Here is a 227,583-nt window from a genome sequence, read left to right on the forward strand (position 1 = left end):
CGGTGGCGGGCTGCAGCAGCGTCAGCGGCGATAACTCACCCAAGGTCGTCACGACGACACCGATCGAGGTGTCGCCGAGTCGAGTCGACCAGGTGCGCAAGGATATCGACGCGATAGTGCACGGGGGCGTGCCCGGTGTGATCGCCACGCTCACCGAGGGCGGGCAGACGGTGACGCTCACCTCGGGCGTCGCCGATCGGGCCACCGGCGCGCCGATTCCCATGACTCCGCCGCAGCAGACCCGGGTCGGCAGCATCTCCAAAACGTTTGTGGCGGCGATCATCATGCAGCTGGTCGGTGAGGGCAAGGTTCGGCTCGATGAACCCATCGATACCTACCTGCCCGGACTGCTCACCGGGCAGGGCGTGGACGGTCGCACCATCACCGTCCGCCAAATGCTCCAGCATCGCAGTGGATTGCCGGAGCTGACCGATGACCCGCGGATCGACGAATACCGCGCCGCCCTGGAAGGGCGCATCTATACGCCCGCGGAAGAAATCGCGATCGCCCTGCGCATGCCCGCGCAATTCGCACCGGGCACGCAGTACAAGTACACCAACACCAATTACATCGTCGCCGGGATGCTCGTCGAAAAGGTCACCGGCAGGGCATATTCCGAGGAGCTGGCCGGACGCATCACCGGTCCGAACCAGCTCGCCGACACCTACCTCCCGCCCACCGGCGAACTCGATATCCGCGGCCCGCATCCGCACGGGTACGCCATGATCGACGGCGTCCTGACCGATGCGTCCCGTTCCGAACCTTCGGTGCCGTGGGTGGCGGGTGCGCTGGTGTCGACCGGAGCGGATCTCAATCGCTTCTACCTGGCGCTGCTCGCGGGTCGTATCGTGGCCGCCCCCGAGCTCAATCAAATGCTGACCAGTGATTCCCCCATGCCCGAGGACGGCAACATGCGCTACGCCCTGGGCATCGGGCACACCCAACTACCGTGCGGCGCTGAATACTTCGGCCATACCGGTGGCATAGCCGGATACATCACCATTACCGGCGGCACCAAGGAAGGCCGAGCCTTCACCATCGCCATGACCGCCGCTCCCGACCAGAAGCCCGATGTCACCGCCCTCATCTCCCATGCTCTCTGTCCGTGACCGGCGTCGGGCCATAGGTGGCTTTGCGTAGTAGCCATTCGAGCGGGCCGTATCTGTGATGGCGCACCCAGATTCGAGCCGCGGCGAGCTGGGTGAGGTAGATGGCAACGGCTATGGCCAGAACCGTCCAATCGGAAAGCTTGCCCGCCAGGGCCAGGCCGTAGCCGGTGAAGATGATCGAGGTGATGATCGACTGGCTGATGTAGGTGGTGGCGGCGATCTTGCCCGCGGGAGCGAAGATATCGGCCACCCGCGGGCGAGCGTGCAGGATGCGCAGCAGCGTCGCCGCGTACGCGGCCGATAGCAGTGGGTCGGCGACCGTGACCGGACCCGCCAGCGGCGGCCAGTGGGTGAGTGCCGCGACGATCGAGACCGGAAGTCCCACACCGAAACCGATCCATTGAATCCGGGGAAGGTAGGGGAGGTAGCGGTCGGGTTCTTCCAGGACTCTGGCCTTTCCCGCGGCGAGGCCGACCAGGAACAGGGGCAGAATGTTGATCAGTCCGTAGACGACGAAGAGCGGCAGGTTGCCGCTGAACTCCTCCCAGCGCAGGCGGGCGGCAGCGCCCCAGCCCGCCCGCATGATCCCCAGCAGCCGATCATGTTCGGCGGCATCGGTTTCGGAAGAGCCGCCGGAGGCGAGCAGGCCAAGGACCGTCATCACGATGACGCAGACGGCGAATATCGCGCCCGCGACCTGCAACGCTCTGCGCGGTCGCAATCCGCTGAGCAGCAACAGCACCAGGCCGATCGCGCCGTATCCGAACAGTACGTCCCCGGTGAAGAAGAACACCGCGTGCAGTGCGCCGATGACCATCAGGGCCAGGCAGCGCCGCACCGTGCGAGCCCGCGCGCTGACGCCCGCCCGTGCGGCGGACCGGAATTGCATGGTCAGCGAGTAGCCGAACAGGAAGGAGAACAGGACGTAGAACTTGTTGTGGAAGAACGCTTCCAGCACCGTGATCGCGGAGCCGTCGCCGAAGCCGCCCGGATCGGACATCACCGTGATGTTCACCAAAAGGATTCCGCCGAGCGCGAATCCGCGCAGCGCGTCCAACTCGATCAGGCGCGGGACCGCCGGCCGTTCCGTCATCGCTCGACCCTAGAGTCGCCCGCGCGCCGCCGAATCGCCTCAGAGAATGACCCGCGCCTACCTCTACGGGGGTACTCACCCCGAGTACTGGAACGCGTTTCAGTATGGTTCCCCCATGACCCTTGTCATCGACAACAGCGTGGAGATCGACGCACCCGCCGAACTGGTGTGGCAGGTGCTCACCGATGTGGCCAAATACGGCGAGTGGAACCCCTTCGTCCCCTCCTGCCAGACCACCCTCGAACCCGGCACCCCGATCGATATGCAGGTGCGGCTACTCGGCTCGAAACCCCGCCAGCAGCGCGAATACATCCGAACCCATACCCCGGGCAAGGAATTCAGTTACAACATGAAACCGGTCCCGGGCCTGTTGAACAGCCTGCGGCAGCACAATGTCATTCCGCTCGAGGACGGCCGCACGCGGTACACCTCGCATTTCGAGTTGAATGGCCCGCTGAGCATTCTGGTGAGCGCGGTGCTGGGCGGCGCAATGCGCAAGGGCTTCGGCGGCATGACCGATGGGCTCAAGCAGCGCGCCGAGGCACTGGCGTCCGTCCAGGGCTGATTCGCGAAAGGAGCGGGCGGCCGTCAGGCTTCGAAGGGAATGACGTTTCCGAAGGAGTCGCGGCCGTCGGCTTCCTGTTCGATCGCGCCCGCCAAATCCTCTACCGCGGACCAGGATCGGGGTGGGGTGTCCTCGAGGTTGCCGATGGTGTACCAGGTGGCGGTGCCGCGGTACCGGACCAGACCTTTACCCGAATAGTCCAGCGTGACATCGAGATCCCCGGAAACCGTGCCCTCTTCCTGGGTCATGACGGCTGCCTCGGTGCGAATTTCGACGATGTCGACTATTTGAACTCTCCTCTGTCGATGCAGTCCTTGACCGCGGTCTGAATCGCGGCTTGCTCCTTGGAATCGACGTTCAGGTCGTACTTTATCTTGACCTGGATATAGCGGGCGATATAGCCACACCGGAAATTGCCGGGCGGGATATAGGTCGACGGGTCCTGGTCGCCCTTGGAACGGTTGGCCGTCGGGTCCGAGGGCGCGAGGTTCAGCGCGTCATTGGCGACGGCGCGGCGATGATCGTCATCCCACTTGGCCGCGCCCGAACGCCACGCTTCGGCCAGGGCGACAATGTGATCGATGTCGACGCCCGCCGAATCGGTGATGAATTTGTACGGCTTGAGGCCGTTGGTCTTCTTGTCCGGCACACCGTACTGATCCCGCCAGCCCGAATCCTTGCCGATGGTGAACTTGCACGTCGCGGGATCCAGGGTGACCGTGCCGACCGCATCGCGCAGCAGCATGACCTCGCGGGTGGTGCAGCGGCTGTACTTGGCGAACGCGTCACCGAAACCGTGTTCGGGCTTCTCGGTATCCCAGTGCGGGAACCGATCCCGCTCGTATCCGGTCATCGGCAACTCATTGGACACCTTCAATTTCGGTAGCAGGCCGTTGATTTCGGCCGCCGATGCCACCGGCCCGCCGCGCGGCGGCGCGGGCGGGGTGGAGGTGGTGGAGCTCTTCGAACCGCCCATATTCTCGAGCAGCGCGGCGGCGATGATGAGCACGAGGACGATGCCGACGGACACGACGGTCCCGAGGATTCGGCGCGAAGGCTTCTTTTTCAGCATGATTCGAACACCGTCGCAATCCTGGACCCGAAACAGCAAGTCGCACCGGCGGTTCGGAGACGCGTGTCACATCGCTGCGTGAGCAGCGGTTGTCGGCGAACGCGGCGCTACCTACATAGTGGGGTAGACGGGGGTCGAGAACAACGCGGTTGCAGCGGGTTTCGGGCGACACGCCGGGGCGACTCGCGGAAGCGCTGTCGCGCGGCACTTCTCACGCGCATGAAAAAGCCGCGCCGACACCAAGGTCGACGCGGCGAATTCGGGTGTCGCTAGGCGTTGTTGAGCTTGTTCAGGCGCTCACACGCCTCCAGGTACTCCTGGATGAGGCGCTGCACCACATCGGTGGAACGCTCGATCTTGTTGAGCTGACCGACAACCTGGCCCACCGGGTTGAAGTTCACGTCCTTGGCGGCCTCGGGATAGCGGTGCCCGCGCTTGACGCCGTCGAGCGCGACCATCATCTGCAGTGGCATGCCCAGCGGGTTCGGGGTGTCCTCGCGATCCCACGCCTCGGTCCAGTCGTTCTTGAGCATGCGGCACGGCTTACCGGTCCAGGACCGCGAGCGCACGGTGTCCGAGCTGGTGGCGTCGACGTAGGTCTGCATCTGCGCGGGCGGCACATTGGCCTCCTCCACGGTCAGCCACAGCGAACCGGTCCACGCGCCCTGCGCGCCCATGGCCAGTGCGGCCGCGACCTGACGGCCGTTGCCGATACCGCCGGCGGCGAGCGCGGGCATATCGCCGATCGCATCGACGACCTGCGGCCACAGCACCATCGAGGCGATCTCGCCGCAGTGGCCGCCGCCCTCGGTGCCCTGCATGACGACGAAGTCGAGTCCGGCGTTCTTGTGGTTGAGCGCGTGCTTGACCGAACCGCACAGCGCGCCGATGAGGCGGCCGGAGTCCTGGATCGTCTTGATCACGTCATCGGGCGGGGTGCCCAGCGCGTTGGCGACCAGCTTGGCCTTGGGATGCTTGAGGATGACCTCGATCTGCGGGGCGACGGTGGTGGCGGTCCAGCCCAGCAGCTGATTGTGCCGCTCGTCCTCGGGCAGGTGCGGGACGCCGTGATCCTCGAGGATCTTCTCGGCGAAATCGCGGTGGCCCTGCGGAACCAGCTTGGCCAGTTGGGCTTCCAGCTCCTCCGGGCTCAGGCCCTCGACGCCCTTGCCCTCGTACTTGGAGGGGATGACCAGGTCGACGCCGTACACGCCGGTGACATGCTCATCGAGCCAGGCCAGTTCGACCTCGAGCTGTTCAGCGGTGAAGCCGACCGCGCCGAGCACGCCCAGGCCGCCCGCATTGCTGACCGCGGCGGCCACATCGCGGCAGTGGGTGAACGCGAAGATGGGGACATCGATGCCCAGGCGGTCGCAGATCTCGGTACGCATGTGGTGGGGGCTCCTCTAACTTCCCGGCACTGGAATGTTCTGCCCATCACACTAGAACATGTTCTACATTGAGACCAGTCTCCGGACGACCAACCACTGCGACATGTCAAGAACATGTTCTAGTTAGTGGAATCGGGATGTGCGGCGAGCAGGCCATCGGCCAGCAGATCGTCGAATAACAACTGGTCGACCGGCGGAACATGCGGGCGATCGGCATAGGTGAACCAGGCCGTCTCCTCTATCTCGCTGCTGACGGCGAGCGTACCGGTGTAGTCGGCGGTGTAGCAGGCCATTCGCACGATGGCATCGGGAATCTCCGCCTCGTAAGTGCCAACGTGCACAACGGATTCCGGCAGCAGTGCGACCGTCAGCTCCTCCTCGATCTCGCGCAGCAGGGTCTGCGGATCGGTCTCCGCGCCTTCCCGCTTGCCACCCGGGATATAGAAGACGTCCTTACCCTTGGGCCGCGCGCAGAGGATCCGCCCATTCTCGATCCGCACCCACGCCACCGTGTCGATCAATCGCTGTTCCATCGGCATACCCGCAGCCTAGGGGACGCGCCGGAACTAAAATCGGAGCATGAGGCGGGGTGTGGCCGTCGCCGTCGCGATCATCGCGATGGGCGCGGGAATGGTTGGCTGCCAATCGAATGGGGCGTCACCAACGAGTACGACGGCAACCTCCGGTGTCGACCTGCCCGCGGATACGACACCCGCGGCGGCCGTCTGGGCCGTGCCGAGAGCGTTTCTGGGGGAATGGACCGGGGTGGTGACGGGAGCCGGGAGTTTCGATCTGGTCTTCACCATCCGATCGGGCAAGGGCGGCGAAGAGGTCGTGAACGCCGTCGCCACCGAACAGGGATCGGGGAATCGATGCGAGAGCATCGGGCGGATGATCTACGGCACTCAGAACGAGTTGACCTTCGCGTTTCGGCTCGTCGATGGGAGCGACTGCACCGATAACGGGAAGCTGGCAACACTCGGTGTGCACGCGGATCGATCCGCCGGTTACAGCAGTGAGCGGCCGGGCGGGACGCTGACGGGGACGCTTCAGAGAGCCTGATTCACAAGCCGATTCACCGACCGGGCGATGCGATCGGTATCGCCGGTGATCCACCAGTCGGTGATGATGCCGCGCATGCCGGAGATCAACAGGGTCGCCGCGGCTTCCGGGTCGTCGATGGCAGGGTCGATGCGAATGAGGGTGTCCGTCATGGCGGACACCAGGACGCGGACCGCGTCGGTGGCGTAGTCGGTGAACGGGCTACCGGGGACGGTGGCCGCGCCGAGCACCTGGAGCAGGACGCTCATGCTGATCGATCCGGGGCAGGTCGTGCTCATCGTGAACGACTGGGCCATACGGGATTTGAGGACTTCCGGATCATCGATGCCCGAGAAGAGGGCCGGAATGTCGGGACGCTGGGTTTCCAATGCGGCGATCAACATCTGCTCTTTGGTGCCGAAATAGTGGATGAGCATGCGGGAGCTGGTGCCCAGATACTCCGCGAGGGGGCGCAGGGAGAGTTCGGCCAGGCCGCGTTCGGCGATGTAGGCGATGACACCGGCGAGGAGTTCGGCGCGACGAGCGTGGTCGAGGGGGCGGGGCACGGGTTGACTGTAGCGGACGGTACAGGTATCCATGTCGGCATGGGTGTAGCAACTGGTACAGAAACTCGCAATGTCGTGGTTACCGCGATGGCGGCCACCACCTGCCTCGGGCCGGATCTGGATACGACCTGGCGGCGACTACTGGCGGGGGAGAGCGGAATCGCCACGCTCACAGACGATTTCGTAGCCGAGAATCAACTGCCGGTGCGGATCGGCGGACGGCTGACCAATCAGCCAGGGGAACAGCTGACCCGAATCGAGCAGCGCAGGATGTCGTTCGTCCAGCAGCTCGCGCTGGTACTGAGCCGACAGGTCTGGCAGGAGGCCGGAACGCCCGAGATCGATCCCGAACGACTCGCGGTCGCGGTGGGAACCGGGCTCGGCGGCGGCGAATCGCTGGTGCACGCGGTCGACGCCATGCGCGCCGGGGGCTATCGCAAGGTGCCGCCCATGACGGTGCCCATGGTGATGCCGAATGGATCGGCCGCCACCGTCGGCTTGGAGATCGGCGCGAAAGGCGGTGTGTACGCGCCGGTTTCGGCATGCGCGTCGGGGGCGGAAGCCATCGCGCACGGTTGGCGGCTGATCGCCACCGGTGAGGCCGATGTGGTGGTCGCGGGCGGCGTGGAAGGGCATATCGACGCGGTGCCGATCGCCAGCTTCGCCATGATGCGGGCCATGAGCACCCGCAATGACGAACCCGCGCGCGCCTCACGGCCTTTCGACAAGGATCGCGACGGGTTCGTCTTCGGCGAAGGCGGGGCGATGGTGGTGCTGGAATCCGAGGCGCACGCACGCGCGCGGGGTGCGCGGATACTCGGGCGCGTGCTCGGGGCGGGCATCACCTCGGACGGGTATCACATCACCGGCACCGCGCCCGATGGCGATGGGGCCGCGCGGGCCATGCGCAAGGCGATCGGCACCGCGGGATTGTCGGCGGCCGATATCCGGCATATCAACGCACATGCCACCTCGACCCCGGTCGGGGATGCCTCCGAGGCCAATGCCATCACGGCGGTCGCGCCGAATGCCTCGGTGTACGCGCCGAAGTCGGCGCTCGGACATTCCATCGGCGCGGTCGGCGCGCTGGAGGCGATTCTCACGCTGCGCACGCTGGAAGAGCAGATCGTGCCTCCCACACTGAATTTCGAGCAGGGCGATGCGGAAACCCCGCTCGATATCGTCGCCGGTGCGCCGCGTGCGCAGAGTTTCGATTACGCGCTCAGCAATTCATTCGGATTCGGCGGCCACAATGTCACCCTCGCGCTGGGGCGCGCCTGATTCACCGGTTCAGTTCCGCGCGGCGCGCGCCAGCACGGCCCGGCAGCGCTCGGCGAGCACGGGCTCGAAGGTGAAGCACAGGCTCAACCACAGGATGCCGAACACCCATCCGGCGAAGACATCGGTCGGCCAGTGCACCCCGAGATAGATGCGGGATACCCCGACGCCCACGACGAACAGCGCCGCGACGGTCAGCAACAGCGCCCGCCACACACCGTGCAGCACCCGCGCTGCCAGCAGTGCCACCACGCCGACCACGACGATCGACCCCAGGGCGTGCCCCGACGGATAGGAGTGATTGGTCTCGACCACCAGCCGATCGGCCAGCGGCGGGCGCGGGCGCGCGATCAGCAGTTTGCCGAAGTAGACCAGCGCACCCGCGCCGAGCCCGGTGACCGCGACGAAAATCGCTGTCTCCCATTGCCTTCCCCAGAGCAATACCGCGTACGCGACCGCCGCGAGCAAGGTCATGGCCGCGGTGCCGCCGAGCATGCTGATGCCCTTGGCGAGCGAAGTCGCGGTATCACCGCGATGCTCGACAAACCATCGCATCCAGCTCGCATCCGGTCCGAGCGGGTCCGGATGCGCCAGCACCGCGATGGTCAATGTCAGGACCGCCAACCCCAAGGCGATCAGTACGCCGAGCGCGGCCGGACGCGGCGGTTTCGGCCGCGTGAATACCGCCGATGACTCCATTTGCTTAGAGGTAGCTGCGGAGGACATCCTTCGACCATGTCACGAACCCGCTGAGAGGATGTTGAGAACACACGCCGATTGCGGGAGGTCCGCATCACCTGGTGCATGCTTGGGCGGTGCGAGTGCTGGTGGTGGAAGACGAGGAGCGCCTGGCGCGGACCATTGCGCGCGGTCTCGAGCTGGAGGGTTTCGTGGTGCAGCTCGCTCACACCGGGACCGACGGGCTGTGGTTGGCGACCGAGGACGATTTCGATGTGATCGTGCTCGACATCATGTTGCCGGGATTGAGCGGGTACGAGGTGCTGCGCCGATTGCGGCAGCGCGATGTGGCCACGCCGGTGCTGATGCTCACGGCCAAGGACGGCGATTACGAACAGGCCGATGCGCTCGATCTGGGCGCGGACGACTATCTGACGAAGCCGTTCTCCTTCGTGGTGCTGATCGCTCGCCTGCGCGCCCTGCTGCGCAGGCGAGCCCCGCAGCAGCCGTCGATCTTGGCGGCGGGTGCGCTGACGCTCGATCCCGCGCGGCGGCTGGTGCGCTACGGCGAGACCGAATTGACGCTCACGCCAAGGGAATTCGCGCTGCTGGAGTTCCTGATGCGGCACCGGGGAATCGCGCTCACCAAGGCCGAGATCCTGCGCAATGTCTGGGATGCGCACTACACCGGACCGGAGAATGTGGTCGAGGTGTACGTCGGCTATCTGCGCAAGAAGATCGATGCGCCGTTCGGGCAGAACACCATTGAAACGCTACGGGGCGTCGGCTATCGACTGATCGATCCCGGGACCAGTTAGCGGTAGCGCAACGATCCAGATCCGAGTGTCAGGGCAGGGTGTCGGTCTGAATGCGCGGGTCGAGTTTGCGGAGGGTGTCGGGGCGGTCGGTGAGACAGGGCCAATCCCGGCTCACCGCTTCGATGGTCGCGTGCCCGGCCGGGATGAGCGCATCGGCGTCGAAACGATCGGCCAGGGCCGCGCCGAGCTGATCACTCGCCGGGCGGTCCAGCGGCTGGATGACCGTATTCGGCAGATCCAGCAGGACGGTCAGAATGTCATGCCGTCCCGGCGGGATGAGCGCACGCGCCGCGGCCAGCGCGGTGGCCGGGATGACGATGGTGTGCCCGGCGTCCGCGGTGGCCCACACCACCGATTGCACATAGGCGACCCGATGCGCCCACGCGGTCAGCGCGGCGGTATCGAAGACGACGCCGCCGAGGGTGGCGCCGGGGGAGGTCATGCCGCGCCGGCGTGGTCGCCGTTGACATCCTCCTCGGGTAATGGAGGCAGGCCCTGCACGGCTCGGGCGCGATTGATCAGATCCAGGGGTGGGCGGCCGCCGAAGACCTGCTCGATACGAGCCAGGGATTCGGCGCGGTCGACGCGGTTCTTCACGGACTCCGCCACGAATGCCGAAATCGATTCGATACGACCCCGGCTGCGCCAATCGTCCAGGGTCGCGGCGATCTCCTCCGGCACCGTCACGGTGATCTTTCGGGTGCGACGTTCTCTCGCCATACCGCAATGGTAGCGCGGTATGCCCGAAGAACACGAGAAGGTAACGGTGTGATCCCACCTGGCAGGACTCGCCGATCCTTGCTCCCGATGGGTGTGCCGATCGCGATGATTCGGATTCCGGTGATCTGAAACCTGCCGGTCACGCGGCGATCCGTGTTCGATACGGTGGGCGTGTGCCGGTCGCGGGTCGCGCCGGAGTCAGCGAGAGGACAGACGATAGATGGCGACGAGTTCGATCGAGTGGGTCGACGGTGCCCTGGTCACCATCGATCAGCGCGCACTACCGCAGGAGCTGCGGGAATTGCGGATCACCACGGTCGACGATCTCATCGACGCCATTAAATCGCTGGCGATTCGCGGCGCTCCGGCCATCGGCGTGTCGGGGGCGTTCGGTGTGGTGATCGCGGCGCAGGCCGCCACGGTCGACGGTGTGGTGAATACCGAACTGGTTGAAGCGGAATCGGCGCGCATCGCCGATGCCCGGCCGACCGCCGTCAATCTCGCGTGGGGTGTGAAGCGGGCGCTGGCGCAGCTGCCGAACGGTGCGCAGGCCGTACTCGATGAGGCGCTGGAAATGCTGGCCGAGGACGGCCGGGTGAATCTGGCCGCCGCCACGCACGCCGCCGATCTGGTGCAGCGACTGTGCGCGGATCGGCCGTTGCGGATTCTCACGCACTGCAATACCGGACGGCTCGCGACCACCGCGGTGGGCACCGCCATCGGCGCTTTGAACGTGCTGCATCAGCGCGGTGCGCTCGCGGAAGTGATTGTGGACGAGACGCGTCCGCTGTTGCAGGGTGCGCGGTTGACCGCGTGGGAGATGGCCGAGGCCGGGATTCCGCATCGGCTCACCATCGATTCCGCCGCCGCCTGGGCGATGGCGACCGAGGGTGTGGACGCGGTCATGGTCGGCGCGGATCGCATCACCGCGGATGGATCGGTGGCGAACAAGATCGGTACCTACATGCTGGCCATCGCGGCCGAGCGGCATGGGATTCCGTTCATCGTGGTCGCGCCGGAATCGACCCGGGATGTGGCGACCGCGCGCGGCAGCGACATCGTGGTGGAACAGCGGGCTTCGGGTGAGGTCACCGGATTCGGTGGTGTGACAACGGCTCCCGAGGGGACGCCGACGTTCAATCCCGCGTTCGATGTGACGCCGCCGGAGTTGGTGACCGCCGTTGTCACCGAAAATGGCGTGCTCGGCAATCCGGCACTCGATGCCGGGCGGGAGATCGCGGCCATCGCGCGCGGGCTCTACGCCAATGGCTGGATGCCCGGCACCGCGGGCAATATCTCGGTGCGCCAGGGCGATACGGCCGTGGTGACCGCGAGCGGGCTGTCCAAGGGTGAGCTGGCCGAGAACGACACCGTGACGGTGGCGGTCGCGGATTCCGCGCCGCTGTCGGCGACCGGGCGAAAGCCGTCCGCCGAGACCACGATTCACACCGCCGTCTACCGGACCACCGAGTCGACCGCGGTCGTGCATGTGCATCCGCCGCACGCCACCGCACTGTCGATCATTGCAGCCGGTGCCGATGTGCAGCCCGTGCGTTTCACCGGATACGAGCTCATCAAGGGATTGGGCGGTACCCGTCCCGATCTCATCGACATTCCGGTTTTCCCGAATCACGCCGATGTCCCGCAGATCGGCGCGGATATCGAGAAGTATTTGAACGAACATCCCGACGCTCCGCCGGTGTTGTTCATTGCCGGGCATGGCATTACGGCATGGGGTGCGACGCTGGCGCAGGCCCGCGACCGCGCCGAATGCCTCGAGGCCATGTGCGAGCTGGTCACCTTGACCGGTCTCCGCGAGCTGCCGGTGCGCGAGAATTAGTTCCGAGGAAGGAATACCGATGACTCTGCTGCAGATCATGTCCGATCAGGACTCCGCCGATGTCAAGCTGCGCACCACCGATGACGCGGTGATCGCCGCCGAACTCGGTAAGCGCGGCATCACCTTCGAGCGCTGGTCGCTGTTCGACGGTTTCGACGCCGCGACCTCGACCGAGGACCTGCTGGCCGAATACCAGTCGCGCATCGAGGAATTGAATGCGGACGGCCGCTTCAAGTTCATCGATGTGGCGCGGATTCACCCCGATGCGAATGATCCGGAATGGCCCGCCAAGGCCGTCGCCGCGCGCACCAAGTTCCTGGACGAGCATCGGCACGCCGAGGACGAAGTGCGTTTCTTCGCCGCCGGACAGGGCTGCTTCTATCTGCATCTCGGTGATGAGGTGCTCGCGACCGTCTGCACCGCGGGCGATCTCGTCTCGGTTCCGGCGGGCACCCTGCACTGGTTCGATATGGGCACCGAGCCGGAATTCGTGGCCGTGCGGTTCTTCGAGGAGGAAGACGGCTGGATCGGCGATTTCACCGGCGATAAGATCTCCGGCGGCTTCCCGACCCTCGACGAATTGCTCCCGGCATGATCAATGTCATCGTCCTCGATATCGAGGGAACCACCAGCCCGACGAGTTCGGTCCGCGAGGAGCTGTACGGGTACACCCGTGACCGGCTCCCGGACTGGCTCGCGGAAAACACCGGGGGAGCGGCGGATTCGATCATCGCCGAAACCCGCGCGCTGGCCGAACAGCCGGACGCGTCGGTCGCCGAGGTGGCGGCGATCCTGATCAACTGGCTGAACACGGACGTGAAAGCCGAACCGCTCAAGGCAGCCCAGGGCATCATCTGCGCCGAGGGTTTCCGCAACGGTTCCCTCTATGGCGAATTCTTCCCCGACGTCCCCCCGATGCTCCGCGCCTGGCGCGAATCCGGCCTCGAGCTCTACATCTACTCCTCGGGTTCGGTCCGCAATCAAAAGGATTGGTTCGCCTACGCCCGCCCCGGCGACCTCTCCCCATTGATCACCGGTCATTTCGACCTGACCACCGCGGGCCCGAAGCGCGAAGCCTCGTCCTACGAAAAGATCGCAGGCGCAATCGGAGTCCCCGCCGAAAGCATCCTGTTTCTCTCCGACCATCCGGACGAACTCGATGCCGCGGTAGCGGCGGGCTGGCAAGCCATCGGCGTATCGCGCCCCGGCGAACCCAACCCGCCCCGCCCCCCACACCGCTGGATCAACGACTTCGCCGACGTCGAACCCAACTGATCCCGACCCGGTACCAATGCCGATCATTCCGGGCAATAACGCCACGTGACAGGAACATTCGGCCTGAAGCGGAATGCGCCGGATACCAGGGACGTCGTTGACGTCCCATTGGCACCGGCGCATTGTCAGGTGTTCTAGGCCCGCTTACGCACCTTCAGAAGCGCGAAACCCAAGGGGAGGTCGTGGCATTCGGTCACTTCGAGGTTGACCGATATAGCCAGATCTCGGTAATGGGTGGGGGTGCGTTCGCGGCCGCCTACGTTGCAGAGCATGTGGATGTCCCAGGCGGGGACGAGGGAGGGGGAATTGTCTTCGGGGAGGAGTCTTTCGATGATGTAGAGGTGTGAGGTGGGGGTCATGGCGGTGGCGCAGTTGTGCAGGATGGTGCGGCAGTCGGTGTCGTTCCAGTCGTGCAGGACTCTGGAGAGCAGGTAGATATCGGCGGCGGGGGGTAGCGGGGTGGTGAAGAAGTCGCCGGGGACCAGGTGACAGCGGTCGAAGCAGTTTTCGCGGAGCAGGGTGGTGCGGGCGCGGTCCAGGGTGGTGGCGCGTTCGAAGAGGGTGCCGCGCAGGCGGGGGTTCGCGGACAGGACTCGGGCCAGGAGTTCGCCGTTGCCGCCGCCCACGTCGATGACCGTGTCGGCGGTGGAGGTGTCGATCAGGTGGCCCACGTGACCGAAGATCGCGGCGCTGGCGGCCATGGCGCTGTCGAAGAGTTCGGCGCGGTCCGGATCGGCGGTGAAGTAGTCGAAATGGTGCTGGCCGAAATGTTCGTCGAATGCGGTGTGGCCGGTGCGAATGGCGTAGTCGAGGGCGCCGAAGGATTCGTAGAACGCGCCACCGTACAGGCGCGCAAGGGAATTCAGTGAGTGCTCGTGGCCGTGGGCTAGCAGTGCGCCGGTATCGGTGAGGGCGTAGCCCGCGCCCGCGGGTTCCACCACCTCGAGGTCGAGCAGATAGCGCATGAGCCGGGTCAGCGCACCGCAGTCGGTGCCGGTGCGGGTGGCCAGTTCGGCGAGTGGGACGCCGGGGGCGGCGGCGATATGGTCCGCGATGCCGTGTTCGGCGGCGACCGCGAGGGCCTGGGTGGCCCACGCACCGGTCAGCTGTCGGAGCAAACGCTGTGCCGGGCCCTCGGATTCGAGGGTGTGAGTGCTCAGCACCTGCGGTTGATGCCCGGCGACATGCAGTTCCAGTCGCCGGTACGGCTGGGTGCGCGCACCGGTGCACGCGAAGTAGAGGATGGTGGTGTCCTCGTGCGGGTTGTAGCCGCCGCCGTCGGCACGCATCCGGCCCCGGCCGGTGAACAGTGCGCGCAGACCGGTCAGGGTGATTTCGTCGATGGCCCCGGTGGCCATGGCCAGATGGGATTCGGCCCCGGTGACGCGTTCGGCGGCCGCCACCTCCTCCGGCGCGTTCTCGAGTGCGAAAAGCTCTATCTCACAGGGAGTTCCATCGAGAGCCGGTAACGCGGCCCGGTAGATGTGCACCGGCAGCCGCTCGTCCGACAGGCCGTGCCGGATGGCCAGGCGGCGGCGCACCACCGTGCTGGGGCCCGCCGAGACCACGGCGAGGTCATGCTCGGCGAACAGCGCGTCGATCGCCCGCGGTTCCTCCGGGAAGATCAGGACCGCGGTGTGCGCGAACCGGCAGTGCGCGGCGATGGCGGCGTGTTCGGCGACCGTCAGATCGGGCAGCATCGCGGCCAGCACCTGGCCGGTGTCATGCGTTCTGACGAACTCCACTGCCTCCGTGATTCTTTCGCGGTCGGTTGTTTCGATACGAAGGGGTACAGCCAGCGAACGGGTCACGCGTCCTCCTGTATTCAGATGCCGACGTAGTTCTCCGCGAAGAAGTCCTGATGGGTGCGCGAGGTGGCGAGGCTGTGCAGGCGGGCCTGCTGGAGATCGCGCTCGAAGGCCGGGTTCGGGCCGACAGGAGGGTGCAGCAGATTGATCATCCAGTGCGAGAACTCGTGCGCGCGCCGGATACGCGGCACACATTCGGCCGAATAGCGTTGCAGCGCAGCGGTATCACCGCCGCGCAGCGCCGCTATGAAGGCTCGCGCCAGCGTGCGCGCGCCGAGAATGGCCAGGTTCGCGCCCTTGGCGGCCGACGGGCTGATCGAGGATGCCGCGTCACCGGCCAGGAACAACCGGCCCTGCTGAATCGGATCCAGGATCTCCGAGCGCAGCCGCACCAGACCGCGCTCGAAAATGGGCCCTGCCCGCAGCGGTCCGTATCGGCCCGCGTCCAATCGCGTTGCGAGCGAATCCCAGATCCGCTGCTCACTCCAGTGCAGCGGATCATCGTGCGGATCGCACTGGAGGTAGTAGCGGGTCACCTCCGGCCCGCGCGGCATCTGCCCGGCGAAGCCGTCCCGGTGCACGCCGTAGACGACGGTGTCCGTGGTCGGCGGGGCCTGGGCCAGCAGTGCCAGCCAGGTGATGTCGTATTCGCAGGTCGAGCTGGGCGCGTTGAAGGTCTTGCGGGCCAGCCCCCGCGCACCGTCGCACCCGGCGACATAGCTTGCGCCGAGCCGGTTTTCGACGCCTTCCAGCGTGCGCGCGAGCACCCACGGCAGATCGCCGCGCAGGTCGCCGAGCTGCTGCGCGGTGGTCTCACAGCGCAGCTCGCCGCCGCGGCGCAGGTATTCGGCGACCAGATCGGTCACCAGATCCTGCTGCGGATACACGGTATGCACTTCGCGCCGACCCAGAGCGCCGTACGAAAGTTCGAACCGCCCTGCGGTAGTGCGGAATTCGCAGGAATCGTGGGTGCGCCCGCGCGTGCGCAGCCCATCGTCGAGCCCGTACTCGCGCAGCACCGCGACGCTTTCGGGCGCGAGGAATCCGGCCCTCGCCCGCTGTTCGATATGCGCACGGCTGCCGCGCTCGAGGATCACCGAATCGATCCCCGCGCCCTGCAGAATATTGCCGAGTACCAACCCGGCCGGTCCGGCCCCGAGGATCAAGACCTCGGCGATGCGATCATTTCTGCCCACATGCACGGGATCGGAGATTAGAGCACTTGACGCCTCGCAACCCCACTGCGACCGCGTGTCGTGACGAAGCCGATTTCAAATGTCCTCACCCGCAACATATTTGCGGGTCAACCGATCTCGCAGACTGAAAATCCCGTAGTCAACATTGATTTCAGTTACTTTCGGGCAAATCGGACGTGGAGGGCGACCCGCTGCCGCGCCCGGCCGATCGGAGAGTGGCCGCGAGAGACTCGCAACGGGCGGTGAGTTCCGGCGGGTACAGGACCTCGAAATCGTGGCCCAGCATCGCCACATGCATGAGGACGGCATCGAGATTGGCTGCGCCACTGCGCAATTCACAGGTGTCCCGATCCCGTGGATGTACCGAGGCCGCCGAGGGCGGCACCTGTGCGCGAACGGTGTCAGCGGGGGCATGGACCAGGAAGCCCGCTTGTTCGGGGTAGGCGCGGGTGGTCACGGCTTCCTGGACGTACGGAGCCGGATCGGGCGCGGGGCGCGGCCGGAAGCGCCAGGTTCGGGACGCGACCGCGGTCATGCGGTCCACCCGGAAGGTGCGCCAGTCCGCGCGATCGAGGTCGTAGGCGAGCAGATACCAGCGGCGATCGGAGGCGACGAGGCGGTACGGCTCGACCCGGCGGGGCCCGGTCGCGGAGGACGAGGGGTACTCGAACGCGGCTTCGAGGTGATCCCGGCAGGCTCGTGCGAGCGTCATCAGGACGTCGGGGTCGATCGGGGTGCGGCCGCCGTCGAAGGAATCGATTGCGCCGGTGAGGGTTTGGACCTGTTGCCGGAGCCGGACGGGAAGCACCCGATCCAGTTTGGTGAGCGCGCGCAGTGCGGCGTCGCCCGCACCCGTGAGCGCACCGCCCGCGCCGAGCAGTAGCGAGACGGCGGTGACTATCGCCTCCTCGTCATCGAGCAGCAGCGGTGGCAAATCTTGACCGCGCCCCAGCTGGTAGCCGCCGCCGACGCCCTGGCTGGCGTGCACGGGGTAGCCGAGCGCGCGCAGCCGGTCGACATCGCGGCGGACCGTGCGCGGCGTGACACCGAGACGCCCGGCCAGTTCGGGACCGGTCCAGACCTGCCGCTGCTGCAGCAGTCCCAGGAGTGTGAGGACGCGCTCGGTGGTGCCGCGCTCGCCCTCGGATCCCTCGTTCATACCGCCCATCGTGTCTAAGATAGCGGACCGGATCTGTCCGCTATCGGTGCGAGGGTGGCTGTCATGGATACGAACGAATTCGACTGGAATCAGACATTGCGCGAGCAATGGGAGTGGCATTGGGAGAATCAGATTCGTGCCCGGCTGACCGGGCTCACCGATCACGAATACTTCTGGTCACCGGTGCCCGAGGCGTGGAGTGTGCGGGAGCGGGGGAGTTCCACCGCACCCGTGCAGGCCGGGGCGGGCGACTTCACCATCGACTACGCCATCCCCACCCCGACGCCCGCACCCTTCACCACCATCGCGTGGCGGCTCGGGCATGTGATCGTCGGCGTGCTGGCCGCGCGTAATGCCGTGCATTTCGGTGCGCCCGCGGCCTCCTACGACGATTGGGAGTACGCCGGAAGTGCGGCGGATGCCTTGAAGCAGTTGGAGACCCAGGTCGACGTCTGGCTGGCAGGGGTGAAGGGGCTCAGCGAGGCCGAACTGCGCACCCCGGTCGGCTCGAAGGAGCCCTTCCCCGAACTGCCGATGGCAGCACTGGTGCTGCACATCAATCGTGAACTGATCCACCATCTTTCGGAGGTCTCGCTGCTGCGCGATCTCTACCTGCACACCGATGCCGCGGCGGGCGTCCGATGACCGCGGCGGCGATCCATCTCGATCCCGAAGAGCTGCACTACAACCCGGCGTTCACCCAGGGCGTGATCGCACCCGCGGGCCGGACGCTGTACGTCGGCGGCCAGCTCGGCACCGATGGCGACGGCGTCATGCTGGAGGGCATCGAGGCGCAGACCCGACAGGCGATGCGCAATGTACTGGCCGTATTGGCCGCTGCCGGAACCGATCCCGAGCATGTGGTGAAACTCAATATCTACATCGTCAACGGCGTCGACGCCCAAGCGGGCTTCGCCGCGTCACGGGCGGTATGGGGTGATCATCGCACCGCCATCACGGTCATCACGACCGCCGCGCACGGCCGCCCGGGCGCGCTGGTGGAGATAGACGCGGTGGCCACCATTCCCGAATAGCCTGCGGTGGTTCAGCTTTCGGTGCGGCGGGCAATGGCCTTGCGATAGCTGATCCGCCAGCCCTGCGGTTCCCGCCGCAGCGTGTCCTCGTAGATGGCGGTTCCGGCCCCTCCATCGGGTGCGACGCCCAGCCCCTTGGAGCGGGCCGACACCGTATCGCCGTCCTGACCGGTCACGACGGTATTGGTGACGTGATGGCCCAGCGCCTGATTCTTGTCGTCGTGCACGCCGCGCACCAGTTCCAGCATGGCGTCCAGCCCGCGCAGGGTGCCGTAGCCGTAGTCGGTGATGTCGAAAACGATGTCGGAGGCGAAAACCTCGCCGAGACGGTCCCATTCGCCATCGTCGATCAGATGGCCGTGCAGGGCGATGACCTCGTAGATCGCTACGCGGTCGGCGGTGGTGATGTTCAACATGAGACTTCCTCGAACTAAGTGGAGGGGGTACCCCAGTTACAGTTCGGTACGATACGGGGGACCCACCCCACTTAGCAAGAAGGTGCCGCGACCCATGGCCGAGCAACCCATCCGGCTGCGCGCCGACGCGCAACGCAATCGCGACCGCCTGCTGGCGGCCGCCGGTGAGGTCATCGGCGAGGCCGGAGCCGAGGCATCGCTCGAGGAGATCGCCCGCCGCGCCGGCGTCGGATCCGCCACCCTGCACCGCCATTTCCCCAGCCGCGCAGCCCTGCTGGGCGAGGTGCTGCACACCCGCGTGCAAGCACTTTGCGACCGCTCGGCCGACCTGCTCACCGCACCCGACGCCGGTGACGCCCTGGTGCTCTGGATACGCGATGTCGTCGCCCACGCCGCCACCGCCCGCGGCCTCGGCCCCGCCCTGACCGGCTACCACTCCGCCCCGGAGTTCGAGCCGCACACCATGATTCGACAGGCGGTCCGCCCGCTGCTCGAGCGCGCGCATCGCGAGGGCGTCGTCGATCCGACGGTCACCGTCGAGGATCTACTGCATCTGGCCAACGGCATCGCACTCGCCACCGAATCCCTTCCCGACCCGGCCCGCCGCGCGGACGCCCTGATCGCCCTGGTCGCACGCGGCCTCCTGCGCTGACCCGGCCCTGGCACAGTGGTGGAATGGAATTCGACGGCGGATGGGACAGTCGAGCGGTCCTGGTCGACGGCTGGGTGGAACGACGGCCACGCAGGCCCGAGGTGGGTGCGCAGTTGCGCCGCGAGGCGCGCCTGATGCCTTGGCTGGCACCGCGATTACCGCTTCCCGTCCCCGTACCCGGCGTCGTGAGCGAGGAGCCGCTGATACTGCGCCATCGATTCGTTCCGGGCGCGGAACTGACCGAACCGACGGCGAATCACGGCCGGGCGCTGGGGGAGTTCCTGCGCGCACTGCACGACGTCCCCGCGAATGACGCGCTACGGCACGGCCTCCCGCCCGAAGCGCACACCAGAACCGGGCGGGCGGCCGATATCGACCGTTTCCGAACCGAGGTCGTGCCGCTACTGCCTGCCGCACAGCGAGATTCAGCGTTGTCACTGCTGGATGCGGCGGTGGTTCTGCCCGCCGACACCGTCGTACACGGCGACCTCGGTCCCGAACACGTGCTGGCCGAGAATGGAACCCTCAGCGGCATTATCGATTTCAGCGACGCCCACCTGGGCGATCCCGCCATCGATCTGGCCTGGGCACTGTTCGGCACGCCTCCGGAATTCGGCGATGCTGTCACGCGAACCTACGGCGTGACAGTGCAATTGCGCGCCCGCGCGCAGATCTGGCATCGACTCGGCCCCTGGCACGAAGTCATCCACGGTCTGGACATCGACGGTGCCGCCGTCGTCGAGGACGGTCTGGCCGGAGTGCTCACCCGGCTGTCCTGACCGCGAGACGAAAGCAGCGCCCGTCCCTGAACTGGCAAGGGCGGGCGCTGCTTTCGTGGCGAGGGTGGTTCAGGTGGCCACGGGCGCGGCCGCGGCGCGGGTGATGAGGTACTCCACCAGCGTCATCAGCACGTTCTTGGCGGAGGCGCGGTCGCGGGCGTCGCAGAGCAGGACGGGGATCTGCTCGTCGAGGTCCAGGGCGTCGCGGACTTCCACCGGGGTGTAGAGGGGTGCGTTCTCGAAGCAGTTCACCGCTACCGTGAACGCCACACCGCGGCGTTCGAAGAAATCGATTGCGGCGAAGGAGCTTTCGAGGCGGCGGGTGTCGGCCAGCACCACCGCCCCGAGTGCGCCACGGGCCAATTCGTCCCAGAGGAACCAGAATCGGTCCTGGCCGGGGGTGCCGAACAGGTACAGCACCAGGTTTCGGTCGATGGTGATGCGGCCGAAGTCCAGTGCCACCGTGGTGGTGGTCTTGCCCTCCACGCCGCGCAGGTCGTCGACCCCGGCGGAGAGTTCGGTGATGAGTTCTTCGGTTCTCAGCGGCGTGATTTCGCTGAGCGCCCCCACCATAGTCGTCTTGCCCACGCCGAAACCGCCCGCGATGAGGATCTTCACCGACGCGGCCATGGGCTGGGATTGGTCAAAGTTTTCGGATGCCATCGAGTACAGCTCGCAAAATGTTGAGGTCACCGGGCGCCGCGTCGGGGGAGACGGGCGCACGGAACTTGAGGATGCCGTCGGAGATGAGGTCGCCGACGAGGATCTTGGTCACTGCAAGAGGCAGCCGCAGGGCCGCCGATACTTCGGCGACGGACAGCGGAAGCCTGCACAAGCGCACGATGTCGCCGTATTCCGGTTCCACCCGGCGCAGCGGTGGGGCCGCGTTCGGCACCACCACTACCGTGAGCATGTCCAAATCATGCCCAGCGCCCATGGTTCGACCGCCGGTCCTGGCGTATGGGCGCACCAATGGACCTGCTGCATCGTCGAACCAGTGATCCCCCGGCCGCGCCATCATGACAGCCTGGGGTTAACCTGTCCGGCCAGATGATGGCGCGGCGTGGTGGACAGATAGGTGCCGACGCGCTGCACGGTCAGGTTCATCTCATAGGCGACCATGCCGAGATTGGCCTGCTCATTGGCCTGCAGCGCGAGGCAGGCGTGGCTGCCCGCCGCGGTCACGAACAGTACGGCGCGATCCAGTTCGATGACCGCCTGGCGTACGCCGCCGCCGTCGAACCGGCTGCCCGCGCTGCGTGCGAGTCCGTAGAGGGTGGAGGACATGGCGCCGAAGTGCTCGGCGTCCTCCCTGCTCATCGCGGAGGAGCGCCCGAGCAGCAGACCGTCGGTGGAATGCACCACCGCGTGCCGGACGCCCGCGAGCCGATCCACCAGATCATCGAGTAGCCAGTTGAGATCACCAGCGTTTGAGGTGGTCACCGTCGCCTTCCTGTCGGTCCTGGAAATGCTTGGACACAGGCTCGGCCGCGCCGGGATCGGCCCGGCGGCCCTGCCTGGTTCCGTTTTCGATGGCGGAGAAAAGGTCTCGGGCCTGCTCGGCCGTGCGGGTGGGCTGATCGGGCGCTTCGGTAGCCGCCGTCTCCTGCGCCAATTCCGGTGCGAGACTTGCCTGCCGGCGCCTTCGCGGGAGCTCGGGCCGGACGTCCGAGCCAGTGTACTGGGATCGGTCGAAATCGCGAGAGCGGAAATCGTTTTCCGGTTGCGGCTCGGGTGCGGGCCGGGAAAACGACTGCGGGCGATTCGAGTTCGGCTGGGTCGGCGGTTCGAACGGCCGCGGGGTGTCGAAGGACATTTGACGCTCCGGTGCGCGAGGTTCAGGGCGGGCCGGAAGGGCTTGGTTGGAGAAGGACGGCAGCCCGGCGGGGGGTTCGAGCTGCCGGGGCGCCTCGAACGCCGGTGGGGCATCGAGTGGTTTGGGCGTCTTGGACGCCTCGAACTGCTGCTGTGCCTCGAGCTGTTTGGCGGTCTCGGCGGCCAGTGCGGCGTGGAACTGCCCGGTGTCGAATGCCGCTGGCACGGCCGGGATTTCGCCGGTCCGGCGGCCCCCGTCGACGGTGAGCGAGGACGGGACCAGCACGATGGCGCGCACGCCGCCGTAATCGGATTCGGCGAGCCGCACCGAGATGCCGTTGCGGACCGCCAGCTGCGCCACCACGAACATGCCGAGGCGGGAATCCTCCGAGAGCGTGTTGACGCCGAAATCCGGTGGGTTGCGCAGCATATCGTTGATGCGGGCTAGTTCGGCCTCCTGCATGCCCATGCCCTGATCGACGATCTCGATGGCGATGCCCTTGCCGACCACATTGCCGCGGACCTCGACCTGCGACTGCGGCGGCGAGAAATGCGCGGCGTTGTCGACGAGTTCGGCGAGCAGGTGCACGAGGTCGGCGACGGCGCTGCCGGCGACCGCGACCTCGGGCAGTCGAGTGATCTTGACGCGGGTGTAGTCCAGCGCCTCGCCCACACCGCTTCGCACAACCTCGATGAGCTGCACCGGGTTTCGCCACTGCCGTCCGGGCTGACCGCCCGCGAGGATGATCAGGTTCTCGGCATTGCGACGTTCACGGGTGGCGAGGTGGTCCAGGCGGAAGAAGATCTCCAGCAGTGCCGGATCCTCCTGCTTGGCCTCGGCCTCGTCGAGCACCTCGAGCTGCCGGTGCACCACCACCTGGCTGCGGTGCGCGATATTGAGGAAGACCGCCTTCACACCCTCGCGGGTGCGGGCCTCGGTGACCGCGGCGGCGACGGCGGCGCTGTGCGCGTGACCGAAAGCCTTTGCCACCTGGCCGATCTCATCGGTGCCGAAGTCCATTTCCGGTGTCTCGGTGGAGACTTCGACGGACTTGCCCTCGCGCAGCTGCGACATGATCTCGGGTAGTCGCTCATCGGCGAGCAGGAAGGTCTGATTGCGAAGTCGCGTGAGCCGACCGATGATTCGGTTCGCGAGCAGCAGCGCCACCAGGAACGCGGACAGCGATACCAGCAGCATGGCGCCACCGGCGATGGCCGAGTTGCGGGCGTTCTTATCGGCGGCGTCACCGGCCAGGCCGAGCGCGTACCGGCTCTGCGCGTCCCACATGTCCAGCAGCGACTTGTTGACGGCGGTGACCGTATCGCGCCATTCCTGCGGGGTGAAGGTGAGCGGCGCGACCGGTTGCGTGGCACCGGCTTTGACGGGAGCCGCGGTCATGGGATCGATGGCGCGTGCCAGCAGCACGTTCTCCATCATGATCAGCTTCTGCCAGTTCGGGTCGTTGACCACCGCCTGGAAGGCGGGCTTGCCCTTACTGCCGTCCGCGCCCGCGAGGACGCCGATATTGACGCGGTACGCACCGAGCACCCGCGAGAATTCGATGGCCAGATCCGGCGCGAGCGTTCCGTCCCGGAGCAGCACCTCGGCCAATGAGTCTGCCCGCGAGAGCATTTCGGACGCGGAGACGATCTCCAGGGTCGCCGCGGTCTCGATGGCGACTTCCGGATTGGGCGCGGTGGTCTCCACGGCGCGGGTGCCGACGGAGATGAGGTCGAGCAGATGTCCGTAGAAGTTGTAGGCATCGGTCAACGGCAGTGCGTTGCCATCGATCTGGGTGCGCACGGCCGCGAGCGAGCGGGTCAGGGTGAGGAACCCGCCGACATCGCCGGTGACCTCCTGCGGGCCGAGCGCCTCCATATCCTTGGTGGTGCCCGACATGCCGCGCAGTGCGTTGTCGAGGCGAGTCCTGGCCTGGGTCAGGGCCTTCGGATTGGGTTCGTCACCGGCCAGCTGGGCCATGGTGAGCTGGCGTTCCAGCTGCACCGAGCTGACCAGCTCCTTGGAAAGAGGAGTGGCGGCCGTCAGTGCGTCCGCCCACTCTCGCGCGTTCTTGCCTTCCACCACCAAGTATCCCGCGCCACCCACACCGATCACGAGCAGCGCGAGGCTCGGAACCAATGCGATGGCGAGAACACGGGTCCGGACCCCGAGTCTCGCTCTGAACATCTGCGCAACGTAACGGGATGAACGTCACATTCGTCAAGCTGATCTCATTGAGCGGGAACAGGATTGACACAGGTTCTCATGCATGCACCGGTATGAAACCCTCACGCCAGGGCGCGCGTGATCAGATATTCGGCGAGGGTGGTCAGCACCTCTTTGCAGGAGCTGCGATCACGCGCGTCGCAGAGCAGGATCGGCACGTGTTCGTCCAGGTCCAAGGCATCGCGAATCTCCTCGGGCGAATACACCGGCGCACCCTCGAAACAGTTGACGCCGATGGTGAATCCGATGCCGCGGCGTTCGAAGAAGTCGATCGCGGCGAACGAATTCTCCAGTCTGCGGGTGTCGGCCAGGATCACCGCGCCGAGCGCCCCGCGCGCCAATTCGTCCCACAGGAACCAGAATCGGTCCTGGCCGGGGGTGCCGAACAGGTACAGCACCAGTCCGGCGTCGATGGTGATGCGGCCGAAATCCAGCCCCACCGTGGTGGTGGTCTTGCCCTCCACACCGGTGAGATCGTCTATGCCCGCGGAGCGTTCGGTGATGATCTCCTCGGTGCGCAGCGGGGTGATCTCGCTGATCGAACCGACCATGGTGGTCTTGCCGACCCCGAAACCGCCCGCGATCAGGATCTTCACCGATTGCGCCAGCGGGGTGTCCACCTCGAACCCGGTCATGCGGGGGCTCAGCCGAATTCGCCGGAGCGACGGGCCGCGGTCGACAGGAACGAACCCACGCGCTGGACGGTCAGGTTCATCTCATAGGCCACCATGCCCAGATTCGCGTCCGCGCCCGCCTGTAGCGCCAGGCAGGCGTTCGCGCCCGCGGCGGTCACGAATAAGACCGCGCGATCGAGTTCGATCACCGCCTGGCGCACGCCGCCGCCGTCGAAACGGTGTCCGGCACTGCGGGAGAGCCCGTACAGCGTGGAGGACATGGCGGAGAAGTGTTCGGCGTCCTCGCGCAGCATGCGGGTGGAGCGGCCGAGCAGCAGACCGTCGGTCGAATGAACCACGGCGTGACGCACACCGGCGAGTTTGTCGACGAGATCGTCGAGCAGCCAGTCGAGGTCACCGGCGGGAGAAGTACTCACCGTCGCCTTCCTGTCGAGTGTTGTCGGATGGGGGGAGGGTGCCCGGATCGGAGCGACGGCCCTGCCGGGTGCCGTTCTCGATGGCGGACATGAGGTCTCGGGCCTGCTCCGGACTGCGTTCGGGCAGGGCGGGCGGCGCGCCCGCGCCGGGGCCGACGGCGTCCGGCGCCGGGGCGGGCGGCTCCGGCGCGGGGTCGTGCGCCAATTCCGGTGCGAGGCTTTCCTGCCGGCGGCGTTTGGGCAGCGACGGGCGGGTGTCGTGCGGGCGGCGCGCGTGCCGCCCGATATCGCCCGGACGCGCCGCGTTCGTGCTTCGGGGTCCGTAGGTCGTGTCATGGTTGATGGCGCGCGGCCGGTCCGAGCGCGCCTGGTTGGCGTCGTGGCCGGTGTCCCGCGCCGGGGGCGCGTCGAGCACCGGGAGTTCGCCGGTGTCCGGGCGGAATTCGGCGCGGCGGGGGATCGGGAGCTGGCCGGAGCTGTAGTCCGGGGAGGGGGTCTCACCGGCGATGAGGGCGGCCGGGATCAGCACGATGGCACGCAGGCCGCCGTAATCGGATTCGGAAAGGCGGACCGAGATACCGTGCCGGGCAGCGAGTTGGGAGACCACGAACAGGCCCAGGCGCGAATCGCTGGAGAAGCTGGTGAGCCCGATATCGGCGGCGGTCGCGAGCAGGGTGTTGATGCGCTCGAGCTCTTCCTCGCCGACGCCGACGCCCTGATCGATGATCTCCAGCGCCACCCCGCGGCCCACGGTATTGCCGGTGATCTGCACGTGCGACTGCGGCGGCGAGAAGTGCGCGGCATTGTCGATGAGTTCGGCGAGCAGATGGATGAGATCGCCGACCGCGACGCCGACAATGAAACTCTGCGGCAGCTTGCCGGTGCGGACGCGCTTGTAGTCCACGGTTTCGCCGACCGCGCTGCGTACCAATTCCATCAGTGGCACGGGGTTCCGCCATTGGCGGCCGGGACGGCCACCGGCGAGGATGACCAGGTTCTCGGCATTGCGGCGTTCGCGGGTGGCGAGATGGTCGAGCAGGAAGAAGGTTTCCAGCAGGACCGGATCCTCCTGCTTGGATTCGGCCTCGTCCAGCAGCTCCAACTGCCGGTGCACCACGATCTGGCTGCGGTGCGCGATATTGAGGAAGACCGCCTTGACGCCCTCGCGGGTGCGCGATTCGGTGACCGCGGCGGAGATGGCGGCGGTGTGCGCATGACTGAAAGCGTCTGCCACCTGGCCGATTTCATCGCCGCCGAATTTCAGTGCGGGAGAGGCGGTATCGATGTCGACCTGTTCACCGTCCGCGAGCCGCCGCATGGTCTCGGGGAGTTGATCGTCCGCCAGTGCGATGGTCTCGTCGCGAAGTCGCCGCAGCCGCCGAATGATTCGATTGGCCAGTGCCAGCGCCACCAGGATCGCGCCGAGCGCGGTGACCACCATGGCCGCGCCGGTGAGCAGTGAGTTCCGGGTGGTGTCGGCGGCGGCGTCACCGGCGAGCCGCTGCGCCTCGATGTTCTGGGCCTGCCACAGATCAGCGAGCGCCTTGTTGACCTCGTTCGCCACGCTCTCCCACTCGGCGGTGGTCAGCGGCAGCGGGGCGGGTTTGAACGTCGCGCCCTCCGCGCGCGGCACCGCGCGCTGGGTCAGCGATACCTCCATCGCGCCCAGTCGCTGCCATGCCGCCCCGGAGACAAGGGCTTTCGCGGCGGCCGCCTGCCGCGGATCGCCGTCGCCGATGAGCCGATCGACGCGATTGTGATAGAAGCCGAGCAGGCGCAGATATTCATTGGCCAGGTCGGGAGTGAGTCCGCCGCCGCCGTCGATGAGCGCCGCGCCCAGCGCGTTCGCACGGCTCATGGCCTCGAGGCTCTGCAATACCTCACTGGCGGAGGCGAGTTCGATGGCGGTGGGCGCGTCCGGGGCGGTCTGCTGGGCGATGCGCACACCGGCGAGCACGAGCTGCGGCATGGAGCTGTAGAAGGCGTCCGCGTCGCCGAGTACGAGGGTGCCCGCGTCGAGTCCGGCGCGAATCAGGGTGAGCCGCTTGCCCAGATCGGTGAGCGCGGAGGTGGTATCGCCCATGGCGCGGGGCCCGATGCTGCTCAACCGCGATTGCGCGGGAGCGAGCTGGGTCAGCGCGATATCCAGGCGCTGGCGGGCGGCGGCCAGGGCGTGCAGATCGGTATCGGCTCCGGCGATGCGCCACAGCGTGATTCGGCGTTCGGATTCGAGCGCCTCGATGAGTTCGCGGGTGGGTGCGACACCGTCGCGCATTTCATCGGCCCAGTCCTGGGCGGTGTTGGAGCGGTCCACGAGGTATCCGGTCGCGCCGACGCCGATCACCACCAGCGCCAGACTGGGCACGAGTGCGATGGCCAGAATCCGGGTCCGCACCCCGAGCCGCCTGGTGAGCATTGCCCGAGGGTAGCCATCCGGTGGCCGGAACACCCACGCGAGTCCTTTTGAGCGGGACGGGATTTGACTCGAAGACCGGCCGTCCGGTATGCGATCGCGGACGCGCAGACGCCGGAACAATCGTTGAATCCGTTGCGCGAGAGTATTTCTCGCCCACGGTCCGGCCACTCCCGGATCACCACCTGCGCTATGCGATTGGAGCCTGGTGACCAGAGAATAGCCCCGCATTCCCGCGCGTGTAGCCGGTTCGCGGGACCCGGAAATAGTGCCCGTGTCATCCACCCCATGTCAGTTGTCATGACATACGTTCACCGAATCGACAGCTCCGCGTCGGATTCGGGCAACCGTCCAGGGATACGTTCGCCGCGCCCGGGGTACAGCGGGTCGCGCACGGAGACCCCGTGCCGCGAAGGTTGGAGGGAACGAAGTGCAGCACAAGAAACGCGCCTGGCTCGGCGCGGTCGCGGCCATCACCGCCGCGTTCGTGGGCTCGACCCTGGTCGCGGGTTGTGGCTCGGACAAAAAAGCCGACAACGAAGTGCACAACATCATCTACCTGCTCGGCGACGGTATGGGGCGCAGCCACATCACCGCCGCCCGGGAACGCTTCGTCGGCGCCAACGGACGGCTGAACATGGAGCAGCTGCCCTATGTCGGCGCGGTGGCCACCTACGCGGTGGAGCCGAACAGCGATAAGCCGGCGCTGGTGACGGACTCCGCATCCGCGGCGACCGCCTGGTCGTCGGGCGTCAAGACCTACAACGCGGCCATCGGCGTCGACGCCTACGGCAAATCCGTGCCCACGCTGATGGAGCAGGCCAAGACCGCCGGGTACGCCACCGGCAATGTGAGCACCGCCGAGATCACCGACGCCACCCCGGCGGGCATGTTCAGCCATGCGCTGCTGCGCGGCTGCCAGGGACCGACGTTCACCGAGGCCACCTGCCTGCCCAAGAAGTCCGATGGCAGCTACGAGGCCGCACCCGCCGATAAGACGCTGGTGACCCCGATCGCCGAGCAGATCGCGCGCAACGGCACCGCCGACGTCATCTTCGGCGGCGGCCTGGCCCGCTTCGAACCCGATGACCAGAAGGCCTTGACCGACAAGGGTTATCAGGTGCTGGGCAATATGGGCGATCCCGCGCTCAAGGCGCAGACCGCCGACAGCCAGAAGGTCGCCACGGCCGCGGACCTGACCGCGACCAAGAGCGATAAGGTCATCGGCCTGTTCAACCGCGGCAATCTGACGGTCACCGCGGCCCGCAACGCGCTGCCGGACTCCGCACCGCAGAAGCAGGAGCCGACCCTGGCCGCCATGGCGACCAAGGCCATCGACCTGCTGTCGAATCGCAAGGACAGCAAGGGTTTCCTGCTCCAGATCGAGGGCGCGCAGATCGACAAGCGCTCGCACGCCAATGACGCGGCCCAGACCCTGGACGAGATGAAGGCGTTCGACGACGCCGTCGCCGCGGCCATGGACTTCGCGAAGAAGGATAAGCACACCCTGGTCATCGTCACCGCCGACCACGAGTGCGCGGGCTTCAACATCATCGAGAAGAACACCTTCACCAATGCCGAGGCGATCGCTCCGCCCACCAATGTGGACGCGGGCAACACCGCCAACAACTCCCTGCCCTCGCGCGACGGCAAGGAGAACGTGAAGGATCCGGCGCGCTCCAGCGGCCTGATCAACGGTGCGGGCTCGAACGATCCGAAGAACTTCGCCCCGGCGACCTTCCGCACCCCGAATGACAAGCCCGAGGTCAAGGACGGCTCGCCCGAGGCCAGCCTGTGGCTGACCTACCTGTCCGGCAACCACACCGGCGCGGACGTGATGATCTACGCGTACGGTCCGGGCGGTGACGTCTTCGCCGCCAGCCAGGACAACACCGCGCTGTACACCAAGATGCACAAGGCCCTGCTGCCGTGAGCATGAATGGTGTTGCGGGGCGCAAGGGTTCGGCACGGGTCGTGCTGTTCGCGGGACTGCTGCTGACGGCCACGCTGGGGACCGCGTGCTCGAATTCGCAGACCGCGAGTGCGCCGACCACGGTGACGACGCCGTCCTACGCGGCGAAACCCGCTGTGGCGCCCGCTGCTTCGATCACCGCCGGACCGGGCGAGGTGCGTCTCGAACCCGGACCGTTCACCGATCGAATTCAGCTGACCGGCACCCGGCTGGACGGGACCACGGTGCACGGGCGGCTGGCCATCACCACCGATGTGAGCGATGTGCTCGCCCTCGAGGTGCAGGCGGCGTTCTATGACGCGGCCGGAAAGCTCGTCGGGACGGGGCATTTCGAACATGCCGATGAGGAGGCCATGGGTGGCGGTACGCATATCCCGCACGACGACGGCATCGACTTCACCATTCCGGCTCCGGCTGGGGCGGCGGTTTCCGCCGCGGTGCTGTCGATTCCGGTGCTGGTGAACGAATAGCGCCGGACCGCAACACCACTCGCGAGCCCGCGTGCGCATACCTGGCGCACGCGGGCTCGCTTGGTTGTTCAGCGGATTCGCGCGCAGCGGAACGGAATTCGGCGCGCATTCGGCATCAGCGCACCGCCGCCGACTCCGCCGCGCCGATCAAGTCCGCGATATTGTCGGCGAAGCTGGGCCAGAGCTCACGGGGCAGGCTGTGCGCCATACCCGCGAACGAGATGAACTTCGCACCGGGAATCGCCGCGGCCGTGGCCTTTCCGCCGCTGATATCGATGACGCCGTCCTCCTCGCCGTGCATGGTCAGGGCGGGGACCGTCAATTCGCGCAAGCGCTCGGTGCGGTCGCCGGAGCCGATCACCGCCAGCATGTGCCGCATCATGGCGTCGAAGGCGAAGCCGCGATCCCAGACGCGGCCGAGCGTATCGACGGCGGCGGCCTCGTCGAAGTCGAAGCCCGGGGAGCTCAGTGCGCGAACGGATTTCAACCGCCAGGCAATGAACTCGTCACGGGTGCTCGGCGGTCCGCCGGGCTCGCCGAACGCACCGGGTCGCGCCCGGCCGACCGAGGGATCTCCGGTGGTGGACATGATGGTGGTCAAAGTTCGTACCCGGCTCGGATATTCGATCGCGATGAGCTGCGCGATCATCCCGCCCATGGACGCGCCCACCAGGTGCACGCTGTCCAGGCCGAGGGTATCGAGCAGGCCGACCGTATCGGCGGCCATATCGGTGAGCGTGTAGCTCACCGACGACAGATCCCCGGCCAGAGCCGCCGCGATATCCGGTGCGGGCGCATCGGTCATGAAGGTCGATCGGCCGGTATCGCGGTGATCGAAGCGAATCACGTACAGCCCCCGCGCGACCAGCTCATCACGGAATCCGTCGGGCCAATTGATCAGTTGCCCGCCCGCGCCCATGATCAGCAGCACCGGCGGATGTCCCGGATCACCCGCCGTCTCGTAGGTCAGCTCGATTCCCGCGGGCCCCACTCCGATCGCCTTGTGCTCAGCCATCTCCCACCTCGTCCTTCGGTCCAGAAAAGCCACAGAGCAGCGAGTATGGACCACCGCCGGGGGCTTGCGGCAAGCCCGGGTCCGCGATATAAGTTTCAGTGGGGAGGAATTCCGGCGGGACGCGCTACGGCAGCACCGCGGGCAACCCGAAGCGCGGGAACAATCGCGGATCCAGGAATACGGTGATCCGCTCGATCGCCGAATCAGACACGGTGAGTACGTGAATAGCGTGCGCGCGATGCACACCGTCTGCGCCCCGCAGATAACACGCCACGGCCGGTTGGGTATTCGCCGCCGTGCGCACCAGCCGCCATCTGCCCGGATCCGCGCAGGTCTTGGCGGTGAAGAAATCCACCACGTGCGTGCGTCCCGCGAACCACACCAGGGCGGGCGGCATCTCCATCACCGCGTCGTCGCGGAGCAGTTCGGCCAGCGCACGCATATCGGCATTGCCGAAGGCGTGCATATAACGGTCGACGGTCGCCCGCTCGTCCGGGCTCAATGATTCCGACATCTGGTCGAGCATCGGGGCGACCTCCTCCAGGTGGGCGTGCGCGCGCTGCAGCGCGCTGTTGACGGCGGCGGGGGAGGTGTCCAGGAGTTCGGCGACCTCGGCCGCCGACCAGGCCAGCACATCGCGCAGAATCAGCACCGCGCGCTGGCGGGCGGGCAGAAATTGCAGCGCCGCGATGAACGCGAGCCGCACACCGCTGCGCGCCGCCACCACCGTGGCCGGATCATCGGCCGAATTGCCCAGCAGCCCATCGGGAATGGGCTCCAGCCACGGAACCTCCGGATGCCGGGGCGGGGAGGTGTCCAATACCGGGCTCGGACCCGCGAGACCGCTGGGGAGCGCCCGCCTGTCGCGCTGTTCCAGCGCGGTCAGGCAGGCATTGGTGGCGATCCGATACAGCCACGTGCGCAGGGACGCTCGCCGCTCGTCGAATCGGTCCGCGGCGCGCCAGGCCCGCAACATGGTCTCCTGCACCAGATCCTCGGCCTCGTGGATCGAACCGAGCATGCGGTAACAGTGCGCGAGCAGTTCCGGGCGGAATGGTGCGGTGCGGGTCGCGAATTCGGCGCTGACCGTCATGGAAGTCGAACCTACCGGCGATTCGGGGGCCCGAGCGGCCGGACCGGTCATGCGTTGGTCCCGGTGCGCGTGACGGATGCGTGCGCGCCCACGGCGCTCGCGACGCGAACGGCATCGGCGTCGGCATCGAGCGGGGTCTTTTCGCCCACCGGACCAGCCGCTCCCGTCGAAGGGATCGCATCCGGCGCGGTGGGCGCTCCGGCGGGAATCAGCAGACCCGCCAGCGCCCCGGCCAGCGCGAGCAGCGCCCCGGCGATGATCGCGGCGATGAAGCCGTCGGTGAACGCGTGCGCGGACTCGTACCCGCCCACGGCCGCGAAAACCGCTGCGGGGACCGCGATTCCGAATGCGCCGCCGAGCTGGCGCAGTGCGTTGTAGGTTCCGGACGCGGCCCCGACCGCGGAGATGGGAACCGCCCGCAGCACGGCGCTCTGGGCGGAGGGAATGGCCATCGATGCGCCGATACCCGCGATAACGAAGGGCGCGACCAGCATCGCGTACGGCAGGTCGGGGCGGGCGATGAGCGCGATCCAGCCGTATCCGATCGTCTGCAAGAGCAGGCCGAGCACCACCAGCGGGCGTTCGCCGAATCTGTTGACCTGTTTGCCCGCGACGGGGGCGACGAAGAACAGCGTCACCGTCCAGGGCGCGAGGCGCAGGCCCGCGCCCAGCGGACCGTATTGCTGTGCCACCTGGAGGAATTGGGTGAAGAAGAACGCGCCGCTGAAGATGGAGGCGGTCAGCAGGAAGCTTGCCGCATTGCCCGCGCTGAACGCGCGGGAGGTGAAGAATCGCATGGGAATCAGCGGGGCGGTTGTCCGCAGCTCCCAGCGCACGAAGGCGATCAACCCTGCCGCGCCCGCCACGAACGCCGCGACGACTTCGGTGCTGCCCCAACCGGATTCATTGCCGCGAATCAGGCCCCATACCGCGCCGAACGCCGCGACGCTCACCAGCGCTATCCCGACGTAATCCACTCTCCTTGCCTCGCCGAAGCTTTCGGCCAGGCGGGTGAGCACGAGCGGAATCAGCACCGCCCCGATCGGCACATTGATCCAGAAGATCCACTGCCAGGCCAGCCCCTGCACCACCGCGCCGCCGACCAGCGGTCCGCCGAGCGTCGCCAATCCCGTTGTGGCGGCGAAGAACCCGAGTGCCCGCGTGCGCTGATCCGGCGGGAAGGCAGCCGATAGCAGGGCCACGGCGACCGGCATGACCGCGGCCGCGCCGACGCCCTGCACCGTGCGTGCGGCGATCAGCCAGCCCAGATCGGGCGCCAGCGCGCATCCGGCCGAGGCCACGGTGAACAGCGTCAGCCCCGTCGCCAGTACGCGCCTGCGCCCGTACCGTTCGCCGAGCGCCGCGCCCGCCATCAGCAGTACCGCGAAGCTCAGGTTGTAGGCATTGATGGTCCATTCCAGCGCGCCGATCGAGGCGTGCAGATCGAGTTGGATGGCGTGCATGGCCGTGGTGACGACCAATGCGTCCAGCACGATCATCAATCCGGTGAGTGAGGTGAGCGCCAGTACCCAGCGCTGACCGACGGTCATTGTCATCGCGTGCAGTCCTTCTCCGAAGGGGTGTCGCGAATACATACCGGCGAGCCCGGCCGGATTCATCGGAGCCGTTAGTGCTTCGTTGGTGGATGCAGAGTCACCGCACCGACTCTTGGTGCAGACCAACGAACACCAAGAAGGTGAGAAGACAATGACCAGTGCCCCCAAGCCCGCCCTGAAACGTGCCGTGATGGTCGCTTCGGCATTCGCACTCGCCGCCGGCGCGCTCCAGATCGCCGCGGCTCCGGCGTACGCCGTGGCGGGCCCGACCACCAAATACGAGTGCCGCGATCTGCAGACCCCCGGCAAGCTCTTCCCCGGTGACGAAGTGGCGTGCACCGTCACCGTCAGCACCGCCGGGAACGACTCGTTCTCCAATGTCATTGCCGAAGTGACCATTCCGAACGGCACCGTGTACGAATCCGGCGGCAACAAGCTGGGCGGGCAGAAGGTGTCCTTCACCCTGGGCGAGGTCACCAAGAACAAGACCGCGTCGGCGACCATGACCGTCATGGTCGACGGCCAGACGCCGCCGAACACCAATATCTCCAGTGACGCGGTGGTCAAGGGCTTCGCCCCGAACGGCGCGTTCGACACCAACGCCTCCTCCAACACCCTGGTGGTCGTCTCCGCCGGTGGCGCACAGGGCACCCAGCTGGTCGCCAAGACCGATGTGGCCTCGGTCAACACCTTCGGGCGCGCCGAGACCCCCATTTCCGAATTGGTCGACGCCCCGGCCGGAGTCACCCCCAAGATCGAACTGGTGACCAGCGCCGAGCCCAAGAAGAGCTACGTCGGCTTCTCGATCATCGACAACGGCCAGAAGATCGCCTGGACCGCACTGTGCACCGCGACCGCACAGGAGAAGACCCAGTCCTTCACCGTGAAGATCTCCGCACCCGGTCAGGCGTCGGTGGAGGCCAAGACCACGGTCCTGCTCGGCAACAACGTTGCCAACCAGGGCATCGTCCCGCCCGCCAATTGCGCGCCGAAGCCCTGATCCATCTCTCGCACACGACATTGCCGGTGTGGCTTTCGAAGCCGCACCGGCAATGTCTTCGTGCGTTGCGGGCGAGCGCGATTGCCGACATTTTCGGACGGAAACCCGGCTCGACCGGCCGTATCCCGGACTCAGCCGTCACGGGTGCCCGGTAAGGGTAGATTGTGTGTACCCCGAGGTTACCCGTAAGTAGGAGGCGACGATGCCCGTCCCGGCAGCCGCAGTGTTCGAACGTCTGCGGACGTTCGCGGCCGTTGATACCACCGAGGATCGCGATATTCGCGCGATCACCGAGGTGTTCACCGGAAAGACGCTCGGTACGGTGCCGGTGGGCACGGCCGCCGATGTGACCGTCGCAGTCACCAAAGCGCGTGCGGCGCAGGCGGAATGGGCCGCACGCCCGGTCAAGGACCGGGCCGCGGTCTTCAATCGGTATCGGGATCTGGTGGTGGAGAACCGCGAGTACCTGATGGATGTGGTGCAGGCCGAGACCGGTAAGGCGCGCTGGGCCGCTCAGGAAGAGATCATGGGCCTGATGATGGCGGCCCGCTATTTCGCCCGTGTCGCACCGCAATTGCTGGCCTCGCACAGCGTTCCGGGCGCGTTCCCGGTGCTCAACCGGGCCGCCGTGCGCGCGGTGCCCAAGGGCGTCGTCGGTGTCATCGCACCGTGGAACTATCCGATGCTGCTTTCGATCGGCGATTCGATTCCGGCACTGCTGGCCGGTAATGGCGTCGTGGTGAAGCCGGACAGCCAGACCCCGTACTCCTCGCTGGCCAATGCCGAACTGTTCGCTCGCGCCGGACTGCCGCGCGATCTGTTCGCCGTGGTCACCGGTCCGGGTACGGTGGTCGGCACCGCCATCGTCGAGGCCTGCGACTACCTCATGTTCACCGGTTCCTCCACCACCGGCCGCACCCTGGCCGAACAGTGCGGGCGTCGCCTGATCGGCTTCTCCGCCGAACTCGGCGGTAAGAACCCGATGATCGTCACCGCGGGCGCGAACCTCGACAAGGCCGCCAAAGCCGCTGTGCGCGCGTGTTTCTCGAACGCCGGTCAGCTCTGCATCTCCATCGAGCGCCTGTACGTCGAACAGTCTGTTGCCGCCGAATTCACCGAGAAGTTCGTCACCGCGGTCAAGGCCGCGAAAGTCGGTGCGGCCTACGACTATTCGGAGGATATCGGCAGCCTCATCTCCGAAGCTCAGCTCGAAACGGTCACCAAGCACGTCGCCGACGCGGTCTCCAAGGGCGCGAAGGTCCTCGCGGGTGGCAACGCCCGGCCGGACCTCGGCCCGCTGTTCTATGAGCCGACCGTACTGGCCGAGGTCACCGACACCATGGAATGCGGACGCAACGAAACCTTCGGCCCGCTGGTGTCCATCTACCCGGTAGCCGATGTGGAAGAGGCGATCACCCGCGCCAACGACACCGAATACGGCCTCAATGCCAGCGTCTGGGCGGGCAGCAAGGCCGAAGGCGAGCGCATCGCCGAACGCCTGCACGCGGGCACCGTCAATATCGACGAGGGTTACGCCCCCGCCTGGGGCTCGACCGGCGCGCCGATGGGCGGTATGGGCATCTCCGGCGTCGGCCGTCGCCACGGTCCCGACGGGCTGCTCAAGTTCACCGAACCGCAGACGGTCGTGGTCACCAGGTTCCTGAATCTCGATGCGCCCCCGCTCATCTCGCAGGACAAGTGGCAGCCGTTCCTGATGGGCGTTGCCCGCGCCATCAAGTACCTGCCCGGCCGCTGATCCGATCCGCCCGCCTGCCCCGGCCCGAAACCACCGGTATGTTTCGGTACGGGGGCGGGCGGCGATGTCCGGCACCCTGTTTCGATTTCAGGAGGGCCAATGACGCTGAGCACGGGGCAGATCGGGCGGCACTATCCCTGCGATCCGGATGCGGAGCGGCCCGGTGGCCGCCTGGATGACGCGATGGATCTGGTCCACGAGCAGGTCTCGGGGGCGTGGGAGACCGCGCACGCGATTCTCGAGGAGGAACTGGCGACCGAACCCTTCATCGGGTTGCAGGCGGTGGCCAATGAATTCCTCGGGCTCGCGGGGTATTACAGTCTCGCCGATTTCGGCGACGGGAACACGCGCATCCGCTCGTACACCGAATCGGCGGCCAACGCGCTGGTGGGCCGGTTGCAGGCGGCGCGGCAACCGGCGGGCGGCTCCGCCGTCACCATGATCATCGAGGATGATCAGTACCGGGTGCCGGGCATCGGCGGCCGCCAACCCGGCCCCGCCGCATCGGATTTCGTGTCCGCGCTCTCGCTGGGTCTCATCACCCGCGATCCGCGGCTGCTGGCATTCCTGGTGGGCACTGCGGACCGGCCCGGTTTTCCACTGCCGGAATCGGACGATTACGCGACGCTGTGGGCACTGGGCTGGCAGCAGCTCCACGGCGGTGTGGCCGGTGTCCGGGATACCTTGCGGGCGGCCTGGAGCGCGGCCGCGGATAGTTCGGACGAATACGCCGTTCTGTGTGCCGCGCCCGCGATTCGGGCGCTCGACTACGCCACAACGGGTGCGGCGGCGGAATTCAACACCGCGATCGCCGAAGCGCTGCAACAGCATCGGCGATTCTGGGGTACGCCCGAACGATGTCTCGCGCCGGTGGGTTTCGTCTCCTGGCATCTGCTCGGACTGGCCGGTTTCGCGGCCGATCGCGGACTGCCGGTGACCGTCGAGTCCGGTTATCTACCGCCCGCGCTGCTCGATCGCGGGTGGACGATTCCCTTGGCCGAGGAGATCATCGTGCGCCCCAGGGTGACGCACGACGACCAGGGGCATCCGCTGTATCCGCTGCGGCTCGGTATCGACGGTCTCTGGGAACTGCTGCCGCAGTAGCGTTTTCACGAGTGGGCGGTGGCGCGGCCGGCCCGGAGAAACCGGCCGCGCCACCTTTCTCATCCGGTCAGGTCGGCGCCTCGGGGCGGCCTGGGAGCCGCCTCCAACACCGCCGCCTCGGCATCGGTGAACAACCGCGACCGGATGATGAATCGGACCCCCTCGGGGACCTCGAGGGAGAAGCCGCTGCTGCGACCGGATATCACGTCGACGGTCAGATGGGTGTGGCGCCAGTGCTCGAAATTACCGGCGCTCAACCAGAATGGCGTATCCGGGAAAACCCGGCCGAGCATGACATCGGCCGCCCCGACCCGGAAATCGCCCAGCGGATAGCACATGGGCGAACTGCCGTCGCGGCAGCCGCCGGACTGATGGAACAGGACCGGGCCGTGATGGGAGATGAGCACCTGCAGCACATCGGCCGCGGCATCGGTGATGGCCACCCGGGTGACCGAACCCGTCTTCATCTGACTCCTCCAGTGATAGCTCGGATGTCGTGGGAAGCGTTGGGCCTCAGACGAACCCGAGCTACGGTGACCGGGGTCACTATGACCCCGCCGGGTTGGCACAGGGTTGGCGCGCGGTTGGTGAAAAGTAGGCTGTTCACTGCAACCTCGGCGCAACGATGCGCCAACCCACGGGCGTTCGTGTCCTATTCGCCGGACCGGTCCGCTATGGACCGGTATCGACCAACTACGCGCGTAGTGCGGTGTGCAGCCGGGCCGTGGCCAGCGCGCGGCGACTGTCGCCCGGGGCGAGCAAACGCAGTGCGTGCTCGTGGATTTCGATATCGTCCGGGCAACGCTGCCCGAATCGCAAGGCGTGCTCGGGATTCCGGTCCGCGAGCACGGCGGTGCGCAGACCCACGTCGAGATGTTCGCGCCACTGCACGATGCCGGGAATATCGGAATCCGGTAGCAGCGGACCGCGATACAGCCGCACGGCGGTGGTCAGATCGCCCGCCTCCAGCGCCGCGAGCAATTCGGTGGCGTCACAGGCCAGCGGATCGGTGAGCATATAGCGGCGGTCCGCGATCTGACCGTCGGTCGCACGGCGCAGGCGCGAGACATCGGCCTTGAGGGTGCTGGGGGAGACGGACCGATCACCGTAGACGGCGGCGTGCAGACGCTCGGGGGTGTAACCCTCCGGCTCCAGCGCCAGCAGCGTGAGGATCTCCACCTGCCGCGGGCGCATGGGGACCTGCTGGCCCTGCTTGTACAGGCGCGGCACCCCGAGGCATTCCAGCCGGGTGCGCGCCACCGGTCTGGATTGCTCTGTGTGCAAACGGGATTCGATGGCGGTGACCAGGGCGCGCACCGTGGCCAGGATCATCGGATGCGAGCGATCCCAATAGGTCGACAGGTCCAGTACGCCGATTTGACGGCCGTCGGCGGCGCGAATCGGGGCGCAGTAGCAGACCCAGCCGTGCAACGCCTCCACCAGATGCTCGGCGGCCCAGACCGAGCTGGGGCGGCCGGTGTGCAGGGATAGCGCCACCCCGCTGGTCCCCATGTACGGCTCATCCCAGCAACCGCCGGGCGCGAGGTTCACGGTCTCGGCGCGCCGCCGCACCGCGCGGTCGCCGCAGCTGAACAGCACGGTGCCCTCGTCATCGGTGACGACCGCGATCATTCCGGCGTCCTCGGCGATGGCGCGAATCTCCCCGGCGAGTTCGGTGACCGGGGTGCGCAGCGGCGATTCGGCCCAGCGCGAACCCAATTCGTCCCGATCGGTGGCCGGCGCCACCGCCCGTGCGGGGTCCACGGTGCGCAGCGAGCGCTCCCACGACTCCACCACTTCCTCGCGCAGCACCGGCACCGGTGCACTCGCGGGACCGAGCGCGGGCAGCTGTTGCGTCCCCGTCGCCCACCGCGCCCACACCTTCTCCAACTCCGCACGCTGTTGGAAAATGGCCGGTAGCTGTGTCATCGCGCAAACTCCTCGCGGGCGACTCGGAAATGCGATACCCCATGATGGCGTGCACGAGCCCCGCCCGTACCCCATTCGGTGGAGTCCGCGCGTTAATTCGATTCGACCGTCTTCGCAGGCTTCGCCTGGCGTCGCGGGGCCGATGCCTGTGATCTTGTTCGGATTCGACTGGTAGACAGTAGGTATGGCGTACCCATTTCGCTTCGGTGTGAACATGATTGCCCCGTCTTCGCGCGCGAGCTGGATCGAGAAGTGTCGCCGGGCCGAACAACTCGGCTTCGATGTGATCGGCGTCCCGGACCATCTGGGCCTGGCCGCACCGTTCCCGGCGCTCATGCTCGCGGGAGAGGCGACCGAGCGGGTCCGGCTCAACACGTTCGTCCTGAACGCCCCGTTCTACAATCCGGTGCTGCTGGCGCGCGATGTCGCCGGACTCGATCAGCTCACCGACGGCCGGGTCGAACTCGGCCTCGGCGCGGGCTACGTCAGGGCCGAATTCGAAGCCGCCGGAATGCCTTTCCCGTCCGCTCGGGAACGGGTCGACCATCTCGAGCGCACCGTCGCCACACTGCGCGGGCTGTTCGCCGATCCGGAGTACACCCCGCGGCCGGTACAGCCCGGCGGGCCCACCCTGCTGCTCGCGGCGTGGGGAGACCGTTCACTGCGCTTCGCCGCCGCGAACGCCGATATCGTCGCCTTCACCGGCGCGGGTGCGAGCGATAACGGCCGCCTGACGCTCGCCGACAGCGCGGCCCTCGCCAAGCGCACCGACTATGTGCGCGACCATCTGGGCGGGCGCTCGGTGGAATTCAATCTGCTGGTGCAGGGCGTCATACCGGACGAAGAGCGTTCCGCCGCAGCCGATTATCTGGCCGCGCACCTGCCGTTCGAGTTCGACGGCGAGCTCGATGACCTCCCGGTGCTGCTGCTCGGCACGCCCGCTCAGATCGCCGATACGCTGCGCGAACGCCGGGAAACGTTGGGCTTCAACTACATCACCGTGCTGGAGCCCAATATGGAGAAACTCGCTCCGGTCATCGAGCTGCTGCGCGGGGAATGATCCGCTCATACGTTTGAGCCCGCCGCGTCGAGGCATTACGTCCGCAAGAAGACGGACTCGGCGAGGAGGAGCAAGATGTCGGGTGCAGTAGTAACCGTGATTGTCATCGTGGTGGTGATCGCCGCGGCAATCGTGATCGCGCTGGCGCTGATGCCACGCATGCGCAGTCGCAAATTGAAGGAGCGGTTCGGGCCGGAGTACGACCGCGCGGTCGAACAGTCGGACAACCGCCGCGACGCCGAACGTGAACTGGTGGAACGGCAGAAGCGGCATCAGCAGTTGCAGCTGCGCGAGCTGACCGACGATGAGAAGCGCCGCTACACCATGCAGTGGGCGCACGTGCAGGAACAGTTCGTCGACGATCCGGCGCACGCGCTGGAGAACGCCGATCGCCTGCTCACCCTGGCGATGGCCGATCGCGGCTATCCGACCGAGGATCCGGACCAGCGGGTCGCGGATCTCTCGGTCGAGCACGCCCAGCCGGTGGATCGCTTCCGCCGCGCGCATCAGATCGCCGGTCAGGCCGGACGCGGGCAGGTGTCCACCGAGGATATGCGCGCCGCGATCGTCGACTACCGGCAGCTCTTCGCGGAACTGGTGGACGGCAACGGATCCCAATCCGACACCGCCGCACCGCATTCCGCACGCGATAACCGATAAGTGAGGTACGACAAAATGAGCACTGACAAAGAGCAAGCGAAACAGGCCGCAGCACAGGCGAATACGGTGACCGGCAGTGATGTCCGCGCCGCCGGTTCCCCGGAGCGGCCCCAGCACACCGGTCGATCCGAGGACGCCCAGCGGGGCACGCCGGAAGCCCTCGACCCCCGCCGCGATCCGAATTCCCTTGGGGCGCAGGCACCGAGTTCGGTTGCGACACAGGGACCGGATGCCCGTCCGGCGCACGCACCGGATCAGGCGGTCCACGGACAGCCGAATCAGAACGTCGAGGCGGATCAGCGACTCCGCGCCGCCCAGCCGCAACCGCCCGCGAGCACGCAGCGGGCACACGAGGCCGGACAGCGACAGCCGAACGGTGGTCCAGCCACCGATGAGGCCGGACAGCGACTGCACAACGGCGGCCCGGGCACCGACGAGCAACGGCAGCACGGCGCCGGACAGAGTGCGCATCCGGTCGACTCGAACCAGCTGCGCGGGCAGTGGCGTGAAGTGCAGACCATGTTCGTCGACGACCCGCGCGATGCGGTGACCCGCGCCGACAAATTGGTCGAGGGCGGCATTCAGGCGCTGGTGGACAGCTTCGCCCAGCGGCGGCACGCGCTCGAACAGCGCTGGCACGAGGAAAAGGGTTCGGACACCGAGGAACTGCGCCAGGCGCTACGCGGGTATCGCGACCTGTTCGATCAGCTGATCACGGCCTCGGCCGGCGGGGCGACGAACATATAGGACTTCTCCTCTATCCGCCGGCTGATCCGCCACTGATCGTCCACCCGGACGAATGAGTCGTGGTACCAGAGCCCGCACAGCATCAAGCGGGGCAGACCGTCCGCACCGGCCACCACCATCGGGTTGTGGCACATGGTGCGGGCGGTCGCCGTATCACCGTCGACCTTGATGGCGGAGTTGGCGATCAAATGCTGGAACGCCGTGAAATTCGGCATGACCGTGGCGAGAAAAGCCTTGGTGGAGGCCACATCTCCGGCCGGTCCGCCCATCGCGGTGTAGTCGATATGGGCGTCGGCGGTGAAGATCTCATCGAGCAGTTCCCACTGCTTGGTGTCCACCGCATGGGAGTACCGGACCATCAGGTCCTCGATCTCCATCCGATCCGAAATCTCCTGCAGGGACAGCATGCGCGCCTCCGGGTAGTGCCTTCTGTACAGCTGGTGTTCGGTGCCCGAGCGTACGGCGCGGCGCGGATTGATCTTGTGGTTTCCGAAAATCAGGACACCGCGACCGTGTAGTCCTTGGCCGCGACGGTACGCGCCACCTTCTGCGGGGCACCACCGATGAGACCGCGCCAGGGCAGGTACGGCAGCAGGCGCACATTCAGATTGCGGACCTTGATCATCGTCTTGCTACCGGGCGCGTACCACTGGCCGACGCCCTCGGCGAACCGCTGGCAGGCATCCACCATGGGCCGCATCTCCCGCTCGTAGGCGGCGAACGCGATGCGGTAATCGCCTGCGGCGGCGGCCAATTCACCCGCGAGCAGATATGCGCCGACCAGTGCGAGGTCCGCGCCCTGACCCGAGAGCGGGGAAGCGCAGTACCCCGCATCACCGACCAGCGACACCCGTCCCCGGGACCAGGTGTCCATCTTGATCTGCGCCATGGCGTCGAAGTAGAAGTCCGGGGCGCTGTCCAATTCCGCCAGTAGCCGCGGCACCTCCCAGCCCTGCTCGGCGAAGGTGTCGGTCAGAATGCGCCGCTGGGCGTCGCCATCGCGGAAGTCGTAGTCGAGCTGTTCGGACGCCCACGCGAAAATCGCCTTGGCTTCGGTGTTCTCCCGCGCGCTGTAACTGCCCGCGATCTTGCCCGGGGTGTTGTAGTCCAGTTCCCAGTGATCCAGATTCAGCAGGTTGGGGATGGTGAAGATCGAGATGTAGTAGCCCATATGGCGGACGAAATCCGACTCCGGGCCGAAAACCAGTGCGCGCGTGCGGGAGTGGACGCCGTCGGCGCCGATCACCAGATCGAAGGTGCGGGCGGGGGAGTGCTCGAAGGTGACGTGCACCCCGTCGGCGGTCTCGGTGAGCTCGGCGATGGAATCGCCGAAGAGGTACTCGACATCATCGCGCGTGGCCTCGTACAGCACCCGCGCCAGATCGCCCCGGGCGATCTCGGTGTCGCCGCCCGCGCCGACGCCGTTGAAGACCTCGCTGCTGATACTCGCCTTGACGGTGCCGTCGGCGGACACATACGAGGTGCCGCGCTTCCCGGTCTGCAAGGCGTGCACCTGTTCCAGCAGTCCCATCCGGCGAATGACCTCGGTGGCGGTGCCGAGCACGTCGATGGCCTGACCACCTTCGCGCAGGGCCGGGGCCTTCTCCACGATGGTCGGCCGGAAGCCGTACCGCCGCAGCCAGAAGGCGAGAGCGGGACCCGCGATGCTCGCGCCGGAGATGAGGACGTTCTGGTTGGCCAGGTTTCGCATGAGCAGAACTGTACAAATGTCTTAGGCAATTGCGCAATACTTTTGTCTCAGGCATTTGCGCTAGTCTGCACGGCATGGGAAACCGTGAGGATCTGCTGGCCGGGGCGCGCACCTGCCTGTTCGAGAAGGGCTACGCCCGTACCACCGTCCGCGATATCGCCACCGCCGCGGGCGTGAGCATGGCCGCCATCGGCTACCACTTCGGATCGAAGGAAGCTCTGCTCACCGCCGCCCTCACCGAGGCGACCCGGGAATGGGGGACCGAACTGGCGCGTGCCCTCGCGGCGAACGATGTGACCGATCCGGACGCACTGCGCCGCTTCGCGACCCGATGGGACGCGGTCCGGGAATCGATCGCCGATCACCGCGGCGTCTGGGCGGCCACCTTCGACGCGCTCTCACACGCGGATTCTCGCGAGCAACTGGCCGCGACCATGCCCGAGGCGCGGGCGGGCCTGGCCCGGCTGTTCGGCGGCGATGCCGAGGACGATCGCACCGCCGGACTGGTGTACCAGGCGCTGCTCATCGGCGTGGCCGCGCAGTATCTGATCGATCCGGAAACCGCGCCCACCGGAAGCGATCTCGCCGATGGTCTGCGACGCATCACCGGCGTGGACGCGCATCGGTAATCTCATTCGCACGTACACCACGACGCCTCGACGCGTATTGATCAGTGCCGAAAGCACTTTCGTCGATGCGGTCGGGGATGCGACACCGTCAGAAGGCTCATCGCCCTGTGCATCCGAGGCGGAAGCCGTTCTCACCCTTGATCTCTCGATGCGAAGGTCATTTGCGCCACACCGGCCCGCGGCACTGCGCGCGGCGCCCGCTCGCGCGATAGAATCGGCGAAAGTGGTAGGGCTGATCAGATTTCCGGGTGTGACGACCGGTCTGATGCGGCGGGTGTGGGCCCCTTTGACAGCGATGCGGGCCGGGGAGCGACCGCTCTCCGACTCCGCCCGGCGACTCGCGTCACCGACCGAATAGCGGTCGGATCGCCGGATCTGCCCGAAACGCCGGTATTGTCGGGTGGGCGGGTAAACTGGTTGGGAGATAGGCAGTTTCGATGGAACCAACCGATTTTTTCATGCCGTACGCCCCGGTGGACCTCAATCCGCTGGAGCTGGAGGCAGAAGCGGGTATGTGGGAGTGGCTCGAGAAGTTCGAGCTCGTGCCCACCGAGTTGACGCGGCGGCGGATGGTACGCACCAGACCGGCGCGAATGTACGCACTCTGGTGTCCCAAGGCCGACGTCGAGGAGCTCACGCTGCTCAGCCAGTACACGGCTTGGGCTTTCGTGGTCGACGATCAGTTCGATATTGAAATCCCCGATCCACAGCGCTGTTTGGAAGCGGTACGCGCGCTCAACGCGGTATTCGACAGTGCCAGGCAACCTTCCGGCGTACTGGCCGTGGCGTTCGCTGATCTGTGGCGGAGACTGTGCGAGGGTCGCTCACCCGAATGGTGCGAGGCCGTACGCGCGGAGATCCGGGACTGGCTCTGGACGTATTACACCGAGAGCGTGGGGCGGCTTTCCGGAAATCTTCCGGATCTGGAGACCTATCGCGCGCATCGCCGAGATGGTGTGGCGCTCTTCGTCTTTCTCGACATCAGCGAGCGCGCCGAGGGGATAGATCTCTGCGCGCCCGCCCGCTACCTTCCGGCCATGCGCAGCCTGCGCGAGGCGGCGGTCGAGCATATGGGCCTGTTCAACGATGTGCTGTCGGTGGCCTCCGACGAAGCCTCGGGCTACCTGTACAACTCGGTGCTGCTGGCCGAATATCACTTCGGGCACAACCGGACCCGAGCGCTCGAGCTCGTCAACACCATGCTCACCGAGTGCATAGCCCGCATGACGGCCGCACTCGAGCAACTTCCGGCCGAACTCGCCGATGCCGGACTCGGCGATCGTGACCGCGCCGACACTTTGGCCACCGCGGGCAGTTACACGGTGTACGTTCGGGCGAATTTCGATTACCACTATCAGGCCGCCCGTTATACGAGCGCGCCGGTGGAGGCGCTGGAACACGGCCTGCCACTCACCTGAGCTGCGGCGCAGCCGCCGTTGCCGAAATGAAATCCACAGGCGGTCCCGCGTTTTCACGTTCGGATGGGACGATTGGGATCTTCTATGCATGGCCGCCCAATCACCGCCGGGTGGCTGCGGAGGCCGTGTCCGAGTGAGCGGGGCCGATTATGCGAGCGTCGAAACCGACCAGAACCACAGCGGGACAACGACTCGAGGGCATGCGCCGCTGGGGTCTGACCCGGCCGACCATGATGAAAACCATCGGCCACAGCGAAATACGCCAGCGGCCCGCCGAATACGGCCAACATTCCGATGGCGGCCCGCACGTCGCGGCCCGCAGACAGCTGGCCGCGGCGCGCCTGGCCATCGAACCGGTCCTACGCGCGGCGGTCGCCTCACTCTCCGAACCCATGGATCGCATGGCCGGATACCACTTCGGCTGGTGTGACGCCGAAGGTGTGGAGATCACCGGATCACAGGGCAAGGCCCTGCGACCCGCCCTCACCTTCGCGGCCGCGGTGGCATGCGGTGGAACCATCGAGAACGCCACCCACGCCGCCGCCGCGGTCGAGCTGCTGCACAACTTCTCCCTGGTGCACGACGACGTCATGGACGAGGACCGTTTCCGGCACGGCCGGCCCACGGTCTGGCGGGTCTGGGGTGAAACCAATGCCACCCTGCTCGGGGACGCGCTACAGGCGCTGGCCCTGGGCGTGCTCTCGGACGGTGTGCCCGAATCGGTGACCGCGGAGGCGGTGATCCGGCTGGCACGCGCCACCGTCACCCTGTGCCGCGGGCAGTACGAGGATTGCGCCTTCGCGGCGCGCTCCTCGGTGACCGTCGATGAATACCTGACCATGGCCGCGGGCAAGACCGGGGCGCTACTGGGCTGCGCGTGCGCCCTCGGTGCGCTGTGTGCCGGCGCGGATCATCGGGTGGTGTCCGCGATGCACACCTTCGGATGTGAATTGGGGCTGGTGTTCCAGCTCGTCGATGACGCCATCGATATCTGGGGTGATCCCGAGGTGACCGGAAAACCCGCGCACAGCGATCTGATTCAGCGCAAGCAGTCGTTCCCGGTGGTCTGCGCATTGGCCTCCGATACCGGACCGGGCCGGGAGTTCGCGCGTCTCTATCACGCCCGGCAGCCGATGACCGCGCAGCGGGCGGCGCGGGCGGCGAACCTGATCGAGGAGGCCGGTGGACGGCAGCGCACGCTGGGGCGCGCGGCCACGGCACTGGAATCCGCACTGGGTGTGTTGCCACCGGAAATGGCCGCCGCCGATCTGACGGCGCTGGCTCATCTGGTGGCCTACCGGGACAAATAGCGGTGAACGAGGCAAAGGCGATTTATGTGTAACCGACGGTTACACATACTTTGACTCTTACCAAAGAAGGGGATTTGCCGCACACGACGGGCGGCTGATGGATACGACCATAGCATCCCGCCCGCCGTGCCGCGGCCCCGCCCCGGAAATTCGCCCTAACCGAATACCCGCGCACCGCCGACATAGGTCTGCTCGACCTTGGCGTCGGCGATCTCGGTGATCGGATGCTCGAACGGATTACGGTCCAGCACAACGAGATCCGCGAGCATGCCGGTGCGCAGACTGCCCGTGTCATCGCGCCGGTTCGCATAGGCAGAACCCGCGGTGTACGCGGCCAGGGCAGTCATCAGGTCCAGACTCTGCTCGGGCAGCAGCGGCGGCAGCGCCGAACCGGGGGTGACGCGGTTGACCGCCGTGTGAATGCCGGACAGCGGATTCAGATCGCTGACCGGCCAGTCGCTGCCCGCCGCCAGCGTGGCGCCCGCGCGCAGCAGATCACCGAACAGGTATTGCCGATCACGCAGGCCCGCGCCCAGGAACGGCAGGGTCAGATCATCGAGCTGCGGTTCGTGCGCGGCCCACAGCGGTTGCAGATTGGCGACCGCGCCGAGCCGCTGGAAACGTCCCATATCGTCCGGATGGATCACCTGCAGATGCGCCAGCTGATGCCGATTGCCGCGCGGGCCGTTGGCGATCAGCGCGGCCTCGACCGCATTGAGCGCCTCCCGCACGGCACGGTCGCCGAGCGCGTGGAAGTGCACCTGGAAATCGAGTGCGTCCAGTTCGGTCACATAGCCGCGCAATGCCAGCGGATCCACGAAACTCATGCCCGCGTTGGCGGTACAGCAGCCGCGATGGTCCAGATAGGGCTCGGTCATGGCGGCGGTGAAGTTCTCGGCGATACCGTCCTGCATGATCTTGACCGTGTCCAGGCGGAAGCGCTCGCTCCCGAACTGCTTGCGGCGCAGCACCATTGCCTCGATCTGGGTGACGTCGCGGTCGCGTTCCCACCACTGCGCCCCGGTGACGCGCGCGGTCAGCAGCCCCTGTTCGGCGGCGCGGGCGAAGGTCGCCGCGGAATCCATATTGCGGTCGTAGCCGCCGACGATCGCCTCCTGCCAGCCCGTGATCCCGAGCGAATGCAGCAGTTCCTGTGCGCACAGCAGTCCGGTCAGCCGGTCCTGCGGGGTGATCTCCGGCAGCACCCGCTCCACCAGCGCCATGGCGGCTTCCTGGAGCATTCCGGTTGGGCCGCCATCGGTTTCGCGTTCGATCCGGCCATTGGCGGGATCGGGGGTCGCGGCGGTGATCCCCGCGAGCTCCAGCGCGCGGGTGTTCGCCCAGGCTCCGTGATGGTCCCGATTGACCAGATACACCGGCCGGTCCGCGACCAGCGCGTCGAGCTGCTGCCGGGTCGGCTGCCCGCCCGGGAAACTCTCCATGGACCAGCCGCTGCCGGTAATCCATTCGCGCTCAGGATGTTTGGCGGCGTAAGAGGCGATTCGGCGCAGGTACTCGGCCAGGTCGACCGTTCCGCTCAGATCGCAGGCGGCCAATTCGATACCACCGGCGGCGGCGTGCACGTGCGCGTCCTGGAAGCCGGGCAGCAGTGCGCGCCCGCCCAGTTCGATCACCTCGGTGGCGGGACCGATGGCGGCGCGCACCTCGGCGTGCCCGACCGCGCTGATACGATCGCCGGTCACCGCCAGCGCGGTCGCACGGCTGCGGGCGGAATCCATGGTGAGCACCGCACCGCCGGTGAACACTAGGTCGGCATGGGACATGAAACTGCTCCTGACAGCGCTGGAAGTCGGTTGCGGCTCATAATCAACCAGCGTCCCATCCCGGACCGGACACCGGGTCAGCTGCCCCGGGCCAGAATCGCGAGCAGCAGTTCGGCGCGCACGCGCGCGCTGTCCAGATCGCAGCCGAGCAAACCCTGTGCCGTCGCAATGCGTTTGCGCAGGGTATGGCGGTGCACACCGATAGCGGCGGCGGCCGTCTCCCACTGGCCATTGGCCTCGAGATAGGCGCGCAGCGAATGCAGCAGATCCGAACCGTGCGCCGCGTCATGATCGATGAGCGGGGTCAGCACGGTATTGGCCAGGGTGTCCAGCACCCGGCGGGTGGAATCGAAGGACAGCAGCGATCTACCGGTGAGCGCGCCGAATTCCGATGGGGCGCTACCGCGTTCGGCGGCCGCGGCGGCCAGGCCGGCGGCATCGGCGGCGACGGTCAGTTCGGGGAGCGGATGTTCACCGCTCAGGCCGAAGCGCACCGAACGACTCGTGCTCTCGCCCAGATCGGCGGCGAGTTCGCGGGCGAAGGCGACGGCGGCGACCCCGGGCAGCACCACCAGTACGCGGCGCGCGAGCAGATGCAGGAACAGCGGATGACCCGAGCGCACCGCCATGCTCTCGGCCACCGAGCGGATCTCGTCGACCGCGTCCAGGCTGTCGCAATCGGCGGCGAGGACTCGAATGCGCCCGGCGGCATCGGCGGCCTGCGCCAGATGCGTCCAGGCGGGGGTCAGATCGGATTCGCTGCTCAACAGCAGGCCCAGCACGGTGCTGTTCAGTCGATGCTGGGCCTCCCATAGTCGTGCCGGTTTCTCGAAATCCAAGGCCAGCAACGAATTCGCGTGACCGAGCAGAATCTGATCGACCGCACTGAGCGGGGCGGAGCTCACCACCACCAGATTGCCGTGCACGCGGCCGCCGACACCGATGCGCTGATGGGTGATCGAGCGGCCCTGATCGGTGTGCACGCCGCCCGGATCGGTGGCGATGGCGGTGCGAACCGTATGCAGCAGTTCGTCATCGGGGGTATCGGGGTGCACATCGGTGACCCGGGTTTCCGCGTCCAGCACCAGCACGGTGGCGCGCAGCGCGGTGGCGAGCTCACGCACGATGGCGCGCGCACCCGAACGCACCAGGGCACGGGTCATGCGGGGTTGCGTGCGCGAGGCCCGCAGCAGGGCGTCGTGCTGGAGCTGGGCCGAGCGCGCGGCGATCCGGGTGGCGACGGCGGCGAACGGGGTGGACGGCGCGACCTCGAAAAGCGGCAGCCCGATCTCGTCGGCGGCCTTGATCAGATCCTCGGGAATGGCCGGATGGGTTTGGCCGACGCCGAAACCGACTGCGGCGACGCCTCGTTCATGCAGTCGGCGCAGGTAGGCGACTCGGGCGACGTGGGTCGCGGGTAGTTGCAGGCCGGTGGTGAGGACAAGTTCACCACCGGACAGCCAAGGGAACGGATTCTCCGTTTCGATGGTGAGCACCGACTCGATGGTGCGGCCGATACCCGCGACGCCGCCGCGCAGCGGAATCTCCAGATCGGGCTGCGCGAGCACCCAGCTCACCGGTACGGACACCCAACCCCCTCCGCCGAATCACCAGAATTACGTGTCGCATGAATGCAACGCCATGTGAAAGCAACGCCGTGTGAATCCGATGCCGCTAATTCTCCGAAGCCGTTAATGCAAGGGTAGGGGAGTGAGTGTACAGAATGTCGAAGACACGTTCCGCGAATAACCATTTCGGCGCGTGGTTACCGGCGAGTCTGGGTTTTTTGTACGAAATTGTGCCGCGCGTGATTGTGGTTACGGCAGCGTAGGTCAGGCCGGTTGCCGGTGCACCACGGCTACCGGAATCTCCCGGGTGGTGTTGCGCCGGTACTCGTCGAACTGGGGCATGACCGCGACCATGCGATCGTACAGCTCCGCCCGCTCCGCGCCGGAGGTGAATTCGGCTTTGCCCGTGTAGGTTTCGGTTCCCAGCTCGACCGTCAGCTCCGGATTCGCGCGCAGATTGTGGTACCAGGCCGGATGCTTGTCCGCGCCACCGTTGGAGGCGATCAGCACGATCCGGTCACCGTCGGCCACGTACACCAGCGGACTGGTGATGGCCCGCCCGGACTTCGCGCCGGTCGTGGTGATGAGCACCAGGTTTTTATTGCCCTCGAACGGCCCGCCGACCTTGCCGCCGTTCGCGCGAAATTCCTGGATCACATTTTCATTGAAGGCGTTCATCGCACCCGTCCTGTCGCTGTCGTCCTACGGTCTCCCGGCACCAACCCGGGGTGCGCCGACGAAATTCCGCACCTACCGAATCTGGGATCCGGACAACACCGTCGCCACCATGCGGCGCACCGCGACGGCGTCCGGCGGCGTGCCGGTGCGGTCGGCGAAGAGCAGATGTCCCGCGCCGATGAGGGTGGGGGCGAGGGCGTCCACATCGGCGTCGCGGGTGAGGCGGCCCAATTCGCGCTCGGCGGTGAGATATTCGGAGATCATGACGGTCGCGTCCGATAGCAGTGGGACGCCGATCGGGCGGGTGCGGCGCAGCCGGGTGCGCAGTTCGTCGCGGAAGATGATCAGACTCACGATGGCCACGGCGACGGGGCCGAAGACCTTGGTGACGGCATCGGCGAGATTGTCGTCGACGGTGCCAGTGCCCGCGGCGTCACGCAGTTCGGTTGCGTCGCGGGCGAGTTGAGCGATTCGGTCCCGGACCAGTTCGGCGAGGAAATCGTCGAAATCGGAGAAGTGGCGGTGCAGTACGCCTTTCGCGCAGCCCGCCTCGTCGGTGACGGCGCGACTGGTCAAACCGCTGGGTCCCGCGCGTAAGATCACGCGTTCGGCGGCGGCGAACAGTTGTTCGCGAACGTCACGGAGGGCTATGCCGGTGGGCACCGTAAATCCTTCTCTCACAGGGCGATCGTTGACGAGTGGGCAGGTGCCCACTAGAGTGGGCGCATGCCCACAATACCGCCGGAACCGGCGGTTCCGCGTGCACCGGAGCCGCATACGCATCGCGATGTCGCCGAATCGTTCGGGGTGGACGCCGCACGGTACGACCGGAGTCGCCCGCACTATCCCGAAGCGATGATCCGGCAGCTGGTCGCCACCGGCCCGGGTCCGCGCGTGCTCGATATCGGCTGTGGCACAGGCATATCGGCGCGGCAACTACAGGCCGCGGGATGTGCGGTGCTGGGCGTCGAACCCGATGCGCGCATGGCCGAATTCGCGCGCGGCACCGGGGTCGAGGTCGAGGTCGGCACCTTCGAGACCTGGGATCCCGCCGGTCGGGAATTCGATATCGTCACCGCAGGACAGGCGTGGCACTGGGTCGATCCGGTAGTCGGGGCCGCCAAAGCCGCGGACGTGCTGCGCCCGGCGGGCAGGTTCGCCGCGTTCTGGAATGTCGCCGACGCGCCGTCCGAGGTGACGGAGGCTTTCATCACCGCCTATCGGCGAGTGCTGCCCGATTCGCCGTTCGATACCGCCGCCATGCGGCGGGGTGCCACCGGCTCCGGCGCGGTCACCGACCGGGCCACCGAGGGGCTGCGCAAATCGGGCCGGTTCACCGAACCCGAGGTGTGGCGGTTCGAGTGGGAACAGCCGTACACCCGCGCCGAATATCTGGACCTACTACCGTCCCAGGGCACACTCACCCAGCTCGCGCCGGAACCGCTGGCGCAGATACTCGACGGGGTCGGTGCGGCCATCGACGCGCTCGGAGGCCGTGCGGTCGTGCGCTATACGACCGTGGCGGTCACCGCGACGCGCGGGTGAGCGTTATTCGCTGAAGGCGTCGCTGTCGAAGCCGTGCGCCTGGGCCACCAGATCGTAGAAAGCCCAGACCCCGCCCCGATGGTATGAGTCCGGATGCTCCGAACCGCCCATGAACGGATAGGGCGCGGCGATGTAGACCTCTTCCGCCGCGAGCGGACCGAGGCGACGGCGAATGGCCGAAACATGCTGGGGCTGCAGGATATACGTGATGACATCGGGGTCGAACAGGACCCGATCCACGAAGGCCGACAGATCGTCGAAGGTCCCGTAGACCTTGGTGCCTGGGAAATACGGGTCCAGAATGGCGTATTCGCCGGTACGGGTGCTCATGAGCAGGGCATGGCCTAGGTCGGTGTAGCCGATCACCCGGTCGAAGCGCGGGAACTGCGGTGCCCACGCCGGCATCACCCTATCGAAGTGATGCGGTCCGACGAGTTTGAAAGCAACGCTGGTCACTGGCCATATCCAACCAGAGCGGACGAAACGCTCGGCAGGTGGCATCCCGGGACGGGTCAGTCGGCCTCGTGCGCGGCCTCGTAGTTCGCCTCGAAGGAGCGCTCGCGGCGGCGTTCGCGCACCTTCCAGACGATCAAGCCGACGATCACCAGCACCGCGACGCCGATGGCGATATCGCGGCCGACGGTCTTGGCTACCCGCTCATAGGAATTGCCGGCGATGAAGCCGAGCACCACGAACGTTGTGCCCCAGACGATTCCACCGAACGCGTTGAAGGCGAGGAAGCGGCGGTACGGCATCTTCGAGGTGCCGGCCAGGGCGGGCATCATGGCCCGGAAGAACGCGGTGAAGCGGCCGAGGAAGACCGCCCAGCCGCCGCGCCGGGCCAGGAAATCCTGCGCCTGCTCCACCCGCCCGCGATGCTTGTCGAGAATCCGCACGGCCAGCAGTCGCGGACCGACCTTCTTGCCGACCTCGTACCCGACGCTGTCGCCCACGATCGCCGCGACCACCACCAGCACGATCATCGCCCAAAGCGCCACGTGCCCTTGACTTGCCGCGACGCCGCCGAGCACCGCCGCGGTCTCCCCGGGCACCACGAATCCGACGAAGATGGCGTCCTCGACGAAAACCAGTGCGGTGACTATCAAATAGATCCACACCGGTGCGATGTCCAAGATCCGGTGCAGCAGCGAATTCATGCCGCCACGCTACCCATTGAACCCATCACACCGGATATCGAATGCGTAAGCGGCTCAGGGAAACAAGTTCACGAGCGTGCCGCCGCGCCGTCTTCGACCGGCGGCCGCGCCCCGAGCACCGCGTCCAGCAACCCCGGAAACCGTTCCGCCAGTTCGTCGCGCCGCAATTCCACCAGCTTCACCCGGCCTTCGCGCCGCTCCCGGGTGATGCCGGATTCGCGCAGCACCCGCCAGTGGTGAGTCGCCGTCGGCTTGGTGACGGTCAGGGGAAGACTGCCGCAGGTTCGCGCGTCCTCGGACGCCGCCAGCTCCCGCACGATGAACAGCCGCACCGGATTGCCCAGCGCGGCCAATACGTCTTCGACCGCGAGGCGGTCCAGATCGGGGTGGTAGACGGTCACAGTTCGATTGTATGAGTTCTTTCTAACATTGCAACTGTTCGATGAAACTCATACGTTCGAACTGTTGATTCACCACGCGAAAGGACACTCATGGATCTGGAACTGAACGGCACCACCGCGGTCGTGACCGGCGCGAGCCGGGGGATCGGGTTGGCGATCACACGCGAACTCATCGCACAGGGCGTGCGGGTCGCCGCCGGAGCCCGCCGCGGCACCGCGGAGCTCGAACGCACCGGCGCGATCGTCATCGAGGCAGATCTCACCACCCCGGACGGACCCGCCAGGTTCATCGAGGCATCGACCACCGCATTGGGCGGGATCGATCTACTGGTCAACAATCTCGGCGGCGGAGGCGATCACGAACTGCCCGCGACCTTTCTGGAATCCACCGATCGGCAGTGGACGGATATGTTCGAGCTGAATTTCTTCAGCATGGTCCGCACCACCCGCGCGGCACTGCCCGCACTGCTGGAACGACGCGGCGCGATCATCAACTTCTCCTCCATCACCGCGCGCATCCCGCACACCTCGCCGCTGACCTACGCGGCCGCCAAGGGCGCGGTGAGCACGTTCAGCAAAGGGCTCGCCGAGGAGTACGGGCCGCGCGGCGTCCGGGTCAACACCATCTCGCCCGGACCCGTGCTGACCGAGCAGTGGACCGGACCCGACGGCACCGGAGCCAAGTTCGCGGCCGCTCGCGGTGTGAGCCAGGAGCAGTTGCTGCGCGATATCCCGTGCGAAATGGGTGTCACCACAGGCGAATTCGCGCAGCCTCGGCAGGTCGCCGCGCTGGTGGCCTATTTGGCATCACCGCTGGCGGGCGCGACGCACGGGGCTGACCACGTCATCGACGGCGGCGCCATCAAGACGGTGTGAACTCGCCGCGACAAAGGCTTGCTTGGAGTGCACTCCAGCTGATTACCGTTGAGCGCATGAGCAAAGTTTGGTTCATCACCGGGGTCTCACGAGGATTCGGCCGCGAATGGGCGGTGGCTGCGCTGGAGCGCGGCGACAGCGTGGCGGGCACGGCACGCGATCTGGGCACGCTCGATGAGTTGGTCGCGAAGTATCCGGATACGTTCCAGGCGTTCCAGCTCGATGTCACCGATCGCGAGGGCGATTTCGCCGCCGTGCGAGCGGCCGCGGATCGGTTCGGGCGGCTCGACGTGGTCGTCAACAATGCGGGGTACGGGCAGTTCGGCATGATCGAGGAACTGTCCGAGGAGGAACTGCGGGCGCAGTTCGAGACGAATGTGTTCGGCGCGCTGTGGGTCACCCAGGCCGCGCTGCCGATTCTGCGGGCGCAGGGGAGCGGGCACATCCTGCAGGTGTCCAGCATCGGCGGTATCGCCGCTTTCCTGAACCTGGGCGCGTATCACGCCTCCAAGTGGGCGCTGGAGGGGTTCTCCCAGTCGCTCGCGCAGGAGGTCGCGCCGTTCGGGATTCATGTAACCCTCATCGAGCCGGGCGGTTTCGGCACCGACTGGGCCGGAGCGTCCGCCAAGCACGCCACGCCCATCGAGGCGTATGAACCCGCTCGTGCGGCGCGTGCGGCTCAGCGAGCGCGCAACCAGCCCGGTGATCCGACGGCCACCGGCGAGGCGATCCTGAAGGTAGTCGACGCCGACAAGCCGCCGCTGCGCATCTTCCTGGGTGAGAACCCGCTCGCGATGGCGACCGCGGAATACGAATCCCGGCTGGCGACCTGGCGCGAATGGCAGCCGGTTTCGGCTGCGGCACAGGGCAACTGAGCTCGGTCAGCGGCGCAGGCCGCCGCGCCAGCCGCGCACGGCCAGCAGCACACCGGCGATGAAGACGATCGGTCCGATGATCGACCAGGTGACGGTGCCGGTCATCGGACTGCCGGAGACCACGCCGAAGCCCTGGAGCGCCCAGAGCCCTCCGGCCAGGGCGAGGATGACACCGAGCGCGACGAGGATGGGGCTGCGCATAGCCGGGCCTTTCGTTGGCACCGCGCGGAAGCGGTTCTCGACACCACCGTAGCCGCCCCGGGTGGGCGCGGCGGCGCACGCGGTGGATAGTGGAGTCGTGCCCGCCGACAAGGCTTCCCAGCCCGACGATCCAGGCGCACCCGTCGGACGCCGGGTGGTGCTGGGGTTGCTGGCCGCCGGGGCGGCCGGGGTGCTGGGCGGGGCCTCGATTCAACGGGGCCTCGCGGCGGTGCTCGGCCCCATCGGCAATCACGATCCGACGGGGCTGATCGGGCTGTTGCCGGTGGGCAATACGTTCCGCTTCTATTCGGTGACCCGCGGCGCGCCGAGACGCGATGAGAGCAACTACCGGCTCGATATCACCGGACTGGTCGACACCCCGCGCAGTCACACCCTCCCGGAGTTGCGCGCGCGGCCGCAGACCACGCTGGTGCGCGACTTCCAGTGCGTCACCGGCTGGCGAGTGCCCGAAGTCCATTGGCGCGGAGTGCGTTTGGCCGATCTGCTGGACGACGCGGGCGTCAAGAACACGGCGACCGCGGTGCGCTTCACCTCCTTCGACGGCACCTATACCGAGAGCCTGACCCTCGATCAAGCCCGGCGCGATGACGTCATCGTCGCCCTGGAAATGATCGACGGACCGGTCAGCCACGATCACGGCGGGCCGGTTCGGCTGTATGTTGCGCCCATGTACGGCTACAAGAGCTGTAAATGGCTCTCCGGAATCGAGCTGACCAGCGACGTCGTCCCCGGCTATTGGGAGCGCCGGGGCTATTCGATCGACGGCTGGGTCGGCGCTTCGAACGGGCGTGATGATGACCCGACCAGCTGAGCTGCACCGCTTCGGGCGGGTCGAACGCTGGGTGCACTGGCTGGTCGCGGTGCTCGTGCTGATCTGCGTAGCCACCGCCGCCATCCTGTACAACGGCTCGCTCGCGGTACTGGTGGGCAATCGGCACATCGTCGAATTGGTGCACGTCTATTCGGGTTTCGCGCTGCCCGTGCCGATCCTGCTCGGTCTGGTCTCGCGGGCCTACCGCGCCGATCTGTCCCGGCTGAACCGATTCACCGCCGCGGATCGACTGTGGTTCCGATCCAAGGCGCGCCGACTGTTCGGCACCGATGTCGGGAAATTCAATGCCGGACAGAAACTCAATGCCGCGCTGAGCGCCGGATCGATCTTCGTCCTGTTCGGCACCGGCATCATCATGTACTTCCCGGACTGGACCCGTCTGGTCTGGCGCACCGGCGCGACCCTCATGCACGACTGGTTCGCGCTGGCGTTCGGCATTCTCGTTGTCGGGCATGTCATGTACGCACTGCGCGATCGAGAAGCCATGCGCGGCATGCTCACCGGTACCGTCTCGCGACGCTGGGCCGACCGTGAGCACATGCTGTGGGCCGCCGAGCACGACTCCACCGACGAGACATCCTGAGACCCGGTCACCGGGAACTCCGCCCGCTGTGGCCCCCGTCACGGCTAGCTTCGACGTAGCCCCGTCGCACGGCGGGGCCGAGGTCGTGAGTTGGTTCGAAAGGTGCGGGCATGTCGCACAAGGTTGTTCAGCGGGTCGAGGAGCTCGCCGCCCAGCTGGCGGCGCACGCCGAGGAGACCGAGCGGGCAGGCAAACTGTCCGAGAAGAGCGTCGCGCTGGTACGCGAGGCCGGGGTGATGCGAATGCTGCAACCCACCGAATTCGGCGGATACGCCGCACATCCCAGGGATTTCGCCGAAGCGGTGATGGCGACCGCCGCCGCCTGCGGCTCCACCGGCTGGGTGTGCGGGGTCGGCGGTGTGCACCCCTGGGAGATGGCCCTGATGGATCGCCGTCTGCAACAGGAGGTTTGGGGCACCGATCCCGATACCTGGATCGCCTCCCCGTACGCGCCGCAGGGCGTGGCCACCCCGACCGACGGCGGCTACATTCTGCGCGGCCGCTGGAGCTTCTCCTCCGGCACCGACCACTGCGATTGGATCTTCCTGGGCGCGTTGGTCGGCAACCCCGACGGCACCCCCGTCATGCCGCCGCGCACCCTGCACGTGGTGCTGCCGCGCGCGGACTACACGATCGTCGACGACTCGTGGGATGTCATCGGGCTGTGCGGAACCGGCAGTAAGGATGTCAGCGTCGACGGCGCGTTCATCCCCGACTACCGCACCATCGATTCGGAGGAGGTGGCCTCGGGAACCATTGCCGCCGACCGCGCCGGGCGCACCGAAACCGTGTACCGGCTGCCGTTCTGGGCCATGTTCCCGCTCGGCATCACCGCCGCGGTCATCGGCATCGCCGAGGGCGCGCTGGCCGCGCACCTGGACTATCAGCGCAATCGCATCACCGCCATGGGCACGGCCATCAAGGATGATCCGTACGTGCTGTACGCCATTTCCGAGGCGGCCTCGGAGATCGCCGCCTCGCGTTCGCAACTGCTCGACGGCATCAGCCGCCTCTACGATCTCGCCGATGCGGGCAAGACCATCGCCTTCGAGGACCGATCGGTAGTGCGCCGCAACCAGGTTCGCTCGGCCTGGCGAGCGGTTGCGGCCGTGGATGAGATCTTCGCGCGCTCCGGCGGTAACGCGGTGCGCAAGAACAATGCGCTACAGCGCTTCTGGCGTGACGCGCACGTGGGATTGCAGCACGCCATCCACATTCCCGGATCGATCTACCACTCCGACGCTCTGACCTCGATGGGTGTCGAGCCACAGGGCATGCTGCGCGCACTGATCTGATACGGGTCGTCAGTGGACCAGCGCGGCCTCCCACGCCCGGTCCTGAAGGTCCGGGTCACGGAGTCGCTCGGGTAGCGATGCGGGTTTGCCCTTGCTCTCGAAGAATTGGCCGCTGCCAACACTTTCCAGGGCCAGGCGGAGGGGAACCCGGGCCGCTCTGTCCGGCCGTGCGCGCTTTTGTACGGCGCGCACGATCGGCCAGATGAAACGCCAGGCGGGGACGGTCTCGGGGGTGAGTTGCCGGACGCCGGGGGTCCAGGCGGTTCCGGGGTTGACCGCGTTGATCGATCGATTGTCGGCGGCCTGGCGGGCGAGCGAGAGCATGGCCAGCAGGTTCAATTGTTTGGCTCGGGCGTACGCGCCGATCGCGGTGTAGGTGTCGGGCTCGGTGAACGGGTCGCCCTTGTGCATGAGCAGTGCGCTGGAGACGATCTGCACGATGCGGGCGTTCGGGGTGAGGATGGGCAGCAGCGCATCGGTGAGAGTGATCGGGCCGAGGTAGTTGAGCGCCGAGATGACCTCGTGCCCTTCCGAATTCAGCGTTCGAGTCGGAAACGCCATACCGCCGACATTGTTCACGAGAATGTCGAGTTCGTCGGTGGTGTGCGCGACCGTCGCGGCCAGTTCGAGGTTTCCGTGCACCGTCGCGTGTTCGGCGGTCAGGAACGTCGCGCCCGTGTGCGCCGCGAACGCCGCACCGCGCGCGGCGTCGCGCCCGGTCACCAGTACCCGCGCGCCCGAGCCGACGAGTCCGATCGCGATTTCGCGGCCGATCCCCTCGGTGCCGCCGGTGACGAGCGCCCTCATGATCGGGCCCGCGATGAGATCAAGGACAGAGATGCCATGACAACTCCAAAGAATGAGTGATTCGCAGGTCGAACGCTAACTTCGGCGGGTGGCGGCCCACATCCGCCGCCAGCCGTAATCAGCGGTACGCCGCTGCGCGCAGGTCCCTGGAATCTGCTCCTTCAAACAAAAAGAGCCCTCCCGAAGGAGAGCTCTTTTCTGTGTCGAGAGGGGGACTTGAACCCCCACGCCCAATAAGGGCACTAGCACCTCAAGCTAGCGCGTCTGCCATTCCGCCACCCCGACTCGGTGTGCTCGACAACAGTAGCCGAGGATGTGGGAAAAACAGAAATCGGCTGGTAGCGGGCGGTTTCGGACTACTTCCTGATGAAGATTCCGGCGATGTCGGCGTTCTTGATCGGGGTTTCGCCATTGGCCTGGATCTGGCACAGGGTCTGCACCGAGGCCATGCCGATATCCACGTTGGTGCCGGACGGCTCGTTCTGAGTGTTGGTCTGCTGCTTGATGAACTTGGTGATGGTGATGCGCTGGGTGTCCGCATCCTGCTTGAGGTAGTCGGTGCATTTGGTGTCGCCGCCCTGGTTCACAGCGGTTTTGATCTCGCTGCAGCCGGACATCAGGGTGACGGCGAACGCGGCGGCGGCGAGGCCGGCGGTCCAGCGCATGGTCTTCATCGGTATGTCCCTCGGGGTAGCGCGCGACGGTGTCCGACCGCCGCGATCGACCGCCACTGTAGAACGGCGCGACCATTCGGCAATCCTGGCTGGACCCTGATATTCAATGGATTTGATGTGATTTGCGTCACATTTCACCGCACGTTCGGGGGTATGTGGATGGCATGGTGAGAGGTATGTCCGCTGCTTCCGCTGAAACGATTCGGGTCCTCGGCGCCCGCGAGCACAATCTGCGCAACGTCTCCCTCGACATCCCCAAGAACAAGATCACCGTCTTCACCGGCGTCTCCGGTTCGGGCAAGTCCTCCATCGTGTTCGACACCATCGCCATCGAATCCCAGCGCCAGCTGTACGCCACCTTCCCGGCGTTCATCCTGAACTTCCTGCCGCGCTATGAGCGCCCGCACGCGGAGGCCATCGAGAATCTCACCGCGCCGGTGATCATCGACCAGAAGTCGGTGGGCGGGGGACCGCGCTCGACGGTCGGGACCATGACCGATATCTACGCGCTCATTCGCGCGCTCTTCGCCCGATTCGGTTCGCCGTCCACCGGGCTGGTGTACGACTACTCGTTCAATACACCGCAGGGCATGTGCAGCGAATGCGACGGCCTGGGCATGACCATCACCGCGGATCCGGACAAGCTGGTGGACCGGTCGAAATCGCTCAACGAAGGCGCGATCCTGCTGCCCGGATACGGTGTGGGCAGCGGGGATTGGCAGCTGTACGGCAATTCCGGGCGCTTCGACCTGGATAAGAAGCTCGCCGACTACAGCGATGCGGAATGGCACGATCTGCTGCACGGCAGTGGCGGCAAAGTGGAGCTGACTTTCAACAAGGGCACCTGGAAAGCCAATTACGAAGGGCTGGCCGATAAATTCACCCGGTCGCGGGTCAAGCGGGATACCTCGGGGCTCTCGGACAAGACCCGGGAGCAGATTCAGAAGTACCTCACCGAGGGCGTGTGCCCGGCCTGTCACGGGGCTCGGCTGAATGAGAAGGCGCTCGCGACAAAGATCAACGGGCGCAATATCGCCGACTGGACCGGATTGCAGATCACCGATCTGATCGAGGTCCTCGGCGAGGTCCAGGATCCGGCGGCACTGGGGTTGGCCGAGGCCACGCGGATCGCGCTCGGGCGGGTCGCCGATATCGGGCTCGGATATCTGAGCCTGGACCGGCCGACGTCGACGCTCTCCGGCGGTGAGGGCCAGCGGTTGAAGATGATCAAACATCTGGGCAGCACGCTGGTCGGGATGACCTACATCTTCGACGAGCCGAGCGTGGGATTGCATCCGCGCGATGTCGGACGCCTCAATCGCATGCTGGAAGCGCTGCGCGACAAGGGCAATACGGTGCTGGTGGTCGAACACGACCCCGATGTCATCCAGATCGCCGATCACATCGTCGATGTCGGTCCGCGCGCCGGAGCGCACGGCGGCGAGATCATGTTCACCGGCAGTTTCGCCGAGCTGCGGGCGGCGCAGACGCTCACCGGGCAGGCGCTGCGGCGGGCGTTCACCGTGAAAGAGGCATTCCGTGCCGCCAATGGTGAACTGCGCGTGGACAATGCGAGCGCGCACAATCTGAAGAACGTCTCCGTCGGGGTTCCGACCGGAATTCTCACCGCCGTCACCGGCGTGGCCGGATCGGGGAAGAGCAGTCTGATCCGCGATGAGTTCATGGCGCGCTATCCGGACTCGGTATTCGTCGATCAGTCGGCCATCGCGGCCTCCTCGCGGTCCACGCCCGCCACCTACCTGGGTTTGATGGATCCGATTCGCAAGCTCTTCGCCAAGGCCACCGGGAAGCCCGCGAGCCTGTTCAGCTTCAATTCCGATGGCGCGTGCACCGAATGCGGCGGGCGCGGGGTGATCATCACCGAGATCGCGTACATGGATCCGGTGACCACGCATTGCGAATCCTGTGACGGCCGCAGGTTCTCCGAGGAGGTGCTCGGACTCACGCTGCGCGGTAAGTCGATCGCCGATGTGCTGGAGCTCTCGGCCGAGGCCGCCGTCGATTTCTTCCCGGAAAAGGCGCTGAATGCCAAGTTGCGCACCATGAATGAGGTCGGACTCGATTATCTGAGCCTCGGACAAGCCATGAGCACGCTCTCCGGCGGTGAACGCCAGCGCATCAAACTCGCCACCCAATTGCAGAACAGCGGGGCGGTGTACGTCCTGGACGAGCCCACCACCGGACTGCACATGTCCGATGTCGACACGCTGCTGCGGCTGATGGACGGCCTGGTCGAGCGCGGAAACACCGTCGTGGTGATCGAGCACAATCTCGATGTCGTCGCGCACGCCGACTGGGTCATCGACCTGGGTCCGGACGGCGGCAAGAACGGCGGCGAGATCGTATTCACCGGCACCCCGGCCGAATTGCTGCGGCATCCGGACTCGCTCACCGGCGAATACCTGCGGCTCTACAAGGACGGCTCCGCGGTACGCGGAAACTGAGATGCGCTGGCAGTGACTGCCATTCGGCATCGACTGCGCCCCGCCGGATTCGAAGTGGCGGGGCCGCAGTGGTTTCCGGTCAGTGCGCGGGGGATTCGGCGTTGATCGCCGCGCGCCAGATACGGGCTTCGGTGGGATTGCCGCGGCGGTCGAGGACGTCGGCCAGCCCTGCCATGGCGCGGGTATTGCCGTGCTCGGCGGCGATGCGCCACCACTGTTCGGATTCGGCGAGCTGGCCCAGGCGCAACAGCACCACGGCCAGATCGTAGGCGGCGCTCATATTTCCCAAACCGGCTGCCTGTCGCCATAATTCGCAGGCTTTGCGGTCGTCGCCGCGATGGTGCAGGGCCACGCCGAGGTCGTAGAGCGCGCCGGTGTAGCGTCCGGCGTCCGCGGGCGGAATGGGGTCGGGCGGGGTGGGGGCGGTGGCCAGTTCGACCACGAGTTCGGTGAAGTCGGGCGGGCCGACGCCGGTGCTGCAGTGCAGCACCAGGCACGATCTCTCGCGGGTGATGAGCATGCCGTAGTTGCCGGACCAGGAGACCACATCGCCGAATTCGTCGACCCAGACCGGGGTCAGCGAGATGGCGGCATCCCTGGAGTCGGGGCGGACGTGCAGTTCGATGCCGCCGGACATGGCGTCGGCCCAGACGTCAACCCCACTCAACTGGCGGCCGTTCAGGAGTACATGCCCGCTCTCCACGGCCAATCCCATACCCACCCCGCGTACCCCGCGGCGCGGTGCGGCCGAGCGCAAGGTGAGCGTGACGGTGGTGGGGGAGATGCCCACGCTCTGCGAATGCAGCGGGTAGACCTTCGCGCCGTTCCAGGTCAGCGGCTCGGAACTGTCGTATCGGTGCGCCAGCGGTGATTCATCGGTGGCCCACCCGGCGTACCGATACGAGTTTGTCATCTGCCCCGCCTTTCACCGGTGCGCGTGCGGTGTTCCGGCCCACCGTAATACCGATCCCGGCCGATGAGCGGCGTATTTGCCAGGTGACTTTTTCAGCAAACTTCTGGACAATTGACCGGCGATACGAGACGGTTTCGGCAGGTCGCTCGACGTGTTGAGCCGAAACACGCGGTGTGTCGTACCGGTTGCGGGCCTGGCGTCATGTTTACTCGACGCCGACGTACCAGCGAACGAGTGAAAGGTAAGGACATATGGCTCTGCCCACCATGACCCCCGAACAACGCTCTGAGGCGCTGGCCAAAGCCGCCGCGGTGCGCAAGGCCCGCTCGGAGTTGATCGCGCAGGTCAAGCAGGGATCGGTCAGTCTGGCGGAGGTTCTCAAGCGCGCAGACAAGGAAGACCTGGTCAAGAAGACCAAGGTAGCGGCCGTGATCAAGGCGCTCCCGGGAATCGGCCCCGTCAAGGCGGCCAAGTTGATGGATGAGGCGGAAATCCCGGCCGATCGTCGTATCGGTGGCCTGGGCTCTCGCCAGCGCGCTGCGCTGCTGGAGGCGTTGAGCGCCTGAGTTTCGGGGGGTCGCCGGCCGGGCCGCACATCAGCCCGGCGGCAACCGCTCCCGCCGCTCCGACGTCTCCTCCACCGCGCGATAAACGGGTTGCGACCGGGATGGATGATTTTGTACCGGACCATCGCATCCGATAACCTGGCTGAGCACACCGGTCCGGGTGGCGGAATGGCAGACGCGCTAGCTTGAGGTGCTAGTGCCCGTATTAGGGCGTGGGGGTTCAAGTCCCCCTCCGGACACACCAAGGCGTGAATTCCTGTTGAATGACACAGGGATTCACGCCATTTTTTATCGCTGTGGGGTTCGGAGGTTCAGGTGGAGCAGGTCTTTCAGGTTGATCTGCGCGGCATTGTGGATTTACTGAGTCACCACCTGTACGGCAGTCCGCGGGTATATGTGCGCGAGTTGCTGCAGAACGCGGTGGACGCGATCACCGCGCGCCGAGCTCTCGAACCGGACGCACCCGCCGTGATACGGATCGAAACACCGGATATCACCGGAGACGGCAGCATTCGGGTGCACGACAGCGGGATCGGGTTGACTGAATCCGAGGTGCACACTTTTCTCGCGACCATCGGCCGCAGCGCCAAACGCGATGAACTCGGGTTCGCCAGGCACGAATTCCTGGGGCAGTTCGGCATCGGCCTGCTGTCGTGCTTCATGATCGCCGATCAGGCGCTGGTGGTGACCCGGTCCGCGAAGGGCGGGCCGACCGTGCGCTGGACCGGATACGCCGACGGCCGGTTTCGGGTCGAGACCGTCGAGGACCGCGGCGAGCCCGGCACCACCGTCACCCTGCTGCCGCGATCCGGGATGGAGCAGTGGGCCACCCGCGCCACCGTCGCCGATCTCACGGCCCTGTTCGGTGGTCTGCTCCCGTTCCCGGTGATGGTGGACGGTCATTCGGGGTCGGATTCCGTATTGCCTTGGCAGGCCAGTCATCCCACCCCGGATGATCGGCAGGCCGCGCTGGCCGCGTACGCCGAGGACACCTTCGGGTTCACCCCGTTCGCCAGTTTCGACCTGTCCTGCGCCGAGGCCGGGCTCACCGGTGTGGCTTTCGTGCTGCCGCATGCCGCCAATCCGGCCGCGCGCGCCGGACATCGGGTCTATCTCAAACGAATGTTGCTGTCCGAGAACCTCATCGGTTTGCTGCCGGACTGGGCCTTCTTCATCCGCTGTGTGGTGGACACCGGTGAGCTGCGGCCGACGGCCAGCCGTGAGGCGCTCTACGAGGACGATCTGCTCGATGCCACTCGTGAGGCGCTCGGTGCGCGGGTTCGGGATTGGCTGGTCGAGCTCGCCACCGCCGATCCGGGCGGATTGGCACGGTTCCTGCAGGTGCACGACATGGGCGTGAAGGCGCTGGCGCTGCACGACGACGATATGCTCCGGCTGGTCGATCGGTGGCTGCCGGTGGAAACCAATGCGGGCCGCATCCCGCTCGCGGAATTCCGCCGCCGCTTCGGCACCGTGCGCTACACCCCGTCGGTGGAGGAGTTCCGTCAGCTCGCGGCGGTGTCCAGCGCGCAGGGCCTGGGCCTGGTGAACGGCGGCTACTCCTACCTCAGCGAAATCGTGGAGCGATTGCCCGCGATCGATCCCGATATCCGGGTCGCCCGATTGGATGCCGCCGAACTCGCGACCCATTTCGATCTGGTGGATCCGGCGACCGAACTCGCGCTGCGGCCGTTCCTGTCGATCGCGCAGCGCTGCCTGGATCGGCTGGACTGCGAGGTCGCGCTGCGCGGTTTCGATCCGCCGTCACTGGGTGCGCTGTACCTGCTGGATCGTGATACCGCGCACCGGGCCGAATTGCGGGCCACCCGCGAGGTCGCCGACGAGCTGTGGGCCGATGTGCTCGGCGCGTTCGACACCGGTCCGGGTCCGGACCGGCCGCAGCTGCTGCTCAACTACCGCAATCCACTGGTGCGGCGTGTCTGCGGGCTCACCGATCCGGGTCTGGTGACGACGGCGGTGGAAGCGCTCTACAGCCACGCGCTGCTGCTCGGCCAGCATCCGATGCGCCCCGTCGACAGCGCCCTGCTGACCAAATCTTTTGTCGGACTGCTCGATTGGGCAGTGCACGATCCGGAGGGGAAACTCTGATGGCGCCCAGCGAGGACGACCTGCGCACGCTGCTCACCCAGGCCGGCGAACTGCCCGAGGGTGACGGCAAGGACGCCGCGCTGGAACAGATCCTGCGGCACGCCGAGGCCGGTGGCCATTCGATGCTGGCGTTCGAGACGCGCTTGGACCTGGTCAGCGCGTACGCCGGGGGTATGCAGCCGTCGAAGTTGTTCGTGCCCTTCGCGCGGTGCCTGGCCGACTACGACCGGAATCCGGCGGAGTACCCGGAGTGGGCGGCCTGGCGGTTGCGCTGGTTCTTCAAGTTCGCCGTGCAGGGGATGGTGAATTTTCCGGAGGTGTCCAAGGATCGGGCGCTGGCGGCGCTGGATCAGATGGAGCGGCGCTACAAGTCCGAGGGGCAGAGCCCGAACGCGGTGTACGCGCATCGGCATCGCGTCACCCTGCATCTGGGTGATCTGACGGCCGCCGAGGACTGGTACGGGCGCTGGTGCACCAGCCCGCGCGACCACAATTCCGACTGCGAGGGCTGCGATCCCAGTCAGAAGGTCGCCTATCTCGCCGAACTCGGACGCGACGGCGAGGCGATCGAGGTGGCCACGCCGGTGCTCGCGGGTGAGCTGACGTGCCGGGAACAACCGCAGACGATCCTCAGCGAGCTGATGCTGCCCTATCTGCGCACCGGACAGTGGGAGCAGGCCCGCAACGCGCATCGCCGGGCCTACCGCATCCTGCGCAACCGGCCGCAGGATCTGGCCACCATGGCCCGGCATCTCGAGTTCTGCGCGCTCTCGGGCAATCATGCCCGCGGCCTGGAAATCCTGGAGCGCCACCTGCCCTGGCTGGATCGTGCGCCGAATCCGCTGGCGGCCATGCAATTCGCCGGGTCCGCGGCGCTGCTGCTGCGCACGGTCGCCGAGGCCGGGCACGCGGACGCCATGATCCGGCGTCCCGGGCACGCGGATCGGCCCGCCACCGAGCTCACCGCGGGCGCATTGCTCGAGGAGATGCGCGGTCACGCGCTGGCGATCGCCGCACGTTTCGATCAGCGCAATGGCACCGATCGCCAAACCGCTTCGGTGTGTGAACTACTCGATCAGAAGCCGGTGGTCGACCAACTGCCGCTGTCGATTTCGGTTCGGCCGGGCCCGGTACTCGACCCGCCCGCCGCCACGGATCCGCCGGAGCTGCCGGTACTCGAACTTGTCGAACGCCTCGAATCCGCTCAGGGCGCCAAGGCATTGGCCGCGATGGGCCCGCTGATGCGGCAGCTCGAAGAACACGATCCCGCCGATCCCGTGCTGGCCGGACGGATCGCGGCACTGCTTTCGTTCCATGCCGCGAGCGGCGGCGAGGACGAGCGCTCGGAATCATTGCTGCGGCGGGCGGTCGAATTGTTCACCGCCGCGGGGGAATCGGAGCGTCGCACGGTCGCGGTCTCGCGCCTCGGCGCGAAACTGTGCGGTAGCGGCGATCTGTCCGAGGGCCTGGCGCTGCTTCGCGCCGCATACGCCGACCTCGACCTGGTCGCACCGATCAACGACCGGGTGTGGGTGGTGCTGCGTCTGATCAGCGGACTCGGCGACGCCGTGGGTAACGGTCATGATGCTGTCACCCTCGACGAGATCGCGGTCCTGCTGGAACAGAGCGAGGAAATCGCGGCGGCATCCGAGGATCCCGTGCTGATCGGCGATATCGCCTACGAGCACATGGATTTCGAGGAGCTTCGACACCGGCACGAGGAGGCACTCGACGCCGGTGCTCGAGCGCTGGCGGCCTACCGCGCGTCCGGGCCGCCACTCATGGTGGTGCTCTGCGCGTGCCGAATGGCGGAAGCGAACGCCGATCGCGGCGACCACGACGCCGGGCTGGCTCTCGTCGGGGAAGCATTGGCCGTGGCATCGCCGGAGATCCCCGCCGGTTTGCGCGCACGCGCGCACAGATTGCGGGGGCAGTTGCTGCGGCAGGTGGATCGCGATGCCGAAGCGGTCGGTGAACTGCTGTCCGCCATCGCGCTGAGCGACGATCCCCATGAGGTCCCGTCGATGAAATGGTCTCTGGCCGAGGCATATCGCGCGACCGGGCAGCTCGTCGACGCCGCCGACGCGGCCGAGGAGGCGATCGCCGGATGTGAGGCGCACGGTCACCTCGCGGCGGCCCACGGCTGCCGGTTCCTGCTCGCCGATCTGCATCGCGCGCTGCGCGAACCCGAGGCGGCGCTGGCGATCTACGACGAAATCATCGAATTCCACAGCGGCGCGGACGATCACGCGGCCCTGGGCTACACCCTCGCACTAACCGCGGACTTCCTCGACGCCCTGGCGGCCGCGACGCCCTGGCGGCCGAGTACTACCGGCGAGCCGCCGAGGCGGCCGAGCTGGCCGAGGATCCACTGCGCGTGTCCTACACCCGCTACAGCGCTGCCCTGTCCTTACATTGGAGCGGCGCGAACGCCGACGCGTTGGCCGCCCTCGACCCGGCCGAGCAAGCCATCGCCGCCCTGGCAGCCACCGACCCGGATCCCGAAGTGCTGCACTGGCATACCGCACGTTTCGAACACAGTGCCGCACGCATCCTGCGCCGTGCGGGCCGTCTCGACGAGGCGGTGGCGAGATCGACAACCGCCGCCGCCCACTTCCGCTCGATCGGCGACCCCACGAACGCGGCCCGCGTCGATCTCGGCCAAGCCCGCATACTGATCGACCTCCACCGACCAGCCGATGCGGTGCACCTACTCGACGCCACCCTCACCGAAATCGCCGCCGACGAAGACTCCCTCCGCCCCGCCCTGATCGAAGCCCTGGAGCACGCCCGCACCCAACTCTGAGACGCACAGACGTATCCAGGGTTCGAAGCGGCCGCAGTCGGCTCGCCGAGCGCTCCGATACGGTGGCCGCCTAGCCTGGGCGAGTGACGGACAATCTCCTCGGTGAATTCCTGCGGGCGCGGCGGGCGACTGTGCAGCCCGCGGACATCGGGGTGGTCTCGTACGGTCGTCGCCGGGTGGCGGGGTTGCGGCGCGAGGAGGTCGCGGCCGCGGCCGGAATGAATCAGGACTATTACACGCGGCTGGAACAGGGTCGGGAGCGGCGACCGTCGGCGCAGCTGCTCGAGGCGCTGAGTCGCACGCTGCTGCTGAATGCCGAACTGCGCGATCACATGTTCCGGCTCGCGGGCGTCGCACCGACGGGGCGAGCGGTCGACACGGTCGCTCCGGTACTGCGGGGGATTCTCGAAAGTTATCCGGCCGCACCGGCTTTCGTACTGAACCCGGCGATGGACATACTTGCCGCCAATGCGATGGCCGACGCGTTCTTCTCGGGTTACGCGCGAATCGACAATCTGGCGCGCATGACATTCCTCGATCCGATCAGCCCCGACTTCTGCGGGGATTGGATCTGGACCTGTCAGGCGATCGTGGCGGGCTTCCGGCAATCGGGCGCACTGTTCCCCGACGACCTCCGGCTGTGCGAGGTGATCGCCGAACTCACCACGGCCAGTGCCGATTTCGTCGAGCTGTGGAATTCCTACACCCTGTGCGCCGCCACCACCGACGCCCGCGCGTTCACCCACCCGGAAGCCGGTCCGCTCCGCCTGACCTACCAATCGTTCGATGTGCGCGGTGCGGCGGGCCAGCGCCTGATGCTCTACCAACTCGAACCAGGCCCCGGCGCGGAGTCTTTGGCCCGGCTCGCCGCCCACCCCGCCTGATTCACCCGGTTTCCTGGGTGTCACGCACCCAGGCACACCCGCGGCGACCGCACCTACCATGCATGAGCACTCCGCGAACAGGCTCGCGGCAACCACTCAGCACGCAGGAGACCCCGTGCCGGATACGCGGCAGCACAACCTTCACGCCCGCAATCCCTCCCGGTATCGCGCCCTCGCCTCATCGTGCGCGGCCGTCGTGGCTCTGACCGCGACAGGCGCTGCCACATCGGCGAACGCGCACGCCGACCCCGCATCCTGCCCCGTCGCCACCGCCACGACGTTCACCGCACCGACCGTCCCATTCCTGGACTGGGCCGAGAACCTCGGCTACGACGCCCAGGGCAACCTCTGGGTATCCCGCCTCTACCGCAACGAGGTCCAGCGCTACGACACGACTGGCCGCATCACCGCCACCGTCCCCGTCACGTCCCCCGGTGCGATCCGCCTGGGCCCCGACCACCTGCTCTACGTCGTCTACGGCGACAACTCCCTGAACATGGTCCCCGGCGCGCGAAACGGCGGCGTTGTCCGCTTCGACCCGGCCGCCCCCACCCTCACCCCCGAAGTCTTCATCGGCGGCCTGACCATGCCCAACGGTGCTGCCTTCGACCCCGCGGGCAACCTCTACATCGCCGACACCGCAGAGGGCGTGATCCGAGTCCGCCGCGACGGCACCGTCGACACCGACTGGACCGCCCAAGCCACCCTCTTCGGCGTCAACGGCCTTGCCATACAGGGAGATTCGCTCTATACGACGGTCTACCTCGCCCCCGATGGCCGCATCCAGCAAATCCCGATCGCCACCCCCGCCCGGTCCCACACCACCCTCGACCTCCCGCTCGCCGACGACCTCACTTCCGCCCCGGACGGATTCCTCTACGTCGCAACAACCTCGGGCACCCTCCTGCGCGTGGACCCCACCCGACGCACCACCTGCGCACTGCTCAGCACCGGCCCCTTGGCCGCGGTGGTTCCGATCCCCGACACCCCCGATCTGATGGTCACCACCGGATCCGGCGATATTCTGCGCGTCCATCCGAGCGATTAGCCCCGCACCCTTCGTGGCGAAGTCGGGGCCGGGAGAGGACAGTTGAGGCGTATCGGCGAATTCGTCCTCAGGAGTAGTGCTATGGCGTCTGACAAGCCCTTTGGGATCGATCCGGAAGATTTCGAGCGTGCGCTGCGGGAGGCGGGGGTCGAGATCGGTGGGTTGCTGGGGAAGGCGGGGGAGTTCATCGATAAGGCGGGGGTGAATACGTTGGCGGGGTTGTTGGGGCAGTTCGCACAGCCGGAGCGGGGGCGGGCGACGAAGGTCGAGGAGGAGACGACCGGGGAGACCGGGAGTGGGGTGTGGGCTATTTACAGCCTCGATGAGGCCGGGGCGGCGTTGGTGGAGCAGGTTTTTCCCAGTGAGCTGGAGGCTTTGCGGGCGCATCGGGACAATACCGATGTGCGGCGGCGGGTGCGGTTTCTGCCGTACGGGGTGCCGGTGACCGCGTTGGATGGGAACTGAACGCCGGAGGCGTGCTACATAGTTCGGCATGACATTTGCTGCTGATCCGGCCCGATACGACGGGGCCATGCGTTACCGACGGTGCGGACGGTCCGGGTTGGATTTGCCGGTGCTGTCGCTCGGGTTCTGGCATAACTTCGGCGATGACCGGCCGTTCGAGGAGCAGCGGGCAATCGCGTTGCGCGCGTTCGATTCCGGGATCACGCATTTCGATCTGGCCAATAACTATGGACCGCCCTACGGTGCGGCGGAGATAAATGCCGGGCGGCTGTTGCGGGAGGATCTCGCGGCGTATCGCGATGAATTGATCATCTCCACCAAGGCCGGGTGGGATATGTGGCCGGGGCCGTACGGGCAGGGCGGCGGGTCCCGCAAATATGTGCTGGCATCGCTCGATCAGTCGCTGACGCGGCTCGGACTCGATTACGTCGATATCTTCTATTCGCACCGGTTCGATCCGGATACGCCGCTGGAAGAAACCGCGCGGGCGCTGGATACCGCTGTGCGGCAAGGGAAAGCGCTGTACGTCGGGATCTCCTCGTACACCGCGCCGAACGCGGCGGCGATGGCGGAGCTGCTGCGGGAGCTGGGAACGCCGCTGCTGATTCATCAGCCGTCCTATTCGATGCTCAATCGCTGGATCGAGACCGAGGGGCTGCTCGATACCGCGGCCGACGCCGGATTCGGGATCATCGGTTTCACCGCGCTCGCGCAGGGACTGCTCACCGCCAAGTATCTGGACGGCGTCCCGGCGGGTTCGCGTGCCACACAAGGCAAATCGTTCCAGACCGAATGGCTCACCGAGGAGATGATCGGCCGCCTGCGCGGATTGAACGATATCGCCGCCAAACGCGATCAGACACTGGCGCAGTTGGCCTTGACCTGGGCACTACGCGATCCGCGCGTCACCTCGCTGGTGATCGGCGCATCGTCGACGCAGCAGCTGGATCAGAATGTCGGCGCACTGGCCGGACCGGAATTGACAGATTCGGAATTGGCGGCGATCGATGCCCTGCTCGATGACGACGGCACGGTCGATCTGTGGCGCGCAGCCCGCAAGGGCGAGTTGTAAGCGGCCGGAAGCCTTCCCCGTGCGGTGGCCGCTCTCTATGCTCGGCTAATGCTGGACAGTCGACTAGATGCCTTCGCCGATGACGCCCTGGGACATCATGACGCGGTCGGAGCGGCGGCCGCGGTGCGCGCCGGAGTGACCACCGCGGCCGAACTGGCCGCGGCCGCCGCGGCCCGCGCCCGCAAGGTCGATCCGGCGCTGCACGCGATCGCGTACGCCGATTACGAACAGCCGCGCTACGGCGAAAACGAATCCGCCGCACTGTACGGGGTACCGAGCTTCGTCAAGGACAACACCGATGTGCGCGGTATGCCCAGCAATCACGGGACCACCGCGTTCCGGGCGCGGCCCGCACGGGCCGACGGCGTGTACACGCGCCAGCTCCGCGATACCGGGCTGACGGTGCTGGGCAAATCCCGGCTGCCGGAGTTCGGGTTCAGTGCCACAACCGAATTCATGACCGACGAACCCGCGCGCAACCCGTGGAACACCGAGTATTCGGTGGGCGCGTCCTCCGGTGGCGCGGCCGCGCTGGTGGCGGCGGGCGTGGTGCCGATCGCGCACGCCAATGACGGTGGCGGTTCGATTCGCATCCCGGCGGCGTGCGCCGGATTGGTGGGACTGAAGCCGAGCCGAGGCCGGCATGTGGACGGCGATATGGCGCGCATGATGCCGATCAACCTGGTCTCCGAGGGCGTGCTCACCCGCACCGTGCGCGATACGGCCGCGTATGTGGCCGCGGCGGAGGACTATCGGCGCAATCCGGCGCTGCCGCCGATCGGCGCGGTGCTGGGTCCGGCGCGGCGGCGGCTGCGCATCGGGCTGGTGACCGAGACGCTGATGGGCGAGCCGATCGACGCCGAGACGCGGACTGCGGTGGAATACACCGCGGCACTGCTGGAGCATGCGGGACATCATGTCGAGCCGGTGCGATTGCCGGTCACGCGCGGCTGGGCCGACGATTTCGTGCAATTGTGGGCGCTGCTGGCCGATTTGATCGGCACGGCGGGCAAGCTGACCTTCGACCTGTCCTTCGACACCGCCGAATTCGATGGGCTCACTCGCGGTTTGCGGGCGCATCATCGGGCGCATCTGTATCGCACGCCCGCGGCGCTGTGGCGGCTGCGCGGTACCGCGGACACGGTGGCCGGGATGTTCGCCAAACACGAACTGATTCTCTCCCCGGTGCTCTGCCACACCACGCCGAAGATCGGTTATCTCAGTCCCACACTGGATTTCGATGAACTGCTGACGCGGCTGATGAACTACGTCGGGTTCACCCCGATTAACAATGTGGCGGGCACACCGGCGATTTCACTCCCGATGGGCATGACCGGTGCGGGCATGCCCATCGGTGTGCAATTGTCCGCGGCCTACGGTGATGAACGGACGCTGCTGGAATCGGCGTTCGAACTCGAAGCGGCGCACCGTTTTCCGTCGATCGCGGGACGGCGTCCTACAGTTTGACGATGTGCGAGGTGCCCGGCGCCGAGGTGTAGTCGTCGGAATCGTCGTCATAGTCGGTGGTGACGCTCTGCAGCAGGCTCGCCGCGATGCCCAGGATCAGCATGACGATGAGCAGTACCTGCCCGGCGCGCGAGAGCAGCAGCGGCCGGGTCGGGGACTGCTGCGGCACCGACGGCACCCACTCCGCACTCGCATCGGCCGGAACGCCGGTCTGATCACCGAATACGCCCTTGAGGTAGGCGGGGGTGAGCAGATACGTGTAGGCCTGCGTGCGCAATTCGACCCGCAGCACCGCGCTGGTCGCCTCGAAGACCGGCCGCGGCATACGCCCGGTGATCAGCACGATCAGCCACAGTACGAACGACACCACCGCCCAGCCGCCGGTGAGCCAGCTGGCGAAGATGAGGATCGGGAAGGCCAGGATCAGCCGGAACAGCACCGCCAGCCGATTCAGCGGTGTCGGCGCCGGAAACAGCACGCGCACAGGATAATCCGGCGGATTCCAGGCGAACGGCGGGTACGCGTCGACCAGCAGCATGCCGTACGCGTAGACCCGCGTGCTGTAGGAGAAGTAGCCGCGCAGGAAATCGCCGCACCACTCCGGCAGCCGCCCGGTGAACAGCGCGCCGAACCAGCCGCAGACCACCACCACGAACGCCGCGATGCCCAGCACCCACAGCGCGATCAGCTGTGGAATGACCAGCAGTGCACGCAGCAGCACCGTCCAGCGCCGATGCTGTTCCGGCGGAAAGACATCCAGCTCCACCAGCGTCTCACCGCCCTGCCAGCCCTGGCTGCCCGGTGGTTGCTGCCACTCCGCGCCGCCGGAGGGCCACGGTTCACCCATCGTCATGTGATCACACCCGCTTTCGGATTCGAGCCGTACGCAGTCGAGCCCGAATGTAGTCCGGAACGGGAGAATTGCCCGGTAACGCGCCGGTGTGACGGCGACTACCGGGCGGGCGGCACTCGCGGCGAACTCACCGGGAGGGACGGGTCGCGCGCGCTTTCTCGATATCGCCGCGAATTCGCTCCGTGATAGCGGTCAGGTCCCAGCTCACATCGATGCGGGTCTCGGTGGTGAATCCCAGTGGCTGCCAGCCGTGGTACCACTCGGCGAGCGAACTTTCCGGCACCTCGGCGGCCAGCGGGCGGCTCGCATGCCGGACCAGGGTCTCCTCGAAGGTGAGGTCGAAACCGTAGAAAAGGCTCGCCGGGGCCGATCGGGCCAGGCGTTCGAGCATGGCCTCGTAGCGGCGGCTGTCCAGAATGCCTTCGACGATGGTCACCAGACCGCGAGCCAATGCGAACCGCGCGATGTGCTCGATCAGGTCGACATTGATGCGCCCGGGTTCGTCCGGCTCCCAGGTCATTTGACGGCGCACCACATCCTGCGGCACCACGACGCAGCTGCCGCGTTCCATCGAATGCTGCAAAGTCCGTGCGGTGGTGGACTTCCCGGACGCCGAATTGCCGCGCAGCACCACCAGCACCGCGCGGCTCGCACTGTCGCCTACGACCTCGACCGCACTGTCGCTCGCGACCCCGACCACGCTGTCGCCCGCGACCGGGGCCGCCCCGCCGTCTCCATTCGTCATCGCCCTCACCGTATCCGGCGGCCCGATCGGCGATATCAGGAGGCGACGGGCACGATGCGACCGTCGGCGGTGTGCACGTGAATGAGCGGATGTTCACCGTTGCGGGTGCGGACCAGGGCGAAGGCCAAACCGTTGGACGCGATCGGGGCCGTGTAGCTGTCGATGGTGGATATGACCGTCAGGCTGGTGGCATCGGCCGCGGCGGTGCCCAGCACCGCCGACCAACTGGTTTCGGCGGGTTTGCCATTCGGGTCCGGATGCGCGACCCGGCTGCGACTCATACGTAGTAATGGGCGATGGTCCAGCGTGCGGGCGGGCCGCGCGCGGGAGACCGGGCGCGGGGTGCCCGAGACCATCGCCGGGGTTATCCATTCATCGTCACGGTGTTCCACGATGACGATGACGCGGAAATCCCGGCTCTCCAGCAGCACCGCGGCCGCACCGTCGCCGTGTTCGATGAGCGCCACCGGCTCGAAGCCCTGGTCGAGTGCGGCCAGCCGGGCGGCGGCCGCCGCCACGGCGGGATGCGGAGGTATGGAAGTCATTGGGGCTGCCCCCTTCACCTCGGATCGAACCACGAATTGTAGGCAGCGGCGGCGGGCGCGGCCACTCATACGCGCTAAGTGAAATGAACACGCAGCCTGATGGTTTCGCGGACACAATGTCAGGGTTCGAATCGAATCCGGAAGGTGTCCGATGACAGATGTGCTGCTGACCCCGCCCGATGCGGCCGAGGTTCACCTGGTGGCCCGCGGGGTGGTCACCGCGGCGCAGGGTGAACAGGGACTCACGCCACTGCAGCAGTTGCTGATTCCGGCGCTGTTCCTCTCCCTGACCGGACACCCGGTGGAATTGGACGCCCTCGCCCCGATCAGCGCCGAGGAATACGCGCACGGTTTGACCCGCCGCAATCGGATCTTCCGCGAACGCGTCATCCAGACCATGCTGCTGGCGGCGCTGGTGGTGCGGCCGCTGCCCGCGAGCGTGGCCGAGAAGCTGCGGGTGTTCGCCGACGCGCTGGGCGTGGACGACGACATGATCTCGGTGGCACGTAAATACGCCGACGGCGCGGAGGATCTGGCGGCGGTCGACTTCTCCCGCAACGGTTATCTCGGCGGGCTGGGCGCGGGACGGCTGCACGCGCTGCACACTTCGGAGCTGGACAGTTCCTGGAGCGCGGTGGTCAATGATCCGGTGCTGGCGGCGCGCTGGGGTGAATTGCGGGAGCTGCCGATGGGCACGCTCGGGCGCGGGGTGGCGGACTTCTATCGCGACCGCGGCTTCGTCACGCCCGGATTGCCGGGTTCCGCGCCGCCGCTGCTGGCCCAGCATGATTGGGTGCATGTGCTGGCCGGATACGGCACCACGCTGGAGAACGAGATCGAGGTGTTCGCGTTCATGGCGCGCGCCAATGACGATCCGCGCGCGTTCAGTCTGCTGGCGATGGTGATCTCGCTGTTCGAAACCGGCTATCTGCGAGCCGGGGCCGGGCTGTTCGAGGCGGACGCCGGGCATCTGCGGGCCTCCGGTATGGCGGGGCGGCTGGGAGATGCACTGCGGCGCGGTGCGCTCACCCAGGGCAGTCATGACTTCCTCGATCAGGACTGGTTCGATCTGGCCGATCGTCCGATCTCGGTGGTGCGCACCGAGATCGGGCTGGTTCCCAAGGCCGAGGCCGCGATTGCCTCGGGTTCGGTCGGGCCGTGGCAGCCCGGCGGCATCACGCCGTACCAGTTGAATTCCGCCCGGGTGGCCGCGGAATCCGAAGCGCGCCCGTACATTCCGTGGGAGCCGGATCCGACGCGCGACTGATCAGGCCGAGCCGAGCAGGCCGAGCATGCCGGAAACCGCTGCGGACCAGGTGAATTGCTCGGCTCGAGTGCGGGCGGCGCGGCGGCGTTCGAGCAGGGGGCGGGACAGCACGTCGGTGACGGCGTGCGCGAAGGCGGTGGGGTGGTCGGCGGCGACGGCCCCGCAATCGGCGGTGACGATATCGGCGAGCGCGGAGGAGCGGCTCGCCACCACCGGGGTGCCCGCGGCGAGGGCTTCCAGGGCCGCCAGGCCGAAGGTTTCGTGCGGGCCGGGGGCGAGGGAGACATCGGCGGTGGCCAGCAGGGTCGCCAATTCGGTTCGGTCATTGATGAATCCGGTGAAATGCACCGCCGACAGGCCGTCGCGCAACGGCGTCAGGGTGCGGGCGCGGCGCTCGAGAGCCTCGCGGCGCGGGCCGTCACCGGCGACGATGAGGCGTGCGTCGACACCCTCGCGGCGCAGCCGCGCCACCGCCTCGATACTGCGATCCACGCGTTTCTCGACCGAGAGTCGGCCGCAGTGCACGAGCAGCGGATAGTCCTGTGCGCCCAGATCGGTGCGCAATCGGATATCGCAGCGGGACGGGGTGAACATGTCCAGATCGACCCCGAGCGGCACCAATTCCACATTCGGGACGTCGATGCGCTCGAATTCCTCGCGCGCGAATTGTGTTGTGCAGACGACGATGTCGTAGTTCTCGGCGGTGCGCCGATTGGCCGCGTCCGCCGCCCGCCGTGCGGCCGGGCCGGGCAGCACCTGTCCGAGCAGGCGGTCGAGCCGTTCGTGCGAGATCATCACCCCCGCCACATCGCGCCGCCGCGCCCAGCGCCCGAATCCCCGCAGTGTCAACCGATCCGACACCTCGAGCACATCGGGCCGCAATCCGGACAGCACATCGGCCACCCGCCGCGGATGCGCCGCCCGATACCCGCCCGTCCACGGAATCGCGGGCGCGGGCACGGTAATTCGCCACACCCCCGACGGCAACAGCTCCTCGCCACGCCGTGGCCCCGGCACGATCAGCACCACTTCGTGCCCCGCCGCCACATACCCCTCACCCAGATGATGCAGTGCGGTGCGCAGCCCACCCGACCGCGGCCCATAGAAGTTCGCCAGCTGCACGATGCGCACGTCGCTGATCGTGCAGGGCAACGGGTTACCCGCGGCACCCCACCGACCAACGCCACATGAACACCCGCCGAAGACCCCGCGAACCCCCACCCCGACCCGCCACACCCGCGTCACCACCCGCTCGCCAACCAGGCCAGCGTTGCGGTGTCGAATAGGCCACCCACTGGTCTGGCCGCTTGACCTGTTGACCAGGCGGATCTACGTTCGGGGCATGGCAATCAGGCGGATCGATCGGCGGACGGTGCCCGATACCGTGTTCGAGCAACTCGTGGACGAGGTGCTGGACGGGGAATTGGCACCGGGGGCGGCATTGCCCGCCGAGCGAGCGCTCGCCGAGGCGCTGGGGGTGTCGCGGCCGACCGTGCGGGAGGCATTGCAGCGGTTGGCGCACACCGGGTTGGTGGAAGTACGCCAGGGTGGGTCGACGACGGTGCGCGACTACCGACGGCACGCGGGGATGGATATGTTGCCGCGACTGCTGGTGCGGCAGGGCGAAATCGATCCGGCGGTGATCCGCTCGATCCTCGAAACCCGCCTCGTCCTGGGCCGCGAGGTGGCCGGACTCGCGGCCGAGCGGGCCGGGGCGCGACTGACCGCGGAGCTGGGTGCGGCCCTGGAAGCACTTGCGGCGCAGCCTGATCCGATCACGCAGCAGATAACCGCCATGGCTTTCTGGGATCACCTGGTCGATGCGGCCGACTCGATCGTCTTCCGTCTGCTCTACAACGACCTGCGCGCGGTGTACGAACCCGCACTCGCCGCCCTGGCCGGATTGATGGCCGCCGAGGTGAGTCAGGTCGAGCGCTATCGGGCCGTCGCGGACGCTGTTATCGCGGGTGACGGGGCGACCGCGCGAGCGACGGCGGAATCCCTGCTGTCCTTGGCCGCAAAGCAATTCGACACCGTACTGGGCCAGGTCCGCACCCCATAGCGGTGAGCGGCTGACGGTCGCACGCCGCCATCGAGTCTTCCGGACGCCCGGCGGCGACACGTCGCACTAACTTTCGCCGACCCTCCGCTCCCGCCACCATCCGGGCAGGGCGGTTGGGATAGCCCACAGCCACTGTTGCCTAATTCGCCCGCATGGATATAGTGGTCTGACCACTTGGCCATCTGGCCAAGATCGAATATCTGTGAACAGGCGGGATGCATATGACGCCCCTCGAGGAGGCGGTGCGGGACACGGCCGCTGATGGCGATATGCCTGGGTCGGCGACGGCGCAGGCGTTGATCGAGTCGGCTCGGGCCGCGCAGCCCGGGTGGGGTGCGCTCGGAGTCGAGGGGCGGGTGCGGGCGCTGGCCGGGCTGCCGGGGCTGCTGCTGGCGGAGCTGGATCGGATCGCGGAGGTGATCAGCTCGGAGAACGGCAAGCCTCGCGTGGAAGCCATTGCGCACGAGGCGGTTCCGGCCATCGCGTTGACCCGCCATCATCTGGAGAGCGCGGTCGCGACCCTGGGTCCGGCGAAGATCACCTCGGCCAGTGCGCCGCATCGCACGGGGTTGCGGCTGCATCATCCGTACGGGGTCGTGGTGGCCATCGCGCCGTGGAATCTGCCGTTCCTGATTCCGTTCAGTCAGGTGTTGCCCGCGCTGATCGCCGGAAACGCGGTGATCCTCAAGCCGTCCGAGCTGACCCCGCAGGTGGCGGCGGTGCTCGTGGAGGTGATCGGGCGGTGCGGACTGCCCGACGGGGTGCTCCAGCTCGCGGCCGGCGACGGATCGCTGGGCGCGGAACTGGTGGCGGCGGGACCGGACAAAGTGCTGTTCACCGGTTCGGTGGCCACCGGCCGCAAGGTGATGGCCGCGGCCGCGCGATTCCCGATTCCGGTCGGGCTCGAATTGGGCGGGGTGGACGCGGCGGTCGTGCTCGATGACGCGGACCTCGAGTTCACCACCTCGGCGGTGGCCTGGGGCGCGACTTTCAATGGCGGACAGGCGTGTTGCTCGATCGAGCGCGTGCTGGTGCACCGAGATCTGCATGATGCGTTCGTGGTGCGACTGCGCGACAAACTCCGCCGCATCGATACCGGCCGTGATCTCGCACCCGCCATTGATCAACGGCAGCAGAATATTTGGCGGCAGCACGTGGACGCGGCGCGGGAGGCCGGGCTCACCGTCGATGGCGGGACCGTCCTGCCGGGCCGCCGCTACACGCCCACCGTGATCACGGGCTCCGAGGTCACCGCATCGCAGGTGTGGCAGCAGGAGACCTTCGGCCCGGTGGTCGCAGTCGCCGCCTTCGATACCGATGAGCAGGCGATCGAGCTGCACAACGCGACCGACTACGGCCTCACCGCCAGCGTCTTCTCCGCCGATACCGCGCGCGCCCGAGCCCTGGGCGCACGCCTGCGCGCGGGTTCGGTGGCGATCAATGATGTTGCCGCCACCATGTATTCGACCCCCGAATTCCCCTGGGGCGGTGTCGCCCGCTCCGGTTTCGGCCGTTCGCACGGCACCGATGCCCTGCTGGACGCGGCCTGGGTGCAGATCGTGGAATCCCCGCGCGGTCCGGCCTTCGGCCCCAAACGCCCCTGGTGGTACCCGTACGGCGTCGAACTGGAGGACGCCATGCGCGCGCTGGCCACAACCTTCGCCGAACCCCGGCCCATCGCCCGGCTGCGCGGTTACGGCCGCGCCGGACAGCAGCTGCTCGGCATGCTCAGCCGCACACCGAAACTCTGAGGGACACAGCATGATTGCCACCGAACAGAACGCGCCGCGGCTGCGGCCCGGCGCCGATCACGTCGAATCCTGGTTCATCCGGGCCAATGACCCGCGGTCACCGCGCGCGGTGTGGATCAAGGCCACCGTGCTCACCGGTAAGGACGGCACCGCCCTGGCGCAGGCGTGGTGCAGCGTGTTCGACGGCGACCGGACCCGCGCATGGTGCACCGACATTCCCCTGGGCACAGCGCGATTCGAGGAGAACGCGCTCGGCCAGGCGATCACGGCCGGACCGCTGCGCATGCAGTTGACCGGTCGCGGCGGGGATTCCCAGGGCACCCTGGCCGACGACACCTCGACCATCACCTGGGATCTCGAATTCACCCGGGTTCCGGTGCTCGGGGCACCGCTGTCCATGCTGCCCTCGGATCGATTGCTGGACACCGGCTTTCCCAAGAACAAGCTGGTGACCCCGTTTCCGGTCGCCACCGTCACCGGATATCTGGACTGGGACGGTGAGCGCTGGGATCTGCACGGCTGGCACGGTATGCAGGGCCACAACTGGGGCACCGAGCACAGTCCCGAATATGCCTGGGGCCACAGCATTTTCACCGAGACCGGCACCGACGCCCCGTTCGCGGTCATGGAGGGCGCGTCCGGGCGCACCCGCCTCGGCGGCAAGGTGTCCCCGCTGCTGTCCATGCTGGTGATCCGCCGCGGCGACCAGGAATACCGTTTCGACCGCATCGCCGACCTGTGGCGGCAGCGCCCGCACCTGGACTTCCCGCGGTGGACACTGCGCATGCGCGGACGCGACGGCACCGCCGAAGTGCGCATGCACGCCGATCCCGCGCAGATGGTGTGCCTGGCCTACCGCAATCCGGCCCGTGCCACCAGCTACTGCCTCAATTCCAAGACCGCGGCGGTATCGGTGCATGTCGCCCCGGTCAACGGCAATGCCTTCGAATTGCGCAGCCCACACGGCGGCGCGCTGGAATTCCTTGCCCCGCAGCCGGTTCCGGCCGTACAACCCATCGTCTGAGCGAAAGTCCCGAACCATGCCTTTGACCTTCTTCGAGACCATGCGCGGCGAACTGCGGGACGCCGACGGTCAGCCGCATCACGTCGCCATGGATCTGCGCTGTGAATCGGGGCGGGCGCTGGGCTTCGTCACCAATGGGCGCTCGCGCCTGACCGGCACCATTCGTGCCCTGCCCTGGGTGGACGGCGCGGCCGTGACGGGCACCCTGGTGGCGCTGCCGGTGACCAAGCGGCTGATGGCCTACGAGGTGAGCTTCCGCGACGATGACGGGCGCGCGTGGCGGCTCAGCGGGCACAAGGATGTGCGCTGGCTGCGCCGTGCGCACGCGAGCCTGACCAACCTCGATGCCACGCTGTGGTGCGAGGATAGCGAAATCGCTTCGGGGCGAATGCAATTCTTCGCCAATGACTATCCGAGCTTCCTGCATTCGTTCCAGCCGTGGACCTCGCTGCGTGATGATCTGCCGGACGGCGGCAAACCCACCGGCGTCCTGACCGACGCGCAGCGCGCGACACTGCGCGCGGTCGCCGCCGCCCTGATCGAACCGGGTGGCGCGGTGCCACCGGTGGACGCGGGCACGGTCGATCGCGTCGATGAGTACATCGGCAATATGACCCCGATCATGCAATCGGGCCTGCGGCTGGCGCTGCGCGGCCTGGACACCGCCGCGCGCGCCCGATACCGGCACGGGCTGGCAGCATTGGGGGAGACCGATCGAGGGCAGTTCATCGAGTCCGCGCGCAAGCATCCGGCCCTGCAACATGCCGTGGCCGCGGTCGAAACACCGGTGCGGATAGCGCATTTCAGCGATCGCCGGTACCTCGACGCCATCGGCGCACCGAGCTATCGGGAGCCGGTGCTTGAACGCGCGCCCGGCTGGCTGGCGAATATGACCACTCCCGACGCGCTCCCGAGCCGGGATCTCATCGAATGCGATGTGGTGGTGATCGGCACCGGCGCGGGCGGTGCGGCGGTGGCGGCCCGGCTCACCGAACAGGGCGTGGGCGTGGTCATGGTCGAGGAGGGCGATTACGCGCGCCGCGCCGAATTCCGCGGCGAACTGCACGATCGCACCCAGAAGTATTGGCGCGACGGCGGATACAACCTCGCGCTCGGCAATTCGGTGCTCGGGGTGAGCACCGGACGCCTGGTCGGCGGCACCACCGCCATCAATTCCGGCACCGCCTTCCGCACCCCGGACTCGGTGCTGCGGGAATGGCTCGACGCGGGTTTTCCGGGCGATTTCGAACCCGAGATCTTCCGTTCCTACCTGGACGAGGTCGCGACCGAACTCGGTATCGCCCACGCCGATTCGCGCTATCTGGGCCGGGTCGCGGACATCATCGGCAAGGGCGCGGACGCGCTCGGGGCCACGCACGGCCCGCTGCCGCGCAATGCGGCAGGCTGCGACGGTCAGGGCCAATGCGTGTACGGCTGTCCCACCGATGCCAAGCGCAGCAGCAATGTGAGCTGGGTGCCGCGCGCCCTGGAGGCCGGTGCGCAGCTGTACACCAATCTGACGGTCACCCGGATTCTGCTCAATGACCGGCAGGCGGTCGGTGTGCTCGCCGAGGGTCAGGACAGCCATGGCGCACCGCGCACGCTGGAGATCCGGTCCCGCGCGGTGGTGGTCGCCACCGGCACGCTCATGACGCCGCTGCTGTTGCGCCGCAATGGCATCGACCTGCCCGCCTTGGGCCGCAACCTGTCCGTGCATCCCTCACTCGGCGCGGTCGCGATGATGTCCACTCCGGGCACACCGTGGACCGGTATTCCGCAGGGCTATCACGTCACCGGCCTGGGCGATCCGCTGTGCACGTTCGAAGGCGTGTCCATCCCACCGCAATTCGCGGCCGGGGTGCTGCCGTTCCACGGCGCGCGGCTCACCGAATGGATGAACCGCTGGGCGTACACCGAGCAGTTCGGGGCCATGGTCCGCGATACCGGCAGCGGCAGTGTGCAACACGGCCCGGGTGGGCGAACGTTGTTGCGCTACACCGTGACTCCGCGCGTTCAGGCCGCCCTCCAGCACGCCTGCGCGGGCTTGGCCGAACTGTTCCTGCACGGCGGTGCGGAGGCGGTGGCGCTGCCGATCGCGGGTATGCCGCCCATTCGGACGCTGGAGCAGGCTCGCGCGGTCGCCGAAACACCGCTCACACCACGGCAATTCCGCATGATGGGCCCGCATCCCCTGGGCACCGCCAGAATGGGCGGCGATGCCCGCACCGCGGTCGTGGACTTCGAGAACCGGGTCTTCGGCACCAGGGGCCTGTACATCGCCGACGGTTCGGTGGTGCCCACCTCACTCGGAGTCAATCCTCAGGTCACGATCATGGCGATGGCCCTGCGCGTGGCCGACGCGATCGCCGCCGAACTGCGCTGAGCGCCAACGATCCCCTGGGGCTGGCGCGGTGGCGGCGATCTTGGTACACCTTGGGGGCGAGACCGGAGTGATCCGGGTCATTCGGGGACAAGGGGAGTCATGGTGGACGCCAAAGCCGAACTGGAGCGGGAATTGGGCGGGCCGCTGGCCGCGCTCGAACTGCTCACCGAGGCCGAAACCGCCGATCTGCTGGAGGTTTTCCGGCAGGCACAGCGCACCGAGACCGCGGATATGGTCGCCGCGGTCGACAAGACCGTCGGCGCGCTACCGTGGCCGCTGAGCACGGCGGCCAAGAAGATCATGTTCGGGAACAAGCTCGGATGAGTGACCTGGTCACCCGCGCGCAGATCACCCTGCTGTCGCGGACATTGCATGTGCCCGAGGAGCGCCTGGCGCATCTCGAACGACTGGGCGCGCAACACCTGCACGAATTGCAGGAGGCGCTGGCGAAAGTCATGTTCGCCCAGCACAATCAGACCTTCTCCCGGCTGAGCATGCTGGTGCCGGTCATTCCGTTGAGCATTTCGCTGCCGCTGGTGCAGCGCCTGGTGCCCGCCCTCATCGCCGGGCGCGCGGCCGGGGCGATCGGGGTGGACCATCCGCGCAAGGCCGCCGAGGCGCTCACCATCCTCAGCCCCGGCTATGCCGCCGACGGTGCGCCGTATATGGATCCGCACGCGGTCGGTCAGCTCGCCGATTACGCACCGCCCGAACCGGTGGTGCGGATCGTCAACGAGATCCTGCGCCGCCGCGACTACGTGACGGCCGGACCGTTCCTGGCTTATGCCACACCGACATTGATCGCGGCGGTCGAGCGGGGCGCTCACGATGACGAGGGCCTGATCCGCTCGGCCGCCTACGCCTACTCCGGCGAGAGCATCTCCATGGTGGTGCGGCATCTGCTCAACGGGAACCTACAGCGGGTTCCCAAACTGGTGCGCACCATCCTGGGCGGCTCGGCCGAACTCCAACTGGCGGCGGTCTCGGTGTTCTCGCGCTGCGACGCCGATGTCATCGTGGGTATCGGCGACATTCTGTTCGATGAGGGTTCGACGGAGGACATCGGCGCGCTCATTCGCGCCTTCGTCACCGCCGGGGTGGTGCCCGAGACGATGCGGTTCGTCGGACAGCTCAGCCCCTCGGCCCTGGATCGGCTCGCCGCCAATCCGGCTGTGGCCGAACCCGAGTCCGTCGACGCGTTCACCGCGGCGATCGATATCGACAGCGATGCCGCGGTATGGCGTGGCCTGCTGGAGTTGGCCGACCGCACACCCGCTCCGGCCACGCGCCGGATCGGCGGCAATCTGTCCCACCTGGACGGAGCAATGCTGGCCCAGCTTCCGGCGGTGCTCACCGCGGCGGACCTGTGGACACCACTGCTGCGTATCCTCGCGGTCGCCGAACCCGATGCCCAATCGCGGATCGGCGAGGTGTGGTCCGCGCTGGAGGATGCCGAACGTGGCGCGCTGGAGCAGCGCATCGCCGACCTTCAGCTGGGTGAACAGCTTTCGGCACTGGCTGCCACCTTGCGGATCACACACTGACCGATACCGGACTACTTGGCGCTCAGCGCAATTCCTCGATGGTGCGGGCGAAGGCGAGGTTGCCGTGTCCGGCCCGGACCTGTCGATCCACCAGGGCGGCAATCGGTTCCAGCAGGTCCGGGGCGATCCCGGCATCCTTGCTGGCACGCACGATGGCATCGAGCGCGGACTTCTGGAAGGCGAGGTGCTGAACCTCCGCCGCGTACGTGCCCGCATCGATGGCCGCGCCGTACGCGGGCAGGCCCTGCACCATGGCGGACAGGAACGGCACGGCCCGCGCCGCGAATTCGGCGGCGGTCAGACCGCCCGTGCCCGCCATCGCCGCACCGTGGAAGAACCCGGCGAACATCTGATACATGCTCGCCAGCAATGCGAAATCATTGAGCGCCGCCGCACCGGCGTCGTCGCCGAAGTACTCGGCGGAGCCCATCAGTTCGAGCACGCTGCGATTCGTGTCGAACACTTCGCGCCCGCCGCTGTAGAAGATCGCCGAACCCGGTGTGCCGATCATGGATGGAATCGCCATGATGCCGCCGTCGAGGAAGTCGATGTCGTGCCGTGCCGCCCACTGCGCAAGTTCGCGTGATTCCTCGGGTGCGGTGCTGGTCAGGTTGACCCACTGCCGTCCGGTGAGCCGCGCGGCGACCGGATCGAGCTGTTCGTGCACCGAGGCGTGATCGAGCAGCACGCTGATGATCAGACCGTCACCGCTGATCGCCTCGGCGACCGACCCGGCGCGCACCGCACCGGCGTCGACCAGGTCGATATCCTTGCCCGCGGACCGATTCCACACCGTGGTCGGCACCCCGGCTTTCACGAATGCCGCCGCCAGCGCCTGACCCATCGCACCCAGGCCGAGCACGATCACCGGGGTGTGCTGATTGTTCGTCATTACGAGTACTCCTTCGATTCCGGCTGAAGTGATCGGCGCGCGCTGGAATCGAGATTGCCCGCGGTGACGTTGGGCAACAAGTACGCACTATTTTCTCGGACACGTACCGAAAGGTGTGTATCCAGCTAGCGAGGACGGGCATGAGCGAAAAGAGATCGGGACCATACTTCTGCGGTATCGATGCCGCCATGGATGTCATCGGCGGCAAATGGAAAGTCCTGATCCTGTGGGAGCTGCACGAGCACGGCGTCCGCCGCTTCGGCGAACTGCGCAGGGGACTGCCCGGCGTCTCGGAGAAAATGCTCGGCCAGCATCTGCGCGAGCTCGCGGAGGACGGCATCATCCACCGCGAGCTCTACCCGGAAATCCCGCCCCGCGTGGACTATTCGCTCACCGAGGAGGGCGTGGCCCTGAACACCGCCCTGAACGCACTGGGCGCGTGGGGCTCACGCCGCATCACCCGCATCGGCGCGACCCGCGTCCACGCACCCCAGCTGGCCGAGGCAATTCGCGACTAGCCGCCCCGGCCAACTGGTCCGCGCTCCCGTCATCCCGGCGTGTATTTGGCCAGGATCCACGCCCGTCACAACACCCGCCGCAGGCTACGCATCTCGCTCGGCGGGGCCGAACCAGCGGCTCAGCGCGTCCTGCAACCCGGCCACGTCGGAGGTGTCGGCCGCCCAGGCGACGACACCGTCCGGGCGCGCCAGCAGCGCGGAAACGGTTTGGGGCTGAGCGGGTTTGGCGGTGACGACACGCACCCGATGCGGCCATGCGGCGGCCACCTCGCGCAGTGCGGGGGAGTCGTTCAGGTCGAGCAGGACCCCGGTGCCGTCGGCGAAGTATTCGCCGAGCCGGGTGCCGTCGGCCAGTTCCAGATCGGGCGCGACCGTGCCGACCAGGGGATGCGTACCGCCCAGGTCGTAGCGGTGCAGGACGCCGGAGATGCGTTTGAAGATCTCGGTGGCCCCGTCCTTGGTGCCGAGTAGATCGGTCATGACCGCGCGCAGGGCGCGGCTACGCGGATCGGTGCGCATGACGGCGATCTGCGCACGGGTCCACTCCAGCACCCAGGCACCGATCGGATGGCGTTCGGTCGTGTAGGTGTCGAGCAGATCCGCCGGGGCCCAGCCGCGAACCACGGCCGCGAGCTTCCAGCCCAGGTTGAGCGCATCGCCGATACCGAGGTTCAGGCCCTGGCCGCCGAAGGGTGAATGGACGTGCGCGGCATCGCCCGCCAGCAGGACCCGCCCCTTGCGGTAGTCGGGGACCTGGCGGGTGTTGTCGGTGAAGCGGGTCGCGGAAATGACCTTGGTGATGTGCACTTCCACGCCGGTGACCTTGCGGAAGCTCTCCTCCAGCTCCGCGGCGGTGATGGGTGCGTCGCGGTCGGCGGGCGGGCCGTCGAGTTCGACGGTCAGGAACCGGCCGGGGGTGGGGCCGTAGACGTAGATGCCGCCGGGGGTGTCGTGCCAGCCGGGCCGAACCTGTTCCGCGCCGGTCATTTCCACCACGGCCTGCCGGCCGGTGATCTCCGGGTCCACGCCCGGGAAGTCGAAGCCCGCGAGCTTGCGCACGATGCTGCGGCCGCCGTCGCAGCCGACCAGCCAGCCCGCGCGCACGGTGCGATCACCGGTGTTCACGGTGACGCCGATACCGTCGTCCTCGAATCCGCTCACCGCTACTTCACGCCGGATCTCCACGCCCAGTTCGGTCGCGCGGCGCGCCAGAATTGTTTCGATGCCCTGCTGGGAGATGAACCAGGCCGCTGCCGCCGGGCCCGCGTTCGCGAAGACCGGATCATCGAGATCGATTGCGCCGCCGTCGAGTTGGATGCCCGCGAAGTGTCCGGGCACGAAGCGTTTCCCGGCGGGCGGCTCCCCGATCCCGGCGCTGCGCCGGAACGCGGCGAACTGGGCCATGGTGGCCTCATGCTGTTCCATCAACTCGGGCAGGAATCCGCGCCGGTACAGGGCCTGCGCGGTGGGCACGTTGATCGCGCCCGCCTTCAGGGTCGGATCCATCTCGGCGAGCCGCTCCAGCACCAGCACGTCCACGCCCGCCAGTCGCAACTCGCACGCCAGCATGAGCCCGACCGGTCCGGCTCCGACAATCACCACATCGCGTGTCTCGTTCATGAGAATCACTGTGCCGAGCCTCGATTACCGCGCCCTTGCGCTGTCTTGCGTACCGCTTGCGCCCGCATGAGAGGAGGCTGTGCCGCTCATGCGCGGACCTCGCACACCGCAAACAACGCGGGTCGCGCACCATATGGCGCGCGACCCGGAGGCGGTTGGGACGCCGTGCTGACGGCGCGGCGAGGCCGGATCAGCCCCAGCCGCGCGAATCCTGTTTGAGCGCGGTGTCGATGGCCAGGCCCGAAGCCACCACCATGGACAGCAGCGGCTGCGGCAACTGTCGGTGAATCTGCACAACATAGTTGTCGGCGGTGGTGAACATGTTCTTGAGCAGGCCCTCCCACGTCTTGGTGATGCGGGCGACCTCCTGACCGGTGTGGTCGTGGATCATGAAGTTCCAGGCGCGCCAGTTCTCGGCCCGAATCCCGCCGATTTGCTGACCGTTCACCACAAATGAGAAGTTGATCTTGCCGATCATGTTCTCCTGGATGATCTCCCCGATCGGCGCACCATTGCCGTGCTCGATCACGAAGCGCGACTTGAAGACCTTCGCCGGGCGCGTCACGCGCAGCACCGTCTGACCCTGACCGTCGCGGATCTCCAGCTTGTGCGTCATGAACTGGTCATAGCTGGACATGAAGCGCACGGCCTTCTTGAGCGCGCTCTGCCCGACCTCCACCACCGCGCCGATCTGACGGCCCTGCTGGTCGAAAACGGCGTACTCATTGGCCATTTCGATGAGCTTGACCTTCTGGTTCACCACCAGGATCGGCTCGGTGAACACGGTGCCGCCACCGGCCTGGGTCGCGCCGACGCCGGCCTGCTGCTGCACCTGGCGCTGGATAGCGGCGGGATCGTGCGCACCGCCGATATCGAATTCCAGGGCGTGCGCGTCACTGGGCTGCTGGTACTGCTGCTGGCCGTATTGCCCCTGGTGCGGCTGCTGACCGTACTGCTGACCCGAATACTGCTGTCCCTGCTGGGCATACTGCTGCCCGTGCGACTGCTGACCTTGCTGGGCGTACTGCTGACCCTGCGGCTGCTGACCCTGTTGGGCGTACTGCTGGCCCTGCTTGCCGTAGCCCTGCTGATCCTGCTGTCCGTACTGCTGTTGGCTACCCGTTTGCTGACTCTGCTGCGGTTGCGCCTGCTGCTGCGGTTGCGCCGATTGTTGCTGCGGCTGGGTGTGATTGGTCCATTGACTACCGTCCCACCAGCGCAAAACGGTGGATCCTGGACTCTCGGGGTACCACCCCGCGGGATGACTCATGGCCGCATCCTAACGGGGCTCTGTGAGTCTGCACTGTTTGCGGTTTTCGTCGTATCTGCCCGCCTATGATGGGCGGTCGAACACGGCGGGTCCAGACACGGACGCCGCAGGACGGGGAAACATGTCTGCCACAGTCGATTTCGCCTATGGCGGAAGACCCGCGACCCGGTGCGGCCTATGACCGATCTGGTCACCCGCGCCCAGTTGGTGCTCCTGGCAAGGACCCTGCACGTCCCGGTCGAACGCGTCGAACATCTGGAGCGACTCGGCGCGCACCGGCTCAATGAACTCCAGCAGCGCATGTCCGGGGCGTTGTTCGACCAGCACACACCGGTTTTCGAGCGGATCAGCTCACTGGTGCCGATCATTCCGCTCAGTATTTCACTGCCCATCGTGCAGCGCCTGGTGCCGCCCACCATGACCGGGCGCGCGGCGGGGGCCGTCGGCGTCCAGCATCCGCGCAAGGCCGTGGACGCGCTACTGCGGCTCAGCACCGAATACGCCGCCGATTGCGCACCGTATCTGGATCCGCGCACCGTGGGACAGCTCGCCGATGACGCACCCACCGAACCGGTGATAGCGATCGTCAATGAACTGCTGCGGCGGCGCGACTACATCACCGCCGGGCCGTTCCTGGCCTATGCCACACCGGAATTGGTGCGCGCGGTCGAGGAAGGCGTCCCCGATGATGAGGGGCTGATCCGCTCGGCCGCCTACGCCTATTCCGGGGAGAGCATCAGTGCCATTGTGCGGCAACTGCTCTCGGGCCCCGGTGATCGCATTCCGGCGCTGCTCGGCACGGTCATCGACGGTTCCAAGGAGTTGCGACTGGCGGCGCTGTCGGTCTTCGCGCGCTGCGCTCCCGATGTCATCGCCGCGGTCGGCGATATCCTCTTCGAGGTCGCGCCACCCTCGGCCATCGCGGATCTGCTCACCAGCTTCCTGGCCGCGGGCGCCACCGATGACCTGCTGCGTTTCGCCGGGCAATTGAGCCCGCAGGCATTGACCAAACTCGCGTTCAACCCGGTCGTCGCCGAAACCGCCGAAACACTGGTCGCCGCGCTGGACGGCAGCAGTGAGCTGGCCCTGTGGCGCGGGGTGCTCGAGCCGCTGGCTCGCACGCACGCCGAGGTGCGCCGCCGCGCGGGCACCCAGCTCGCCGCACTCGACGCCTCGACACTGATCATGCTGCCCGCCATCGCCCAGGCCGCCCGCCTCTGGGCACCCCTGCTGTGGGTGCTGGCCGCCACCGATGTCGACGTGCAGGCCCGCATCGGCGAACTCTGGGCCTCCGCCACCCGGTTGGATCCGGAGATTCTCGAGCGGCGTATCGCCGATCAGCGCCTGGAATCACTGCTGGCGACGCTGACCATGACCCTGCGCGTACTGCGCTGACCTCTCGGCACAGTGCCTGGCGCGGGGAAAGGGTTGGGCGAGGGCTGATTTCAATCGCGCCCGATACACCTCACCTGCGCGGCGCGGGGTCCGAGGCGATGGTGCGCGGCGGTGGGACTGTGCGGAGATGGTAGGAAAGGGGACGTGTCCGAAACTGGCGAACTTCGCACGTCCCGCGCCGTCTCGGAGGTGGTGGACCTGGTCAGCACGCTGATCCGGTTCGACACCTCCAATACCGGCGAACTCGAGACCACCAAGGGTGAGCGCGAATGTGCGCAATGGGTGGCCGATCAACTGCATCAGGCGGGCTACACCACCGAGTACGTGGAATCCGGCGCGCCCGGGCGCGGCAATGTGTTCGCCCGGTTGAAGGGCGCGGACTCGAGCCGCGGCGCGCTCATGATGCACGGGCACCTCGATGTGGTGCCCGCACAGGCCGAGGACTGGAGCGTGCACCCGTTCTCCGGTGCGATCCGCGACGGCTATGTGTGGGGCCGCGGGGCCATCGATATGAAGGATATGGTCGGCATGATGCTGGCCGTGGCCCGGCAGTTCAAGATCGAGGGCACGGTGCCGCCGCGCGATATCGTGTTCGCCTTCCTCGCCGATGAGGAGAACGGCGGGCGCTGGGGTTCGCAGTGGCTGGCCGATAATCGGCCCGATCTGTTCGCCGGGGTCACCGAGGCCGTTGGCGAGGTCGGCGGATTCTCGCTCACCGTACCGCGGCCCGATGGCACCGAACGGCGGTTGTACCTGGTCGAGACCGCGGAGAAAGGTCTGGGCTGGATGCGGTTGCGCGCCAAGGCGCGCGCGGGACACGGCTCGTTCCTGCACGAGGACAACGCGGTCACTATTCTGGCGCAGGCGGTGGCGCGCCTGGGCACGCATACCTTCCCGCTGGTGGTCTCGGATTCGGTGGCCGAATTCCTGGCGGCGGTCGCCGAGGAGTCCGGCCTGCAATTCGATCCGGCCAGTCCGGATATCGAGGGCCAGCTCGCCAAGCTCGGCACCATCTCGCGCATTATCGGTGCGACACTGCGGGATACGGCCAACCCGACCATGTTGCAGGCGGGCTACAAGGCCAATGTCATTCCGCAGACCGCCGAGGCCGTGGTCGATTGCCGCGTGGTGCCGGGGCGGCAGGCCGAGTTCGAGAAGGAGGTCGACGCGCTCATCGGCCCCGATGTCGAACGCGAGTGGATCACCAAACTCGACTCGTATGAAACGACTTTCGACGGTCACCTGGTCGACGCCATGAACGCCGCCATTCTCGCGCACGACCCGCAGGGCCGCACCGTGCCCTATATGCTCTCCGGCGGCACCGATGCGAAAGCGTTCGCGCGCTTGGGAATTCGCTGCTTCGGCTTCGCGCCGCTGCAATTGCCGCCGGACCTGGATTTCAGTGCGCTGTTCCACGGCGTGGACGAGCGCGTCCCGGTGGCGGCGCTGGAATTCGGTGCGAGCGTGCTGGAACACTTCCTCCTGAACTGCTGATCAGCCCCGCGATCGAAAGGACGGCCCGTGCCCGACTACTCCTACAATCCCTACGCTCCGCTGCCGCAACTGCCCGAATTCACCGTCACCTCCGGCGATATCACCGAGGGCGAGCCGCTGCACCTGGATCAGGTCAGCGCGCTGGGCGGCGCGGGCGGCAAGGACATCTCCCCGCAGCTGAGCTGGTCCGGATTCCCCGCGGAGACCAAGAGTTTCACCGTCACCGTGTACGACCCGGACGCGCCCACCGCCTCGGGCTTCTGGCACTGGGTGGTCGCCAATATCCCCGCGACCACCACCGGCCTGGAGACCGGACAGGGCAGTAAGGGCGGCAGCCTGCCCGAGGGCGCGGTCGTACTGCGCAATGACGCTGGCCTGCACGAGTACACCGGCGCGTTCCCGCCCGCCGGGCACGGGCCGCACCGGTACTTCGTGGTGGTGCACGCGGTCGGAGTGGACAAGCTCGAGGTCGATGAGAGCGCCTCACCCGCCTACCTGGGGTTCAACCTGTTCCTCAATGCCATCGGGCGCGCGACGCTGATCGGCACGCACGAGCAGAAGTAGTCACCAGGCTGTATTCGACTGTGGCCCCGAGCGATTCGCTCGGGGCCACAGCTTTTCCGTATATGTAGAGCAGATTCAGGGGGCCGGGTTCGAAAGTGCCGCCAGGGCTTGGATTCCGGCGGTGAGTTCCTCGGCGGTGGGGGTGTTGTCCGGGTCGATGAGGGCCTGGGCCAGTAGGCCGCCGATCAGGGTTTGCACGATGGCGCCGATGCGAGGGTCGTTGTCGCCCAGGGCTTCCGAGAGTCCCGCGCGGGCGCGGACCTGGGCGGCGCCGATCTCGGTGCGCAGTTCGGGGGAGTGCAGGGCCTGCGCCATGCTCTCGACATTGGCCGACCACACCGCGCGGTCGGCGCCGAAGGATTCGATGAGCTTGCGCCAGAAGGTAGTCAGGCGTTCGCCCGTGTCCAGGTCGGCGTCATCGGGCAGGGAGTCGAGTACCCGGGTCACCGATTCACCCGTGGATTCCAGCATCGCCTGATTGAGCAGCTGGTCGCGGGTGCCGAAGTGGTAGTTGATGGCGGCCAGATTGGTGCCGGAGGCGGCCACGATATCGCGCACGGTGGTGCGCGCCAGGCCGCGTTCGGCCAGGCACTTCTTGGCTCCGGCGAGCAGATCTTCTCGGGTTCCCACGGTACGCAGCCTAGCAGCGTGTTTGTGACAATCGTTTCAAACACATGTTTGTGACAATTGTTTGAAACGTGTGTATGGTCGATTTCGCCAGGTCCACCGCAGGAAAGCCGGAAGCATATGACCACACAGCGCCCACTGTCCCCGTTCGAGATCGGCTACTTCGGCGAGAACACGCATCTGGGCAGCGTGCCCATCGGCGGTATGCCGCTGTTCATCGGCAGCACCGTGCGCGGGGAGATCGATCCCGCGGCATTGCGTGCGACGCTCACCGAACTCGCCGCCCTGCATCCTCTGCTGCGCGCCCGAGTCGTCATCGGCGGCGACAGGGTGCAGCGCTTCGAACTCGTTGACGACTACCGGCCGAGCGTCACCGTCAGCCCCGGGGGTGCGCAGGCGTATCGGACGCTGGTGAACTCGCGGCAAGAATGGGGCACAGGGCTTTTCCGCGCGGAACTACTGCGTGAAGGCGAGTTCACGCGGGTCGTATTGGTGCTGCATCACGGCATCTCCGACGGCCGCTCGGTATTCCCGCTCCTGGACGAGATGTGGCGGCGCTACACCGCGCGGGTGACGGGATCGCCACTGCCGCAACCGGAATGGAACTACGAGTTGCCCGCCGGGGTCGATACCCAATTGGCGGCGCTGATCAGTGATGCCGAGGTCGACGCGTTCGTGGCCATGATGCGCGCGGGCGCGATGGCCATGGATCCGGCGGCCGCTCCGGTGCACCTGCCGATCGACGGGCAGCCCGGGGGAGACCCGAACGGCAGGCTCGCGGTCCGGCGCATCGAAGTGGATGCCGATCAGACCGCCGCACTGGTGGCGACCGCACGCGCACAGGGGTTTTCGATGAACAGCCTGCTCGCCGGAGCGGCCATGGCGGCGGTGCGGACCGAGTTCGCGCCCGAGGCCGGGACGCTGCCGATGATGTGCGGGCATGCGGTGGATCTGCGCCCGGATCTGGTTCCGGTGGTGTCCGCCTCGACCCTGCTCAATTGCGCGGCCGGTTCCGGAACACCGGTATCGGCGGCCGCGGATTCCGATCCGATCGACCTGGCGCATGCCGTCGCCGCGGGTATGAAAGACTCGGCGCAACTGCGTTTTCCGGCGATGTTCATGCGCGCCTCCCAGCGTGAACTCGACGCGGTGACCGCCGCGCTGTTCAACGCACCGCCCACCCTGGCGCTGTCCAATATCGGCCGGGTACCGGCACATTCGCTGCCCGCGACACTGGAGTTCGTGCGCGATGAGGTGTTCGCCATGGCCCCGGGCATGCCGCCGAAGATGACCATTTTCACCGTCGACGGCCGTCTCACGATTCAGGTCGAGTACGACACCGCCGAGCACAGTCACGAGCAGATGCAACGAATCAGCGCCGCGATGACGCTGCAATTGCGGCGAGCGGGAGTCACCGCCGCACGCGTCTGACATGACCGTGGCCCCGGATGAATCATCCGGGGCCACAGCGCTTTCCAGCTCAGGACAGGTTTACGACATTGTCCGGCGCGGGGGTGGTGTACAGCGCGGCGATATTGGCCGCGTACTTGGTGTTGATCGGGCTGCGCTTGAGTTTGAGGGTCGGGGTGAGTTCGTCACCGCCGGGCTCCCAGCCCGCGTCGAGCACGATGAAACGCTTGATCTGTTCCACGCGTGAGAGTTTGGCGTTGGCGGTGGTGACCGCCGCCTTGATCTCGTCGAGGATTTCCGGGCGCACCGCCAGGGTCTTCAGATCGGCGTCGGGGGTGCCGAGCGCCTTGGCGCGCACCACCGCGGTATCGGGGTCGAGCACGATGAGCGCGGCGATGTACGGCTTGGCGTCACCGATCGCCACCACCTGGCCGACCAGCGAGGACGCCGCCTTCACGGTGTTCTCGATATTGGTGGGAGACAGGTTCTTTCCCGCCTCGTTGATGATGAGTTCCTTCTTGCGGTCCACGATGGTGATGTAGCCGTCACCGTCGATGGTGGCCACGTCACCGGTGTGCAGCCAGCCGTCGGCGTCGATGGCCTCGGCGGTCTTATCGGCCATCTTGCGGTAGCCGTGCGTGACGATGGCCCCGCGCAGCAGCAGTTCGCCGTCCTCGCCGAGGCGAACCTCGGTGTCCTGCATGGGGATTCCCACGGTGCCCGGCTTGGGCTTGGCCAGCGGGGTGTAGGTGCCCACGCCGGAGGTCTCCGACATGCCCCACACCTCGGTGACCACGAAACCCAGTCCGAGCATGTACTCGAGGGTCTCCGGCGGGATGGCCGCCGCACCCGACGCCGCGACCTTGAGTTCGTCGAATCCCAAGGTGTGCCGCAGTTTCGACAGCACCAGGGCATCGGCCAGCTTGTGCTGCACATCGAGCAGCAGGCCGCGGCCGTTGCCGGACAGGTCCGCGCGCGCGGCTTCCACACCGACGCCGATGGCCCAATTCGCCAGGGCCTTCTTCACGCCGCTGGGCTCGGTGGCGAGCTTGGCGTCGATACCGGCCTTGATCTTCTGCCACACGCGCGGCACACCGAAGAACGCGGTGGGGCGGGCGTCGGGCAGGGCGGCGGCGATCTCGCGCGGATCGGGCACGGTGGTCATCTGCACGCCGGTGAACAGGTTGGCGCAGTGACCCGAAATGCGGTCCGCCACATGGGCGGCGGGCAGATACGACACCGAGCGGTCATCCAGGCCGACCACGAGCGGGCCGTTGACGAGTCCGACGATCTGGGCGACCACATTGCGATGGGTCAGCTCCACGCCCTTGGACGGGCCGGTGGTGCCGGAGGTGTAGATCAGCGTCGCCAGATCCTCGGCCTTGACCGCGCGCCAGGTGGCGTCGAAGTCGAAATCGGCGGCCGGTGCGGCCTCCACCTCGGCGAGGGTCTTGGTGCCCGCGGCCGAACCCTCCACCAGCACAATGTGTTCGATCTCCACACCGGCTCCGCGCACCGCGTCCAGGAACGCCGGTTCGGTGATGACGACCTTGTTCTCGGCATTGGTGAACAGATGCGCGATCTGCTCGGGCGAGCTGGTGTTGTAGATCGAGAACGGCGTCGCGCCCAGGTGCAGCGCCGCGGTGTCGACCAGATTGAACTCGGGCCGGTTGGTCAGCATGATGCCGACGGTGTCGCCGTGCCCGACCCCCAGCCCCGCCAGTCCGGCGGCAATGCCGCGCACCCGCTCCCCGTACTCTCGCCAGCTGATCTCAGTGGTTCCCCCCACCGTCCTGATCGCGATCTGCTCCGGACGCAATGTCAGCGTCTCCTGAAACGCTTCCGGAATCGTGTAGACCGTTTTGCCCGATTTGTGCGGATAGCCGATGTCTGTCGTCATAACCCTTTTCCGATTGCCTCTCGCTTACACCGCCACACGCGCACCCATCCGACCTGCGCGAACCCGACGTCCCGAGAGAACACCCACCGATCACGCGATGGCCGCACGCTCATCTGTGGCGCGGCTCACTCAGCTTAGCCAGAAAGTCACCGCTGTGTCTCGCGCTACAACCCAGATCCAACAAATCGGACATTTCGGACCGCACCCCAGGCTCCCCGCATCGCCCGCGCCGGCCATCGCCGCCCACCCACCGGCGACCGATGCCCCCGAAACCTCCGCTTGGCCTCCATATACTGGCGCGCCCGCTCACTCCGAGGCTCGGTCGACAGCGGCACCGTCACCACCGCGAACCCCGCCTCCTCCAACGCCGCCACCTTGTCCGGATTGTTGGTCATCAACCGCACCGACCGCAGCCCCAACCCCGACAACGCCTGCGCCGCATGCCCATACGACCGCGAATCGATCGGATGCCCGAGCATCCGATAACTGGTGAACGTATCCACCCCGATCTGCGCCCCGAGCCCGACTGCCTTTTCGATGAGTTCGGCCCCGCGCCCGGTCCGCTCCAGATAGACGAGCACACCGTGCCCTTCGGCTTGAATCATGTCGATGGCCAGGTCGAGCTTGGGACCGCAATCGCAGTCATCGGACCGCAGCGCATCACCGTATAGGCAGCGTGAGTGGATCCGCACCAGACACCCCGGCCCGGGATTTCCGAACACCAGTACGTGCCCGAAGATCGATCCGGGTTCACCGCCCACGCTGTCGTCACGGAGTTCCATCACCTGCACGCGTAGTTCACGACCCTTGCGTGCGAGCGAATGTGCTGTCGCCTGAAGCTCTTCCACGACCACCCCGGCTCATCTGCGGACCTTCGGCCATTATCGCCGAAGCATGCCCAGGTGCCGCAGCATCGCGCGAACCCGAAATCGGGCGTTGGCATTGGCGGGATGATTCAGTATGAATGTGGCGATCATCAGTAGGTGGCTGGTGATCACCAGTTCACGTATATCCAGAGCCCACGCGCCGACGACACTGAGGGTTGTGACAGCCACACCCACGCGCTTCGCCCAAATGCCGCAGACCCACGCCCAACGCGGTGGAAGCGCATGGCCACGATGAACGCGCTTCTCCTCCAGATACTTTCGTGACCTGACACTGCGTGGGACGGTGCGCAGCGGCACCCTGTCGACCTCGATTCGATGTTCCGCCAAGGCCGACTGTTTGTCCGGGTTATTGGTCAGCAGGCGTATCGACCTCAATTCGAGGTCGTCGAGCAAGGATTGCGCGACATGGTCGAATCGCCGCAGATCGTCCGGATACCCGAGCTCGTGGTAGGCCTCGAAGGTGGTTATTCCCAGCGACTGGGTCAATCGCAGACCCATTGCCTTGACCTCGAGTCCGGCTCCGCGACCCTCCTGTTCGAGATAGAAGAGCACACCCGCGCCCTCCCGCTGGATGGCGTCCATCGACTTGCTCAGTTCCGGACCGCAGTCGCAGTCATCCGATTGCAGCGCATCGCCGTACAGGCAGCGCGAATGGATCCGTACCAGTGGGTTGCTGCTGCGTTCGGCATCACCGACGATGATGGCTTTGCCGCCGCCGTCACCGGGAACATCCAGCACTCGCACCGTCATCTCCGCACCCTTGCGCGTCATCCGATGCCGGGTTCGCTCGACCTGTTCCCAATCGACCGTCATCGCGGGTAGCGCCACGTGTCCGGCGAGGGTGGCCCCACACGGGGTGGCGACATCGATCCGACCCGACAAATCGCCCACATCAACGCTCACATGACCGCCTCGTCTGCATCCAGGAGCGGAAAGTCCGCCACACCGACCGTCTTTCGCCCAGTCGTAGTCGGCTGGGCCCGGAGTCCGTGGACACGACGATGCCTCCCGCCATCGTGATGCGGGAGGCACAGGAGCGGTCCATGCACCGGCGCTGCAGGCGCCGATCACGGCTCGGACGACACGGTACAGGCAGGCAACACCACTCGCATCCGAATGGCAATCAATCCGCCGGCACGTGTCGCCGCACAGCCCGGTCGCGCGCGAAACCGTTACCGCACAGCCCGGGTGGACCCTGATGCGGCCGGCGTCATCGTCGGCGGAAACAGATACCCAGCGATTGCCGAGGAGAATTTCACAGCAACAGCTATTGACTGGCTACCAGAAGTCCCGTGACCCACGCAACCGCAACCTCCAGCGGCGATAGGTCGGAAGGTGGTGGCCGTACTGTCTTTTCGCTTCGAGATAGCGGCGGGCGCGTTCACTGCGTGGCGGAGTGTGTAAGGGCACCTGCGTCACGACCAGCCCCGCCGCCCGTGCCGCAGCGGTCTTCTCAGGATTGTTGGTGAGCAGTCGCAACGAACGGAGGCCGAACTCGAGCAGCGCCGCTACCGCATGCTCATAGGTGCGCGAATCGGGCGGTAGGCCGAGCGCACGATAGCTGGCATAGGTGTTGTCCCCGGTCCGTTCACCGTGCTGATAGGCCCGCGCCTTCGCGATCAAGCCGGCCCCCCGCCCCTCCTGCTCCAGATAGATCAGCACACCGGCGTTCGCATCCTGGATCAAGTCCAGAGCCATATCCAGTTCGCTGCCGCAATCGCAATCGTCCGACTGGAGGACTTCCCCGTGCAGGCATCGCGAATGAATGCGAACCAGGCAGTTCTCCAGCAGATCGGGACCGATCACGGACGCCAGCCCGAACCTGCCCTGCGGCCCTATCTCCCAGTCCCGCACCAACATTCGGTGCCCCTTGCGGATTACATAGCGCTGGTCGCCCACCGGGGTCAGCATCACCGGGCCGATATCTTCTGGCGGCATCGATTGCTCCCAACACCGGCGCGACCCGGTCGAGTAGCGAGCAGCCCGTCGAATGCCCCGCCTACCAGTTGCGGTTGGACCGACCCGGTTCCTCACCAATCACATTGAGTCCATTCAGGTTACCGCCGTCGAAGTATGAGTCGATTTCCGAGACCGACGGCATGGATTCCGGAATATCGAGCGCTTGAACGCGGGCAGAGATCGCCGCGGTGGCCCACTGAAAGTCGGCCTCGCGAGCGGCGCGCCGCATCGTGGTGAGCCGGTAGACCAAGGCAGCGGAGAATGCCGATGTCGATCCGGCCGAGCTGTCACGAATGCGGCGATGGGGGACATGGAGCTCACTGTCCGAAGTTCGAATCGTGCATCCCAGGCCGTCCACAATGCAGACGGTCCCGACGCCGTACCGGAGCAATCGCTCGGTGGAGGCCTCGCACGAACTCGCGGGCCAGGCCGCCGCCACCTCTTTCGCATTACCGATCAGGTAGTCGACCGCGCCCAGATGTCGATGCAGGTGCCCGGGAAGGACGGTAGGCGGGGAGGCATTGACGATCAGCCACGGACGCGGCACCGCACGATCCACGATCGCAAGCACCTCCGCCACAACATCGATCGGCTGCTCGAACGTGACCATCATGGCGTCGGAACTCGTCAGGGCCTGGTGAATCGCGGCACTGCTCAAATCGGCCGAGGTCATCGCGAGCCGGTCCTGTTTGAACGCTATGGAGGTGGACTCGCCTGTCAGCAGCGCGATCACCGTCGCCACGGGCGTATGCGGTCCGTCCATTACCTTGAGCAGACTCGTGTCGACCTTCTGCTCCTTCAGATAGTCCTCGATCCTCTTGCCGTCCTCATCGGCACCGATGGCCGCGATCAATCGGGCATCCATGCCGAGACGAGCCAGGGCGACGGCCCGGTTGAGACCCTTACCGCCGGGATGACGGCGGAAGTCCCCCCACGCGGAGGCGCCGAATTCGGGTATCGCCTCGACCACACTGACATGGTCGATGGCCGCATCGCCGAGCACGGTCACCGTCACGCGAACATGAGCCGACTCATCGTGCCCGCTGTCGGTCTTGACCATGAGGCCGACGTCGAGGTCGGAACCCATGGTCAACAACTCGGCCAGTGCGGTGAAGGCCAGCTCTTCCGGCGCATCCCGCAACGTCCTGGCGCTGGGAGCGGCAGGCGGTTCGGTGATGCGCAGGATTCGATGCAGCGCCGCCCAATGCCGTGTCAGATAGATACGCCGCCCGCCGAGCTCCGTCCCGTACAGCTGATCGAGATCCACTCCCTCGGAGCAGCTTTCGCGAAGCAGGCCCAACCCCAGCTCCGCGTCGACGATCAACCGCTGTGTGGATGGAAGCCGTCGAGCCACATGGCCGACGACGTTCGGCAAAACCTCGACAGCCGACTTCCCGCTCAAGTACGCATACCGCCGAACCACGCTCAGCTGCAGGAGCGGATCGATGTCGATTTCGGTGCTGGCCAGCCGTTCTCTGTTCAGACCGGATCGTTTGCGCAGGCGCAGGAGAAGTTCGCGGACCGCGACCACGCCCGGATCCTGTGGTGCCGACTCCCGGTCGGTGCGGCGGTGCGGGTTGTTCCTGGTCATTCTTCCTCCACGTACCGGAGGTCAGGTTTATTGAACAGAAGAACCGTCAATTCCCTTGGTGCATCGGCAATTGCCGGGATCGGTCGGCAAATGCCATTCTCAGTCTAGGCGAAAGAAAGCCTGCACCAGACGGTTTGGGAGGTCTCGGTGTTGGGAGTGATTCCACTGATTTGGCGGTTTCGGCGGGGGACGCGGGCGGCGGCCGGCGAGCCCGAGACGGAGCAGGACGGTGAAGTCGCTGTGCGGTAGGCGGATTCGCCGATTCAGCACAGACCACACCCTGTTCCGCCGTCGCCCGCTCGATCCGTGTACACAAAATTCGTTGGCAGCGACAGCACCGGCTGATCATCGCGACGCGATCGGCCGGTCTCGGGCATTCCGGAAAACGGATCCCGCGGCGGCGGCGCTTCACCTTTGGAGAACCGTCTTGATGTACGAGAGCAGTCGATCGATCACCAGTAGCGCGTGCCCCGAATGGGCGCGGCGGCGCAACGATCGGGCCGAACCCGCGTGGGAACTGAGTTGGTGGCCCGAGCGGTTGTTCACGCTCGAGCAGGCGCGGGCCGGGATGGAGCTTGCGGAATTGTGTAGTTCGCCCGAAGAGCCGGGGGCTCGGGCGGAGGTTCTTGCGAGGGAACTGGGAACCAGCGTGAAACACGTCATGGCGGTGCTGCATCAGCGGATGATGGAGCGGGGGAGACCGTGACGATCTACTACTCCGACTGGCAGATGACCAGTGACCTCACCGGCGAGGCAGCGCATCGGGTGGCCGATGGCTGGGAGTTGGACTGGCGGTTGACTTGGTTGCCGCATCGATTGGTATCGCGCGGGCAGGCGTTGGCCGGGATGGAGTTGGCGGAGATCTTTTCCGGGCAGCACTATCGCCGCGATGTGATTCTGGCGGCGCGGGCGATCGTCAACGCGGACGAATTGGGCATGCCGGTGGAAGAGGTGCAGCAGGTATTGCAGGGGAGGAGAGAACACTGAATTTCCCGACAAAACGGGCGGCGTTGGGAAATGGTGAAATACCGACCGCCCGGTGTTCGATGAGGATGCAAACAGCTCAGGGAGGACCCAGCAGTGACAATCGATATCAGCCATCGGGAGATGACGAGCGACATCACCCCCGAATTCGCACGACGCGCCCGCGATGAGGACGCGTGGTCGCTGAGCTGGCTACCGGAACAGCGATTGACCCGCGCACAAGCGCACGCGGGAATGGAATTGGACGAAATCCTGTCCGATCCGGAGATCGTTTTCGATGACGCCGCCCATTCCGAGGCCGCCGAGCGCGCGTCCCGGCTCGGCATTCTGGTCGAGCACGCGGTGGTCATGCTCGCCCAGCGCATGGCCGAACGCATGCATCACGACACCCTGGTCCCGTACGAGACCGATGCCGCACTGCCCGAACCGTTCCTGCGCGGCTGGTATGTGGGAACACTGCCGCCGGGCACGCTGGCCCCCGCCGCCTCCGGCGCGCGCTCACAGCATCTGTGGGCCTGACGACATACGCGCACGACGTCCCGGCGTCCTGACCCGGAGCGCGTCACCGCACCCGAAAGTCGTTGCCACCGAAAGCTGTTGCCGAAAGTCATTGCGCCGACTGCAAAGTCGCAGTCAGCGCAAGAAACCCACTCAGGCGCGAGCGGTATGCCCCGCGCCCACGGCCTGCCCCAGGCTGGAGTATCCGTGCGCGCGCAGTTTGACCGCGAGCCCGCGGTGCATGCGCCGCGCCCAGAACGGCCCGCCGTAGATGAATCCGGTGTAGCCCTGCAACAGGGTGGCGCCCGCGAGAATCCGCTCCCACGCCTGTTCGGCGGTCTCGATACCGCCGACCGAGATCAGCACCAGCTGATCCCCGACCCGCGCGTACAACCGGCGCAGCACCTCGAGCGAGCGATCGGCCACCGGCGGACCGGACAGCCCGCCCGCACCCAGCGCCGCCACCGCATCGGCGGGGGTATTGAGCCCGTCGCGGCGAATCGTGGTGTTGGTGGCCACGATTCCGGCCAGCCCCAACTCCACGGCCAGATCGGCGACCGCGTCGATATCCTCATCGGACAGATCCGGCGCGATCTTGACCAGCACCGGCACCGATACCGTATCGAGCACCGCCTGCAACAGCGGCCGCAGCGATGCCACCGCCTGCAGATCGCGCAGACCGGGGGTATTGGGCGAACTCACGTTCACCACAACGAAATCCGCGAGCGGCCCGAGCAGGCGCGCACTGCTGGCGTAATCGGCGGCGGCGTCGGCGGCCTCGACCACCTTGGTCTTGCCGATATTCGCCCCGATGGGAATCCCGCCGGCGCGCCGCCGCGACAGATGCGAAGCCGCCTGTGCCGCACCGTGATTGTTGAATCCCATCCGATTGATCAGCGCCCGGTCCGCGGGCAACCGGAACAGACGCGGTGCGGGATTGCCCGGCTGCGCCTGCGCGGTCACGGTGCCGATCTCGGCGTAGCCGAAGCCCAGCGGCCCCCACGCGTCGGCGCCCTCGGCATCCTTGTCGAACCCGGCGGCCAGCCCGAGCGGGGCCGGGAAATCGATCCCGAACGCGCGCGTGGCCAGCACCGGATCATCGGCGACAAGCAGTTTCGAGGTGATCCAGCGGCCCGGGGCGAACCGGGTGGCCAGTTTGATCGCACCGAATGCGAGATGATGAATACGCTCCGGGGGGAGCAGGAACATCACCTTCAACAGCAGGGCGTACAGGCGCTCAGACATGCGGGTTACATCACCGCCTCGGGTGTCGGGGATAGCAGGGAACTCTTGCGGCGGCGCAGCAGCACGCGACGGCTGCCGTCGGTGTAGGCGCGCACCCGCGACAACTCCCAGCCGCCGTATTCGGCCTGAATGGCCAGGCGCATGGAGGCGGTCACGCGATTCATTTCCGGGGGTAGTCGCAACGGCACGTATTCGTACTCGTCGCTGGTTTCCTCCCAGCCGGCCGGTAGTGCGCGCGAATTATGCGCTGATCGTGAGGCCCGAGCCATCACTGCCCTCTCTTCCGCTGGTCCGCGCTGATCCGCTGCAGACCGTCACCGGTCGCGGATCCCACGAACAGGTCACCGGTGCGAGCGTCGACGGTCACCGTGTTGGGCTGGCGCACCGTCGGGTAGCGCCCCACCTCTACCGGTATACCCGTCGACAGGTCGTATCCGACGACTTGGTTACTGCCTGTCAGCGTCACCCACACGGTCTCGGACCGCTGATCGTAGGCGAGTGCGTAGGGCGAAGAGCCTACCGGGAAACGCTGGCGCAGGACCAAAGGATCGGCGGTGTAGACCAGCAGTTCTGCTCCGGCGGTGTCGGTGACGATGCGCCGGCCGAAGTGATCGCCGATCAGATTCGTGGCTCCGTCACCGGTACGCAGGGTCAAGCCGAGGCGCTTATCGGGCAGGTTGAGTTCGGTCAGCGCGCTCTGGCGACGGTCGAGCACCACGATGGTGTCGGTGCTGGTGTCGATGGCATCGGCCGAGGCCAGGCCCGAAATGCTTTCGCGCACAGCGCCATCGGGGGCCATTATGAGCACCTTGCCCTTGGCGAGCCCGGCGACCAGATCACCGTCGGCGCGCAGCGCGACCGAGCGCACGTCCCCGTCCACGGCGATCTCGGTGACCTTGGCGGTGGCGGCGTCGAGGCGAAGTACCTTGCCGGGCACCGCGATCAGGATTTCCCCGGGCTTCCCGGCGGCCAGCGCGGCGGCCGGACCGGGCAGCGGCACCGCGCGGGTGCCGCTCTTGTCGATGAGCGAGAGCGTCTTTCCCGCATCGGAGAGCACGGCCAGGATTCCGGTGGACGGTTCGGCCAGCAGCGCTCCGACCGCGGCGAACGGGGTCACCTCACCGGTCGGCGCGGCGGCGGCCACGGGAGCCGCGGCAGGCGTGGCGGGTTCGATGGTGGGTTTGTCCCCACCGTCGTCGCTGGAGGAACATCCGGCCAGCAGGGTCAGCACGGCCGCACCCGCGAGGGCCGACTCGATCCAGCCGCGACGGCGCATGCAGCGAACTCCTTACCTGACCGACAAAACGTATGCGTGCTCTCCAATATGACCATGTTGCCCGACCACGCCCGGTGGGCGGGGTCTTGGTTCACGGCGCGCCGTCATGCGCTACATGACGGGGCACACATTTCGCGGGCGCGCCGCATACGCGCCGAGTCATATGACGTGACATGGGGTTTGGGAGAGCGTGTCGGGGGCAACGGTTACCGTGGAAGGTAATAGTGGGCGCTGGCAGGGGAGATTCGTTGGTAACCGACCACACCTCGGGCATACCGGAGCCCGGTTTCGCCGTCGAGGACATCACCGTGGGTCGGTACGCGCACGGGTTCGGCGTCACCGGTGACGGGCGCTCGTTCGCGTTCCGCACGGTGCGGTCCACGCTCACCCTGGAGATCTACCGCCCCGACCTCGATACCGATGTGCCCGCCGCCGAGGATGTGGTGGCCGTGGCCGTGGCCCGGGTCACCGATATCGATCTCGACGATGAGCGCAGCATCATCGCCCTGGTCCGCGATCTCATCCCCGAAGCGGTCCCGGTGCCCGCGGTGCAGCCCCTGGAAGCCAGCACGGTCCGAGCGCTCCTGGGCCGCCTCGGCGCGGTACTCGACGGAATCTGAGACCCGCGCGCCCGGACGCGGTCATGAGCTCGGACACTCGGCCGCGCACATGTGACGCGCGAGTCAGGTTCCACAGGTTCGCATGATTGACTGTGGGCAAGTAACCGCAGTTCGAGCATGAGGAAGTTGATGGCTTTTCGACGACCGGCCGCAGCAGCACTGATCATCACCGTCCTCGGTCTCACCGTCAGCGCGTGCGGCGGCTCCGATGACGAATCGTCGGTGGCGGCGGCGCGCTCCTCGGCCTATGCCGCACTGAGCTCGTCCTCCCAGGCCGCCGCCGTCTCGAGCGCGAACCGGCCGCCGCTGCCGACCGCCGCCGAACTGGACGCGCAGATCAAGGCGGCATTGGATCCGTCACTGCCCGATGCCGATCGCACCGCCCTGATCGAGGACGGTGAGGCGTTCAAGGACGCCATTCCCGATATGTACAAAGCGCTGCAGGACAATCCGCGCGCGGTGTACGGGGTCAAGGATCCGGTGTTCGACAATCACGACGGCACCCTGACCGCCACGTTGAGCCTGGACAAGGACGGCACCGGGTCCAATGTGCGCACCACCGTGGTGCATTTCGTGAACAAGGACGGGCGCTGGAAGATCTCGCGCACCGATCTGTGCGGCATTCTGCGCTCGGCCGACTATCGCACCGCGGCCTGCGGCTGATGGTCGGTAAGACCGGAGAGCGCGCACCCCGGATCATGATCGACAAAGCACCGGTGCACTCTCCGCTCGCGCTGCGGTGGGGACGTTTGGTGTATCGGCACCGGTATCTGGTGTTCGCGGTGTTCGGGCTGATCGTGCTCGCGTCGGGGTTCTACGGCCGCGATCTGGGTGATCATCTGACCCAGGAGGGCTGGTTCGACGAATCCAGCGAATCCGTCGCCGCCTCCAAACTCGCCGATTCCACCTTCGGGCGCGATACCGACAGCGATCTGATCGTGGTCTACACCGCCCCGCCCGGGCACACCCTCGATGACGAACCGATGCGCTCGGCGGTCACCGATGAGCTGAATCGATTGCGCGCCAAACATTCCGAGCAGATCCTCAAGATCGACTCGTATTGGGACGGCGCGCTCATGGGCCAATTCGCCGACGCCTCGCGCACACACGCCTTCGCCAGTATCGGATTGCGCGGGGACGGCGGCACCGACACGGTCAACAACTACATGGCCGTCAAGAACGAATTCCACGCCGGCGCACCGGGTTCCGGGCCGGGCGGGACCACCGTGCAATTGGCGGGCATGCAACCGGTGGTCGAGGGCATCAACACCGGCATGCAGAACGATATCCATCGCGCCGAGCTGATCGCACTGCCGATCGTGGCGATCCTGCTGTACTTCGTCTTCGGCGGCGTGGTGGGCGCGCTGTTGCCGGTGCTCATCGGCGGCATGACGATTCTGGGCACCCAGGGCATCATGCGCATGCTCACCGATCACATCCAGGTGAACGTCTTCGCCTCGGCCGTGGTCACTCTGGTGAGTCTGGGCCTGGCGATCGACTACGGCTTGTTCGCGGTGACCCGATTCCGGGAGGAGTTGGCCGCCGGGCGCACCGTGGAGGAGGCGACCGCGCGCACCGTGGCCACCGCCGGGCGCACGGTGCTGTTCTCGGCGGCGATCATCGCGGTGAGTCTGGGCGCGCTGTTCATCTACCCGAACGGGGTGCTGCGCTCGGTGCCGCTCGGCGGTATCAGCGCGGTGCTGCTGGCGGCGGTGCTGTCGGTGACCGCGCTGCCCGCGATGTTGAGCATCGTGGGGCGGCGCATCGATCTGTGGGGCTGGCATCGCCTGGCCAGCATTCGCACCGCCGAGCAGATCGATGCCGGATTCTTCTCGCGCCTGGCCACTTTCGCGATGCGCAAACCGTGGCTGGTGATCGCGCCGATCGTGCTCATGCTGCTGGCATTGATCCTGCCGTTCCGCAGCATCGAGTTCGGCGGGCTCAGCGAACGCTATCTGGCCTCGGACAATCCGGCCCGGGTCGCGCAGCAGGATTTCGATCGCATGTTCCCGCAGTTCCGCACCGAACCGCTCAAACTCGTGGTGGTGGGCGCGAATCCGCAGCAGCTCAGCGATATTCGGTATGAGGCCAATCAGGTCAGCGCCGCGCATATGACCGGGCCGTTCGATCCGGTGGCACCGACCAAGGACGCGGTGACGGTGCTGGGCAGCGGCCTGGCCGATAAGCGGGACGCCGATACGGTGATGTCGGCATTGCGCGGGATCGACAAACCGCCCGGGGTGCAGGTCATGGTGGCGGGGGTGCCCGCGCTCGAACGCGACAGCATTCTCGGGTTGATCAAGGGGCTGCCGCTGCTGGCGGCGATTCTGATCAGCGCGGCGCTGGCGCTGATGTACGCGGCGTTCCGGTCACTGGTGCTGGCGATCAAAGCCGTGGTGATGAGCGCACTCTCACTCGGTGCGACCCTGGGCATCCTGACCTGGATCTTCGTCGAGGGACACGGGGCGGGGCTGTTCGATTTCACGCCCGGACCGCTCATGTTCGCGGTGCTGGTGTTGATCGTGACGGTGCTGTTCGGGCTGTCCACCGACTATGAGGTGTTCCTGCAATCGCGCATGGCCGAGGCGCGCGCGGACGGCGCGGAACCGGCCGAGGCCATCCGGTACGGCATCGCGCACACGGGCGGCGTGATCACCTCGGCCGCGGCTATTCTCATCGTGGTGACCGGCGCCTTCGGCTTCTCCGATCTGGTGCTGATGAAGTACATCGCGTACGGCATGATCGCGGCACTGCTGTTGGACGCCACGGTGATTCGTATGCTGCTCACCCCGGCTGTGCTGAAACTGGTGTGGCGTTGAGTGTGGTCAAGGGCGCGAACCTGCTGCTGATGTTCCTGCTGGAACTGTGTGTGCTGGGTGCGGCCATCGCGTGGGGTTTCAGCCTCGATGTGCCGACGCTCGTGCGCGTGCTGGCCGCGTTCGGCGCGGTCGCGGTGTTCGTGGCGGTGTGGGCGGTATTCGGTGCCGCCCACGACGCGCGGATTCCGGTGCGCGGCTGGAAGCGCGCGGTACTGGAGATCGTGTGGTTCGGGGCGGCCGGTGTGCTGCTGGGCTTCGCCTGGCATCCGATCGCCGGACTGGTGTTGTTCCTGCTGTGGCTGGGCAATGCCGGACTGCGGCTGCTGTGGGGTCAGGTGTACGCGGGCGGTGCGGAAGCACCGCGACCGCCCGCGGGAGACTGATCTCCTACACGCCGAAAGGTGCCGCGTAGCGGATGATTCCGCGCGGCGGCTCCGAACCGTCCAGGCTCATGACCATCAGGGCCTCATCGGGGACCTCGACGCCCATGGCGATGCCGTACTTCGAGGCGCGGTCGAAACCGAACCTCGGGTAGTACTCGGGATGTCCGAGCACGGTGACGAATCGTTCACCGCGCGTTGCGGCTTCGCGCAATACCGCGCGAATGAGCGCGCCGCCCGCACCGCTGCGCTGATACTCCGGCAGTACGGCCATCGGTGCCAGGCACACCGCCTCGGTATCGCCGATGTGGTTGCGGGTCACCAGGATATGCGCGATCGGGGTGTCGGTGTCGTCGGTGGCGACCAGGGACAGTCCGTCGATCCAGGCGGAGTCGGTGCGCAGTTGGTCGACCAGTTCGGCCTCGGCGGGGGTGTCGAAGGCCGCGGCGTTGATGGCGTGCACGCGGGGGATGTCCGCGTTGTTTTCGGTACGGATGGTCCAGGAGTGGCGTGTGCTCATGGGGCACAGACCCTTTCGTGTACGAGGAACCGCCGCGCGTCAGGCGCGAGCGGGAGGGCGGGAACGGGTCAGGCCGTCGCCGCGGGGGATGCGGTGATCCGGCTGGCGGCAACGGCCATGCGCGCGGTCATCAACATCACTCCCTGGTTCTCGTGGCACACGAAGGTGCGGAATTCGGACGCCGCCCAGCCTAACAGAAGCTGGGCGACCGTCCAGCTAATTCGAGGCGAGTGTCACCACAGGCGGCGCGCCCGGAGGCCCGCGATACCGATCGCCAGATCGGCGGCGATCTCGAAGAGGGCGGCGAACCAGGAGAAGCCGGTCACCTTGGCGCTGGCGGGCGGGTTGATGAAGCTGTCGCTGAACGGGCCGAACCAGTCGGGGAACACGTGTACCAGGGTGAAGCCGACGGCGCTGGCGAAGCCGATACCGATCGCGAAGGTCGGAGCCCAGCGGTGGCCGGTGAAGACCAGGGCGATGGTGATCAGCGCGATCGCCGATTGCGTGAAGCCCAGGACCATGACGGTCATGGAGACGGTGTTCATGCCGCGGCGCAGGTGGTCCGCGCCGTGGGTCGCCAGTGCCACCGCGAATATGACGGTGGCCCAGCGTAATTGGAGGGAGGTGGCGGCGGGGGCAGATGTTTCGAGCATGGCGACATCCAGGGGTGCGATGGTGCGCGGCCGAGTAGTACTACTTATCGTAGTATTTCTGGGCGGTGCTGTCGCCGGTTTCGGGTAAGTCGCGTTGATCCGTGGTCAGGGCCGCCCGCGCACCGGGAGCACCAGTTGTGCGCCGGTGGCGGGATGGTCGAAGACATCGACCGGATGCTTGTAGACGCGAGTGAGCAGTTCGGTGGTCAGCACCTCGCGCGGCGGGCCATCGGCGGCGATGCGACCGGAGTCCAGGACCGCGACCCGGTCGGCGTAGGCGGCGGCGACACCGAGATCGTGCAGCACGACCACGACGGCCGCTCCGGCGCTGGCGCGTTCGCGCGCCAGGTGCAGGACCTGTTCCTGATGACCCAGATCCAGCGCGGCCGTGGGCTCGTCCAGCAGCAGGGTCGCGGTGTCCTGGGCCAGCACGCGGGCCAGGGCGACGCGGGCGCGTTCACCACCGGACAGGGCCGGAAACGGCCGTCCGGCAAGGTGTTTCACATCGGTGGCGGCCAAGGCGTCGGCGATGTACCGCTCATCGGCGTCCTGACGGTCGGTGCGCGCCCAGGGCGCGCGGCCCATGGCGACGACTTCGCGTGCGGTGAACGGGAATCCGACGGTGTGGTTCTGCGGGAGTACCGCGCGGCGGCGGGCCATATCCAGGTGCGCCCAGTCGCCCAGGGGTTTGCCGTCGAGTTCGACGGTGCCCTCGGTCGGGTCGAGTTCACCCGCGAGTGCGGCCAACAGGGTGGATTTGCCCGCGCCGTTGGGGCCGACCAGGGCCACGATCTGCCCGGCGATGACCTCGAAATCGACACCGTCGAGAACACGGTTGCCGCCGTTGCGGATCAGTCCGACCCCGCGTGCGCGCAGGGTGACCTCGCCGATTTTCGGGGTCTCGGGCAGCTCGTGGGTGCGTGCGAAAACGCCGGTGATGCTTCGCAATACGGTGCTCACGCCCAGCCTCCCGAACGGGCGCGGGTGCGCCGCAGCAGCCAGAAGAAGAACGGCCCGCCCACCAGGGAGGTGAGCATGCCCAGCGGCAGGTCCGCGTTGTGCACCAGGGCGCGCGAACCGATATCGGCCGCCACCAGCACCACCGCGCCCACGATCGCCGAGAGCGGGATGAGCACGCGATGGCCGGGACCGACGAGCATGCGCACCAGATGCGGCACGATCAAGCCGACGAACAGGATGATGCCGGTGAACGCCACCCCCGCGGTCGCCAGCACCGCGACCACCACGATCACATTGCGGCGCAGGCGTTCCACGTCCACGCCCAGATGCCGGGCGGCGGATTCGCCCAGGGCCAGCAGATCCAGGCGCGGGGCCATCAGGATCGCGGCGGCCACGCCGAGCGCGGTCAGCGGCGCGACCACGTACACCGATTCCCAGGTGGCCCCGTTGAGACTGCCCATCTGCCAGAACACGATCTGATCGCGTGCCGCCGGTGAGGCGCTGAACAGCAGGAACGAGATCAGGCCACCTGCGAAGGCGTTGATGGCCACACCGGTCAGCACGAGCGTCACCACTTCGGTGCGCCCGTTCGAGCGCGAGAGCACATACACCAGCAGCGTGGTGAGCAGTCCGGCCACGAACGCGCCCGCCGCCACCGACCAGGACGCCACGAATGCCCCGCCGACCACGATGACCGTGCCCGCACCGACCGCCGCACCCGCCGAGACACCGATGACGCCCGGTTCGGCCAGCGGATTGGCGAACACGCCCTGCAACAGCGCACCGGCGGTGGCCAGTGCCGCGCCGACGAGCATGGCCATCACCACGCGCGGGAATCGCACTTCCCACAACGTGACATCCCCGGCGGGATGTTTGGGCATCGGACCCCAGTCCAGCCCGATGCGATGCAGGAAGCTGCCCGCGACTTCCAGGGGTGTCGTGGGCACCTGTCCCACGGCCGCCGAGATCAACGCCAGCAGCACCAGCGCGAGCAGCGATCCGGCGAAGATGAGCGTGGTGCGCGAGGTCGAACTACGCCGCGACTTGCCATGTCCGCCTATCGAATCCACCTCGGCATTCAAATCCGGCACCGACCGCACATCGGCATCGTTCGCGGAATCCGGTGCCGGGACATCCTCATTCGAGGGGTCGGGGGAGTGCGCCGGGGGCACGGTTCTGTCCTGTGCGTCGGGGTGAGCGGGGTTGGTCATGCCGTCTTTTCGCCGTAGACGGCCTTGACCAGGGCGGCGACGACGCGGCCGGTGTTGGGGCCGAAGCTCAGGACGACCGCGTCGGACATGTCGACCACGCGCTTGTTCTTTCCGGCGGGGGTTTGGGCGATGCCGGGGACCTTGGCCAGGCCGTCGATCCCGCCGACCGAGGCCAGGCCGTCGGTCATGACGATGAGCACGTCGGGGGCGGCGGCGATGAGGGCTTCGCTGGTGATCGGGATGAAGGGTTCCTTGATGCCCGAGGCGGTGCCCGCGTCGGTCGCGCCCAGGGATGCGATGAGCGAGTCCGCTCCCGAACCGGGTCCGGCGATCATGGTGATGGCGGTGCTGCGCAGGTACAGGAACGCGATGCGCAGTTTCGGATCCTGCGCGGGGACGGTCGCGGTGGCCGCGGCGATCTCGTCCTTGGTGCGCTGGGCGAGCTTGCGCCCGGCCTCGGGGACACCGAGCGCGTCGGCCACGGCCTGGATCTGCGGGCCGACGCCGTCGATGGTGCGCTGCGGATCCAGGTACACCGTGGTGATACCCAGCGCCTTGAGCTGATCGCGCATGACCGGGGTGGCGCTGGTGCTGTCGGTGAGCAGCACCGAAGGCCGCAGTGCGGCAATGGCTTCCACGTTCATCGAGCCCGAACCGCCCGCGACGTTGGCGACGTCCTTGACGGCGGGGAAGTCCGCGGAGGTGGAGCGGCCCACCAGTTTCGAGCCCATGCCGAGCGCGTACACGGTCTGCGCGAACGTGCCCGAACGGTCGACGGCGATGATGCGGCTGGAGTCGGTGACGGTCACCTCGCCGCCGTCGTAGCTGTGCACGGTGACCGGCAGGGTCGGGGTGGGTTCGGGGCCGATCGGCACCGGGTTGGCATCACCGACGGTCGCGGTGGCCGGTCCCTGTTGACCGGCCGCCGGTGTGTTCGATGTGCTGGTGCAGGCGGTGGCGCCGATGAGCAGACCGGCACCGAGCACGGCGGCGACGGTGCGCATCAGGACCGCTGATCGGGCATTCGCGAGACACCTCATGCAGGTAAGGCTAGCCATCGCTCATTTCCAGCGCTCATTCGGTGCGCGCACTGACGTCGCCGAGTGCGGCGGTGATGGCGCGCGGCAGCTCCAGGGTCTCGGCGGCGAGCACACCGGTGAGCTGGCCGATATCGCGGGCGCCGACGACCATGCTCGCCACACCGGGCTGATCACGAATCCACGCCAGCGCCACCGCCAATGGCGAGGTGCCCAGCCCGTCCGCGGCGGTCACCACCGCATCGACCACGCGCACCGCGCGATCGTCGAGGCTGGCGTTGATCTCCGCGGCGGTGGCCTCGTCCGCGCCGCGCGAATCCGCGGGCACGCCGTCGCGGTATTTGCCGGTCAGGATGCCTCCGGCCAGTGGCGCGGTGGCGATGATGCCGAGGCCGTGATGCTGTGCGGCGGGGACGAATTCGTGTTCCACACCGCGCGCGAGCAGCGAGTACGGGGTTTGCGCGGCGGTCAGCGGCGCGGCCGCGGCCAGGGTGGCCAGCTGCCAGCCGTCATAGCCGCGCACACCGGCGTAGCGCACGCGTCCGGTGCGGACGGCGTATTCGAGGGTGCCCGCGACCTCTTCCAGGGGTGTGTGCGGATCCCAGGCGGCCACGGTCCACAGGTCCAGGTGATCGGTGCCCAGCACGCGCAGGGTCTGATCGAGTTGGCGCATCATGGTGCGGCGCGAGGCGTCCACGCTCCAGCGGATGGTGGCGGGTCCGGCGGCCGGATCGGTATGCACCGCACGCTGTCCCGAGCACACGCTCAACACCAGATCCTCGCGTCCGATCTCGGCGATCAGGGGTCCCAGGATGCGTTGCGCGGCACCGTCGCAGTACGCGGGGGAGGTGTCCACCAGGGTGCCGCCCGCTTCGGCGAAGGCGGCCAATTGCGCTGCCGCGTCCTCGGCGTCGGTCTCCCGGCCCCAGGTGTGGGTGGCCAGTCCGAGCCGGGAAACTCGGAGCCCGCTGCGCCCCACCGTCCGCTGTTCCATCACCGCGCATGCACTTTCGTCACACGCGTCAGCCTAAGCGCACATGTCCCGTCCGCCCCGCTATGCCTCGCCGGGCCGTGCGGGTATCGATTCGGCCGCGATGTCGCGCGGTCACCGCGTCCGATCGCGCAATCCCCCTCTGGACCACCATGTTTGCGTGTTCGCGGTGTGCTGGCGCGCGTGGTGAGCACCGCGGTTCCGGTGCACGCGCGGTGACGGTCCGGACCCCGTGCGATGGTTCCGCGCCCGGTTGGGTGCTTCCGCTGACAGGTGTTGTCCCGCGCCCTGTAGGGTCACCGGCGGTATTCGCGGCGAATCCGTCGCGCGTGGGCGAATTGTCCACCGGCAGCCGACGATTCGGGACTGGAGGATGTGCGTGGGCGAGTCGATGACGTGGGTGCAGGCCCTGATATTGGGTCTGGTGCAGGGCTTGACGGAGTTTCTGCCGATTTCGTCCTCGGCGCACATGCGCATCGTGTCGGCGGTCTTCTTCGGCGATGACGCGGGCGCCTCCTTCACCGCGGTCACCCAGCTGGGCACCGAGGCCGCGGTGCTGGTGTATTTCGCCAAGGACATCTGGCGAATCCTGGTGGCCTGGTTCACCACCATCTCGTGGAAGATCACCGGACGTGAGCCCGCGCGGGTGCCGCTGCACGATCAGCCCACCACCGTGCTGCCGGTCTATCGCGACGATGTACCCGGCGGGTATGTGCTGGATCCGGATTCGCAGCGCGATCTGGACTACCGCATCGGCTGGTATGTGATCATCGCCACCATCCCGATCGGTGTGATCGGATTTCTGCTCAAGGACCAAATCCGTACCGGCGCAAGGAATCTGTGGCTGGTCTCGACCATGCTCATCCTGTTCGCACTGGTGATCGCCGCCGCGGAGTACTACGGCGAGAAGCGCCGCCCGATCGAACAGCTCACCACCCGCGACGGCCTGATCATGGGCTTCGCGCAATGCCTGGCGCTCATTCCGGGCGTGTCGCGCTCGGGTGCGACGTCCTCGGCGGGTCTGTTCATCGGCCTGACTCGTGAAGCCGCCGTGCGCTTCTCATTCCTGCTCGCGATTCCCGCGGTGCTGGCCTCGGGCTTGTTCTCACTGCCGGACGCCTTCGAACCCGCCGGTGAGGGCCTCAACGCCTCGGGCATGCAGATCCTGGTCGCCACGGTCATCTCCTTCCTGGTCGGCTACGCCTCGGTGGCGTGGCTGCTGCGGTTCGTGACCAAACACTCCCTGGATTGGTTCGTCGGCTACCGCATCATCCTGGGCCTGACGGTGATGGCGCTGCTGGCGACCGGCGTCGTCAGCGCGACGTAGCACGTAGGCTGTCCCGGTGACGGTGATCCTGTTGCGGCACGGCGTCTCCACGTCGAACACTGCCCGCACCCTGGCCGGCCGCAGCGCCGGCGTCGATCTCACCGACCGCGGGCGCGAGCAGGCGCATACGGTCGCACAGCGACTGGGGTCGCTGCCCATCGAGCACATCGTGACCTCACCGCTGCTGCGCTGTCAGCGCACCGTCGCCCCGCTGGCGGACAAGCTCGGGATCGAGGCCGAACCCGATGAGCGCCTGCTGGAAGTGGATTACGGCGACTGGACCGGGCGGCCGTTGAGCGAGCTGGTGAACGAGCCGCTGTGGAAGGTGGTGCAGCGGCACGCCTCGGGCGCGGTGTTCCCCTCGGGTGAGGGTTTGGCGCAGGTTCAGTTCCGCGCGGTTTCCGCTGTGCGCGAACACGACCGGATTCTGGGAGAGAAACACGGCGGCGATGTGTTGTGGGTGGCGTGCACCCATGGGGATGTGATCAAGTCGCTGCTGGCGGACGCGTTCGGAATTCACCTGGACGGTTTCCAGCGCATCGTGGTCGAACCGGCCTCGATCAGTGTGATCCGCTACAGTCCGACCGCCCCGTACGTGTGGCGGCTCAATGACACCGGCTCGGATCTGTCCGCCTTGGCGGCGATTTCGCCGCAAACCGGCGGCGAATCCAGATCGGGACCGGTGCCCGGCGGTGAAACGGGCAATACCGGTAGTACGGATAATGGGGTAGCGGAGCGCCCCGATTCTTAGTGGTGAGTGAGCTTTGGAGGAGGTGCCATGGGCCGAGCAATCCATATTTTCCGCACCCCCGATCGATTCATCGCCGGCACCGTCGGCGAGCCGGGTGACCGCGCCTTCTACCTGCAGGCCGTGCAGGAGCCGCGCGTGGTCAGCGTGCTGCTGGAGAAGCAGCAGGTGAAAGTGCTGGCCGATCGGATGGGGCTGCTACTGGACGAGGTGGCGCGCCGCTTCGGCACCCCGGTGCCCCCGCAACCGGCCGATGTGGCCGATATCGCACCGCTGGCGACCCCGATAGAAGCCGAATTCCGGGTCGGCACCATGGGTTTGGGCTGGGACGCGGACGCGAACGCGGTGGTGGTGGAGCTATTGGCGATCACCGAGACCGAGGTCGACGAATCGGTGGTGCTCGATGACACCGAGGAAGGCCCGGACGCGGTGCGGGTATTCCTGACCCCGGTGCAGGCGCGCGAATTCGCGTTGCGCTCCACGCGGGTGATCGCGGCGGGCCGCCCGCCGTGTCCGCTGTGTCAGGAACCGTTGTCCCCGACCGGGCATATGTGTGTGCGCACCAACGGGTACAAGCGCGGCGAGATCTTCGGCGCCACCAGCGAGCCAGAAGAGGATTGACGTGTCGAACGACCCGCTGCGCACCGCCGAGCTGACGGTGATCGGGCAGGTCACCACCGCCAGCAATGTGACGCTGGTGTGCGAGGCCGAGCAGGACGAGCACCAGGTGCTGCGCGTGGTGTACAAACCGGTGCGCGGGGAACGACCGCTGTGGGACTTCCCCGACGGCACCCTCGCTCAGCGCGAGGTCGCCTCGTACGCGGTGTCGGAGGCGTTGGGCTGGGGCGTGATTCCCGAAACGGTGCTGCGTGAGGGCCCGTACGGGATCGGCATGGTGCAGCGCTGGATCGATATCGTCGACGAGGGCCCGGATCTGGTGGATCTGGTGCCCGTGGGGCAGATTCCGGACGGGTTCCGGGAGGTGCTGCGGGCGCTGGATCCCTCCGGGCATCCGGTATCGCTGGTGCATGCGGCAGACCCGCGGCTACTACGCATGGCGGTGCTCGATGTGCTGATCAACAATGCCGATCGCAAGGGCGGGCATGTGCTGGCCGGGATCGATGGCCGGGTGTACGGGGTCGATCACGGCATCTGCCTCAATGCCGAACCCAAACTGCGCACGGTGCTGTGGGGCTGGGCCGGTGAGCCGATCGAGGACGAATTGCTCACCGACATCACGGTTTTGGTCAAAGCGCTGCCGGGCGAGCTGGGTGCCCGGCTCGCCGAGCTGATCACCGACACCGAAATCGAGGCCCTCGAGGCCCGCGCACGGGAGTTGCTCGAGCATCCGGTGCTGCCGCTGCCGTCGAGCCAGCGACCCATCCCCTGGCCCGCATTCTGATCACGCCGAGTCCGTTGCAACGCGAAAAACGTTGCCTGCATCATGATTTCAACCATTGACGGGTGCGCGGACGTAATTAAAGTGCAGGTCGAGCGGTGCATCACCGCGGGGGTGCGGGTACCGGTGAGCGGGGGCGCGCGGGTTGGACGCCCGTCACACAGTTAACCTCGATTCATGCAGTCCTGGTCCGATACCGCTGTCCCGACCGTCCCCGGATCCGGACCGGCGTTACGTTTGTTCGACACCGCCGATCGGCAGGTGCGCCCGGTCACCCCCGGCCCCACCGCCACCATGTACGTCTGCGGGATCACCCCCTATGACGCCACCCACCTCGGGCACGCCGCCACCTACCTGACCTTCGATCTGGTCAACCGGCTCTGGCGCGATGCCGGACATGAGGTGCACTACGTGCAGAACGTCACCGATGTGGATGATCCGCTGTTCGAGCGGGCCGCGCGCGACGGTATCGACTGGCGTGATCTGGGCACCCGTGAGATCAACCTGTTCCGCGAGGATATGGAAGCGCTGCGCGTGGTGCCGCCCGCGCACTACATCGGTGCGATCGAATCGGTGCAGGAGGTCGTCGAACTCGTCGACAAGCTGCTCGCCTCGGGTGCGGCGTATGTGGTCGATGACGCGCAGTACCCGGATATCTACTTCCGGCACGATGCCACCGATCAGTTCGGCTACGAATCCGGCTATGACCGGGCCACCATGGAGAAGCTGTTCGCCGAACGCGGCGGCGATCCGGATCGCCCCGGTAAGCGCGATCCCATCGACGCGCTGCTGTGGCGCGCCGAGCGCGAGGGTGAACCGTCCTGGCCCGCCCCGTTCGGTGCGGGCCGCCCGGGCTGGCATATCGAGTGTGCGGCGATCGCGCTCAATCGCATCGGCACCGAATTCGATATTCAGGGCGGCGGCAGCGATCTGATCTACCCGCATCACGAATACTCCACCGCGCACGCCGAAGCGCTGGTCAAGGGTCGTCGTTTCGCCCGCCACTACGTGCACGCCGGTTTGATCGGCCTCGATGGCGAGAAGATGTCCAAATCGCGCGGCAATCTGGTGTTCGTGTCCAAGCTGCGCCGCTCGGGCACCGATCCGGCCGCCATCCGGCTGGGCTTGTTCTCCGGGCATTACCGCCAGGACCGCGAATGGTCCGATGCGGTGCTCGCCGAAGCACTCTCGCGCCTGGACCGCTGGCGCTCGGCGGTCGCGCTGGCGTCCGGCCCCGATGCCGCGGACACCATCGCGCGCCTGCGCCAGCACCTCGCCGATGATCTGGACACCCCCAAAGCCCTTGCCGCGGTGGACAGCTGGGCGCAGCAGGCGCTGAACTACGGCGGCCCCGACGCGGATGCCCCCGGCGCGATCCGGGCCGCGGTGGACGCGTTGCTCGGCATCAGCCTGTAGCGGAAATACCGGCGGGGTTCGGATCGCACTGCGCGACAACGACAATCGCCACGCATTTCGGCAATCGCCCTATCGAGAATCGCCCACGGCCCATGCGGCGGTGGGCGATTCTCGTTTCCGCCCACGAGCCCGGAAGGTGCTTCCGCGCTCCCGAGGCCGGGCACCCCTCCCGCTCAGCGCCGGTTGGCGATACGGTGAGGCTTTAATGCTCTCATCCTCAATGAGGAGGTTCGACGGTGACTTCGGTGCCCGGGTTCGACAAATTCCGTGCGGTGCGTAAACAGCTGCGCGCGGGCGGTGATCTGCTGGGGGCCGTGCGCCGGGATCCGCGCATCGTGCGCGATCTGGTGGCGGGATTGACCGGGCAACAGGCGGCACCGGAACCGGTGGATCTCGGGGAGCACACGCCACCCGCGGGGTTGAGCGAGTTCGTGCGGACCGCGCACGCCCAGCAGGGACTGGATGTCGACGCGGCCACGGCACTGGCGTATCTGGTGGATCTGCACCGGATTCCGGAGTGGGTCACCTTCCATGCGGGCTGGCGCGGTGAAGCCCCCGGACAGGCCGAGGCGGGCCTGGAATACGGGCAGGTCGCCAAGTTCATGGGCATTCCCGCCGATCTGCGCTGGACCGTGGCGGGGGTCGACGAGACGGGCCTGCACTTGCGGGGTACCGGACCGCAGGGGTTGACCCTCGGATTGTGGATTACGGTGACGCCCGCCGGGGCCGGGTCGACGGTGTATCTGGATGCGGGACTGGCCGGACAGCCGATCGAAGGCCCCCTGGGTGGGACGGTGGCGCGCAGTCTCGGTGACGCACTGGCCGAGTCGCTCACCGGACTGCCCGCGGCGATCGCGGCCGCCGGGCCCGCGTCCCGTCCGTCTCGGAAAGCCGTGCGGCACAAGGCGTCCGGTGCGGTGCTCGCGCCGACGACACCCGTACTGGTGGGTGTGGGCCAGATCGTGAATCGCACCCCCGACCCCGGCTATGTCGATCCGTCCGAGCTGGCGGTACGGGCGCTGCGCGCCGCGGCCACCGACGCCGGTGCCGGGGACGCACTGCTGGCGCGCGCGGACGCGGTGTACTCGGTGTCCCCGACCTCGTGGCAGTACCGGGATCTGGGTGCGCTGATCGCCGATGCGGTGGGCGCGGGCACGGTGGAAACGGTGCAGTCGAGCCCGTTCGGCGGGGACGGCGGACAGCTGGTGCTCAACGAGGCGGCCGCGGCGATCGCGGCGGGCGACTACGACGTGGTGCTGGTGACCGGAGCCGAAGCCGGTGCCACCCAGGCCGCGGCCCAGCGGGCGGGCATCGAAGTGGATTGGCCGGTGCAGGACGCGTCCGCGCATCCCACGCGCACGGTCGGTATCGACAAGCCCGCGAACAACACACCCGAGACCGAGTCCGGACTGCTGGCTCCGATCAATATGTACGCGCTGCTGGAATCGGCGAACCGGCATCGCCTGGGCCGCACTGCGGCCGAGCACGCGCAGGCGGTGGCCGAGCTGTGGTCGCGACTGTCGGCGGTGGCGGCGGGCAATCCGAACGCGTGGCAGCCGCAGGAATTCACCCCCGCCGAGATCGCCACGGCCACCGAAGCCAATCGCATGATCTCCGCGCCGTACACCAAACTCGAATGCGCGAACCTGACCGTCGATATGGCCTCGGGCATCATCATGTGCAGTGCCGCGGCCGCCGAAGCCGCCGGTATCCCACAGGACAAGTGGGTGTTCCTGCACGCGGGCGCGTCGGGCAGCGATGAATGGTTCGTCTCCGAACGCACCGAACTCGCCGCCTCCCCGGCCATTCGCGCGCTGGGCGCGGCGGTGTTCGACCACACCGGTATTCGCCCCGAGGATCTGGCCCATATCGACCTGTACGCGTGCTTCCCGGTCGCGGTGCAGATCGCCGCCCGCGAGCTGGGTTTGCCCGCCGATGATGCCAAGCGTCCGCTGTCGGTGACGGGCGGGCTGACCTTCGGTGGCGGTCCGGGCAACAACTACGGTGGTCACGCGGTCGCGACCCTGGTGCAGCGGCTGCGCGCCGAACCCGAATCCTTCGGCCTGTCCACCTCTTTGGGCTGGTATCTGACCAAACACGCGATCGGCGTCTACTCCGCGACCCCGCCCGCGGCGGCCTACCGGCATCTGACCCCGGTGATCGAGCATCCGCCCAAGCGCCGCGCCCGCACCGGTTACGACGGCCCCGCCGTGGTCGAGGCGTACACCCTGCCCTATGACCGCGACGGCCACCCCGAAGCCGCGATCCTGAGCCTGCTCACCCCCGAGGGTGATCGAGTCCTGTTGCGCAGCACCGATTCCGCCCTTCTCACCGCGCTGAGCGGCGAGGGGACGGCGGCCGATGACCGCACAGCCACCACCGGCTCGGCAGTGGACACTCCCGCCGGTGCGGCCGAATCGGTTGCTGTCGGTGCGGGTACCGATTCCGGCGAGGCCGCGGTGACCCCCGGGCAGGCCGGTTCCGGGTTCCCGGTCGATGGTGATCTGCTCGGGTTGCCGGTGACGGTGACCGGGGATCTGGTGCGGGTCGATGGCACCGAACGGGTCGAATTGCCCGCCGCGCCACCGGCTCCGGTGTTGATCGAGCGGCGCGGGCACGTGATGATCATTACGATCAATCGGCCCAGGGTGCGCAATGCGATCGATCTGGCGACCGCACTGGGGCTCGAGCGGGCGATCGACGCCTATGAGGCGGATCCGAACGCGCGGATCGCGATTCTGACCGGTGCGGGTGGATATTTCAGTGCCGGAATGGATCTCAAGGCCGCCGCGCGCGGTGAGGTGCCGGTGACCGAGAAGCGCGGCATTCTCGGGATCGTATCGACGCCGCCGCGCAAACCGTTGATCGCGGCGGTGGAGGGTCCGGCGCTGGCGGGCGGATGCGAGCTGGCGTTGTCGGCGGATCTGATTGTGGCGGCACAGGATTCGACATTCGGCATTCCGGAGGTCAAGCGCGGTCTGGTGGCCGTGGGCGGCGGTGTGCTGCGCCTGTCGCAACGCCTGCCGCGCGCGATCGCGATGGAGTTGACCTTGACCGGTGATCCGATCACCGCGACCCGGGCGGCCGAGCTGGGGTTGATCAATCAGGTCGCCGCGCCCGGGAAAGCCCTGGACGCGGCGCTGGAGTTGGCCGAGCGGATCGCGGTGAACGCCCCGCTGAGCATCGATGCCGGTAAGCAGATCATCGATCAGGCCCCGGATTGGTCCACCGCCGAGGCGTTCTCGCGCCAGGGTCAGGTCGCCGCGGCCGCGCTCTCGTCCGAGGATGCCGGTGAGGGCATGCGCGCATTCGTGGAGAAGCGCGCACCGGTGTGGCGGGGCCGCTGAGCGGGATTTTCCCGCCGATTTCACCGTTCGGCATGCCCGGGGTGGAATATGTTGTGGCACAACCGCACTCGCCGATCGGGCGGGTGCGTGCGCGCGCCGGGTCGCGGCGCGCGCCTTCGGCCCCATCCGTCACCGCGGGTGGGGCCGCGCTCGAAGAGAGGTACCTATGACATCGGCTGACACCGGTGAGTCCGCGCTGGAGTTGCGGCGGGACGGTTTATTGCTGTCGGCACGGCAGTTCGGGGAGGCCGACGCACCGCTGGTGATGCTGCTGCACGGTTTCCCGGACTCCCCGCACAGCTGGGACGGGTTGATCCCGCTGCTGGTCGATTCCGGTTTCCAGGTGCTGACCCCGTGGCTGCGCGGCTACACCCCCGAGTCGGCCCGCCGTCATGCTCGCTATGACCTGATGGCGGTCGCGGACGATATCGCGGCCTGGCATCGTGCCCTGGGCGGCCCGCCGACGCATCTGGTGGGTCATGACTGGGGTGCGTTCGCGGCGATGGTCCTGTCCAAACGCCAACCCCGCCAATGGCTTTCCCTGACTCAGCTGGCGATCCCGCCGTTCGGCGCAGGGTTCCCTCCGGCCGCGGCGTGGCAGCTGCCCCGGCAAACCGTGATGTCGTCCTATATCCCGATAATGCAGTCCGGTGCCTCGCATCGCCTGCTGACCCGTCATGACGCGGCGTTCGTGCGGCGGCTGTGGCGGCGCTGGTCACCGGGCTGGGATTTCACCGAGGCCGAGTTCGCGCCCACCGCAACGGTTTTCACCGATCCGGCGACCGCGCACGCGGCGACCCGCTACTACCGTTCGCTGTTCACCGTGCATCGCGCCCCCACGCGCCGGTTCCATCGCGTGCTCATGGCGGCTCCCGCACCGATTCCGACGCTGGCCCTGTCCGGTGCGCGCGATGGCTGTATGTCCCCGCCGATGCAATTGGCGTTGGCGCGCAGTGCGGGGGTCGATGCCGCTCAGATACCGGACGCGGGCCATTTCCTGCATGCCGAACAACCCGTCGCGGTGGCCGAACACCTGCTGCCACATCTGCACGCCACGTCCCGCTGAACCCCGTCGGCCGCTGTTAAACCGTCCGCGCACCGAACCTCATACGGCCCGAACCTCATACCGGCAGTGCCCGTCCGATCCGATGCGGTTGCGGCCGTGCCGGATCGGCGAGGGCCGCTTCGAGCAGCTGCTGGAAGGTGGGGCATTGCATATGGGTGGGCGCGGAGCAGTCCGCGGCGTGGCGCAGGCTCTCACTCAGAGTGGTCAGGCGTGCGATGGTGCGGTCGAGTTCATCGGCTTTGGCCGCGAGCATGGCGCGATCGAGGTGCGGGTCGCCGTCGGGGGTGAACATGCGCCCGATTTCGTCGAGGCTGAATCCGGCGGCGCGTCCCATGCCGATGAGGGCCAGTTGGCGCAGCACGCTGGGCGCGAACATGCGGCGTTGTCCGCGCCGGCCGGTGGAGGTGATGAGGTTGCGTTCCTCGTAGTAGCGCAGGGTCGAGGCGGGTATGCCCGAGCGGGTGACGACCTCACCGATATCGAGATCCACGCCGGTGCTGGGGTTCATGGCTTGACCTCTAGTCGACTTGAACTGACACAGTGAAGTCTGTACCGCAGATCCCGGTGAGTAAAGGAGATCCCCCATGGCGAGCGCACCGCAGGCCGATGAGCAGAGCACCCGCTGGAACGGCCCGTCCGGGCACGCGTGGGTGCAGTGGCAGGAGCTGCTGGATCAGGTGATGAAACCGCTCGAGGAGTTGCTGGTGCAGCCGGTGGTCGCCGGATCGGGGGCGCGGATACTCGATGTGGGGTGCGGGGCGGGTGCGACCACCATCGCGGCGGCGCAACGTATGGGTGCGTCCGGTAGTTGTACGGGGGTCGATATCTCCGAGCCGATGATCGCCGCGGCGACGGCGCGCGGGGTGGATTCGGGTGCGCGCGTGGACTTTCTGCTCGCCGATGCCCAGACTCACGATTTCGAACCGGCGTCGTTCGATCTGATCCTGTCCCGGTTCGGGGTGATGTTCTTCCCCGATCCGGTGGCCGCGTTCACGAATTTGCGCTCGGCTACCCGAGAGGGCGGCGCACTGCGGTTCCTGGCGTGGCGCGGTACCCAGGACAATCCGTTCATGACGACCGCCGAGCGCGCGGCCGCCCCGCTGCTGCCGAATCTGCCGCCGCGCGTGGCGAATCAGCCGGGCCAGTTCGGGTTCGCCGATCCGGAGTTCGTGCGCGGGGTGCTCGACAAGAGCGGGTGGGCCGATATCTCGGTGCGTCCGGCCGATGTGCGGTGCGCGATGCCCGAGGAGTCACTGGTCGGGTATTTCACCCAGTTCGGCCCGGTGGGTCAGGTGCTGCCCGAGGCCGATGACTCCACTCGCGCCGAGGTGATCGAGGTGGTGCGGGCGGCGTTCGAGCCGTTCGTGGACGGCGATCAGGTGCGCTATACCTCCGCGTGCTGGATGGTCGACGCTCACGCGTGATGAATCCTGTTGCCGCGCGGCGTTATTCGCACCTGATGCGCCGGACCGCAGCGGAACCGCACCGGGCCGTGCAGGGTGCGGTTAGGGGTTGGTCAGCGCGGTGACCGCCCCGGCGAACATGACGCTCTTGATCGCTCCGAGCGTGCTCTGATCCTTGGCCCCGAGTGGGGCGAGCACGGCCACCGCCGCGTCGAGGACTTCGGCCTCGGGTGCGGTGGCGTCGATGAGTTCGTATTCCACGGCCTCGGGCGCGGGAAAACGCCGCCCGGTGGTCATGGACGCGATGGCCGAACGCGGGGTGAGCTTGCCTTGGATGAGCGCTGCCATGCCCTTGGTGAACGGGATGCGGATATCGGCTTCGGGGAAGCAGAAGTAGCCGCGGTCGGCGCGCATGAGGCGGAAGTCGTGGGCGATGGCGAGCATGGCTCCCGCGCCGAAGGCGTGTCCGGGCAGTGCGGCGGCGGTGGGCAGCGGGAAGGTGAGCATGCGGGCGAGCAGTGCCTGCACCTGTGCCACATACCAATCCGCGCGGTCGCCATTGGCCGAGAGCCATTCCAGGTCCAGGCCGTTGGAGTAGAACTTGCCGCCGCCGGTGGTGATGAGCGCGTGCGAGCCATCGGTCAGCACGGTGTCCAGGGCGGCGTTGATCTGGTCGAGGCGTTCGGGGGTGAAGCGGTTCTCATCGCCGCCGAGGTCCAGGACGGCGATCTTGTCGCGGTGGGTGAGGGTGATGCTCATGAGGGTTCCTTCGGATCGGAGTGTGACGGTGTGGTTCGGGGTGCGGGTCCGACCGCGAGGACCGCGCGCACGGCGGCGCGCAGATGTTCGCGGGCGGTGGGGTCGGCGAGCCGGTCGCGGCGCAGCAGGATGGCGGTGGGCAGATCGACCAGGCAGGTGGTGATGGCGTCGACGGCGCGCCCGTCCTTGCGGCCCCACAGGTCCAGGGCCAGGCGTTTCATCAATTCGATGAGGGAGCGTTCGAGTCCGCCGAGCTCATCGGCGACCTCGGCGGGCAGGTCATCGCCGAGCAGATCCCCGCGCCGCACGGTCAGCAGCAGGCGGGAGGATTCGGGAAAGCGTTGCGCGAACACCGCGGGCGCGTCCGCGGCGGCCACCACGGCCTCGACTCCGCCGCCGTCGTGGGCGTCGATGAGTTCGAGCTGGACGGCTCCGAAGCGTCGGGCGGCGCGAATCCAGGTGCGCCCCAACAGTTCCGAGCGCGACCCGAAGGTGTGGTAAATGGCCCCGTTCGATACCCCGGTGGCGGTGGCGACGGCGCGAATGGTGACCGCGGCGGCCCCGCCGTCGGCGGCCAGTGCTTCGGCGGCATCGAGGACCGTGCCGGGGTCGTGGGTGCGGGGGCGGGGCATAGTCGAAACATAACAGAGCAAGCGCTCTGTTACGAGTGTGGTGTGTGGCACCCGCCCGAAGACGGGTGCTTCACCTGCGGGAATGCCTCCTACGCGGGCGCGGAGGCCTGTTCGGTGCTCGGTTCGTGGACGTCGGCGTCGCGTTCGGGCGCGTACATGCGCTCGATATCGGCGGCGTATTTGTCCGCGATCGGGTTGCGGCGCAGTTTCATGGTCAGGGTGATCTCGTCGCCGCCGGGCTCCCAGAACACGGGCAGGATCACGAACCGTTTGATCTGCTCCACGCGGGACAGATGCGTGTTCCCGGCCGCGACTCCGCGTGCGATCTCGGCGATCACCTCCGGATGCGCGGCCAGTGACACCGCCGACGCATCGGTCAGATTGTGCTGTGCCGCATACGGTTCGGCGGATTCGGCGTCCAGGACGATGAGTGCGGTGTTGTAGGGCCGCCGATCGCCGATGGTGGCCAGGGCTCCGATGAGCGGGGTGGCAGCTTTGATGGTGTTCTCGATATTGGCCGGGGACATATTCTTGCCGCCGGAATTGATGATGAGTTCCTTCTTACGGTCCACCACGCGCAGATAACCGTCCGCGTCCTGGGTGACGATATCGCCGGTGGCGAGCCAGCCGTCCTGTAGAGCGTCGGCGGTTTTGCCGGGCTCGCTGCGGTATTCGCGCATGACCAGGGGTCCGCGGACCAGGAATTCGCCGTCCTCGGCGATTTTGGATTCGAGTCCGGGCAGCAGTTTGCCCACGGTGCCCAGACGGGCTTGGGTGGGCGGGCTGACGCTTGCCACACACGTCAGCTCGGACATGCCCCACACTTCGGAGATGGGGATGCCGAGCCCGAAGAAGAAGCCGAGTGTTTCCGCCGGAATCGGCGCGGCCCCCGAGAGCGCCCATTTGAGTTGATCCAGGCCGAGTTTGGCGCGCAAGGCCGACAGCACCAGTTCATCGGCCTTGGCCCATTCGGCGGCTTGCACGTCATCGAGCGGTACGCCCGCCAATTGCGCCTGGGCTTTGCGGTCGGCGACCTCGAGTGCCCACGCCAGCGCGGCCTTGCGCGCGGGATCGGTTTCCCCTGCGACCGCGAATTCCACTCCCGCCTTGAGCTTTTCCCACACGCGCGGCACCGCGCCCCAAATGGTGGGCCGCACATCGACCAGCGCGGCACCCAGGAGCGCGCGATCGGGCACCGCGGTGATCTGACTGCCGAAGTATTCGTGCAGATACAGCCCCGTCACCCGATCGGCCATATGCGCGCTCGGCAGATACGAGGTGATGCGGTCCCCGAATTCCACGGGCATCACCGAGGCGTACGCCTGGCATTCGAAACTCAGGTTGGCGTGCGATATCTCGACGCCTTTGGGGTTGCCGGTGGTGCCCGAGGTGTAGCACAGGGTCACGATGTCCTCGCCGGTGACGGCCTGCCAGGTGGCGTCGAAATCGAAGTCCGAACGCGCGAGCGAGGTCAGTTGCGCCACCGACAGCGTGCCGGGCACCGCACGATCCACGCACACGATCGTTTCGATCGGCACCCCCGAGGCCCGGATGCGGTCCACGTATTGGGCTTCGCAGATGACGATCCGATTCCCGGCATTGGTGAACACATAGTTCAACTGTTGCGCGGTGAGGGTGTTGTACACCGAGAACGAGGTCGCGCCCGCGTGCTGCGCGCCCACTTCCAGGGGATAGAACTCGACCCGGTTGGCCATCATCAGGGCCACGGTGTCCCCGCGCCCGACCCCGAGTGCGGCCAGACCCCCGGCGACCGCGCGCACCTGTGCGGCGTATTCACCCCAGGTCAGCGACTGCTCCCCGCCGATCGAGCGCACCGCGATGGCGTCGGGGTCGATGGCCGCGGTCGCCTGGAATGCCGCCGGGGCCGTAATCATTTCTGCCATAACACTTCTCGATCCACTCACCAGCCTGCTCTCTCAGACAGTAGAGGGTGACCGTGGGGCGCGCAGGAGGTTTGCGCGCATCGCCGCCGGGTGGTGATCGTCCTAAGGGACGGTTAGGAAACCCCGTCATGGCTTCTGCGGGCGTGTGTCGCGGGCCACAGTGGGTGCGGGATGCGATGAGGCTCCCAGAGAAGGAGTATCCGGTGACCGACATCAAACCCGGCGGGGAGCGGCGGGTCGTGGCCAATGTGCTGCGCGGCTCGATCGGCAATCTGGTCGAATGGTACGACTGGTATGTCTATGCGGCGTTCAGCGTGTATTTCGCGAAATCGTTCTTCCCCGACGGGGATCCGACCGCGCAATTGCTGTCCACCGCCGCGGTGTTCGCGGTCGGATTCCTCATGCGCCCGATAGGCGGCTGGGCGCTGGGCCGGTACGCGGATCGGTTCGGGCGGCGCGCGGCGCTGACCCTGTCGGTGACGGTGATGGCGGCGGGTTCGCTGATCATCGCCGCGACCCCCTCGTACGCGACGATCGGATTGGCCGCACCGGTCATTCTGCTGCTGGCGCGACTGTTGCAGGGATTGTCGGTCGGCGGTGAGTACGCCACCAGCGCCACCTATCTGTCCGAGGTCGCCTCGGCGGGCAAACGCGGGTTCTATTCGAGCTTCCAATACGTGACGCTGGTGGCCGGGCAGTTGACCGCACTCGGTGTGCAGTTGGTGCTGTTGCAGTTCCTGTCCTCGGCGCAAATGTATTCGTGGGGCTGGCGTATCCCATTCCTGATCGGCGCGTTCGGTGCGATCGTGGTGATGCTGCTGCGCCGCGGTATGGACGAATCCGAATCGTTCCGTGCCGAATCGGCTGCGCCGCAAGCCAAATCGAATCGCGGGTCGCTGCGGGTGCTGTTGCAGTATCCGCGCGAATGCCTGCTGGTGGTGGGGTTGACCCTGGGTGGCACGGTCGCGTTCTACACGTACACCACCTATATGCAGAAATACATGGTCAACACCTCGGGTATCTCCAAGCCGACCGCGGCGTGGATCAATTTCGCGGCGCTGCTGGTGTTCGTGGTGTTGCAGCCGATCGCGGGCGCGCTCTCGGATCGCATCGGCCGGCGCAAACTGCTCATCACCTTCGGTGTGCTGGGGACGCTGGGCACGGTGCCGTTGATGACACTGCTGGGCGATACCCGCAATCCGTTCGCCGCGTTCGCGTTGATGCTGTCCGCGCTGGTCATCATCACCGGCTACACCTCGATCAACGCGATCGTCAAAGCCGAACTGTTCCCGACGCGTATTCGCGCACTCGGGGTCGGATTGCCGTACGCGCTCACGGTCGCGATTTTCGGTGGCACGGCGGAAATGATCGCGCTGGCATTGAAGAAGGCCGGGCATGAGTCGCTGTACTTCTGGTACGTGTCGGCGTGCGTGCTCATCTCGCTGATCACCTATTTCTTCATGCGGGAAACCTCCGCGGCCTCGACCATCGATGCCGAGGACAGCCCGGCGGTGCCGAACCCCGTGCCGGTCGCGGTCCCGCAGCACTGAAAGAATCCGGTCCATGCGCCTTGCGGTAGTCGAAGATGACGACGGGGTCGGTGACGCCCTGGTGGAGGCGTTCACCGCGCGCGGATTGCAGGCGACCCGGATGCGCCGGGGTGCGGATCTGCTGATCGCGCATCGCGGATATGACGCGATCATTCTGGATTTGGGTCTGCCCGATGCGGACGGGCTCACGGTGCTGCGGCAATTGCGGGAAGTGAGTGCGGTGCCGGTGGTGATTCTGACCGCCCGTAATGACGAACGTTCCATCGTGCGCGGATTACGCGGCGGCGCGGACGATTACGTGGTCAAACCGGCGCGCATTTCCGAATTGCTGGCGCGCATCGAGAATGTGACCCGCCGTGCCGGTGCGGTGACCGCACCACCGCGGCGCACGGTCGAATCCGGGGATGTGCGGGTGGATCTGGGTGCGCGGCGGGTCGAGGTCGCGGGCGTCGATATCGGGTTGACGCCCAAGGAGTTCGAATTGGTGGAAGCGCTGGTGGAGCGGCCCGGTGCGGCGGTGAGCCGCCAGCAGTTGATGGATCGCATCTGGGGTGACGCGTTCGTGGCGGTCTCACGTTCGCTCGATGTGCATATGACCGGATTGCGCGCCAAACTCGATCGGCCCGGCCTGATCACCACCATCCGCGGCTACGGCTACCGCTGGGGTGAGTAGGTCATGCGCCGCCGCCTGCTGATCGCGTTGACGGTGTTCGCCACCGTCGCGGTGCTCGCGTTCGCGATCCCGCTGTGCCTGACCGCGGCCACCAGCCGCACCCAGGAATTGATCCTGGGCCGCACCGGTGACGCGGACCGCCTGGCCGCGCTCGCGGTAACCGCCGCCGCCACCGGCGACAATCGCGCCCTGACCATGGAGGTGGATCGCTATCACGACCTGTACGGCGAACCGGTGCTGGTGATCGACGGGCGCGGCACCCCGATCGTGAATGCCGGTGTGAACCAGCAGGATCCGGTCGTCGCGACGGCGTTGAGCGCCGCGCGCCGCAATCAGCGCACCGCCACCGTGCAACGCCTGACCCCGTGGTCGAACACCGGCCTGCTCATCGCCCGCCCCGTGGGCAGCGACACCCATGTGGACGGTGCGGTCCTGATCGAGGCCTCCACTGCCACCGCCCGCACCGATATCACCCGCGTCTGGGGAATCGTCGCCGTCGGCGGTCTGGCGGCCATGGCCCTGTTCACGGCCCTGGCCCTGATGCTCTCGCGCTGGGTCCTGCGCCCGCTGGCCGGACTCTCCGGATCGGTCGCCGAACTCACCGCCACCCTGCCCAAACCGCGCACCGCCACCCCCGTCACCCGCCATCACGGCGGCCCACCCGAACTCCGCGCGGTCGCCGAATCCTTCGACACCATGGCCCTGGCGGTCCGCGATTCGGCCCGAGCCCAGCGCCGCCTGGTCGATGACACCGCCCACGCCATGCGAAACCCGCTGGCCGCGTTGACCATTCGCCTGGACTCCCTCGAACCCGGCGTCTCGGAGACAGCACTGCCCACCTTGCACGGCGCGACCCGCGAGGTAGAGCGCCTCACCGCACTGCTGGACGGCCTGCTCGATCTCGCGGTCGCCGAGGGCACCGATTTCGACCCCACCCGAGCCCCGACCACCGACCACTGTGACCCCGACACTGTCATCGACGACCGCATCGACGCCTGGCAGACCGCATTCGAACACTCCACGCAGACCCTGGTGCGAGCCCCGTCGGACAGCATGCCCGTGGCGGTGACCGAGTCGACGGCACCGGACACCACTGCGGCCGCGACCAGCCCGAACGAGGCCGTCTCGGCAGACTCCACATCTCACAGCGACGGCGGGCAGGGTGAGAGCACCCCGCGAGGCGACCTGTTCGCGTGGCCCGCTTCGACGCACCACGCCACCGAAATCGCGGTCTCGGCGGATGTGCTGGCGCAGATTCTCGATGTGGCGCTGAGCAATTCCTGCCGATACGCGGGCCCGGGCTCGACCACCTACCTGGGCGTGAGCACCGAACCCGGATGGGTGATCGTCACCGTCACCGATGACGGTGTCGGTGTGCCCACCGCCGAACTCGCCGAACTGACCACCCGGTTCTACCGAGGCTCATCCGCGGACGGGATCGGCGGATCCGGCTTGGGACTGCCGATCGCGGCCGCACTGACAACGTCGCGCCACGGCACACTGACGCTGCGCCCGGTGCGACCGCACGGCCTGTCGGTCATCGTGCGCCTGCCCGTGGGGACGCCGCGATGACCGCACCGCGATCGCGCACGAGCGCCGCCGGGCGAGGGTCGCGAATTCCGTCCGAACGCACACGCCGGGCCGCCGCATCGCTTGATGCGGTATTCCACTCTCCCACAGCATCTTTCGCTGGCGGTCAGCGATGATCGGGCGACGCGGATTCCTGCGCGGCGCGGGTGCGCTCACGGCCGGGACCGTACTGTCGGGCACGCTCGGGGGATGCGCGAGCGATGAGACAACCGTGCGCATGGCGGCGGGGGAGTCGGGTGGGTTCTATTACGCCTTCGCGCAGCTGCTTTCACGGACCGCGGCGGGGTCCGGAGTACGGATCGAGGTGGTGAGCACCGCCGGGTCGGTCGACAATTTGGAGTTGCTGGCGCGTGGGGGAGCAGAGGTGGGGTTGGTGCTGGCCGATTCGGTGGCCGACAGCGCTGATCCGCCGCCCGCGATCGGGCGCGTGTACGAGAACTATCTTCAGGTGGCGGTGGCCGCGGACGGGCCGATTCGAAGCCCGGGCGATATGCGGGGTGCGCGAATCAATGTGGGGGCCACCGGGTCCGGGGCCGCTCATACCGGGGAGAAGTTATTGTCGGCGGCCGGTTTGAGCCCGGCCGAGGTGACCGCGACGCATCTGCCGCTCGCCGAGGCGGTCACGGCATTGCGGCAGGGGCGCATCGACGCACTGCTGTGGGCGGGTGGGGTGCCCACGCCGGCGCTGGCCGAGCCCGGGGTGCGACTGCTGGATCTGGGGTCGCTGACCGAGCCGATGCGCGAACGGTTCGGATACCTGTACGACCCGGTGCTGATTCCGGCGGGCACCTATCCCGGCTCGCCCGCCGTGCACACCATCGGGGTGGCGAATCTGCTGGTGGCCGCGCCCGCCCTGGCGGACTCGACCGCGCGGGCGCTCACCGAAGTGCTGCTCGCGCACGCCGATTCACTGGTTCCCGCCGAAGCCGCGGGTACCCAGTTCCTGGACGCACGATCCCTGATCGGTACGGGCACGGTGCCGCTGCATCCGGGTGCGGCGGCCGCCTACCGCCGTCACCACGGATGACCCGCACCCCACACGACTGATGTCACGACGAACGACACGACTTCGAGTACGACATTGGCTCCGCCCGAGTGTTGACTGTGCTCGAGTGTGCGCCGACAGGGCTGTGCCGCATCATGTTCGCCGCGAATGCCGGACCGGGCAGTCCGGTGACGTCAGCCCTTCGGTGACTGCCGTACCGCGTCCACGATTTCGGTGAGCTGGGCGATGATGCCGGTCAATCCGGTGGTGTCCCCGCCGATCTGCACTGATTTGAGCTCGGCGGGCGCGGGCATGCGGGACACGATCGCGGGGAGTGACTGCACCAGCTGGGCTTGAATATTGGTCGCGCTGCGACCGTTGGCATTGTCGATGCCGACCTTGTCGCGTTCGAGGACCAGGAGTTGTTCCTCGTGCGCGGCGCGCGTACGGGCTTGCGCCAGTGCCAGTTCCGCCTCGAGCTGTTGGCGCGCGAGTTCGTGGTGCAGGCGCGTGTTCTCCACCTGTTCGGCATGGCGTTCGCGTTCGAGGCGCAGTGCCTGCAATGCGGTCTCCTGGGCGAGTTCGGCGACCGCGCGTTCGTCATCGTGTTCACGGTTGGTGCGCCGCAACGCTTCCACCGCTTCGCGATCGAATCGCGCGGCCTCATTGCGGGCACGTAGTTCGGCCAGTTCGCGTTCGTTCTCGATGCGTCGTTCCTCGGTGGTGCGCGCGACCGCGACCTGCCGTTCGGACACCGACTGCTGGGCTTCGAGTTCGGCCAGTCGCGCCACCCGATCCTGTTCACTGCGGTACGGCCGTTGCAGGTTCTCCCACAGCGTGTTCGAGGACACCACCGCCTCTTTGATCTGCACGGTCACGATATTCAGCCCGAGCCCGCGATCATTGCGGCTCTCCCCGCCACTACCCTCGGCGACGGTGCGCAGGCGTGCGGTGAGTTCTTCGATGATGGGTTGTTTATCGCTGAGCACATCACGCACCGCCATGGTGGACACCTTGTCCTTGATGGCGGCCTCGGCCTGCTCCCGCAATTGCACATTCACCAGTCGCATCGGATCCTCGGCATCGGAGAAGTCGAGTTTGCGATACGCGGTGGCGAAATCGTCGATGATCCACTGCACATACCCCTGCACCAGCACACCCTGCAATTCCTTGCAGATGCAGTAGGCGTTGATCAGGATCGTCTGAATCGCGCCCGGCACCACCAGATACGAGTCGGTGGACGGATCGAACCGGAACGACACCCCCACCCCGATATGCAGCGGTTCGGCCCGCCCGCGCCGGGTGTGCACCACGAACGCGTTGGGCGGCACCAGCACCGTCTGCCACCGCCAGAACCCGGTGATGCGCACATCCACCGGGCCCTGCGCGGGCGTCTCACGCGCGGGCCCGATCCGCCCCGCGCGTTTCCCCAATGCCCCGCGAGCCGGAGCGCCCGCGGATTCGGCGCGCGCGGGCCCCGACCGCAGATCCTCTTCCAGCGCCGCCTGCTGTGCCACCACGTGGTCGAGATAATTGTTCTTGGCTGCCATGGGCGCACGTTACCGTCGCAAACCGCTGCGGCCCAGCGATTTTCGTGCCGCTACGACAGCCGCGCACCCAGCAGCGCGAGCTGTAACCGGTTGGCGGTCCCGGTCTTGCTCAGCAGATTGGTGATGTGGGTTTTGACGGTGGTGACACCGACATGCAGGCGCACCGCGATCTCGGCATTGCCCAATCCGTCCGCCAGCAGTGCCAGCACTTCGGTTTCGCGCGGCGTGAGACCCGATAGGGGGTTCGGCCCGTTCGCCGGTGACACGAGCGACTCGGGTGCGGTGCGCGCCCGCACGGCGGCATCCACCACGCGCTGCAAAATCTCAGGGGTGAAGGCTTGCTCACCGGCCGCAGCCCGATGGATGCCCGCCAGCAGTTCCGCCGGTGAAGCGTCCTTGACCAGGAATCCGGCGGCCCCGGCCGCGAGCGCGGGATACAGGTGGTCGTCATCGTCGAAGGTGGTCAGCACCAGCACCCGGGTGGCGGGCCGGGCAGCGAGAATGGCGGCGGTGGCTCGAATGCCATCCATCCCGGGCATCCGCAGATCCATCAGCACCACCTCGGGTGCGAGCTGTTCGGCCAACCGGATGGCCTCGCGCCCGGTGGCGGCCTCACCCACGACCTCGAGCGCGGGATCGGTATGGCACAGCATGCGCAACCCGGCCCGCACCAACTGCTGATCATCGACGATCAGGACACGCACACTCATGCGGGCACCCGCGCTCCCAGGGGCAGGCGCGCACTGAGCCGCCACCCCGGATGCGCGGGCGCGGCCTCGAACTCCCCACCGAGTAACTCCACGCGTTCGCGCAATCCCACCAACCCCAATCCCCGGCCGTCCGTCTCACCGGGCAGCGCATCGGCGGCGACGATCATTCCCGAACCGTGCGACGGCAGCGCCGGTGCGCCCGAACTCGCCGGATGCCGGGTATGCCCGCTCCCTCGTCCGGAACCGTGCGGCCGCCGGGAACCGTTGTCGCGCAACACGAACACCACTTCGTCCTCGTCCGCGTCGATGCGCAGATCCGCGGTGACATCGGTGCCCGCGTGCGCGGCGATATTGGCGATCCCCTCCTGGGTCAGGCGCAACAGCGTCAGCGCGGACACCGCGTCGATCTCACCGGCACGCTCATCGATCGCACAGTCCACGGTGATCCCGAGTGCGCGGGCGCGTTCGGCGACCGCGCGCACGGTGACCGGCAGATCGGCGGGGGAGAGGAACGCCTCACCCGTCATATCCGGATCCCGCAGGATCGACACCAGGCGGCGCAGATCGGCCAGGGTTTCGCGGCCACTGGCATGGATCTCGTCCAGCACCTGCAACACCGGAGCGGGTGCGTCGGGCAGCGCGTGCCGCGCCACACCCACCCGCAACACCGTCGAGGACACGTGATGGGCGATCAGATCGTGCAGTTCGCGCGCGATGGCGGTGCGTTCGAGCGCGCGTGCGGCCGCGACCTCACTATCACGCCGCCGCGCCACTTCCACCGCGACCCGGCGCGCCTCGACCGCGGATCGGTGTGCCGCGCGCAGCACTCCACCCAGCAGCAGCGGTGCCCCCGCCATCACCACCGCGCGATACCCATTGGCCGCGAACTCGCCACTGGGATGCAGCAGGTACACCGCCGCCAGCACGACGGCCCCGAGGTAGGGCTGCCACCCATCGCGGCGCGCCGCCAATTCGGTCAACGCGATCCCCGCACCCACCTTGGCGACCAGCGGGCCGGTGGAACCGAATTCGAACCCGGCCAGCAACAGCGCGGAGGTCACCAATGCCGTGGCCAGTGGCCGGCGCACACCTACGGCGGTGACACCGACCGCGAGTAACGCGATGGCCCAATCGATTCCATTCGGCGCGGTGGACAGGAACAGCAGACAGCCCAGCGCGGGAATCAACAGCACCACGGCACGCACCGGTATGGCGCGCGGATCGAGCCATGAGTCGAGACCGTGCGCCCGTGCTTGATCCATCACAGCGATCATTGTGCGCGAATCACGCCGAACCCGATTCCTCCGATCGGAGGAGACGACTCATCCTCGTGGCCGACGGACGGGCTCGCGGACGGATTCGCGCGCGCCCCGCATTCGACAAGCTCAATGCCATGACACGTGAGACCGGCCCCGACACGAACCCCACCTTCGGCCAGGACGACGACAACGCCTCCGAGACAACGGCATCCGCACAGGCATCGGACTCGGCCACACGCCCCGGCCCGAGTCGTCGCCGCATGCTCGGCGGCCTGGCCTCCGGACTGCTCGCGGGCGGTGCGGCCGGACTCGCCGGTGGTATCGCACTCGGCGCGAATTCGAATGCACCGCAATACACTCCGGCCGCACGTCAGCGATTCACCGGTAAGACGGTGCTCATCACCGGTGCGACCTCCGGGATCGGCGCGGCCGCCGCGCACCTGTTCGCCGCCGAGGGCGCACGGGTGATGTTCTGCGGTCGCCGGGAGGATCGCGGGCGCGCGGTGGAGCGTGAAATCCGCTCCGCCGGTGGGGAAGCCACCTATTTCCGCGCCGATGTCCGGGACGAAGCCCAGGTGCGTGACTTCGTCGACGCCACGGTCCGCAAGTACGGCGGGTTGAATGTGGCGTTCAACAATGCCGGGGTCACCATTCAGAAGAAACTGCACGAATACTCCGCCGACGAGTTCGATCAGGTCCTGCACACCAATCTGCGCGGCACCTTCCTGGCCATCAAATATCAGGTGCCGCATCTGATTCGGGCGGGCGGCGGCACCATCGTGGTGACCTCGTCGAGCAATGCCATCGCCACCGATGCCGCCCGCGGTGCGTACACGGCCAGCAAGCGCGGTCTGGCCGGGCTGGTGCAGGCGGCGGCCCTGGATTACGCGGCGGACAATATTCGTATCAATACATTGATTCCCGGTACCACCGATACCGAGCTGGTACGGCGTGCGGCGGGTATGGAGGCGATACCGGATGACGCGTGGCAGGTGTTCATGAAACAGTGGGCCAAATCCAATATTCCGGGGTTGGGCAGGCTCGGCACCCCGGCGGAGATCGCCGCGTTCGCGTTGACCCTGGCCTCGGATGAGCACCCGTACCTCACGGGGGCGCAATTGGTCATCGACGGCGGTAAAACCGCACACGCGTAGGGTCCAGCCACCCCACCTCAATACGTCACTGTGACGTATTGTACTGTGCGGGAACGGATCCCGAGGGGAGTGGAATCGGGAAGAACCGTCACAGTGACGTATTCACCGGAGATCGCCGAACGCACCCCGATTGACCATTTCGGTGCAAACAGGAAATTCTCCGGCGAATCACGGATTGGCCGGAAATAAAATTACGGCCGCAGTTTACGCCGTCCACGGCGACAACCGCGCGCCGACGGCAACCCACGGGGCGGGGCCGGAAGATCTGCCCGGCAGGAGCAAAAGCAGTCAAAATGCCTGTCGCACAAGATCATTAAGCCCGTCACCCGCCGCCGTAAAACCACCGATAATCAATATTATGTCAAGTTACGGATTATGGGGTGGCTCCCCTCCAGACCTCACCGACGCCAATAGTTGTCCGGCCCAGCCTGTTTCACCGCGGCCTCGGCCGCCGGGTCCAGCCACTGCTTGACCGAGATATCGGTCGCCAGGTTGATGTACAGGGCCGTGGACTTGAAAATGTAGCGATGCGACAGTGAACCCCAGTTGGTGCGCACCGCCGATCCGGCGTCACTGTCGCACAGCGCCGAACCCGGCCCCTCGTTCGGGCACCAGATAGTCCAATCCTGCGGTTGCCCCTTCATGGTGGTGTACAGCGCGGTCGCATCCGCGGCGGTCGCGAACGCGAACACGTTGATCGAGACCAGGATTCGATTCGACTGATCGATATAGGACCCCGCGACTTGCTTGGTGCACTGGTACTTGGTGAGGATCTGCTTCACGTTCTGCGACATGCCTTTGGTGACACAGTCCCGTACTCCCCCGGCCCGCCGCGTGTATTCCACATTCTTGGCGTCCCGGAAGCGTTTGGGCAGCAACCCGTCCTCGGTGAACGGGGTCTTATCGGTGCCCGCGGCATCCAGGGACGCCGGATCGAACACCGGGGTGGTCGTCACCACGGGTGCCGCGGCGGGTGCGGCCGCCTCGGTCGTTTCGGGCTCCCCCGACCGGACCGCGATCAACCCGATGACCGCGAGCAGTCCGGCCACCGCCAGCAGGATGCCTGCGATCCGGCCGCCCGGACTGCGCTGTGGACGCGGAAAAGCGCCCACCGGCAAGGGTTTCAGGGTCGGGGCGGGCCGATCCACCACATCGAGCATTTCCATGCGGTACGCGCCACCGTCGGAGGTCAGGAAGGCCGCCTTCAACGCGATCAGCCACTCCTCCGGCGTGGGTTTGTGTTCGGGCGCGGCGGTGTCGGCGCGATCGAACAGCATGCGCAGACGCAGGTCGAGATCCTCGGGAATGCCGGGGGCCAGGAACAATCCGCAGCGGATGATATTGGCCAGTGCGAGCCTGCCCGCGAACTTCTCATCCCCGAGGGCGGGCCGCAGTCCGTCGCAGTCGATCAGCTGGGCGCGGGGTTCGGTGCGACTCCAGGCCAGTTGCGGTTCGGCGATACCGGGGAGCGCGAGATAGCGTTCCTCGAGGACGAGGAAGATATCGCAGACCCGGATCAGCACCCCGACACGGAAGTACGCGGCAGCCGGATGCTCCCCCACCAGTTGGTCGAGGGTGCGGGGTGTGCCGTCCTCGCGTAGGAATTCGTCCGGGATCAGCGGCCGGATCACCCCGGCCAGGGCGTGGTCGCGCATGATCAGATCGATGGGCCAGTTGATCGAGGTCGCCGCCCAGTCCCGGGAGCCGGGTTCGTCCTCGGCGGCGAGCACGATCTCCCGGCCCAGCAGCAGGGCCTGTTCGGCGAAGCCGATACTGTCCGGATCGGTGATCGGTTCCGCGTATTTCCGGTAGATGCGGTCGCGGCCCTGCTGGTCGCGGCAGCGGAACAGTTCGCCGTCGATCCCGATGGCGCCGAGCGCTATCTCGTACTTCTCACCGGATTCCCCGGTCACCGAATATTCCGACACAGAAGCACCCCTCTGCTCCGGCGGCCCCTGCACCGCCCTACTACGGCGGTTTCGAACTGTGCCATACCCGTCAAACCGGCACAATCGGACGAATCATATTGCCGGACTTGACGAGTGAACTACTCCGGCCGCTGCGGCCACGCGATGTCGGCCATGAGCCCGTAATGGTCGCTCGCGATGGGGCCGGTGAGCGAATCATGGAAGGCGAAGTCGGTGTACAGGATTCGGCCCGCACCGCCCGGGCGCAGGAACGGATCACCCACCAGGATGTAGTCGATGCGCTGCGGCGGCACGTTCAGGAACCGCGCCTGCGGATTGGTGAGCGGATCGAGGGTGTACCCGGGCTCGGTGGGCCGCAGCGTGGACCACGCGTCCACGTAATAGGTGCTGCGGCCCTCGATGACCGCGTTGGCTCCCAGATACCGCATCTCGTCCGATTGCGGCTTGGCGTTGAAATCACCGCACAGAATGGCGGGCATGGGAGTGGCCGGATCCCGGGTGGCCTTGATGGCGTCATCGATGGCCAGCACCTGCCGCACCCGGTGGTACGCCTGCGATGGCGGCGGGGCCAGATGGGTACTGAAGACATCGATTCCGGCGGTGTGCGCGTGCAGCAGCTCGGCCTGCATCCGCCAGGAGGGATGCGAATCCGCCGGGTTCTCGTCCAGGGGCAGTGCGAACACCCGATGGTTGTCGATGGGCCAGCGGCTCAGGATCGCCGAGCCGAACAGCAGGCTGCGATCGGCCCAGGCTTCCTCGGGCAGCGGATATCCGCCGAAGCACCAGTGCCAGCGCCCGGGTGCGGCGTTATCGGCGAGCCAGCCCGCGGTATTGGTGCCGGGTTCGGTCTCCCAGACCTCTTGCAGGCACACCACATCGGGGTTCAGGCGGTCGAGCCAGGCCAGGATCTCGACCCGTCGTTTATCCCAGTGCGGTTCCAGCAGTGAGCCCATATTGAGCTGCGCGACCCGCAATGCCTTGCCCTGCGACATACATTTCCTCACTCGCCCAAGGGATTCCAGCAACTGTAACGTGTTCTACTCTGGCGGGGTGGACATCACCTACGAGAACACCCGCCGCGAGATCAGCACCGACCAGGGCACCCTGCGCTACCACGAAGCCGGCGACGGCCCACCCCTGCTGCTGCTCCACGGATCCGGTATCGGAGTCTCCGGCTGGCGCAATTATCGCGGAAACCTCGCCGTCTTCGCCGAACACTTCCACTGCTACGTCCTGGAATTCCCCGGATTCGGCATCAGCGATCCCGTCCCCGGCGCACACCCGGTGCTCTCGGCCGTCGACTCGGTCATCCGCTTCATGGACGCACTGGGCATCGACAACGCCGCACTCATCGGCAATTCCATGGGCGGGGTCGTCGCGGTCAACGTCGCCGTCAAACACCCCGCGCGCATCAACAAGATCATCTCCATCGGCGGTGTCGGCACCGGCGTCTTCAGCGCCAACCCCAGCGAAGGCACCCGCCTCCTGCAGGAATTCGCCGACAACCCCAGCCGCGACGCACTCACCCGCTGGCTCAACTGCATGGTGTACGACCCCAAGACGGTCACCGCCGACATCATCGACGAACGCTGGGCAACCGCCGCCAACCCCGACTCACATCAGGCCCTCAAAGCCATGTACGGCTCCGAAGCCTTTGCGCTACAACAACAATTCCTCGCCAACGCACCCACCCCGCCCTACTGGGCCATGCTGCACAAGGTCACCTGCCCCACCCTGCTCGCCTGGGGCAAAGACGACCGGCAATGCCCACCCGATATGGCCATGATGCCGCTGCGCCTCATCCCCGACAGCGAACTGCACATCTTCCCCAAATGCGGACACTGGGTCATGATCGAAGCCAAACAGGCCTTCGAACGCACCAGCCTCGAATTCCTGCAACGCTGACCACCACCGGACGGTGCGGGCCACCACGACCCGCACCCCGGCCGAACTACCAGACCAGCGTCTCGTGCGGGGTACGCACCCGCGCGAAGAACCGCTTACCGATCTGCTCACCGTCATGGTTGTAGCTGTTCAACAACGCCACCAACTCATCGGCCAACAGCTTCAACTCCGGACTCACACCCTCCGAGCCCACCCACTCCCCGGGCACACCCTCGATCGTGATCACAATCGCGTTCTCCGCCGGCGAACTCACCACCGAATAGGTGATCCCCCGCGGCGCATCCCTGATCACATCGTGCAGCGCGGGCTCATTCGGACCCGGGCCACCCACATGCGGCGCGTCATCGAACACCACCCGCACGAAAGCGAGATCATCGCGAATCATCTCCGCGATCGACTCCAGATCCGCATGCCTGCCCACCCGCTCATACCGGACACCATAGGAACGACCATCCATCGCCGCATGCGAATTCGACTTGGACAGAATGCGATCCAGCATCCGCTGAGCCGCCGCCCGCTCCCCCGCACCCGTCGACGGATGCTCGATCAACGCTCGCAGATGCGCGACCCGCGACATATCAGCGCTGACCGAACACGGTCGTCTGACACTCGGTCAGCAACGCCACGAACTCTCTCGCCTCCCCCTCATCCAGTACCGCCCACACCGGAGCGATCAACTCATCGGTCAAAGCCTCGGCCTGCATCCAACGCCCCTTCAACTCTGGAGTGATTTCACCGAACGGCTCCGGCCAGCCGTACAAACGCGCCTGATCCGGACCAGAACTCAACGGCGAACCCGCGATCAACACCGCATCACGCGGCGCCAAACCACTCGCGCGCACCGCCATCAAATGCAACCCACCACGCAACTCACGCAGCGCCACGATCAAATGCAGAATCCGCGCCGGCGCATCCTCCGCCTGCGGCAAAGCCCGCCAACCGGCGAACAACACCACACCCGCCGGATCCGCCGCGGACACCACCCTGTCCAGCAACTCCGCCAGCCGATCCGCGCCCTCGAACGACGCCAACTTGCGCCGCCCGAAATCCTGAGCCGCCTGAAGATACCCCCGCGCGGCCTTCGCAGCCGGTACCCCCGCCGTCGAGTCCCACGCTGCCCGAATCGAATCCGCCGGAAAGAAGCCGAACGCCGCGGTCACCACATCCGCGGGCACATCCCCCAGCACACCCCCGCGCCCCCGCGTATACGTCGGCATGAACCCCGGCACACCCACCTCCGCGGCGAAGGCCTTCGCCTCCCGGGAGAACATGAACCCCCCGCCGATCTGCTGAATCTGATCCTTCACCGCGGACGCTACCGACATGTCCGTTCCTCTCTGAGCGGAAAGCGCAATCCACCCGACCATATTTCACCGGTCGCGCACCCCCGCCGCAGCCCCCGTCACACCGCCAAACAATCTCCGCTGCACGCACATTCGAAAATCGCTACCCTGGGCGGGCAACGAAAGGTGTTGCCAGCATGACCGAACCCCGCCGTACCGTCATCGCCTCCGAGGTACGGGAAATCCTCAACTACTTCGGCAAATGCCCACTCTGCGGCTATCCCGCGCGCGCCTCCACCTACACCGCGCAATTCTCCGACGGCAGCACCGAAGAACAGATAGTCGCCACCTGCGGCCTACCCTGCGGCTGGAACGGACCCGCCGACCTCAGCACCATGACCAGCAATACACCCGTACACCGCACCAGCCCCAAAGCCCTGCCGCCCAACACGTGAACTGTCCTGTCGCCCAACACATGAACGCAAGACCAACAACATGAACTAATCTCTACAGGTGCTAGGACATTCACACGCAACCAGTGGTGCGCTCGCTTGGTCAGCGGCCGCCGCGGCGTTACCCCTGACCGTATTGACTTATCCCGCAATGCAATCCGGAAACATCCGGGCCGTCGACCTGGTGATGGGCACCTTCCTCACCGCGGGCGCGGCCCTGCTGCCCGACGCCGACCACCCCTCCGGCACCATTTCCCATGTACTGGGCCCGGTTTCGCATTACGCCTGCAAAGGCATCTCGTGGATCTCCGGCGGACACCGCCACGGCACGCACTCTTTCGCGTTCGTCGCCCTCGTCACCTACGGCACCTGGGCAGGCGAACACTGGCTCGGCAGGTATTTCACGCTCTCCCTGGTGTTCTTCCTACTCGCCCTGGCCGTGCGCGCCCTCAACCTCGCGCCCACCGGCGACAAACCCCAAGCCTGGGGCACCGTCATAATCCTCGCCGCCGCAGGCACATTCGCCATCGACCACTTCATCAGCGATAAACCCGCCTGGCTGCCCTTCTCCGTCGGCCTCGGCGCCTTCGCCCACCTGGTCGGCGACTGCCTCACCGATCGCGGCTGCCGCCTGCTCTGGCCGCTCAAGATCCGCACCCGGCTACCGCTCATCGACCGCACCGGCAACAAGATCGAGACCCTCGTCGTGGTCCCGATCTTCGCGCTCGGCACCCTCGCTCTGCTCTGGTACACCATCACCCACCAGCCCTGAGCACGCTCGTATGATCGCCTGAACGACCACCACACGGCAGAGGGAGCCAGGGATGAGCGATCGGGAAGAACTCGACTGGGAACTGTTCGGCATCGCCGGACGCGAACTAGCCCAGGAAATCGCCGACGACGGCTTCGAACCCGACCTCATCCTCTCCATCGCCCGCGGCGGGCTCTTCGTCGCCGGCTCCCTCGGCTACGCCCTCGACGTCAAGAACCTGCACGTGATGAACGTCGAGTTCTACACCGGCGTCGACCAGCGCCTGGACCTGCCCGTCATGCTGCCGCCGGTACCCAGCGTCGTCGACCTCACCGGCGCCAAAGTGCTTGTCGCGGACGATGTCGCCGATACCGGCGCGACGCTCAAACTCGTCCGCGACTTCTGCCAGGACCACGTCGCCGAAGTCCGCTGCGCGGTCATCTACGAGAAGCCGCGCTCGGAAGTGAACTGCGAATACGTCTGGAAGCACACCGACCGCTGGATCAACTTCCCCTGGTCGGTACAGCCGCCCGTGGTACAGCGCGAAGTCCGCGTCCTCGACGCCTGACCCCGCGACGCCCGACCCCGCACAGCACGACGCCCCGGATTCGACTCTCGAATTCCGGGGCGTTCTCCGTACAGCGGGAAGGTGTCAGACCAGCTCGGCCGACAGGATGGTGACGGCCTCGACCGGCACATCCTGATGACCGGCCTTGGAACCGGTGCGCACACCCTCGATCGCGTCGACAACGGCATTGCCGTCGACGATCTTGCCGAAAACGGTGTAGCCCCAGCCGTCCTGGCCCGGGTAGTTCAGGAAATCGTTGTTCTTGGAGTTGAGGAAGAACTGCGCGCTGGCCGAATGCGGATCCATGGTGCGCGCCATGGCGATCGTGTACTTGTCGTTCTTGAGACCGTTGTTCGCCTCGTTCTCCACCTTGTTCGGGGCGGGCTTCTGCTGCATATCAGCGGTGAAACCGCCGCCCTGCACCATGAAGCCCGGGATCACCCGGTGGAAGATCGTATCGGTGTAGTGGCCCGCCTTGACGTAGTCGACGAAGTTCGCGACGGTCTTCGGCGCCTTGGCCTCGTCGAGTTCCAGGGTGATATCCCCGGCGGAGGTCTTCAGGAGCACTTTGGTCATGGCGACCATCGTATGGGAGAGCCGAACCGGTCAACCGCCCGGCATCCTCTGCTGCGGTTCAACGGGATTGGTGCGCAGGTGAGGTTCCGTTGGCCGAGAGTTCACGTCGATCTTCGAGAACCGAAAACCAGTGCGTAGATGCGCATATTTCCATTATCTAATCGCCACACCCATCCCGGCGATGCCGCGGTCACGCCTCGTACAGCTCCAGCGGCAGATCATCCGGATCGAAGAAGAAGCCGAACCGCTTCCCCGTGTACTCGTCCACCCGCACCTCTTCGACCGCCACTCCCCTGCCGGCCAGCTCCGCCAGCGCCTCCCCCACATCGGCCACCACGAAGGCCAGATGCCGCAGCCCGATCGCCTCGGGCCGAGAGGGCCGCGGCGGGGCGTCCGGGAAGGTGAACAATTCCAGCTGTCCCCCATCGGGCAGCGCGAGATCCAGCTTGTGCGAACGCCTTTCGGCCCGATAGTGCTCCCCCACCACCTTCAGCCCGAGCACATCGACATAGAAGGTCTTCGACCTCTCATAGTCCGACGCGATCACCGCGACATGATGAATCCGCTGCAGCTGCACACGCCCGACCGTATCCCACCCGACCGACAACCCGCCGCACCCCGCGCGGCGGCAACTCCCCTTTTGAAGGCAGCTTTTTCCTTATGGTTCTTTGCTCCTACCGGACCCCGACACACTGAGGATTCACATGCGTAGATGCGCATATCTCCATGTTTGTATGAACTATTTGAACAAAGTGACTGTGCGAGGCCAGGATTCGAGTCTTGAAGACCGCGCTATCAGCCGTTATTGCGCCAGCGCAGCGGCCGCGGCCGCCAAGGCCATCCCCCGGTAGGAGTCGCCGTAGAGCACCACGTGCACCAGGAGCGGGTGCAGCTGATGCAGTGGAATGCGTTGGCGCCAGCCGGAAGCCAAGGGTGTGCGTTCGTGGTAGGCCGCCAGGATGCGGTCGAGGTAGGGGGCTCCGAAGAGGGCGAGCATGGCCAGATCGGTCTCGCGATGACCGCCGTGCGCGGCAGGGTCGATGAGCAGGGCGCGATCTGCGGTCCAGAGCAGATTGCCCGACCACAGGTCGCCGTGAATGCGACTGGGCGGTTCCGGTGGACCGGCCAGGTCGGCTATGCGGCGCATGACCTGCTCGATCGAGCGGATTCCGGCTCGGCCCAGATACCGTTGGGCCGCAGGCAGATACGGGGCGAGACGGTGCTCGGCGTACCAGCTCCCCCACTCCCCCGTGCTCGGTGAGTTATCCAGTGGGAGCGTGGCGATGTAGCCGGGCCAGGGTGCGCCGTAGGCGGGCGGGGACTCCGCGTGCAGCTCCGCGAGATCGTGGCCGAATTTCTCGGCGACGGGTGCGGAGGCGGATTCGGCTGCCAGCCAGGGCAATACGAGCATTCGGTCGTCTGCGGCGAGGACCGGGGGTACGAGATTCGCATCGCCGTCGGCGAGCCAGCGCAGGCTTGATGCCTCCGCGGTGAGCGGGCTCGGCGTCGAATCTCCGTCGTGCGCTACGGACGCGATATCGCGGGGCAAGTCCGACGCTCGGGCCCGAGCCGCTGACTCCGCGTCTCCGTGCGAGTCACGGGGCTCTCGCATGGCCTTGACGAATACCTCGCGCCCGTCTGCCAGATCGGCTCGGTACAGGGTCCAATCGTGGCTGCGGCCCACGGGTTCCAGGTGCGCGACCGGGGCACCCGTCAGCTGGGTCAGGTGCGCGGTCACGTCCATGGAATTCGATTCTGACCGATGCGCCGCGGTTGGGAGGGTTAGTCGGCGGGGATGGCGATCCGTGCGCGCAGCAGGGCGGCGGTGGCGGCGTCGGCGGGGAAGAAGGCTTCGATGGCGAGTTCGGCGACGGTCACATTCATGGGGGTGCCGAAGACGGTGGTGACGCTGATGAAGGCGAGGTCGTGTCCGTCGTAGCGGAAGCGCATGGGTACCACGGCCTGATCGGGTTCGGGAAGTCCGGGGGCTTCCTCGCCGCCGGGGTAGCCGCGCAGTTCGGCCAGGAGTGCGATGAGTTCGGGTGCGCCGCTGACGTCGATCTGGCGTTGCAGGCGTTCGAAGAGGTGGCCGCGCCATTCGGCGAGGTTGGTGATGCGGGGTGCGAGGCCGTCGGGATGCAGGCTCAGGCGGAGCGCGTTGACCGGTGGTGCGAGCAGGCGCGGGTCGACGCCTTCGAGGAAGAGTGCGATGCCGGCGTTGGCGTCGACCATGTTCCAGCTGGCGTCGACGGCGAGGGCGGGGTGCGGTTCGTGGCCGGTGAGGATCTGGCGGATGGCGTCGCGTACGGGTGCCATGGCGGGTGCGTCCAGTTCGGGTTCGTGGTAGACGGGTGCGTATCCGGCGGCGAGCAGCATTCGATTGCGTTCGCGCAGTGGGATTTCCAGTTCATCGGACAGGTGCAGGATCATCTGCCGGCTGGGAGTGGCGCGGCCGGTTTCGATGAAGCTCAGGTGCCGGGTGGAGGTTTCGGCCCGGCCCGCCAATTCGAGTTGGCTGAGCCGCCGGGTGACCCGCCAGTGCCGCAGCAGGTCCCCGGCAGTTTGTGTACGCATGTCTCGATCGTACGAATCGGGCGGCGGCACAACCATTACCCGTCAGGTAATGGTTGCGGACTGACCGACGCCGGGGTGCGCGAGGTGCCGTGACAGCGGTTTCGGCAGTTCCTACCGTGGGGGCTGGAAGCCGCCGATTTCCCGTTCGAGGAGTTCGGCGAGGCGCAGTGGTGTGCGGTCTTCGTACATGGGGCCGATGAGTTGCACTCCCACCGGCAGGCCCTCGGGTGAGCGGCCCGCCGGTATGGCGGTGGCGGGCAGGCCGGGCATGGTGGCCACGCCTGCCCAGGCGAGTTGGTTGTGGAACGGGTGCATTGTGCCGTCGATGTCGATGAGGCGCTCCCCCAGGCTGTGTTCGTGGTCGTGTGGGAAGGCGGGGGTGGGGGTGATCGGGCAGAGCACGATGTCGTATTCGGTGAAGAGTTGCCGCCATTGCCGCCGGTGTTGTTCGCGGAGGTTGTCGGCTCGGATCCAGTCGCGGTGGGTGAAGGCGGGGCCGCGTAGCCAGGCGGTGTCGTATCCCCGGTTGGTCGGATCGAGTTGGGCGGCTTGGGCGCGGATCTGTTCGTAGCGTTCGAGGGGGAAGCCCGCGGCGGCGAAGGAGGTGAGCAGTTCGACGTAGAGGATCGCGGCTTCGGTGAGGTCGGGCAGGAGTGGGCTGTGCCGGTCTACACGGGCTCCGTTGCGGGTGAGGGTTTCGGCGAGGTCGTTGAGGGCGGTGCGCACGGCTGATCCGGTCGGGATGAGCGGATGGTCTTCGATGATGAGGACCCGGTAGTCGGCGAGGCGGTCGTGGCGTGCGGGTGGCAGCGCCAATCGGTATGCGATGCCGAGGGTTTGCGGGTCGGGTCCGGCCATGATGTCCAGGAGCAGGGTGAGGTCGCGGGCGGTGCGTGCCATGGGTCCGACGACGGCGAGGTCGTGTGGGCTGGGCAGGGCGGGTGCGTGCGGTGGGACCATGCCACGGGTGGAGGCGAGGCCGAGGGTGGGTTTGTGCGCGTAGACGCCGCAGAAGTGGGCGGGGGTGCGCAGGGAGCCGGCGATATCGGAGCCGAGGGACAGTGCGCCGAATCCGGCGGCGAGCGCGGCGGCCGAACCGCCGGAGGAGCCGCCCGAGGTGCGGGCGTGATCCCACGGATTGTTGGTGACGCCGTAGATGTCGTTGAAGGTCTGGATGTCCTGGAGCATGTACGGCACATTGGTTTTTCCGAGGATGACCGCGCCCGCGGCGGTGATGCGGGCGACCTGTTCGGCGTCTGCGGCGGGCACGAAGTCGCGATGCTCGGGCATGCCCCAGGTGGTGGGCAGTCCGGCGATGTTGTAGGACTCTTTGACCGTGACGGGGATGCCGAGCAGTGGGCCGTCTTCGCCGCGCGCTCGGGCTTGGTCGGCGCGCTGTGCGGCGGAGCGGGCGCGGTCGAAGTCGGGGACGCAGATGGCGTTGATCGCTTTGTCGTCGAGCTCGATTCGGGCGATGGCTTCTTCGGTGAGTTCGAGGGAGGTCACCTCGCCGCCGCGCAAAGCGGTGGCGAGTTCTTCGGCCGAGAGATAGCTGCGTTCCATGTCAGCGACGCTACCGAGGGTCGTTTTCAGCCACGAAATATCAATTTGCGCAACGGCTTCCACGGCCCGAAATCGGTTATGCGGAGTCTTCGACGGGCAGTGTTTCGGCGGGGGCGGCCAGATAGGTGAGCAGGCCGGGGTGGCGGGGGTCCAGGACGATGGTCTGCTTCTTGATGTGCCGGGTGACCGCGGGGGTGAGGAAATAGCGGGGCCAGCTGGTGCGGGCTATCGCGATGCGCAGGCGATGGCCGGTGCGCAGCAGAGCTTCGGTGGGGGTGATATCGATGTCGAGGTCATGTGGCACACCGGGTTTCACCGGCAGGATGGCCTCGGCGGTGAGGGGATGCGCGGGGTGCAGGAGTTCACCGTTGCGGTAGTCGCTGGCGGTGTCGTCGATGGCGCGGCGGGTGGAGCGCAGGGCACCGCGCGCGATGACGGCCGAGGTGCCGTCGGGGGCGACATCGCAGACGGTGACAGCCCAGAAGGCATCGGTGCCGCTCGCCATAACGCGCAGGTGCAGGTTCAACGGTCCCGAGAGCACGTGATCGGTGTCGAATGCCTCACCGGTGAAGGTGACGGCGGCGGCTTCGTGGCCGCGGTCGTCGACGGCCCAGTGATCGCCGAGCAGGGTGGGCAGGCCCATCAGGATCCAGCTGCTGGTTTGCGAGGCGATGCCGGGGCGCTTGCGGGGCAATGGGATTCGCCCCGGGAGCCGATCGGGTTCGGCGCGCAGCGAGCCGTCCACGGCGGCGTGCGGGGCCGTACCGCTGGATTCGGCGGACAGGTAGCGACGGTGCACGGTGGCCCGCGGGTGCGGGAAGGCATCACGGCTGATCCAGCCCCCGCCGAGCTGGCGGACGGTGACGGGTCCGTAGTCGTCTATACCGTTGTCGACGCCTTTGACCCAGCGGTCGAAGAAGGCGCATTGCAGTTCGTCGAGACGTTGCGGGTGGTCGGCGGAGCCGAATCCGGTGCCGGGGCCGACGTGATAGCTGTCCTCGACCACGAGTTGGGCCGCGCCGGGCGGTAATTGGAGGCGCTGATAGAGCGCGGGCGCGGAGCGGACGAAGACGTCATGCCAGCCCGCGTGGATCCAGGTGGCGGCGGCGAAGTTCTCCAGGTTGGGGCGGCGGCCGTCGGCGTCGGCATCGTAGAAGTGCTGATGGTGCCTGTCCGAGAGCAGGGCTCCGGCGATATCGGAGCCCCGGGTGAAGGGGCTGGCGAGCCGGTCGCGCAGGAATCGGCCGGTGGCACCGGTTTTCACGAGTCCGGGCACCGAGGGCAGCCATTTCATACCGTTGACCGCGGCGATCCAGGCCAGGTTGAAGGTGGATTGGGTGCCGCCGGTGAGCATGATGTCGCGGGTGGGGTCTTCCGAACCGACCAGTGCGAATACGGCTTTGAGCCCTTCGGGGCGGTGTCCGGCGGTTTGCAGGGCGGTGATGGCGAGGTAGGAGATGCCGGTCATGGCGAGGTCGCCGTCGCACCAGGGTTGGCGGCGCACCCAGTCCAGGACTTCGAGGTGGTCCTGTTGTTCGCGTTCGGACATGAGTTGCAGTCGGCCGGTGGAGGTTCCGGTGCCGCGCACGTCGACCGCGACGTGGACGTAGCCGCGGGAGATGAGGGTTCGATTGGCGCGCACGGCTTCCAGGGCTCCCCCGCCGAGGGCGCGCAGCATTTCCCGACCGCCCGCACGGCCGTGTGCGGAGGGTGGGACGGCACGGTAGATGAGCGGGCCGAGCGCGGAGACGGCGTTGATGAGCGGGTTGGCCCGGGTCATCAGGGTTTTGTTGTACGGGCTCAGCGTGATGACCGCGGGCAGGGCGGTGGTGACCGCTTCCCCGTGCCGATCCGCGGGACGGGTGATGTCGGCGGACAGAATCGTGCCGTCGCTCAAGCGGATTCCCACCCCGCGATCCACCTGGATGCGCGGGTAGATGGCGGGTCCGAGCTTGAAGCGCGCGTTCGGTGGCAAGGGCGCACCGCTCGCGGGCAGCGCGGACGACAGATTCCGGGGATGCGCCATGGTCGGCTCCTTTGCCGATGCGGCCCGCCATCACGCGAGCACGTTGTCTCAGACAGTAGCGCCCGAACGGTGGTGCTGTCACTGGGCCGAACACTCCGAAACACGGCCCGCCACTTGTGCATTCCGCCAAACGCGACTACAGCGCGCGAATCACCCGGGCCGGATTGCCCGCCGCGAAGACCTTCTCGGGCAGGTCGCGGGTCACCACGCTGCCCGCGCCCACCACCGTGTTCGCGCCGATGGTGACACCAGGGCAGACGATCACTCCGCCGCCCATCCAGACATTGTCACCAATGGTGATGGGGGCGGCGGTTTCCCAGCGTTGGCGGCGCAGTTCGTGATCCTCCATGGGGTGCAGGGCGGTCAGCAGTTGGGCGCGCGGGCCGATGGAGACGTCATCGCCGATGGTGACGGGGGCGCAATCGAGGATGATGGCGTCGTAGTTGAGGAAGCTGTTGGAGCCCAGGCGGATCAGATGCCCGTAATCGCATTGGAAGCGCGGCATGATCCAGGAGCCTTCGCCTATGGACCCGAGCAGTTCGGTCAGCAGGGTGTAGCGCTGCCGGTCCTCCCCCGCCGCCGTGGCGTTGAAGGTGTCTAGTAGTTCTTGGCAGTGGCGGCGCTCGGCGATCAGTTCGGGATCGTTATCGCGGTAGAGCTCACCGCGCAGCATGCGGTCTTTGTGTTCACCCACGACATCCATCCCTACCGCAGTCATCGTCCGGGGACCGCGCGGTACGGTCGGACACGACGGAAGCTGTGTCCGAGTGCACTGGCGGAGGTGCGGCGTGGTCGCTTCGAATGTCGACGAATACATCGCGGGATTCCCGGCCGAGACGCGGGAGGTGCTCGAACGGGTGCGGGCGACGATACGGGAGGCGCTGCCCGAAGGCACCGAGGTGATCAGCTATCAGATTCCGGCCATGCGGGTGGACTCGAAGGTCGTGGTGTTCTTCGCCGGGTGGAAGAAGCACATCAGCGTGTACCCGGTGCCGGTCGGGGATGCCGCCTACGCGCGCGCGATCGAGCCGTATCAGACCGGCCGGGGCACGCTGAAGTTCTTGCTGGACAAGCCGATTCCGTATGAGTTGATCGGGCGGACCGCCGCGCTGCTGAATGCCGAGCGCGGCGGTCACTGAACCGGGTCAGCGCCCCCGCGCGCGGGACAGGTTCCAGCTGCGCCAGGAGTCGCGCTCGATGCCCGAGCGGATCATGTCGGCGATCTTGTCGCGCTGCGCGGCGGGCAGGCGGTCCACCGCGGGCAGCGCGTCGGGTGACAGGCCGCTCAGATATTCGCTGTCGAGCCGATGCGAGGACTCCCAGCGGTCGATATTGCGGTCGGCGATGAAGCCTTCCGGATTCACCACCGCCAGCGCCAGCAGGGTGAGTGCGGCCGCGCCGATCGCCGCGCGCGGCACCCACTCCCGCGACAGCCGCACCAGGCTCGCCAGCACCAGGATGTAGATCAGCGCGATCCAGAGTTCGAACACCTCCACCAGCACGCGCAGCACGGTGAAGCCGTACGCCTGCTGATAGGTCCACATGCGATGCAGCGCCGAGGCCACGATCACCATGGTCAGTACGCTCACCGCGGCCACCGCCACGCGCAGCCACAACCGGTCGCTCGGGGTGCGCTGTGCGGCGGTGCGCTGCACGATCGCGATCACCCCGAGGGTGAGCAGGCTGACGATCGACAATTGCCAGAAGCCGTTGCGCGCGTATTCGGCGTAGGTGAGATCGGCGGTGCGCTGCACATAGCCGTCCCCGCCGAACAGCACAGCCAACTGGGTGCCGACGAACACCGCGAACAGTACCGTCAGCGCGCCGAGCGGCAGACCCCATTCGGCTTTGGAGAAGCGTCGGACACCTTGCGCGCCAACGGTATCGGGACCGGAGAGCAGATCATCGAGCACCTCACCGGCCACCGAATCGCCCCGCGCGGCGGGCGGCGGTCCCGCCAGCAGGTAGAGCGCACCCGCCACGCCCAGCCCCGCGAGCACGAACAGGAACCCCCACGACCACACATCGGCCGGATCGAGCGAAGGGATCAGACCCGACACCAATCGCGCGAAGACCGCGTCCGCTCCCGCCAGCAATGGCACGAACACCACCAGCAGTCCGAGCGTGACCAGTACCGACCAGCCCGCACGGCGACTCCCCGCGCGCCGTGCGGACTCTCGCCGCCCCGCCCATCGATACAGCCACGGCAGTGCGGTCAATGCCCCGTACGGGACAGCCAGCACATCGAAGATCGTCCCGTAGGCCGTGCGCCGCCCCACCACCGCGAGCGATGCCGCCATCGCCGCGCCCAGCAGGCACAGCACGAACAACCAGTTCGCCGCCCGGAACGTCCCGACCGCCACCAGCAGTACCGCGAGCAGCACCCACCACATGCGAGCCGACCGCAGTACCCGATCCGCCGGCCATCCGCCGATCACGGGCATCCGGCTCCATATCCCGGCGGGCTGCGGCGAGTCTCCGTGCGAGACGGCGGGATTCTCCTGCGACACTCCCCGGTTCGCAGCATCTCCGACACTCTCACGCGGCACTCCGGAGCTGGCGTCTCCGGAATTCTCTTGCGGCGCAGCAGTGTTCGCGGCACCGCCGGACGCACCCGCCGCATCGACACTCGAATCCGGTACCGCGGCGCGCGCCTCCGATGCCGTATTCGGCACCGACTCTCGCGCCTCGGGACTCGCCTCATCCGCGGCCGCGTCTCGCCGTGCCCGGCGATCCACCGCATACACGGCACCACCGGATGCGAGCACCGCGAACAGCCATCCGATCCCGGGCCGATCCAGCGGCACACACACCGCCGCGGCCACGCCCGCACCCGCAATGGCGGTGAACGTCCCGCGCGGCATCGGAATCACCGCGGACCTGGGCGGCCGCTGCACCGGCGGAACACGTCGCGGATACAGCAGCGCCTCGGTACCCGACATACCCCACGGCGCTCCGGCCGGAGCAGCACCCATCTCACCCGCCACGGGAATCCGCCATCCCGGCGCGGCGGCCGCCGCATCCCAATAGGTCCCCGGATCCGCCGTAGAAACGGCACCCGGGCCCGCATTGTGCGACGGCCGACCCCACGCGGCCGCGTCCCCTTGCGCAAGCCCGTTCGAGCCTGCGGACACGAAATCGGAGACGGGCGCGACCGGATCCGGCGCGGTGGGCACGGGATTCGAGGTCGGCACGGCGGACGGTTCGGGCCGGGCCCAGTTCGAGTTCACCGGCGGTGCACCAGCATTGGCAGGCCGCGCATCCGTTCCACCGTCCGCGCCCTCCCGATCGCCCTCGGTGGGTACGGCCCCGGGAACCGCTCCTGCGGCTGCCTCGGCACCGGAGTCCGGGGTGGCCGGATCGGTGTCTGCCGGTTCACTCATGTCGCCGATGCTCTGTGGTTCAGGGTGCTCCGCTGACGGAACATCGGCGGGGGCATCGGAATTCGCGCCAGATGACTCGGCATTCGCGCCAGATGACGCGAATGGGGCGGTGGCGGGAGGCGCAGATGCGGCGGTGTTGGCAGACGCGGGTGGAGTGTCGGCGGGATCCGGGGTGGGGGCGGCGGGGGTGGGTTTGTCTGGCATTCAGGTGCCTCCGATGGGCGTGCGGTACCCGCCCGGGCACCGTGGGTGATCCGGGTGGGTGGTGAATGGAGTTGGGTGGAAACGGTGTACGGGTGGATCGGGCGGGCGCGGCCGGATGTGCCGGGTGGCGCGGTGGGTCAGAGGTTGGGGAGGGTGAGGCGGATACGGGAGCCGGGGGCCGCGACGGCGATGGTGCCGCCGTGCAGTTCGACTATCCAGCGGGCGATGGCCAGGCCCAGGCCGGTGCCGCCACCGTTGGTGCGCCCGCCGCGGGTGAAGCGTTCGAAGGCGCGGGCGCGGTCGGCGGGCGGGATGCCCGGGCCGTCGTCCTCGACCTCGATGACGGTGTGATCGCGCAGGGCGTGGGCGGTGACGCGGACCTCGCCGTGGGCCGGGCCGTGCCGGGTGGCGTTGTCCAGCAGGTTGAGCAGCACCTGGTGCAGGCGGGCGCGATCGGCGTGCACGGTCAGGCCGGGGGTGGCGGCGATGGTGAAACGAACGGGACGGTCCACCGCGGCGGCCATGACCTCGGCTTCGGCGACAACGTCTTTCAGCAGTGGCTCGAGGGGTAGTGCTTCGCGATCCAGGGAGACCGCGCCCGCTTCCACGCTGGACAGCGCGAGCAGTTCGGTGACCAGCAGGCTCAGCCGTTCGGTCTGAGCCAGGGCGGTACGCAGCGTCTCCGGATCCGGTTCGGCGACCCCGTCCACCAGGTTCTCCAGCACCACACCCAAAGCCGTTATGGGAGTGCGCAATTCATGCGAGACATTGGCGATGAAATCGCGGCGCTGCTGATCGGCGGCGGCCAGATCGGCGGCCATCTGATTGAACGCCTCCGCCAGCTGCCCCACCTCATCGCGGGAGGTGGCGCGCACCCGGCGCGAATAATCGCCCTGCGCCATGCGTTTGGCGGCCGCGGTCATCTGCCGCAGCGGCAGCGTCATCCCGTGCGCGAGCACCTGGGACAGCACCAGCGCCAGCAGCATGGAGGCCACCGTGGTCTTGGGTGGCAGCCAGCCGATGCGCAGTGCGAAGAACGCGAACGCCACCGCACCCGAGCACACCATCACGATGGCGAGTTTGAGTTTGATCGAGCGCATGCGATCCAATGGCCGCGGTAGTCGCGCCGATAACCAGTCCGCGCGCTCACGCATGGTCGTACCGCTGTCCATCACACCTCCCCCTGTTCGCGCGGCGTCGACCGCCGCACCGCGCACCCCCCGTGCCCGGATCATCGTGCCTCGAGCGCGTAACCGACGCCGTGCACGGTACGAATCAGATCCGAGCCGAGCTTGCGGCGCAAGGCTTTTATGTGACTGTCCACCGCGCGGGTGCCGGACGCGTCGGGCCAACCCCAGATTTCCGAGAGCAGCCGATCGCGGGCCAGCACCGCGCGCGGGCGGCGCGCCAAATGCACGAGCAGCTCGAATTCCAGTGGTGTGAGCTGGGTTTCGGCCTCGGCCCGCCACACCCGGCGCTGATCGGTGTCGATGCGCAGATCACCGACGACGATGGTGGCCCCCGGGGTGGCGGTGCGCTCCACCCGGCGCAGCAGGGCGTGAATGCGCGCGGTGAGCACGCGCAGCGAGAACGGTTTGGTGAGATAGTCGTCCGCGCCCACCCCGAGCCCGATCAGCACATCGGTCTCATCGGTGCGGGCGGTGAGCATGAGCACCGGCACGGGTCGATGCGCCTGAATCCGACGGCACACCTCGAGCCCGTCGAAGCCGGGCAGCATCACATCGAGCACCACCAGATCCGGCAGCAGCGATTCCGCGGCGGCCACCGCGGCCGGACCGTCATGCGCCAGCTCCACAACGAACCCCTCGGCGCGCAGCCGGGCCGCGATCGATTCGGCGATGGTCGGCTCATCCTCGACCACGAGAATCCGCCGCGCACTGCCCTGCTGGATCGATTCCATGGAGGTGACATTAGGCAGTGCGCGTGGAGATGGTTCGCGCCGCTTGTGAAGATCCTGTGGAGACCCCCGTCACGGGCCGCGCGAGCGGGGCGAACCGGGCATCGGAAAGTCCGGCCTGGACACCGGTTCTGATACGACCGGTCGTAGTATGACCGGGTGCACTCACCGACGGATCACACCGCGCGCCTGCGCGGCGCTGCCGTCGGGGCCGCCTCGGGAGCCGTCGCCATCTTCGCGCACGGGCTCGGCGGCGGGACCACCGCACCCGAAGGATCCGCGCTGGCACTGCTGTTCGCGGCGTGCGCGCTGATCGGGGTGATCGTGGCCTCGGTGCGACCGCGCTACGGGCTCACCTCGCTGATGGGGATGCTGGCCGCCGGGCAGGGTATCGGGCATATCGCGCTGTCGATGTCGCCCGGGCATCACCATCACGCGGCGTCTCCGAGCATGCTGGCCGCGCATCTGATCGCGATCCCGGTCGGGGCCATGGCGATTCGCGCCGCCGAAGCCGGTATGCGGCGCGCGATCACCAGCGTGCGGCGATTCATTCTCGCCCTCGGTCTCGCACCCGTTCCGGCGGAGCGGACCGCACGCACCACCTCCACAGATGAGCGAGCCACTGTCCGGCTGCTGCTGGTGAGTCCCGGAATCGCGCGGCGCGGGCCACCCGCGCGGGCGCGTCATCTCTCTCACCTCGCCCCGGCGTAGCAGCATTCTTCGCGGGCGCATCGCGCGGTGTTCCGGCACCGTGCGCCTGCGCACCCCGCAGCACCCGCCCGCGGGTGGCCGACCGTCGTTCCGACTGTTCGCGCCCCGGGTAGGCCGTTCGCACAACCGCTTTCGGTGTTCGCACGTTTCGGGTCGAATCTTCCGCCGCTTTCTCATCGAACGGAGTATTTGGTGTCCGTATCTGTCGCAGGCCGCGCGCCGCGTATCGCCCGCCGCCTCACCGCCATCGCCGCCATCTCGGCGCTGACCGTTTTCCCCGTCGCCTGTTCCTCCGATTCCGGATCGAGCACCTCCACCGGTAAGGCCGCGGACAAGGTGACCATCAAGGATCAGTGGATCAAGGCCGCGGACAGCGGTATGTCCGCCGCGTTCGGCACGCTCGAGAATTCGAGTGATCAACCCGTCCAGCTGGTGGCCGCGTCCAGTCCGGCCTCGGCGCGGGTGGAGATCCACGAAGTCGTCGCCGATGCCGCCGGTGGCGATAAGACCATGCGCCCCAAGGAAGGCGGGCTCGCCATCCCCGCGCACGGATCGGCCACGCTCAAGCCCGGCGCGGAGCATCTGATGTTCATGGATTTGAAGCAGCCGCTGCGCACGGGTTCGGAAACCGCCATCACCCTGGTGTTCTCCGATGGCTCCAGCACCACCGTCACCGCGCAGGTGCGTGATTTCGCCGGCGGTAAGGAGAATTACGCACCCGCCTCCGGCGACAACTCCGCGCACGGTGGCTGAGCGGGCACAGCCGCCGCACCCGTCCCGCGTGACCCGGCGGCGTTTACTCGGCGGCGGGGCCGCGGTGGCGGGTGTCGCGGGCGCGGCCGGCATCGGCTGGGGCGCGGCCTCGGCCACCCATCGCGAACACGATCGCGATCCCGGACTCGAGACGGTGCCGTTCCACGGACCGCATCAGGCCGGAATCGCCACGGACGCACCGGCTTCGGCCGCGTTCGTGGGCTTCGACCTGAACCCGGGGCTCGATCGCGAGGACATCATCGGACTGCTCAAGATCTGGACCGATGACGCGGCCCGGCTCACCCAGGGCATTCCGGCGCTCGCCGATACCGAACCGGAATTGGCACAGCGCCCGGCACGGCTGACCGTGACGGTCGGCTTCGGACCGGAACTGTTCACCGTGGCCGGACTCGACACCGAACGACCGGCCTGGCTGAAACAGCTGCCGCCGTTCAAGATCGACCAATTGGATCCGGCGTACACCGGCGCGGACCTGCTGTTGCAGATCTGCGCCGATGAGCCGACCACGGTCGCGCACGCGGTGCGGGTGCTGTCCAAACATGTGAAATCGCTGGTGCGGGTGCGCTGGGTGCAGCGCGGGTTCCGCAACGCCCCCAAGGGGCAGACCATGCGCAATCTCATGGGCCAGGTGGACGGGACGGTCAATATCGCCCCGGGCACAGTCGATTTCGATCGGCTCATCTGGGATGACGGGGCCGCGCGGCCGTGGCTGGCGGGCGGCACCTCCCTGGTGCTGCGCCGCATCGCCATGAAGCTCGACACCTGGGATGAACTCGATGCCGACGGGCGGGCCATCACCATGGGGCGGCGCGACAGCAATGGCGCACCGCTCACGGGCTCGACCGAATTCGACGAACCCGACTTCGCCAAGGTGGACCAGTACGGCATTCCGGTGATCCCGCCGTCCTCGCATATCGCTCGCGCGCATCACGCGCACGACACCGAGCGATTCCTGCGCCGCGGCTACAACTACGACGACGCACCCGCCCCCGGGCAGGTGTCGAATTCGGGGTTGTTGTTCGCGGCCTTCCAACGCGATGTCGACGCCCAGTATCTGCCGGTACAGGCCCGCCTCGCGGAGTTCGACGCCCTGAACCAATGGACCACACCCGTCGGTTCGGCCGTCTTCGTCATCCCACCCGGCGTGCCCGCACCGGGCGGATACCTAGGCCGGCAACTCTTCGACGCCGCCGCGCGGCAACGCTGACCCGATCGGCCGGACCGCGCTGAGGGGCGGTCCGGCCGAATGGTCAGCATCCGATTGGCAATCGCGAATCGAGGACGCGGCGTACGCTCGGCTGACCAGCAATACCGTGCCGGAAGGTCGCGTCATGTCAGCCGATGACAGTGTGTTCACGGGGGTCGTGGCGAAGTTCTACGAGACCTATCTGGTGCCATTGATATTCGAGCCCTACGCAGTGCCCGCCGTGCGACTGCTTTCCGCACCGGATATCTCCGAGGTATTGGAGATCGCGGCGGGCACCGGTGTGGTCACCCGGGCGCTGGCACGCGAATTGGCGGCCGGAACAGCCATTGTGGCAACCGATCTCAATCAGGCCATGCTGGATCAGGCCGCGGCGATCGGCACCGCGCGACCGGTCCGATGGCAGCGGGCCGATGCCCAGAAACTCCCCTTTCCGGATGCGAGTTTCGACGCGGTGGTGTGCCAATTCGGTGCGATGTTCTTTCCCGACCGGACCGGGGCGTACGCCGAAGCACGCCGGGTACTGCGGCCGGGCGGACAGTTCGTCTTCAGCACCTGGGATCGCATCGAGGTCAATGAATTCGCCGATACGGTCATCACCGCGATGGCGTCGATATTCCCGGAGGATCCACCGCGATTCCTGGCGCGCACACCGCACGGGTATCACGAAATATCCGCCATCAGCGCGGATTTGGCGCGGGCGGGATTCACCGATCCGCGCATCGGCACGGTCACCGCGCGCAGTCGGGCCGAATCGGCGCGCATTCCCGCCCTGGCCTACTGTCACGGCACACCGTTGCGCGATGAGATCGAAGCCCGGGGCGATCTCGATGTCGCGACCGGGGCGGCCGAGCGCGCGTTGACCGAGCGATTCGGGACCGGGGCGGTGGACGGGATGATCCGGGCACATCTCATCAGGGTTGGCCGGTAATTCGCTGATCTAGGGTGAGCGCATGACCGTGTTGCGTTCGATCGCGCTGTTCGCACTGGCCGCCGTCGCCGAAATCGGTGGGGCCTGGCTCATTTGGCAGGGGGTGCGTGAGCATCGCGGGTGGGCGTGGATGGGGGCGGGGGTTATCGCGCTGGGGTGCTACGGATTCGTGGCGACGCTGCAACCGGATGCGAATTTCGGGCGGATTCTGGCGGCCTACGGCGGAGTGTTCGTGGCCGGATCACTGCTGTGGGCCATGGTTTTGGACGGGTTCCGGCCGGACCGCTGGGATGTGATCGGCGCGCTGGTGTGCCTGGTGGGTGTCGCGGTCATCATGTATGCGCCACGCTCCACGTGAAACAACCGTTGACCTGCGCGCATTCGTGCATTTCGTGCAAAATCGCAGTCCGCGAAGGACATTCGGATGCGCGCCGGTCAGCGCGATGTCGACGACCGTTTCACGCGAATGCGTTCAGCGCGTTGACGATCCGATGAGCAGATCGATGAGCGTGCGCGCGGTCGGAATCGCGGAGTCGTCGCCGAGCCGGGCGGCGGTATTGGCCGCGGACACCAGCGCGTCGAACTGGAAGGCGAGAGCGTGCGGGTCATGCCCGGGCGCGTAGCCCTGCTCCTGCGCGCGGCCGATCTCCTTCTCCAACAGGGCGAACCAGTCCGCGCGATCGGCGGCGAGCGCATCGCGCACCGGGCCCGGGCGACTGTCGAATTCCGAGAGTCCCGCTACCCGGAAGCAACCGCCCGGCAGGACCGGTTCACCGATGTAGACGAACCAGTTGTCCAATAGCGCGCGCAGGCGGTCGATACCCCCGGGGACCGAGAGCGCGGACCGCACCACGTGGTCGATGAATACCTCGCGGGCGGATTCGACGGCGGCCAGTTGCAGATTCTCCTTGGTGCCGAACAGCGTCGCCACACCGCTCTTGCTCACCCCGAGGTCGGTGGCGAGCCGCCCGAGACTCAACCCGGTCAGCCCCTCCACGGAGGCGACATCGGCGGCATGCCGGGCGATGGAGGCGCGGGCGCGCGCTCCCTTCAGCAGGCGCTGATCGGAAATCTGCTGTTCAGCGGGGTGCACGGGCTCATCCATTCTTCCAGTCTCGCACTAACTCTTGCTTAAACGCACGATCGGTCGTACTTTTCAACAATACGAACGATCGTGCGTACAGTTTTGATCCCGCCTCTCGGAAGCACTCCCATGACAGAGACCTCCGCGCGACACTCCCCCGCGCCACCGGAACCCGGCCGATCCCCGTCACCCGCCGTCACCATCGCACCCGCCGACCGCTCCAGCCGCCGCGCACTACTGGTGGCCTGCGGTGCGGCTTTCATTGCCTTCCTCGACCTTTCGGTCGTGAACATCGCCTTCCCCGCGATCGGGCGCGACTATCCCGGCACCGCACCGGCCACCCTCACCTGGGTGGTCAGCGGCTACGCGGTCGCCTTCGCCGCACTGCTCACCCCCGCCGGACGACTCGCCGATTCCCTCGGCCGCGGCCGCGTATTCCTCGGCGCGCTGGCCGGATTCGCACTCACCTCCCTGCTGTGCGCACTCGCACCCGGTGCCGAATGGCTCATCACCGGACGCTTCCTGCAGGGCGCGACCGCGGCATTCCTCATTCCCGCCGGATTGGGATTGGTGCTCAGCGCCACCCCGCCCGCCCGCATCGGCATGGCCATGGCGGCCTGGACCGCCGCGGGCGGATTCGCCGCCACCGTCGGACCCGCGGTCGGCGGCGCGCTCGTGGACTGGTTCGGCTGGCGTTCGGTCTTCGTCATCAATGTGCCGATCGCGCTGGCGCTCATCGCTTTTGGACTGACACTCACCACGAACGAAGAACGTCACCGTGACGGGCTGCCCGATCTGCTCGGCACCGCCGCCACCGGACTCGGCATCGGCGCGGTCGTCGCCGCGGTCACCCAGGGCCAGCAGTGGGGCTGGGCCGATGCGCGCACCCTGGCCGCCGGAATCGGCGGACTCGTCCTGCTGGGTGTGGCGCTATGGCGTTCCCGCCGGCATCCGCGACCGGCCATCGCCGTGACACTGTGGCGCAGTCACCGCTACGCGCTCGTCAATGCCGTCGCATTCGTCTTCGGCGCGGCCATGTTCGCCTGGCTGCTGGCCGGACCGCTCTGGCTCGACAGCATCTGGCACTACTCGGTGCTCAAATCCGCCGGGGTCATGACGGTCGGGGCCATCGCCTCGATGGTGACGGCCGTGATCGCCGGGCGCGCACCCGAATCCACCCAGCGCTGGCTGGGCGTACTCGGCGCGGTGCTGTTCGCCGCGTCCGCGTTCTACATGTGCACCGATATCTTCGATGCCACGCCCGAACTCTGGAGGGGCTGGATACCCGCCGGAATCCTGGGCGGCGGCGGAGTCGGCATGGTCATCACGGTGCTGGGCACCGCCGCCGCGAGATCGCTACCGCCGCAACGCTTCGCGGCCGGGGTCGGCATGAATCTGACCGCCCGCCAATCCGGCGGCGCACTCGGGGTCGCGGTACTGGCCGCCATCTTCGCCGCCCGGCCGGATGATCCGATCGCCGCCTTCCACACCCTGTTCGCGGTCTGCGGGGTCATCGCCCTGATCGCCGCCGCACTCGCCGCCCTGCCCGCCCGCACCGAGGAAGTGAACCTGTGAGCGCCAACGATATTCGCAGCGTGGACACCGATATTCGACGCGTGTGTGACGACAATCGCGGCGTCGATACCCTCACCCCGCGCACTCGGATCGGGCTCGACGATCCCTACCTGCTCACCGATCCCACCGCGCGCGAATTGTTCGCTGGCGTCCCGTGGCGCCGGTTCGCGGTCATCGGCGACTCCACCGCGGCGGGCACCGGCGATCCGTCCCCGGGCCATGAGAACGTGTCCTGGGCCGATCGTCTGGCGCGGTGGTTCCGGTCCGCGCATCCGGACACCGAATACCTCAATACCGGTCGGGTGGGCGCGACCATTCCCGAGGTCCGTGCCGAACAGCTCGGCGCGCTGCGCGCCTTCCGCCCGGATCTGGTGCACATCACCTGCGGTGGCAATGACCTCATGCGCCGCGACGGCGATGTCGACGCGGTCGAACGCGATCTCGACGCACTGTGCGCCGAGGCCGCCGCGACCGGTGCGCGCCTGTCGATGTTCACCCTGGCTGACGCCTTCACCGGGCCATTGCGCCCGCTGCGCCCGCGTTTCGCCGGGTTCGCCGAGAGTGTGCGGCGGGTGGCGGCTCGCCATGACGCCATCCTCACCGAGTTCTGGCAGCATCCCGCCCGGCTGCGCCAGGACTGGCTCAGCGCCGACAGCATTCACCTGACCATGGCCGGTCAGGCCGTCGTCGCCGCCGAACTGGCGAAATCCTTTGCCCGCCACGCCGACTCGAGGCACGGCGGCGAATAGGTCATCGCGCGGGCGTCATCGGAGGGCCCGCGTCATATCGAAGAGCCCCGGCCACCGCACAATTCGGTGCCGGGGCACTTCGGGGTCAGTGCCAGAGCGCGGCGATGAAGACGTTCAGAATCGCCAGCCCACCCGCGGCATGGGTCATCCACGGCACCGCCTTACCGCGCTTGGCATCGGCGCGGCCCATCTCCGCGAACGCCGCGACCAGAACGGCCACAACGAGTTTGGTGATGATCTTCGGCATATTCGGATCCTTGCCGAGCGAATCGATCGACTCGGCCAGTCCGACCAGGATCACGCCGGTGATGAGCTGGGCGCGCGCACCCCACACCATCAATTCCGATACTCGGGGCTGCGCGGCGACATATCCGCCGACCACCGCCGCCATCCCGAGCAGATGGGACACAACCACCAGGTTGTAGACAACGTCCATGGCTGTACACGCTAATGGATCGGCTCGCGTCAACGACAGCCGGTAGTACCGAAAAGCGCCTGCTGATCGGGTACGGCACAGGTTTTACCACCCCGTCGGCCGGGTAGTCCTCCTCCAGTGGCTCTCCGTGCTGTACCGGGAGAGCCCTCAATGTGTGAGCAGTGACGCTTAGGGAGAACGCAGGTGGCGGTTGTACTCGTGCTGCGGGCACGCGGACTGGGTGATCTACTCACCGCGGTCCCCGCATTGCGCGCACTACGCCGGGCCCGGCCCGAAGACCACATCGCACTGGCCGCACCCCATCGACTCAAACCCATCGTCGACCTCATCGCCTCCATCGACGAAATGATCCCGACCGCCGATCCCGCCGGAATCCGCTGGGACGGAGCGCCGCCCGCACTCGCGGTGAATCTGGACGGAGCGGGCGCGGACAGCATCACCGAGGTGACCCGCGTACACGCCGATCGCGTACTGACCTATCGGAACCCGGCCTTCCCGGAGGTGGCCGGACCCGACTGGCAGATCGATATGCACGATGTGGACCGCTGGTGCCATCTGCTCGAATCCGCGGGGATCAGCGCCGATCGCCGCAATCTCGGACTGGTGCCGCCGGTGGCGGGCACCAGCCATCGCGATTGCGTGGTCGTGCACATCGGCGCGGGAGCCGCGGCGCGGCGCTGGCCGCCGGATCGCTTCGCGGCCGTGGTGCGGCATCTGCTGGTGCAGGATCGCGATGTGGTGCTCACCGGCGATGAGACCGAACGCGATATCGCCCTCGGGGTCGCCGCGCGCGCCGGACTGCCCATCACCCATGTGCTCGCGGGCCAGCAGAACCTCATCGAACTCGCCGCGACGGTCGCCGAGGCCGCGCTGGTGGTGTGCGGGGATACCGGAGTCGCCCATCTGGCAACGGCTTTCGGCACCCGGACGGTACTGCTGTTCGGGCCGACCCCGCCCAGTCGTAGTGGACCGCCGCCGCATCTGCTGGGCAGGCATGCGGTGCTGTGGGCCGGACAGGTCGGCGATCCGGACGCAGCCACCATCGATCCCGGACTGTTGAAGATCAATGTGCCCGAGGTCGTCAACGCCATCGACAAGCAACTGCGCAAACGGCCGTGGCCCGGCACCGGACTGGATCGACGGGCGCAGCAGGCCTATCGGCGCGTGGGCTGAGCGCTCCCCTTATAAGGAGAGCGCTTCTATATAGGGAAGCGAATCAGGTGTCCGCGATATCGGCGCGCGCACTGGACAGCGCCGCCGAATACGCCGCGATGGCACTGGGCCAGAACTGTTCGAGATAGTCGCGGGCATCGGCCAGACCGCGCGGGTCCAGGGTGTACAGGCGGCGCGTGCCCTCGGGCTGTGCCATCACCAACCGGGCCTCGCGCAGCACCTTGAGATGTTGAGATACCGCCGAGCTACTGACCCCGACCAGGTCGGCGAGCTCACCGACCGATCTCGGCCCCTGCGGTAGCGACTCGAAGACCGCGCGCCGGGTAGGGTCGGCCAGTGCGCTGAGCACTCTCACTCCGTTAGCGGGCACTTAAATAGAGTGCCCGGCGAAGTTGATCAGGTCAATACACGCTGAAACGCCCGATACCGAGGTCATAACGAAATTACCGCCGTGTCGTTATCTACTCGTGACAATCGACCTGGCGTTTTGTACCAACGTGACGGTGGTAACAGGGTTTGTGGACCGGTTATTACCTCCCATACGTTCGATGCATGCCCGTAACCGTTCCGTTATCTCGAAGCCTCATGAGGGCCAGCCGGTACCGGACGGCCGCAACTCGTGCAGTGGCCGTCTCCGCAGTCGTCTGTGCCTCCGTGAGTGCGCTGGCCGCCGCAGACCCGAACACCGATACCCCCGACAGCAATGTCTCGGTTATCGCCGCTGCCGCCCCGCAGGACGCGAAGTTCACCGCCTTCACCCCGTACGAAGCCCAGATGCCGCAGTTCGTGCCGCCGGAGGTCACCGACTTCCTGCGCAACCTCGGCGTCGAGCAGGCTCGTCCCAAGACCGTCCGTCCCGTGGCAGGTCCGCTGACCTCCGGGTTCGGGGTGCGCTGGGGTGCCATGCACGCCGGTATCGACTTCGGCGACGGCTTCGGCTCGCCGATTCGCGCCGTCACCGACGGCACCGTCATCGAGGCGGGCCCCGCGTCCGGTTTCGGCCTGTGGGTGCGGGTGCAGCAGGATGACGGCACCATCGGCGTCTACGGCCATATGCAGGACATCCTGGTCAATGTCGGCCAGCAGGTGCGCGCGGGCGATGAGATCGCCACCGTCGGCAGCCGCGGTTACTCCACCGGACCGCATCTGCACTACGAGGTGCACACCTCCCCGGGCGCTGCCATCGATCCGCTGCCCTGGCTCGCCGGCCGCGGCATGGACGTCGGCACCGCGACCGACTGAGCGGCACAGCGAAATAGCAACGCCGAGAATCGATGAGGGGTTCTCGGCGTTTCTAGTACCCGGGTATTACGTGCGAACCCCACCGCCGGGGGACGCCCGGTGCGGAACGGCGCTCATAGCGTCACCGATATGACCACCAGCGTCGCCGAAATCCGCACCGCCGCTCCCGCTTCCAGCCCGCGGCCGTGGCATCGCCCCCTGCTCGCCATGACCGTCGTCATGTCCGCGCTGGCGCTATTCGCGCTGTGCGCCATGGCATTCGACGATCGGATGCTGCTGCACGAATCGGTATGGCTCAAACCGCTCAAATTCGCGGTCGCCTTCGTCGCGTACTCGATCACCCTGGCGTGGCTGCTGCGCTTCCCGCATCGCGGGCAGCGGCTCACCTGGTGGATGGGAACGATCTTCGCCGCCACCGGAATCCTGGATGTCGGATTCATCGTGATGCAGGCCGCGCGCGGCACCTTCAGCCATTTCAATACCGAGACCGATGCCTTCAACACCATCGGACAGCAGATCTTCATGACCGGTGTGCCCGGACTGTTCCTGGCGAATCTGGTGATCGCGGTGACGCTGAGCTGGCAGCGGGTCACCGATCGGCCCGTCAGTCGCGCCATCCACGCCGGGCTCGCGCTCGCGGTGGCCGGGATGGGCGTGGCGTACATGATGGGCTTCAGCGGTAAACAGGAATCCACCGATGCCTACGGCAAGCCCATCGAACTCGCGGCCGGACACACCTTCGAGAGCGGACAACCGCTGGTGCGCGACGGGGTCGGCACCATGCCGATCACGCATTGGAGCACCGTCGGCGGCGATCTGCGCATCGCGCACTTCCTGGGCCTGCACGCGATTCAGATACTGATCGTGGCCGCGCTGCTGCTGGCCCGGCTGGCCCCGCGCACCCGCTGGCTGCGCACCGAACGCGCTCGCGCCGACCTGATCTGGGTGTTCGCCCTGACCTACGCGGGACTGTTCGGCGTCATCGCCTGGCAGGCGCTGCGCGGTCAGGCGCTCATCCATCCCGATTCCGCGACCCTGCTCGGCTTCGGAATCACCGCCGCGGTACTGCTACTGGGGACCGCCCTGGTCTACGCGATCCACGGCCGCGGCACCGCGCCGGTGGTCAGCGCAGCCGCTCGGCATCGCGCGTCAGTTTCACCAATATCGCGGTGAGTTCGGACAGTTCGATGGAGTCGGCCCCCTCCTCGACGGCGGTGGCCACATCCTCGGCGGCACAGCGCGCGGCGAACCAGCGATCGGACAGATCGCCTACTTCCTGCGCGCTGAGCACCACCGAATCCTCGGGAATCCCGCTCCCCTTCAGGCTGTTCCGCGCCTCATAGGCGCGCTGCCTGCATGATTGCCGGCAATACCGCCGACGCCGCCCCACCTCCGAATCGGCGATCTCCCTCCCACACCACTGGCAGGACAGTTGCCGCTTGGGGGCGCGATGATCTGAGGTAGGAGTACGCGTCACGCAGCACACGATAGCCGGATCGATCACCCGTACCGCGGCAACACCACAACCCACCTCCTCTTTTTCCACCGGATCACGCCCGTATGCGCAGCCCGGGATGCTCGAGTACCGCGCGCCATGCCGCCGAAAGCGGAAGTGCCGCACCCGGTTCTGCGGGCACGATGGTGACCCCGCTCTCGGCGAGGGTGCGCAGGGCCCGCTGAATCGGCCGGAAGTTCAATTGCCCTTGACTCGAATAGGGCACGGCCACAACAGGTTTCCCATCCCCGACGGCTTCGATGAGCAGACCGAGCGCGAGCGTGTCCGAAATGCCCACCGCCCATTTGGCTATCGAATTACCGGTCAGCGGAGCCGCGATCATGGCGTCCGCGGGCGGCAGCAGATCCGGGGTCCCCGGTTCCTTGTATTCGCTGCGCACGGGCCATCCGGTCGTGACCGCGAGGGCGTCGGCATCGATGAACTTTCTCCCCGATGGGGAGGCGATCACACACACTTCCCACCCCTGCCCCCGCGCCATATCCACCAGGGCCGCAACCTCGCTCGCCCGGGAAGAGCCGGTGACGATCGCGTACAGCACCGGCGCACCTTGACCATTCATATGACCAGCATGAGCCACCGGACACGCGGCTACGGGACGAGCACGAGCTTGCCGGGCCCGTGGCCCTTGATCCCGTCGCGATGCGCCTGCGCCGCCTCGGCCAGGGGGTACACGGCGTCGATCAGAATGCGCAGCTCGCCCGAACGCGCCGCCAACTCCGCGCGCGCGGCATTGCGGACGGCGAACCCCGCGTCCTGGCCCGGACCGTAACCCAGTGCCTTGATACCGGCTTCGATATGACGATCCGACGCCGCGATCGACGCGATCCGCCGCGGATCGGCGACCACCGCCAGCGAGACATCCAGGGCCTCGTCACCACCCGCGCAATCGATGGCGGCGGTAATGGGCCCGGGCGCGACGGCCCGCACGCGATCCAGCAGTCCGGGACCGTAGGCCACCGGAATGGCACCGAGGCCGTGCAGCAGTTCATGATTCGCGGCGCTCGCGGTGGCGATGACGGTCGCGCCCGCCGCCACGGCCAACTGCACGACCAGGGATCCGACCCCGCCTGAACCGCCGTGCACGAGCACGGTGTCGCCCGGGCCGACCCCGGCCGCGTGCAGCGTGTGCGCCGCCGTGGTGCCGGTGAGCATCAGTGCCCCGGCTTCGGGCCAGCCCAGTTCGGCGGGCTTGGGGATCAGCGAGGTCACCGGTGCGGTGACGTAATCGGCGTAGGCGCCGGTGACGGGATAGACGATCACCTCCGCGCCGACCTCGATATCGTGCACGTCCGCACCGATCGCGGTGACCACGCCCGCGCATTCGAGTCCGAGCCGGGGCAGTTCCTCGGCGAGCCCGGCGGCATCCTTCTCATCCTCGTCCACCTCGTGGAAGGCGCCGCTGTAGAGCTTCCAATCGATGGGGTTCACCCCCGCCGCCCGCACTCGCACGACTACGCCGTCCGCTTCGGGCAGCGGTACCGGGGTCTCGACGATCTCGAGCACGTCCGGCGATCCGTATCCGGTCGGCCGTACGGTCCGGGCCACGGTGTCCATTCTCTGATCTCTGCTCATGAACTCAGTCTCGAATTCGAATGGCATGATGTCTACTGCATACTTCGCAGTCCATGATTGCGTCGAACGCAATCCACCCTCGGCGCATGGCGTGTGACACGCCGTGGCGAAAGCGTCGCCGACGGGCGAGTAGAATGGCACGGTTCTCCCCCCACGGGAACCGAAGCCCGCGCCCCTGCGTTAACTGTGCAGAAGCGTTGACATGAAGTTTTGAACGTTGCCGATAGGCGAGAAGGGACCGCACCCATGGCAGATCGCGTACTCCGGGGCAGTCGACTTGGAGCGGTGAGCTACGAGACCGACCGCGACCACGACCTGGCGCCCCGTCGGATGGCGCGGTACAAGACGGAGAACGGCGAGGAATTCGATGTTCCGTTCGCCGATGACGCCGAGATTCCCCCGACCTGGTTGTGCCGCAACGGCCAGGAGGGTGTGCTCATGGAGGGCACCACGCAGGAGCCCAAGAAGGTGAAGCCGCCGCGCACGCACTGGGACATGCTGCTGGAGCGTCGCAGCAAGGAGGAGCTGGAAGAGCTCCTGCAGGAGCGGATGGATCTGATCAAGAGCCGTCGCCGCGCCTGATCCGCGGTACATACTCCGCGCTACGGAATTGGCCGAGCCCCCCTCCCATTCGGGAGGGGGGCTCGCCTCTTATATCTTACCGGCCCGCCACCCTTGGCGGGCCGAATTGGTTGCTACTCAGTGGCTGGCGACCTTGCGATACTGCAACAGCGCCAACGGAACCGCGATCGCGAGGATGCCGAGCGAGCACAGCGACGCGTACATGATGCAGTGATCGGCGGGCCAGCCCTGGGCGGGAGTGAATCCCGGGGGCGAGCCGTTTCCGAAGAGTTTGCGCCCGGCCGCCGAGACGGCGGTGATGGGATTCCAGGCGGCCACGGTACGCAGCGGACCGGGCAGGGTCTCCCCGGAAATGAACGCCGAGGAGATGAATGTCAGTGGGAACAGCCAGATCAGGCCCGCGCTCTGCGCCACCTCCACGCTCGGTGACATGAGCCCGGTCAGCGCCCCCACCCAGGACATGGCGAACGCGAACAGCAGGATGACCGCGAAAGCCAGGACGGCGTTGATGACTCCGTCGTTGATGCGCCAGCCCACCGCGTACCCGCAGCCCACCATGACCGCCAGGGCCAGGATATTGACCACGAGATCGGAGAGCGTGCGGCCCATCAGCACCGCCAGCCGGGACATGGGCAGGGTGCGCATCCGGTCGATGATGCCCTTGTGCAGGTCGTTGGCCAGGCCGACGGTGGTGAACGCGGCATTGAATGCCACCGTCTGGGTGAAGATTCCGGCCAGCAGGAATTCGCGGTACTGACCGCCGCCCAGGGACGCGCCGAAGATGTACGCGAACAGGAAGACGAACATGAGCGGCTGGATGGTGGCGGTGACCAGCAGGGTGGGCACGCGCAGGATGGTCAGCAGATTGCGGTAGGCGACGATGGCGCTGTCCCGAATCGCCCTGGGCAACAATAGGAGCGCGGTGTTGTCCGTGCTCGGCGGCTTGTTCGGCGCCGGGGCTTCGGCGGTGGTGGTCACGACAGAATCTCCTCTTGCACGGTATCGGTGCTGCGGGCGGAGGTTTTGCGCTCCGCGGATTTGCCGGTGAGGGAAAGGAATACGTCGTCGAGGCTGGGCCGGTGCACATCGGCGTCCAGGATGCAGACGCCCGCGTCGTCCAGGCGGCGCAGCGCTTCGACCATGGTGCGGGTGCCGTCGCCGACCACGACGGTGACCTGATCGGTGGCGGCGTCCGCGCTGGGTTCGCCGATTCCGACCTGCGCCAGAATCTGTTTGGCGGGTGTGGGGTCCTGCCCGGCCGCCAGGGTGACGGTGAGTTTGTCACCGCCGATGGAGGTCTTGAGTTCATCGGCGGACCCGCGCGCGATCACCCGGCCGCGATCGATAACGGTGATGCGGTCGGCGAGCAGATCGGCTTCCTCGAGGTACTGGGTGGTGAGCAGCACCGTGGTGCCGTCGTCCACCAGATCGCCGATGACGCGCCACATATCAAGGCGCCCACGGGGATCCAGTCCGGTGGTGGGTTCGTCGAGCACGACCACGGGCGGTTTGCACACCAGTGCGCCCGCCAGGTCGAGTCGCCGGGCCATACCGCCGGAGTAGGTGCCCGCGCGCCGCCCGGCCGCGTGTTCGAGGCCGAGCGCGGCGAGCAGTTCGGTGGCGCGCTGGGCGGATTCCTTATGGCTCATGCCATACAGCCGCGCCACCATGCGCAGGTTCTCGAAGCCGGACAGGTTGGCGTCGATCGCCGCGTACTGGCCGGACAGCCCGAGCCGGGTGCGGGCGCGCGCCGGATTCTTGAGCACGTCCACCCCGGCCACCCACACCTTGCCCGAACTCGGGGCTAGCAGGGTGGTGACGATGCGGACCGTGGTGGTCTTGCCCGCGCCATTGGGTCCGAGCAGGCCCATCACGGTGCCGGACGGGATTTCCAGATCGATCCCGTCCAGCACCCGGACCTTGCCGTAGTACTTGATCAGTCCTTCCACTTCGACCGCGAGACTCATCGGCTCCCCTCCCGCTCGGTGCGGGCGGCGTTGGCGGCCAGGTGATCCCGCAGAACCGGTCCGATGACCGCCAGGGATTCGGGCGTGGTCATGCCCGAGTGGCGGCAGCGCACCAGTTGATCGTGTACGACTCCGGTGACGTGCGGTTCCCAGGCGGCGGCGTTGCGGTCCGGGTCGGAGCGGTTGATCTCGTCATCGGCGGCGGTGAAGAAGAGCAGATCGCCGATGAACACGCGGGGTTCGAAGCCGTGTGCGAGGACCGCGCCATTGGCATAGCCGTTGTAGAGACGTTCGAGATGGTCGACGGTGAGCGCGGCGAACGGTCCGGGACGGTTGCGCAGGAACTCCGCGGCCTCCTGGAGTGTCATGCGCGGGTCGACATCGGTGTCGCCGCCGAGCAGGTCACTGCCGAATTCGCCGATGATGTCGGCGACGCCGGGCACCGCTTCCTCGAGCCACTGATCGGACAGCTGGTAGCTGTCCATGAGCGCGAGCGTTGCCACCTCATCGCCGGTTTCCTGCAGCCGCACCGCGATCTCGTGCGCCAGCAGACCACCGAGCGACCAGCCGAGCAGATGGTACGGGCCGTGCGGCTGTACCGACTTCATGTGTGCCACATAGTAATTCGCGGCTTCACCGATGGTGGCGTGGTCATCGCCACCGGTGACGTGCGGCGCCTGCAACCCGTAGACCGGGCGGTCGGCGGGCAGCTGGGCGAGCAGTCCGGCGAAGCACCAGGCCAGACCGATGGCCGGGTGCACGCAGAACAGCGGGGCCGCACTGGTTTCGGTCATGGGACGCAGCGGCAGCACCGGTTGCAGTGCGGCCGCCAGGGCCGCACCGGCGTCACCGTCGGCATCGGCCAGCCGCCGGGCGATGGCGGCCGGGGTGGATTCGCCGAACATGGCCTGCACGGGCAGGTCCACCCCGGCGGCGCGCAGCTGTCCGACCACCTTGGTGGCCAGCAGTGAGTTGCCGCCGAGTTCGAAGAAGCCGTCGTCGACGCCGACCTGTTCCACGCCCAGCACATCGGCGAAAGCGGCGCACAGTGCCGCTTCGGTCGCGGTGGTGGGCGCGCGGTAGCCCTCGCGGGCGGCGAACACCGGTTCGGGCAGCGCTGCCCGATCCAGTTTGCCGACCGGTGAGAGCGGCACCCGATCCAGCAGCATGATCGATTGCGGGACCATGTAATTGGGCACCAGTTCGGCCACGTGCGCGGTGAGCTCGTCGATGCTCGGCGAGGTGCCGTTGCGCGGTTTCACATAGGCGACCAGCGCGGTGGAGCCCGCCGGTGTCCGATGTCCGATGGTGGTGGCGAATTCCACGGCGGCATGCCGGGCCAAGGCCGCGTCGATCTCGCCGAGTTCGATGCGGAAGCCGCGGATCTTGACCTGGTGGTCGGTGCGCCCGACGTATTCCAGATCCCGTACGCGCCCGTTCTTCTCGACCCAGCGCACCAGGTCGCCGGTGCGGTACATGCGCTCGCCCGGTTTGCCGAACGGATTGGCCACGAAGCGCTGTGCGGTGAGTCCGGGCCGCCGCAGATACCCGCGCGCCAAAGCCGCACCGGCCAACTGCAATTCACCGGTGACGCCGGCGGGCACCGGGTGCAGGCGACTGTCCAGCACGGTCGCGCCGACACCGCGGATGGGTCCGCCGATGGTGATGTGCCCGTTCGGGCGCATGGGCTGGGACATCAGGGTGACGATGGTGGTCTCGGTGGGCCCGTACACGTTGTAGAGCTTGCGGCCCGGTGACCAGCGGGTCACCAGATCCGGTGGCAGCGCCTCACCGCCGACGAGCACATGCCGCAGCGAGGTGACGCCGGTGGGATCGACGGTGCCCAGCGCCGAGGTGGTGATGAAGGCGTGCGTAATGCCCTCGTCGATGAACACCCGGCCCAGATCCGCGCCGCCCACCACACCGGGCGGGCTGATCACCAGGGTCGCCGCACCGCCGAGCGCGAAGAGCAGATCGAGCATGGCGGCGTCGAAACTCGGTGTGGCGAAGTGCAATATCCGGCAGCCCGGTCCGACCTCGAACCGCTGTGCGGTTTCGGCGGCGAAGTTGGACAGACCGCCGTGCGTCACCACGACACCCTTGGGGATGCCGGTGGAGCCGGAAGTGTAGATGACGTACGCCGGATTGTCCATGCGCAGCGGTGCGACGCGCTCGTCATCGCGGATGGGCGCGTCCGAGGAGGCCAGCACCCGCCGCCGGAACGACGGCGCGTCCAGGACGGTCCAGTTCGCGCCCTCGGGCATGCGCTCGCGGTGCGCGGAGAGCGTAATGCCGATGGCCGCACCGGAATCGAGCAGCATATGGCTGATGCGCTGTTCCGGATAGTTGGGATCGACCGGTACGAACGCGGCTCCGGCCTTGGCAATGGCCAGGGTGACGGCCACCGATTCTGCCGACCGCGGAATGCCCATGGCGACCAGGGTTTCCGGTCCGACGCCGTAGCCGATGAGCACCCGGGCGAGCCGGTTGGTCCAGCGGTCCAGGGCGTCATAGGAGATCTGGGTGCCCGCCGCGCGCACGGCGATGGCCTGCCGGTTGAGGTTGGCCGCGGCCTCGAACACCTCGGGGAAGGTGATCGGCAAACCGGGCTCCGCACCGCGCACCGGGGCCAGCGCCGACCATTCGCCGGAGTCCAGGAGTTCCAGATCCCCCACGGCCAGTGCCGGATTCGCGGCGGCCGCGCCGAGCATGCGCACGAACCGATCCGCGAGTCGCTGTGCGGTGCCCTCGTCGAAGAGGTCGGCCGCGTAGTTCACCGAGACGGTGATGCCGTCGGGTTCGCGGCGCGGGGTCCAGGCTTCGGTGAGGGTGAATTGCAGATCGAATTTGGCGATGCCGGGATCGGCGTCGTCGTTCTCGATGCGCAGACCGGGCAGCTCCAGCACGCGCACGGGCTGGTTCTGCACCGACAACATGACCTGGAACATGGGGTGGTGCGCCTGGGTGCGCACCGGATTGAGCACCTCGACGAGCCGTTCGAACGGTACGTCGGCGTGCGCGAAGGCTTCCAGATCGGTATCGCGGACCGCGCGCAGCAGATCGCCGAAGGCCGCGCCGCCGGTGACCCCGGTACGCAACACCAGGGTGCCGACGAACATGCCGACCATGCGATCCAGTGCCGGATGTCCGCGCCCGGCGATGGGTGTGCCGACGGTGATGTCGTCCGCGGCGGTAACCCGGTGCAGCAGGGCGACCAGTGCGGCATGCAGCACCATGAACATGGTGACGCCGTGTTCGGCTGCCAGGGACTGCAATTCGCGATGGGTGAAGGCGTCGAGGGTGCATTCGACGGTGCCGCCGCGATAGCTGGGCACCGGCGGTCGGGACCGGTCGGCCGGAACCGACAGCAATTCCGGAATGCCGTCCAGGGCGCTCCGCCAGTAGTCGAGCTGGCGGCTGATCACCGAATCGGAATCGCTTTCGACGCCGAGCACGTCCTGCTGCCACAGCGTGTAATCGGCGTACTGGATGGGCAATTCGGCCCAGTCCGGTTCGCCGCCGCCCGCGTAGGCGCGGTACGCGGTGGCCACATCGGCCGCGAGGGGTTGCAGTGACCAGCCGTCCATGGCGATGTGGTGCACCACCATGACCAGCACGTGTTCGGACGGTTCGGCCCGGTTGCCGCCGGTCGCGCCGGTCAGGCGCAACAGGGTGGCGCGCAGCGGAACCTGGGTGCCGAGGTCGAATCCGGCGGCGGTGACCCGGCGGATCTCCTCGGGCACCTCCTGCGGTTTGACCGCGCGCAGCGGCAGCGAGACCGCGGCGTCAGCGGGTTCGAGCACGTGCTGGCAGGGTTCGCCGTCGATTTCGGGGAAGACCGTGCGCAGCGTCTCATGCCTGCGCTGCACCGCGTGCAATGCCGCGCGCAACGCCTGTACGTTGAGGTCGCCGTGCAGGCGCAGTGCGACCGGAATGTTGTACGCGCCCAGCGCTTCTCCCTGATCCCCGGAGGCATTGAACTTCTCCAGGAACCACAGCCGTCGTTGCGCGGCCGAGAGCGGGATCTGCGCGGGGCGGGTGCGCCGGCGCGGTTCCAGGCGGGCGTCGGCGGTGCTCGGACCGGAGTCCAATGCGGCGGCGAGCCCGGCCACGGTGGGTGCGGCGAAAACGGTCCGCACCTCCAGCCGGACACCGGTGGCGGTGGCCAGGCGCGCCACCAATTGGGTGGCGAGCAGCGAGTTTCCGCCGATTTCGAAGAAGCTGTCGTCCGCGCCGAGGTTGTCCGCGCCGACCAGATCGCTCATCACCTGGGCGACCAGGCGTTCGGTATCGGTTTCCGGATCGCGGGAGACCAGTGCGACCACGGCCCGGGGTTGCGGCAGTGCGTCGCGATCGAGTTTGCCGACCGGGGTCAGCGGAATGCGGTCCAGCGGGGTCAGGCTGCTCGGCACCATATGCGCGGGCAGGTGTTCGGCACAGTGCGCCCGCAGCTGATCCAGATCGACAGTGGCCGGATCGACGGGCAGTACGAACGACACGATGCGCTTGGTGCCCGCGATATCGCGGACTTCGGTGTGCGCGAAGTGGATTCCCGGATGTGCGGTGAGCACGGCGTCGATCTCGCCGAGTTCGATGCGGAAACCGCGCACCTTGACCTGATGGTCACTGCGGCCCAGGTAGTTCAGTTCACCGTCGGCGGTCCAGCGCACCACATCACCGGTGCGGTACATGCGCGCGCCTTCGGGACCGTACGGATCGGCGATGAACCGCGCGGCGGTGAGGTCGTAGCGGTCGATATAGCCGCGCGCGGAACCCTGTCCGCCGATGTACAACTCACCGGGAACGCCGACGGGCACCGGCCGGAGTCGCTCATCGAGGACGAGTGCCCGCGCACCGCGCACCAGGGTGCCGATGGTGACGGGTTCCCCGACGACCATGGGCCCGGCGATGGTGACCACGACGGTGGTCTCGGTGGGTCCGTACCCGTTGAACATGGCGCGACCGGGCGCCCAGCGGGCCACTAATTCCGGCCCGCACGCCTCGCCGCCGACCATGACCGAACGCAGATGCGGCAGCGCCCAGCGGTCCCGGTCGATGGTGGACAGTGCGGCCGGGGTCATGAAGGTGTGGCTGATCTCCTCTTCCTCCATGAGCGCGGCCAATTCGTCGCCGCCGTAGATATCGGCGGGCACAATGACCATGGTCGCGCCGGAGCCGACCGCCAGCAGCAGATCGAAGATGGCGGCGTCGAAGCTCGGCGAGGAGAAGTGCATGGTGCGGGCCTCGCGGTCCACTCGCATGCGGTCGCGGATCTCATCGGCGAAATTGGACAGACCGCCGTGGGTCACCGCCACGCCCTTGGGTTTTCCGGTGGAACCGGAGGTGTAGATGACGTAGGCGAGGTCGGCGGTCCACAGCGTGGTGGTGCGGTCGGCGTCGGTGATGGGTCCGTCGTCGAGTACTTCCAGATCGTCGAGGAGTTCGGGATCGTCGAGCAGCATCCAGGACATGGCGTGATCACCCGCGGCCGCGTGCAGCCGGTCGGCGTGTTCGGTCATGCTGATGCCGACCCGGCAGCCGGAGTCGGTGAGCATATGCCGCACCCGGTCCGCCGGATAGTTGGGATCGACCGGAACGAACGCCGCCCCCGACTTCGCGACGGCCAGCACCGACAGCACCGATTCGGCGGAGCGGGTCAGGCCCAGGGCCACCCGGTCGCCCGGGCCGATGCCCTGCTGAATGAGCGCACGTGCCAGGCGATTCGAGTAGACGTCGGATTCGAGGTAGGTGAGCGCGGTGTCACCGAAGCGCAGGAATTCGCGGTCCGCGTTCAGGTGTGCGGTGGCGGCGAAGTACGCGGCCAGGCTGCACTGTGGTTCGGGCGCGGGTCCCCAGGCGGGGGTGAGCAATTCGCGTTCGGCGTCGGTGCGGGCGTCGATGGCGCGCACCCGGACCCGCGGGTCGGCGGTGACGGCCTCGAATACCCGGAGCAGGCGGTCGGTGAGGATCTGCACCGACTGCTGATCGAAAAGCTCCGCCGCGTAGACGAATTCGTAGATCCGGTCCTCGGCGGTGCGATCGCCGGGCAGCACCCGCAGTTCGAGATCGAACTTGGCGAGCGCGATATCGAGTTCCTCGGCCTGCAATGCCAGACCCGGCAGTTGCAGTGCGGGCAACGGTGTGTCCTGCACGGTCAGCGCGACCTGCAGGACCGGGCGGCTGCCGCCCGCACCGGTGCCGAGCTCCTCGATGACACGTTCGAACGGCACCTCGGCATTGGCCATGGCCGCGAGTTCGGTATCGCGATCGGCCTGCAGCAGTTCGGCGAAGGTGCGGTCCGGATCCACATCCGAGCGCAGCACCAGGGTGTTGACGAACATGCCGACGAGCTCGTCCAGGCGGGTGTCGGTGCGACCGGCCACCGGGGTGCCGATGACGATGTCCCGGCCGCCGGTGACCACGCGCAGCAACACCGCGAGGCTGGAGCGCAGCACCATGAACATGCTGACGCCATGGCCGCGCGCGAGGTCGGTGAGCCGGTGCTGCAGGTCTTCCGGCACCTCGAACCGCACCACGCCGGAGCGCTGGGTGGGTTCGGCGGGCCGGGCCCGGTCGTAGGGCAGCGGCATTTCCTCGGGCAGATCCGCCAGCGCGCCCCGCCAGTACGCGAGCTGGGTAGCGGCGGTGCTCTCCGGATCGGATTCCAGGCCCAGGCATTCGCGCTGCCACAGGCTGAAATCGCTGTACTGCACCGGAAGTGGCGTCCAGGCCGGTGCGACCCCGCCGTGCCGGGCGGCGTACGCGATGGCCAGATCCCGGGTGAGCGGGCCCAGTGACCAGCCGTCTGCGGCGATGTGATGCAGCACGATGCCGAGCAGATGCCGTCGATTCCCGGTGCGCAGCAAGGTGATTCGCAGCGGGATGTCCCGGGTGAGGTCGAAGCCGCGGCGGGCGAGCGAGCGCAGTGCGGTGCGCGCGCCGACGTCATCGGTGTCGATCGGGTCCAGCACCGGCAGGCACTGGGCGGTCTCCTGCAGCACCTGGTGTGCGCCGTGTTCGTCCTCGGGGAAGACGGTGCGCAGCACCTCGTGCCGCTCGACCAGATCCGCCAGGGCCGCGCGCAGGGCGGGCACATCCGGATCGCCGTCGATTCGCAGCACGAACGCGATGTTGTAGGCACTGGATTCGGGGGAATATCTATTGAGGAACCACAGTCGCTGCTGCGGCAGGGACAGTGGTATGCGCTCCGGGCGCGGGGCATGCACAGCCAGCGCCGCCCGCTGCGTCCGGGGCGCTTCCTGCAATCGGGCGGCCACGCCCGCGACGGTGGGCGCTTCGAAGATGGCGCGCACCGGCAGTTCCACACCGAATTCGGTGTGCAGGGCCGCGGTGAGCCGGGTGGCGAGCAGTGAGTTGCCGCCGACCTCGAAGAAATTGTCTTCCGCGCCTTGGATTTCGGTGCCGAGTACGGTGCCGAAGACGGCGGCGACCTGGAGTTCCATCTCGGTTTCCGGGGCGCGGGAGGGTGCGCCCGCGGCGAAATCGGGTGCGGGCAGCGCCTTGCGGTCGAGTTTGCCGGACGGGGTGACCGGCAGATTCTCCAGGAGGGTCAAGGCCGAGGGCACCATATAGCCGGGCAGCCGACCCCGCGCGGTCGCCATGACGGCCGCGATATCGACCTCGGTATCGGCGGTGAGATAGGAGACCAGGCGCGGGATACCGCGTTCGTCATTGTGGACGACGGTGAGCGCGAAGGTGATTCCCTCATGCGCCAGCAGCACATGATCGATCTCGCGCAGTTCGATGCGGAAGCCGCGGATCTTGATCTGATCGTCCGCGCGGCCCAGGAAACGCAGCTGGCCGGAGCCGTCCGCGACCACGAGATCACCGGTGCGGTACATGCGCTCACCGCGTCGCCCGTGCGGATTCGCCGGGAACGACTGGGCGGTGAGCCCGTGCCGTCCGAGATAACCGCGCGCCAGGCCGGGACCGGACAGGTACAGCTCGCCCGCCACCCCCGGGGGCACCGGATGCAGGCGGCCGTCGAGCACGAACAGGCGCATACCGCGCACCGGAAGACCAATGGGCACGGGCTGACCCGCGATCATCGGACCGGTGGCGGTCGCGGCGACCGTGGCCTCCGACGGACCGTACATATTGTGCATCCGGCGCACGGGCAGTGCTTCCGGTCGCGCCTCGGAATCGGTCCAGATGCGCACCAGATCCTCGGGGCAGGCCTCACCGCCGACGATGACCGCCTCGAGATCGGGCAGATCCCGCGAGGGCACGGTGCCCAGCGCCGCCGGGGTGACGAAGGCGTGCGTCACCCGCTCCTCGCGCAGCAGCACCGCCAGTTCGATCCCGCCGTAGATACCGGCGGGCGCGACCACGATGGTGGCTCCGGCCGCGAAACCGAGCAGCAGTTCCAGTACCGAGGCGTCGAAGCTGGGCGAGGAGAAGTGCAGTGTGCGTGCGGAATCGGTGACGCGGAACAGATGCATCTGCTCATGTGCCAGCGAGGCGATGCCCGCATTGGTGACGACCACGGCCTTGGGCTTACCGGTGGACCCCGAGGTGTAGATGAGGTAGGCGGGTCCGGCGGTGCGCAGCGGGTGATGCCGGTCGGCATCGGTGAGCGGGGTGAGCGGGAACTGTTCGCATTCGGCGGCGAGTTCGGGTGATCCGATCAGCAGCCAGTCGACGTAGCTCTTGCGGTGCCGCCCACGGTTTCCCGGCCAATCGGGCATTTCGCCCCGACGGTCCGGACTGGTGATGCCGAGCATGGCCCCGGAATCGGCGAGCATATGCGCGATGCGATCGGCGGGATAGTCCGGATCGATCGGCACATACGCGGCACCGGTTTTGGCGACCGACCAGACCGCGAGCACACAGTCCAGACTGCGCGACAGCGCGACGGCCACCACCACTTCGGGGCCCGCACCGTGTTCGATGAGCACGCGCGCCAGGCGATTCGAGCGCTCGTCGAGTTCGCGATAGCTGGTGTCCTGCCCCTGGTATCGCACCGCGACGGCATCGGGCACCCGTTCGGCGGTATCGGTGAGCAGGCGCGCCAGGGTGCTGGCGGGTTCGGCGGGCGACCCCATGATGGGCACCAGTTTGGCGATCTCGCGGGCGTCCAGCATGGGCAGATCGCCGACCGGTACGGCCGGATCGGCGACGGCGGCGGTGAGCACCGCGCCGAAGCGGCGGGCGATGGCCTCGACCGTGGCATGGTCGAAAACATCCGCGGCATAACCGAATTCGGCGGTGAGCGGCATTTCCTCGGCCGCGGTGCCGAGCGGTTCGTGCACGGTGAGCTGCAGATCGAACTTGGCCACGTCGACCGCCATGGGCAGCACCTCGGCGGCCACCCCGGGCAGATCGAACTTCAGCTCGGGGGTGCTGTCATAGGACAGCATGACCTGGAACAGCGGATGCCGGGCCGCCGAGCGCTCCGGGTTGACCACCTCGACGAGGCGTTCGAACGGTACGTCGGCATTGGCGAAGGCATTGAGATCGGTATCGCGGACCTCGGCGAGCATGCGATCGAAGCCGGCGGCCGGATCGACCCGGGTGCGCAGCACCAGCGTGTTGACGAACATGCCGACGAGCTCGTCCAGGGCCGGATCACTGCGCCCGGCGATGGGGGTGCCGATGGCGATATCGGTCGTATTGCACAGGCGCGCGAGCACGGCCGCGAGCGCCGCGTGCAACACCATGAACGTGCTGACGCCGCGTTCGGCCGCGACGGCGGCGAGCCTGCGGCGGGTGTCGACCGGAATGCTGAACTCCACCCGGCCGCCATCGGTGGAGCGCTGCCGCGGCCGCGGGCGATCCAGCGGCAGATCGAGCTGATCGGGCAGATCCGAGAGCGCGGCACGCCAGTAGGCGAGCTGTTTGGACAGCGCGCTGGCGGGATCGGCTTCATCGCCGAGCAATTCGCGCTGCCAGAGCGCGAAGTCCGCGTACTGCACGGGAAGTGGCGTCCAGTCCGGTGCGACCCCGGTGCTGCGGGCGGCGACCGCGCTCATGATGTCGCGGGTCAGCGGTGCGATGGACCAGCCGTCACCGCTGATGTGGTGCAGCACCATGAGGAAGACGTGCCGGTCCGGTCCGGTCTCGTAGAGCGCGACCCGCACGGGGGCCTGACTGCGCAGATCGAAGCCGTAGCCCGCGAATTCGGTGGCGAAGGTGATGACATCGCCCGCGGTGGCGTCGATCGGGTCCAGGGTGAGCGGGATCTCGGCGGCCGGATGCACCACCTGGCCCGGGCCTTCCGGACTGTCCGGGAAGGTGGTGCGCAGGCTTTCATGGCGTTCGAGCACATCGAGCAGACCCGCGCGCAGTGCCGAAATGTCCAGTGGCCCGGTCAAAGCCACGGCCAGGGGCATGTTGTAGGCGGCGGCGTGTTCGGCGAAGCGGTTCAGGATCCACAGCCGCTGCTGGGCCAGGGACAGCGGGATGTGCTCGGGCCGCTGTGCCGCACCGAGTTTCGGTGAGGAGGTCTCGGCCGCGAGACCCTCCACGCGCGCGGCGAGGGTGCCGACCGTGGAGGATTCGAACAGATCGCGAATGGTGAGTCCCGCGCCAACCACATTGTTGACGCGCGCGATGGCCCGGGCGGCGCTGAGCGAATTGCCGCCGAGGTCGAAGAAATTGTCGCCGACGCCGATCTCGTCGATGCCGAGCACCTCGGCGAAGATGGCGATGAGCTGATGTTCGAGTTCGGTGCGCGGTCCGGCGCTGGGCCGGGCGGCACGACGCGGGGCGCTGCCCGGATCGGGCAGCGCCTTGCGGTCGACCTTGCCATTGGCATTGAGCGGTAGTTCGTCGAGCACCAGCAGCACCGGCGGCACCATATAGCCGGGCAGGATCCTGCGCAGTCCGGCGAGCAGTTCGGCCGAATCGAGCGGTGCGGTGCCGGGTGCGGCGACCGCGTACGCGGCGAGTTCATCGCCGCCGCGACCGCGGCGTGCGACGCAGACCGCGCGCGCGACCCGCTTATCGGACAGCAGTGCCGCTTCGATCTCGCCGAGTTCGATGCGCAGACCGCGAATCTTGACCTGGAAATCGCTGCGGCCCAGGTATTCCAGCACTCCGGTGCGACCGCCGCGCCAGCGCACCAGATCACCGGTGCGGTACATGCGGGTACCGGGGGTGAACGGGTTGGCCACGAAACGATCGGCGCTCAATCCGGGTCGGCCGAGGTAACCGCGCGCCAGCTGGACACCGGCGAGGTAGAGCTCGCCGACAACGCCGGGGGCCACCGGCTGCAAACGCGCGTCCAGAACATAGGTGCGGGTGTTCCACACCGGTGCGCCGATGGGCACATCGGTCGCGCCGGGCGTGCAATGCCAGGCGGTGACGTCGACGGCGGCCTCGGTGGGTCCATACAGATTGTGCAATTGCGGTGCGCCGGAACCGGTGCCGAGCGCGGTGTGGAATTCGGCGACGGTGGCGGCGGGCAGTGCCTCACCGGAGCAGAACACCCTGGTCAGTCCGGTGCAGCCCGCGACATCGGTATCGGTGAGGAAGACCGACAGCATGGACGGTACGAAATGCGCGGTGGTGACACCCTTGTCAGCGATGATCCGGGCCAGATAGCCCGGATCGCGATGTCCGTCGGGTGCGGCGATGAGCAGTCTCGCGCCGATCTGCAACGGCCAGAAGAACTCCCACACCGAGACGTCGAAGGTGGCGGGGGTCTTCTGCAGCACCACATCGGAGCTGTCCAGCGGGTACGCGTGCTGCATCCAGCGCAGCCGGTTCACGATGGCGGCGTGTGAGATGCCCACGCCCTTGGGCTTACCGGTGGAGCCGGAGGTGAACAGCACGTACGCCAGATGTTCGGCGCGCAGCGGGGCGGTGCGGTCGGCATCGGTGACGGGCCGCGCACCGTGCGCGGACAGGTCGGCGGTGTCGATATCGAATCGGGTTGCCGCATCGGGCAATTCGACCGCGTCCCGGGAGGCGGTGAGCACGCAGAGCGGATGCGCCTGTTCGACGATCTGCTCGATGCGATCCACCGGATGATCGGGATCCAGGGGCAGGTACGCCGCACCGGCCTTGACGATGGCGTACATGCCGATGAGCAGGTCGAGGCTGCGGCGAATGGCAAGGCCGACAACGGTATCGGGTCCGGCGCCGCGCGCGATGAGTTCGCGGGCCAGGCGATTGGCGCGCTCGTCGAAGGCGGCGTAGGTGAGCGTCTCGCCCTCGAAGTCCAGGGCTATCCGCCCCGGGCACATGGCGGCCCGATCGGCGAAGAGCCCGGCCAGGGTGCCCTCCTGGCGCGCGACCTGGGTCGAATTCCATTCGTGCAGAACGCGTTCGCGTTCGAAATCGGTCAGGGCGGGCATATCGCCGACGGCGGTCTGCGGATCGGCGCGCAGGAACCTGGCCAGATAATCGAGGAACCGGCCGTGGTGCATGGTCAGTTCACCATCGCTGTACAGGCGCGGATTGGCCTCGAAGTCGATGTGAATGCGATTGCCGACACCGTTGTACAGGTTGATGGACAGATCTTCGACCGGTCCGGTGGAGAGCACATTGAGCGAGCCGACCAGGCTGCCGAATTTCAGCTCACTGTGGAACAGCATGAGATTGACCATGGGGCCGAAGAATCCGCGGGCGTCGCGGGCGTATCCGCTGTCGCGGCGAATGTCATCGCTGCGGTAGCGCTGATGCCGCAGCGCGCCGGTGATCTGCAATTCGACCGCGCGCACGGTGTCGGCGACGGTTTCCGGGCCGGTGAAGCGGACCCGCACCGGCACCACATTGGACACCACGCCCGCCGAGCGGCGCAGGGCGACGGTGGTGCGCGCGGAGACCGGAAGGCTCAGCACCACATCCTGATTGCCGGTGACCGCGCGTACGTAACCGGCGAGCGCGGCGACGAAGAGCGCGGACGGGTTGGAGCCGAACGCGGTCGCCGCCTCCTGCACCGCGAGTTCGACCTCGGGGGCCAGCACCGCGGTGGCGCAGCGGCGGCCCGCGTCCGAACCGGCCGCCAGCACATTGGCATTGGAGAGCGTGATGGGTTCGCTGACGCCGTCGAGCTGTTCGCGCCAGTAGTCCGCGTCATTGCGGGAGCGGCTGGTTTCGCGGTAGCGGTTCTCATCGGCGTAGATGGTGGCCAGCGGGGTGGCGCGGGAGACGACCGGTTCGGTCTGGTTCTCCAGGGCCGAGTAGATCTCGGCGGTGCGGGTGGTGGCGTTCATGGCCCCGTACCCGTCGATGACGATGTGATGCCCGCGGGTGTACCAGATGTATTCCGAATCGCCCGTCCGCAGCACCACATTGATACTGAGCGGATCGTTCTCGATATCGATGACCGAACTGGCGTGATCGTTCATCCACGCCAGGGCCGCGGCCCGCGGATCCGGTTCCTCGCGCAGGTCGATGCGACCCCAGCCCGGCCGCCGGGTGTGGTCGATCACCTGGTGCGGCACCCCGTCGATCTCCAGCAGCCGTACATGGCCCACCTCGGTCTCCGAGCCGAACCGCTCGATGGCGTACAGCAGGCGGCCGACATCCAGATCACCGTGGATCTCCACATATTGCGCGATGGTGAGGGGGATGTCGGGCCGGACATGTTGCGCGTACCAGAGGGCCGATTGCGCGGGAGACAACGCGAAAGGTTGAGCCGAGAATTCACCCGAAGAACATTGGTCGACACGATCGGTGGCCAATGAACTCATCAATCACTCCTTCTGCCGCTGTAAGACGCAACTCCCCGAACCCCCGTGCCCCGTCTCTTCGGCTTTCGCGCACGCGCGAGCCTTAGGACGTGATCCACGCCCTATGATTCGGAGCACCTCCCCGACCGGATTGGGGATGATCTCGAGTTGCCCGGCAACGAACGGCGTTGGCGGAGCGCATATTTAGACAGCTACCTCAAAGCAAACCTCGCGATTTTCGCGTTACTCGCAAAAGGAACCGTAGGAAACTCGGGCAAATCGGACGGTTCGACGGCCTCAGCTAAATATCGGCGAATCATGATCGCCGCAGCGGGACAGCCCTCGTCGCACGTGCCCGCAGTGAATTATTCGGCCGGAAGGGTGCCGGCCACCGCATCAGGATCTGCCGGAGTCGCAGTGGTGGTGCGCCGGCGAGTGACGGCCGCCACAGTTGCGACCGCGGCCAGGATACACAAGATTCGTTCCGGCGCGGGACCTATCCGGGAGGCGAGTGTCGTGTTCGTGCGCAGCGGCAGGGTCGCCACCAGAGCGGCCGGAACGAACTGCTCAGTCTGCTGCTGGATGGTGCCGTCGGCGGTGATCATGGCGCTCACCCCGGTGGTCACCGAAACCACCACGGCGCGACCGTGCTCCACCGCGCGAATCCGCGACATGGCGAGCTGCTGATAGGTCATCTCGCTCTTACCGAAGGTGGCGTTATTGGACGGCACCGTGAGAATCTGCGCACCGGCGCGCACCGCGTCCTCGAAGGCGCGATCGAAGGCGACCTCGTAACAGGTGGCCACGCCGATGGCGACGGGCGCGCCGCCGCTCGCGGGCTGCACGTGCACCACGCCGTCACCGTTGCCCGGCACGAAATAGCCCGCGCGGTCGGCGTATTCGGAGAAATGCCGGAAGAAGCTCCGATAGGGCAGGTATTCGCCGAATGGCTGGATGATCTTCTTGTCGTGCCGCTCCCCCGGGCCGCCGTCCGCGGTCCACACGATCACCGAATTGGTGGTGGTGCGATCGTCATTGACGAGCACCGCGCCAACCAGGATGGGGGCCTTGATATCTCGCGACGCCTGCGTGATCTCGGCATAGGCGTCGGAATTGCGCAGCGGGTCGATATCGGAGGAATTCTCCGGCCAGATAACCACATCCGGCTGCGCGGCCTGCCCGGCCGCGACGGCCTTGGCGAGCTCTTCGGTGCGCTTGACGTGATTGTCGAGAACCGCGCGGCGCTGGGAATTGAAGTCCAATCCCAACCGCGGCACGCTGCCCTGGATGGCGGCGACCGTGATCGGCCGGTTGCCGTCCTCCGGGCGGGGCAGCGCGGTCCGGAGGATCACTCCGGTGAGGGGAACTATAGCCACAAGCATTGCCGCAGCAACAATTCGGTTCCAGGATATGAGACGCCAACGCCCCGATCTGGGACGATTCGGACGCGCCCGCGGCGTGTCCGTGCTACGCGCGAACGCGATGCCCCACACCGCCGCGGCGGCCAGTCCGGCCCCCGTGAGCGCCACCGCGAAACTCACCAGTGGTGCGCCGCCGAGCATGGCGTACGGCAGATACCAGCCGTCGGCCTGACCGAAAGCCAGTCTCCCCCACGGGAACCCGCCGAACGGAAAACTCGACCGCCCCCATTCGGTGAGCGACCACACCGTGGCGACCCACAGCGGCCAGCCCGGCAACCGCCCGACCACGCGCACCAGCATCCCGAACAATCCGACATACACCGAGAGCGCCGTTGAAAGTCCGATCCACGGCACCGGTCCGACATAGATTCCGGTCCACGGCAGCAACGGCAGGAAAAACGCCATCCCGGCGAGGAATCCATATCCGAAACCCCCACGCGGACGGCCGTTTCCGCGCACGGTCAGAATGAGAATCGCAATCCCGACCGGCGCGAGGAACCACAGCGTCCGAGGCGGGAAACTCGCGAACAGCAACAGTCCGGCGATCACCGCCGCGACCATGCGCGCCGGCACCGGATGATCCCGCAGCAAACCGTTCGCCCGGGCGGCTATGCCGCGCCCCGCCGCGTCGCTCCCCGCGTGATCATCGCCCTCGACAATCGACTTGCTCACGACGCCAATACCTTTCGATCCTGCACCGCACCCCGAAACGTCTTTCCCGATGGGATGCGGATCGCACGCCCGAGATATGGCCTGCCGGTTCGGAATTCATGCCGACCGTACGCGATGTCGAGCGGCGGGCGGTGCACCAGGCCGCGACGCGGCCGGGCCTTCGCCCTATCATCGGCCACTGTCGTGCGCGAAGCGCCTTCCGCAGGCCCGTCAGACCGCATGAATTGTGGTCCCGCGGTGCACGGTGGCCAGGCAGCGGGGCAGGGCCGCGTCCGGGGTCAGGGGCGGGAGGCCGGGGACGCGGGAGCGGGGGTCGGTGGACCAGCGCTGGACGGTGTCGGCGGCCGCGGCGACGACCAATTCGTCCGCTTCCCACACCGCGTACGAGGCGGGTGAGCCGGGGACCAGGGTTCCGGCGACGCCGTCACGGACGCCGCCCGCGCGCCAGGCGCCCCGGGTCGCGGCGGCGAAGGCGGCGCGCGGGGAGATCTGGTGGCCGCGGGTGCGGTGGTTGACCGCCGCGCGCAGCGCCTCCCACGGGCTCAGGGCGGTGACCGGGGCATCCGAGCCGATGGCGAGGGAGATGCCCGCGGAAGCCATGGCGGAGAACGGGTTCAGAGTGGCGGCGCGGTCCGCGCCCAGACGCGCGGCGTACATACCGTCCGTTCCGCCCCAGGCGGCGTCGAAAGCCGGTTGGACGCTGGCGATTACACCCCAGGCGGCCAGTTTCGCGATCTGCTCGGCGTCGACCATTTCGGCGTGTTCGATGCGGTGCCCGCGCGCGGCGAAGGCGGGGCCGCCGACCTGGGTGACGACCTGTTCGAAGCCCGCGACGACCGCGTCCATGGCGGCATCACCGATGACGTGGAACCCGGATTGGATCCCGGCCTCGGTGCACGCGAGCACATGGGCGGCAATGGCTTCCGCGTCGAGGTAGGAGGTGCCGACGGTGTCCTGATCGGCGTACGGGTCGCGCAGCCACGCGGTGTGCGAGCCGATGGAACCGTCCACGAACAGGTCCCCGCCGAGCGCGTGCACGCCGAGTTCCTTGATCAGGGTGCGGGCCTCGTCGGCGGTGCGCACGGCCTGACCCCAATAGGCGCGCACCTCCACACCGTGGTCGAAGGCGAGCAGTTCGCGCACATCGGTCTCACCGGAGATATCGGGTCCGGCGCATTCGTGAACGGCGGCAATGCCATTGGCGGCGGCGTGATCCAGGGCGGCGCGGCGGGCGGCTTCGCGCTGCGCGGGTTCCAACGCACCGAGCGCGGCGCGGCGCACCAGGTGATGCGCTTCGGCGCGCAATGGTTCACCCCGGGTGAAGCCGGGCGTTCCGGTCAGCGCGGGCACAGCGTCCAGCAGTGCGGTGGAGGCGACGGCCGAATGCGCGTCCACCCGAGCCAGATACACGATGCGCCCGGGTGCGGCGGCATCGATCTCCGCCAGGGTGGGTGGGCGGCCTTCGGCCCACGTGGTGTCGTCCCAGCCATCGCCGAGCACCGGTCCGGCGGGGTGCGCGGCGGCGTGCGCGCGCAGCAGTTCCAGGCATTCGGTGAGTGAACGCGCCTGTGCCAGATCGAGTCCGGTGAGTTTGAGTCCCAGCGCGGTGGTGTGCACATGCGGGTCCACGAACGCGGGTGCGACGAACGCCCCGCCGAGGTCGACGATCTCGGCGTCCGGGTGCAGTGCCCGTCCGGTGCGGTCCGCGCCGACCCACACCACGGTGCCGTCGGTGACGGCCATGGCGGTGGCGTCGGGATTACTGGAGCTGTAGATGCGACCGCCGACAAGCAACTGGGTACTCACGGGTTTCCAGTCTGCCGCACGCGCCGTGTGCACTCGCAACCGCACTCCACCCACCGGACGTACGTCACATCTCGCCCGGCGCTCACGGTGATTCGGACTCGCGCGCTCCGTGTGGGAGACGACATTATTCGGAGGGTTGCGCCTTGGCCGCGAGTTCGGTGATGGCGGCCGCGACCTCGGCGGGATGGGTGAAGGGCAGTTTGTGATCGCCCTCGAGCCAGCGCACCTCGATGCTCGGTACCGCGGCATGCAGGATTTCGCCGCCTTCACGCCAGGTCTTGTTGATCCGGGTCGCCTGCGCGTCCTTACCCTGCGAGGTATGCGTCGCCAGCAACATGGTCACCGGGCAGTCCAGGGTGCGGTAGGTGTCCAGCAGTTTCTGCCGACGCTGATCGACCTCGATGGTGAGATCGGCGAACGCCTTGCCCGGCATGGCGTATCCGTGCGCGCTCATACGCACCAGCAGCATGGCGAGTTTGGTGCCGAGGCTGTTGAAGGATTCGCGGGTCTTCTTGGGATCGTCGATGAGCGATGCCTGGATGGGGGCCGCGCCGTCCAGCAGCACCAGTCCGGCGATCTCGCCCGGATGCGCGGCGGCGTATTCGACCGCAAGATCTGCGCCGAGGGACCAGCCGATGAGTATCGGCTGCTGCACATCCAGCGCGCGCAGCACCGCGTCCACATCGGATTCGAAGTCCGCGAACTTGTAAGACTCTGCGGTGGAAGCCTTTCCGTGCCCGCGCAGATCGAAAGTGATGCTCTCGTATCCGTGCAGTTCCGAGACGACCTGCTTCCACGCGACCTGGGTCGCGCCCGCGCCGTTGAGGAAGACGAGCGCGGGACCCGCCCCGGACCGCGTCACCGGCAGGGTGACCGCGCCATTGCGCACGGTGGTCTCGCTGGACATCGTTATCGGCCCTTCGACTATGCGGGTCTGAACGGCGTTCAGCCTACGGTCAGCGCGGGTCGATCATGCGGCGGGCATCACCCTGGCCGTCGTCGTAGTACTCGGTGACCACGGTGGCGTCGATGACCTCACCGTCGGGATCGATCACCACATTGCGGTAGCCGTACGGGCCGACCGCGGTGGCGACCCGGGCCAGGCGGCGCGCGGCGAACGCGGCCACCACCGGGCGGATCAGGAAACGGGTGAACGGCACCAGCGCGACCAGGCCGATCAGCGAGGTGAGCAGACCGGGCACGAACATCAGCACCGCGCCGACCGTGACCAGTGCGCCGTCGGCGACGGCGGTGCTCGGGTCGAGCTCACCGCGTGAGGCGCGGCGGAAGTTCTCGAACACGCGGCGGCCCTGCGAGCGAACCAGGATTAGGCCCGCGGCCGAACCCGCGATGAGCAGCAGAATGGTCGGGAACACGCCGATGAGGTGACCGAACAGAATGAGCGTGGCGATCTCGGCGATGAAGTACGCGGCGAACAATAGTGCGGGCATTAGGCGATCCTTTCGGCGATCTACTTCCCTCAACGGTTCGCACTGCGAATTTTCTCCCGATGCGTCCGGATTCACATTCGGCTATCAGGGTGTATGCGGTAGTGCCCGGTGCAGAGCGGGTCAGGCGTTGCCCGGCCGGACAAGTCCGGTTTCGTAGGCCAGTACCACCGCCTGCACGCGATCGCGCAGGTTGAGCTTGGTGAGCACGCGCCCGACATGGGTTTTGACGGTCGCCTCGGACAGGAACAGGGCAGCGGCGATCTCGGCATTGGAGCGTCCGACGGCGATGTGTTCGAGCACCTCGCGCTCACGCGCGGTGAGCACATCGAGGATGGCGGGATCGCGCCCGGCGGCGGGATCATCGGCGATGAGACGGTCCAGCAGGCGTTTGGTGACCTTCGGTGACACCACGGCGTCCCCGGCGGCGACACTGCGAATGGCCGAGATGAGGTCCTCGGGCGGGGTGTCCTTCAACAGGAAGCCGCTGGCCCCGGCGCGCAGCGCGCCCAGCGCATGCTCGTCGAGATCGAAGGTGGTCATGACCAGAACGCGGCTGCCGCAACCGGATTCGATGATTTTGCCGGTGGCGGTGACACCGTCGGTGATGGGCATGCGCACATCCATGAGCACCACATCGGGGCGCAGTTCGGCGGTGCGGGAGATGGCGGTGGCCCCGTTATCGGCCTCCCCCACCACCTCGATATCCGGGTGGGCGCCCAGCACCATCTTCAAGCCCGCGCGCATGAGTTCCTGGTCGTCCACGACGAGAACGGTGATCGGCACATCATCCAATCTATCGGTACGGCGGCCGGACCGGCCCCGGCGGCTAGTCCGGGACGGCCCGGTACAGCGGGATCGTGGCGTGCACCGCCCAGCCGCCATTGCCGGTGCGGCCGACGGTGAGGGTGCCGCCGAGCACCGCGATGCGTTCGCGCATACCGACCAGGCCGAGACCGCTGCCGGGAATCAGGCTCGCGGGGGCGGTGATCCGGGTGGGCAGGGATTCACCGCATTTACCGTGCGCGCGGGCGCTGGGCGCACCGCCGGAATCGACGATATCGAGCAGCACATCGTTCTCCGCGCGTTCGATGCGGACTTCGGCGCGCGGATCGGGACCGGCGTGCCGCAGGGTATTGGTGAGCGATTCCTGCACGATGCGGTGGATGCCGAGGCTGACTTCCGGTGTGACGGTATCGATTTCGCCGCACAGTTCCAGGGAGACATCGAGTCCGGTATCGCGCATCATGCGCACGACTTTGGCGATGCCCGCGGTGCCGTGCTGCGGAAGTTCTTCCGGCGCATGCTCGATGCGCAGCAGCTCCACGGTGCGCCGCAGCTCACGCAGCGCGTCGCGGCCGGTTCCGGCGATGGTGGTCATGGCCTTCTCGGCCAGATCGGGATTGTCCCGCAACGCGAATCGCGCCCCGTCGGCCTGCACGATGATCACGCTCACCGCGTGCGCGACCACATCGTGCAGTTCGCGGGCGATGCGCGTGCGCTCAGCGGCGACGGCATCGTGCGCACGCCTTTCCTTGTCATAGTCGGCGACGGCCAACCGTGCGGCGACCTCGGCGTCATAGGCGTGCCGCGCCCCAACGAATTCGGCGAAGGTCCAGCACAGCGCGTAATACAGCGCCGTGAACGCCAGATCACCACCCTCGGGTTTGCCGATCAGCAGAAAAGAAAGCGTGCTGTCGAAGACCAGCAACCCCAGATACCAGAGTCCTTCGCGCCGCCCCACATACGCGACCAGCGTGTACAGCATCACCCCGAGCCCCAGCAGCGCCGGATGCACCGACGAATCATCCCCGGCCCAATGCGTGATCGTGGTGCTCGTGGAAATCAGCACCAACACCAGCGCCGCCCCACGCGGATAGGTCCGCCGGAAAATGATCGGCACCACCAACAGCACACCCAGCACCAGGTATGCAACCTTATTCCTGGCCTCCCCCACCGTCAGCACATCCAAGGTCAACAGCAACAGAGCCAGGATGGAATCGGAGATGAGCGGCTTCCCTCGCAGCCACAAGCTGAACCGGCGCACTCCCACACCCTAGAGGTAGGCGGTTTGCTCGCGGTTCACGAAGTCTGGTTGGGTCGCGGGGTGGGTGTTGCGGACTGGGCGGTTTTGCTGACGGCGGCTACCGCCGCGGGGTGGGTCGATGCCGTGGTCGGCGGCGGGGGTTTGATCGTCTTGCCGACGCTGTTCGTGGTGCTGCCCGGACTCGCGCCGCAAACCGCGTTGGGCACCAATAAGATTGCCGCGTTCTCCGGCACCACGGCCGCGGTGATCACCTTCGCCCGCAAGGTGCCGATGCGCTGGAAGCTGTTGATTCCCGGCGCGGTCATCGCCGCCATCGCGGCGGCGTGCGGTTCCGCACTGGTCGCCCTGATCGACCGCAAATACTTCATCCCGATCGTCATGGTGGTGCTGATCGGCGTCGCCATCTTCGTCACCATCCGCCCGTCCGTGGGCGTCACCATGGCCACCCATCCCCCCACCCGCCGCAAAACCCTGCTGGTCGTGGGCCTGGCCGCCGGTCTCATCGGCCTCTACGACGGCGTCCTCGGCCCGGGCACCGGCACCTTCCTCATCATCACCTTCGCCACCCTGCTCGGCACCGAATTCGTCCGCGCCGCCGCCATGGCCAAGGTCATCAACTGCGGCTCCAACCTCGGCTCCCTGATCTTCCTCGCCTCCACCGGCCACGTCCTCTGGGCCCTGGGCCTATCCATGGCCGTCGCGAATGTGGCAGGCTCCATCGTGGGCTCCCGCATGGCCCTCGCCAAGGGCGCAGGCTTCGTCCGCATCGTCCTACTGGTCGTGGTGGTAGCCATGGTGATCCGCCTGGGCTGGCAGCAGTTCGGTTAATCCAGTACCGCGCCAACGGCTTTGACCAGCAGAGCGGTGGCGTCCCGCAGGACGTCGGCCAGTGGTTCGCTGTATTCGTTCGCGGCCCAGTGGTCGACGGCGGCCAGATACCCCCATGCGGCCTGTGCGGCGGCGTAGCGCACCGCCAGATCATTGTCGTCGCGCCCGAGCCGCGCGGCGAGCAGGCGGCGGATCTGTGCTTCGAGCCCGTGGATCTGCTGCAATTCGCCCGTACGCACTTCGGGTTCGGAGGTCATCAGCCGAACGCGCCGTTCGATCCGGTGCTCATCGCCCGAATCCAGTAGCGCCGCAAGCACGATCGGCGCGGCGGCGCTCAACCCCGCCAGCAATTCCGCAGGTGTGCTCACCCCCGCATCGGCGGTCAGCAAGGCCAGCCCCTGGGTATCGACGTGATCCCAGACCACCAGCGTTGGCCGAGCAGCGAACACGGCGGCGCGATCTGGTGGTGAACGGCCGCCGGATCGCGTTCACCGACACCGGTTCCGGATCGCGGACCTGCGTCCTCGTCCACGGCCTGGGCGGCTGTCGAAGGCATTGGGCCGCAACGATCCCGGCTTTGGCGCGCACCCATCGCGTCATCGCCCTCGACCTCCCCGGCTTCGGCGATTCCGAACTCCCGCGCATATCGACGATCGCCAACGCGGTCACCGTCATCGACGCACTCCGCGCCCACTGCGGTGTGGACCGCATCGATCTGGTCGGTCATTCCATGGGCACCCTGGTGGCCTGCGAATTCGCGACGCGCCTGCCCCATCGCACCCACCGCGTCGTCCTGGCCGGCGGTCCGATCACCTCGGTCCTGGCCCTGTTCGCCGCCCCGATCACCACCTTGCGCCGCGACCCCCGCCTCGTAAACTTCCTCATCGAGGCCGCGACCGCGGGACTACCGCTACCCACCGCGATGCGATCGCTGATCACCCGAACTCCCTGGGCACGGAAATTGGCTCTGTCCCCGTATGTTCCGCATCCGGAAGCCATATCCGAGGAGATATTCGGCCATTTCCTCTCGGGAGTCGGCGCACCCGGAACCCTGGCAACCCTCCGCCAGGGCTTCGGCTACGACTTCTCCGCCGCACTCACCCTCACACACCCCACGCTGGTGATCGGCGGGGAGCTCGATCGCATCGCCCCAGCCCGCGATCTGCATCGCTTCGCGGCCACCACCCCGGCGGTCCGGCAGCTCCATATCCTGCCGGAAATCGGCCACCTGCCAATGCTGGAACGCCCGGCCGAATTCAACCGCGTGCTCAGCGAATTCCTCACCCGGGAGTGGTCAGACGTAGGCGTTTTCGCGGACTCGTAGGTCGCCTGCCGGTTCGGGGTCCGGGTCGGATGCGGAAGAGTTGCCGCGCCAGGAGGATTCGCCGCCCGAGTCGGGGGTGGGGGTGGAGTCGGGGGTGACGCAGGAGCCGGTGGGGAGGTGGTGCACCGGGTCGGGGGTGACGCGGCGGAGCATGGCGGCGCCGAGGTGGCGGACCGGGAGATCGGTGCGGCGCACGGGTTCCGTGGTCACGTAGGACGGGCGGGGGTCTTCGGCGCGGGGCGCGGGGGTTTGGTCTACGCGCGGGGCGGCCGTCATGGCGTGCGAATGGCTGGCGTCCGGATCGGCGCTGGCTATCGCCGCGGGGGGCGGGGCGGAGAGCCAGGGGGCCAGGACCTTCGAGGTGGTTTCCTGGATTTTGCGTTGCAGCTCATCGGGATCGCTGATGGCACTGGTTTGGAACAGGACCGTGAGGGCGCCGGAGACCGCGCCGACGACCGCGCCCACCAGGGCGGCCGCGCCGACCTCGTCGAGTTCGTCGGGGAAGGCGGTGCGCAGTTGGCGGGCTATTTCCTGTTGCGCCGAGAGCTGGGCGTAGGCGGCGCGGCCCGAGACGGCGGGGACGGTGCGCGAGACCTGGGCTCGGACAACGGCTATACGGGCGGCGAGGGTGTCGCCGAGATGCTCGCCGGGGTTATCGCCGGCCGCGCGTAAGGCACGTAGCAACACCTCGACGGGGCGTTCGTCGGGACGGCGGGCGGCGATGGCGCGGGCGGCCGCGCTCACCCGATCGTCGGGTTCGGGGAAGAGGAGTTCCTCTTTGCTGGCGAAGTAGTTGAAGAACGTCCGGGTGCCGACTTCGGCGGCCGCGGCGATATCGGCGACGGTGGTCGCCTCATAACCTCTGCTTTCGAACAATTCGACGGCGGCCTCGTAGAGGGCACGGCGGGTGCGTTCTCGTTTGCGGTCGCGGAGCGCTGATGGCGGCACGCGGGCAGACGCTACGCCATTGCGACCGAAAAACCCGGTATGTACTGGGCTTGTCGCCCGCGTTTCATGCTGCGCTTCTTCACACTCTGTGCATTCTTGCAGCGTGTGCAGGTTTGCGCGGTGTGAACTTCATTGTGTCCCAGTGTGTTGTTGAAGCACCGGTACGCGACCCTCTAGCGTGGTGCGGGTGAGCATCGCAACCAAGGTCGTGGATCCCGAGTTCCGCGCGCTGCCGCTGACCGCGCTCGCCGATGCCGCTCTGACGGCGGCGCGAGCGGCCGGGGCGGAGTACGCGGACCTGCGGGTGCATCGACTCACGCAGCAGAGCATCCGGTTACGCGACGGGCGCGTCGAATCCGTGCGCGACAGTACCGATCTCGGTTTCGCGGTGCGCGTGATCGTTGACGGCACGTGGGGTTTCGCCTCGCACGCGGATCTGACTCCGGAGTCGGCGGTGCAGGTGGCGCGGCGCGCCGTGACGGTTGCCAGCACATTGCGGGGCTTGAATCGCGAGCGTGTCGAGCTCGCCGACGAGCCGCGTTATGACGGCGTGGAGTACATCTCCGAATACGACATCGATCCGTTCGCGGTGCCGACACCGGACAAAGTCGCACTGCTGCTGGACTATTCGGAGCGTCTCAAAGCCGCCGACGGCGTGGATCACGTGACGGCGAATGTATTGCAGGTGAAGGAGCAGACCTTCTACGCCGACACCTTCGGCTCCCGCATCACCCAGCAGCGCGTGCGCCTGCATCCGGAGATCGAGGCCATCACCGTCGACCCGTCGGCGGGCATATTCGAAACCATGCGCACCCTCGCCGCCCCGGCGGGTCGCGGCTGGGAGTATGTCACCGGCGCGGACGGAACCTGGGACTGGAACGGCGAACTCGCGCAGATCCCCGGGTGGCTGGCCGAGAAGGTCAAGGCCCCGACCGTCACCGCCGGACCCACCGATCTGGTCATCGACCCCACCAATCTGTGGCTGACCATTCACGAATCCATCGGCCACGCCACCGAATACGACCGCGCCATCGGCTACGAATCCGCCTATGCGGGAACCTCCTTCGCGACCCCCGACAAACTCGGCACGCTGAAGTACGGCACCCCGATCATGCATGTCACCGGTGACCGCACCCAGCGGCACGGCCTGGCCAGCGTCGGCTGGGATGACGAGGGCGTCGCCGGACAGCGGTGGGATCTGGTGCGCGAGGGCACCCTGGTCGGCTATCAACTCGACCGCGTCTTCGCACCCCGCCTGGGCCTGGAGCGTTCGAACGGCTGCTCGTATGCCGATTCGGCACACCACGTTCCGATCCAGCGCATGGCGAACGTCTCCCTGCAACCCGATCCCGAACGCGACACCACCACCGCCGAACTCATCTCCCGCGTCGAGAACGGCATCTATATCGTCGGCGACAAGTCCTGGTCGATCGATATGCAGCGCTACAACTTCCAGTTCACCGGCCAGCGTTTCTTCCGCATCCGCAATGGCGAACTCGCCGGGCAGCTGCGCGATGTCGCGTATCAGGCCACCACCACCGACTTCTGGGGTTCGATGGAAGCGGTCGGCGGCCCCTCCACCTGGGTGCTGGGCGGTGCGTTCAATTGCGGTAAGGCCCAGCCCGGTCAGGTGGCGGCGGTCTCGCACGGTTGCCCGTCGGTGCTGGTGCGCGGGGTCAATATTCTCAATACCCGCGCCGAAGCCGGACAGTAGGAAAGGACCGACACGGTGAGTGTGCTCCCCGCCCCCGAGGTCGTCGAACGCGCGCTGCGGTCCTCGCGCGCCGATGAGGCCATGGTGATCGTCACCGACGCGCATGAGGCGTCGCTGCGCTGGGCCGGAAACTCCATGACCACCAATGGTTCCTCGATAGCGCGGGACTGGGCGGTGGTCTCGATCTTCCGCGATGACGCCGGTGCGCGCGTCGGCAGCGTGAGTTCCACGAGTGTGGACCCGGCCGATATCGAGGCCGTGGTGCGCGCGAGTGAGGAGGCCGCGCGCACCGCCGAACCCGCGCGCGATGCCATGCCGCTGCTGGATCCGCAGATCGTGGATCACGCGACCCTCGATGCCATGCTGGATTGGGAGGGTGAACCCGGCAGCACCGATATCTCGGTCTTCGCCGAACTGGCCCGCGATCTCGCACCCGGTTTCGACGGCAGCGATCAGCTGTACGGATTCGCGCATCATCAATTGCATTCCACCTGGCTGGGTACCTCGGCCGGGATTCGGCGGCGCTGGGTGCAGCCGACCGGATCGGTGGAGATCAACGGCAAACGCGGCGCCGGAGCGGATTTGGCGAGCGCGTGGGTCGGTGCGGGCACCACCGATTTCGCGGATGTGGATGTGCCCGGCCTGCTCGCCGAGCTGTCCCGCCGCCTGGATTGGAGCAAACGGCGGGTGGACCTGCCCGCCGGACGCTACGAAACCCTGCTGCCGCCCTCGGCCGTCGCGGATCTGATGATCTATATGGCGTGGACCATGGAGGGCCGCGGCGCACACGAGGGCCATACCGCGTTCTCCCGCGCGGGTGGCACCCGAATCGGGGAGCGGCTCACCGATATTCCGCTCACCCTGTATTCGGATCCGAGCGCTGCCGGGCTGGAGTACCGGCCGTTCGTCGCGACCCCGGCGTCGTCGGAGTCGCTGTCGGTGTTCGATAACGGGCTCACCGCGCAGCGCGCGAACTGGGTGCGCAAGGGCGTCATCGAGAATCTGGTGTATCCGCGCGCCACCGCGGCCGAATTCGATGCCACCGTCACGGTTCCCGGCGAGAACCTGCTCATGACCGGCGGCGGGGACGCGTCCCTCGCGGATATGATCGCGCGCACCGAACGCGGACTGCTGCTGACCTGCCTGTGGTACATCCGCGAGGTGGATCCGGCGACGCTGCTGCTGACCGGACTCACCCGCGACGGGGTGTACCTGGTCGAGAACGGTGAGGTCACCGCCGCGGTCAATAACTTCCGCTTCAACGAATCACCCCTGGATCTGCTGCGCCGGGTCAGCGAAGCGGGCCGCAGCGAGATCACCCTGCCGCGCGAATGGAAGGACTGGTTCACCCGGACCTCCATGCCCGCCTTGCGAATTCCCGATTTCCACATGTCCTCGGTGAGCCAGGCGACGTAACCGGTGACGGTGGGCGACTCGCACGCGGATGTGGGCGGTTCGTCGCGCATCGGTATGGGTAAACGCGGCGGCTGGTGGGCGGTTGTCGCGGGAATGACGGTGGTCGGTGTGCTCGAAGCCGTTGTGCTGCATTTCCTCGCGACGGCGCTGCTGCCCACCGTGGCGGCGCGCATCGCCGATGCGGTGGTGGGCGGTGCGACGCTGCTGGTGTTGCTCGCGGCGGCCTCACCGCTGTGGACCGTGATCCGGGTCGACAACGCCCGCGTGCGGGCGCGGTTCGGCTGGCTTGCGGCCGTTGATATTCCGCGCACCGAGATCGGCAAGGCCGAGCGGTTCCGGCCGACGCCGCAACGCCCCGCCGAACTCGGCTTGGATTTCGACGCGGACAGCGGACTGCTCTCGTTCATCCGCTCCCCCGGCTCCCCCTTGGTGCGCATCGACTTTCGCGCCGAGCTGCCCGCCCGCACCCGCGGTACCCGGCGGGTGCGCGCCCGGGCCGTACTGCTCAGCACCTCCGATGCGGAGCGATTACTCGCGGCATTGCCCACCGCCGCACGCTGATCGCGACACGCCACGGCGCGGGTGACGCGCCCAGCGAACACGCCGCAGACGGCGAACACACGCCAAATCGGCTCCGCCACGCAATGATTCCTTCGGCTAGCTACCCGGCTGTACCGGCATCACCTCTTCCAGCGTTCGCACCAGAAGGACCGAACCATGAGCACCTCGACCGTTATCTCCAAGGACGGCACCGTCATCGCCTACGACAAGATCGGCGGCGGCCCGGCCGTCGTCCTGGTCGACGGCGCGTTCTGCCACCGGGGCATGGGGCCCAGCGCCCCTGTGGCCAAGGAGCTTTCGGACAGCTACACCGTGTACACCTATGACCGGCGCGGACGCGGTGCGAGCGGGGACACCCAGCCGTACGATCCGCAGCGCGAGATCGAGGATCTCGCCACGGTGGCCGCCGAAGCCGGTGCGCCCGTGAGCATTTGCGCCTTCGCCTCCGGCGTCCCGCTCGCCCTGGAGGCGGTGCGGCACGGATTGGCCGTCGACAAACTCGGGCTCTATGAATTCCCCCTGGTCACCGATGATTCCCGCACGCCGATCCCGGCCGACTACCAGCAGCGCCTGATCGATCTCATCGCCGCCGAAAAACGCGGCGCCGCAATCAGATACTTCATGCGCGCCGCCATCGGAGCGCCCGCACCGGTGACGGCGGTCTTCCCCCTCATGCCCGGCTGGTCCGGACTCACCAAGACCGCGCACACGCTGCCGTACGACGCCCGCTTCCTGGCCGACGCCCTGGACGGTAAACCCATCCCCGCCGATCGCTACGACTACATCACCGCCCCCACCGCCGTCTTCGCGGGCTCCAAGAGTCCGCAGTGGATCCGCCACGGCAATACCGCACTGGCGCAGGCCATTCCGGGCGCGTACTACGCCGAACTGCCCGGTCAGACCCGCCAGGTCAAGGCCAGGCTGTTCACGCCCACGTTGAAGACGTTCTTCGCGGCCAGGCCGACTCACTGACGATCCCGCGCCGGTTCCACACCGGCACAGCGAGTTTCGGACCGGATCGGACCCGGTGATCCGCACCCCGCGCGCCGATCACCGGTTCCGATCAGCCTGCCGCGCGAGTGGCGGTGGCCAAAGCCGTCCATTCGAGAATGGTGTCCGCCACCAGCTTCGGATCGTCGTACATGGGGACGTGGCCGACATCGGGCAGCGTGCGCCAGGTCGCGGACGGCGCGTAGCGACGCCAGTTCGGAGCGTAGCGGTCGTACGGGAGGATGCGATCGCTACCGCTCCAGGCGATCAGCACCGGCAGATCCAGCGGACCGTACGGCTCGTACTCGGTGGCGATAATGCCCGGGAAGTCCTCGATCGCGGTGCACTGCAAAGCGTTTCGCGCGGCGAGAATGGCATGCTCGGCGGTGACCCGATCACCGTGCTCACAGACCACCCGCATGGCCTCGCGGCGCAGCGCGGGCACCCGCATCACCAGCGGTAGCAGGGGTGCGCCCAGCCGTTGCCGACGGCGCATGGCGCGGAAGATGCCCGGCACCCGGGTCTCGGTGGTCGACCACGCTCCGGCCGGAGACAGCGCGACCACACTGCGCGCCCGGCCCCGGCGCGCCAATTCCATCGCCAACCAGCCACCCAGGGAGTTTCCCACGATGTGCGCGGTCTCGAATCCGGCGTCGTCCATGGCCTTTTCGAGCCAATCGGTGGCCTTCGCGATCGTGTACGGGCGCGGCCAGCCGGGGACATCGATCATTCCGGCATGTCCGGGCAGGGTGGGCGCGAACACATCATGCTGTTCGAAGAGCAAGGGCGCGACCGTATCCCAGCAATGCCAACTACTGGTGCCGCCGTGCAACAGCAGCAGCGGTTCCCCCTCCCCTCCTCGCAACGCGGTGGCCGAATGGGTATCGGGGTTCGTCGGCATTGACGAGTCCTTTCTACGGTGGATCGAGCAGGGCCAGGCGCATGAGCTGACCGAGTGAGCGTGCGGAGTTCTCCGGGGTGTCCCCGGGCTGGATCATGTGGCTGAACAGCAGCCGGACCAGGCTGTTGACGAAGAATTCCAGATCGATATCGGTGCGCAGCAGGGGTTTCCAATGCTGTTCCACATTGGCCAGCGCCAACTGGGTCGCGGCGGCCAGGTACGGCCCGGAGCGAATGGTCACCAGCGAGAGCATTTCGTCGGGAGCCTCGGGCGCGGCACCCAGCACCACCGCCGAGAGCGGATCCTGAGCCTGGGTGCGCAACAGGAATTCGGCGATCGCGGTGATGGCGGCGACCGGATCCGCGCGATGCTCCTCGAACACCGCGGCCGCACCGGTCAGGTAGCGCGAGGTGTTCTCCCAGGAAATGGCTTCCAGCACAGCCGCTTTGGAGCCGAATTCGTTGAACACGGTGCGCCTGCTCACCCCGGCGCGGGTGGCGATATCGGCCATCCGGACCGCGTTCCAGCCGGTGCTGCCCGCCAATTCCATGGCGGCGTCGATGATGCGCTGCCGGGCCAGCGCACGGGAGGCCGCGCGCAGGGAGGGTGTCTCGCTGCTGTTCACGGCGTACATCCTTCCCTGTCCGCATGATCGCGCCTTCCTTCACCCGCCGGTTGACAGCCGCACTCCGCACATTGAATAGTTGCACTCTGATGTTCTCAGAGTGCACGTACCGCACTCGACTGTCAACAAGATGCACGTTTTGGAGGTTCCGTGTCGCTGCCCGCCGACCTGGCCGACCGGCTGACGATCCCGCTCATAGCCGCGCCGATGACCGGCGTCTCCGGTCCGGAACTGGTCGCCGCGACCTGCCGGAACGGGGTGATCGGAGCCTTTCCGACGCATAACGCGGCCGATTCCGAGGAACTGGACGACTGGCTCACCCGTTTGAGCGCGCTCCCGGCCGACGCCGCCCCGATCGCGCCCAATCTGGTGGTGCATCGCACCAACGCACGCCTGACCGCCGATCTCGACCTGCTACGCGCACATCGGGTGGAGTTGGTCATCACCAGCGTCGGCTCCCCCGAACCCGTCATCGAACCCCTGCACGCCTTCGGCTGCCGCGTCTTCGCCGATGTCGCCACCCTGCGTCATGCCCGCCGCGCGCTCGACGCGGGTGCGGACGGCCTGATCCTGCTCACGGCGGGTGCGGGCGGGCAGACCGGTTCGGCGAACCCGTTCGCGTTCGTGCGCGCGGTGCGCGAATACTTCGACGGGCCCGTCGTGCTCGCGGGCGGTATCGGCGACGGTCACGCCCTGCTGGCCGCGCGCACGCTCGGCGCGGATCTGGCCTATATGGGCACCGGATTCATCGCCACCACCGAAAGCCGTGCGCCACAGCGCTATCGCGAAGCCGTGGTGGCGGCGACCCTCGACGATGTGCGCCAGACCGACGATGTCGGCGGGCTCCCCGCCAATCTCCTCGCCGCCTGGCTCGATGAACTGCACGTACAACGGGTTTCGGCGGGCGACTTCCGGACCGAACGACTGCTGGGCGGCCGAGCCGTCTGGAGCGCCGGGCATTCGGTGTCCGGTGTGCACGCGGTGACATCGGCCGCCGAGGTCATCGAACGGGTGCGCGCCGAATATCGCGAAGCCCGCGATCTGCTGCTCGAAAACTCCTGCGGGTGAAGGGAATCACCGTCATGACCGATCAGAACTCACTGTGGGGACCGGTCACCCGCGTCCTCGATCGCGCCTGTCTGCACTTCGCGCCGCGCACCGCGCTCATCGCCGGTGACCGGTCGCTGACCTATGCCGAACTGGGTGGCCTCACCAACCGGATCGCGAACAGCCTGCTCGCGCTGGGCATTTCGAAGGGTGACCGGGTGGGCCTGCTGATGCCGAACACCCTGGAATTCGTGCCCGCCCAGTACGGCATCTGGAAGGCGGGCGCGGTGCCGGTGCAGATGGCCGCCCGCGCCTCGGCCGAGGATCAGGAATACTTTCTCACCGCGTCCGAGGCCACCGCGCTCATCTATCACCAGGCTTTCGATGCCGTGGCGGCCGGGCTCGTACAGCGGGTGCCGACCCTGCGCACGCTCATCCGGGTCGGTGACCAGCCCGTCGATCTCGCCTTGGACTTCGGCGAAATCACCTCAGCCGCCTCCGATTCCGCGCCCGGGGTGGAACTCGGCCCGAACGATCCGGCCCAGATCCTGTTCACCTCCGGTTCCACCGGCATCCCCAAGGGCGTGCTGTTCACCCACGATCGGCTCAGCCACTACCTCATCACCGCGGGCCTGGAGATCGGCGACACCCGCCCCGGCGAGGTCTTCGCGCACGGCGCTCCGCTCACCCATTTCACCCAGATCTTCCTGCTGCCGACCTTCCTGCGCGGCGGCACCAACGTGATCATGCCCGGCCTGGACGTGGATACCCTGCTCGGCACCGTCGAGCGGCATCGCGTCACCGCCACCGCGATCGTGCCCACCGTGCTGTACGTCTTGCTCGACCATCCGAAACTGGCTGCGGCGGATCTGAGTTCACTCGGCACCGTGATCTACGCCGGTTCCCCGATGGCCCCGGAGAAACTGCGCGCCGCCGTCGACGCGCTCGGCCCCGTGTTCGTCCAGGCGTACGCGGGCACCGAACCCGGTTTCATCAGCTGCCTGCGCAAACAGGATCACAACGCCGACGACCCGCATGCGCTCGCCCGCCTCGGCTCGGCCGGACGCCCACTGTTCCAGGTGGACATCTCCATTCAGGACGAACAGGATCGCCCGCTGCCGCCCGGCGAACCCGGTGAGATCTGCGTCCGCCAACTCGGCCGCATGGCCGGATACCTGGACTCCGCCAAGGATTCCGAGGCCATCCGCGCGGACTGGGTGCACTCCGGCGATATCGGCTACCTCGATGACGCGGGCTACCTGTTCCTGGTCGATCGCAAGAAGGATCTCGTGGTCACCGGCGGATACAACGTCTTCCCCCGCCAGATCGAGGATGTGCTCGCCACCCATCCCTCGGTCGCGCAGTCCGCGGTGATCGGTGTGCCGCATCCGAAATGGGGTGAGGCCGTGCACGCGGTGGTGGTCCGCCGCCCCGGGCATCCCGTCACCGCCTTCGAATTGATCGAACTGGTGAAGGAGCACAAGGGCAGCGTCTGGGCACCCAAAACCCTGGACTTCGTGGAATCGCTCCCGCTCAACGCCTCCGGCAAGGTCGACAAGAAGGCGCTGCGCGCACCGTACTGGTCCGGCCGGGACCGCCAGGTCAACTGACCGCGGCCGCCAATCGACCCCGATCACATTGCGCTACCGGCGAACAGGATGCCGAGACGCCCGCGCGCGGGCATCCTGGGAGCAGGCAACGTAATCATGTAATCGGGTGGTGATGACCATGGCCGACGACTCAACCCTCTCCCCGACCGCCAGTTCGGACGGAACCGGGCAACCGGACTTCGACGCGACGGGTTCCCGCGCGGACGCGCCCCGGCCAGCGGATAGCGGGGCCGTCCCGAGCACGGAACGATCAAGCAGCACTGGCGGTACGACTGCCGACATCGATGCGGCTGCCGAAGCCGCCGCGCTGGACGCGTACTCCCGCACGGTGATCAGCGTGGCGCAGGCGGTGACCCCGCATGTGGCGAGCGTGCAGACCCGGCGCGGCGGCGGATCTGCCGTCGTCTACACCGATAACGGGTATCTGCTCACCAACGCACACGTGGTGGGCTCGGCCAAGAACGGGGTGGTCGTTTTCGCCGACGGCGTGGAATCCCGCTTCGACGTGATCGGGGTGGATCCGCTCTCGGATCTGGCGGTGCTGCGCGCTCGCGGTGGCGCACCAGCGGCGGTATCGATGGGCGATGCCGACAACCTGGTCGTCGGACAACTCGTGGTGGCGGTCGGCAGTCCACTCGGCCTGGCCGGATCGGTGACGGCGGGCGTGGTCAGCGCGCTCGGCCGTTCGGTACCGGTGGGCAATGGCCGGGCCGCCCGCGTCATCGAGGATGTGATCCAAACCGATGCCGCCCTGAATCCGGGCAATTCCGGTGGCGCACTGGCGGATTCGGCGGGCCGGGTGGTGGGCATCAATACCGCCGTGGCCGGAATCGGCCTGGGCCTGGCCATTCCGATCAATGTGACCACCCGCCGCATCATCACCACCCTGCAGCACGAGGGCAAGGTGCGCCGCGCCTACCTGGGCATTGTCGGCGTACCCGCACCGCTACCGGAGGCCGTCGCCGAACGCACCGGCCAGAACGCCGGTCTGCGCATCGTGGAGGTGGTGCGCGGCGGCCCCGCCGAACGCGCCGGTCTGCGGCGCGGCGATCTGGTGCTGAGCGTGGCCCGCCGCGAAGTGCGTGACGCACAGGGCATTCAACGCCAACTCTTCGGCGATGCCATCGGCCGCACCCTTCCGGTCACGGTGCTGCGCAACGGCGCGATGGTGGACGTAATCGCCGTGCCGGTCGAATTGACCGTGGACTGAATCGGTTTCGGACGGGCGGACCGCCGTCAGCCGATACGGTCGGCGGGCTCGGCCTAGGAGGCGGTGAGCCGCGCCGATTCCACGACGGCGGGCTGCCAGTTATCGGCCAGTTCCTCCAGGGAGATGCCGAGGGCGCGGCTCAGGGCGACCACGGTGCCGAAGGCGGGGGTGGGCATGCGGCCCGATTCGATCTTGCGCAGCGTCTCCGGTGAGATGCCCGCGTCGACGGCCACCTCGACCAGATCCCGGTCGCCGCGTGCGGAGCGCAGCGCCGAACCGAGCCGCCGACCGGCTTCTACCTGGGCGGGGGTCAAAGGGAGTCGAACCATGCCCGCCACCTTACGGTTGGTATAAAAATACCGCAACCCGCTATGGTCGGTATTAAAATACCAATCCGGAGGTTGTCATGGTGGAACTCAAATCCGCGGCGGAGATCGACCGCATGCGGGTAACCGGCGAATTCGTCGCGAACGTCCTGTCCGAACTACATGAGCGCGCACGACCGGGGGTGAATCTGCTCGATCTGGAAGCCCATGTGCGCGAACGTATTCGAGAGCGCGGTGCGGTGTCCTGCTACTGGGACTACTCGCCCTCGTTCGGGCGCGGCCCATTCCGCAATACCGTCTGCCTGTCGGTGAACGACGCGGTGCTGCACGGACTTCCGTTCGACTACACCCTCGCCGACGGTGATGTGCTGACGGCGGACCTCGCGGTCGGCATCGACGGCTGGGTCGCCGACTCCGCCGTCACGACCATCGTCGGCACCCCGGACGCGGCCGACGCCCGCCTGGTCCGCGCCACCGAGGAGGCCCTCGACGCCGCGATCTCCGTTGCGCTGCCGGGCAATCGGATCGGCGATATCTCCGCCGCCATCGGCGGTGTCGCCAAGTCGTACGGCTATCCGGTGAACACCGAATTCGGCGGCCACGGCCTGGGCCGCACCATGCACGAGGATCCGCACATCCCCAATACCGGTCGCGCGGGCCGCGGCTTCATCCTGCGCCCGGGCCTGACCATCGCCATCGAACCGTGGTTCGCCCGCACCACCGATCGGATCGTCACCGATCCGGACGGCTGGACCATTCGCTCGGCCGACGGTTCCCGCACCGCGCATTCCGAACACACCATCGCCATCACCGAATCGGGTCCGCGCATCCTCACCGCCGCCGCCTGACACCCGCCCGGTCCAGCGCCTTTCCGCTGGACCGACGGGGTGTCGCGCGGTTGGGCGGGCAACCGGACAATATTCTCAGCGCAATGAGGACCCGGGTGCTCGTCGGAACGCTCGCCGCCACCATCGTTCTGGTGGCCGCCCATGCCCCGATCGCCTTCGCGGCTCCGGTGGGCACGCTCCAGGACACCGTCGACACCGACGGCGACGGGCTGCCGGACAATTGGGAGAAGTACGGGCTGGACGCCGACGGTGACGGTGTCGCCGAGGTGGATCTGCCCGGTATGGGCGCGGACCCGAATCATAGGGACATCTTCGTCGAGATGGACTACATGACGGGTAAGGAGCCCTCGGACGCGGTGCTGGACCGGATCACCCAGGTGTTCGCGACCAGCCCGGTCACCAATCCGGACAAGAAGACCGGCATCGGCATCCATCTGGACCTCGGCACCCGGGGTGCGCCCATTCCACCGCCGCGCCAACCGGCACGCGATGCCGATACCGGTTCGGCGAACTCACCGGCCTCGGGCTCATCCGGATCCGCCGCGTCGCCCGGTCCATTGACGCCGAAAAACGCACCGGCACAGGGAAAATACGATCTCGGCGGCGGAAATCAGGTCCCCGCCGCCGAGGATCTCAACCCCATGCTCGCCGGACTGCAACGGTTGAAGGATCAGTACTTCGCGCCGGAACGACAGCACGTCTTCCACTACATGGTCTGGGTCAACGGCTATGACGGCGGCTGTTCCAGCGGTAATTCACCGCAGCTGCCCGGTGACACCTTCATCGTCGCCTTCAGCCCGGCGGCGGTGTGCAGTTGGGGACCGACGCCCACCGACGATGAACTCGTCGGCACCTTCGTACACGAGCTCGGCCATAATCTGGGCCTGCAGCACGGCGGTCATGACGGGGTCAATTTCAAGCCCAATTACCTGAGCGTGCTGAACTATTCGTTCCAGACCGGCGGCGTCCCGCGCGGTGACGGCACCAACTATTTCGGCTACTCCGCACTCGCGCTGCCGGATCTGAACGAGGACCACCTGGACGAATCACTGGGCCTGGGCGAGGGGGCCGCCGGGTGGCGCACTTCCTACTACTGCCAGAAGTGGGCGCAGTGGATGGTCACCACCCAGCAGACCGCGGATAAGCGCATCGACTGGAACTGCGACGGCATCTTCGGCCCGGCACCGGTCGCCACCTCGATCAACAAGGACGAGGTGCGCGGTGTGCTCACCACCCAGAACGATTGGACCGCACTGGTGTACAACGGCGGCCTGATCGGTTCGGCGATCAAATATCAGGGCCAGGTCGCCCCCGGTCCGGCCGAACTCGACAGCACCACGGCCAAGGAGATCGCCGAGCACCGCCGCCCGCGCTAAGCCTCCGCGCGTCGGGAGCCGCCGAGCAATCCGGCCCCGATACCGGATACGGCGACGTGTATGTCCGGAATCCGTTGCAGATGCGGTGTCGAGGCGATGTCGTTGACCATGATCTGCGCGGCCTGCACACGAATGCGGGCCGTGACCGGATCCAGCTCCGGATGCGATCGGCGCAGCAGATGCACCCATTCGGTGATGTACGCGCGCTGCGACAGTCGCGCTCGCTCCCGCTCCGCCTCGGGCAGATATTCGGCCTCGGAGACGAGAGTCCGGATGAGATAGGGGTTTTCGAACGCGAATTCGCTGTAGCTGCCCAGCAATCGCACCAGTCCGTCACCGGGATCCGAGGCGGTGGACAGCGCGCGATGCATGCCCATGCGCAGCCATTCGTCGCCGCGCACCATCGCCGCGGCGAGAATATCGGTCTTGCCCGGAAAGTGGTTGTACACACTGGGTCCGGCGATGCCGACCGCCGCGCCGATATCGTCGACGCTGACCCCGGCGAAACCGCGTTCGGCGAACAGTCTGGCCGATTCGGTGAGAATCGCCTCGCGCCGCGAATTGGCCGCCAGCGCAACCGAATCCGCGCGCCCGTCGCACAAGGCCGGCACCGGGGCGTCGACCACGACCGCGATGAGTTCGCGCAGTAGCGCGGTGAATTCGGGCTCCGGCAGCGAAAGGCTATGGAACGAAATACTGTCCGCGACCGCCAGCGCGCACCAGGCCAGCAGATCGGCCTGGGCGGCATCGAGTTCGGGCCGTCGCCGCCGCAGCACCTCGGCGAGCTTCACACCGATGCGCCGGGCATCGGCGCGGAATTCCGCGCGATCGGCCTCCGACAGATGCCGGGCCTCCCGCTGCCACAGCACCCCGACCTCGCGATGGGCGAGCGCGAACGCCGCGAGTACACCCGCGATATCGTGCGGCGGCTCCCCCATCTCGTCGATAGCGGCATCGACCTTGGCGAGCGCCCCGCCGATGACCGTGGCCAGCAGCCCCTGCTTACCCCGGAAATGCCGGTACAGCGCGGACGGCCCGATGGCGACCGCCTCGGCCACCTCGCCCATGCCGATATTCTGATATCCCTTGCGGTAGAACAGATCCGCCGCCGCCGACACGATCAGCTCACGCCGGTTCGCCGGCCGGGTGCCACGGGCCGGACGGACCACGTCCGGCCCGTTCACCATTGCATCACTCCTTCAGGACATCGCTCGGCGGCGATGTGCGCGTGCTGCGAATCCTAGATGTTGAACCCGCCGCCGCAGACCAGGGTCTGCCCGCTGACGTAGTTCGATTCCGGAATGCAGAACAGGTACACCGCACCGGCGGCCTCGGCGGGCGTGCCACCGCGACCCAGCGGCACCATCTGCTCCATGGCCGAGAGCAGTCCGGGATTCACCCCGACCTTGATCTCCTTACCCTGCACATCGATGGTGCCGTCGCCGCCCGCGGGCGTTTCGGTGAGGCGGGTCTTGATCACGCCGAACGCGACCGAGTTCACGGTGACGTTGTAGCGGCCCCACTCCTTGGAGATCGCCTTGGTCAGACCGTTGACCCCGGCCTTGGCCGAGGAGTAGTTCGCCTGTCCGGCATTGCCGCCGGTGCCCGCGAGGCTGGAGATATTGACGACCTTGCGGCACGGCACCGGCTCACCCGCGGCCTTGGCCTTCTTGACCGCGGCCGCGATCACCGGCTGCGCGGCGCGCAGAATCCGGAACGGGGCCTTGAGGTGCACATCGAGAATGGCGTCCCACTGCTCATCGGTCATCTTCTGGATGACCGAATCCCAGGTGTATCCGGCATTGTTCACGATGATGTCGAGTCCGCCGTAGGTGTCCACCGCGGTCTGCACGAAGCGCTCCGCGAAGCCTTCCTCGGTGACGCTTCCGGTGCAGGCCACGGCCGCCCCGCCCGCGGCCTCGATCGCGGCGACGGTCTCCTTGGCGGGTTCGGCGTCGAGATCGTTCACCACGACGCGCGCGCCCTCGGAGGCGAGCTTCAGCGCGATCTCGCGGCCGATACCGCGCCCCGAGCCGGAGACAATGGCGACCTTGTCATCAAGAGTTCCCATGGGAGACAAAACCTTTCGATTGGTGGTGGAAGTCAGAGCGCGACGACGGCGTCGCCGGTCAGGGTGACGGTGCCGTCGTCCAGCGTGACGACGAGTTCGACGGTAGCGCGCCGTTCCCCATCGACCTCATCGATGGCGACGACCCGGCCGGTGGCGGTGGGCTTGCCCAGTACCGGGGTGATGGCGGCGAACCGCACACCGTAGGACCGAATCGACGATTGCGCCACCCAGCCGGTGAGCAATCGGCCGAGATAGGCCATGGACAGCATGCCGTGCGCGAAAACATCGTCCAGCCCAGCGGATTTCGCCACATCGAGATCGATGTGCATCGGGTTGTGATCACCCGACGCGCCCGCGAACAGGGCCAGCGTGGTGCGCGAGATGGGCCGGATCTTGCGGGGCGGCAGTTCGGTGCCGACCTCGACGGGCTGCGTGAGGGTCATTTGCCTGCTCCCGGATTGCGAACCACGATAACCGATTTCAGCTCCGCGACGGCCGCACCGTCGGCCCGGGTGACAGCGGTTTCCTTGACGATGAATTCGAGCGCGCCGCCCTTCTTGCTGTACACATCGGTGATGCGCGGCGTCGCGGTCAGCACGTCACCGGCCACCGCCGCCGAGTGATAGACGAACGACTGCTCACCGTGCAGGACGAAGCGCAGATCCACGCCCGCCGCCGCCAAAAAAGTGAAGGGGTCCGGGTTTTCGAATTCGATGGAGAACAGGAAGGTCGGCGGTGCGGGCAGATCGCGATAGCCCGCCGCCTGCGCGGCGTCGAGATCGGTGTACACCGGATCGGTCTCGCCGATCGCCTTGGCGAAGAACCGCAGCCGACCGGCGTCGATGGTCAAAGTCGTTGCGGGCAGCTCGGTTCCGATGATCGCGGGATCGACGGCCATATCAGCTCACCTTCTCGTACAGCGTCACCACGGCCGCGCCGCCGAGGCCGATATTGTGCTGCAGCGCCAAGCGCACATCGCCCTCGACCTGTCGCGCCTGCGCCTGTCCGCGCAACTGCCACACCAGTTCCGCGCACTGCGCCAGCCCGGTCGCGCCGAGCGGATGCCCCTTGGACAGCAGTCCGCCGGAGGGGTTGGTGACCACGCGGCCGCCGTAGGTGTTGTCGCCGTCATTGACGAACTTCTCCGCCGTCCCCTCCGCGGTGAGCCCGATCGCCTCGTAGGTGAGCAGTTCATTGGCGGTGAAACAGTCGTGCAGTTCGACCACGCGCAGATCCTCGGGCGATACCCCGGACGCCTCGTACACCTGCTGGGCGGCGGCCTTGGACATGTCGTAGCCGACGATCTTGGTCATATCGTTCTCGGTGAAGGTCGACGAGAAGTCCGTCGCCATCGCCTGCGCCCGGATGATCACCGAGGCGTCGATATCGTTGGCGCGGGCGAACTCCTCGCTGACGATGACCGCGGCGGCCGCACCGCAGGTCGGCGGGCAGCACTGCAATCGGGTCAGCGGGCCGTAGATATGCGGGGACGCCAGCACTTCCTCCACCGTCACCGGATCCCGGAACACCGCGAACGGATTGTTCGCCGCGTGCCGGCGGGACTTCACCGAGATCTTGGCGAAGGTCTCCGGCGAGGTGCCGTACTTGTCCGCGTACTGCCGGCCCGCACCGCCGAACATCTGTGCGGCGAAAGGAGATTCGTCACGCTCCTGGATCTGATCCATGACCGCGTCGAAGCGTGCGAACGGGCTCGGGCGATCGGTGTATCCCATCGCGAGCGCACCGCGCTGCATCTGTTCGAATCCGACGGCCAGCACCGCATCGGCCGCGCCGGACTCCACGGCCTGGCGCGCCAGGTACAGCGCCGAGGATCCGGTGGAGCAGTTGTTGTTCACGTTGATCACCGGGATCCCGGTCTGCCCGAGCCCGTAGACCACGGCTTGTCCGCAGGTCGAGTCGCCGTACACATATCCGGCGTACGCCTGCTGGATCCTGGCGTACTCCACCCCGGCGTCGAGCAGGGCGGCCTGTGCCGCTTTCGTGCCCATGACGTCATAGGTCTCACTGCGACTTGGCGTGGTGAACGGGATCATCCCGACACCGGCCACGACGGCGCGTCTACTCATGCCATTCCCATTCCGTTGACTAACGCTGATTCACTTAGTGAATACCGTCGACAAGACAACAGTCAAGGAGAAGTTTTTCCGCCCCGGCTACAGCAGGGCGGAACTAGAGACGATTCACATCTCAGCGATCGAGGAGTGCGGTGAGTTCCGCCCTGGTCGCGGGCCACGCATCCCGGCGCGGCCGCGCGGGACGCGGCTGGATCGTCTGGGTGAGCGCGAGTCCGCGCATGGCGTCGAGCGCCACCGCGATGCGATGGGTCCATTCGGCACGCGGAAGATGTTCGGGGGCAACATCATCGGCGATCGCCGCGAAGGCCGCCGACAGCGCCGGTTCGAACGGGGCCAGCGCGGCATAGAGCTCCGCATCGTCCACCGCGGCGATCCACACCTTCACCCATACCGCGAACAACTCGCTGGTGAACGCGGTCCACAGCACATCGAGCAGGGCTGGGGTGCGCTCCTGCGGCCGGGCCGCGATCGCCGCGGCGGCGGCCGCGTGCAGCTCCGCCGCCATGCGCCGCCCGACCTCGTCGAGCGCGGTGGTGATCAGGTCGATCCGCACCGGGAAATGGTGTGCGATCGCCCCGAGCGAGACCCCGGCGATCTCGGCGACCCGGCGCGTGGTGGTCGCCGGATAGCCGTGCGCGGCAAGGCTGTCGATGGTCGCCTCGATCAACCGGGCACGCATCTGATCACTGCGTTCGCGCTGGGCACTGGCGGTATTGCGGGTCGCGGCGGAAACCATGGCCCTCACTATATAGACGACAGGTCACTTGACCTGTAACCTCCGACACAGGTCAAGTGACCTGTAATTACCGGAACGAAATGGGGACCCCGGTGCCGAGTACCGAAACCTCAACTCTGGATCACAGCGCTGGACTGCGGGTGCGACAGCGCTCGGACGGGATCCGCGTCCTGATCTTCGATCGCCCCGAATCCCGCAACGCCATCACCGATGCCCTGTTCACCGAACTGATCAGGCAACTCGAATTGATCGCCGCGGATTCGAGCGTGCGAGCGGTCGTGGTGACCGGAGCGAACGGAACATTCAGCGCCGGTGGCGATTTCGAGACGATCGGCGATCTCGGCCGCACCTCCGAACAGGAGGTGGCGGAGAATCTCGCGCGCACCATGCGCGCCGCCGAGCGGCTCTGGGCGCTGCGGCAGCCGACCATCGCCGCCGTCGACGGCGCGGCCGTCGGTGCGGGCATGGCGCTCGCGCTGGCCTGCGATATCCGGGTCGCCTCCCCCGGGGCGATACTGCTGCCGTCGTTCATTCGCATGGGCCTGCTGCCCGATACCGGGGCGAGTTGGCTACTGCCGCGCCTCATCGGCGCGGGCCCGGCCTTACAGATGTTGCTCGCGGGCCGACCGGTCGGTGCGGAGCGCGCCCAAGAGATGGGACTGGTCGCGCAGGTGACCGCGGATCCCTTACAGACGGCGCTGGAGCTCGCGACGATGCTGACCCGGCAGCCGGGGGCCGCCGCGGCGACCAAACGGCTACTACGCGCGGCCGCCGAGACCGATCTGGCGACCGCCATCGACCTCGAGGCGGTGGCGCAGGCCGCGGCCTTCCATCGCGGCGAGTTCGCGGCCGCCTTCGACGCCTGGCGCACCACCCGCGTCGCCGACTGACCGATCACCCTGTCGAACACGCCGTTTCAACCGATGAAGGACGAAAGACCATGCCCGCGATTCGATGTGGACAGACCTCCCGCGACTACGACGAACTACGACTGCGCGCCGCACAGGTGGCGACCGGACTCGCCGAATACGGTGTGCGCGCCGGTGACCGGGTCGCCATCTTCATGCACAATGACCTGCCGTTCATCGAGGTGAGCATGGCGGCCGGACTGCTCGGGGCGACTCCCGTTCCGGTGAACTGGCATTGGAAGGGCGCGGAACTGGCCTATCTGCTCGATGACAGCGGCAGCCGGGTGATCTTCGCGCATTCGGATCTCATCCCGACCGTCGAACCCGTGGCGGGTGATCGGGTGCTCATCGAGGTGGACTACGACGCGGTAGCACCGACCGGTCGCCATCCCCGCTATGAGAAATGGCTCGGCGAATTGCGTCCGTGGTCCCAATCCCCTACGCGGGCACCACAGTCGATGATCTACACCTCCGGCACGACCGGACGGCCCAAGGGCATCGTGCGCGATGCCACCACCCCCGAACAGGGCGCGGCGCTCGCCGCACTCGTCTTCGAAACCTTCGGTCTCGCACCGGGAATGCGCACCCTGGTGCCCGCGCCGATCTATCACACCGCGCCCAATGTGCACTGTCTGGTCAGCGCGGCGGCGGGCATCGATCTGACGATCATGCCGAAATTCGATCCGGAGGAGCTGCTGCGGCTCATCGACACCCATCGGATCGATCACTTCCAAGCCGTGCCCACCATGTTCGTCCGGTTGCTGCGCCTGCCCGAATCCGTGCGTGCCCGTTACGATCTCTCCTCGCTGAAAGCGGTCGTGCACGCCGCCGCCCCCTGCCCGCCCGAGATCAAACGCCGCATCATCGACTGGTTCGGCCCGATCGTGCGCGAGTACTACGGCGGCTCCGAGACCGGCGGTTGCGTCGCCTGCGACAGCGAGGAGTGGCTCGCGCATCCGGGAACGGTCGGGCACCCGATCGGTGACGGCGATATCCGCATCTACTCCGACACCGGCGAACCACTGCCCGCCGGAACCTCCGGTCGCATCCATCTGCGTCCGCCCACCGGCTGGCCCAACTTCACGTACCACGGCAATCCGGCCAAGCGCGCCGCCATGGAACGCGACGGCTACCTCGATATCGGCGATATCGGCTACCTCGACACCGACGGCTACCTCTACCTCAATGACCGCAGCACCGACATGATCATCTCCGGCGGCGTCAATATCTATCCCGCCGAGATCGAAGCCTGTCTGCTCGAACTCCCCGGTGTCCGCGATGCCGCCGTCTTCGGCATCCCCGACGCCGACCTGGGGGAATCCATAGCCGCCCATATCGAGGCCACCGGCCTCACCGCCGATCAGGTCCGCGAGCACGTGCGCGCCAACCTGGCCGGGTACAAGGTCCCGAAGATCGTCGTCTTCGACGACAACCTCCCCCGCGAGGACACCGGCAAACTCTTCAAACGCCGAATCCGTGCGGGCTACTGGCCCGAGGAGCCCGCCTAAACGCGCGGGCACCGGATAGGCTGCGGGCGTGGATAACCCGTTCGGCCCGGTAGGGACCGCCAAGTACGTCCTGTTGACCACCTTCAAGAAGGACGGCACCCCGGTTGGGACGCCGCTGTGGGCGGCCCTCGATAACGGCCGCCTCTATGTCTGGACGGTCACCGACAGCTGGAAGGTCAAGCGCATTCGCCGCAATCCGCAGGTCACCGTGCAGGCGTGCGATGTGCGCGGTAAGCCGAACGGTGACATCGTCAGCGGTAAGGCGACCATCCTCGATGACGCGGGCAGTGATCGCGTGCGCGGTCTGGTCAAGCGCCGCTACGGCCTGCAGGGTCATCTCGTGGTCACCGGCAGCACGCTGCGCCGGGGTAAGACCGGCACCGTCGGCATCGAAATCATCGCCGAGGGCTGAGAAACCACCGTCGAATAAACCACGGTCGAACCGCCGGGCCGGTGATCCGGTCCGGCGGTCCGCCATGCGCACGGCTCGGTGCTGCCCCGCGCACAGCCGTGCTCACCTCATGGTTGCTGGCCGGCGATGATCGCCCCGAGCAGGCCGCCGACACCGCAGCCCACGATCGCGCCGACGAAGAAGAACCACACGCCGATCACCGCGCCGACCACACAGCCGATCAGCGCCCCGGCCACGATGGATCCGACATTGGAGATATTCTGTAGCGCGACCGGATCGGCTGCGGGCGTGGCGATATCGGCCGCGTTCTCCGGGCGCATCGTCAATGTCGTTCCGGCGGCGTCGATTTCGGGGATGACATTGAGCGCCCGGTCAGCGGCCTGATAGGTCAGCGGTAGCGAGGCGATGGTCTCACCGCTCGGTCCGAGCACATCGACTGTGCCACCGGCCATTTCGAACCTGCCACCGGTGAGCGTGGTGGTGACCGCGGAGTGATCGGGCGCCAGGGCAGTGGTGTACTCGACCCCTCGATCGACACCACTGATACCGGGTTGCGCGACCGCGGGTTCACCGTGCGCGGTGACCGTGGCTATACAGACCGCGGCGATGGAGAAGAGGGTTGTTGCGGCGAATTTGGCTATTCTCATGATGATTACCCGTATTCGAAGAGCCGATTCACCGCATTACCTAGAAGGCGTATTCCGGGGGTGCACACGGCGAATCGGGGAATCCACATCCAATTATTCATCCCAATAGCGTGATTGGAGTTCCCGGCGCCTCCCCGAGACTGACGCCGGGACGATTCTTATCGTCCCCTCAGACTTGCCGCGAGGATAGGGCAGGTGCCGGGGTTGTCCGCCGATGTCCTATGCGTCCGACCCCGACTCGCCGCGAAATGCGGAATTCCCTTATTCCAGTTCGCCTTCGGTTTCCAGATAGACCTCGCGCAGTCGCTCCAGGGTATCGGCTTCCGGCTGCTCCCAGAGCTTTCGCTCGGCGGCTTCCAGCAAACGCTCCGCAATACCGTGCAGCGCCCACGGATTCGACTGCTCCATGAACTTCCGATTCACATCGTCGAATACATAGGATTCCGCGAGCTTTTCGTACATCCAGTCCGCGACCACATTCGTGGTGGCGTCATAGCCGAAGAGATAGTCGACGGTCGCCGCCATTTCGAACGCGCCCTTGTAACCGTGCCGGCGCATCGCCTCGAGCCAGCGCGGATTCACCACGCGCGCCCGGAATACCCGCGCGGTCTCCTCGGACAGCGTGCGGGTGCGCACCGCATCGGGACGGGTGCTGTCACCGATATAGGCTTCCGGGTTCTTACCGGTGAGCGCGCGCACCGCGGCGACCATACCGCCGTGATACTGGAAGTAATCGTCGGAGTCGGCGATATCGTGTTCGCGGGTGTCGGTGTTCTTGGCCGCCACCGCGATTCGGCGATACGCGATGCGCATATCGTCTGCCGCCGGAACCCCGTCCAGCTCGCGGCCGTACGCGAAACCGCCCCAGGCCGTGTACACCTGGGCCAGATCGTCATCGGTGCGCCAGCTCTTGGAATCGATGAGCTGGAGCAGGCCCGCACCGTAGGTGCCCGGCTTGGAACCGAAGATGCGGGTGGTGGCGCGGCGCTCATCGCCGTGCGCGGCCAGATCCGACTGGGCATGCGCGCGAACGTAATTCGACTCCGCGGGCTCATCCAGCCCGGCCGCCAGGCGCACCGCGTCGTCGAGCAGCGCCAGCACATGCGGGAACGCGTCGCGGAAGAAGCCGCTGATGCGCACGGTCACATCGATGCGCGGCCGGCCCAGTTCCTCGAGCCCGATGGCCTCCAGCTTGGTGACGCGACGGCTGGCCTCATCCCAGACCGGCCGCACACCCAGCAGTGCGAACACCTCGGCGATGTCATCGCCGGAGGTGCGCATGGCCGAGGTGCCCCAGACCGAAAGGCCAACGGAGCGCGGGTATTCGCCGTGATCGGCCAGGTAGCGCGCCAGCAGCGATTCCGCCATGGCCTGCCCGGTCTCCCAGGCCAGCCGGGACGGCACGGCCTTGGGATCGACGGAGTAGAAGTTGCGCCCGGTGGGCAGCACATTGATGAGCCCGCGCAGCGGCGAACCACTCGGCCCGGCCGGAATGAAGCCGCCGTTCAGCGCGTGCAGAATGCGCGCGATCTCGACGCCGGTCTGCCGCAGGCGCGGAACCACCTCTGTCGCAGCGAATCCCAGCACCCGGCGCACTGCGTCACGTGGCGATTCCGGGGTCGCGCTCGAATCACCCTGCGGTGCGGTGGATCCCGCCGCATCGGACGCGGGCTCAGCGCCCGCGTCCGCATCGGGGACCAAGCTCTCGGTAATGGCGTCGATCGCCTGGACGTCCCAGTCGGCCTCCTGCATTGCCGAGACCAGTTCGCGCGCAAGGGTTTCGAACGTGTCGACGCGCTCGCGGGATTCATCGCCCGCTTCGCTCAGGCCCAGCGCCTCGCGCAGGCCCGGCACATTGGTCTCGCCGCCCCAGAGCTGGCGGGCGCGCAGCATGGCCAGCACCAGGTCGACCTCGGCCTCACCGGCGGGCGCCTGCCCGAGAATGTGCAGGCCGTCGCGGATCTGCACATCCTTGATCTCGCACAGCCAGCCGTCGACGTGCAGCAGCATGTCATCGAAGACGTCCTCGTCCGGCCGCTCGGCCAGTCCGAGGTCGTGGTCCATCTTGGCCGCGCGCATGAGCGTCCAGATCTGCTGGCGAATGGCAGGCAGCTTGGCCGGATCCAGGGTGGAGATATTGGCGTGCTCGTCGAGCAGCTGTTCCAAACGCGAGATATCGCCGTAGGTTTCGGCGCGCGCCATCGGCGGGATCAGATGGTCGACCAGGGTGGCGTGGGCGCGGCGTTTGGCCTGGGTGCCCTCGCCCGGATCGTTCACCAGGAACGGGTAGATCAGCGGCAGATCGCCGAGCGCGGCATCGGTACCGCAGGAGGCGGACATGCCCAGGGTCTTGCCCGGCAGCCATTCCAGATTGCCGTGCTTACCCAGATGCACCATGGCGTCGGCGGCGAAACCGTCCGGGGCGGCGAGCCAGCGGTAGGCGGCCAGATAGTGGTGCGAGGGCGGCAGATCCGGATCGTGGTAGATGGCGACCGGGTTCTCGCCGAAACCGCGCGGCGGCTGCACGATGATCACCACATTGCCGAATCGCATTGCGGCGATGACGATCTCACCCTTGGGATCGGCGGAGCGATCCACGTACAACTCGCCCGGGGCCGCTCCCCACGCCTCTTCCACGCCCTCGCGCAGATCCTCGGGGAGCTGCGCGAACCACGCGCCGTAGGTGTCGGCCCCGATCCGAATCGGGTTGCCCTCCAGCTGTTCCGCGGTCAGCCAGTCCGGGTCCTGACCACCGGCGGCGATGAGCGCGTGGATCAGCGCGTCGCCGTCTCCCTCCTCCAGGCCCGGGATCTCGCCCGGTTCGCCGAGGTAGTAACCGGCGGAACGCAATTCGTTCAGCAGGCGCAACGCACTGGCCGGGGTGTCCAGGCCGACCGCGTTGCCGATGCGGGCGTGCTTGGTCGGGTACGCCGACAGCACGATCGCAATATGCTTGTCGGAGTTGGGAATATGGCGCAGTCGCGCGTACCGCACCGCGATGCCCGCCACGCGTGCGGCACGCTCGGGATCGGGCACATAGGTGGAGAGCCCGTCGGCGTCGAACTCCTTGAACGAGAACGGCACCGTAATGATGCGCCCGTCGAATTCCGGCACCGCCACCTGGGTCGCGACATCCAGCGGGGACAGCCCGTCGTCATTGGCCTCCCACTGCGCGCGCCCGCTGGTGAGGCAGAGTCCCTGCAGGATCGGCACATCCAGATCGGCGAGCGCGCCCACATCCCAGGCTTCGTCATCGCCACCGGCGGACGCGGTCGCGGGCTTGGTGCCACCGGCGGCGAGCACGGTCACCACCAGGGCGTCGGCCGTGCGCAGGGCGGCGAGCAGCTCCGGCTCGGCGGTGCGCAGTGAGGCGCAGTACACCGGCAGCGCGCGAGCGCCCTTGTCCTCGATGGCCGAGCACAGTGCGTCGATGTAGCCGGTGTTCCCCGCCAGATGCTGTGCCCGGTAGTACACGACGGCGACCGTCGGCGCACCCTCGGCAACCGGTCGCGAATCCCGTTCCAGCTCACCCCAGCTGGGCAGTTCCACCGGCGGTTCGAAGCCGTGCCCGGTGAGCAGGACGGTATCGGACAGGAAGTTGTGCAGCTGCAGCAGGTTCGCGGGCCCACCGGCGGCGAGATAGTTGTGCGCGTCGGCGGCGACACCGCCGGGCACGGTCGAGCACTCCATCAGCTCGGCGTCGGGGGCGATCTCACCGCCGAGGGCGACCAGCGGAATACCGCTGGCGCGCACCGTGTCCAGACCCTCCTCCCAGGCCCGCTTACCGCCGAGGATGCGCACGATCACCAGATCCGCGCCCTCCAGCAGGCCGGGCAGATCCTCGGGCAGGATGCGCGCCGGATTGGCGAGCCGATACGCGGCGCCGCTGGCGCGCGCGCTCAGCAGATCGGTATCGGACGTGGACAGCAGCAGAATCACAGTGGTTTCAGCCTTCCTCGGGTGACGCGCCCAGCACGGTGTGGCGCTCGACGGGAAGGTCTGACTGTCACAGTGGCGCGACCGCACCGGAATTGCACCGGTTTCTTCCGTCCGACGAGCTCGCCGATGCTATCGCGCCCGGATCACAGTGCGGCAAAGCCCGGTCCGCCATACTGTTCCGCTATCACCGCCGCGCGTACGCTGCCGGTATGCCAATCACACCGGGATGGGTCAGGCGGAATCGCTTTGCTGCCTGGTCAGGATACTTTTGCACACTGGTTGCGTTCGCAACGCTGGCAATGGCTTTGACCGCCGCCGGCAGTGGCCACACGCAGTACGCGATGCTCGCGGGCATTATCTGCGCGGGCACCATCCTGTTCGGGATCACGTTGATCACCACCACGGTGCGACGCGATCACCAGGACCACCACAATGTCCCCAACCTCCTGCAGGACACCTGGGAACTCTCCCCCGCGTTCGCGACTCGCCGCGGCGCACCGAAATCGATCGAACCCCACCAGGCGGGCTGACCGCCCGTCCCGACACCCGCTCACCGCGGCAGGCAATGCATCGGCCTCATAACGCGCCCGATCTCGCCGCCGCGGTGAGCTCGTCGTGTTACCACCTGGACACGGCGGGTGTCGTCGGCCGCCCGCGCCGCTCGTCGTAGGCTTGTGTTGCCATGAGCCGAACAGATCCCGACTCCTGCCCGGGAGTGTTGCGCCTGCACGATGCCGCCGACGGGCCACTCGCGCGGATTCGCGTACCCGGCGGACAGCTCACGCCGGAACAGATGCAGACCCTGGCCGAGGCCGCGCGCGAATTGGCCGACGGCAATATCGAACTCACCTCGCGTGGCAATGTGCAATTGCGGCAGGTCCGCGATGCGGCGGCGCTGGAGGAACGGCTCACTGCGGCGGGGCTGCTGCCGAGCGCCTCGCATGAGCGGGTTCGCAATATCATCGCCTCGCCGTTGGCCGGGCGCGTCGGCGGCTGGGCGGATGTGCATCCGCTGGTACCGGCGCTCGATGCCGGATTACAAGCCGATGCGCGGCTGGCGGAACTGCCGGGGCGCGTGCTGTTCACCCTCGATGACGGTCGCGGCGATGTGAGCGGACTCGGCGGGGATATCGGCGTGCACGCGGTCGACGAGAACAGCTTCGCGCTGCTGCTCGCGGGTGCGGACAGTGGGATTCGGGTGACCGCCGACGATGCGGTCGAGCTGATGCTCGCCGCCGCACACGGATTCCTCGAACTGCGTGACGGTCAGTGGCGGTTGCACGAGATCCCCGACGGTGTCACCCAGCTGACCGAACACCTGCACACCAGCCGCCCCGGGCTGGAGACCAGCACCTCCGGCGTGGAAGTGACCGGCCACCATGACATTCCGATCGGCTGGCTGACCCAGGCCGATAATCGCGTCGCCCTCGGCGCGGGCGTGCGACTGGGCTCGCTGCCCGCGCGCACCGCCGAATTCATCGCCGCGATCGAACACCCCATCCTGATCACACCGTGGCGCAGCCTGGTCATCGCCGATCTGGACGAGTGGACCGCCGAACAGGTGGTGCGGGTGCTCGCCCCGATGGGCCTGATCTTCGACGCCAACTCCCCCTGGCTGCTGGCCAGCGCCTGCGCGGGCGCGCCCGGCTGCGCGAAATCGCTCACCGATGTGCGCGCCGATGTGGCCGAAGCGGTCGAATCCGGGCGCGTAGTCCCTTCCGGCGCACCGCAATTCGCGCAGGAGGGTCTCGACGCCGAGGAGGTCGTCGCCTCCGGCCGCCAGCACTGGTCCGGCTGCGATCGCCGCTGCGGCCGACCGCGCGGCGCGGTCACCGATGTCATCGCCACCCCCGACGGCTACCGCATCGACCCCGCCGACTGACATCCGATCGCACGTCCCGCCTCGCTCCGGCCGACAATGGATTGTTCGGGAACCTCGGATTGTTGATCGGCGCATAGGGAGCGCGCGGGAGGTCGGCATGACTGTTTCGAAGATGAGCGATGACGAGATCGCCGCCATGTCCGATCATGAGCGGCGCGAGCTCATCGCACGATTACAACCCGCCGGGCGCGGACTGCCACGGCCCGAGGTGGTGCGGATTCACCGCCGCATCCGCCTCACGCTCATGGTCGGCGGCTCACTGATCCTGATCCCCTGGATCGTCTACCTCGCCATGACCCTGCCCGCCGACTATCACGCCCGCAATTGGTCGCTGACCTGGATCGGCTTCGACGTGCTGCTGGTGATCATGATGAGCGCCACCGCCTACCTGGGCTGGAAACGCCGGGTATTCCTGGTGCTGCCCGCCTTCGCCACCGGCATGCTGCTGCTGGTGGACGCCTGGTTCGATATCGTGACCGCCGCGCCCGGCGATATCTGGGTGTCGGTGGGCACGGCGCTCATCGGCGAGATTCCGCTGGCGATCCTGCAGATCACGGGTGCGCTCATGCTGCTGCGGTTCCTGGTGATCGCGCACCCGCTCAACAATCCGGCGGTCAGTCCGTGGAAGGCCGCACTGCCGTTCTGACCGAATGCTGTTCCAGCGTGCAGCATTTCACGCTGCCGCCCGCCTTGAGCAGTTCGGACAGCTCGATGCCGACGGGTTCGTAACCGCGCGCCCGCAGCTGCTCGGACAGTGCGACGGCCTTCTCGCTCAGGAATACGTGGTAGCCGTCGCAGACTCCATTGAGGCCCAGGACGTTCGCATCCTCCTCGGTGGCGATGATGGCATCGGGATACATTCCGGCGAGCAGGCGCGCGCTCTCACCGCTGAAGGCGGCCGGATAGTAGGCGATGGTGTCATCGAGGACCATGAGCGCGGTATCGAGGTGATAGAACCGCGGATCGATCAATTCCAGTGAGATGACCGGCAATTCGAAGAATTCCTGCACCTCTTCGTGCGCGGCGCGCGAGCTGCGAAAACCGGTGCCCGCCAAGATCTTATCGTGGGCGATGGCGAAATCGCCCTCCCCCTCATTGGTTTCGCGCGCGGCGCTGACCCGCGCGAAACGCTGTGCGGAGAGCCAGTCGTGATAGGCCGGGCCCTCGGCCGCGCGTTCGGGATTGGCGAAGCGGGCCGACAGCGCCCGATCCCCGATCACCAGACCACCATTGGCGGCGAAGACCATATCCGGCAGTGCGGGCACGCCGTCGATCACATCCACCGTGTGACCGTGGCGTTCGAAAGTGGCGCGCAGGTTCTCCCATTGCGCCAGCGCCAGGGCCCGGTCGACCGGGGCCGTGGTGTCCATCCAGGGGTTGATCGCGTAGTAGACGTCGAAATGATCGGGTCGGCACATCAGATACCGGCGCGGGGTGGGGCGGCGGGCGCCCGTGGGTTCCGGCGCGCGGAGCGTGGCTGCGGAGGTCAACGAGGCTCCTTCATGACTTGCGCGTACAAGCATTGATCACGAAGTTAAATGGCGTACCGTTGCGTCAGAAATAGCGAATCGTTGCGCAATTTCCACGGATGGCGGCGATTCGTTGCGTCGGAGCGAAAGGCGGACCGGTGGACGAGATCGATCGGCGCATTCTGGCCCACCTGCTCAAACAGGCCCGTGCCTCGTTCCAGGAGATCGGCGCGATCGTCGGACTCTCCGCGCCCGCGGTCAAACGCCGGGTGGACAAGATGGTCGCGGCCGGGCAGATCACCGGCTTCACCGCACTGGTCAATCCGGCCGCGCTGGGCTGGCGCACCGAGGCGTACGTCGAGGTCTACTACCGCGACAACATCTCCCCGGCCGAACTGCGCCGCAGCCTCGAACCCATCCCGCAGGTCATCGGCATCTGGACCATCGCCGGGGAAGCCGACGCCCTGGTGCACGTCATGGCCACCGATATGGCCGAAATCGAAGTCACCGTGGAACGCATCCGCGAGAACGCCCGCGTCGGCCGCACTCGCAGCAGCATCGTCATGTCCCGGCTACTGGAACGCCCGCGCACCTGAGTCGAACACCGGCGCAAGGACGCTGGCGGGCACGGCTTAGGGTGAACCCCATGTCCGACGTGCGTACCAGCTACCTCACCGACGGGGCCGAGATCTATCGGCGCTCGTTCGCCACGATTCGCGCAGAAGCGGATCTGGCGCGCTTTCCGGCGGATATTTCGCAGGTCGTGGTGCGGATGATTCACGCCTGCGGGCAGGTGGATCTGGCGGCGGACGTGGACTTCAGCAATGACGTGGTGAACCGGGCGCGGACCGCCATGCGGGCGGGTGCGCCCATCCTGTGCGATGCGAATATGGTCGCGTCCGGGGTGACGCGTAAGCGGCTGCCCGCCGATAACGAGGTGCTGTGCCTGCTCGGCGATCCGCGCGTGCCGGGACTCGCGGCGGAGCTGGGCAACACCAGATCGGTTGCGGCGCTGGAACTCCTGC

At 67.2% G+C, this 227,583-nt stretch carries 214 protein-coding genes and 2 tRNA genes (2 of these 216 running past the window's edge); 105 read left to right on the forward strand and 111 right to left on the reverse strand.

Annotation, left to right across the window (positions count from 1 at the left end; translation table 11 throughout):
• Positions 1–1,109 carry the 3' portion of a serine hydrolase domain-containing protein gene (locus ACFC0O_RS39325; RefSeq protein ID WP_375967211.1) on the forward strand. It extends 40 nt beyond the left edge of the window, so 1,109 of the gene's 1,149 nt are visible here — the last part of the coding sequence; its start codon lies beyond the left edge, outside the window; the stop codon is at positions 1,107–1,109.
• Here ACFC0O_RS39325 and ACFC0O_RS39330 read toward each other — a convergent pair.
• A complete protein-coding gene (locus tag ACFC0O_RS39330; RefSeq protein WP_375967212.1) occupies positions 1,084–2,202 on the reverse strand; it encodes a DUF418 domain-containing protein in 1,119 nt (372 codons plus the stop codon). The two genes, ACFC0O_RS39325 and ACFC0O_RS39330, sit on opposite strands and share 26 nt — an antisense overlap.
• A gap of 115 nt (positions 2,203–2,317) precedes the next feature.
• Here ACFC0O_RS39330 and ACFC0O_RS39335 point away from each other — a divergent pair, with 115 nt between their 5' ends.
• Complete coding sequence (locus ACFC0O_RS39335; protein ID WP_375967214.1) at positions 2,318–2,767, forward strand: SRPBCC family protein; 450 nt, start codon at positions 2,318–2,320, stop codon at positions 2,765–2,767.
• A gap of 23 nt (positions 2,768–2,790) precedes the next feature.
• On the opposite strand, the gene ACFC0O_RS39340 is transcribed toward ACFC0O_RS39335, so the two are convergent.
• From ACFC0O_RS39340 to ACFC0O_RS39355, 4 genes are all read right to left on the reverse strand, one after another.
• A complete protein-coding gene (locus tag ACFC0O_RS39340; RefSeq protein WP_364634424.1) occupies positions 2,791–3,015 on the reverse strand; it encodes a hypothetical protein in 225 nt (74 codons plus the stop codon).
• A gap of 35 nt (positions 3,016–3,050) precedes the next feature.
• Complete coding sequence (locus ACFC0O_RS39345) at positions 3,051–3,839, reverse strand: HNH endonuclease family protein (protein ID WP_375967216.1); 789 nt, start codon at positions 3,837–3,839, stop codon at positions 3,051–3,053.
• A gap of 269 nt (positions 3,840–4,108) precedes the next feature.
• The gene (locus tag ACFC0O_RS39350) at positions 4,109–5,230 is read right to left on the reverse strand and encodes an NAD(P)H-dependent flavin oxidoreductase (protein WP_375967217.1); all 1,122 of its coding nucleotides are present in this window, start codon (positions 5,228–5,230) and stop codon (positions 4,109–4,111) included.
• 119 nt (positions 5,231–5,349) lie between these two features.
• Positions 5,350–5,769, reverse strand: a complete 420-nt coding sequence (locus ACFC0O_RS39355; RefSeq protein ID WP_375967219.1) for an NUDIX domain-containing protein — start codon at positions 5,767–5,769, stop codon at positions 5,350–5,352.
• 40 nt (positions 5,770–5,809) lie between these two features.
• On the opposite strand from ACFC0O_RS39355, the gene ACFC0O_RS39360 reads away from it, so the two are divergent.
• Positions 5,810–6,292: a hypothetical protein gene (locus ACFC0O_RS39360; RefSeq protein WP_375967221.1), complete on the forward strand. Its 483-nt coding sequence runs from the start codon at positions 5,810–5,812 to the stop codon at positions 6,290–6,292.
• Here the strand turns inward: ACFC0O_RS39360 and ACFC0O_RS39365 are convergent.
• Positions 6,280–6,837, reverse strand: coding sequence for a TetR/AcrR family transcriptional regulator (locus ACFC0O_RS39365; protein WP_364634410.1), 558 nt, complete (start codon positions 6,835–6,837; stop codon positions 6,280–6,282). The genes ACFC0O_RS39360 and ACFC0O_RS39365 overlap by 13 nt on opposite strands.
• 39 nt (positions 6,838–6,876) lie before the next feature.
• Here ACFC0O_RS39365 and ACFC0O_RS39370 point away from each other — a divergent pair, with 39 nt between their 5' ends.
• Positions 6,877–8,118: a KasA/KasB family beta-ketoacyl-ACP synthase gene (locus ACFC0O_RS39370; protein ID WP_375967223.1), complete on the forward strand. Its 1,242-nt coding sequence runs from the start codon at positions 6,877–6,879 to the stop codon at positions 8,116–8,118.
• A 9-nt stretch (positions 8,119–8,127) separates the two neighbouring features.
• Here the strand turns inward: ACFC0O_RS39370 and ACFC0O_RS39375 are convergent, their stop codons facing one another.
• Entirely contained in the window at positions 8,128–8,841 is a 714-nt protein-coding gene (locus ACFC0O_RS39375; RefSeq protein ID WP_375967225.1) for a phosphatase PAP2 family protein, read from the reverse strand.
• An 89-nt stretch (positions 8,842–8,930) separates the two neighbouring features.
• Here ACFC0O_RS39375 and ACFC0O_RS39380 point away from each other — a divergent pair, with 89 nt between their 5' ends.
• Positions 8,931–9,611, forward strand: a complete 681-nt coding sequence (locus ACFC0O_RS39380; protein WP_375967227.1) for a response regulator transcription factor — start codon at positions 8,931–8,933, stop codon at positions 9,609–9,611.
• 28 nt (positions 9,612–9,639) lie between these two features.
• Here the strand turns inward: ACFC0O_RS39380 and ACFC0O_RS39385 are convergent, their stop codons facing one another.
• A complete protein-coding gene (locus ACFC0O_RS39385) occupies positions 9,640–10,053 on the reverse strand; it encodes a hypothetical protein (protein ID WP_364634401.1) in 414 nt (137 codons plus the stop codon).
• Positions 10,050–10,331 carry a hypothetical protein gene (locus ACFC0O_RS39390; protein ID WP_364634398.1) on the reverse strand — a complete coding sequence of 94 codons (282 nt, stop codon included), beginning with the start codon at positions 10,329–10,331 and terminating at the stop codon, positions 10,050–10,052. Before ACFC0O_RS39390 ends, ACFC0O_RS39385 begins: the two co-directional genes overlap by 4 nt.
• Positions 10,332–10,551: 220 nt before the next feature.
• Between ACFC0O_RS39390 and mtnA the strand changes: the two genes are divergently transcribed.
• From mtnA to mtnC, 3 genes are read left to right on the forward strand one after another with little or no spacing between them, the layout of a single operon-like run.
• Complete coding sequence (mtnA, locus tag ACFC0O_RS39395; RefSeq protein ID WP_375967228.1) at positions 10,552–12,171, forward strand: S-methyl-5-thioribose-1-phosphate isomerase; 1,620 nt, start codon at positions 10,552–10,554, stop codon at positions 12,169–12,171.
• Between the two features lie 19 nt (positions 12,172–12,190).
• Complete coding sequence (locus ACFC0O_RS39400) at positions 12,191–12,766, forward strand: acireductone dioxygenase (protein WP_375967230.1); 576 nt, start codon at positions 12,191–12,193, stop codon at positions 12,764–12,766.
• Complete coding sequence (gene mtnC, locus ACFC0O_RS39405) at positions 12,763–13,446, forward strand: acireductone synthase (protein WP_375967232.1); 684 nt, start codon at positions 12,763–12,765, stop codon at positions 13,444–13,446. Before ACFC0O_RS39400 ends, mtnC begins: the two co-directional genes overlap by 4 nt.
• 134 nt (positions 13,447–13,580) lie before the next feature.
• Here the strand turns inward: mtnC and ACFC0O_RS39410 are convergent, their stop codons facing one another.
• From ACFC0O_RS39410 to ACFC0O_RS39420, 3 genes are all read right to left on the reverse strand, one after another.
• A complete protein-coding gene (locus ACFC0O_RS39410; RefSeq protein WP_375967234.1) occupies positions 13,581–15,191 on the reverse strand; it encodes a methyltransferase in 1,611 nt (536 codons plus the stop codon).
• A gap of 80 nt (positions 15,192–15,271) precedes the next feature.
• Complete coding sequence (locus ACFC0O_RS39415) at positions 15,272–16,456, reverse strand: 4-hydroxybenzoate 3-monooxygenase (protein ID WP_375967236.1); 1,185 nt, start codon at positions 16,454–16,456, stop codon at positions 15,272–15,274.
• Between the two features lie 145 nt (positions 16,457–16,601).
• Entirely contained in the window at positions 16,602–17,609 is a 1,008-nt protein-coding gene (locus tag ACFC0O_RS39420) for a helix-turn-helix transcriptional regulator (protein ID WP_375967238.1), read from the reverse strand.
• 63 nt (positions 17,610–17,672) lie between these two features.
• Here ACFC0O_RS39420 and ACFC0O_RS39425 point away from each other — a divergent pair, with 63 nt between their 5' ends.
• On the forward strand, positions 17,673–18,254 hold the full coding sequence (locus ACFC0O_RS39425; RefSeq protein ID WP_375967240.1) for a DinB family protein: 582 nt from the start codon (positions 17,673–17,675) through the stop codon (positions 18,252–18,254).
• Complete coding sequence (locus ACFC0O_RS39430) at positions 18,251–18,643, forward strand: RidA family protein (RefSeq protein WP_375967242.1); 393 nt, start codon at positions 18,251–18,253, stop codon at positions 18,641–18,643. The genes ACFC0O_RS39425 and ACFC0O_RS39430 overlap by 4 nt, the downstream gene beginning before the upstream one ends.
• An 11-nt stretch (positions 18,644–18,654) precedes the next feature.
• Here ACFC0O_RS39430 and ACFC0O_RS39435 read toward each other — a convergent pair whose 3' ends face one another.
• A complete protein-coding gene (locus tag ACFC0O_RS39435; protein ID WP_375967243.1) occupies positions 18,655–19,059 on the reverse strand; it encodes a nuclear transport factor 2 family protein in 405 nt (134 codons plus the stop codon).
• A 94-nt stretch (positions 19,060–19,153) separates the two neighbouring features.
• Here ACFC0O_RS39435 and ACFC0O_RS39440 point away from each other — a divergent pair, with 94 nt between their 5' ends.
• Both ACFC0O_RS39440 and ACFC0O_RS39445 read left to right on the forward strand, forming a co-directional pair.
• Complete coding sequence (locus ACFC0O_RS39440) at positions 19,154–19,711, forward strand: TetR/AcrR family transcriptional regulator (protein ID WP_375967245.1); 558 nt, start codon at positions 19,154–19,156, stop codon at positions 19,709–19,711.
• Between the two features lie 23 nt (positions 19,712–19,734).
• A complete protein-coding gene (locus ACFC0O_RS39445; RefSeq protein WP_375967246.1) occupies positions 19,735–20,490 on the forward strand; it encodes a phosphotransferase in 756 nt (251 codons plus the stop codon).
• Positions 20,491–20,559: 69 nt separating this feature from the next.
• Here the strand turns inward: ACFC0O_RS39445 and ACFC0O_RS39450 are convergent, their stop codons facing one another.
• The 7 genes from ACFC0O_RS39450 to ACFC0O_RS39480 form a co-directional block, all read right to left on the reverse strand.
• Positions 20,560–21,153 carry an ATP/GTP-binding protein gene (locus ACFC0O_RS39450; RefSeq protein ID WP_364634361.1) on the reverse strand — a complete coding sequence of 198 codons (594 nt, stop codon included), beginning with the start codon at positions 21,151–21,153 and terminating at the stop codon, positions 20,560–20,562.
• Entirely contained in the window at positions 21,134–21,508 is a 375-nt protein-coding gene (locus ACFC0O_RS39455; RefSeq protein WP_364634358.1) for a DUF742 domain-containing protein, read from the reverse strand. Before ACFC0O_RS39455 ends, ACFC0O_RS39450 begins: the two co-directional genes overlap by 20 nt.
• The gene (locus tag ACFC0O_RS39460) at positions 21,508–21,933 is read right to left on the reverse strand and encodes a roadblock/LC7 domain-containing protein (RefSeq protein ID WP_067563521.1); all 426 of its coding nucleotides are present in this window, start codon (positions 21,931–21,933) and stop codon (positions 21,508–21,510) included. The genes ACFC0O_RS39455 and ACFC0O_RS39460 overlap by 1 nt, the downstream gene beginning before the upstream one ends.
• Positions 21,911–24,493 (reverse strand): nitrate- and nitrite sensing domain-containing protein, encoded by a 2,583-nt coding sequence (locus ACFC0O_RS39465; RefSeq protein ID WP_375967248.1) that lies wholly within the window; start codon positions 24,491–24,493, stop codon positions 21,911–21,913. The genes ACFC0O_RS39460 and ACFC0O_RS39465 overlap by 23 nt, the downstream gene beginning before the upstream one ends.
• Before the next feature lie 101 nt (positions 24,494–24,594).
• Positions 24,595–25,167 carry an ATP/GTP-binding protein gene (locus tag ACFC0O_RS39470; RefSeq protein ID WP_375967249.1) on the reverse strand — a complete coding sequence of 191 codons (573 nt, stop codon included), beginning with the start codon at positions 25,165–25,167 and terminating at the stop codon, positions 24,595–24,597.
• 8 nt (positions 25,168–25,175) lie between these two features.
• Complete coding sequence (locus ACFC0O_RS39475; protein WP_364634349.1) at positions 25,176–25,583, reverse strand: roadblock/LC7 domain-containing protein; 408 nt, start codon at positions 25,581–25,583, stop codon at positions 25,176–25,178.
• Complete coding sequence (locus ACFC0O_RS39480) at positions 25,561–27,999, reverse strand: nitrate- and nitrite sensing domain-containing protein (RefSeq protein WP_375967251.1); 2,439 nt, start codon at positions 27,997–27,999, stop codon at positions 25,561–25,563. Before ACFC0O_RS39480 ends, ACFC0O_RS39475 begins: the two co-directional genes overlap by 23 nt.
• A gap of 427 nt (positions 28,000–28,426) precedes the next feature.
• Here ACFC0O_RS39480 and ACFC0O_RS39485 point away from each other — a divergent pair, with 427 nt between their 5' ends.
• The gene (locus ACFC0O_RS39485; protein WP_375967253.1) at positions 28,427–29,929 is read left to right on the forward strand and encodes an alkaline phosphatase; all 1,503 of its coding nucleotides are present in this window, start codon (positions 28,427–28,429) and stop codon (positions 29,927–29,929) included.
• Positions 29,926–30,438: a hypothetical protein gene (locus ACFC0O_RS39490; RefSeq protein ID WP_375967254.1), complete on the forward strand. Its 513-nt coding sequence runs from the start codon at positions 29,926–29,928 to the stop codon at positions 30,436–30,438. Before ACFC0O_RS39485 ends, ACFC0O_RS39490 begins: the two co-directional genes overlap by 4 nt.
• Positions 30,439–30,553: 115 nt before the next feature.
• On the opposite strand, the gene ACFC0O_RS39495 is transcribed toward ACFC0O_RS39490, so the two are convergent.
• The 3 genes from ACFC0O_RS39495 to ACFC0O_RS39505 all read right to left on the reverse strand — a co-directional run bounded on the left by ACFC0O_RS39495 (position 30,554) and on the right by ACFC0O_RS39505 (position 34,102).
• Entirely contained in the window at positions 30,554–31,453 is a 900-nt protein-coding gene (locus ACFC0O_RS39495) for an alpha/beta fold hydrolase (protein ID WP_375967256.1), read from the reverse strand.
• A gap of 124 nt (positions 31,454–31,577) precedes the next feature.
• Positions 31,578–32,546, reverse strand: a complete 969-nt coding sequence (locus ACFC0O_RS39500; RefSeq protein ID WP_375967257.1) for a sigma-70 family RNA polymerase sigma factor — start codon at positions 32,544–32,546, stop codon at positions 31,578–31,580.
• A 47-nt stretch (positions 32,547–32,593) separates the two neighbouring features.
• Positions 32,594–34,102: an MFS transporter gene (locus tag ACFC0O_RS39505; RefSeq protein WP_375967259.1), complete on the reverse strand. Its 1,509-nt coding sequence runs from the start codon at positions 34,100–34,102 to the stop codon at positions 32,594–32,596.
• A 151-nt stretch (positions 34,103–34,253) separates the two neighbouring features.
• Between ACFC0O_RS39505 and ACFC0O_RS39510 the strand changes: the two genes are divergently transcribed.
• The 3 genes from ACFC0O_RS39510 (at position 34,254) to ACFC0O_RS39520 (ending at position 37,962) form a co-directional block, all read left to right on the forward strand.
• Entirely contained in the window at positions 34,254–35,102 is an 849-nt protein-coding gene (locus ACFC0O_RS39510) for a hypothetical protein (RefSeq protein ID WP_375967260.1), read from the forward strand.
• Between the two features lie 202 nt (positions 35,103–35,304).
• Positions 35,305–36,858, forward strand: coding sequence for a succinic semialdehyde dehydrogenase (locus tag ACFC0O_RS39515; protein WP_375967261.1), 1,554 nt, complete (start codon positions 35,305–35,307; stop codon positions 36,856–36,858).
• A gap of 99 nt (positions 36,859–36,957) precedes the next feature.
• The gene (locus ACFC0O_RS39520; protein WP_375967263.1) at positions 36,958–37,962 is read left to right on the forward strand and encodes an immunity 49 family protein; all 1,005 of its coding nucleotides are present in this window, start codon (positions 36,958–36,960) and stop codon (positions 37,960–37,962) included.
• Between the two features lie 59 nt (positions 37,963–38,021).
• On the opposite strand, the gene ACFC0O_RS39525 is transcribed toward ACFC0O_RS39520, so the two are convergent.
• The gene (locus ACFC0O_RS39525; protein ID WP_364634327.1) at positions 38,022–38,429 is read right to left on the reverse strand and encodes a DUF779 domain-containing protein; all 408 of its coding nucleotides are present in this window, start codon (positions 38,427–38,429) and stop codon (positions 38,022–38,024) included.
• 226 nt (positions 38,430–38,655) lie between these two features.
• Complete coding sequence (locus ACFC0O_RS39530) at positions 38,656–39,891, reverse strand: transcriptional regulator (protein WP_375967265.1); 1,236 nt, start codon at positions 39,889–39,891, stop codon at positions 38,656–38,658.
• Positions 39,892–40,075: 184 nt separating this feature from the next.
• On the opposite strand from ACFC0O_RS39530, the gene ACFC0O_RS39535 reads away from it, so the two are divergent.
• From ACFC0O_RS39535 to ACFC0O_RS39545, 3 genes are all read left to right on the forward strand, one after another.
• Positions 40,076–40,951 (forward strand): LLM class F420-dependent oxidoreductase, encoded by an 876-nt coding sequence (locus ACFC0O_RS39535; RefSeq protein ID WP_375967266.1) that lies wholly within the window; start codon positions 40,076–40,078, stop codon positions 40,949–40,951.
• Between the two features lie 75 nt (positions 40,952–41,026).
• Complete coding sequence (locus ACFC0O_RS39540) at positions 41,027–41,611, forward strand: hypothetical protein (RefSeq protein ID WP_375967267.1); 585 nt, start codon at positions 41,027–41,029, stop codon at positions 41,609–41,611.
• Positions 41,612–41,626: 15 nt separating this feature from the next.
• The gene (locus ACFC0O_RS39545) at positions 41,627–42,358 is read left to right on the forward strand and encodes a hypothetical protein (RefSeq protein WP_375967269.1); all 732 of its coding nucleotides are present in this window, start codon (positions 41,627–41,629) and stop codon (positions 42,356–42,358) included.
• Here ACFC0O_RS39545 and ACFC0O_RS39550 read toward each other — a convergent pair.
• Together ACFC0O_RS39550 and ACFC0O_RS39555 are read right to left on the reverse strand one after the other, a co-directional pair.
• On the reverse strand, positions 42,316–42,765 hold the full coding sequence (locus tag ACFC0O_RS39550; protein ID WP_364634314.1) for a nuclear transport factor 2 family protein: 450 nt from the start codon (positions 42,763–42,765) through the stop codon (positions 42,316–42,318). The genes ACFC0O_RS39545 and ACFC0O_RS39550 overlap by 43 nt on opposite strands.
• Before the next feature lie 89 nt (positions 42,766–42,854).
• Positions 42,855–44,069: an FAD-dependent monooxygenase gene (locus ACFC0O_RS39555; RefSeq protein WP_375967271.1), complete on the reverse strand. Its 1,215-nt coding sequence runs from the start codon at positions 44,067–44,069 to the stop codon at positions 42,855–42,857.
• Positions 44,070–44,143: 74 nt separating this feature from the next.
• Here ACFC0O_RS39555 and ACFC0O_RS39560 point away from each other — a divergent pair, with 74 nt between their 5' ends.
• The 3 genes from ACFC0O_RS39560 to ACFC0O_RS39570 all read left to right on the forward strand — a co-directional run bounded on the left by ACFC0O_RS39560 (position 44,144) and on the right by ACFC0O_RS39570 (position 47,426).
• Positions 44,144–44,698 (forward strand): TetR/AcrR family transcriptional regulator, encoded by a 555-nt coding sequence (locus tag ACFC0O_RS39560; protein ID WP_375967272.1) that lies wholly within the window; start codon positions 44,144–44,146, stop codon positions 44,696–44,698.
• A 437-nt stretch (positions 44,699–45,135) separates the two neighbouring features.
• The gene (locus ACFC0O_RS39565; RefSeq protein WP_375967274.1) at positions 45,136–46,116 is read left to right on the forward strand and encodes a hypothetical protein; all 981 of its coding nucleotides are present in this window, start codon (positions 45,136–45,138) and stop codon (positions 46,114–46,116) included.
• A gap of 149 nt (positions 46,117–46,265) precedes the next feature.
• Positions 46,266–47,426: a polyprenyl synthetase family protein gene (locus tag ACFC0O_RS39570; RefSeq protein ID WP_375967275.1), complete on the forward strand. Its 1,161-nt coding sequence runs from the start codon at positions 46,266–46,268 to the stop codon at positions 47,424–47,426.
• Between the two features lie 155 nt (positions 47,427–47,581).
• Here ACFC0O_RS39570 and ACFC0O_RS39575 read toward each other — a convergent pair whose 3' ends face one another.
• The 4 genes from ACFC0O_RS39575 to ACFC0O_RS39590 all read right to left on the reverse strand — a co-directional run bounded on the left by ACFC0O_RS39575 (position 47,582) and on the right by ACFC0O_RS39590 (position 52,119).
• Positions 47,582–49,210: an amidohydrolase gene (locus tag ACFC0O_RS39575; RefSeq protein ID WP_375967277.1), complete on the reverse strand. Its 1,629-nt coding sequence runs from the start codon at positions 49,208–49,210 to the stop codon at positions 47,582–47,584.
• Positions 49,211–49,287: 77 nt separating this feature from the next.
• Positions 49,288–50,787 carry a PucR family transcriptional regulator gene (locus ACFC0O_RS39580; RefSeq protein ID WP_375967754.1) on the reverse strand — a complete coding sequence of 500 codons (1,500 nt, stop codon included), beginning with the start codon at positions 50,785–50,787 and terminating at the stop codon, positions 49,288–49,290.
• Between the two features lie 255 nt (positions 50,788–51,042).
• On the reverse strand, positions 51,043–51,456 hold the full coding sequence (locus tag ACFC0O_RS39585; RefSeq protein WP_375967278.1) for a nitroreductase family deazaflavin-dependent oxidoreductase: 414 nt from the start codon (positions 51,454–51,456) through the stop codon (positions 51,043–51,045).
• 72 nt (positions 51,457–51,528) lie between these two features.
• The gene (locus ACFC0O_RS39590) at positions 51,529–52,119 is read right to left on the reverse strand and encodes a TetR/AcrR family transcriptional regulator (RefSeq protein ID WP_375967280.1); all 591 of its coding nucleotides are present in this window, start codon (positions 52,117–52,119) and stop codon (positions 51,529–51,531) included.
• 63 nt (positions 52,120–52,182) lie between these two features.
• Here ACFC0O_RS39590 and ACFC0O_RS39595 point away from each other — a divergent pair, with 63 nt between their 5' ends.
• A complete protein-coding gene (locus ACFC0O_RS39595) occupies positions 52,183–53,001 on the forward strand; it encodes a class I SAM-dependent methyltransferase (protein ID WP_375967281.1) in 819 nt (272 codons plus the stop codon).
• Positions 53,002–53,004: 3 nt separating this feature from the next.
• Here the strand turns inward: ACFC0O_RS39595 and ACFC0O_RS39600 are convergent, their stop codons facing one another.
• From ACFC0O_RS39600 to ACFC0O_RS39610, 3 genes are all read right to left on the reverse strand, one after another.
• Positions 53,005–53,406 (reverse strand): hypothetical protein, encoded by a 402-nt coding sequence (locus ACFC0O_RS39600; protein ID WP_375967283.1) that lies wholly within the window; start codon positions 53,404–53,406, stop codon positions 53,005–53,007.
• A 107-nt stretch (positions 53,407–53,513) separates the two neighbouring features.
• A complete protein-coding gene (locus ACFC0O_RS39605) occupies positions 53,514–54,158 on the reverse strand; it encodes a DedA family protein (RefSeq protein WP_375967284.1) in 645 nt (214 codons plus the stop codon).
• A 68-nt stretch (positions 54,159–54,226) separates the two neighbouring features.
• On the reverse strand, positions 54,227–54,559 hold the full coding sequence (locus ACFC0O_RS39610) for an ArsR/SmtB family transcription factor (RefSeq protein WP_375967285.1): 333 nt from the start codon (positions 54,557–54,559) through the stop codon (positions 54,227–54,229).
• Between the two features lie 90 nt (positions 54,560–54,649).
• Here ACFC0O_RS39610 and ACFC0O_RS39615 point away from each other — a divergent pair, with 90 nt between their 5' ends.
• A complete protein-coding gene (locus ACFC0O_RS39615; protein WP_375967286.1) occupies positions 54,650–55,435 on the forward strand; it encodes an SDR family oxidoreductase in 786 nt (261 codons plus the stop codon).
• A gap of 56 nt (positions 55,436–55,491) precedes the next feature.
• On the forward strand, positions 55,492–56,310 hold the full coding sequence (locus tag ACFC0O_RS39620; protein WP_375967288.1) for an SDR family oxidoreductase: 819 nt from the start codon (positions 55,492–55,494) through the stop codon (positions 56,308–56,310).
• A gap of 6 nt (positions 56,311–56,316) precedes the next feature.
• Here the strand turns inward: ACFC0O_RS39620 and ACFC0O_RS39625 are convergent, their stop codons facing one another.
• Positions 56,317–56,511, reverse strand: coding sequence for a hypothetical protein (locus ACFC0O_RS39625; RefSeq protein ID WP_364634283.1), 195 nt, complete (start codon positions 56,509–56,511; stop codon positions 56,317–56,319).
• Positions 56,512–56,608: 97 nt separating this feature from the next.
• On the opposite strand from ACFC0O_RS39625, the gene ACFC0O_RS39630 reads away from it, so the two are divergent.
• The 3 genes from ACFC0O_RS39630 (at position 56,609) to ACFC0O_RS39640 (ending at position 59,242) form a co-directional block, all read left to right on the forward strand.
• Positions 56,609–57,343 (forward strand): molybdopterin-dependent oxidoreductase, encoded by a 735-nt coding sequence (locus tag ACFC0O_RS39630; RefSeq protein WP_375967289.1) that lies wholly within the window; start codon positions 56,609–56,611, stop codon positions 57,341–57,343.
• Positions 57,327–57,947, forward strand: a complete 621-nt coding sequence (locus tag ACFC0O_RS39635; protein WP_375967290.1) for a cytochrome b/b6 domain-containing protein — start codon at positions 57,327–57,329, stop codon at positions 57,945–57,947. The genes ACFC0O_RS39630 and ACFC0O_RS39635 overlap by 17 nt, the downstream gene beginning before the upstream one ends.
• A 110-nt stretch (positions 57,948–58,057) precedes the next feature.
• Positions 58,058–59,242 (forward strand): hydroxylase, encoded by a 1,185-nt coding sequence (locus ACFC0O_RS39640; RefSeq protein ID WP_375967292.1) that lies wholly within the window; start codon positions 58,058–58,060, stop codon positions 59,240–59,242.
• 9 nt (positions 59,243–59,251) lie between these two features.
• Here the strand turns inward: ACFC0O_RS39640 and ACFC0O_RS39645 are convergent, their stop codons facing one another.
• The 3 genes from ACFC0O_RS39645 to ACFC0O_RS39655 form a co-directional block, all read right to left on the reverse strand.
• Complete coding sequence (locus ACFC0O_RS39645) at positions 59,252–60,049, reverse strand: SDR family NAD(P)-dependent oxidoreductase (RefSeq protein WP_375967294.1); 798 nt, start codon at positions 60,047–60,049, stop codon at positions 59,252–59,254.
• A gap of 201 nt (positions 60,050–60,250) precedes the next feature.
• Positions 60,251–60,334: transfer RNA gene (locus ACFC0O_RS39650), tRNA-Leu, on the reverse strand.
• A 71-nt stretch (positions 60,335–60,405) separates the two neighbouring features.
• Positions 60,406–60,723 (reverse strand): hypothetical protein, encoded by a 318-nt coding sequence (locus ACFC0O_RS39655; protein ID WP_364634274.1) that lies wholly within the window; start codon positions 60,721–60,723, stop codon positions 60,406–60,408.
• Positions 60,724–60,899: 176 nt separating this feature from the next.
• On the opposite strand from ACFC0O_RS39655, the gene ACFC0O_RS39660 reads away from it, so the two are divergent.
• A complete protein-coding gene (locus ACFC0O_RS39660) occupies positions 60,900–63,188 on the forward strand; it encodes an ATP-binding cassette domain-containing protein (protein WP_375967296.1) in 2,289 nt (762 codons plus the stop codon).
• A gap of 79 nt (positions 63,189–63,267) precedes the next feature.
• On the opposite strand, the gene ACFC0O_RS39665 is transcribed toward ACFC0O_RS39660, so the two are convergent.
• On the reverse strand, positions 63,268–64,101 hold the full coding sequence (locus ACFC0O_RS39665; protein WP_375967298.1) for a tetratricopeptide repeat protein: 834 nt from the start codon (positions 64,099–64,101) through the stop codon (positions 63,268–63,270).
• Positions 64,102–64,352: 251 nt separating this feature from the next.
• Here ACFC0O_RS39665 and mihF point away from each other — a divergent pair, with 251 nt between their 5' ends.
• The 9 genes from mihF (at position 64,353) to ACFC0O_RS39710 (ending at position 74,518) form a co-directional block, all read left to right on the forward strand.
• Positions 64,353–64,667 (forward strand): integration host factor, actinobacterial type, encoded by a 315-nt coding sequence (gene mihF / locus ACFC0O_RS39670; protein ID WP_067563442.1) that lies wholly within the window; start codon positions 64,353–64,355, stop codon positions 64,665–64,667.
• Between the two features lie 154 nt (positions 64,668–64,821).
• A tRNA-Leu gene (locus tag ACFC0O_RS39675) sits at positions 64,822–64,906 on the forward strand.
• A 76-nt stretch (positions 64,907–64,982) separates the two neighbouring features.
• The gene (locus tag ACFC0O_RS39680) at positions 64,983–66,776 is read left to right on the forward strand and encodes an HSP90 family protein (protein ID WP_375967300.1); all 1,794 of its coding nucleotides are present in this window, start codon (positions 64,983–64,985) and stop codon (positions 66,774–66,776) included.
• Positions 66,776–69,454 (forward strand): hypothetical protein, encoded by a 2,679-nt coding sequence (locus ACFC0O_RS39685; RefSeq protein ID WP_375967302.1) that lies wholly within the window; start codon positions 66,776–66,778, stop codon positions 69,452–69,454. Before ACFC0O_RS39680 ends, ACFC0O_RS39685 begins: the two co-directional genes overlap by 1 nt.
• Before the next feature lie 211 nt (positions 69,455–69,665).
• Positions 69,666–70,466 (forward strand): helix-turn-helix transcriptional regulator, encoded by an 801-nt coding sequence (locus tag ACFC0O_RS39690; RefSeq protein ID WP_375967304.1) that lies wholly within the window; start codon positions 69,666–69,668, stop codon positions 70,464–70,466.
• 115 nt (positions 70,467–70,581) lie between these two features.
• A complete protein-coding gene (locus ACFC0O_RS39695; RefSeq protein WP_375967305.1) occupies positions 70,582–71,514 on the forward strand; it encodes an SMP-30/gluconolactonase/LRE family protein in 933 nt (310 codons plus the stop codon).
• Positions 71,515–71,595: 81 nt separating this feature from the next.
• A complete protein-coding gene (locus ACFC0O_RS39700; protein ID WP_364634265.1) occupies positions 71,596–71,979 on the forward strand; it encodes a hypothetical protein in 384 nt (127 codons plus the stop codon).
• A 28-nt stretch (positions 71,980–72,007) separates the two neighbouring features.
• Complete coding sequence (mgrA, locus tag ACFC0O_RS39705) at positions 72,008–73,051, forward strand: L-glyceraldehyde 3-phosphate reductase (protein ID WP_375967307.1); 1,044 nt, start codon at positions 72,008–72,010, stop codon at positions 73,049–73,051.
• Between the two features lie 48 nt (positions 73,052–73,099).
• Positions 73,100–74,518 carry an amidase gene (locus ACFC0O_RS39710; RefSeq protein WP_375967308.1) on the forward strand — a complete coding sequence of 473 codons (1,419 nt, stop codon included), beginning with the start codon at positions 73,100–73,102 and terminating at the stop codon, positions 74,516–74,518.
• Here ACFC0O_RS39710 and ACFC0O_RS39715 read toward each other — a convergent pair.
• The 3 genes from ACFC0O_RS39715 to ACFC0O_RS39725 form a co-directional block, all read right to left on the reverse strand.
• Positions 74,508–75,371 carry a DUF4389 domain-containing protein gene (locus ACFC0O_RS39715; protein ID WP_375967309.1) on the reverse strand — a complete coding sequence of 288 codons (864 nt, stop codon included), beginning with the start codon at positions 75,369–75,371 and terminating at the stop codon, positions 74,508–74,510. The genes ACFC0O_RS39710 and ACFC0O_RS39715 overlap by 11 nt on opposite strands.
• Positions 75,372–75,498: 127 nt before the next feature.
• Positions 75,499–76,116, reverse strand: a complete 618-nt coding sequence (locus ACFC0O_RS39720) for an AAA family ATPase (RefSeq protein WP_375967310.1) — start codon at positions 76,114–76,116, stop codon at positions 75,499–75,501.
• Positions 76,117–76,151: 35 nt separating this feature from the next.
• Complete coding sequence (locus tag ACFC0O_RS39725; RefSeq protein WP_375967311.1) at positions 76,152–76,661, reverse strand: hypothetical protein; 510 nt, start codon at positions 76,659–76,661, stop codon at positions 76,152–76,154.
• A gap of 151 nt (positions 76,662–76,812) precedes the next feature.
• On the opposite strand from ACFC0O_RS39725, the gene ACFC0O_RS39730 reads away from it, so the two are divergent.
• Positions 76,813–77,928 carry a hypothetical protein gene (locus ACFC0O_RS39730; RefSeq protein ID WP_375967313.1) on the forward strand — a complete coding sequence of 372 codons (1,116 nt, stop codon included), beginning with the start codon at positions 76,813–76,815 and terminating at the stop codon, positions 77,926–77,928.
• Here the strand turns inward: ACFC0O_RS39730 and ACFC0O_RS39735 are convergent, their stop codons facing one another.
• Entirely contained in the window at positions 77,929–79,059 is a 1,131-nt protein-coding gene (locus ACFC0O_RS39735; RefSeq protein ID WP_375967315.1) for a glycosyltransferase, read from the reverse strand.
• Between the two features lie 211 nt (positions 79,060–79,270).
• Here ACFC0O_RS39735 and ACFC0O_RS39740 point away from each other — a divergent pair, with 211 nt between their 5' ends.
• The 6 genes from ACFC0O_RS39740 to ACFC0O_RS39765 all read left to right on the forward strand — a co-directional run bounded on the left by ACFC0O_RS39740 (position 79,271) and on the right by ACFC0O_RS39765 (position 86,692).
• Complete coding sequence (locus ACFC0O_RS39740; protein WP_375967317.1) at positions 79,271–79,990, forward strand: FadR/GntR family transcriptional regulator; 720 nt, start codon at positions 79,271–79,273, stop codon at positions 79,988–79,990.
• A 221-nt stretch (positions 79,991–80,211) separates the two neighbouring features.
• Entirely contained in the window at positions 80,212–81,741 is a 1,530-nt protein-coding gene (locus ACFC0O_RS39745; RefSeq protein WP_375967318.1) for an aldehyde dehydrogenase family protein, read from the forward strand.
• Between the two features lie 10 nt (positions 81,742–81,751).
• Entirely contained in the window at positions 81,752–82,765 is a 1,014-nt protein-coding gene (locus ACFC0O_RS39750; RefSeq protein WP_375967320.1) for a hypothetical protein, read from the forward strand.
• Positions 82,766–82,781: 16 nt separating this feature from the next.
• Positions 82,782–85,148, forward strand: coding sequence for a GMC family oxidoreductase N-terminal domain-containing protein (locus ACFC0O_RS39755; protein WP_375967322.1), 2,367 nt, complete (start codon positions 82,782–82,784; stop codon positions 85,146–85,148).
• A gap of 99 nt (positions 85,149–85,247) precedes the next feature.
• Positions 85,248–85,472: a hypothetical protein gene (locus tag ACFC0O_RS39760; protein ID WP_364634246.1), complete on the forward strand. Its 225-nt coding sequence runs from the start codon at positions 85,248–85,250 to the stop codon at positions 85,470–85,472.
• Positions 85,469–86,692: a hypothetical protein gene (locus ACFC0O_RS39765; protein WP_375967324.1), complete on the forward strand. Its 1,224-nt coding sequence runs from the start codon at positions 85,469–85,471 to the stop codon at positions 86,690–86,692. Before ACFC0O_RS39760 ends, ACFC0O_RS39765 begins: the two co-directional genes overlap by 4 nt.
• Positions 86,693–86,714: 22 nt before the next feature.
• On the opposite strand, the gene ACFC0O_RS39770 is transcribed toward ACFC0O_RS39765, so the two are convergent.
• Positions 86,715–87,584, reverse strand: coding sequence for an NAD(P)-dependent oxidoreductase (locus ACFC0O_RS39770; protein ID WP_375967326.1), 870 nt, complete (start codon positions 87,582–87,584; stop codon positions 86,715–86,717).
• A gap of 140 nt (positions 87,585–87,724) precedes the next feature.
• Here ACFC0O_RS39770 and ACFC0O_RS39775 point away from each other — a divergent pair, with 140 nt between their 5' ends.
• The gene (locus ACFC0O_RS39775) at positions 87,725–88,102 is read left to right on the forward strand and encodes a winged helix-turn-helix transcriptional regulator (protein WP_375967327.1); all 378 of its coding nucleotides are present in this window, start codon (positions 87,725–87,727) and stop codon (positions 88,100–88,102) included.
• Between the two features lie 84 nt (positions 88,103–88,186).
• On the opposite strand, the gene ACFC0O_RS39780 is transcribed toward ACFC0O_RS39775, so the two are convergent.
• Both ACFC0O_RS39780 and ACFC0O_RS39785 read right to left on the reverse strand, forming a co-directional pair.
• Positions 88,187–89,722: an FAD-dependent oxidoreductase gene (locus ACFC0O_RS39780; RefSeq protein ID WP_375967328.1), complete on the reverse strand. Its 1,536-nt coding sequence runs from the start codon at positions 89,720–89,722 to the stop codon at positions 88,187–88,189.
• Between the two features lie 190 nt (positions 89,723–89,912).
• The gene (locus tag ACFC0O_RS39785) at positions 89,913–90,992 is read right to left on the reverse strand and encodes a phospholipid scramblase-related protein (protein WP_375967329.1); all 1,080 of its coding nucleotides are present in this window, start codon (positions 90,990–90,992) and stop codon (positions 89,913–89,915) included.
• A 177-nt stretch (positions 90,993–91,169) separates the two neighbouring features.
• On the opposite strand from ACFC0O_RS39785, the gene ACFC0O_RS39790 reads away from it, so the two are divergent.
• The 3 genes from ACFC0O_RS39790 (at position 91,170) to ACFC0O_RS39800 (ending at position 94,445) form a co-directional block, all read left to right on the forward strand.
• Positions 91,170–92,387 carry a hypothetical protein gene (locus tag ACFC0O_RS39790; RefSeq protein ID WP_375967330.1) on the forward strand — a complete coding sequence of 406 codons (1,218 nt, stop codon included), beginning with the start codon at positions 91,170–91,172 and terminating at the stop codon, positions 92,385–92,387.
• Between the two features lie 144 nt (positions 92,388–92,531).
• Entirely contained in the window at positions 92,532–93,881 is a 1,350-nt protein-coding gene (locus tag ACFC0O_RS39795) for a M20/M25/M40 family metallo-hydrolase (RefSeq protein WP_375967332.1), read from the forward strand.
• Between the two features lie 27 nt (positions 93,882–93,908).
• Positions 93,909–94,445 (forward strand): YbhB/YbcL family Raf kinase inhibitor-like protein, encoded by a 537-nt coding sequence (locus tag ACFC0O_RS39800; RefSeq protein ID WP_375967333.1) that lies wholly within the window; start codon positions 93,909–93,911, stop codon positions 94,443–94,445.
• Between the two features lie 75 nt (positions 94,446–94,520).
• Here ACFC0O_RS39800 and ACFC0O_RS39805 read toward each other — a convergent pair whose 3' ends face one another.
• Positions 94,521–95,075, reverse strand: coding sequence for a TetR/AcrR family transcriptional regulator (locus tag ACFC0O_RS39805; RefSeq protein WP_375967334.1), 555 nt, complete (start codon positions 95,073–95,075; stop codon positions 94,521–94,523).
• Between the two features lie 117 nt (positions 95,076–95,192).
• Between ACFC0O_RS39805 and ACFC0O_RS39810 the strand changes: the two genes are divergently transcribed.
• Complete coding sequence (locus ACFC0O_RS39810) at positions 95,193–96,503, forward strand: hypothetical protein (protein WP_375967335.1); 1,311 nt, start codon at positions 95,193–95,195, stop codon at positions 96,501–96,503.
• 49 nt (positions 96,504–96,552) lie between these two features.
• Here the strand turns inward: ACFC0O_RS39810 and ACFC0O_RS39815 are convergent, their stop codons facing one another.
• The 5 genes from ACFC0O_RS39815 to ACFC0O_RS39835 all read right to left on the reverse strand — a co-directional run bounded on the left by ACFC0O_RS39815 (position 96,553) and on the right by ACFC0O_RS39835 (position 102,819).
• Positions 96,553–98,382, reverse strand: coding sequence for an AMP-dependent synthetase/ligase (locus ACFC0O_RS39815; protein ID WP_375967337.1), 1,830 nt, complete (start codon positions 98,380–98,382; stop codon positions 96,553–96,555).
• A gap of 164 nt (positions 98,383–98,546) precedes the next feature.
• Positions 98,547–99,230 carry a GTP cyclohydrolase gene (locus ACFC0O_RS39820; protein ID WP_375967338.1) on the reverse strand — a complete coding sequence of 228 codons (684 nt, stop codon included), beginning with the start codon at positions 99,228–99,230 and terminating at the stop codon, positions 98,547–98,549.
• A gap of 33 nt (positions 99,231–99,263) precedes the next feature.
• The gene (locus ACFC0O_RS39825) at positions 99,264–100,172 is read right to left on the reverse strand and encodes a GTP cyclohydrolase II (RefSeq protein WP_375967340.1); all 909 of its coding nucleotides are present in this window, start codon (positions 100,170–100,172) and stop codon (positions 99,264–99,266) included.
• A gap of 375 nt (positions 100,173–100,547) precedes the next feature.
• Positions 100,548–101,207 (reverse strand): GTP cyclohydrolase, encoded by a 660-nt coding sequence (locus ACFC0O_RS39830; RefSeq protein WP_375967341.1) that lies wholly within the window; start codon positions 101,205–101,207, stop codon positions 100,548–100,550.
• A 61-nt stretch (positions 101,208–101,268) separates the two neighbouring features.
• Positions 101,269–102,819 (reverse strand): carbohydrate kinase family protein, encoded by a 1,551-nt coding sequence (locus ACFC0O_RS39835; RefSeq protein ID WP_375967342.1) that lies wholly within the window; start codon positions 102,817–102,819, stop codon positions 101,269–101,271.
• A 702-nt stretch (positions 102,820–103,521) separates the two neighbouring features.
• On the opposite strand from ACFC0O_RS39835, the gene ACFC0O_RS39840 reads away from it, so the two are divergent.
• Both ACFC0O_RS39840 and ACFC0O_RS39845 read left to right on the forward strand, forming a co-directional pair.
• Positions 103,522–103,806 (forward strand): hypothetical protein, encoded by a 285-nt coding sequence (locus tag ACFC0O_RS39840; RefSeq protein ID WP_375967344.1) that lies wholly within the window; start codon positions 103,522–103,524, stop codon positions 103,804–103,806.
• 93 nt (positions 103,807–103,899) lie between these two features.
• A complete protein-coding gene (locus tag ACFC0O_RS39845; RefSeq protein WP_364634214.1) occupies positions 103,900–104,322 on the forward strand; it encodes a hypothetical protein in 423 nt (140 codons plus the stop codon).
• A 132-nt stretch (positions 104,323–104,454) separates the two neighbouring features.
• Here ACFC0O_RS39845 and ACFC0O_RS39850 read toward each other — a convergent pair whose 3' ends face one another.
• The 3 genes from ACFC0O_RS39850 to ACFC0O_RS39860 are packed head-to-tail and all read right to left on the reverse strand — an operon-like array spanning position 104,455 to position 106,822.
• Positions 104,455–105,534, reverse strand: a complete 1,080-nt coding sequence (locus tag ACFC0O_RS39850) for a quinone-dependent dihydroorotate dehydrogenase (protein ID WP_375967756.1) — start codon at positions 105,532–105,534, stop codon at positions 104,455–104,457.
• Between the two features lie 17 nt (positions 105,535–105,551).
• On the reverse strand, positions 105,552–105,815 hold the full coding sequence (locus ACFC0O_RS39855; RefSeq protein ID WP_364634212.1) for a DUF5703 family protein: 264 nt from the start codon (positions 105,813–105,815) through the stop codon (positions 105,552–105,554).
• Positions 105,815–106,822 (reverse strand): YncE family protein, encoded by a 1,008-nt coding sequence (locus ACFC0O_RS39860; RefSeq protein ID WP_375967346.1) that lies wholly within the window; start codon positions 106,820–106,822, stop codon positions 105,815–105,817. The genes ACFC0O_RS39855 and ACFC0O_RS39860 overlap by 1 nt, the downstream gene beginning before the upstream one ends.
• Before the next feature lie 248 nt (positions 106,823–107,070).
• Between ACFC0O_RS39860 and ACFC0O_RS39865 the strand changes: the two genes are divergently transcribed.
• The 4 genes from ACFC0O_RS39865 (at position 107,071) to ACFC0O_RS39880 (ending at position 110,644) form a co-directional block, all read left to right on the forward strand.
• Positions 107,071–107,442, forward strand: a complete 372-nt coding sequence (locus tag ACFC0O_RS39865; RefSeq protein ID WP_375967348.1) for a hypothetical protein — start codon at positions 107,071–107,073, stop codon at positions 107,440–107,442.
• Positions 107,443–107,571: 129 nt separating this feature from the next.
• A complete protein-coding gene (locus tag ACFC0O_RS39870) occupies positions 107,572–108,105 on the forward strand; it encodes a hypothetical protein (RefSeq protein WP_375967349.1) in 534 nt (177 codons plus the stop codon).
• Between the two features lie 35 nt (positions 108,106–108,140).
• Entirely contained in the window at positions 108,141–110,261 is a 2,121-nt protein-coding gene (locus ACFC0O_RS39875; protein ID WP_375967758.1) for an MMPL family transporter, read from the forward strand.
• A 2-nt stretch (positions 110,262–110,263) separates the two neighbouring features.
• Complete coding sequence (locus tag ACFC0O_RS39880; RefSeq protein ID WP_375967760.1) at positions 110,264–110,644, forward strand: DUF2568 domain-containing protein; 381 nt, start codon at positions 110,264–110,266, stop codon at positions 110,642–110,644.
• 4 nt (positions 110,645–110,648) lie between these two features.
• Here the strand turns inward: ACFC0O_RS39880 and ACFC0O_RS39885 are convergent, their stop codons facing one another.
• The 6 genes from ACFC0O_RS39885 to ACFC0O_RS39910 form a co-directional block, all read right to left on the reverse strand.
• The gene (locus tag ACFC0O_RS39885; protein WP_375967351.1) at positions 110,649–111,161 is read right to left on the reverse strand and encodes a GNAT family N-acetyltransferase; all 513 of its coding nucleotides are present in this window, start codon (positions 111,159–111,161) and stop codon (positions 110,649–110,651) included.
• A 233-nt stretch (positions 111,162–111,394) separates the two neighbouring features.
• Positions 111,395–111,814 carry a hypothetical protein gene (locus ACFC0O_RS39890; RefSeq protein WP_375967352.1) on the reverse strand — a complete coding sequence of 140 codons (420 nt, stop codon included), beginning with the start codon at positions 111,812–111,814 and terminating at the stop codon, positions 111,395–111,397.
• A gap of 105 nt (positions 111,815–111,919) precedes the next feature.
• The gene (locus ACFC0O_RS39895) at positions 111,920–112,774 is read right to left on the reverse strand and encodes a heme ABC transporter ATP-binding protein (RefSeq protein ID WP_375967353.1); all 855 of its coding nucleotides are present in this window, start codon (positions 112,772–112,774) and stop codon (positions 111,920–111,922) included.
• Positions 112,771–113,856 (reverse strand): FecCD family ABC transporter permease, encoded by a 1,086-nt coding sequence (locus tag ACFC0O_RS39900; RefSeq protein ID WP_375967762.1) that lies wholly within the window; start codon positions 113,854–113,856, stop codon positions 112,771–112,773. The genes ACFC0O_RS39895 and ACFC0O_RS39900 overlap by 4 nt, the downstream gene beginning before the upstream one ends.
• Positions 113,857–113,981: 125 nt before the next feature.
• Positions 113,982–115,025: a hemin ABC transporter substrate-binding protein gene (locus ACFC0O_RS39905; RefSeq protein ID WP_375967355.1), complete on the reverse strand. Its 1,044-nt coding sequence runs from the start codon at positions 115,023–115,025 to the stop codon at positions 113,982–113,984.
• Positions 115,026–115,059: 34 nt separating this feature from the next.
• Positions 115,060–116,016 carry an aldo/keto reductase gene (locus ACFC0O_RS39910; RefSeq protein WP_375967357.1) on the reverse strand — a complete coding sequence of 319 codons (957 nt, stop codon included), beginning with the start codon at positions 116,014–116,016 and terminating at the stop codon, positions 115,060–115,062.
• Positions 116,017–116,404: 388 nt separating this feature from the next.
• Between ACFC0O_RS39910 and ACFC0O_RS39915 the strand changes: the two genes are divergently transcribed.
• From ACFC0O_RS39915 to ACFC0O_RS39945, 7 genes are all read left to right on the forward strand, one after another.
• On the forward strand, positions 116,405–117,340 hold the full coding sequence (locus ACFC0O_RS39915) for an undecaprenyl-diphosphate phosphatase (RefSeq protein ID WP_375967358.1): 936 nt from the start codon (positions 116,405–116,407) through the stop codon (positions 117,338–117,340).
• Between the two features lie 16 nt (positions 117,341–117,356).
• The gene (locus tag ACFC0O_RS39920; protein WP_375967360.1) at positions 117,357–118,091 is read left to right on the forward strand and encodes a histidine phosphatase family protein; all 735 of its coding nucleotides are present in this window, start codon (positions 117,357–117,359) and stop codon (positions 118,089–118,091) included.
• 27 nt (positions 118,092–118,118) lie between these two features.
• Positions 118,119–118,709: a DUF3090 domain-containing protein gene (locus ACFC0O_RS39925; protein ID WP_364634192.1), complete on the forward strand. Its 591-nt coding sequence runs from the start codon at positions 118,119–118,121 to the stop codon at positions 118,707–118,709.
• A gap of 1 nt (position 118,710) precedes the next feature.
• Positions 118,711–119,490 (forward strand): SCO1664 family protein, encoded by a 780-nt coding sequence (locus ACFC0O_RS39930; protein ID WP_375967362.1) that lies wholly within the window; start codon positions 118,711–118,713, stop codon positions 119,488–119,490.
• Positions 119,491–119,664: 174 nt separating this feature from the next.
• The gene (gene mshC / locus ACFC0O_RS39935) at positions 119,665–120,903 is read left to right on the forward strand and encodes a cysteine--1-D-myo-inosityl 2-amino-2-deoxy-alpha-D-glucopyranoside ligase (protein WP_375967364.1); all 1,239 of its coding nucleotides are present in this window, start codon (positions 119,665–119,667) and stop codon (positions 120,901–120,903) included.
• Between the two features lie 236 nt (positions 120,904–121,139).
• Positions 121,140–124,250 carry a crotonase/enoyl-CoA hydratase family protein gene (locus ACFC0O_RS39940; RefSeq protein WP_375967366.1) on the forward strand — a complete coding sequence of 1,037 codons (3,111 nt, stop codon included), beginning with the start codon at positions 121,140–121,142 and terminating at the stop codon, positions 124,248–124,250.
• 166 nt (positions 124,251–124,416) lie between these two features.
• Complete coding sequence (locus ACFC0O_RS39945) at positions 124,417–125,316, forward strand: alpha/beta fold hydrolase (RefSeq protein ID WP_375967367.1); 900 nt, start codon at positions 124,417–124,419, stop codon at positions 125,314–125,316.
• A 55-nt stretch (positions 125,317–125,371) separates the two neighbouring features.
• Here ACFC0O_RS39945 and ACFC0O_RS39950 read toward each other — a convergent pair whose 3' ends face one another.
• Positions 125,372–125,824, reverse strand: a complete 453-nt coding sequence (locus ACFC0O_RS39950; protein ID WP_375967368.1) for a helix-turn-helix domain-containing protein — start codon at positions 125,822–125,824, stop codon at positions 125,372–125,374.
• A 76-nt stretch (positions 125,825–125,900) separates the two neighbouring features.
• Here ACFC0O_RS39950 and ACFC0O_RS39955 point away from each other — a divergent pair, with 76 nt between their 5' ends.
• Positions 125,901–126,740: a class I SAM-dependent methyltransferase gene (locus ACFC0O_RS39955; protein WP_375967369.1), complete on the forward strand. Its 840-nt coding sequence runs from the start codon at positions 125,901–125,903 to the stop codon at positions 126,738–126,740.
• A gap of 81 nt (positions 126,741–126,821) precedes the next feature.
• On the opposite strand, the gene ACFC0O_RS39960 is transcribed toward ACFC0O_RS39955, so the two are convergent.
• From ACFC0O_RS39960 to fadD11, 3 genes are all read right to left on the reverse strand, one after another.
• Complete coding sequence (locus tag ACFC0O_RS39960) at positions 126,822–127,478, reverse strand: enoyl-CoA hydratase-related protein (protein WP_375967371.1); 657 nt, start codon at positions 127,476–127,478, stop codon at positions 126,822–126,824.
• Positions 127,475–128,110 (reverse strand): TetR/AcrR family transcriptional regulator, encoded by a 636-nt coding sequence (locus tag ACFC0O_RS39965; protein ID WP_375967373.1) that lies wholly within the window; start codon positions 128,108–128,110, stop codon positions 127,475–127,477. Before ACFC0O_RS39965 ends, ACFC0O_RS39960 begins: the two co-directional genes overlap by 4 nt.
• A gap of 89 nt (positions 128,111–128,199) precedes the next feature.
• Positions 128,200–130,014: a fatty acid--CoA ligase FadD11 gene (gene fadD11, locus ACFC0O_RS39970; RefSeq protein WP_375967374.1), complete on the reverse strand. Its 1,815-nt coding sequence runs from the start codon at positions 130,012–130,014 to the stop codon at positions 128,200–128,202.
• A 203-nt stretch (positions 130,015–130,217) separates the two neighbouring features.
• On the opposite strand from fadD11, the gene ACFC0O_RS39975 reads away from it, so the two are divergent.
• The 4 genes from ACFC0O_RS39975 (at position 130,218) to ACFC0O_RS39990 (ending at position 134,854) form a co-directional block, all read left to right on the forward strand.
• A complete protein-coding gene (locus tag ACFC0O_RS39975; RefSeq protein WP_375967376.1) occupies positions 130,218–131,564 on the forward strand; it encodes an MFS transporter in 1,347 nt (448 codons plus the stop codon).
• A 13-nt stretch (positions 131,565–131,577) separates the two neighbouring features.
• On the forward strand, positions 131,578–132,237 hold the full coding sequence (locus ACFC0O_RS39980; protein ID WP_375967378.1) for a response regulator transcription factor: 660 nt from the start codon (positions 131,578–131,580) through the stop codon (positions 132,235–132,237).
• A 3-nt stretch (positions 132,238–132,240) separates the two neighbouring features.
• Positions 132,241–133,809, forward strand: coding sequence for an ATP-binding protein (locus tag ACFC0O_RS39985; protein WP_375967380.1), 1,569 nt, complete (start codon positions 132,241–132,243; stop codon positions 133,807–133,809).
• A gap of 130 nt (positions 133,810–133,939) precedes the next feature.
• Positions 133,940–134,854, forward strand: a complete 915-nt coding sequence (locus tag ACFC0O_RS39990) for a TAXI family TRAP transporter solute-binding subunit (protein ID WP_375967381.1) — start codon at positions 133,940–133,942, stop codon at positions 134,852–134,854.
• Between the two features lie 152 nt (positions 134,855–135,006).
• Here the strand turns inward: ACFC0O_RS39990 and ACFC0O_RS39995 are convergent, their stop codons facing one another.
• Genes ACFC0O_RS39995 through ACFC0O_RS40005 form a run of 3 tightly spaced genes read right to left on the reverse strand, consistent with a single transcriptional unit; the run spans position 135,007 to position 138,334 of the window.
• Positions 135,007–136,362, reverse strand: a complete 1,356-nt coding sequence (locus tag ACFC0O_RS39995; RefSeq protein WP_375967383.1) for an SPFH domain-containing protein — start codon at positions 136,360–136,362, stop codon at positions 135,007–135,009.
• Positions 136,363–136,412: 50 nt separating this feature from the next.
• Entirely contained in the window at positions 136,413–137,072 is a 660-nt protein-coding gene (locus ACFC0O_RS40000) for a response regulator (RefSeq protein WP_375967385.1), read from the reverse strand.
• Positions 137,069–138,334, reverse strand: coding sequence for a histidine kinase (locus ACFC0O_RS40005; RefSeq protein WP_375967387.1), 1,266 nt, complete (start codon positions 138,332–138,334; stop codon positions 137,069–137,071). The genes ACFC0O_RS40000 and ACFC0O_RS40005 overlap by 4 nt, the downstream gene beginning before the upstream one ends.
• Positions 138,335–138,465: 131 nt before the next feature.
• On the opposite strand from ACFC0O_RS40005, the gene ACFC0O_RS40010 reads away from it, so the two are divergent.
• Positions 138,466–139,485, forward strand: a complete 1,020-nt coding sequence (locus ACFC0O_RS40010) for an SDR family NAD(P)-dependent oxidoreductase (RefSeq protein ID WP_375967389.1) — start codon at positions 138,466–138,468, stop codon at positions 139,483–139,485.
• A gap of 398 nt (positions 139,486–139,883) precedes the next feature.
• Here ACFC0O_RS40010 and ACFC0O_RS40015 read toward each other — a convergent pair whose 3' ends face one another.
• Entirely contained in the window at positions 139,884–141,398 is a 1,515-nt protein-coding gene (locus ACFC0O_RS40015) for a hypothetical protein (protein WP_375967390.1), read from the reverse strand.
• Between the two features lie 134 nt (positions 141,399–141,532).
• On the reverse strand, positions 141,533–142,405 hold the full coding sequence (locus tag ACFC0O_RS40020) for an endonuclease/exonuclease/phosphatase family protein (RefSeq protein ID WP_375967392.1): 873 nt from the start codon (positions 142,403–142,405) through the stop codon (positions 141,533–141,535).
• Between the two features lie 58 nt (positions 142,406–142,463).
• On the opposite strand from ACFC0O_RS40020, the gene ACFC0O_RS40025 reads away from it, so the two are divergent.
• Positions 142,464–143,318 (forward strand): alpha/beta fold hydrolase, encoded by an 855-nt coding sequence (locus tag ACFC0O_RS40025; protein WP_375967393.1) that lies wholly within the window; start codon positions 142,464–142,466, stop codon positions 143,316–143,318.
• A 46-nt stretch (positions 143,319–143,364) separates the two neighbouring features.
• Here the strand turns inward: ACFC0O_RS40025 and ACFC0O_RS40030 are convergent, their stop codons facing one another.
• Together ACFC0O_RS40030 and ACFC0O_RS40035 are read right to left on the reverse strand one after the other, a co-directional pair.
• Entirely contained in the window at positions 143,365–143,895 is a 531-nt protein-coding gene (locus tag ACFC0O_RS40030) for a hypothetical protein (protein ID WP_375967394.1), read from the reverse strand.
• Position 143,896: 1 nt separating this feature from the next.
• A complete protein-coding gene (locus tag ACFC0O_RS40035; protein WP_375967396.1) occupies positions 143,897–144,643 on the reverse strand; it encodes a hypothetical protein in 747 nt (248 codons plus the stop codon).
• A 155-nt stretch (positions 144,644–144,798) separates the two neighbouring features.
• Between ACFC0O_RS40035 and ACFC0O_RS40040 the strand changes: the two genes are divergently transcribed.
• The 3 genes from ACFC0O_RS40040 to ACFC0O_RS40050 are packed head-to-tail and all read left to right on the forward strand — an operon-like array spanning position 144,799 to position 146,372.
• Entirely contained in the window at positions 144,799–145,056 is a 258-nt protein-coding gene (locus tag ACFC0O_RS40040; protein WP_375967398.1) for a hypothetical protein, read from the forward strand.
• 58 nt (positions 145,057–145,114) lie between these two features.
• A complete protein-coding gene (locus ACFC0O_RS40045; RefSeq protein WP_375967399.1) occupies positions 145,115–145,825 on the forward strand; it encodes a metal-dependent hydrolase in 711 nt (236 codons plus the stop codon).
• 52 nt (positions 145,826–145,877) lie between these two features.
• Positions 145,878–146,372, forward strand: coding sequence for a phosphoribosyltransferase (locus tag ACFC0O_RS40050; protein ID WP_375967400.1), 495 nt, complete (start codon positions 145,878–145,880; stop codon positions 146,370–146,372).
• Positions 146,373–146,456: 84 nt separating this feature from the next.
• Here the strand turns inward: ACFC0O_RS40050 and ACFC0O_RS40055 are convergent, their stop codons facing one another.
• The 7 genes from ACFC0O_RS40055 to ACFC0O_RS40085 form a co-directional block, all read right to left on the reverse strand.
• On the reverse strand, positions 146,457–146,948 hold the full coding sequence (locus ACFC0O_RS40055) for a peptidylprolyl isomerase (protein ID WP_375967401.1): 492 nt from the start codon (positions 146,946–146,948) through the stop codon (positions 146,457–146,459).
• A gap of 190 nt (positions 146,949–147,138) precedes the next feature.
• Positions 147,139–147,525: a VOC family protein gene (locus tag ACFC0O_RS40060; protein ID WP_375967403.1), complete on the reverse strand. Its 387-nt coding sequence runs from the start codon at positions 147,523–147,525 to the stop codon at positions 147,139–147,141.
• A gap of 225 nt (positions 147,526–147,750) precedes the next feature.
• Positions 147,751–148,692 (reverse strand): fructosamine kinase family protein, encoded by a 942-nt coding sequence (locus ACFC0O_RS40065; protein ID WP_375967405.1) that lies wholly within the window; start codon positions 148,690–148,692, stop codon positions 147,751–147,753.
• 38 nt (positions 148,693–148,730) lie between these two features.
• Positions 148,731–149,522, reverse strand: coding sequence for a helix-turn-helix domain-containing protein (locus tag ACFC0O_RS40070; protein ID WP_375967406.1), 792 nt, complete (start codon positions 149,520–149,522; stop codon positions 148,731–148,733).
• A 111-nt stretch (positions 149,523–149,633) separates the two neighbouring features.
• Complete coding sequence (locus ACFC0O_RS40075; protein ID WP_375967407.1) at positions 149,634–151,085, reverse strand: amidase; 1,452 nt, start codon at positions 151,083–151,085, stop codon at positions 149,634–149,636.
• Positions 151,086–151,161: 76 nt separating this feature from the next.
• Positions 151,162–153,111 carry a CocE/NonD family hydrolase gene (locus ACFC0O_RS40080; RefSeq protein WP_375967409.1) on the reverse strand — a complete coding sequence of 650 codons (1,950 nt, stop codon included), beginning with the start codon at positions 153,109–153,111 and terminating at the stop codon, positions 151,162–151,164.
• A 136-nt stretch (positions 153,112–153,247) separates the two neighbouring features.
• A complete protein-coding gene (locus ACFC0O_RS40085) occupies positions 153,248–153,805 on the reverse strand; it encodes a sugar O-acetyltransferase (protein WP_375967410.1) in 558 nt (185 codons plus the stop codon).
• A 94-nt stretch (positions 153,806–153,899) separates the two neighbouring features.
• Between ACFC0O_RS40085 and ACFC0O_RS40090 the strand changes: the two genes are divergently transcribed.
• Positions 153,900–154,250: an iron chaperone gene (locus ACFC0O_RS40090; protein WP_375967412.1), complete on the forward strand. Its 351-nt coding sequence runs from the start codon at positions 153,900–153,902 to the stop codon at positions 154,248–154,250.
• A 6-nt stretch (positions 154,251–154,256) separates the two neighbouring features.
• On the opposite strand, the gene ACFC0O_RS40095 is transcribed toward ACFC0O_RS40090, so the two are convergent.
• From ACFC0O_RS40095 to ACFC0O_RS40105, 3 genes are all read right to left on the reverse strand, one after another.
• Complete coding sequence (locus ACFC0O_RS40095) at positions 154,257–156,494, reverse strand: DUF4153 domain-containing protein (RefSeq protein ID WP_375967414.1); 2,238 nt, start codon at positions 156,492–156,494, stop codon at positions 154,257–154,259.
• 341 nt (positions 156,495–156,835) lie between these two features.
• Positions 156,836–157,870 (reverse strand): ATP-binding protein, encoded by a 1,035-nt coding sequence (locus tag ACFC0O_RS40100; protein ID WP_375967415.1) that lies wholly within the window; start codon positions 157,868–157,870, stop codon positions 156,836–156,838.
• Between the two features lie 59 nt (positions 157,871–157,929).
• Positions 157,930–158,619, reverse strand: a complete 690-nt coding sequence (locus ACFC0O_RS40105) for a response regulator (RefSeq protein ID WP_375967416.1) — start codon at positions 158,617–158,619, stop codon at positions 157,930–157,932.
• Positions 158,620–158,775: 156 nt separating this feature from the next.
• On the opposite strand from ACFC0O_RS40105, the gene ACFC0O_RS40110 reads away from it, so the two are divergent.
• The 5 genes from ACFC0O_RS40110 (at position 158,776) to ACFC0O_RS40130 (ending at position 162,594) form a co-directional block, all read left to right on the forward strand.
• A complete protein-coding gene (locus ACFC0O_RS40110; protein ID WP_375967418.1) occupies positions 158,776–159,327 on the forward strand; it encodes a hypothetical protein in 552 nt (183 codons plus the stop codon).
• Between the two features lie 192 nt (positions 159,328–159,519).
• Positions 159,520–160,080 (forward strand): copper chaperone PCu(A)C, encoded by a 561-nt coding sequence (locus ACFC0O_RS40115; protein WP_375967420.1) that lies wholly within the window; start codon positions 159,520–159,522, stop codon positions 160,078–160,080.
• Positions 160,073–161,308 carry a Dyp-type peroxidase gene (locus tag ACFC0O_RS40120; protein WP_375967422.1) on the forward strand — a complete coding sequence of 412 codons (1,236 nt, stop codon included), beginning with the start codon at positions 160,073–160,075 and terminating at the stop codon, positions 161,306–161,308. The genes ACFC0O_RS40115 and ACFC0O_RS40120 overlap by 8 nt, the downstream gene beginning before the upstream one ends.
• 124 nt (positions 161,309–161,432) lie before the next feature.
• Complete coding sequence (locus ACFC0O_RS40125) at positions 161,433–162,236, forward strand: class I SAM-dependent methyltransferase (protein WP_375967424.1); 804 nt, start codon at positions 161,433–161,435, stop codon at positions 162,234–162,236.
• A gap of 22 nt (positions 162,237–162,258) precedes the next feature.
• Positions 162,259–162,594 (forward strand): YnfA family protein, encoded by a 336-nt coding sequence (locus ACFC0O_RS40130; protein WP_375967425.1) that lies wholly within the window; start codon positions 162,259–162,261, stop codon positions 162,592–162,594.
• 114 nt (positions 162,595–162,708) lie between these two features.
• Here ACFC0O_RS40130 and ACFC0O_RS40135 read toward each other — a convergent pair whose 3' ends face one another.
• Positions 162,709–163,341, reverse strand: coding sequence for a TetR/AcrR family transcriptional regulator (locus ACFC0O_RS40135; RefSeq protein WP_375967427.1), 633 nt, complete (start codon positions 163,339–163,341; stop codon positions 162,709–162,711).
• A 108-nt stretch (positions 163,342–163,449) separates the two neighbouring features.
• On the opposite strand from ACFC0O_RS40135, the gene ACFC0O_RS40140 reads away from it, so the two are divergent.
• Positions 163,450–164,895: an MFS transporter gene (locus tag ACFC0O_RS40140; RefSeq protein WP_375967428.1), complete on the forward strand. Its 1,446-nt coding sequence runs from the start codon at positions 163,450–163,452 to the stop codon at positions 164,893–164,895.
• Entirely contained in the window at positions 164,892–165,644 is a 753-nt protein-coding gene (locus ACFC0O_RS40145) for an SGNH/GDSL hydrolase family protein (protein ID WP_375967430.1), read from the forward strand. Before ACFC0O_RS40140 ends, ACFC0O_RS40145 begins: the two co-directional genes overlap by 4 nt.
• Before the next feature lie 85 nt (positions 165,645–165,729).
• Here the strand turns inward: ACFC0O_RS40145 and ACFC0O_RS40150 are convergent, their stop codons facing one another.
• Positions 165,730–166,080, reverse strand: coding sequence for a hypothetical protein (locus ACFC0O_RS40150; protein WP_375967432.1), 351 nt, complete (start codon positions 166,078–166,080; stop codon positions 165,730–165,732).
• Positions 166,081–166,263: 183 nt separating this feature from the next.
• Between ACFC0O_RS40150 and ACFC0O_RS40155 the strand changes: the two genes are divergently transcribed.
• Complete coding sequence (locus tag ACFC0O_RS40155; RefSeq protein ID WP_375967434.1) at positions 166,264–167,253, forward strand: glycosyltransferase family 9 protein; 990 nt, start codon at positions 166,264–166,266, stop codon at positions 167,251–167,253.
• A 43-nt stretch (positions 167,254–167,296) separates the two neighbouring features.
• Here the strand turns inward: ACFC0O_RS40155 and ACFC0O_RS40160 are convergent, their stop codons facing one another.
• Positions 167,297–167,623 carry an ArsR/SmtB family transcription factor gene (locus ACFC0O_RS40160; protein WP_375967435.1) on the reverse strand — a complete coding sequence of 109 codons (327 nt, stop codon included), beginning with the start codon at positions 167,621–167,623 and terminating at the stop codon, positions 167,297–167,299.
• A gap of 284 nt (positions 167,624–167,907) precedes the next feature.
• Here ACFC0O_RS40160 and ACFC0O_RS40165 point away from each other — a divergent pair, with 284 nt between their 5' ends.
• A complete protein-coding gene (locus tag ACFC0O_RS40165; RefSeq protein WP_375967437.1) occupies positions 167,908–168,495 on the forward strand; it encodes a M23 family metallopeptidase in 588 nt (195 codons plus the stop codon).
• Between the two features lie 129 nt (positions 168,496–168,624).
• Entirely contained in the window at positions 168,625–169,668 is a 1,044-nt protein-coding gene (locus ACFC0O_RS40170; RefSeq protein ID WP_375967438.1) for a hypothetical protein, read from the forward strand.
• Here ACFC0O_RS40170 and ACFC0O_RS40175 read toward each other — a convergent pair.
• The 3 genes from ACFC0O_RS40175 to ACFC0O_RS40185 all read right to left on the reverse strand — a co-directional run bounded on the left by ACFC0O_RS40175 (position 169,619) and on the right by ACFC0O_RS40185 (position 171,583).
• On the reverse strand, positions 169,619–169,972 hold the full coding sequence (locus ACFC0O_RS40175; protein ID WP_364634112.1) for a hypothetical protein: 354 nt from the start codon (positions 169,970–169,972) through the stop codon (positions 169,619–169,621). The genes ACFC0O_RS40170 and ACFC0O_RS40175 overlap by 50 nt on opposite strands.
• Positions 169,973–170,045: 73 nt before the next feature.
• Positions 170,046–170,570, reverse strand: coding sequence for a flavoprotein (locus ACFC0O_RS40180; protein ID WP_375967439.1), 525 nt, complete (start codon positions 170,568–170,570; stop codon positions 170,046–170,048).
• Between the two features lie 29 nt (positions 170,571–170,599).
• Positions 170,600–171,583 (reverse strand): NADP-dependent oxidoreductase, encoded by a 984-nt coding sequence (locus ACFC0O_RS40185; RefSeq protein ID WP_375967441.1) that lies wholly within the window; start codon positions 171,581–171,583, stop codon positions 170,600–170,602.
• A gap of 246 nt (positions 171,584–171,829) precedes the next feature.
• On the opposite strand from ACFC0O_RS40185, the gene ACFC0O_RS40190 reads away from it, so the two are divergent.
• Positions 171,830–172,165, forward strand: a complete 336-nt coding sequence (locus ACFC0O_RS40190) for an RNA polymerase-binding protein RbpA (protein ID WP_364634107.1) — start codon at positions 171,830–171,832, stop codon at positions 172,163–172,165.
• 117 nt (positions 172,166–172,282) lie between these two features.
• Here the strand turns inward: ACFC0O_RS40190 and ACFC0O_RS40195 are convergent, their stop codons facing one another.
• The 9 genes from ACFC0O_RS40195 to ACFC0O_RS40235 all read right to left on the reverse strand — a co-directional run bounded on the left by ACFC0O_RS40195 (position 172,283) and on the right by ACFC0O_RS40235 (position 195,166).
• Positions 172,283–173,074 carry an ABC transporter permease gene (locus tag ACFC0O_RS40195; RefSeq protein WP_375967764.1) on the reverse strand — a complete coding sequence of 264 codons (792 nt, stop codon included), beginning with the start codon at positions 173,072–173,074 and terminating at the stop codon, positions 172,283–172,285.
• Positions 173,075–173,139: 65 nt separating this feature from the next.
• Positions 173,140–174,132 carry an ATP-binding cassette domain-containing protein gene (locus ACFC0O_RS40200; protein WP_375967443.1) on the reverse strand — a complete coding sequence of 331 codons (993 nt, stop codon included), beginning with the start codon at positions 174,130–174,132 and terminating at the stop codon, positions 173,140–173,142.
• A complete protein-coding gene (locus ACFC0O_RS40205) occupies positions 174,129–187,793 on the reverse strand; it encodes an amino acid adenylation domain-containing protein (protein ID WP_375967444.1) in 13,665 nt (4,554 codons plus the stop codon). Before ACFC0O_RS40205 ends, ACFC0O_RS40200 begins: the two co-directional genes overlap by 4 nt.
• 344 nt (positions 187,794–188,137) lie before the next feature.
• A complete protein-coding gene (gene lnt, locus ACFC0O_RS40210; RefSeq protein WP_375967766.1) occupies positions 188,138–189,754 on the reverse strand; it encodes an apolipoprotein N-acyltransferase in 1,617 nt (538 codons plus the stop codon).
• A gap of 321 nt (positions 189,755–190,075) precedes the next feature.
• Complete coding sequence (locus tag ACFC0O_RS40215; protein ID WP_375967446.1) at positions 190,076–191,671, reverse strand: amidohydrolase; 1,596 nt, start codon at positions 191,669–191,671, stop codon at positions 190,076–190,078.
• A 124-nt stretch (positions 191,672–191,795) separates the two neighbouring features.
• Positions 191,796–192,578, reverse strand: a complete 783-nt coding sequence (locus ACFC0O_RS40220; protein WP_375967448.1) for an alpha/beta fold hydrolase — start codon at positions 192,576–192,578, stop codon at positions 191,796–191,798.
• Between the two features lie 49 nt (positions 192,579–192,627).
• Positions 192,628–193,122: an FxsA family protein gene (locus ACFC0O_RS40225; protein ID WP_364634098.1), complete on the reverse strand. Its 495-nt coding sequence runs from the start codon at positions 193,120–193,122 to the stop codon at positions 192,628–192,630.
• A 120-nt stretch (positions 193,123–193,242) separates the two neighbouring features.
• On the reverse strand, positions 193,243–193,905 hold the full coding sequence (locus ACFC0O_RS40230) for a response regulator (RefSeq protein WP_375967450.1): 663 nt from the start codon (positions 193,903–193,905) through the stop codon (positions 193,243–193,245).
• 43 nt (positions 193,906–193,948) lie between these two features.
• A complete protein-coding gene (locus ACFC0O_RS40235; RefSeq protein WP_375967452.1) occupies positions 193,949–195,166 on the reverse strand; it encodes a sensor histidine kinase in 1,218 nt (405 codons plus the stop codon).
• 60 nt (positions 195,167–195,226) lie between these two features.
• Here ACFC0O_RS40235 and ACFC0O_RS40240 point away from each other — a divergent pair, with 60 nt between their 5' ends.
• Entirely contained in the window at positions 195,227–195,994 is a 768-nt protein-coding gene (locus ACFC0O_RS40240) for a TSUP family transporter (RefSeq protein WP_375967454.1), read from the forward strand.
• Here ACFC0O_RS40240 and ACFC0O_RS40245 read toward each other — a convergent pair.
• Positions 195,991–196,443: a hypothetical protein gene (locus ACFC0O_RS40245; RefSeq protein WP_375967455.1), complete on the reverse strand. Its 453-nt coding sequence runs from the start codon at positions 196,441–196,443 to the stop codon at positions 195,991–195,993. The genes ACFC0O_RS40240 and ACFC0O_RS40245 overlap by 4 nt on opposite strands.
• Here ACFC0O_RS40245 and ACFC0O_RS40250 point away from each other — a divergent pair.
• Positions 196,425–197,318 (forward strand): alpha/beta fold hydrolase, encoded by an 894-nt coding sequence (locus ACFC0O_RS40250; protein WP_375967456.1) that lies wholly within the window; start codon positions 196,425–196,427, stop codon positions 197,316–197,318. The two genes, ACFC0O_RS40245 and ACFC0O_RS40250, sit on opposite strands and share 19 nt — an antisense overlap.
• Here ACFC0O_RS40250 and ACFC0O_RS40255 read toward each other — a convergent pair.
• Positions 197,289–198,266 (reverse strand): TetR/AcrR family transcriptional regulator, encoded by a 978-nt coding sequence (locus tag ACFC0O_RS40255; RefSeq protein WP_375967458.1) that lies wholly within the window; start codon positions 198,264–198,266, stop codon positions 197,289–197,291. The two genes, ACFC0O_RS40250 and ACFC0O_RS40255, sit on opposite strands and share 30 nt — an antisense overlap.
• Before the next feature lie 187 nt (positions 198,267–198,453).
• On the opposite strand from ACFC0O_RS40255, the gene ACFC0O_RS40260 reads away from it, so the two are divergent.
• From ACFC0O_RS40260 to ACFC0O_RS40275, 4 genes are all read left to right on the forward strand, one after another.
• On the forward strand, positions 198,454–199,980 hold the full coding sequence (locus tag ACFC0O_RS40260) for a TldD/PmbA family protein (protein ID WP_375967460.1): 1,527 nt from the start codon (positions 198,454–198,456) through the stop codon (positions 199,978–199,980).
• A 21-nt stretch (positions 199,981–200,001) separates the two neighbouring features.
• Positions 200,002–201,396 carry a TldD/PmbA family protein gene (locus ACFC0O_RS40265; protein ID WP_364636006.1) on the forward strand — a complete coding sequence of 465 codons (1,395 nt, stop codon included), beginning with the start codon at positions 200,002–200,004 and terminating at the stop codon, positions 201,394–201,396.
• A 3-nt stretch (positions 201,397–201,399) separates the two neighbouring features.
• Entirely contained in the window at positions 201,400–201,957 is a 558-nt protein-coding gene (locus ACFC0O_RS40270; protein ID WP_375967461.1) for a hypothetical protein, read from the forward strand.
• 156 nt (positions 201,958–202,113) lie between these two features.
• Positions 202,114–202,929 (forward strand): alpha/beta fold hydrolase, encoded by an 816-nt coding sequence (locus ACFC0O_RS40275; protein ID WP_375967463.1) that lies wholly within the window; start codon positions 202,114–202,116, stop codon positions 202,927–202,929.
• A 91-nt stretch (positions 202,930–203,020) separates the two neighbouring features.
• Here ACFC0O_RS40275 and ACFC0O_RS40280 read toward each other — a convergent pair whose 3' ends face one another.
• The gene (locus tag ACFC0O_RS40280; RefSeq protein ID WP_375967465.1) at positions 203,021–203,848 is read right to left on the reverse strand and encodes an alpha/beta fold hydrolase; all 828 of its coding nucleotides are present in this window, start codon (positions 203,846–203,848) and stop codon (positions 203,021–203,023) included.
• Positions 203,849–203,861: 13 nt separating this feature from the next.
• On the reverse strand, positions 203,862–204,473 hold the full coding sequence (locus ACFC0O_RS40285; protein WP_375967466.1) for a TetR family transcriptional regulator: 612 nt from the start codon (positions 204,471–204,473) through the stop codon (positions 203,862–203,864).
• A gap of 150 nt (positions 204,474–204,623) precedes the next feature.
• Here ACFC0O_RS40285 and ACFC0O_RS40290 point away from each other — a divergent pair, with 150 nt between their 5' ends.
• The 3 genes from ACFC0O_RS40290 (at position 204,624) to ACFC0O_RS40300 (ending at position 208,340) form a co-directional block, all read left to right on the forward strand.
• Positions 204,624–205,541, forward strand: coding sequence for an NAD(P)H-dependent flavin oxidoreductase (locus ACFC0O_RS40290; protein WP_375967468.1), 918 nt, complete (start codon positions 204,624–204,626; stop codon positions 205,539–205,541).
• Between the two features lie 14 nt (positions 205,542–205,555).
• Positions 205,556–207,130, forward strand: coding sequence for an AMP-binding protein (locus ACFC0O_RS40295; RefSeq protein WP_375967469.1), 1,575 nt, complete (start codon positions 205,556–205,558; stop codon positions 207,128–207,130).
• Positions 207,131–207,248: 118 nt separating this feature from the next.
• Positions 207,249–208,340: a S1C family serine protease gene (locus ACFC0O_RS40300; protein WP_375967470.1), complete on the forward strand. Its 1,092-nt coding sequence runs from the start codon at positions 207,249–207,251 to the stop codon at positions 208,338–208,340.
• A gap of 53 nt (positions 208,341–208,393) precedes the next feature.
• Here ACFC0O_RS40300 and ACFC0O_RS40305 read toward each other — a convergent pair whose 3' ends face one another.
• Positions 208,394–208,669 (reverse strand): helix-turn-helix transcriptional regulator, encoded by a 276-nt coding sequence (locus ACFC0O_RS40305; RefSeq protein ID WP_375967472.1) that lies wholly within the window; start codon positions 208,667–208,669, stop codon positions 208,394–208,396.
• A gap of 77 nt (positions 208,670–208,746) precedes the next feature.
• Here ACFC0O_RS40305 and map point away from each other — a divergent pair, with 77 nt between their 5' ends.
• Complete coding sequence (gene map, locus ACFC0O_RS40310; RefSeq protein ID WP_375967474.1) at positions 208,747–209,514, forward strand: type I methionyl aminopeptidase; 768 nt, start codon at positions 208,747–208,749, stop codon at positions 209,512–209,514.
• A gap of 83 nt (positions 209,515–209,597) precedes the next feature.
• Positions 209,598–210,890: a hypothetical protein gene (locus ACFC0O_RS40315; protein WP_375967476.1), complete on the forward strand. Its 1,293-nt coding sequence runs from the start codon at positions 209,598–209,600 to the stop codon at positions 210,888–210,890.
• Here ACFC0O_RS40315 and ACFC0O_RS40320 read toward each other — a convergent pair.
• The 6 genes from ACFC0O_RS40320 to ACFC0O_RS40345 form a co-directional block, all read right to left on the reverse strand.
• Positions 210,887–212,077 carry a TetR/AcrR family transcriptional regulator gene (locus tag ACFC0O_RS40320; protein ID WP_375967477.1) on the reverse strand — a complete coding sequence of 397 codons (1,191 nt, stop codon included), beginning with the start codon at positions 212,075–212,077 and terminating at the stop codon, positions 210,887–210,889. The two genes, ACFC0O_RS40315 and ACFC0O_RS40320, sit on opposite strands and share 4 nt — an antisense overlap.
• A 53-nt stretch (positions 212,078–212,130) precedes the next feature.
• Positions 212,131–212,961 carry an SDR family NAD(P)-dependent oxidoreductase gene (locus ACFC0O_RS40325; protein ID WP_375967478.1) on the reverse strand — a complete coding sequence of 277 codons (831 nt, stop codon included), beginning with the start codon at positions 212,959–212,961 and terminating at the stop codon, positions 212,131–212,133.
• Positions 212,962–212,993: 32 nt separating this feature from the next.
• Positions 212,994–213,404, reverse strand: coding sequence for a MaoC/PaaZ C-terminal domain-containing protein (locus ACFC0O_RS40330; protein ID WP_375967480.1), 411 nt, complete (start codon positions 213,402–213,404; stop codon positions 212,994–212,996).
• Positions 213,401–213,859, reverse strand: a complete 459-nt coding sequence (locus ACFC0O_RS40335; protein ID WP_375967482.1) for a MaoC family dehydratase N-terminal domain-containing protein — start codon at positions 213,857–213,859, stop codon at positions 213,401–213,403. Before ACFC0O_RS40335 ends, ACFC0O_RS40330 begins: the two co-directional genes overlap by 4 nt.
• 1 nt (position 213,860) lies before the next feature.
• Positions 213,861–215,048, reverse strand: a complete 1,188-nt coding sequence (locus ACFC0O_RS40340) for a lipid-transfer protein (RefSeq protein WP_375967483.1) — start codon at positions 215,046–215,048, stop codon at positions 213,861–213,863.
• A 121-nt stretch (positions 215,049–215,169) separates the two neighbouring features.
• Positions 215,170–215,793: a TetR family transcriptional regulator gene (locus tag ACFC0O_RS40345; protein WP_375967484.1), complete on the reverse strand. Its 624-nt coding sequence runs from the start codon at positions 215,791–215,793 to the stop codon at positions 215,170–215,172.
• A 92-nt stretch (positions 215,794–215,885) separates the two neighbouring features.
• Here ACFC0O_RS40345 and ACFC0O_RS40350 point away from each other — a divergent pair, with 92 nt between their 5' ends.
• The 3 genes from ACFC0O_RS40350 to ACFC0O_RS40360 are packed head-to-tail and all read left to right on the forward strand — an operon-like array spanning position 215,886 to position 218,621.
• Complete coding sequence (locus tag ACFC0O_RS40350; RefSeq protein WP_375967485.1) at positions 215,886–216,683, forward strand: enoyl-CoA hydratase/isomerase family protein; 798 nt, start codon at positions 215,886–215,888, stop codon at positions 216,681–216,683.
• Positions 216,684–216,733: 50 nt separating this feature from the next.
• On the forward strand, positions 216,734–218,209 hold the full coding sequence (locus tag ACFC0O_RS40355) for an AMP-binding protein (RefSeq protein ID WP_375967487.1): 1,476 nt from the start codon (positions 216,734–216,736) through the stop codon (positions 218,207–218,209).
• 28 nt (positions 218,210–218,237) lie between these two features.
• A complete protein-coding gene (locus ACFC0O_RS40360; protein ID WP_364634060.1) occupies positions 218,238–218,621 on the forward strand; it encodes a PPOX class F420-dependent oxidoreductase in 384 nt (127 codons plus the stop codon).
• Positions 218,622–218,728: 107 nt separating this feature from the next.
• Here ACFC0O_RS40360 and ACFC0O_RS40365 read toward each other — a convergent pair whose 3' ends face one another.
• Positions 218,729–219,268: a hypothetical protein gene (locus ACFC0O_RS40365; protein ID WP_375967488.1), complete on the reverse strand. Its 540-nt coding sequence runs from the start codon at positions 219,266–219,268 to the stop codon at positions 218,729–218,731.
• A 261-nt stretch (positions 219,269–219,529) separates the two neighbouring features.
• On the reverse strand, positions 219,530–223,207 hold the full coding sequence (gene cobN / locus ACFC0O_RS40370; protein ID WP_375967489.1) for a cobaltochelatase subunit CobN: 3,678 nt from the start codon (positions 223,205–223,207) through the stop codon (positions 219,530–219,532).
• A gap of 299 nt (positions 223,208–223,506) precedes the next feature.
• Between cobN and ACFC0O_RS40375 the strand changes: the two genes are divergently transcribed.
• The 3 genes from ACFC0O_RS40375 (at position 223,507) to ACFC0O_RS40385 (ending at position 225,735) form a co-directional block, all read left to right on the forward strand.
• On the forward strand, positions 223,507–223,737 hold the full coding sequence (locus tag ACFC0O_RS40375; protein WP_364634055.1) for a hypothetical protein: 231 nt from the start codon (positions 223,507–223,509) through the stop codon (positions 223,735–223,737).
• Between the two features lie 152 nt (positions 223,738–223,889).
• A complete protein-coding gene (gene cobG, locus ACFC0O_RS40380; protein ID WP_375967491.1) occupies positions 223,890–225,089 on the forward strand; it encodes a precorrin-3B synthase in 1,200 nt (399 codons plus the stop codon).
• Positions 225,090–225,186: 97 nt separating this feature from the next.
• Positions 225,187–225,735 (forward strand): hypothetical protein, encoded by a 549-nt coding sequence (locus ACFC0O_RS40385; RefSeq protein WP_375967492.1) that lies wholly within the window; start codon positions 225,187–225,189, stop codon positions 225,733–225,735.
• Here the strand turns inward: ACFC0O_RS40385 and ddaH are convergent.
• Complete coding sequence (gene ddaH, locus ACFC0O_RS40390) at positions 225,704–226,579, reverse strand: dimethylargininase (RefSeq protein WP_375967494.1); 876 nt, start codon at positions 226,577–226,579, stop codon at positions 225,704–225,706. The genes ACFC0O_RS40385 and ddaH overlap by 32 nt on opposite strands.
• Before the next feature lie 137 nt (positions 226,580–226,716).
• On the opposite strand from ddaH, the gene ACFC0O_RS40395 reads away from it, so the two are divergent.
• Both ACFC0O_RS40395 and ACFC0O_RS40400 read left to right on the forward strand, forming a co-directional pair.
• Positions 226,717–227,154, forward strand: coding sequence for an Lrp/AsnC family transcriptional regulator (locus ACFC0O_RS40395; RefSeq protein WP_364634048.1), 438 nt, complete (start codon positions 226,717–226,719; stop codon positions 227,152–227,154).
• Positions 227,155–227,204: 50 nt separating this feature from the next.
• Positions 227,205–227,583, forward strand: partial view of a precorrin-8X methylmutase gene (locus ACFC0O_RS40400; protein WP_364634046.1) — the 5' portion only. Its footprint extends 257 nt past the window's final position; 379 of the gene's 636 nt are visible here — the first part of the coding sequence; the start codon lies at positions 227,205–227,207; its stop codon lies beyond the right edge, outside the window.

It is taken from the genome of Nocardia sp. NPDC056100 (assembly GCF_042266325.1).
Lineage (GTDB): Bacteria > Actinomycetota > Actinomycetes > Mycobacteriales > Mycobacteriaceae > Nocardia.

What these genes read in the sequence shown, in the direction of transcription:
- ACFC0O_RS39465 (WP_375967248.1), bottom strand. Translation starts at nt 24,493, where the DNA reads ATGTTCAGAGCGAGACTCGGGGTCCGGACCCGTGTTCTCGCCATCGCA.
- lnt (WP_375967766.1), bottom strand. Translation starts at nt 189,754, where the DNA reads ATGGTCGCGGCGGTGATCGCCGGACTGTTGCTGTTCGCGAGTTTCCCG.
- ACFC0O_RS39635 (WP_375967290.1), top strand. Translation starts at nt 57,327, where the DNA reads ATGACCCGACCAGCTGAGCTGCACCGCTTCGGGCGGGTCGAACGCTGG.
- ACFC0O_RS40035 (WP_375967396.1), bottom strand. Translation starts at nt 144,643, where the DNA reads ATGTCGGTAGCGTCCGCGGTGAAGGATCAGATTCAGCAGATCGGCGGG.
- mtnA (WP_375967228.1), top strand. Translation starts at nt 10,552, where the DNA reads ATGGCGACGAGTTCGATCGAGTGGGTCGACGGTGCCCTGGTCACCATC.
- ACFC0O_RS39555 (WP_375967271.1), bottom strand. Translation starts at nt 44,069, where the DNA reads ATGCGAAACCTGGCCAACCAGAACGTCCTCATCTCCGGCGCGAGCATC.
- ACFC0O_RS39665 (WP_375967298.1), bottom strand. Translation starts at nt 64,101, where the DNA reads ATGACAAACTCGTATCGGTACGCCGGGTGGGCCACCGATGAATCACCG.
- ACFC0O_RS39910 (WP_375967357.1), bottom strand. Translation starts at nt 116,016, where the DNA reads ATGGAACAGCGGACGGTGGGGCGCAGCGGGCTCCGAGTTTCCCGGCTC.
- ACFC0O_RS39810 (WP_375967335.1), top strand. Translation starts at nt 95,193, where the DNA reads ATGACCACACAGCGCCCACTGTCCCCGTTCGAGATCGGCTACTTCGGC.
- ACFC0O_RS39550 (WP_364634314.1), bottom strand. Translation starts at nt 42,765, where the DNA reads ATGCTGTCCCTGCAGGAGATTTCGGATCGGATGGAGATCGAGGACCTG.
- ACFC0O_RS39445 (WP_375967246.1), top strand. Translation starts at nt 19,735, where the DNA reads ATGGAATTCGACGGCGGATGGGACAGTCGAGCGGTCCTGGTCGACGGC.
- ACFC0O_RS39835 (WP_375967342.1), bottom strand. Translation starts at nt 102,819, where the DNA reads ATGACCAGGAACAACCCGCACCGCCGCACCGACCGGGAGTCGGCACCA.
- mtnC (WP_375967232.1), top strand. Translation starts at nt 12,763, where the DNA reads ATGATCAATGTCATCGTCCTCGATATCGAGGGAACCACCAGCCCGACG.
- ACFC0O_RS40205 (WP_375967444.1), bottom strand. Translation starts at nt 187,793, where the DNA reads ATGAGTTCATTGGCCACCGATCGTGTCGACCAATGTTCTTCGGGTGAA.
- ACFC0O_RS39945 (WP_375967367.1), top strand. Translation starts at nt 124,417, where the DNA reads ATGACATCGGCTGACACCGGTGAGTCCGCGCTGGAGTTGCGGCGGGAC.
- ACFC0O_RS40365 (WP_375967488.1), bottom strand. Translation starts at nt 219,268, where the DNA reads ATGAGAATAGCCAAATTCGCCGCAACAACCCTCTTCTCCATCGCCGCG.
- ACFC0O_RS39545 (WP_375967269.1), top strand. Translation starts at nt 41,627, where the DNA reads ATGAGCACTGACAAAGAGCAAGCGAAACAGGCCGCAGCACAGGCGAAT.
- ACFC0O_RS40325 (WP_375967478.1), bottom strand. Translation starts at nt 212,961, where the DNA reads ATGGGAACTCTTGATGACAAGGTCGCCATTGTCTCCGGCTCGGGGCGC.
- ACFC0O_RS39390 (WP_364634398.1), bottom strand. Translation starts at nt 10,331, where the DNA reads ATGGCGAGAGAACGTCGCACCCGAAAGATCACCGTGACGGTGCCGGAG.
- ACFC0O_RS39595 (WP_375967281.1), top strand. Translation starts at nt 52,183, where the DNA reads ATGCCCACAATACCGCCGGAACCGGCGGTTCCGCGTGCACCGGAGCCG.
- ACFC0O_RS39600 (WP_375967283.1), bottom strand. Translation starts at nt 53,406, where the DNA reads ATGCCGGCGTGGGCACCGCAGTTCCCGCGCTTCGACCGGGTGATCGGC.
- ACFC0O_RS39860 (WP_375967346.1), bottom strand. Translation starts at nt 106,822, where the DNA reads ATGCGCCGTCGCGGCTGGATCGAGTCGGCCCTCGCGGGTGCGGCCGTG.
- ACFC0O_RS40055 (WP_375967401.1), bottom strand. Translation starts at nt 146,948, where the DNA reads ATGACCAAAGTGCTCCTGAAGACCTCCGCCGGGGATATCACCCTGGAA.
- ACFC0O_RS39875 (WP_375967758.1), top strand. Translation starts at nt 108,141, where the DNA reads ATGATCGACAAAGCACCGGTGCACTCTCCGCTCGCGCTGCGGTGGGGA.
- ACFC0O_RS40275 (WP_375967463.1), top strand. Translation starts at nt 202,114, where the DNA reads ATGAGCACCTCGACCGTTATCTCCAAGGACGGCACCGTCATCGCCTAC.
- ACFC0O_RS39885 (WP_375967351.1), bottom strand. Translation starts at nt 111,161, where the DNA reads ATGAGCACACGCCACTCCTGGACCATCCGTACCGAAAACAACGCGGAC.
- ACFC0O_RS40040 (WP_375967398.1), top strand. Translation starts at nt 144,799, where the DNA reads ATGACCGAACCCCGCCGTACCGTCATCGCCTCCGAGGTACGGGAAATC.
- ACFC0O_RS40345 (WP_375967484.1), bottom strand. Translation starts at nt 215,793, where the DNA reads ATGGTTTCCGCCGCGACCCGCAATACCGCCAGTGCCCAGCGCGAACGC.
- ACFC0O_RS40180 (WP_375967439.1), bottom strand. Translation starts at nt 170,570, where the DNA reads ATGAATGGTCAAGGTGCGCCGGTGCTGTACGCGATCGTCACCGGCTCT.
- ACFC0O_RS40000 (WP_375967385.1), bottom strand. Translation starts at nt 137,072, where the DNA reads ATGAGTGTGCGTGTCCTGATCGTCGATGATCAGCAGTTGGTGCGGGCC.
- ACFC0O_RS39780 (WP_375967328.1), bottom strand. Translation starts at nt 89,722, where the DNA reads ATGAACGAGACACGCGATGTGGTGATTGTCGGAGCCGGACCGGTCGGG.
- cobG (WP_375967491.1), top strand. Translation starts at nt 223,890, where the DNA reads ATGAGCCGAACAGATCCCGACTCCTGCCCGGGAGTGTTGCGCCTGCAC.
- ACFC0O_RS39430 (WP_375967242.1), top strand. Translation starts at nt 18,251, where the DNA reads ATGACCGCGGCGGCGATCCATCTCGATCCCGAAGAGCTGCACTACAAC.
- mgrA (WP_375967307.1), top strand. Translation starts at nt 72,008, where the DNA reads ATGACATTTGCTGCTGATCCGGCCCGATACGACGGGGCCATGCGTTAC.
- ACFC0O_RS39605 (WP_375967284.1), bottom strand. Translation starts at nt 54,158, where the DNA reads ATGAATTCGCTGCTGCACCGGATCTTGGACATCGCACCGGTGTGGATC.
- ACFC0O_RS39480 (WP_375967251.1), bottom strand. Translation starts at nt 27,999, where the DNA reads ATGCTCACCAGGCGGCTCGGGGTGCGGACCCGGATTCTGGCCATCGCA.
- ACFC0O_RS40355 (WP_375967487.1), top strand. Translation starts at nt 216,734, where the DNA reads ATGCCCGCGATTCGATGTGGACAGACCTCCCGCGACTACGACGAACTA.
- ACFC0O_RS39450 (WP_364634361.1), bottom strand. Translation starts at nt 21,153, where the DNA reads ATGGCATCCGAAAACTTTGACCAATCCCAGCCCATGGCCGCGTCGGTG.
- ACFC0O_RS39925 (WP_364634192.1), top strand. Translation starts at nt 118,119, where the DNA reads ATGGGCCGAGCAATCCATATTTTCCGCACCCCCGATCGATTCATCGCC.
- ACFC0O_RS40095 (WP_375967414.1), bottom strand. Translation starts at nt 156,494, where the DNA reads ATGAGTGAACCGGCAGACACCGATCCGGCCACCCCGGACTCCGGTGCC.
- ACFC0O_RS40105 (WP_375967416.1), bottom strand. Translation starts at nt 158,619, where the DNA reads ATGGAATCGATCCAGCAGGGCAGTGCGCGGCGGATTCTCGTGGTCGAG.
- ACFC0O_RS40375 (WP_364634055.1), top strand. Translation starts at nt 223,507, where the DNA reads ATGGCTTTGACCGCCGCCGGCAGTGGCCACACGCAGTACGCGATGCTC.
- ACFC0O_RS39525 (WP_364634327.1), bottom strand. Translation starts at nt 38,429, where the DNA reads ATGAAGACGGGTTCGGTCACCCGGGTGGCCATCACCGATGCCGCGGCC.
- ACFC0O_RS39745 (WP_375967318.1), top strand. Translation starts at nt 80,212, where the DNA reads ATGACGCCCCTCGAGGAGGCGGTGCGGGACACGGCCGCTGATGGCGAT.
- ACFC0O_RS39960 (WP_375967371.1), bottom strand. Translation starts at nt 127,478, where the DNA reads ATGAGCATCACCCTCACCCACCGCGACAAGATCGCCGTCCTGGACCTC.
- ACFC0O_RS39685 (WP_375967302.1), top strand. Translation starts at nt 66,776, where the DNA reads ATGGCGCCCAGCGAGGACGACCTGCGCACGCTGCTCACCCAGGCCGGC.
- ACFC0O_RS40125 (WP_375967424.1), top strand. Translation starts at nt 161,433, where the DNA reads ATGTCAGCCGATGACAGTGTGTTCACGGGGGTCGTGGCGAAGTTCTAC.
- ACFC0O_RS39625 (WP_364634283.1), bottom strand. Translation starts at nt 56,511, where the DNA reads ATGCGCAGCCCCATCCTCGTCGCGCTCGGTGTCATCCTCGCCCTGGCC.
- ACFC0O_RS40070 (WP_375967406.1), bottom strand. Translation starts at nt 149,522, where the DNA reads ATGCGTACACAAACTGCCGGGGACCTGCTGCGGCACTGGCGGGTCACC.
- ACFC0O_RS39575 (WP_375967277.1), bottom strand. Translation starts at nt 49,210, where the DNA reads ATGTCCCATGCCGACCTAGTGTTCACCGGCGGTGCGGTGCTCACCATG.
- ACFC0O_RS39815 (WP_375967337.1), bottom strand. Translation starts at nt 98,382, where the DNA reads ATGACGACAGACATCGGCTATCCGCACAAATCGGGCAAAACGGTCTAC.
- ACFC0O_RS40190 (WP_364634107.1), top strand. Translation starts at nt 171,830, where the DNA reads ATGGCAGATCGCGTACTCCGGGGCAGTCGACTTGGAGCGGTGAGCTAC.
- ACFC0O_RS40050 (WP_375967400.1), top strand. Translation starts at nt 145,878, where the DNA reads ATGAGCGATCGGGAAGAACTCGACTGGGAACTGTTCGGCATCGCCGGA.
- ACFC0O_RS39995 (WP_375967383.1), bottom strand. Translation starts at nt 136,362, where the DNA reads ATGGCAGCCAAGAACAATTATCTCGACCACGTGGTGGCACAGCAGGCG.
- ACFC0O_RS40295 (WP_375967469.1), top strand. Translation starts at nt 205,556, where the DNA reads ATGACCGATCAGAACTCACTGTGGGGACCGGTCACCCGCGTCCTCGAT.
- ACFC0O_RS39500 (WP_375967257.1), bottom strand. Translation starts at nt 32,546, where the DNA reads ATGACGGTCAGCGCCGAATTCGCGACCCGCACCGCACCATTCCGCCCG.
- ACFC0O_RS40300 (WP_375967470.1), top strand. Translation starts at nt 207,249, where the DNA reads ATGGCCGACGACTCAACCCTCTCCCCGACCGCCAGTTCGGACGGAACC.
- ACFC0O_RS39540 (WP_375967267.1), top strand. Translation starts at nt 41,027, where the DNA reads ATGTCGGGTGCAGTAGTAACCGTGATTGTCATCGTGGTGGTGATCGCC.
- ACFC0O_RS39785 (WP_375967329.1), bottom strand. Translation starts at nt 90,992, where the DNA reads ATGAGTCATCCCGCGGGGTGGTACCCCGAGAGTCCAGGATCCACCGTT.
- ACFC0O_RS39335 (WP_375967214.1), top strand. Translation starts at nt 2,318, where the DNA reads ATGACCCTTGTCATCGACAACAGCGTGGAGATCGACGCACCCGCCGAA.
- ACFC0O_RS39730 (WP_375967313.1), top strand. Translation starts at nt 76,813, where the DNA reads ATGACAGATGTGCTGCTGACCCCGCCCGATGCGGCCGAGGTTCACCTG.
- ACFC0O_RS40005 (WP_375967387.1), bottom strand. Translation starts at nt 138,334, where the DNA reads ATGGATCAAGCACGGGCGCACGGTCTCGACTCATGGCTCGATCCGCGC.
- ACFC0O_RS39530 (WP_375967265.1), bottom strand. Translation starts at nt 39,891, where the DNA reads ATGACACAGCTACCGGCCATTTTCCAACAGCGTGCGGAGTTGGAGAAG.
- ACFC0O_RS40385 (WP_375967492.1), top strand. Translation starts at nt 225,187, where the DNA reads ATGACTGTTTCGAAGATGAGCGATGACGAGATCGCCGCCATGTCCGAT.
- ACFC0O_RS39615 (WP_375967286.1), top strand. Translation starts at nt 54,650, where the DNA reads ATGGATCTGGAACTGAACGGCACCACCGCGGTCGTGACCGGCGCGAGC.
- ACFC0O_RS40135 (WP_375967427.1), bottom strand. Translation starts at nt 163,341, where the DNA reads ATGGATGAGCCCGTGCACCCCGCTGAACAGCAGATTTCCGATCAGCGC.
- ACFC0O_RS39385 (WP_364634401.1), bottom strand. Translation starts at nt 10,053, where the DNA reads ATGACCTCCCCCGGCGCCACCCTCGGCGGCGTCGTCTTCGATACCGCC.
- ACFC0O_RS39715 (WP_375967309.1), bottom strand. Translation starts at nt 75,371, where the DNA reads ATGACGATGGGTGAACCGTGGCCCTCCGGCGGCGCGGAGTGGCAGCAA.
- ACFC0O_RS39760 (WP_364634246.1), top strand. Translation starts at nt 85,248, where the DNA reads ATGGTGGACGCCAAAGCCGAACTGGAGCGGGAATTGGGCGGGCCGCTG.
- ACFC0O_RS39755 (WP_375967322.1), top strand. Translation starts at nt 82,782, where the DNA reads ATGCCTTTGACCTTCTTCGAGACCATGCGCGGCGAACTGCGGGACGCC.
- ACFC0O_RS39790 (WP_375967330.1), top strand. Translation starts at nt 91,170, where the DNA reads ATGACCGATCTGGTCACCCGCGCCCAGTTGGTGCTCCTGGCAAGGACC.
- ACFC0O_RS39700 (WP_364634265.1), top strand. Translation starts at nt 71,596, where the DNA reads ATGGCGTCTGACAAGCCCTTTGGGATCGATCCGGAAGATTTCGAGCGT.
- ACFC0O_RS39515 (WP_375967261.1), top strand. Translation starts at nt 35,305, where the DNA reads ATGCCCGTCCCGGCAGCCGCAGTGTTCGAACGTCTGCGGACGTTCGCG.
- ACFC0O_RS39965 (WP_375967373.1), bottom strand. Translation starts at nt 128,110, where the DNA reads ATGCCCCGCCCCCGCACCCACGACCCCGGCACGGTCCTCGATGCCGCC.
- ACFC0O_RS39950 (WP_375967368.1), bottom strand. Translation starts at nt 125,824, where the DNA reads ATGAACCCCAGCACCGGCGTGGATCTCGATATCGGTGAGGTCGTCACC.
- ACFC0O_RS40030 (WP_375967394.1), bottom strand. Translation starts at nt 143,895, where the DNA reads ATGTCGCGGGTCGCGCATCTGCGAGCGTTGATCGAGCATCCGTCGACG.
- ACFC0O_RS40150 (WP_375967432.1), bottom strand. Translation starts at nt 166,080, where the DNA reads ATGGACGTTGTCTACAACCTGGTGGTTGTGTCCCATCTGCTCGGGATG.
- ACFC0O_RS39870 (WP_375967349.1), top strand. Translation starts at nt 107,572, where the DNA reads ATGGCTTTTCGACGACCGGCCGCAGCAGCACTGATCATCACCGTCCTC.
- ACFC0O_RS39350 (WP_375967217.1), bottom strand. Translation starts at nt 5,230, where the DNA reads ATGCGTACCGAGATCTGCGACCGCCTGGGCATCGATGTCCCCATCTTC.
- ACFC0O_RS40130 (WP_375967425.1), top strand. Translation starts at nt 162,259, where the DNA reads ATGACCGTGTTGCGTTCGATCGCGCTGTTCGCACTGGCCGCCGTCGCC.
- ACFC0O_RS39660 (WP_375967296.1), top strand. Translation starts at nt 60,900, where the DNA reads ATGTCCGCTGCTTCCGCTGAAACGATTCGGGTCCTCGGCGCCCGCGAG.
- ACFC0O_RS39520 (WP_375967263.1), top strand. Translation starts at nt 36,958, where the DNA reads ATGACGCTGAGCACGGGGCAGATCGGGCGGCACTATCCCTGCGATCCG.
- ACFC0O_RS40220 (WP_375967448.1), bottom strand. Translation starts at nt 192,578, where the DNA reads ATGTCCAGCGAGACCACCGTGCGCAATGGCGCGGTCACCCTGCCGGTG.
- ACFC0O_RS40080 (WP_375967409.1), bottom strand. Translation starts at nt 153,111, where the DNA reads ATGGCGCATCCCCGGAATCTGTCGTCCGCGCTGCCCGCGAGCGGTGCG.
- ACFC0O_RS39915 (WP_375967358.1), top strand. Translation starts at nt 116,405, where the DNA reads ATGACGTGGGTGCAGGCCCTGATATTGGGTCTGGTGCAGGGCTTGACG.
- ACFC0O_RS39535 (WP_375967266.1), top strand. Translation starts at nt 40,076, where the DNA reads ATGGCGTACCCATTTCGCTTCGGTGTGAACATGATTGCCCCGTCTTCG.
- ACFC0O_RS40330 (WP_375967480.1), bottom strand. Translation starts at nt 213,404, where the DNA reads ATGACCCTCACGCAGCCCGTCGAGGTCGGCACCGAACTGCCGCCCCGC.
- ACFC0O_RS39560 (WP_375967272.1), top strand. Translation starts at nt 44,144, where the DNA reads ATGGGAAACCGTGAGGATCTGCTGGCCGGGGCGCGCACCTGCCTGTTC.
- ACFC0O_RS39710 (WP_375967308.1), top strand. Translation starts at nt 73,100, where the DNA reads ATGCTGGACAGTCGACTAGATGCCTTCGCCGATGACGCCCTGGGACAT.
- ACFC0O_RS39775 (WP_375967327.1), top strand. Translation starts at nt 87,725, where the DNA reads ATGAGCGAAAAGAGATCGGGACCATACTTCTGCGGTATCGATGCCGCC.
- ACFC0O_RS40185 (WP_375967441.1), bottom strand. Translation starts at nt 171,583, where the DNA reads ATGAGCAGAGATCAGAGAATGGACACCGTGGCCCGGACCGTACGGCCG.
- ACFC0O_RS40170 (WP_375967438.1), top strand. Translation starts at nt 168,625, where the DNA reads ATGACCACCAGCGTCGCCGAAATCCGCACCGCCGCTCCCGCTTCCAGC.
- ACFC0O_RS39620 (WP_375967288.1), top strand. Translation starts at nt 55,492, where the DNA reads ATGAGCAAAGTTTGGTTCATCACCGGGGTCTCACGAGGATTCGGCCGC.
- ACFC0O_RS39400 (WP_375967230.1), top strand. Translation starts at nt 12,191, where the DNA reads ATGACTCTGCTGCAGATCATGTCCGATCAGGACTCCGCCGATGTCAAG.
- ACFC0O_RS39470 (WP_375967249.1), bottom strand. Translation starts at nt 25,167, where the DNA reads ATGACCGGGTTCGAGGTGGACACCCCGCTGGCGCAATCGGTGAAGATC.
- ACFC0O_RS39985 (WP_375967380.1), top strand. Translation starts at nt 132,241, where the DNA reads ATGCGCCGCCGCCTGCTGATCGCGTTGACGGTGTTCGCCACCGTCGCG.
- ACFC0O_RS39725 (WP_375967311.1), bottom strand. Translation starts at nt 76,661, where the DNA reads ATGACTTCCATACCTCCGCATCCCGCCGTGGCGGCGGCCGCCGCCCGG.
- ACFC0O_RS39440 (WP_375967245.1), top strand. Translation starts at nt 19,154, where the DNA reads ATGGCCGAGCAACCCATCCGGCTGCGCGCCGACGCGCAACGCAATCGC.
- ACFC0O_RS39330 (WP_375967212.1), bottom strand. Translation starts at nt 2,202, where the DNA reads ATGACGGAACGGCCGGCGGTCCCGCGCCTGATCGAGTTGGACGCGCTG.
- ACFC0O_RS39570 (WP_375967275.1), top strand. Translation starts at nt 46,266, where the DNA reads ATGCGAGCGTCGAAACCGACCAGAACCACAGCGGGACAACGACTCGAG.
- ACFC0O_RS39340 (WP_364634424.1), bottom strand. Translation starts at nt 3,015, where the DNA reads ATGACCCAGGAAGAGGGCACGGTTTCCGGGGATCTCGATGTCACGCTG.
- ACFC0O_RS40200 (WP_375967443.1), bottom strand. Translation starts at nt 174,132, where the DNA reads ATGAGTCTCGCGGTCGAAGTGGAAGGACTGATCAAGTACTACGGCAAG.
- ACFC0O_RS40280 (WP_375967465.1), bottom strand. Translation starts at nt 203,848, where the DNA reads ATGCCGACGAACCCCGATACCCATTCGGCCACCGCGTTGCGAGGAGGG.
- ACFC0O_RS39955 (WP_375967369.1), top strand. Translation starts at nt 125,901, where the DNA reads ATGGCGAGCGCACCGCAGGCCGATGAGCAGAGCACCCGCTGGAACGGC.
- ACFC0O_RS39435 (WP_375967243.1), bottom strand. Translation starts at nt 19,059, where the DNA reads ATGTTGAACATCACCACCGCCGACCGCGTAGCGATCTACGAGGTCATC.
- ACFC0O_RS39455 (WP_364634358.1), bottom strand. Translation starts at nt 21,508, where the DNA reads ATGGCGCGGCCGGGGGATCACTGGTTCGACGATGCAGCAGGTCCATTG.
- ACFC0O_RS39375 (WP_375967225.1), bottom strand. Translation starts at nt 8,841, where the DNA reads ATGTCCTCCGCAGCTACCTCTAAGCAAATGGAGTCATCGGCGGTATTC.
- map (WP_375967474.1), top strand. Translation starts at nt 208,747, where the DNA reads ATGGTGGAACTCAAATCCGCGGCGGAGATCGACCGCATGCGGGTAACC.
- ACFC0O_RS39655 (WP_364634274.1), bottom strand. Translation starts at nt 60,723, where the DNA reads ATGAAGACCATGCGCTGGACCGCCGGCCTCGCCGCCGCCGCGTTCGCC.
- ACFC0O_RS40140 (WP_375967428.1), top strand. Translation starts at nt 163,450, where the DNA reads ATGACAGAGACCTCCGCGCGACACTCCCCCGCGCCACCGGAACCCGGC.
- ACFC0O_RS39980 (WP_375967378.1), top strand. Translation starts at nt 131,578, where the DNA reads ATGCGCCTTGCGGTAGTCGAAGATGACGACGGGGTCGGTGACGCCCTG.
- ACFC0O_RS40335 (WP_375967482.1), bottom strand. Translation starts at nt 213,859, where the DNA reads ATGGCCGTCGATCCCGCGATCATCGGAACCGAGCTGCCCGCAACGACT.
- ACFC0O_RS39370 (WP_375967223.1), top strand. Translation starts at nt 6,877, where the DNA reads ATGGGTGTAGCAACTGGTACAGAAACTCGCAATGTCGTGGTTACCGCG.
- ACFC0O_RS39720 (WP_375967310.1), bottom strand. Translation starts at nt 76,116, where the DNA reads ATGACGAATGGAGACGGCGGGGCGGCCCCGGTCGCGGGCGACAGCGTG.
- ACFC0O_RS39495 (WP_375967256.1), bottom strand. Translation starts at nt 31,453, where the DNA reads ATGGCTGAGCACAAGGCGATCGGAGTGGGGCCCGCGGGAATCGAGCTG.
- ACFC0O_RS39640 (WP_375967292.1), top strand. Translation starts at nt 58,058, where the DNA reads ATGTCGCACAAGGTTGTTCAGCGGGTCGAGGAGCTCGCCGCCCAGCTG.
- ACFC0O_RS39585 (WP_375967278.1), bottom strand. Translation starts at nt 51,456, where the DNA reads ATGAACGCCTTCAATGAAAATGTGATCCAGGAATTTCGCGCGAACGGC.
- ACFC0O_RS40100 (WP_375967415.1), bottom strand. Translation starts at nt 157,870, where the DNA reads ATGGACAGCGGTACGACCATGCGTGAGCGCGCGGACTGGTTATCGGCG.
- ACFC0O_RS39770 (WP_375967326.1), bottom strand. Translation starts at nt 87,584, where the DNA reads ATGACGAACAATCAGCACACCCCGGTGATCGTGCTCGGCCTGGGTGCG.
- ACFC0O_RS40315 (WP_375967476.1), top strand. Translation starts at nt 209,598, where the DNA reads ATGAGGACCCGGGTGCTCGTCGGAACGCTCGCCGCCACCATCGTTCTG.
- ACFC0O_RS40320 (WP_375967477.1), bottom strand. Translation starts at nt 212,077, where the DNA reads ATGGTGAACGGGCCGGACGTGGTCCGTCCGGCCCGTGGCACCCGGCCG.
- mihF (WP_067563442.1), top strand. Translation starts at nt 64,353, where the DNA reads ATGGCTCTGCCCACCATGACCCCCGAACAACGCTCTGAGGCGCTGGCC.
- ACFC0O_RS39890 (WP_375967352.1), bottom strand. Translation starts at nt 111,814, where the DNA reads ATGCTCGAAACATCTGCCCCCGCCGCCACCTCCCTCCAATTACGCTGG.
- ACFC0O_RS39565 (WP_375967274.1), top strand. Translation starts at nt 45,136, where the DNA reads ATGGAACCAACCGATTTTTTCATGCCGTACGCCCCGGTGGACCTCAAT.
- ACFC0O_RS40305 (WP_375967472.1), bottom strand. Translation starts at nt 208,669, where the DNA reads ATGGTTCGACTCCCTTTGACCCCCGCCCAGGTAGAAGCCGGTCGGCGG.
- ACFC0O_RS39420 (WP_375967238.1), bottom strand. Translation starts at nt 17,609, where the DNA reads ATGAACGAGGGATCCGAGGGCGAGCGCGGCACCACCGAGCGCGTCCTC.
- mshC (WP_375967364.1), top strand. Translation starts at nt 119,665, where the DNA reads ATGCAGTCCTGGTCCGATACCGCTGTCCCGACCGTCCCCGGATCCGGA.
- ACFC0O_RS39740 (WP_375967317.1), top strand. Translation starts at nt 79,271, where the DNA reads ATGGCAATCAGGCGGATCGATCGGCGGACGGTGCCCGATACCGTGTTC.
- ACFC0O_RS39905 (WP_375967355.1), bottom strand. Translation starts at nt 115,025, where the DNA reads ATGAGGTGTCTCGCGAATGCCCGATCAGCGGTCCTGATGCGCACCGTC.
- ACFC0O_RS40340 (WP_375967483.1), bottom strand. Translation starts at nt 215,048, where the DNA reads ATGAGTAGACGCGCCGTCGTGGCCGGTGTCGGGATGATCCCGTTCACC.
- ACFC0O_RS39855 (WP_364634212.1), bottom strand. Translation starts at nt 105,815, where the DNA reads ATGGCTCGGGCCTCACGATCAGCGCATAATTCGCGCGCACTACCGGCC.
- ACFC0O_RS39505 (WP_375967259.1), bottom strand. Translation starts at nt 34,102, where the DNA reads ATGACAATGACCGTCGGTCAGCGCTGGGTACTGGCGCTCACCTCACTC.
- ACFC0O_RS40020 (WP_375967392.1), bottom strand. Translation starts at nt 142,405, where the DNA reads ATGTCGCAGGGCAAGGCATTGCGGGTCGCGCAGCTCAATATGGGCTCA.
- ACFC0O_RS40010 (WP_375967389.1), top strand. Translation starts at nt 138,466, where the DNA reads ATGACACGTGAGACCGGCCCCGACACGAACCCCACCTTCGGCCAGGAC.
- ACFC0O_RS39510 (WP_375967260.1), top strand. Translation starts at nt 34,254, where the DNA reads ATGACCAGTGCCCCCAAGCCCGCCCTGAAACGTGCCGTGATGGTCGCT.
- ACFC0O_RS39990 (WP_375967381.1), top strand. Translation starts at nt 133,940, where the DNA reads ATGATCGGGCGACGCGGATTCCTGCGCGGCGCGGGTGCGCTCACGGCC.
- ACFC0O_RS39355 (WP_375967219.1), bottom strand. Translation starts at nt 5,769, where the DNA reads ATGCCGATGGAACAGCGATTGATCGACACGGTGGCGTGGGTGCGGATC.
- ACFC0O_RS40065 (WP_375967405.1), bottom strand. Translation starts at nt 148,692, where the DNA reads ATGGACGTGACCGCGCACCTGACCCAGCTGACGGGTGCCCCGGTCGCG.
- ACFC0O_RS39645 (WP_375967294.1), bottom strand. Translation starts at nt 60,049, where the DNA reads ATGAGGGCGCTCGTCACCGGCGGCACCGAGGGGATCGGCCGCGAAATC.
- ACFC0O_RS39750 (WP_375967320.1), top strand. Translation starts at nt 81,752, where the DNA reads ATGATTGCCACCGAACAGAACGCGCCGCGGCTGCGGCCCGGCGCCGAT.
- ACFC0O_RS39765 (WP_375967324.1), top strand. Translation starts at nt 85,469, where the DNA reads ATGAGTGACCTGGTCACCCGCGCGCAGATCACCCTGCTGTCGCGGACA.
- ACFC0O_RS39345 (WP_375967216.1), bottom strand. Translation starts at nt 3,839, where the DNA reads ATGCTGAAAAAGAAGCCTTCGCGCCGAATCCTCGGGACCGTCGTGTCC.
- ACFC0O_RS39360 (WP_375967221.1), top strand. Translation starts at nt 5,810, where the DNA reads ATGAGGCGGGGTGTGGCCGTCGCCGTCGCGATCATCGCGATGGGCGCG.
- ACFC0O_RS40075 (WP_375967407.1), bottom strand. Translation starts at nt 151,085, where the DNA reads ATGGAACGCAGCTATCTCTCGGCCGAAGAACTCGCCACCGCTTTGCGC.
- ACFC0O_RS39425 (WP_375967240.1), top strand. Translation starts at nt 17,673, where the DNA reads ATGGATACGAACGAATTCGACTGGAATCAGACATTGCGCGAGCAATGG.
- fadD11 (WP_375967374.1), bottom strand. Translation starts at nt 130,014, where the DNA reads ATGGCAGAAATGATTACGGCCCCGGCGGCATTCCAGGCGACCGCGGCC.
- ACFC0O_RS39830 (WP_375967341.1), bottom strand. Translation starts at nt 101,207, where the DNA reads ATGCCGCCAGAAGATATCGGCCCGGTGATGCTGACCCCGGTGGGCGAC.
- ACFC0O_RS40225 (WP_364634098.1), bottom strand. Translation starts at nt 193,122, where the DNA reads ATGCCCGCACTATTGTTCGCCGCGTACTTCATCGCCGAGATCGCCACG.